Origin of the sequence: Herbidospora yilanensis, assembly GCF_001570565.1 — a bacterium.
Classification (GTDB): domain Bacteria; phylum Actinomycetota; class Actinomycetes; order Streptosporangiales; family Streptosporangiaceae; genus Herbidospora; species Herbidospora yilanensis.
This window is the reverse complement of record NZ_BBXE01000019.1, coordinates 57,672-284,758: the sequence shown is the minus strand read 5'-3', so window position 1 is coordinate 284,758 and position 227,087 is coordinate 57,672. Positions and strand designations below refer to the sequence as shown.

At 71.6% G+C, this 227,087-nt stretch carries 217 protein-coding genes and 2 riboswitches (2 of these 219 cut by a window edge); of the genes, 77 read left to right on the top strand and 140 right to left on the bottom strand.

Going from position 1 to position 227,087, the window contains the following annotated elements:
- Nucleotides 1–154 carry the 5' end (the start) of a beta propeller repeat protein gene (locus AW273_RS14030; RefSeq protein WP_062348721.1) on the bottom strand. The gene continues 956 nt to the left of window position 1, outside the view, so 154 of the gene's 1,110 nt are visible here — the first part of the coding sequence; it begins with the start codon at nt 152–154; its stop codon lies off the left edge, out of view.
- A 100-nt stretch (nt 155–254) separates the two neighbouring features.
- Nucleotides 255–740: a cupin domain-containing protein gene (locus tag AW273_RS14025; RefSeq protein WP_062348720.1), complete on the bottom strand. Its 486-nt coding sequence runs from the start codon at nt 738–740 to the stop codon at nt 255–257.
- 58 nt (nt 741–798) lie between these two features.
- Here AW273_RS14025 and AW273_RS14020 point away from each other — a divergent pair, with 58 nt between their 5' ends.
- From AW273_RS14020 to AW273_RS14010, 3 genes are all read left to right on the top strand, one after another.
- Nucleotides 799–1,815: a tyrosine-type recombinase/integrase gene (locus tag AW273_RS14020; RefSeq protein ID WP_062348752.1), complete on the top strand. Its 1,017-nt coding sequence runs from the start codon at nt 799–801 to the stop codon at nt 1,813–1,815.
- 86 nt (nt 1,816–1,901) lie between these two features.
- Nucleotides 1,902–2,663 carry a MerR family transcriptional regulator gene (locus AW273_RS14015; RefSeq protein ID WP_062348719.1) on the top strand — a complete coding sequence of 254 codons (762 nt, stop codon included), beginning with the start codon at nt 1,902–1,904 and terminating at the stop codon, nt 2,661–2,663.
- Nucleotides 2,664–2,791: 128 nt separating this feature from the next.
- The gene (locus AW273_RS14010) at nt 2,792–3,514 is read left to right on the top strand and encodes an HAD family hydrolase (RefSeq protein WP_063909956.1); all 723 of its coding nucleotides are present in this window, start codon (nt 2,792–2,794) and stop codon (nt 3,512–3,514) included.
- A 39-nt stretch (nt 3,515–3,553) separates the two neighbouring features.
- On the opposite strand, the gene AW273_RS14005 is transcribed toward AW273_RS14010, so the two are convergent.
- The 4 genes from AW273_RS14005 to AW273_RS13990 are packed head-to-tail and all read right to left on the bottom strand — an operon-like array spanning nt 3,554 to nt 10,186.
- The gene (locus AW273_RS14005) at nt 3,554–4,594 is read right to left on the bottom strand and encodes a DUF4037 domain-containing protein (RefSeq protein WP_062348717.1); all 1,041 of its coding nucleotides are present in this window, start codon (nt 4,592–4,594) and stop codon (nt 3,554–3,556) included.
- Between the two features lie 41 nt (nt 4,595–4,635).
- Nucleotides 4,636–5,523 carry a GNAT family N-acetyltransferase gene (locus AW273_RS14000; RefSeq protein ID WP_062348716.1) on the bottom strand — a complete coding sequence of 296 codons (888 nt, stop codon included), beginning with the start codon at nt 5,521–5,523 and terminating at the stop codon, nt 4,636–4,638.
- Nucleotides 5,520–6,944, bottom strand: a complete 1,425-nt coding sequence (gene purB / locus AW273_RS13995; RefSeq protein WP_062348715.1) for an adenylosuccinate lyase — start codon at nt 6,942–6,944, stop codon at nt 5,520–5,522. Before purB ends, AW273_RS14000 begins: the two co-directional genes overlap by 4 nt.
- 38 nt (nt 6,945–6,982) lie before the next feature.
- Nucleotides 6,983–10,186, bottom strand: a complete 3,204-nt coding sequence (locus tag AW273_RS13990) for an efflux RND transporter permease subunit (protein ID WP_062348714.1) — start codon at nt 10,184–10,186, stop codon at nt 6,983–6,985.
- A gap of 138 nt (nt 10,187–10,324) precedes the next feature.
- Here AW273_RS13990 and AW273_RS13985 point away from each other — a divergent pair, with 138 nt between their 5' ends.
- On the top strand, nt 10,325–10,837 hold the full coding sequence (locus AW273_RS13985; protein WP_063909950.1) for a MarR family winged helix-turn-helix transcriptional regulator: 513 nt from the start codon (nt 10,325–10,327) through the stop codon (nt 10,835–10,837).
- Here AW273_RS13985 and AW273_RS13980 read toward each other — a convergent pair.
- The 3 genes from AW273_RS13980 to AW273_RS37180 all read right to left on the bottom strand — a co-directional run bounded on the left by AW273_RS13980 (nt 10,764) and on the right by AW273_RS37180 (nt 12,275).
- Complete coding sequence (locus AW273_RS13980; protein WP_062348713.1) at nt 10,764–11,360, bottom strand: ABC transporter ATP-binding protein; 597 nt, start codon at nt 11,358–11,360, stop codon at nt 10,764–10,766. The two genes, AW273_RS13985 and AW273_RS13980, sit on opposite strands and share 74 nt — an antisense overlap.
- A 61-nt stretch (nt 11,361–11,421) precedes the next feature.
- On the bottom strand, nt 11,422–11,880 hold the full coding sequence (locus AW273_RS13975) for a MauE/DoxX family redox-associated membrane protein (protein WP_157555787.1): 459 nt from the start codon (nt 11,878–11,880) through the stop codon (nt 11,422–11,424).
- Nucleotides 11,877–12,275: a S26 family signal peptidase gene (locus tag AW273_RS37180; RefSeq protein ID WP_232327385.1), complete on the bottom strand. Its 399-nt coding sequence runs from the start codon at nt 12,273–12,275 to the stop codon at nt 11,877–11,879. The genes AW273_RS13975 and AW273_RS37180 overlap by 4 nt, the downstream gene beginning before the upstream one ends.
- A gap of 243 nt (nt 12,276–12,518) precedes the next feature.
- Between AW273_RS37180 and AW273_RS13965 the strand changes: the two genes are divergently transcribed.
- On the top strand, nt 12,519–13,292 hold the full coding sequence (locus AW273_RS13965) for an SDR family NAD(P)-dependent oxidoreductase (protein ID WP_062348710.1): 774 nt from the start codon (nt 12,519–12,521) through the stop codon (nt 13,290–13,292).
- A gap of 194 nt (nt 13,293–13,486) precedes the next feature.
- On the opposite strand, the gene AW273_RS13960 is transcribed toward AW273_RS13965, so the two are convergent.
- Complete coding sequence (locus AW273_RS13960) at nt 13,487–13,960, bottom strand: pyridoxamine 5'-phosphate oxidase family protein (protein WP_062348709.1); 474 nt, start codon at nt 13,958–13,960, stop codon at nt 13,487–13,489.
- Nucleotides 13,961–14,076: 116 nt separating this feature from the next.
- On the opposite strand from AW273_RS13960, the gene AW273_RS13955 reads away from it, so the two are divergent.
- Nucleotides 14,077–15,048, top strand: coding sequence for an aldo/keto reductase (locus AW273_RS13955; protein ID WP_062348708.1), 972 nt, complete (start codon nt 14,077–14,079; stop codon nt 15,046–15,048).
- Here the strand turns inward: AW273_RS13955 and AW273_RS13950 are convergent.
- Both AW273_RS13950 and AW273_RS13945 read right to left on the bottom strand, forming a co-directional pair.
- Nucleotides 15,038–15,793: an alpha/beta fold hydrolase gene (locus AW273_RS13950; RefSeq protein ID WP_062348707.1), complete on the bottom strand. Its 756-nt coding sequence runs from the start codon at nt 15,791–15,793 to the stop codon at nt 15,038–15,040. The two genes, AW273_RS13955 and AW273_RS13950, sit on opposite strands and share 11 nt — an antisense overlap.
- 165 nt (nt 15,794–15,958) lie before the next feature.
- A complete protein-coding gene (locus tag AW273_RS13945) occupies nt 15,959–16,927 on the bottom strand; it encodes a helix-turn-helix transcriptional regulator (protein WP_062348706.1) in 969 nt (322 codons plus the stop codon).
- A gap of 56 nt (nt 16,928–16,983) precedes the next feature.
- On the opposite strand from AW273_RS13945, the gene AW273_RS13940 reads away from it, so the two are divergent.
- Nucleotides 16,984–17,742 carry a DeoR/GlpR family DNA-binding transcription regulator gene (locus AW273_RS13940; RefSeq protein ID WP_062348705.1) on the top strand — a complete coding sequence of 253 codons (759 nt, stop codon included), beginning with the start codon at nt 16,984–16,986 and terminating at the stop codon, nt 17,740–17,742.
- A 17-nt stretch (nt 17,743–17,759) separates the two neighbouring features.
- Nucleotides 17,760–18,968: an MFS transporter gene (locus AW273_RS13935; protein WP_062348704.1), complete on the top strand. Its 1,209-nt coding sequence runs from the start codon at nt 17,760–17,762 to the stop codon at nt 18,966–18,968.
- Here the strand turns inward: AW273_RS13935 and AW273_RS13930 are convergent.
- Genes AW273_RS13930 through AW273_RS13900 form a run of 7 tightly spaced genes read right to left on the bottom strand, consistent with a single transcriptional unit; the run spans nt 18,904 to nt 24,569 of the window.
- Complete coding sequence (locus AW273_RS13930; RefSeq protein WP_062348751.1) at nt 18,904–19,620, bottom strand: sulfite exporter TauE/SafE family protein; 717 nt, start codon at nt 19,618–19,620, stop codon at nt 18,904–18,906. The genes AW273_RS13935 and AW273_RS13930 overlap by 65 nt on opposite strands.
- Before the next feature lie 48 nt (nt 19,621–19,668).
- Nucleotides 19,669–20,532, bottom strand: coding sequence for a DUF2268 domain-containing putative Zn-dependent protease (locus AW273_RS13925; protein ID WP_062348703.1), 864 nt, complete (start codon nt 20,530–20,532; stop codon nt 19,669–19,671).
- 34 nt (nt 20,533–20,566) lie between these two features.
- Entirely contained in the window at nt 20,567–21,649 is a 1,083-nt protein-coding gene (locus AW273_RS13920) for a zinc-binding dehydrogenase (protein ID WP_062348702.1), read from the bottom strand.
- Nucleotides 21,646–22,050, bottom strand: coding sequence for an acyl-CoA thioesterase (locus AW273_RS13915; protein ID WP_062348701.1), 405 nt, complete (start codon nt 22,048–22,050; stop codon nt 21,646–21,648). The genes AW273_RS13920 and AW273_RS13915 overlap by 4 nt, the downstream gene beginning before the upstream one ends.
- Entirely contained in the window at nt 22,051–23,190 is a 1,140-nt protein-coding gene (locus AW273_RS13910) for an acyl-CoA dehydrogenase family protein (RefSeq protein WP_062348700.1), read from the bottom strand.
- Nucleotides 23,191–23,214: 24 nt separating this feature from the next.
- Nucleotides 23,215–23,811, bottom strand: coding sequence for a TetR/AcrR family transcriptional regulator (locus tag AW273_RS13905; RefSeq protein WP_063909949.1), 597 nt, complete (start codon nt 23,809–23,811; stop codon nt 23,215–23,217).
- A 17-nt stretch (nt 23,812–23,828) separates the two neighbouring features.
- Nucleotides 23,829–24,569, bottom strand: coding sequence for a hypothetical protein (locus AW273_RS13900; protein WP_062348699.1), 741 nt, complete (start codon nt 24,567–24,569; stop codon nt 23,829–23,831).
- A 140-nt stretch (nt 24,570–24,709) separates the two neighbouring features.
- Between AW273_RS13900 and AW273_RS13895 the strand changes: the two genes are divergently transcribed.
- From AW273_RS13895 to AW273_RS13885, 3 genes are read left to right on the top strand one after another with little or no spacing between them, the layout of a single operon-like run.
- Nucleotides 24,710–25,714, top strand: a complete 1,005-nt coding sequence (locus AW273_RS13895) for an AAA family ATPase (protein WP_062348698.1) — start codon at nt 24,710–24,712, stop codon at nt 25,712–25,714.
- Nucleotides 25,711–26,613, top strand: coding sequence for a DUF58 domain-containing protein (locus AW273_RS13890; protein ID WP_062348697.1), 903 nt, complete (start codon nt 25,711–25,713; stop codon nt 26,611–26,613). Before AW273_RS13895 ends, AW273_RS13890 begins: the two co-directional genes overlap by 4 nt.
- The gene (locus tag AW273_RS13885; RefSeq protein WP_062348696.1) at nt 26,610–27,557 is read left to right on the top strand and encodes a VWA domain-containing protein; all 948 of its coding nucleotides are present in this window, start codon (nt 26,610–26,612) and stop codon (nt 27,555–27,557) included. The genes AW273_RS13890 and AW273_RS13885 overlap by 4 nt, the downstream gene beginning before the upstream one ends.
- Nucleotides 27,558–27,589: 32 nt before the next feature.
- Here AW273_RS13885 and secD read toward each other — a convergent pair whose 3' ends face one another.
- Nucleotides 27,590–29,845 (bottom strand): protein translocase subunit SecD, encoded by a 2,256-nt coding sequence (secD, locus tag AW273_RS13880; protein ID WP_062348695.1) that lies wholly within the window; start codon nt 29,843–29,845, stop codon nt 27,590–27,592.
- A 41-nt stretch (nt 29,846–29,886) separates the two neighbouring features.
- A complete protein-coding gene (locus tag AW273_RS13875) occupies nt 29,887–30,258 on the bottom strand; it encodes a hypothetical protein (RefSeq protein ID WP_062348694.1) in 372 nt (123 codons plus the stop codon).
- Between the two features lie 91 nt (nt 30,259–30,349).
- Between AW273_RS13875 and AW273_RS13870 the strand changes: the two genes are divergently transcribed.
- The 7 genes from AW273_RS13870 (at nt 30,350) to AW273_RS13840 (ending at nt 35,138) form a co-directional block, all read left to right on the top strand.
- Nucleotides 30,350–30,712: a hypothetical protein gene (locus AW273_RS13870; RefSeq protein ID WP_157555783.1), complete on the top strand. Its 363-nt coding sequence runs from the start codon at nt 30,350–30,352 to the stop codon at nt 30,710–30,712.
- Nucleotides 30,713–30,874: 162 nt separating this feature from the next.
- A complete protein-coding gene (locus AW273_RS13865) occupies nt 30,875–31,213 on the top strand; it encodes a TraR/DksA family transcriptional regulator (RefSeq protein WP_062348749.1) in 339 nt (112 codons plus the stop codon).
- 75 nt (nt 31,214–31,288) lie between these two features.
- Nucleotides 31,289–31,882: a class I SAM-dependent methyltransferase gene (locus AW273_RS13860; RefSeq protein WP_062348692.1), complete on the top strand. Its 594-nt coding sequence runs from the start codon at nt 31,289–31,291 to the stop codon at nt 31,880–31,882.
- Nucleotides 31,879–32,424 (top strand): TrmH family RNA methyltransferase, encoded by a 546-nt coding sequence (locus AW273_RS13855; RefSeq protein ID WP_062348691.1) that lies wholly within the window; start codon nt 31,879–31,881, stop codon nt 32,422–32,424. The genes AW273_RS13860 and AW273_RS13855 overlap by 4 nt, the downstream gene beginning before the upstream one ends.
- A 66-nt stretch (nt 32,425–32,490) precedes the next feature.
- Nucleotides 32,491–33,276, top strand: a complete 786-nt coding sequence (locus tag AW273_RS13850) for a glycerophosphodiester phosphodiesterase family protein (protein WP_062348690.1) — start codon at nt 32,491–32,493, stop codon at nt 33,274–33,276.
- 12 nt (nt 33,277–33,288) lie between these two features.
- Nucleotides 33,289–34,647, top strand: a complete 1,359-nt coding sequence (locus AW273_RS13845) for an MFS transporter (protein ID WP_062348689.1) — start codon at nt 33,289–33,291, stop codon at nt 34,645–34,647.
- A gap of 146 nt (nt 34,648–34,793) precedes the next feature.
- Nucleotides 34,794–35,138, top strand: coding sequence for an RNA polymerase-binding protein RbpA (locus tag AW273_RS13840; protein WP_030453745.1), 345 nt, complete (start codon nt 34,794–34,796; stop codon nt 35,136–35,138).
- A 95-nt stretch (nt 35,139–35,233) separates the two neighbouring features.
- Here AW273_RS13840 and AW273_RS13835 read toward each other — a convergent pair whose 3' ends face one another.
- From AW273_RS13835 to AW273_RS13810, 6 genes are all read right to left on the bottom strand, one after another.
- Nucleotides 35,234–36,196 carry a hypothetical protein gene (locus AW273_RS13835; protein ID WP_062348688.1) on the bottom strand — a complete coding sequence of 321 codons (963 nt, stop codon included), beginning with the start codon at nt 36,194–36,196 and terminating at the stop codon, nt 35,234–35,236.
- On the bottom strand, nt 36,189–36,743 hold the full coding sequence (locus AW273_RS13830; RefSeq protein WP_062348687.1) for an RNA polymerase sigma factor: 555 nt from the start codon (nt 36,741–36,743) through the stop codon (nt 36,189–36,191). The genes AW273_RS13835 and AW273_RS13830 overlap by 8 nt, the downstream gene beginning before the upstream one ends.
- A gap of 64 nt (nt 36,744–36,807) precedes the next feature.
- A complete protein-coding gene (locus tag AW273_RS13825) occupies nt 36,808–37,281 on the bottom strand; it encodes an FxsA family protein (protein ID WP_062348686.1) in 474 nt (157 codons plus the stop codon).
- Between the two features lie 65 nt (nt 37,282–37,346).
- Nucleotides 37,347–38,090, bottom strand: a complete 744-nt coding sequence (locus AW273_RS13820; protein ID WP_062348685.1) for a polyprenol monophosphomannose synthase — start codon at nt 38,088–38,090, stop codon at nt 37,347–37,349.
- A gap of 9 nt (nt 38,091–38,099) precedes the next feature.
- Nucleotides 38,100–39,650 (bottom strand): apolipoprotein N-acyltransferase, encoded by a 1,551-nt coding sequence (gene lnt / locus AW273_RS13815; RefSeq protein WP_083949743.1) that lies wholly within the window; start codon nt 39,648–39,650, stop codon nt 38,100–38,102.
- Nucleotides 39,651–40,203: 553 nt separating this feature from the next.
- The gene (locus AW273_RS13810) at nt 40,204–42,414 is read right to left on the bottom strand and encodes a HelD family protein (RefSeq protein ID WP_062348684.1); all 2,211 of its coding nucleotides are present in this window, start codon (nt 42,412–42,414) and stop codon (nt 40,204–40,206) included.
- Nucleotides 42,415–42,509: 95 nt separating this feature from the next.
- Here AW273_RS13810 and AW273_RS13805 point away from each other — a divergent pair, with 95 nt between their 5' ends.
- Genes AW273_RS13805 through AW273_RS13795 form a run of 3 tightly spaced genes read left to right on the top strand, consistent with a single transcriptional unit; the run spans nt 42,510 to nt 45,889 of the window.
- Nucleotides 42,510–43,691 carry an ROK family transcriptional regulator gene (locus AW273_RS13805; protein WP_062348683.1) on the top strand — a complete coding sequence of 394 codons (1,182 nt, stop codon included), beginning with the start codon at nt 42,510–42,512 and terminating at the stop codon, nt 43,689–43,691.
- Entirely contained in the window at nt 43,692–44,948 is a 1,257-nt protein-coding gene (locus AW273_RS13800) for a 6-phospho-beta-glucosidase (RefSeq protein WP_062348682.1), read from the top strand. It abuts the gene before it with no gap.
- The gene (locus tag AW273_RS13795) at nt 44,948–45,889 is read left to right on the top strand and encodes an N-acetylglucosamine kinase (RefSeq protein ID WP_198168137.1); all 942 of its coding nucleotides are present in this window, start codon (nt 44,948–44,950) and stop codon (nt 45,887–45,889) included. Before AW273_RS13800 ends, AW273_RS13795 begins: the two co-directional genes overlap by 1 nt.
- Here AW273_RS13795 and AW273_RS13790 read toward each other — a convergent pair.
- Together AW273_RS13790 and AW273_RS13785 are read right to left on the bottom strand one after the other, a co-directional pair.
- Entirely contained in the window at nt 45,886–46,326 is a 441-nt protein-coding gene (locus AW273_RS13790) for an Lrp/AsnC family transcriptional regulator (RefSeq protein ID WP_062348681.1), read from the bottom strand. The genes AW273_RS13795 and AW273_RS13790 overlap by 4 nt on opposite strands.
- Nucleotides 46,327–46,345: 19 nt before the next feature.
- Nucleotides 46,346–47,443: a M24 family metallopeptidase gene (locus AW273_RS13785; RefSeq protein WP_232327384.1), complete on the bottom strand. Its 1,098-nt coding sequence runs from the start codon at nt 47,441–47,443 to the stop codon at nt 46,346–46,348.
- 146 nt (nt 47,444–47,589) lie between these two features.
- Here AW273_RS13785 and AW273_RS13780 point away from each other — a divergent pair, with 146 nt between their 5' ends.
- From AW273_RS13780 to AW273_RS13760, 5 genes are all read left to right on the top strand, one after another.
- Nucleotides 47,590–48,522, top strand: a complete 933-nt coding sequence (locus AW273_RS13780; RefSeq protein ID WP_157555781.1) for a PP2C family protein-serine/threonine phosphatase — start codon at nt 47,590–47,592, stop codon at nt 48,520–48,522.
- Nucleotides 48,523–48,532: 10 nt separating this feature from the next.
- Nucleotides 48,533–49,420, top strand: coding sequence for a 5'-3' exonuclease (locus AW273_RS13775; RefSeq protein WP_062348746.1), 888 nt, complete (start codon nt 48,533–48,535; stop codon nt 49,418–49,420).
- 12 nt (nt 49,421–49,432) lie between these two features.
- On the top strand, nt 49,433–50,878 hold the full coding sequence (locus tag AW273_RS13770) for an RNB domain-containing ribonuclease (protein ID WP_062348678.1): 1,446 nt from the start codon (nt 49,433–49,435) through the stop codon (nt 50,876–50,878).
- Nucleotides 50,879–50,940: 62 nt separating this feature from the next.
- A complete protein-coding gene (locus tag AW273_RS13765) occupies nt 50,941–51,945 on the top strand; it encodes a methyltransferase (RefSeq protein ID WP_157555779.1) in 1,005 nt (334 codons plus the stop codon).
- Nucleotides 51,938–53,422: an FAD-dependent oxidoreductase gene (locus AW273_RS13760; protein ID WP_062348676.1), complete on the top strand. Its 1,485-nt coding sequence runs from the start codon at nt 51,938–51,940 to the stop codon at nt 53,420–53,422. Before AW273_RS13765 ends, AW273_RS13760 begins: the two co-directional genes overlap by 8 nt.
- On the opposite strand, the gene pepN is transcribed toward AW273_RS13760, so the two are convergent.
- On the bottom strand, nt 53,417–55,912 hold the full coding sequence (gene pepN, locus AW273_RS13755) for an aminopeptidase N (protein WP_062348675.1): 2,496 nt from the start codon (nt 55,910–55,912) through the stop codon (nt 53,417–53,419). The genes AW273_RS13760 and pepN overlap by 6 nt on opposite strands.
- A gap of 181 nt (nt 55,913–56,093) precedes the next feature.
- Here pepN and AW273_RS13750 point away from each other — a divergent pair, with 181 nt between their 5' ends.
- From AW273_RS13750 to AW273_RS13730, 5 genes are all read left to right on the top strand, one after another.
- Nucleotides 56,094–56,426 carry a hypothetical protein gene (locus AW273_RS13750; RefSeq protein WP_157555777.1) on the top strand — a complete coding sequence of 111 codons (333 nt, stop codon included), beginning with the start codon at nt 56,094–56,096 and terminating at the stop codon, nt 56,424–56,426.
- Between the two features lie 207 nt (nt 56,427–56,633).
- Nucleotides 56,634–56,954: a hypothetical protein gene (locus tag AW273_RS13745; protein WP_157555775.1), complete on the top strand. Its 321-nt coding sequence runs from the start codon at nt 56,634–56,636 to the stop codon at nt 56,952–56,954.
- A 16-nt stretch (nt 56,955–56,970) separates the two neighbouring features.
- Nucleotides 56,971–58,110 (top strand): phosphotransferase family protein, encoded by a 1,140-nt coding sequence (locus tag AW273_RS13740; protein WP_062348672.1) that lies wholly within the window; start codon nt 56,971–56,973, stop codon nt 58,108–58,110.
- Nucleotides 58,097–60,316, top strand: a complete 2,220-nt coding sequence (locus AW273_RS13735) for a lanthionine synthetase LanC family protein (RefSeq protein WP_062348671.1) — start codon at nt 58,097–58,099, stop codon at nt 60,314–60,316. Before AW273_RS13740 ends, AW273_RS13735 begins: the two co-directional genes overlap by 14 nt.
- Nucleotides 60,303–60,629 (top strand): hypothetical protein, encoded by a 327-nt coding sequence (locus AW273_RS13730; protein ID WP_062348670.1) that lies wholly within the window; start codon nt 60,303–60,305, stop codon nt 60,627–60,629. The genes AW273_RS13735 and AW273_RS13730 overlap by 14 nt, the downstream gene beginning before the upstream one ends.
- Here the strand turns inward: AW273_RS13730 and AW273_RS13725 are convergent, their stop codons facing one another.
- The 9 genes from AW273_RS13725 to AW273_RS13690 all read right to left on the bottom strand — a co-directional run bounded on the left by AW273_RS13725 (nt 60,630) and on the right by AW273_RS13690 (nt 70,201).
- Nucleotides 60,630–62,045 carry a DUF6297 family protein gene (locus AW273_RS13725; protein ID WP_062348669.1) on the bottom strand — a complete coding sequence of 472 codons (1,416 nt, stop codon included), beginning with the start codon at nt 62,043–62,045 and terminating at the stop codon, nt 60,630–60,632.
- Complete coding sequence (locus tag AW273_RS13720) at nt 62,042–62,614, bottom strand: ABC transporter ATP-binding protein (RefSeq protein WP_198168136.1); 573 nt, start codon at nt 62,612–62,614, stop codon at nt 62,042–62,044. Before AW273_RS13720 ends, AW273_RS13725 begins: the two co-directional genes overlap by 4 nt.
- A 219-nt stretch (nt 62,615–62,833) precedes the next feature.
- Nucleotides 62,834–63,001: a hypothetical protein gene (locus AW273_RS37875; RefSeq protein WP_198168135.1), complete on the bottom strand. Its 168-nt coding sequence runs from the start codon at nt 62,999–63,001 to the stop codon at nt 62,834–62,836.
- A gap of 129 nt (nt 63,002–63,130) precedes the next feature.
- On the bottom strand, nt 63,131–65,839 hold the full coding sequence (locus tag AW273_RS13715; RefSeq protein WP_062348667.1) for a DEAD/DEAH box helicase: 2,709 nt from the start codon (nt 65,837–65,839) through the stop codon (nt 63,131–63,133).
- Between the two features lie 25 nt (nt 65,840–65,864).
- A complete protein-coding gene (locus tag AW273_RS13710) occupies nt 65,865–66,719 on the bottom strand; it encodes a diacylglycerol/lipid kinase family protein (RefSeq protein ID WP_062348666.1) in 855 nt (284 codons plus the stop codon).
- Nucleotides 66,716–67,570 (bottom strand): twin-arginine translocase subunit TatC, encoded by an 855-nt coding sequence (gene tatC / locus AW273_RS13705; RefSeq protein WP_062348665.1) that lies wholly within the window; start codon nt 67,568–67,570, stop codon nt 66,716–66,718. The genes AW273_RS13710 and tatC overlap by 4 nt, the downstream gene beginning before the upstream one ends.
- A gap of 36 nt (nt 67,571–67,606) precedes the next feature.
- The gene (gene tatA / locus AW273_RS13700; protein ID WP_062340237.1) at nt 67,607–67,951 is read right to left on the bottom strand and encodes a Sec-independent protein translocase subunit TatA; all 345 of its coding nucleotides are present in this window, start codon (nt 67,949–67,951) and stop codon (nt 67,607–67,609) included.
- 302 nt (nt 67,952–68,253) lie between these two features.
- On the bottom strand, nt 68,254–69,204 hold the full coding sequence (locus tag AW273_RS13695) for a helix-turn-helix transcriptional regulator (RefSeq protein ID WP_269750242.1): 951 nt from the start codon (nt 69,202–69,204) through the stop codon (nt 68,254–68,256).
- A 52-nt stretch (nt 69,205–69,256) separates the two neighbouring features.
- Complete coding sequence (locus tag AW273_RS13690; protein ID WP_062348664.1) at nt 69,257–70,201, bottom strand: helix-turn-helix transcriptional regulator; 945 nt, start codon at nt 70,199–70,201, stop codon at nt 69,257–69,259.
- A 37-nt stretch (nt 70,202–70,238) separates the two neighbouring features.
- Here AW273_RS13690 and AW273_RS13685 point away from each other — a divergent pair, with 37 nt between their 5' ends.
- Nucleotides 70,239–71,312 carry a DUF3866 family protein gene (locus AW273_RS13685; RefSeq protein WP_062348663.1) on the top strand — a complete coding sequence of 358 codons (1,074 nt, stop codon included), beginning with the start codon at nt 70,239–70,241 and terminating at the stop codon, nt 71,310–71,312.
- A gap of 190 nt (nt 71,313–71,502) precedes the next feature.
- Here the strand turns inward: AW273_RS13685 and AW273_RS13680 are convergent, their stop codons facing one another.
- The 9 genes from AW273_RS13680 to AW273_RS13640 all read right to left on the bottom strand — a co-directional run bounded on the left by AW273_RS13680 (nt 71,503) and on the right by AW273_RS13640 (nt 78,643).
- Nucleotides 71,503–71,955, bottom strand: coding sequence for a DUF3291 domain-containing protein (locus AW273_RS13680; protein ID WP_062348662.1), 453 nt, complete (start codon nt 71,953–71,955; stop codon nt 71,503–71,505).
- Between the two features lie 32 nt (nt 71,956–71,987).
- On the bottom strand, nt 71,988–72,638 hold the full coding sequence (locus AW273_RS13675; protein ID WP_062348661.1) for a helix-turn-helix transcriptional regulator: 651 nt from the start codon (nt 72,636–72,638) through the stop codon (nt 71,988–71,990).
- 10 nt (nt 72,639–72,648) lie between these two features.
- Nucleotides 72,649–73,683 carry an FKBP-type peptidyl-prolyl cis-trans isomerase gene (locus tag AW273_RS13670; protein WP_062348660.1) on the bottom strand — a complete coding sequence of 345 codons (1,035 nt, stop codon included), beginning with the start codon at nt 73,681–73,683 and terminating at the stop codon, nt 72,649–72,651.
- Nucleotides 73,684–73,758: 75 nt separating this feature from the next.
- Nucleotides 73,759–75,117 (bottom strand): Pup--protein ligase, encoded by a 1,359-nt coding sequence (gene pafA / locus AW273_RS13665; protein ID WP_030452402.1) that lies wholly within the window; start codon nt 75,115–75,117, stop codon nt 73,759–73,761.
- 70 nt (nt 75,118–75,187) lie between these two features.
- Complete coding sequence (locus AW273_RS13660; RefSeq protein WP_062348659.1) at nt 75,188–75,811, bottom strand: hypothetical protein; 624 nt, start codon at nt 75,809–75,811, stop codon at nt 75,188–75,190.
- Nucleotides 75,812–76,100: 289 nt separating this feature from the next.
- Nucleotides 76,101–76,463, bottom strand: coding sequence for a hypothetical protein (locus AW273_RS13655; protein ID WP_062348658.1), 363 nt, complete (start codon nt 76,461–76,463; stop codon nt 76,101–76,103).
- Between the two features lie 127 nt (nt 76,464–76,590).
- On the bottom strand, nt 76,591–77,385 hold the full coding sequence (gene prcA / locus AW273_RS13650; RefSeq protein WP_062348744.1) for a proteasome subunit alpha: 795 nt from the start codon (nt 77,383–77,385) through the stop codon (nt 76,591–76,593).
- Between the two features lie 21 nt (nt 77,386–77,406).
- Nucleotides 77,407–78,222, bottom strand: a complete 816-nt coding sequence (gene prcB / locus AW273_RS13645) for a proteasome subunit beta (RefSeq protein ID WP_062348657.1) — start codon at nt 78,220–78,222, stop codon at nt 77,407–77,409.
- Nucleotides 78,223–78,433: 211 nt separating this feature from the next.
- On the bottom strand, nt 78,434–78,643 hold the full coding sequence (locus AW273_RS13640; RefSeq protein WP_030452398.1) for a ubiquitin-like protein Pup: 210 nt from the start codon (nt 78,641–78,643) through the stop codon (nt 78,434–78,436).
- Between the two features lie 330 nt (nt 78,644–78,973).
- On the opposite strand from AW273_RS13640, the gene AW273_RS38595 reads away from it, so the two are divergent.
- The gene (locus tag AW273_RS38595; protein WP_232327382.1) at nt 78,974–79,213 is read left to right on the top strand and encodes a hypothetical protein; all 240 of its coding nucleotides are present in this window, start codon (nt 78,974–78,976) and stop codon (nt 79,211–79,213) included.
- Between the two features lie 156 nt (nt 79,214–79,369).
- Nucleotides 79,370–80,257, top strand: a complete 888-nt coding sequence (locus AW273_RS13630) for a serine/threonine-protein kinase (RefSeq protein ID WP_063909948.1) — start codon at nt 79,370–79,372, stop codon at nt 80,255–80,257.
- Here the strand turns inward: AW273_RS13630 and AW273_RS13625 are convergent.
- Nucleotides 80,247–83,798, bottom strand: coding sequence for a cobaltochelatase subunit CobN (locus AW273_RS13625; protein WP_062348655.1), 3,552 nt, complete (start codon nt 83,796–83,798; stop codon nt 80,247–80,249). The two genes, AW273_RS13630 and AW273_RS13625, sit on opposite strands and share 11 nt — an antisense overlap.
- A gap of 33 nt (nt 83,799–83,831) precedes the next feature.
- Nucleotides 83,832–83,997: riboswitch (cobalamin riboswitch) on the bottom strand.
- Between the two features lie 49 nt (nt 83,998–84,046).
- Between AW273_RS13625 and AW273_RS13620 the strand changes: the two genes are divergently transcribed.
- Genes AW273_RS13620 through AW273_RS13605 form a run of 4 tightly spaced genes read left to right on the top strand, consistent with a single transcriptional unit; the run spans nt 84,047 to nt 87,865 of the window.
- On the top strand, nt 84,047–85,048 hold the full coding sequence (locus AW273_RS13620) for a ferredoxin-like domain-containing protein (protein WP_232327380.1): 1,002 nt from the start codon (nt 84,047–84,049) through the stop codon (nt 85,046–85,048).
- A complete protein-coding gene (locus AW273_RS13615) occupies nt 85,045–85,662 on the top strand; it encodes a precorrin-8X methylmutase (protein WP_062348654.1) in 618 nt (205 codons plus the stop codon). Before AW273_RS13620 ends, AW273_RS13615 begins: the two co-directional genes overlap by 4 nt.
- A complete protein-coding gene (locus AW273_RS13610) occupies nt 85,662–87,146 on the top strand; it encodes a precorrin-2 C(20)-methyltransferase (RefSeq protein WP_062348653.1) in 1,485 nt (494 codons plus the stop codon). Before AW273_RS13615 ends, AW273_RS13610 begins: the two co-directional genes overlap by 1 nt.
- On the top strand, nt 87,143–87,865 hold the full coding sequence (locus tag AW273_RS13605) for a cobalt-precorrin-6A reductase (protein ID WP_062348652.1): 723 nt from the start codon (nt 87,143–87,145) through the stop codon (nt 87,863–87,865). The genes AW273_RS13610 and AW273_RS13605 overlap by 4 nt, the downstream gene beginning before the upstream one ends.
- Here AW273_RS13605 and cobM read toward each other — a convergent pair.
- From cobM to AW273_RS13540, 13 genes are all read right to left on the bottom strand, one after another.
- Complete coding sequence (gene cobM, locus AW273_RS13600) at nt 87,814–88,578, bottom strand: precorrin-4 C(11)-methyltransferase (RefSeq protein WP_062348651.1); 765 nt, start codon at nt 88,576–88,578, stop codon at nt 87,814–87,816. The two genes, AW273_RS13605 and cobM, sit on opposite strands and share 52 nt — an antisense overlap.
- A complete protein-coding gene (locus AW273_RS13595; RefSeq protein ID WP_062348650.1) occupies nt 88,575–89,735 on the bottom strand; it encodes a bifunctional cobalt-precorrin-7 (C(5))-methyltransferase/cobalt-precorrin-6B (C(15))-methyltransferase in 1,161 nt (386 codons plus the stop codon). The genes cobM and AW273_RS13595 overlap by 4 nt, the downstream gene beginning before the upstream one ends.
- Nucleotides 89,728–90,096 carry a PPOX class F420-dependent oxidoreductase gene (locus tag AW273_RS13590; RefSeq protein ID WP_062348649.1) on the bottom strand — a complete coding sequence of 123 codons (369 nt, stop codon included), beginning with the start codon at nt 90,094–90,096 and terminating at the stop codon, nt 89,728–89,730. The genes AW273_RS13595 and AW273_RS13590 overlap by 8 nt, the downstream gene beginning before the upstream one ends.
- Complete coding sequence (locus tag AW273_RS13585) at nt 90,093–91,445, bottom strand: cobyrinic acid a,c-diamide synthase CobB (RefSeq protein ID WP_062348648.1); 1,353 nt, start codon at nt 91,443–91,445, stop codon at nt 90,093–90,095. The genes AW273_RS13590 and AW273_RS13585 overlap by 4 nt, the downstream gene beginning before the upstream one ends.
- Nucleotides 91,439–92,029 (bottom strand): cob(I)yrinic acid a,c-diamide adenosyltransferase, encoded by a 591-nt coding sequence (cobO, locus tag AW273_RS13580; RefSeq protein WP_062348647.1) that lies wholly within the window; start codon nt 92,027–92,029, stop codon nt 91,439–91,441. The genes AW273_RS13585 and cobO overlap by 7 nt, the downstream gene beginning before the upstream one ends.
- 1 nt (nt 92,030) lies before the next feature.
- Nucleotides 92,031–94,052 carry a VWA domain-containing protein gene (locus AW273_RS13575; protein WP_062348742.1) on the bottom strand — a complete coding sequence of 674 codons (2,022 nt, stop codon included), beginning with the start codon at nt 94,050–94,052 and terminating at the stop codon, nt 92,031–92,033.
- Nucleotides 94,053–94,095: 43 nt separating this feature from the next.
- Complete coding sequence (locus tag AW273_RS13570; protein WP_198168134.1) at nt 94,096–94,581, bottom strand: histidine phosphatase family protein; 486 nt, start codon at nt 94,579–94,581, stop codon at nt 94,096–94,098.
- 151 nt (nt 94,582–94,732) lie between these two features.
- Nucleotides 94,733–95,413 (bottom strand): CbtA family protein, encoded by a 681-nt coding sequence (locus AW273_RS13565; protein WP_062348645.1) that lies wholly within the window; start codon nt 95,411–95,413, stop codon nt 94,733–94,735.
- Complete coding sequence (locus tag AW273_RS13560; RefSeq protein ID WP_062348741.1) at nt 95,413–95,595, bottom strand: CbtB domain-containing protein; 183 nt, start codon at nt 95,593–95,595, stop codon at nt 95,413–95,415. The genes AW273_RS13565 and AW273_RS13560 overlap by 1 nt, the downstream gene beginning before the upstream one ends.
- A gap of 43 nt (nt 95,596–95,638) precedes the next feature.
- Nucleotides 95,639–95,782, bottom strand: a riboswitch (cobalamin riboswitch).
- 148 nt (nt 95,783–95,930) lie between these two features.
- Nucleotides 95,931–97,448: a depupylase/deamidase Dop gene (gene dop / locus AW273_RS13555; RefSeq protein WP_083949741.1), complete on the bottom strand. Its 1,518-nt coding sequence runs from the start codon at nt 97,446–97,448 to the stop codon at nt 95,931–95,933.
- Nucleotides 97,449–97,523: 75 nt separating this feature from the next.
- A complete protein-coding gene (locus AW273_RS13550) occupies nt 97,524–98,711 on the bottom strand; it encodes an acyltransferase family protein (protein WP_198168133.1) in 1,188 nt (395 codons plus the stop codon).
- Between the two features lie 624 nt (nt 98,712–99,335).
- A complete protein-coding gene (arc, locus tag AW273_RS13545) occupies nt 99,336–101,099 on the bottom strand; it encodes a proteasome ATPase (RefSeq protein ID WP_062348642.1) in 1,764 nt (587 codons plus the stop codon).
- Between the two features lie 207 nt (nt 101,100–101,306).
- Entirely contained in the window at nt 101,307–102,170 is an 864-nt protein-coding gene (locus AW273_RS13540) for a tRNA (adenine-N1)-methyltransferase (RefSeq protein ID WP_062348641.1), read from the bottom strand.
- Nucleotides 102,171–102,231: 61 nt separating this feature from the next.
- On the opposite strand from AW273_RS13540, the gene AW273_RS13535 reads away from it, so the two are divergent.
- Nucleotides 102,232–103,329, top strand: a complete 1,098-nt coding sequence (locus AW273_RS13535) for a GNAT family N-acetyltransferase (protein WP_062348640.1) — start codon at nt 102,232–102,234, stop codon at nt 103,327–103,329.
- Here the strand turns inward: AW273_RS13535 and AW273_RS13530 are convergent.
- Together AW273_RS13530 and AW273_RS13525 are read right to left on the bottom strand one after the other, a co-directional pair.
- Entirely contained in the window at nt 103,316–104,539 is a 1,224-nt protein-coding gene (locus tag AW273_RS13530) for an aminotransferase class III-fold pyridoxal phosphate-dependent enzyme (RefSeq protein WP_062348639.1), read from the bottom strand. The genes AW273_RS13535 and AW273_RS13530 overlap by 14 nt on opposite strands.
- A 15-nt stretch (nt 104,540–104,554) precedes the next feature.
- A complete protein-coding gene (locus AW273_RS13525) occupies nt 104,555–105,463 on the bottom strand; it encodes a carbohydrate kinase family protein (protein WP_062348638.1) in 909 nt (302 codons plus the stop codon).
- Between the two features lie 39 nt (nt 105,464–105,502).
- Between AW273_RS13525 and AW273_RS13520 the strand changes: the two genes are divergently transcribed.
- On the top strand, nt 105,503–106,099 hold the full coding sequence (locus AW273_RS13520; protein ID WP_062348637.1) for a TetR/AcrR family transcriptional regulator: 597 nt from the start codon (nt 105,503–105,505) through the stop codon (nt 106,097–106,099).
- Between the two features lie 64 nt (nt 106,100–106,163).
- Here AW273_RS13520 and AW273_RS13515 read toward each other — a convergent pair whose 3' ends face one another.
- The gene (locus AW273_RS13515) at nt 106,164–107,546 is read right to left on the bottom strand and encodes an FHA domain-containing protein (protein WP_062348636.1); all 1,383 of its coding nucleotides are present in this window, start codon (nt 107,544–107,546) and stop codon (nt 106,164–106,166) included.
- A 99-nt stretch (nt 107,547–107,645) separates the two neighbouring features.
- Nucleotides 107,646–108,764 carry a site-2 protease family protein gene (locus AW273_RS13510; RefSeq protein WP_083949740.1) on the bottom strand — a complete coding sequence of 373 codons (1,119 nt, stop codon included), beginning with the start codon at nt 108,762–108,764 and terminating at the stop codon, nt 107,646–107,648.
- Between the two features lie 115 nt (nt 108,765–108,879).
- Between AW273_RS13510 and AW273_RS13505 the strand changes: the two genes are divergently transcribed.
- From AW273_RS13505 to AW273_RS13495, 3 genes are read left to right on the top strand one after another with little or no spacing between them, the layout of a single operon-like run.
- Nucleotides 108,880–109,743, top strand: coding sequence for a RecB family exonuclease (locus tag AW273_RS13505; protein ID WP_157555773.1), 864 nt, complete (start codon nt 108,880–108,882; stop codon nt 109,741–109,743).
- A gap of 59 nt (nt 109,744–109,802) precedes the next feature.
- Nucleotides 109,803–110,984 carry a sensor histidine kinase gene (locus AW273_RS13500; RefSeq protein WP_232327378.1) on the top strand — a complete coding sequence of 394 codons (1,182 nt, stop codon included), beginning with the start codon at nt 109,803–109,805 and terminating at the stop codon, nt 110,982–110,984.
- Nucleotides 110,985–111,668, top strand: a complete 684-nt coding sequence (locus AW273_RS13495; protein WP_062348632.1) for a response regulator — start codon at nt 110,985–110,987, stop codon at nt 111,666–111,668.
- 27 nt (nt 111,669–111,695) lie between these two features.
- On the opposite strand, the gene AW273_RS13490 is transcribed toward AW273_RS13495, so the two are convergent.
- From AW273_RS13490 to AW273_RS13450, 9 genes are all read right to left on the bottom strand, one after another.
- Nucleotides 111,696–112,994 carry an alkaline phosphatase family protein gene (locus AW273_RS13490; protein WP_062348631.1) on the bottom strand — a complete coding sequence of 433 codons (1,299 nt, stop codon included), beginning with the start codon at nt 112,992–112,994 and terminating at the stop codon, nt 111,696–111,698.
- A gap of 10 nt (nt 112,995–113,004) precedes the next feature.
- The gene (locus tag AW273_RS13485; protein WP_083949739.1) at nt 113,005–113,814 is read right to left on the bottom strand and encodes a sugar phosphate isomerase/epimerase family protein; all 810 of its coding nucleotides are present in this window, start codon (nt 113,812–113,814) and stop codon (nt 113,005–113,007) included.
- Nucleotides 113,811–114,665, bottom strand: a complete 855-nt coding sequence (locus AW273_RS13480; protein ID WP_062348630.1) for an SCO3242 family prenyltransferase — start codon at nt 114,663–114,665, stop codon at nt 113,811–113,813. Before AW273_RS13480 ends, AW273_RS13485 begins: the two co-directional genes overlap by 4 nt.
- 162 nt (nt 114,666–114,827) lie before the next feature.
- Nucleotides 114,828–115,841, bottom strand: coding sequence for an ABC transporter ATP-binding protein (locus AW273_RS13475; RefSeq protein ID WP_062348629.1), 1,014 nt, complete (start codon nt 115,839–115,841; stop codon nt 114,828–114,830).
- Nucleotides 115,841–116,863, bottom strand: coding sequence for an ABC transporter ATP-binding protein (locus AW273_RS13470; RefSeq protein ID WP_062348628.1), 1,023 nt, complete (start codon nt 116,861–116,863; stop codon nt 115,841–115,843). Before AW273_RS13470 ends, AW273_RS13475 begins: the two co-directional genes overlap by 1 nt.
- Nucleotides 116,860–117,873 (bottom strand): ABC transporter permease, encoded by a 1,014-nt coding sequence (locus tag AW273_RS13465; protein ID WP_062348627.1) that lies wholly within the window; start codon nt 117,871–117,873, stop codon nt 116,860–116,862. Before AW273_RS13465 ends, AW273_RS13470 begins: the two co-directional genes overlap by 4 nt.
- 72 nt (nt 117,874–117,945) lie before the next feature.
- Nucleotides 117,946–119,712, bottom strand: coding sequence for an ABC transporter substrate-binding protein (locus AW273_RS13460; protein WP_062348626.1), 1,767 nt, complete (start codon nt 119,710–119,712; stop codon nt 117,946–117,948).
- Nucleotides 119,713–119,757: 45 nt separating this feature from the next.
- Nucleotides 119,758–120,759: an ABC transporter permease gene (locus AW273_RS13455; protein ID WP_062348625.1), complete on the bottom strand. Its 1,002-nt coding sequence runs from the start codon at nt 120,757–120,759 to the stop codon at nt 119,758–119,760.
- Nucleotides 120,760–121,056: 297 nt separating this feature from the next.
- Nucleotides 121,057–121,530 (bottom strand): hypothetical protein, encoded by a 474-nt coding sequence (locus AW273_RS13450; RefSeq protein ID WP_062348624.1) that lies wholly within the window; start codon nt 121,528–121,530, stop codon nt 121,057–121,059.
- A 171-nt stretch (nt 121,531–121,701) separates the two neighbouring features.
- On the opposite strand from AW273_RS13450, the gene AW273_RS13445 reads away from it, so the two are divergent.
- Nucleotides 121,702–122,808: a helix-turn-helix transcriptional regulator gene (locus tag AW273_RS13445; protein ID WP_157555771.1), complete on the top strand. Its 1,107-nt coding sequence runs from the start codon at nt 121,702–121,704 to the stop codon at nt 122,806–122,808.
- 16 nt (nt 122,809–122,824) lie between these two features.
- Here the strand turns inward: AW273_RS13445 and AW273_RS13440 are convergent, their stop codons facing one another.
- From AW273_RS13440 to AW273_RS13430, 3 genes are all read right to left on the bottom strand, one after another.
- On the bottom strand, nt 122,825–123,589 hold the full coding sequence (locus tag AW273_RS13440) for a hypothetical protein (protein WP_062348622.1): 765 nt from the start codon (nt 123,587–123,589) through the stop codon (nt 122,825–122,827).
- A gap of 50 nt (nt 123,590–123,639) precedes the next feature.
- Nucleotides 123,640–124,206, bottom strand: a complete 567-nt coding sequence (locus AW273_RS13435) for a hypothetical protein (RefSeq protein ID WP_062348621.1) — start codon at nt 124,204–124,206, stop codon at nt 123,640–123,642.
- 223 nt (nt 124,207–124,429) lie between these two features.
- On the bottom strand, nt 124,430–125,080 hold the full coding sequence (locus AW273_RS13430; protein WP_062348620.1) for an HAD family hydrolase: 651 nt from the start codon (nt 125,078–125,080) through the stop codon (nt 124,430–124,432).
- A gap of 118 nt (nt 125,081–125,198) precedes the next feature.
- Between AW273_RS13430 and AW273_RS13425 the strand changes: the two genes are divergently transcribed.
- The gene (locus AW273_RS13425; protein ID WP_030452355.1) at nt 125,199–126,053 is read left to right on the top strand and encodes a PAC2 family protein; all 855 of its coding nucleotides are present in this window, start codon (nt 125,199–125,201) and stop codon (nt 126,051–126,053) included.
- A gap of 545 nt (nt 126,054–126,598) precedes the next feature.
- A complete protein-coding gene (locus AW273_RS13420; RefSeq protein ID WP_157555769.1) occupies nt 126,599–127,108 on the top strand; it encodes a hypothetical protein in 510 nt (169 codons plus the stop codon).
- Here the strand turns inward: AW273_RS13420 and AW273_RS13415 are convergent.
- The 7 genes from AW273_RS13415 to AW273_RS13385 form a co-directional block, all read right to left on the bottom strand.
- Entirely contained in the window at nt 127,021–127,773 is a 753-nt protein-coding gene (locus tag AW273_RS13415) for a sirohydrochlorin chelatase (RefSeq protein WP_083949738.1), read from the bottom strand. The two genes, AW273_RS13420 and AW273_RS13415, sit on opposite strands and share 88 nt — an antisense overlap.
- Nucleotides 127,770–128,954 (bottom strand): uroporphyrinogen-III synthase, encoded by a 1,185-nt coding sequence (locus AW273_RS13410; protein ID WP_062348618.1) that lies wholly within the window; start codon nt 128,952–128,954, stop codon nt 127,770–127,772. Before AW273_RS13410 ends, AW273_RS13415 begins: the two co-directional genes overlap by 4 nt.
- Entirely contained in the window at nt 128,951–129,274 is a 324-nt protein-coding gene (gene nirD / locus AW273_RS13405; protein ID WP_062348617.1) for a nitrite reductase small subunit NirD, read from the bottom strand. The genes AW273_RS13410 and nirD overlap by 4 nt, the downstream gene beginning before the upstream one ends.
- Nucleotides 129,271–131,688, bottom strand: a complete 2,418-nt coding sequence (nirB, locus tag AW273_RS13400; protein WP_062348616.1) for a nitrite reductase large subunit NirB — start codon at nt 131,686–131,688, stop codon at nt 129,271–129,273. The genes nirD and nirB overlap by 4 nt, the downstream gene beginning before the upstream one ends.
- Nucleotides 131,685–133,088, bottom strand: coding sequence for an FAD-dependent oxidoreductase (locus AW273_RS13395; protein ID WP_062348615.1), 1,404 nt, complete (start codon nt 133,086–133,088; stop codon nt 131,685–131,687). The genes nirB and AW273_RS13395 overlap by 4 nt, the downstream gene beginning before the upstream one ends.
- Nucleotides 133,085–135,172, bottom strand: a complete 2,088-nt coding sequence (locus AW273_RS13390; RefSeq protein ID WP_083949737.1) for a molybdopterin oxidoreductase family protein — start codon at nt 135,170–135,172, stop codon at nt 133,085–133,087. The genes AW273_RS13395 and AW273_RS13390 overlap by 4 nt, the downstream gene beginning before the upstream one ends.
- Nucleotides 135,173–135,250: 78 nt before the next feature.
- On the bottom strand, nt 135,251–136,576 hold the full coding sequence (locus AW273_RS13385; RefSeq protein ID WP_062348613.1) for an MFS transporter: 1,326 nt from the start codon (nt 136,574–136,576) through the stop codon (nt 135,251–135,253).
- 216 nt (nt 136,577–136,792) lie between these two features.
- Here AW273_RS13385 and def point away from each other — a divergent pair, with 216 nt between their 5' ends.
- The 4 genes from def to AW273_RS13365 all read left to right on the top strand — a co-directional run bounded on the left by def (nt 136,793) and on the right by AW273_RS13365 (nt 143,258).
- On the top strand, nt 136,793–137,266 hold the full coding sequence (gene def, locus AW273_RS13380; protein ID WP_062348612.1) for a peptide deformylase: 474 nt from the start codon (nt 136,793–136,795) through the stop codon (nt 137,264–137,266).
- Nucleotides 137,267–137,359: 93 nt separating this feature from the next.
- On the top strand, nt 137,360–138,166 hold the full coding sequence (locus AW273_RS13375; RefSeq protein WP_062348611.1) for a peptidoglycan recognition protein family protein: 807 nt from the start codon (nt 137,360–137,362) through the stop codon (nt 138,164–138,166).
- Between the two features lie 427 nt (nt 138,167–138,593).
- On the top strand, nt 138,594–139,334 hold the full coding sequence (locus tag AW273_RS13370; protein WP_232327376.1) for a glycosyltransferase family 2 protein: 741 nt from the start codon (nt 138,594–138,596) through the stop codon (nt 139,332–139,334).
- A gap of 12 nt (nt 139,335–139,346) precedes the next feature.
- On the top strand, nt 139,347–143,258 hold the full coding sequence (locus AW273_RS13365; RefSeq protein ID WP_062348609.1) for a lipopolysaccharide biosynthesis protein: 3,912 nt from the start codon (nt 139,347–139,349) through the stop codon (nt 143,256–143,258).
- 64 nt (nt 143,259–143,322) lie between these two features.
- On the opposite strand, the gene AW273_RS13360 is transcribed toward AW273_RS13365, so the two are convergent.
- The 3 genes from AW273_RS13360 to AW273_RS13350 are packed head-to-tail and all read right to left on the bottom strand — an operon-like array spanning nt 143,323 to nt 146,903.
- On the bottom strand, nt 143,323–144,225 hold the full coding sequence (locus AW273_RS13360) for a glycosyltransferase family 2 protein (protein ID WP_063909951.1): 903 nt from the start codon (nt 144,223–144,225) through the stop codon (nt 143,323–143,325).
- A complete protein-coding gene (locus tag AW273_RS13355; protein ID WP_157555767.1) occupies nt 144,222–145,610 on the bottom strand; it encodes a GH39 family glycosyl hydrolase in 1,389 nt (462 codons plus the stop codon). Before AW273_RS13355 ends, AW273_RS13360 begins: the two co-directional genes overlap by 4 nt.
- Nucleotides 145,611–145,658: 48 nt before the next feature.
- A complete protein-coding gene (locus AW273_RS13350) occupies nt 145,659–146,903 on the bottom strand; it encodes a cytochrome P450 (protein ID WP_062348607.1) in 1,245 nt (414 codons plus the stop codon).
- A gap of 156 nt (nt 146,904–147,059) precedes the next feature.
- On the opposite strand from AW273_RS13350, the gene AW273_RS13345 reads away from it, so the two are divergent.
- Both AW273_RS13345 and AW273_RS13340 read left to right on the top strand, forming a co-directional pair.
- Complete coding sequence (locus AW273_RS13345) at nt 147,060–148,049, top strand: GNAT family N-acetyltransferase (protein ID WP_232327374.1); 990 nt, start codon at nt 147,060–147,062, stop codon at nt 148,047–148,049.
- Nucleotides 148,046–149,119, top strand: coding sequence for a GNAT family N-acetyltransferase (locus AW273_RS13340; RefSeq protein WP_062348605.1), 1,074 nt, complete (start codon nt 148,046–148,048; stop codon nt 149,117–149,119). Before AW273_RS13345 ends, AW273_RS13340 begins: the two co-directional genes overlap by 4 nt.
- On the opposite strand, the gene AW273_RS13335 is transcribed toward AW273_RS13340, so the two are convergent.
- The 7 genes from AW273_RS13335 to AW273_RS13305 all read right to left on the bottom strand — a co-directional run bounded on the left by AW273_RS13335 (nt 149,097) and on the right by AW273_RS13305 (nt 155,319).
- Nucleotides 149,097–150,419: an LVIVD repeat-containing protein gene (locus AW273_RS13335; protein WP_062348604.1), complete on the bottom strand. Its 1,323-nt coding sequence runs from the start codon at nt 150,417–150,419 to the stop codon at nt 149,097–149,099. The two genes, AW273_RS13340 and AW273_RS13335, sit on opposite strands and share 23 nt — an antisense overlap.
- 21 nt (nt 150,420–150,440) lie before the next feature.
- The gene (gene mshC, locus AW273_RS13330) at nt 150,441–151,646 is read right to left on the bottom strand and encodes a cysteine--1-D-myo-inosityl 2-amino-2-deoxy-alpha-D-glucopyranoside ligase (RefSeq protein WP_062348603.1); all 1,206 of its coding nucleotides are present in this window, start codon (nt 151,644–151,646) and stop codon (nt 150,441–150,443) included.
- 9 nt (nt 151,647–151,655) lie between these two features.
- Complete coding sequence (locus tag AW273_RS13325; protein ID WP_232327373.1) at nt 151,656–152,396, bottom strand: NRDE family protein; 741 nt, start codon at nt 152,394–152,396, stop codon at nt 151,656–151,658.
- Between the two features lie 104 nt (nt 152,397–152,500).
- Nucleotides 152,501–153,247, bottom strand: a complete 747-nt coding sequence (locus AW273_RS13320; protein WP_030452329.1) for an SCO1664 family protein — start codon at nt 153,245–153,247, stop codon at nt 152,501–152,503.
- Nucleotides 153,244–153,813 carry a DUF3090 domain-containing protein gene (locus AW273_RS13315; RefSeq protein WP_062348601.1) on the bottom strand — a complete coding sequence of 190 codons (570 nt, stop codon included), beginning with the start codon at nt 153,811–153,813 and terminating at the stop codon, nt 153,244–153,246. Before AW273_RS13315 ends, AW273_RS13320 begins: the two co-directional genes overlap by 4 nt.
- Before the next feature lie 10 nt (nt 153,814–153,823).
- A complete protein-coding gene (locus AW273_RS13310; protein ID WP_062348600.1) occupies nt 153,824–154,504 on the bottom strand; it encodes an MSMEG_4193 family putative phosphomutase in 681 nt (226 codons plus the stop codon).
- On the bottom strand, nt 154,501–155,319 hold the full coding sequence (locus AW273_RS13305) for an undecaprenyl-diphosphate phosphatase (RefSeq protein WP_157555765.1): 819 nt from the start codon (nt 155,317–155,319) through the stop codon (nt 154,501–154,503). Before AW273_RS13305 ends, AW273_RS13310 begins: the two co-directional genes overlap by 4 nt.
- A gap of 43 nt (nt 155,320–155,362) precedes the next feature.
- On the opposite strand from AW273_RS13305, the gene AW273_RS13300 reads away from it, so the two are divergent.
- Entirely contained in the window at nt 155,363–156,295 is a 933-nt protein-coding gene (locus tag AW273_RS13300; protein ID WP_062348598.1) for an aldo/keto reductase, read from the top strand.
- A 40-nt stretch (nt 156,296–156,335) separates the two neighbouring features.
- On the opposite strand, the gene AW273_RS13295 is transcribed toward AW273_RS13300, so the two are convergent.
- Nucleotides 156,336–157,358 carry a cellulose-binding domain-containing protein gene (locus AW273_RS13295; RefSeq protein ID WP_062348597.1) on the bottom strand — a complete coding sequence of 341 codons (1,023 nt, stop codon included), beginning with the start codon at nt 157,356–157,358 and terminating at the stop codon, nt 156,336–156,338.
- Between the two features lie 242 nt (nt 157,359–157,600).
- On the opposite strand from AW273_RS13295, the gene AW273_RS13290 reads away from it, so the two are divergent.
- Entirely contained in the window at nt 157,601–158,473 is an 873-nt protein-coding gene (locus AW273_RS13290; protein ID WP_062348596.1) for a hypothetical protein, read from the top strand.
- Here AW273_RS13290 and fabI read toward each other — a convergent pair.
- Complete coding sequence (gene fabI / locus AW273_RS13285) at nt 158,470–159,234, bottom strand: enoyl-ACP reductase FabI (protein WP_062340315.1); 765 nt, start codon at nt 159,232–159,234, stop codon at nt 158,470–158,472. The genes AW273_RS13290 and fabI overlap by 4 nt on opposite strands.
- A 2-nt stretch (nt 159,235–159,236) precedes the next feature.
- Nucleotides 159,237–159,941: a beta-ketoacyl-ACP reductase gene (fabG, locus tag AW273_RS13280; protein ID WP_062348595.1), complete on the bottom strand. Its 705-nt coding sequence runs from the start codon at nt 159,939–159,941 to the stop codon at nt 159,237–159,239.
- A 131-nt stretch (nt 159,942–160,072) separates the two neighbouring features.
- On the opposite strand from fabG, the gene AW273_RS13275 reads away from it, so the two are divergent.
- Both AW273_RS13275 and AW273_RS13270 read left to right on the top strand, forming a co-directional pair.
- On the top strand, nt 160,073–161,566 hold the full coding sequence (locus AW273_RS13275) for a TldD/PmbA family protein (RefSeq protein ID WP_062348594.1): 1,494 nt from the start codon (nt 160,073–160,075) through the stop codon (nt 161,564–161,566).
- On the top strand, nt 161,563–162,930 hold the full coding sequence (locus AW273_RS13270; protein WP_062348593.1) for a metallopeptidase TldD-related protein: 1,368 nt from the start codon (nt 161,563–161,565) through the stop codon (nt 162,928–162,930). Before AW273_RS13275 ends, AW273_RS13270 begins: the two co-directional genes overlap by 4 nt.
- Nucleotides 162,931–162,986: 56 nt before the next feature.
- Here AW273_RS13270 and AW273_RS13265 read toward each other — a convergent pair whose 3' ends face one another.
- Entirely contained in the window at nt 162,987–163,202 is a 216-nt protein-coding gene (locus AW273_RS13265; RefSeq protein ID WP_030452318.1) for a dodecin, read from the bottom strand.
- Between the two features lie 54 nt (nt 163,203–163,256).
- On the opposite strand from AW273_RS13265, the gene AW273_RS13260 reads away from it, so the two are divergent.
- Nucleotides 163,257–163,574, top strand: a complete 318-nt coding sequence (locus AW273_RS13260; protein WP_062348592.1) for a DUF3099 domain-containing protein — start codon at nt 163,257–163,259, stop codon at nt 163,572–163,574.
- A gap of 431 nt (nt 163,575–164,005) precedes the next feature.
- Here AW273_RS13260 and AW273_RS13255 read toward each other — a convergent pair whose 3' ends face one another.
- Complete coding sequence (locus tag AW273_RS13255; RefSeq protein WP_062348737.1) at nt 164,006–164,602, bottom strand: XRE family transcriptional regulator; 597 nt, start codon at nt 164,600–164,602, stop codon at nt 164,006–164,008.
- A gap of 107 nt (nt 164,603–164,709) precedes the next feature.
- Between AW273_RS13255 and AW273_RS13250 the strand changes: the two genes are divergently transcribed.
- On the top strand, nt 164,710–166,254 hold the full coding sequence (locus tag AW273_RS13250; RefSeq protein WP_157555763.1) for an MFS transporter: 1,545 nt from the start codon (nt 164,710–164,712) through the stop codon (nt 166,252–166,254).
- Here AW273_RS13250 and AW273_RS13245 read toward each other — a convergent pair.
- Together AW273_RS13245 and moaA are read right to left on the bottom strand one after the other, a co-directional pair.
- Complete coding sequence (locus AW273_RS13245; protein ID WP_062348590.1) at nt 166,251–166,484, bottom strand: DUF6457 domain-containing protein; 234 nt, start codon at nt 166,482–166,484, stop codon at nt 166,251–166,253. The two genes, AW273_RS13250 and AW273_RS13245, sit on opposite strands and share 4 nt — an antisense overlap.
- 42 nt (nt 166,485–166,526) lie before the next feature.
- Nucleotides 166,527–167,510, bottom strand: coding sequence for a GTP 3',8-cyclase MoaA (moaA, locus tag AW273_RS13240; RefSeq protein ID WP_062348589.1), 984 nt, complete (start codon nt 167,508–167,510; stop codon nt 166,527–166,529).
- A 136-nt stretch (nt 167,511–167,646) separates the two neighbouring features.
- Between moaA and AW273_RS13235 the strand changes: the two genes are divergently transcribed.
- Nucleotides 167,647–168,801, top strand: coding sequence for an RtcB family protein (locus AW273_RS13235; protein ID WP_062348588.1), 1,155 nt, complete (start codon nt 167,647–167,649; stop codon nt 168,799–168,801).
- Here the strand turns inward: AW273_RS13235 and AW273_RS13230 are convergent.
- Complete coding sequence (locus AW273_RS13230) at nt 168,789–169,568, bottom strand: UbiA family prenyltransferase (RefSeq protein ID WP_232327371.1); 780 nt, start codon at nt 169,566–169,568, stop codon at nt 168,789–168,791. The two genes, AW273_RS13235 and AW273_RS13230, sit on opposite strands and share 13 nt — an antisense overlap.
- Before the next feature lie 91 nt (nt 169,569–169,659).
- Here AW273_RS13230 and AW273_RS13225 point away from each other — a divergent pair, with 91 nt between their 5' ends.
- The 4 genes from AW273_RS13225 to AW273_RS13210 all read left to right on the top strand — a co-directional run bounded on the left by AW273_RS13225 (nt 169,660) and on the right by AW273_RS13210 (nt 173,135).
- Entirely contained in the window at nt 169,660–170,703 is a 1,044-nt protein-coding gene (locus AW273_RS13225) for a type III polyketide synthase (RefSeq protein ID WP_062348586.1), read from the top strand.
- A complete protein-coding gene (locus tag AW273_RS13220) occupies nt 170,703–171,218 on the top strand; it encodes an isoprenylcysteine carboxyl methyltransferase family protein (protein WP_062348585.1) in 516 nt (171 codons plus the stop codon). Before AW273_RS13225 ends, AW273_RS13220 begins: the two co-directional genes overlap by 1 nt.
- A complete protein-coding gene (locus AW273_RS13215; protein WP_062348584.1) occupies nt 171,215–172,231 on the top strand; it encodes an NAD(P)/FAD-dependent oxidoreductase in 1,017 nt (338 codons plus the stop codon). Before AW273_RS13220 ends, AW273_RS13215 begins: the two co-directional genes overlap by 4 nt.
- A gap of 130 nt (nt 172,232–172,361) precedes the next feature.
- Nucleotides 172,362–173,135: an alpha/beta fold hydrolase gene (locus AW273_RS13210; protein WP_062348583.1), complete on the top strand. Its 774-nt coding sequence runs from the start codon at nt 172,362–172,364 to the stop codon at nt 173,133–173,135.
- A gap of 6 nt (nt 173,136–173,141) precedes the next feature.
- Here the strand turns inward: AW273_RS13210 and AW273_RS13205 are convergent, their stop codons facing one another.
- The 4 genes from AW273_RS13205 to AW273_RS13190 all read right to left on the bottom strand — a co-directional run bounded on the left by AW273_RS13205 (nt 173,142) and on the right by AW273_RS13190 (nt 175,913).
- Nucleotides 173,142–173,540, bottom strand: coding sequence for a ChaB family protein (locus AW273_RS13205; protein ID WP_062348582.1), 399 nt, complete (start codon nt 173,538–173,540; stop codon nt 173,142–173,144).
- A gap of 70 nt (nt 173,541–173,610) precedes the next feature.
- On the bottom strand, nt 173,611–174,027 hold the full coding sequence (locus AW273_RS13200; RefSeq protein WP_062348581.1) for a CBS domain-containing protein: 417 nt from the start codon (nt 174,025–174,027) through the stop codon (nt 173,611–173,613).
- 57 nt (nt 174,028–174,084) lie between these two features.
- Nucleotides 174,085–175,182, bottom strand: coding sequence for a PAS domain-containing protein (locus AW273_RS13195; RefSeq protein ID WP_062348580.1), 1,098 nt, complete (start codon nt 175,180–175,182; stop codon nt 174,085–174,087).
- 68 nt (nt 175,183–175,250) lie between these two features.
- The gene (locus tag AW273_RS13190; RefSeq protein WP_062348579.1) at nt 175,251–175,913 is read right to left on the bottom strand and encodes an STAS domain-containing protein; all 663 of its coding nucleotides are present in this window, start codon (nt 175,911–175,913) and stop codon (nt 175,251–175,253) included.
- Between the two features lie 65 nt (nt 175,914–175,978).
- Here AW273_RS13190 and AW273_RS13185 point away from each other — a divergent pair, with 65 nt between their 5' ends.
- The 3 genes from AW273_RS13185 to AW273_RS13175 are packed head-to-tail and all read left to right on the top strand — an operon-like array spanning nt 175,979 to nt 179,736.
- A complete protein-coding gene (locus tag AW273_RS13185; protein WP_198168132.1) occupies nt 175,979–176,989 on the top strand; it encodes a chemotaxis protein CheB in 1,011 nt (336 codons plus the stop codon).
- A gap of 9 nt (nt 176,990–176,998) precedes the next feature.
- A complete protein-coding gene (locus AW273_RS13180) occupies nt 176,999–178,843 on the top strand; it encodes a CheR family methyltransferase (RefSeq protein ID WP_083949735.1) in 1,845 nt (614 codons plus the stop codon).
- Nucleotides 178,844–178,872: 29 nt separating this feature from the next.
- Nucleotides 178,873–179,736 carry an SDR family oxidoreductase gene (locus tag AW273_RS13175; RefSeq protein ID WP_062348577.1) on the top strand — a complete coding sequence of 288 codons (864 nt, stop codon included), beginning with the start codon at nt 178,873–178,875 and terminating at the stop codon, nt 179,734–179,736.
- A gap of 31 nt (nt 179,737–179,767) precedes the next feature.
- Here the strand turns inward: AW273_RS13175 and AW273_RS13170 are convergent, their stop codons facing one another.
- The 3 genes from AW273_RS13170 to AW273_RS13160 all read right to left on the bottom strand — a co-directional run bounded on the left by AW273_RS13170 (nt 179,768) and on the right by AW273_RS13160 (nt 184,329).
- Nucleotides 179,768–181,222 (bottom strand): PQQ-dependent sugar dehydrogenase, encoded by a 1,455-nt coding sequence (locus AW273_RS13170; RefSeq protein ID WP_062348576.1) that lies wholly within the window; start codon nt 181,220–181,222, stop codon nt 179,768–179,770.
- 167 nt (nt 181,223–181,389) lie between these two features.
- Nucleotides 181,390–182,346 carry a hypothetical protein gene (locus AW273_RS13165; protein WP_062348575.1) on the bottom strand — a complete coding sequence of 319 codons (957 nt, stop codon included), beginning with the start codon at nt 182,344–182,346 and terminating at the stop codon, nt 181,390–181,392.
- 159 nt (nt 182,347–182,505) lie between these two features.
- Nucleotides 182,506–184,329, bottom strand: coding sequence for an AMP-dependent synthetase/ligase (locus AW273_RS13160; RefSeq protein ID WP_062348574.1), 1,824 nt, complete (start codon nt 184,327–184,329; stop codon nt 182,506–182,508).
- 79 nt (nt 184,330–184,408) lie between these two features.
- On the opposite strand from AW273_RS13160, the gene AW273_RS13155 reads away from it, so the two are divergent.
- Entirely contained in the window at nt 184,409–185,023 is a 615-nt protein-coding gene (locus tag AW273_RS13155) for a trimeric intracellular cation channel family protein (protein ID WP_157555761.1), read from the top strand.
- On the opposite strand, the gene yczR is transcribed toward AW273_RS13155, so the two are convergent.
- Nucleotides 185,007–186,395 carry a MocR-like transcription factor YczR gene (gene yczR, locus AW273_RS13150; RefSeq protein ID WP_063909944.1) on the bottom strand — a complete coding sequence of 463 codons (1,389 nt, stop codon included), beginning with the start codon at nt 186,393–186,395 and terminating at the stop codon, nt 185,007–185,009. The genes AW273_RS13155 and yczR overlap by 17 nt on opposite strands.
- Nucleotides 186,396–186,499: 104 nt before the next feature.
- Here yczR and yczE point away from each other — a divergent pair, with 104 nt between their 5' ends.
- Nucleotides 186,500–187,063, top strand: coding sequence for a membrane protein YczE (gene yczE, locus AW273_RS13145; RefSeq protein WP_157555759.1), 564 nt, complete (start codon nt 186,500–186,502; stop codon nt 187,061–187,063).
- Nucleotides 187,064–187,067: 4 nt separating this feature from the next.
- Complete coding sequence (locus AW273_RS13140) at nt 187,068–188,825, top strand: glycoside hydrolase family 15 protein (protein WP_062348571.1); 1,758 nt, start codon at nt 187,068–187,070, stop codon at nt 188,823–188,825.
- Nucleotides 188,826–188,828: 3 nt separating this feature from the next.
- Here AW273_RS13140 and AW273_RS13135 read toward each other — a convergent pair whose 3' ends face one another.
- Nucleotides 188,829–189,686, bottom strand: coding sequence for a hypothetical protein (locus AW273_RS13135; protein ID WP_232327369.1), 858 nt, complete (start codon nt 189,684–189,686; stop codon nt 188,829–188,831).
- 84 nt (nt 189,687–189,770) lie between these two features.
- Nucleotides 189,771–190,646, bottom strand: coding sequence for a S66 peptidase family protein (locus AW273_RS13130; RefSeq protein WP_232327367.1), 876 nt, complete (start codon nt 190,644–190,646; stop codon nt 189,771–189,773).
- A gap of 73 nt (nt 190,647–190,719) precedes the next feature.
- Between AW273_RS13130 and AW273_RS13125 the strand changes: the two genes are divergently transcribed.
- Nucleotides 190,720–191,595 (top strand): sulfotransferase family protein, encoded by an 876-nt coding sequence (locus tag AW273_RS13125; RefSeq protein WP_062348569.1) that lies wholly within the window; start codon nt 190,720–190,722, stop codon nt 191,593–191,595.
- On the opposite strand, the gene AW273_RS13120 is transcribed toward AW273_RS13125, so the two are convergent.
- The 5 genes from AW273_RS13120 to AW273_RS13100 form a co-directional block, all read right to left on the bottom strand.
- Nucleotides 191,573–193,456 carry an ABC transporter ATP-binding protein gene (locus AW273_RS13120; protein WP_062348568.1) on the bottom strand — a complete coding sequence of 628 codons (1,884 nt, stop codon included), beginning with the start codon at nt 193,454–193,456 and terminating at the stop codon, nt 191,573–191,575. The two genes, AW273_RS13125 and AW273_RS13120, sit on opposite strands and share 23 nt — an antisense overlap.
- 39 nt (nt 193,457–193,495) lie before the next feature.
- Nucleotides 193,496–194,314, bottom strand: a complete 819-nt coding sequence (locus AW273_RS13115) for an enoyl-CoA hydratase/isomerase family protein (protein ID WP_439648626.1) — start codon at nt 194,312–194,314, stop codon at nt 193,496–193,498.
- Nucleotides 194,315–194,455: 141 nt separating this feature from the next.
- On the bottom strand, nt 194,456–194,671 hold the full coding sequence (locus AW273_RS13110) for a helix-turn-helix domain-containing protein (RefSeq protein WP_030452286.1): 216 nt from the start codon (nt 194,669–194,671) through the stop codon (nt 194,456–194,458).
- Between the two features lie 114 nt (nt 194,672–194,785).
- Nucleotides 194,786–196,384 (bottom strand): ABC-F family ATP-binding cassette domain-containing protein, encoded by a 1,599-nt coding sequence (locus AW273_RS13105; protein WP_062348566.1) that lies wholly within the window; start codon nt 196,382–196,384, stop codon nt 194,786–194,788.
- A 116-nt stretch (nt 196,385–196,500) separates the two neighbouring features.
- Nucleotides 196,501–197,169: an acVLRF1 family peptidyl-tRNA hydrolase gene (locus tag AW273_RS13100; RefSeq protein WP_062348734.1), complete on the bottom strand. Its 669-nt coding sequence runs from the start codon at nt 197,167–197,169 to the stop codon at nt 196,501–196,503.
- Nucleotides 197,170–197,291: 122 nt separating this feature from the next.
- Here AW273_RS13100 and AW273_RS13095 point away from each other — a divergent pair, with 122 nt between their 5' ends.
- Nucleotides 197,292–198,533 carry an EAL domain-containing protein gene (locus AW273_RS13095; protein ID WP_232327366.1) on the top strand — a complete coding sequence of 414 codons (1,242 nt, stop codon included), beginning with the start codon at nt 197,292–197,294 and terminating at the stop codon, nt 198,531–198,533.
- A gap of 25 nt (nt 198,534–198,558) precedes the next feature.
- Here the strand turns inward: AW273_RS13095 and hisG are convergent, their stop codons facing one another.
- The 12 genes from hisG to AW273_RS13035 all read right to left on the bottom strand — a co-directional run bounded on the left by hisG (nt 198,559) and on the right by AW273_RS13035 (nt 209,925).
- The gene (gene hisG, locus AW273_RS13090; protein WP_062348565.1) at nt 198,559–199,404 is read right to left on the bottom strand and encodes an ATP phosphoribosyltransferase; all 846 of its coding nucleotides are present in this window, start codon (nt 199,402–199,404) and stop codon (nt 198,559–198,561) included.
- Between the two features lie 59 nt (nt 199,405–199,463).
- Nucleotides 199,464–199,727 carry a phosphoribosyl-ATP diphosphatase gene (locus tag AW273_RS13085; protein ID WP_030452281.1) on the bottom strand — a complete coding sequence of 88 codons (264 nt, stop codon included), beginning with the start codon at nt 199,725–199,727 and terminating at the stop codon, nt 199,464–199,466.
- 185 nt (nt 199,728–199,912) lie between these two features.
- Nucleotides 199,913–201,262, bottom strand: a complete 1,350-nt coding sequence (locus AW273_RS13080) for an aminotransferase-like domain-containing protein (protein ID WP_083949733.1) — start codon at nt 201,260–201,262, stop codon at nt 199,913–199,915.
- 144 nt (nt 201,263–201,406) lie between these two features.
- Nucleotides 201,407–203,260, bottom strand: coding sequence for a DEAD/DEAH box helicase (locus AW273_RS13075; RefSeq protein ID WP_232327364.1), 1,854 nt, complete (start codon nt 203,258–203,260; stop codon nt 201,407–201,409).
- Between the two features lie 266 nt (nt 203,261–203,526).
- Nucleotides 203,527–203,895, bottom strand: a complete 369-nt coding sequence (locus AW273_RS13070) for a metal-sulfur cluster assembly factor (RefSeq protein WP_062348563.1) — start codon at nt 203,893–203,895, stop codon at nt 203,527–203,529.
- A gap of 1 nt (nt 203,896) precedes the next feature.
- Nucleotides 203,897–204,328 (bottom strand): Fe-S cluster assembly sulfur transfer protein SufU, encoded by a 432-nt coding sequence (gene sufU / locus AW273_RS13065; protein ID WP_030452277.1) that lies wholly within the window; start codon nt 204,326–204,328, stop codon nt 203,897–203,899.
- Nucleotides 204,325–205,590, bottom strand: a complete 1,266-nt coding sequence (locus tag AW273_RS13060; RefSeq protein WP_062348562.1) for a cysteine desulfurase — start codon at nt 205,588–205,590, stop codon at nt 204,325–204,327. The genes sufU and AW273_RS13060 overlap by 4 nt, the downstream gene beginning before the upstream one ends.
- A complete protein-coding gene (gene sufC, locus AW273_RS13055; RefSeq protein WP_062348561.1) occupies nt 205,590–206,336 on the bottom strand; it encodes a Fe-S cluster assembly ATPase SufC in 747 nt (248 codons plus the stop codon). The genes AW273_RS13060 and sufC overlap by 1 nt, the downstream gene beginning before the upstream one ends.
- Before the next feature lies 1 nt (nt 206,337).
- Complete coding sequence (locus AW273_RS13050) at nt 206,338–206,667, bottom strand: non-heme iron oxygenase ferredoxin subunit (protein WP_062348560.1); 330 nt, start codon at nt 206,665–206,667, stop codon at nt 206,338–206,340.
- Complete coding sequence (gene sufD / locus AW273_RS13045; protein ID WP_062348559.1) at nt 206,664–207,782, bottom strand: Fe-S cluster assembly protein SufD; 1,119 nt, start codon at nt 207,780–207,782, stop codon at nt 206,664–206,666. Before sufD ends, AW273_RS13050 begins: the two co-directional genes overlap by 4 nt.
- A gap of 2 nt (nt 207,783–207,784) precedes the next feature.
- On the bottom strand, nt 207,785–209,197 hold the full coding sequence (gene sufB, locus AW273_RS13040; RefSeq protein WP_062348558.1) for a Fe-S cluster assembly protein SufB: 1,413 nt from the start codon (nt 209,195–209,197) through the stop codon (nt 207,785–207,787).
- Nucleotides 209,194–209,925 (bottom strand): helix-turn-helix transcriptional regulator, encoded by a 732-nt coding sequence (locus tag AW273_RS13035; RefSeq protein WP_062348557.1) that lies wholly within the window; start codon nt 209,923–209,925, stop codon nt 209,194–209,196. The genes sufB and AW273_RS13035 overlap by 4 nt, the downstream gene beginning before the upstream one ends.
- Before the next feature lie 546 nt (nt 209,926–210,471).
- On the opposite strand from AW273_RS13035, the gene AW273_RS13030 reads away from it, so the two are divergent.
- Entirely contained in the window at nt 210,472–213,807 is a 3,336-nt protein-coding gene (locus tag AW273_RS13030; RefSeq protein WP_063909943.1) for a glycosyl hydrolase family 95 catalytic domain-containing protein, read from the top strand.
- Between the two features lie 49 nt (nt 213,808–213,856).
- Here the strand turns inward: AW273_RS13030 and AW273_RS13025 are convergent, their stop codons facing one another.
- On the bottom strand, nt 213,857–214,633 hold the full coding sequence (locus AW273_RS13025; RefSeq protein ID WP_062348556.1) for a VOC family protein: 777 nt from the start codon (nt 214,631–214,633) through the stop codon (nt 213,857–213,859).
- A gap of 149 nt (nt 214,634–214,782) precedes the next feature.
- Between AW273_RS13025 and AW273_RS13020 the strand changes: the two genes are divergently transcribed.
- From AW273_RS13020 to AW273_RS13010, 3 genes are all read left to right on the top strand, one after another.
- Nucleotides 214,783–215,691, top strand: a complete 909-nt coding sequence (locus AW273_RS13020) for an ABC transporter ATP-binding protein (RefSeq protein ID WP_062348555.1) — start codon at nt 214,783–214,785, stop codon at nt 215,689–215,691.
- Nucleotides 215,688–216,452, top strand: a complete 765-nt coding sequence (locus AW273_RS13015; RefSeq protein WP_439648625.1) for an ABC transporter permease — start codon at nt 215,688–215,690, stop codon at nt 216,450–216,452. Before AW273_RS13020 ends, AW273_RS13015 begins: the two co-directional genes overlap by 4 nt.
- Nucleotides 216,453–216,548: 96 nt before the next feature.
- Complete coding sequence (locus AW273_RS13010) at nt 216,549–217,421, top strand: EamA family transporter (RefSeq protein ID WP_232327362.1); 873 nt, start codon at nt 216,549–216,551, stop codon at nt 217,419–217,421.
- Nucleotide 217,422: 1 nt separating this feature from the next.
- Here AW273_RS13010 and AW273_RS13005 read toward each other — a convergent pair whose 3' ends face one another.
- The 6 genes from AW273_RS13005 to AW273_RS12980 form a co-directional block, all read right to left on the bottom strand.
- Nucleotides 217,423–218,100: a GntR family transcriptional regulator gene (locus AW273_RS13005; RefSeq protein ID WP_062348553.1), complete on the bottom strand. Its 678-nt coding sequence runs from the start codon at nt 218,098–218,100 to the stop codon at nt 217,423–217,425.
- 66 nt (nt 218,101–218,166) lie between these two features.
- On the bottom strand, nt 218,167–219,165 hold the full coding sequence (locus AW273_RS13000; protein WP_062348552.1) for a proline racemase family protein: 999 nt from the start codon (nt 219,163–219,165) through the stop codon (nt 218,167–218,169).
- A gap of 1 nt (nt 219,166) precedes the next feature.
- Nucleotides 219,167–220,036, bottom strand: coding sequence for a dihydrodipicolinate synthase family protein (locus AW273_RS12995; protein WP_232327361.1), 870 nt, complete (start codon nt 220,034–220,036; stop codon nt 219,167–219,169).
- Nucleotides 220,033–221,277, bottom strand: coding sequence for an NAD(P)/FAD-dependent oxidoreductase (locus AW273_RS39085; RefSeq protein WP_062348551.1), 1,245 nt, complete (start codon nt 221,275–221,277; stop codon nt 220,033–220,035). Before AW273_RS39085 ends, AW273_RS12995 begins: the two co-directional genes overlap by 4 nt.
- Nucleotides 221,274–221,510 carry a (2Fe-2S)-binding protein gene (locus tag AW273_RS12985; RefSeq protein ID WP_062348550.1) on the bottom strand — a complete coding sequence of 79 codons (237 nt, stop codon included), beginning with the start codon at nt 221,508–221,510 and terminating at the stop codon, nt 221,274–221,276. Before AW273_RS12985 ends, AW273_RS39085 begins: the two co-directional genes overlap by 4 nt.
- A complete protein-coding gene (locus tag AW273_RS12980; protein ID WP_062348549.1) occupies nt 221,507–222,682 on the bottom strand; it encodes an NAD(P)/FAD-dependent oxidoreductase in 1,176 nt (391 codons plus the stop codon). Before AW273_RS12980 ends, AW273_RS12985 begins: the two co-directional genes overlap by 4 nt.
- A gap of 60 nt (nt 222,683–222,742) precedes the next feature.
- On the opposite strand from AW273_RS12980, the gene AW273_RS12975 reads away from it, so the two are divergent.
- Together AW273_RS12975 and AW273_RS12970 are read left to right on the top strand one after the other, a co-directional pair.
- Nucleotides 222,743–223,684 carry a COX15/CtaA family protein gene (locus tag AW273_RS12975; protein WP_232327359.1) on the top strand — a complete coding sequence of 314 codons (942 nt, stop codon included), beginning with the start codon at nt 222,743–222,745 and terminating at the stop codon, nt 223,682–223,684.
- A 6-nt stretch (nt 223,685–223,690) separates the two neighbouring features.
- Entirely contained in the window at nt 223,691–224,356 is a 666-nt protein-coding gene (locus AW273_RS12970; RefSeq protein WP_062348547.1) for a SanA/YdcF family protein, read from the top strand.
- 163 nt (nt 224,357–224,519) lie between these two features.
- Here AW273_RS12970 and AW273_RS12965 read toward each other — a convergent pair whose 3' ends face one another.
- The 3 genes from AW273_RS12965 to AW273_RS12955 form a co-directional block, all read right to left on the bottom strand.
- Nucleotides 224,520–225,719, bottom strand: coding sequence for a lytic polysaccharide monooxygenase (locus AW273_RS12965; protein WP_232327358.1), 1,200 nt, complete (start codon nt 225,717–225,719; stop codon nt 224,520–224,522).
- Nucleotides 225,720–225,893: 174 nt separating this feature from the next.
- The gene (locus tag AW273_RS12960) at nt 225,894–226,325 is read right to left on the bottom strand and encodes a cellulose binding domain-containing protein (protein WP_062348545.1); all 432 of its coding nucleotides are present in this window, start codon (nt 226,323–226,325) and stop codon (nt 225,894–225,896) included.
- Nucleotides 226,326–226,436: 111 nt separating this feature from the next.
- On the bottom strand, nt 226,437–227,087 hold the end of the coding sequence (locus AW273_RS12955) for a M14 family zinc carboxypeptidase (protein ID WP_157555757.1). 1,956 nt of this gene lie beyond the right edge of the window; the window shows 651 of its 2,607 coding nt (coding positions 1,957–2,607); the start codon falls outside the window, past its right edge; it ends in the stop codon at nt 226,437–226,439.

The following is a 227,087-nucleotide window of genomic DNA, read 5'->3' as shown; positions in this document are numbered from 1 at the left end:
CCCAGATGTCCTTCGCGCCGCTCGCCGTCACGTGGGCGAAGGAGTCGTGGCCCGCCTTGGGCGGGAGCGGCGCGGGCCGCCACCTCGACGCCTCGGCGGCCGGGGCCACGCCCGTGCTGCCCACCAGGACCGCCGCCATCACGACCGGCCACACGATTTACCCCCATTGCTCCGGAAACCTCTGATTATTCCGATGGGTGCGCCGCTTTCCCGGGTTTTGCCGTGATCGACAGTCGCACGGTCCGGCGCGGGTGTCACCTCTCGTCGACCCAGAAGGTGTCGTGGCGGACGAAGAACTCCTGGTCGGTGCGGCCGGAGGCGGCCCATTCGGCGATGCCCTCGAAGTAGCCCTCGCGGGGCGCCCCCGGTGAGAAGATCAGCAGGAGGCTGGCCGGTTCGCCCGATTCGTTGCGGAATCCGTGGACGCCGCCTTCGGGGACGTGGACGAAGTCGCCGGGCACCGTGGTGATCCACTGCTCGCCGTTGTAGATGCGGACCGTGCCGGTGAGGATGAAGAACGATTCGGTGAGGCTGCGGTGGAAGTGCGGGGCGGGCCCGCTGGGTTTGGCGCCCATGTCCCAGCGGTAGAGGCCGAACTTGCCGTCGGTGCTGGCGCCGGTGGCGAGGTAGGTGCAGCTTCCGCCGTTCTGGTAGGTGATGTCGGGCGGGGCGCCGTGCGGGAGGTAGGTGGCGTTGATCTCCCCGGTGTCCCCCAGGTAGCGCGGTTCCGGATATGTCATGTTATCGATCATGCCACTGAGCTGGGATTGTCGGTGGCGGGGGTTAGGGTCTGGGGTCATGCGTCCGGCGGAGCTGAATCGGTTGTCGGTGGAAGAGGCGGCGGATCGTTATGTGGAGCTGGTCCGTGCGAAGGTCGTGACGGGCGGGTTGTCCCGGGCGACCGCCGAGGTGTACGCGCGTGATGTGCAGACGTTCGTGCGGCTGACGCGGGTGTGCCGGTTGTCGGAGGTTCTCGACGATCTGGCGGGTGACGACGTCGACGCGGTGCTGCTGGCGTTCGCGCGCAAGCCCGATGAGCGGCGGCGGGTGCCGGCCGGGGGCGGGGAGCTGCAGAGCGCGGCGTCGCAGGCGCGGTTCCGGCGGTCGGTGTCGGCGTTGTTCAAGCACGCGGCGCTGGCGGGGTGGGTGCAGCTGAACCCGATGGCGTCGGCGACGGTGGTGGCGCGGGAGCGGGGCGGGTTGCGGGCCGAGCGGCGGGCGTTGACGCGGGAGCAGGCGCAGGGGCTGGTCGGGGCGGCGGTCTCCCCCGCGGGTGATGAGGTGCGGGGGCGGCGGGATCAGCGCATGGAGGTGCGTGACGCGTTGATCGTGCTGCTGCTGACGATGGTGGGGCCGCGGGTGTCGGAGCTGGTGCGGGCGAATGTGGAGGATTTCTACACCAACGACGGTGAGCGTTACTGGCGGATCTTCGGTAAGGGGGGCCGGACGCGGGATGTGCCGCTCCCCCGGCTGGTGGCGCGGGCGCTGGCGGACTATCTGGAGGTGCGCCGGGGGGATGACAAGGCGTTGTTGTTGTCGTGGCGGGGGCGGCGGCTGGCGCGGGGTGATGTGCAGGGGGTGATCGACCGGGTGCAGGCGCGGGTCGATCCGGAGCGGCGGCGGTCGGTGACGCCGCATGGGTTGCGGCATACGACGGCGACGCATCTGCTGGCGGGCGGGACCGACATGGACGCGGTGCGGCGGGTGCTGGGGCATGGGGATCTGAGCACGCTGGGCCGTTACCGGGATGAGTTGCCGGGTGAGCTGGAGGCGGCGATGCGGGCGCATCCGCTTGTGCACGATACGGGTGTCTAGGGCGGGCGGTAGAGGGCCGTATAGGGGTTGACTCTCACGTTGCGGGAGGCCGCAGGCTGGGTCGCGTCAGGGAAGGAGGGGGAGGCGTGGCGGGTTTTTCGGTGGGTCAGGTGGCGGCGTTCGCGGGTGTGACGGTGCGGACGTTGCACCATTACGACGAGATCGGCCTGTTGTCGCCGAGTGAACGCACGGCCGCGGGTTACCGGCGGTATTCGGAGCCGGATCTGGATCGGCTGCAGCGGGTGCTGTTCTACCGGGAGCTGGGTTTCCCCCTGGAGGAGATCACCGCGATTCTCGATGATCCGGGGGTGGACGCCGCGACGCATCTGCGGCGTCAGCATGAGCTGCTGCGGCGGCGGATCGCCCGGCTGGAGGCGCTGGTGGTGTCCGTGGAGACCGCGTTGGAGGCGGCGAGGATGGGTGTGTCGTTGACGCCGGAGGAGCGTTACGAGGTGTTCGGCGGGTTCCGGCCGGAGGATCACGCCGAGGAGGCGGAGAGCCGGTGGGGTGGCACGTCGGCGTGGGCGGAGAGCCGCCGGCGTACGTCGTCGTACTCGAAGGCCGACTGGGAGGGGATCAAGGCGGAGGCCGGGGCCGTGGTGGAGGCCTGGCGGGTCCTGTTCGAGCGGGGGGTGCCGGCCGGCTCCCCCGAGGCGATGGCGGTGGCCGAGCGGCATCGGGAGCACATCAGCCGGTGGTTCTATCCGTGCACGTATGAGATTCATGTGGGCCTCGGGGAGATGTATGTGGCCGATGAGCGGTTCGGCCGTAATTACGAGGGGGTGGCCGAGGGGCTGGCGGTGTACGTGCGTGACTCGATCGCGGCAAATGCCGGGGCCGCCCGGTGATTCACCGTTTCGCCCACACCAGCCCGTGATCTTTGTCATGATGGGCATGACTGGCTGTGGGTAAGCCCGGTTTCCCCTTTCACTTCGTGGAAACGCCGTTGTAATAGGGGTTCCGGAGGATGGGCGGCATGATCAGGGCCATTCTCTTCGACCTGGACGAGACGCTGTTCGATCATCGGGCGGCGGTGGCGCACGCGGTGACGGCGTGGACGGCCGGGCGGTCTCCGTTCCATCCGCTGCTGGCCGAGGGGCCGGGCCTGTGGTTGCGGCTGGAGGACGTCCACCTGCCGGCCTGGCATCGGGGCGAGTGTTCCTTCGGTGAGCAGCGGCGCCGTCGGCTGCGTGACTACTGCCGGCGGATGGGCCTGACGGCGCCGGTGAACCTCGACGGGGCGTACGCGGAGTTCCTCGACCTGTACGAGCGGGCGTGGACGGCCTTCCCCGACGCCGCTCCGCTCATCGGGCGGCTGGCGGGCACGGGGGTGACGCTGGGGGTTTTGACGAACGGCCAGCCGGTGCAGCAGGAGGCGAAACTGCGGCGGCTGGGCCTGCTCGACCGGCTCGACCCGGTGCTGACGCCTGACGCGCTGGGCGGCAACTTCAAGCCGTCGGCCGAGGTGTACACGGCGGCGGCGGCGAAGCTGGGCCTGGATCCGGGTGAGGTGGTGCTGGTGGGCGACAACCTGAACCTGGACGCGATCGGGCCGACGCGGGCGGGCATGCACGGGGTGTGGCTGGACCGGTACGGGTCGGCTCCTCCCCCGGCGGGCGTGCCGACGATCCGCACTCTTGCGGAGTTGCCGGCGCTGCTGCCGGAGCTGGCCTCGGTGCGGCCCTCGGCCCTGGTCTGAGGCCCTGGTCTGAGGCCCTGGTCTGAGGGCGGGGCCGGTTCAGCGGGCCGCGGCCGCCAGGTTGCGGGCTCGGCGGGGGTGGGTGAGGGCGCCGGTGTTGTCGGCGACCTGGTCGACGGTGCCGACGAGGTCGAGGCGGGCGATGGCGGGGTCGGTGACGGCGTCCATGAGGGCGCGGGCGAAGCGGTGGCCGCCGATGACCTGGAAGGGCCGGTCGTGGTAGGGGCGGGTGCCGGGTTCGACGGGGGCGGTGAGGGCCAGGCGGTTGTGGAGGGCGGCGACCCGCCGGTAGGCGGTGGACAGGTGGCGTTCGCGGCCCTGCCAGGTGGTTTCGCGCAGGGCGCCGGTGAGGGCGTCGCCGAGTTCGGCCGAGCCGGACAGGCGGTTGAAGGCGCTGCCGAGCCACTTGGTGTAGGGCGGGTAGCGGCGGCGCATGAGCAGGGTCAGGCGCATCAGGTCGCGGGCGATGCGGCCGGTGGCCAGGACCGACCCGAGGTCGTCGCCGACCTCTCCGGCACGGCCGGGGAAGCTCTCCTCCTGGGCGATGCGGGTCCATTGGCAGGCCAGGACGTAGCGCCACACGTCGTCGGGGTACCAGCGCAGGCGGCGGCGGGCGGGGCACAGGTCGCCCAGGCCGTCGTGGAAGACGTCGCCGCCGGTGAACTCGGCCAGGCGCTGCCACGGCACGCCGAGCCAGTCGTCGACGCCGATGGGGTCGCGGGGGTCGAAGCCGAGCTGCCGGCGGGCCCAGGGGGCGAACTCGGTGATGGTGACGCCGGGCTTGACCGGGTGGACGTCGGAGCCGAACGCGGTCGGGAAGCCGCCGTATTCGGCGGGCAGCCGCTTCCAGACGCGGTCGCGGATCTCCTCGGCGCGTCCGGCGGGGACGAAGACGATCGCGCGGGGGCCCCAGTCGTGGTCGGCGGAGCGGGCGGTGTCGAAGCCGAGCACCTCCGACCCGGGGCCGATGAGCGCGGCGCTGTGGGGGACGGGGTGGGGGCCGTCGTCGAGGAGGGGCCGCAGCACGTCGTGGTAGTAGGCGCGGCACAACTCCAGGCCGGGGACAAACGCGGACATCATTCCCTCACTGTGCATGGTCGGGCCGCGCCGCTCACCTGGTTTTATGCCTCCGGTACGGCCCGGGTCGCCGCCACCGGCCGGCGCGTGTAGCCCAGCCGCCGGTAGACGGCCAGCGCGGCGGTGTTGACGTCGTCGGCCATGAGGGAGACGCGGCCGTGCCGGTGCAGGAGCGCGGCGGTGAGGAACCGGCAGATCGCGCCGGCCAGGCCGCTCCCCCGCGCCTCGGGGAGGGTGGCGACGCCGCCGACGAACCCGACGGAGGGCGCCGACCAGGCGTCGGCTCCGACGGCGATCAGCCGTCCGGCGTCGTCGCGGATGCCGGCCCAGCGGGTGACGCCGGGCATGCCGGGGCGGGCGTAGGCGTCGGGGTTGGCCACGGCCAGCACCGCGGCGACCTCAGCTTCGGCGCCGGGGTCGAGCCAGGCGACGTCGGGCTTCACCAGCAGGGCGGGGGCCGCCCGGCCTCCGGCCGGCTTCTCCCCTGCCGGGTGTCCCGCCTCAGGTGTGGAGGCCGAGGCAGGTCCCCTCTCCAGCCGTCCGGTGTCCGGCCGGGAAGTGTCCGGCCGGAGGGCGTCGAGGCGGACGGTGCCGGGATCGACGGTCATCCAGGTGAAGTTCCCGGCCGGGCCCAGTTCCGCCGGCATCGCCTCTGCCAGCCGGTGGATCGTCTCCCGGTCGCCGAAGGGCCGGTAGCCGGTGCCCATCTCGCGCCACACCTGCCGCACGAGCGCCGGCAGCGCCGGATCCCCGGCTGCGCCGAAGACGGCCAGCCGGTCGTGCTTGGACACCGCCGGGCAGGCCACCGCCACGGCGTCGCCGTGCGCCCAGGCGCGTGCTCCCCCGGCGGGCAGCCGCTGGGCCGTCCAGACGGGCAGGTCGTCGCCCCCGCAGGCGGCGGCGACCTGCCCGGCGTGACGCAGTTCGATCACAGAATGGCGCCGGGGGTGTACTGGGCGGCCCGCGGGTGGCGGGTGGTGATCTCCCCCACCCGGGCGATGACGGCGGCGACCTGGTCGGCGGCGGCGCCGGTGAACGACACCCGGTCGGCCAGCAGCGCGTCGAGGTCGGCGCGGGACAGCGGGAAACGCGGGTCGGCGGCCAGCCGGTCGAGCAGGGTGTTGCCGCCGCCGTCCTGGCGCATCGCCAGCGCGGCGGCGACGGCGTGTTCCTTGATGAGCTCGTGGCCGGCCTCGCGGCCCAGCCCGGCCTTGACGGCCGCCATGAGCATCTTGGTGGTGCCGAGGAAGGGCAGGTAGCGGTCGAGTTCGGCCTCGATGACGGCGGGGAAGGCGCCGAACTCGTCCAGGACGGTCAGCATCGTCTCGATCAGGCCGTCGAAGGCGAAGAACGCGTCGGGCAGGGCGACGCGGCGGACGACCGAGCAGGACACGTCGCCTTCGTTCCACTGGTCGCCGGCCAGTTCGCCGGCCATGGAGGCGTAGCCGCGCAGGACGACGGTCAGGCCGTTGACGCGCTCGCAGGAGCGGGTGTTCATCTTGTGCGGCATCGCCGAGGAACCGACCTGGCCCTCCTGGAACCCTTCGGTGACCAGTTCGTGGCCGGCCATCAGCCGGATCGTCTTGGCCAGCGAGGACGGCGCGGCGGCGAGCTGGACCAGGGTGGTCAGCACGTCGTAGTCGAGGGAGCGCGGGTAGACCTGGCCGACGCTGGTGAGGGCGCGGGTGAAGCCGAGGTGGGCGGCGACGCGGTTCTCCAGGTCGGCCAGCCGGTCGGCGCCCAGCAGGTCGAGCATGTCCTGGGAGGTGCCGACCGGGCCCTTGACGCCGCGCAGCGGGTAGCGGGCGATCAGCTCGTCGAGCCGCTCGTAGGCGACGAGGAGTTCGTCGGCGGCGGTGGCGAAGCGTTTGCCGAGGGTGGTGGCCTGGGCGGCGACGTTGTGGGAGCGGCCGGCCATGACGGTCGCGGTGTACTCCCCCGCCAGCCGGGCCAGCCGGGCCAGCAGCGCGACGACGCGGTCGCGGACCAGCAGGAGACTGTCGCGGACCTGGAGCTGCTCGACGTTCTCGGTCAGGTCACGGCTGGTCATGCCCTTGTGGACGTGTTCGTGCCCGGCCAGCGCGTTGAACTCCTCGATGCGGGCCTTCACGTCGTGGCGGGTGACGCGTTCGCGCGCGGCGATCGAGGGCAGGTCGACGGTGTCGGCCGCCTTCTCGTAGGCGGTGATCACCTCGGCGGGGACCGGGATCCCCAGGTCGGCCTGGGCCTTGAGCACGGCCACCCACAGGCGCCGCTCCAAGACCACCTTGTGGTCGGGAGACCACAGGCGGGCCAGGGCGGGCGAGGCGTAGCGGGTGGCCAGGACGTTGGGGATGCGCGGCTTGTCGGTCACGTTCCCCGAGCTTATCCAAGCCGCGCATCCCCGCATGTTCACCGGGTGGGGGTCAGTGCCTCCTCGTCGTACACCTCAAGGTCGCGTTCGTGCTTGGGGGTGCGGCTGAAGCGTTCCTTGGTCCTTTCCACCATGACGTACAGCGTCGGCACCAGGACGAGCGTCAGCAGTGTCGAGGAGACCAGGCCGCCGATGACGACGATCGCCAGCGCCTGGGAGATGAACCCGCCCGAGCCGGTCAGGCCGATCGCCATCGGGGTCAGCGCGCCGATGGTGGCCAGCGCCGTCATCAGGATCGGGCGCACCCGGCGGCGGCCGCCCTCCATGACGGCCTCCACGACGCCCATGCCCTGTTCGCGGTACTGGTTGATCAGGTCGATCAGCACGATCGCGTTGGTGACGACGATGCCGATCAGCATCAGCATGCCGATCAGCGCCGGCACGCCCAGCGCCGTGTCGGTGACCAGCAGCAGGCCGATGGCGCCGGTCGCGGCGAACGGGATCGACACCAGCAGGATCAGCGGCTGGACGAAGCTGGAGAACGTCGCCACCATGATCATGAAGACGATCGCGATGGCCAGCACCATCGCCAGCCCGAGGTCGGCGAACGCCTCCTCCTGGTCGGCCGAGGCGCCGCCCACGGTGGCGGTGACCCCGGCCGGCAGGGTGAGCGCGTCGAGCTTGGCGGTCACGTCGGCGGTGACCGCGCCCAGGTCGGAGGCGTCGGCCGCGCCCGACACCGTCGCGGTGCGCTCACCGTCGAGGCGGCTGATCTGCGTCGGGCCGCCGTCCTTGACGACCTCGGCGACGTCGGTCAGCGTCACCATGCCGGTGGCCGAGGCGATCTCCAGGTCCTCGACCTGCTTCACGCTCTCGGGCGTGTCGCCGGTGCGGAGCACGATGTCGGCGGCCCGGCCGTCGATGTCGATCGACCCGACGGGCGCGCCGCGGAACGCCTGCGCGACCTGCTGGCCGATCCCGGCCTCCGTCAGGCCCTTCGCGGCCGCCTTCTCCCGGTCGACGTGGACCTCGATCCGGTCGGCGCTGTCCTCCAGGTTGGAGGCCACATCGCGCAGCCCCGCCACCCCGGCCAGCGACTGCACGACGGTCTGGGAGGCCGCCCGCAACTGGTCGACGTCGGGGCCCTGCAGGATCACCTGCAACTGGTTGGAGGACAGGCCGCCCCCGCCGCCGCCCCCGCCGACGGTGATCTCCCCCACGCCGGAGCCCAGCGCGGCGAACTTCTCCCGCAGGCCCTCCTGCAGCGCGTCCGCGTCGACGTCCTCGGCCAGCGTCACCGAGAACGAGGCCCGGTCGGCGCTGCCGCCGGCCCCGCCCATGAACTGGTTGCCGCCGCCGACGTTCACCTGGTAGGAGGCGACGCCCGGGTCGTCGGCCAGGACCCGCTCCACCTTCCCGGCCGCCTCGTCGGTGGCGGCCAGGTTCGTGCCGACCGGCATCCGCTGGGTGATGTTGACGGTGTCCATGCCGGCCGAGTCGAGGAAGTTGGTCTTCAGGTTCGGCGCCAGCGCCATCGTCCCGATGAAGATCACGACACCGATGGCCAGCGTCGCCCAGCGGCGCCGCGTCGCGAACCGCAGCACCGGCAGATAGGCGCGCTGCAGCGGCGAGCGCAGCTCCTTGGCCTCGGCCTCCTCCCGCACCCGGCGGGCCTCCTCCGGCGACAGCGCCGGCGCCTTCAGGAACCAGTAGGCCAGCACCGGGATGACCGTCAGCGACACCAGCAGCGAGGCCAGCAGCGCCACCGTCACCGTCACCGCGAACGGCGAGAACAACTGGCCCACCATGCCGCCCACGAACGCGATCGGCGCGAACACCGCCACCGTCGTCAGCGTCGAGGCCGTCACCGCGCCCGACACCTCGCGGACCGCGCCCAGGATCGCCTGCCGCTTCGGCTCGCCGTAGCCCAGATGGCGCTTGATGTTCTCCAGCACCACGATCGAGTCGTCGACCACCCGCCCGACCGCGATCGTCATCGCGCCCAGCGTCAGCAGGTTCAGCGAGTAGTCGCCCACCCACAACGCGATCAGCGCGATCACCACCGACAGCGGGATCGACACCGCCGTCACCAGCGTCGACCGGATCGACAGCAGGAAGATCAGAATGATGATGACGGCGAACGCCAGGCCCAGCAGGCCCTCGGTCGTCAGGTCGTGGATCGACCGCTCCACATAGGGCGCCTGGTCGAACACCACCGTGAACGCCGCACCCGTCCCCAGCGCCGTCGCCAGCTCCGGCATCAGGTCGCGGACGTCATGGGAGATCGCCACCGCGTTCCCGTCGGGCTTCATCGTGATCGACACGCCCAGGCTCGGCTTGCCGTTGGTCCGGGTCAGCGTCGTGGCGGTGTCGTCGGCCACCTCGATGTCGGCCACCGACCCCAGCGTCACCGGCTTGGGCGGCGCCGGCGGCCGCACCGCCTGCGGCTGCCCCGGCTGACCCGGGCGGGCCGGGAGCTGCGCCTGCGGCTGGGCGGGCGCGGCCGGCGGGGTCAGGTAGAGGTTCTTCAGGTCCTCCACCGTGGCGACCCGGTCGCCGATCTGGACGGTCAGGTTCCGGCCGTCCTCGGTGATCGACCCGGCCGGGATCGCCACGCCGTTGGCGCGCAGCAGCTCGGGGATCGCCGCCGGCGACAACCCCTTCTTCACCATCTCCTCGGTGTCGGGCGTGATCGTCACCTGCTTGCCGCGGGCGCCGGTGACCTCCACCTCCCGCACCCCGTCGATCCCCCGCAGCGACGGCACCGCCGTCTGCTCCAGCCGGTCGAGCAGCGTCGCCTCGTCGGCGCCGGAGGCGGCCAGCACCACCACCGGGATGTCGTCGGTGCTGCCCGCGATCACCTGCGGATCGACCGTGGCCGGAAGCCGCGCCTCGATCCCCGCGATCGCCTGCTCCATCTGGCCGATGGCCTCGTCGATGTCGGTGCCGAACTCGAACGCCACCTGGATGGAGGCCATGCCCTCACGGGAGGTCGAGGAGATCTCGGTCACCCCGGCGATGCCCTGGAAGCTGCTCTCGATAGGCTTGGTGACCTGGTCTTCGACGATGTCGGGGGCCGCGCCGGCGTACGGCGCCACCACGAACGCCCCGGGAAACTCCAGCGACGGGAACAGCTGCTGTTTCAGCGAGGGGATGGCGTAGGCGCCGAGAGCGCTGGCCACCACCGCAATCATGATCACAAGAGTGCGGTTGGCGAGGCTCAGCCTGGCCAGGAAGGTCATGCGCGAAGGCTCCTTGACAGAAGGTGGGCCGGAAGATTAATGCGGCTCACCCTAACACTTCGCGTCGCACGAATATTTAATGTCACGTGGCGTTCCTGATAACCTTCTCAGGTTTGCGACAGCCCACCGAAGGCCAGCGTGAAAAACCACGACACCACCGAACGCCAGCAGCTCATCGACTGGATCGCCGACACCCAGCGCCTCCTCGGGCGCGTCTTCGCCCGCGACCGCTCCCTCCCCCTGCTCGCCACCACCCTCACCATGCAGCAGCTCAAGGTCATCGTCGCGCTGTCGTTCCACGAATCGGCCTCCGGCCAGGAACTCGCCCGCGAACTCGGCATCGGCCTGGGCACCCTCACCGGCATCGTCGACCGCCTCGTCGCCCACGGCCTGGTCTCCCGCCGCGAAGACCCCGCCGACCGCCGCGTCCGCCGCCTCACCCTCACCACGCAAGGCCGCACCCTCACCGACGAGATGCTCGACGCCGGCACCGCCAACTGGCGCCAGCTCCTCACCCGGCTCGACACCGCCACCCTGCGCGACATGCGCCGCGTCCTGGGCCGGATCAGCGAGGTCATCACCGAAGAACCCGGGTCATCCGACGAGGGTGTGAGCGGTCACGACGAATGTGGCCGCCCGCTGCCTCACTGACCAGCTCATCGAGGAGCAAGCGGCGCACCCGCGACCTCAGCCCGCCACGTCGCGGTAGCCGGAGGCCTGGAGGAGGAACAGTCGGGCGTACAGACCGTTCTCGGCCGGGAGTTCCCACCTCGGTGAACACGCCGTCCTCCAGGACCGCGAGGGTGTCGTCGTGGCGGATGGCGCCAAAACGGTGGGAGATCAGAAGGCTGATACGGCCGGTGCGCAGAGCCGAGATGCGGCTGTGGAGTTCGTGCTCGGCCTCCGCGTCCAGGCCGGAGCTCGGTTCGTCGAGGATCAGCAGGTCGCTGTCACTGGCCGCCGGAAGGTAGACCCCGACATCCTCGCCCGGTTCGAAGAACAGCCGGGTCAGCGGGGTCTCATGACCCCTGGACAGCGACCGGAGCTTCGTGTCGATCCCCGCCTCCCGGACGGCGGCCTCGATGGCGAGGCTGTCCTCCATGAGGTCGAGCCGGCCGATCGCGATGTTCTCGCGGGCGGACAGGTCATAGGCCATGAAGTCCTGGAAGACCACGCCGATCCGGGCCCGGAGCCCCGCCGGGTCGACCGCCAGGCCAGGACGAACGCCCTCCCGATCACAGGAGGTCCGCCAGATCGTCCATGCGGATCACCAGCAGCGACAGCACCAGCCCCAGCACGACGGCGACCCCGGTCCCCGTGATCCAGGAACTCGTCCCGGTGCCCGCGCCGACCAGTCCGCCCACGGCCGCGGCCATGAGCAGAGTGTTGCGCACGACGTGCCGGGCGGAGAACGCCGACCCCGTCCGGCCGAAGCAGTCGCAGGCGACCGACCGGCCCCGGCGGATCACCGCCATCACCACCACGCCGAACAACAAGAAGAGCGCGGCGCAGAACCCGAACCCGTACCCGAGCAGCACGGAAAGCGCGGCGAGCGGCACCGCCCCGCCCGGCAGCAGCCGCATCTCCCGCAGCATGCCGGCGAACGACGCCCGGCCGATGATCTTCCCGACGCCGCAGACGAGAAGGACGACGACCGGCAGAGTGCCGCTGAACACCAGGAACACATCTGTCACGTCAGCCGCCGGATCATGCGCCCCGTCACCCGTTCCTGCGGGACGGCCCCGAAATGGCGCGAGTCCACACTGGCGCGCAGATTGTCGCCGAGCACGAACACATGGCCCGGCGGAATGACTCCCGGCCCGCCGGGACATCGGTCCCCCGCCACGGCCGCGATCCGTTTGATGGCCTGTTCCGGCAGATCGGTACGGGTCAGCACCACGACCTCCCCGCGCGCGTAACGGGACGGCCGGCGCGCGACGATGACCCGGTCGCCGCTGATCAGGTGCGGCTGCATGCTCGCCCCGCTCACGCGGACGAACCCGGAACCGGCGGCGCAGCACGACGACGGCCCCTTTGTTCGCCGTCCCGTAGGAGATGAGATCGGGCAGCGCCTCCCGGCACGACTCACAGGTCGGCGACAGGAAGGCGCACACCGTACCGATCTCGTCGCCGTCCCGGCTCACCGTGCCACCCACGGGGCTGGTAACCGAGCTCGACTCCCCCGGTATATGGCCTGGTGAGAGGCGGTCACACGGCCGGAATCGCCGGCCATGCCAAGCAACCCGCGAGCGGACTCCGGTTGGACCCGTGCAACGGATCGGCGACGTCATCCCCGAAGAACTCGGATCATCCGACGATAGGGTGAGCGCTCATGAACAACCTGGCCACCCCCTACCTCACCGACCTGTTCGGCCTCCACGGCCGCACCGCCCTCATCACCGGCGGAAGCAGCGGCATCGGCTACGCCATCGCCCGCGCCCTCGGCGGCGCCGGCGCCCACATCACCATCGCCGCCCGCCGCCAGACCCACCTCGACCAGGCCCTCACCCGCCTGCACGCCCACGGCATCACCGCCACCGCCGTCCAAGCCGACATGGGCCACCCCGACGACATCACCCGCCTGTGCGAAACCGTCGCCGACACCGACATCCTCGTCACCAGCGCCGCCAACAACATCCGCCACCCCATGGGCGACCTCACCCCCGGCGACTACGAACAGACCATCGCCGTCAACCTCACCGCCCCCTACCGCCTCGGCCAGCACCACGCCCCCCGCATGGCCCGCCGAGGCTGGGGCCGCATCATCAACATCGGCTCCCAGCAGACCCACCGCGCCTTCGGCAACAGCGGCGCCTACGGCGTCGCCAAAGCCGCCATCGGCGGACTGTCCCGCTCCCAGGCCGAAGCCTGGAGCCCCCACGGCGTCACCGCCAACACCATCCTCCCCGGCTTCGTCCTCACCCCCCTCACCGAAGCCGTCCAAGCCATCCCCGGCCGCGTCCAAGCGCTCGCCGCCCGCACCGCCATCGGCCGCAACGGCCACCCCGACGACTACGCCGGCATCGCCGTCTACCTCGCCTCCGACGCCGCCGCCTACGTCACCGGCCAGAGCATCTGCGTCGACGGCGGCTTCTCCATCACCTGAACCAGATCACCCCGCCCCCCGGACGGCCACACCTTCCCCGTGACCCGGCGAACCGGAACACCGCGGCCACCGCCCCCGGCGGCGCGGACCGGACGCGGCCCCGGGCGCCGGCCAGGCGCAGCCGTAACGGAAAGAAAGACCCGTACCCATCGGCCGCCCGCAAGAGGGGAAGAGCACGGGCGGCCGATGGGGCACTAACGGCGCCGGACCACACTCACCCCGCGGCCCGGCGCCCAGCTCTCGATCACCAGCATCGCGTCTTCGACCCGCGTGATCACCGCACCCTCGATCTCCACCCGGAACAGATGCGACTCCCCCGGCTCCCCGCCCACCACGGCCTTCACCACCAGCGGGTCGCTCACCTCCACCGCCCGCCCCGACAACTTCGCCTCACCCGGCCAGGTGCCCGACCCCTCCTCCCCCGGATCGGACGTCGGGCCGTGCAGCGCCACGCGGCCATCACGCAGCAGATCGGCGGCCTTCACCGCCTTGGTCATCGACCCCAGCCACAACTCCCCCCGCGCGAACTGGGTCTCGGTGCCGCTGATACGCGGCGAGCCGTCGCGGCGCAGCGTCGCCATCGTCTTGTGCTTGCCCGCGTCGAACAGCCGCAGAAAGCGCGCTGCGAACTCCGGGGCGTCGTTCTCGATCTCCTGCCACGTGGCCATGCCCGCCATCGTGCACCCCGCCACCGACAAAATCGGCTCACCCGTCGTCGGTAGGTTGTGAAGTGCGAGTGGATGAGTATCGACGACCCACCGGCTTTACAAAGTAAGGAGCAGACATGGAGACGCGCACACTCGGCCACCTCACCACGTCCGCCCTCGGCCTCGGCTGCATGGGCATGAGCGACTTCTACGGCCCCGGCGACGACACCGAATCCATCGCCACCATCCACCGCGCCCTCGACCTCGGCATCACCCTGCTCGACACCGCCGACGCCTACGGCCCCTTCACCAACGAAAGACTCCTCGGCCGGGCCGTCCGCGGCCGGCGCGACCAGGTCGTCATCGCCACCAAGTTCGGCATCCAGCGCGCCGAGGACGGCACCCGCCTGGGCGTCAACGGCCACCCCGACTACGTGCGCGCCAGCGCGGAGGCATCCCTGGCCCGCCTCGGCGTCGACCACATCGACCTCTACTACCAGCACCGCGTCGACCCCCGCGTGCCCATCGAGGACACCTGGGGCGCCATGAAGGAACTCGTCGACGCCGGCAAGGTCCGCGCCCTGGGCATCTCCGAGGCCGCGCCCGAGACGGTGCGGCGCGCCCACGCCGTCCACCCGGTCACCGCCGGGCAGTACGAATACTCACTGTTCACCCGCGACATCGAGGCCGACCTGCTGCCGGCCCTGCGCGAACTGGGCATCGGCCTGGTCCCCTACAGCCCGCTGGGCCGCGGCCTGCTCACCGGCGCCGTCGACCTCGGCGACCTGCGCGAAGACGACTTCCGCCGCACCAACCCCCGCTGGGAGGACGCCAACCTCACCGCGAACATGGCCCTGGTCGGCCAGGTCGCCGCCGTCGCCCGCGCCCACGACGCCACCGCCGCCCAGATCGCCCTGGCCTGGGTCCTGGCCCAGGGCGACGACGTCGTGCCCATCCCCGGCACCCGCCGCGCCGCCCGCGTCGAGGAGAACGTCGCCGCCACCGGCCTGACCCTGTCGGGCGCCGAGCTGGCCACCCTGGGCGACCTGGCCGACCAGGTCGCCGGCGAGCGCTACAACGCGGCCGGCATGTCGACCCTCAATCACTGAGGCCCTCCAGCCGGTCGAGCAGCAGGCGCGTCACCTCGCCGGGCCGCTCGATCGAGGGCAGGTGACCCGCCCAGCCGAGCTCCACCAGCTCCGCCGAGGCCAGCCCGGCCGCGATCACCCGGGCCGTCTCCCGGAAGTACGGAAGATCATGGGCGCCGGCCACCACGACCGCCGGCGCGGCGATCGCCGCCAGGTCGATCGGCAGATGCCCGGCCGTCGGCTCCGGATCGGCGGCGAGCTGCAACTCGAAGGCGTCGCGCTGCATCTCCGCCACCCAGATCCGCTCCGCCTCCCCCGCCTCGGGCCCCAGCCACGTTTCGACGTTCAGCCGCACGGCCCCCTCGACGTCGCCCGCCTCGATGAACGCGTCCTCGGCCTGGGCGAACGCACGCAGGTCCGGTGTGGGCGGCAGGCCCATCCCGGGGGCCAGCAGCACCAGCCGCCCCACCAGGTCGGGGCGCGCGGTGGCCATCTCCAGCGCCACCCGGCCGCCGTGCGAGGCGCCGACCACGGCGGCCGCGCGCACGCCCAGCCCGTCGAGCACGGCGGCGGCGTCACCGGCGTCGGTGTAGGGCTCCTGGGCCGCCCACGGGCTGCGCCCGAAACCGCGGAAGTCCAGCCGCACCACCCGGAAGCGCGCCGTCAGCTCCCCCCAGAGCGGGTCCCACATGCGCGCGTCGGCGGCACTCGAATGCAGCAGCACGACAGGAGCCCCGGAACCGGCCTCCTCGAACCAGACACCCAACAGACGTCGGCCTCTCTGAATAGGGGCGCTCCGGCCCCCGTGGCAGAGCGCCCGGCCCATCGTCGCCACCCGGTCCTGCCCGGAGCAAACCATTTACCGTCGGTGCGAGGCCTTTTGCCGGTAAAGGTTCGGCCGTACCGGCCCGGCACCTTTACAAAGTAAGCCTCAGCGGTACATCTCCGCCATGCCGAGCGCCGCCTCGGCCATCATCGCGCGCAGGTCCGGCGGCCCCAGCACCTCGATCAGCGCGCCCATCCGCAACAGCGTCCAGCGCGCGCCGTTGAGCCCCTCGACGGGGATCTCCAGCACCACCCAGCCCGGCCGGCCGGGGTCGGGCTCGGCCAGGGCCAGCGCGGGGGCGGCCCGCTCCTGCCCGATCGTGTACGCCAGCAGCCCCTCTCCCCCGGGCGCGAGCCGGATCCGGGCCGTGCCGGTGTACAGGCGGGCGGCGAACTCGGCCGAGAACCGCTCCCAGAACGCCGGCAGGTCGAACTCGGCCCGCTCGAACCGCCCCGGCAGCCCGGTCAGCGACAGGATGCGCGCCACCCGGTAGGTCCGCATCGACCCCTCGCACTCGGCCGCCAGATACCAGGACCCGCCCTTGAGCACCAGCCCGTAGGGCAGCACGTCGCGCCGCACCTCGGCCGGCCCCCACCGGCGGTAGGTCAGCCGCAGCGGGCGCTGCTCCCACACCGCCGAGGCGACCTCGGCCAGGAACGGCGCGTCCTCGGCGCCCCGGTGCCAGCCGGGCACGTCGAGCAGGAACCGCTCGCGCATCCGGGCCGCCCGCGAGCGCGGGCCGGGCGGCAGCGCGGCCAGCAGCTTGAGCTCGGCGGCGGCCGCGACCTCGGCCAGCCCCAGCTCGGCGGCCGGTCCGGGCAGCCCGGCCAGGAACAGCGAGGACGCCTCGGCCTCGGTCAGCCCGTTCAGCCGGGTCCGGTAGCCGTCCAGGAGCTGGTAGCCGCCGGCCGGGCCCCGGTCGGCGTAGACGGGCACCCCGGCCGAGGACAGGGCGTCCATGTCGCGGTAGACGGTCCGGATCGACACCTCCAGCTCGGCGGACAGTTCCGCGGCCGTCATCCGCCCCCGGGTCTGCAGGAGCAGCAGCAGGGAGAGCAACCGGCTGGCACGCATGGCGCCCAGTCTGTCCCATATTGCCGATCGAACAGACCTCGTGTTCAAATGAACACATGGAAAGTGCCGAAAGGCTCAACGCGATCATGAGCACGCTGCGGTCGGCCGACAGCGTCACGGTGACCGCCCTGGCCGGCCACTACGGCGTGTCGGAGATGACCATCCGCCGCGACCTCGACGAACTCGCCCAGCAGGGCGTCGTGCGGCGGGTCCGGGGCGGCGCGCTCAGCCTGCTGCTGCGCGGCGAGGAACCGCCCTACGGCGCCCGCGAGCGGGAGGCGGTCGACGCCAAGAAGCGCATCGCCCAGGCGGTGGCCGGGTTACTGGCCGACGGGGAGGCCGTCGTCCTGGACGGCGGCTCGACCCTGCTGGAGGTGGCGCGGGCGGTGCACGACCGCCGGCTGACCGTGCTGCCCCTGGCCCTGCGGTGCGCCAACGAGCTGGCCACCGCGCCCCGCGTGAAACTCGTCATGCCGGGCGGGGAGGTGCGGCCGGTCGAGCTCAACTTCGTCGGCCCGCTCACCGAGGCCTCGCTGCGGGCGCTGCGGTTCGACACCGCCGTCATCGGGTGCTGCGGCCTGTCCTCCACGCACGGCGTCACCGCCCACGACCTGGAGGACGTCGCGGTCAAGCAGGCCGCCATCGCCTCGGCCCGGCGCGTCATCGCGGCCTGCGACTCCGGCAAGTTCACCCGTACCGCCTTCGGCGCCGTCTGCTCCTTCACCGAGCTCGACGTCGTCGTCACCGACACCGGCGTCCCGCCGGGCGAACACGACGCCCTCACCGGAGCGGGCGTCACCGTCATCACCGCCTGAGAGAGCGGATCCCCCACATGTTGTTGCGCGCCCGCGTGGCCGTCTACGGGCTGTTCCTGGTCTCCGGTGTCGCCCTCGGCACCTGGACCTCCCGCATCCCCGCCATCAAATCCGACCTCAACCTCAGCGAAGGCGAGCTGAGCCTGGCCCTGCTGGGCATCGCGACCGGCGCCATCGCCGGCATGCAGGCCGTCGGCCGCCTGGTCGACCGCTACGGCTCCCGCCGCGTCATGATCCCCGTCGCCCTGCTGCAGGGCCCCGTGCTGGTGCTGCCCGCCTTCGCGCCCGGCCTGATCGGGCTGGCCGCCGCGCTGCTGGCCTTCGGCGTCGTGCACGGCGTGCTGGACGTGTCGATGAACGCCAACGCGGTCATCGTCGAACGCCACTACCGCCGCCCGATCATGTCCTCCTTCCACGCCGTCTTCTCCGTCGGAGGGTTCCTCGGGGCCTCCACCGGCGGGTTGTTCGCGCACGCGGGCGCCGGTGTGGCGGCCACGTTCGCCACGGTCGGCGCCCTCATCCTGGTCATCTCCCTGCTCTGCGCCCGCATGGCGCTGCCCGACGAGCTCGACCTGTCGCGCGCCCCCGCGCAGCAGGCGCCCGGCAAGACCGGCAACGCGATGGCCGGATGGGTGCTGTTCCTGGGCGTGCTGGCCTTCTGCTGCCTGGTCGGCGAGGGGTCGATGGCCGACTGGAGCTCGGTCTACCTGGTCGAGGACCTGCTGTCGGACGAGAGCGTCGGCGCGGCCGGATACGCCGCCTTCTCGATCATGATGACGATCGGCCGGTTCGCCGGCGACAGGCTGGCGGCCTGGCTCGGCCCGGTCGTGCTGGTGCGCTGCTGCGGCGCCCTGGCCGGGACCGGCCTGCTGGCCGCGCTGCTGATCGGCCACCCGGTGGCCGGCATCGTCGGGTTCGGCCTGTTCGGGGCGGGGTTGTCGTGCATCATCCCGCAGGTGTTCTCCGCCGCCGGGCACCGCGACCCGGCCACCAGCGGCCGGGCGCTGGCCCGGGTCGCCAGCCTCGGATACACCGGCCTGCTCGCCGGTCCGGTGCTGATCGGCGGCCTGGCCGAGTTCACCGGCCTGCCGTTCGCCCTCGGGGTCCCGGCCGTGATGGCGCTGTTCGTCGCGCTCGCGGCAGGAGCGCTCAAGCCCGTCGCTACAGCAGGTCCCAGCCCAGCCGCAGCACCAGCGCCGACACCACAGTCAGCAGAACGGCCCTGACGAAGCCGGCGCCCCGCTTGAGCGCCATCCGCGCGCCGAGCTGGGCGCCGGCGATGTTGGCCACGCCCATCGCCAGCCCCAGCGCCCACACCACGTGCCCCTGGACGGCGAACACCGCGATGGCGCCGATATTGGTCCCCATGTTGACGATCTTCGCGGTGCCGGAGGCGCGGACGAAGTCCATCCCGACGAGCGAGGTGAACACGATGATCAGGAAGGTGCCGGTGCCGGGCCCGATCAGCCCGTCGTAGAAGGCGATCACCCCGCCCGCCGCCAGCAGCGCCGCCGCCAGCCGCCCCCGCGTGCGCAGCGCGGGATCGGCGACCGCGCCGAAGGAGGGCCGCAGCGCCACGAACGCCGCCACCCCCACCAGCACCACGATGATCAGCGGCTTGAGCACCGCCGGGTCGAGCAGCCCCGCCAGCAGCGCCCCGCCGGCCGAGCTCAGCACCGCCGCCGCCCCGGCCGGGACGGCGATCCGGTCGACGCCGGTCCGGCGGGCGTAGGTGCTGGCGGCGCTGGCCGTGCCGAGGACCGAGGCGCTCTTGTTGGTGGCCAGGGCCTCGACCGGGGTGAGCCCGGCCAGCAGCAGCGCGGGCAGTTGCAGCAGCCCGCCGCCGCCCACCACGGCGTCGACCCACCCGGCCGCCATCGCGGCCACCAGCAATAGAACGATCTGTCCCCCGGTCACGGGCGAGAACTATAGCCCCGCGTTCGCGATGATCTCCGCGCTGGGCAGGGCGGTCGACTGCGCCGCGGTCAGCCCGGTCGCCGCCAGGTGCGCCTCGACGATGCGGCGGCCGACCGGATATCCGGCCATCGCCGGCAGCCCGACGGGGGTGCCGCCGAACCGCGCCGCGGCCGCGTCGCCGTGGATGTAGGCGGAGAAGTTGTGCATCCCGGTCAGCGACAGATTGTCGACGATCTTCCGGTACGCCCCCTCGAACTCCCCCTCGGGCAGCGAGTCCGCCCAGTAGCCGGGCGTCCCGCCCAGTTCGGCCACGAACGCGTCGGCCAGCCCTTCGGAGACGATCTGCTCGCCGAGCCGCACGGTCGGCGGATCCCACGTCACGTTGGCGTAGCGGACGTTGTGGTGGAACTCGTGCACCGCGCACGAGGCGATGGCCGCCAAAGACTCCTCGGTCGGCCACACCGTCAGGTGGATCCAGCCGGGGATGCCGCCCATGCCGAAGTAGCCGTGGCTGGTCTCGGTCAGGTAGGCGTCGTCGGGGTCGCCGAGCACGAGCAGCACGTTCACGGTGTCGGCGACGCCGATGCCGGGCACCGCCGCGGCCTGGTGGTCCCAGGCGCGGTGCAGTTCGGCCTCGATCCGGCCGAGCACGCCGTCGAGCCGGTCGAGCGCGGGCAGGTAGCGGTCGTCGTCGCGGTCGGCGCGGAACCCCGACCCCCGGTGGTGGAAGTCGGCCAGCGCCCCGGTGTCCAGCCACGGCATCGCGTCGGCCATCGGCTGGAGCAGTTCGCCGAGTGCGCCGGGCCGTCCGGGCAGCGGGGTGGCGAAGATCTCGCGCATCCGCGTGACGGTGTCGATCACGTTGAGTTTCATGCGGCCGACCCTAGGGACTCCCGTTACGTGAGGCTCAACGCGTTAAAACGACCTGGCGGACGGCCTGGCCGCTCCTCAGCCGGTCGAAGCCCTCGTTGACCTCGTCGAGCGTCAGGCGGCCCGACAGCAGGCGGTCGACCGGGAGCGCGCCGGACTCGTACAGGGCCACGAAGCGGGGCACGTCGCGGCGCGGCACGCACGACCCCAGGTAGCTGCCGCGCAGCGTCTTCTCCTCGGCGACCAGCGGCAGGGCGGGGATGGTGAGCCCGGCGCCGGGGGCGGGCAGGCCGACCGTGACGGTGACGCCGCCGGGGGCGGTGGCCGCGTAGGCCTGCGCCAGGACCGGCGCGACGCCGGTGGTGTCGACGACCTTCACCGCTCCCCCGCCGGTCAGGTCCCGGACGTGCTCGACGGCGTCCTCTCCTCCCGGCACGGCGTGCGAGGCCCCCAGCGACAGGGCCAGGTCGCGTTTGCCGGCGACCACGTCGACGCCGATCAGGGTGGTCACCCCGGCCGCCTTCGCCGCCAGCAGCGCCGACAGGCCGACCCCGCCGAGCCCGAACACCGCCACGCTGTCGCGCGGCCCCACCCCGGCGGCGTGCAGGGCGGCCCCCGCGCCGGTCAGCACGGCGCAGCCGAACAGCGCCGCCACCTCGAACGGCAGGCGCGCGGGCACCGTCACCGCCGAGCGGGCCGACACCACGGCGTACTCGGAGAAGGCCGACACGCCCAGGTGGTGGAACACCTCCCCGAGCCGCCGCCCGCCGCCCAGCAGGGTGCCCGCCCGGTTGGCCGCCGCGCCCGGCACGCACAACGCGGGCCGCCCGGCCACGCACGGCGGGCAGGCGCCGCAGGCCGGGACGAAGGTGAGCACCACGTGGTCGCCGGGCGCGAACTCCGGCGAGCGCGAGACCGCGACGACGCCGGCCGCCTCGTGCCCGAGCGCCATCGGCAACGGGCGCGGCCGCGACCCGTCGATCACCGACAGGTCGGAGTGGCACAACCCCGCCGCCTCGATCCGGACCAGCAGCTCCCCCTCGCCGGGCGGGGCGAGCGTCAGCTCCCGGACCTCCAGGGGCCGGCCGGTCTGCGCCAGCACGGCCGAACGGATCCTCACGCGACCACCAGCCTCTCCATCGCCGCCCGCATCCGGCCCTCGATCGGCGCGGGCCGGCGGGTGCGGCGGTCGACGAACACGTGGGTGAACTCCCCCTCGGCCAGCAGCCGCCCGCCCTCGAACAGGCCCAGCTCGTAGCGGACCGAGGAGGTGCCGAGCCTGGCGACGCGCAGCCCGACGCGGATGACCGCCGGGTAGGCGGCCTCGGCCTTGTAGGTGCAGCGCGACTGGACGCACAGGCCGATGGAGGCGCCGGCCACCGGGTCGAGGCCCGCCTCGGAGATCAGCCAGCGGTTGATCACCGAGTCCATCAGCTCGTAGTGGACGACGTTGTTCAGGTGCCCGTAGACGTCGTTGTCCCGCCAGCGGGTCGGCGTCTCCGCCCAGTGCGCGTACCCCATCTACAACCCCAGGTCCCGGCCGATGATCTCGCGCATGATCTCGCTCGACCCGGCCCAGATGCGGGTCACCCGCGCGTCGGCCCATGCCCGCGCGACCCGGTGTTCCCGCATGTAGCCGTACCCGCCGAACAGTTGCACGCACGCGTCCAGGACCCGCCACTGCACCTCCGACGACCACAACTTCGCCTTGGCCGCCTCGACGGCCGTCAGCTCGCGGGCGGCGTGGGCGGCGACGCACTGGTCGACGTAGGCGCGGGTCACCTCCAGTTCGGTGACCAGGCCGGCGAGGGTGAACTTGTTGTACTGGAAGGACCCCACCGGCTGCCCGAACGCCCGCCGCTCCCGCACGTAGGCGAGCGTCTCGGCCAGCGCCGACCAGGCGTGCGCGAGGTTGGCGACGGCCGCGCCGAGCCGCTCCTGCGGCAGGCGTTCCATCATCGCGACGAACCCGCCGTCGACCGGCCCGATCACGTTCGCGGCCGGGACGCGGACGTCGCGGAAGAACAACTCGGCGGTGTCGGCCTCGGGCTGGCCCATCTTGTCGAGCTTGCGGCCCCGCTCGAACCCCGGCATGCCGGCCTCGACGCCGAAGAGCGTGATGCCCTTCTTGCCGGGACCGGTCCGGGCCGCGACGACCACCAGCCCGGCCTGCACGCCGTTGGTGATGAACGTCTTGGACCCGTTGAGCACCCAGTCCTCGCCGTCCCGTACGGCACTGGTCGTCAGCGCCGCCAGGTCGGAGCCGCCACCCGGTTCGGTCATGCCGATGGCGGTGACCAGCTCGCCGGAGCAGAAGCCCGGCAACCAGCGCCTCTTCTGCTCCTCGGTGGTCAGGTCGGCCAGGTAGGGGGCGACGATGTCGAAGTGGATGCCGAACCCCGAGGCCAGCGCCATCCCGTGGGCGGCCAGCTCCTCGTGCAGCACCGCGTTGAACCGGTAGTCGCCGGCCGCCACGCCGCCGTACTCCTCGGGGATCTCCAGCCCGAGCAGCCCCAGGCGGCCGGCCGCGCGCCACACCGGCGGGCCGATGAGCCGTTCCTCGGCGAACCGCGCGGCGTGGGGGTCGGCCTCGCGGGCGACGAACTCCCTGACCGACTCCCGGAACGCCTCGTGGTCCGCTGAATAGACCGTCCGCCGCATGACACCCTCCCGCTAAGCGATCGCTTAGCAGGGTAGCGCCCGGACCATCCGCAGGGCCAGATGGGCGTACAACGCGCCGACGTCCTCGGGGCTGTCGGCGCCGCCGGGGCGGTACCAGCGGGAGACGTCCACGCACATCGACACGATCGCCCGCGTGGTGCCGGCGACGTCGGCCGCCTCGAACACGCCCGCGGCCACCCCCGCCGCCACCTCGTCGCGGAACAATCCCTCGACGCGGCGGCGCTCGCCGCGCACCCGCGCCCAGTCATCGGGGGCCAACGCGCCCAGCTCGTTCTGGACGACCCGGCATCCCCGCTGGTGAGCGGCGTGGAAACGGGCCAGCGCGTAGACCAGGGCGCGGACCCGGGCGGCCGGCGTGTCGGCCTTCGCCGTGGCCGCCGACACCGCCCGGTAGGCCGCCTCGTGCACGATCAGCACGATCCGGGCCAGCAGTTCGGCCTTGGAGGGGAAGTGGACGTACATCGCCCCCGGGCTCAGCCCGGCGGCCGCGGCGATGTCGCGCGTGGAGGCGCCGCCGAAGCCGCGCTCGGCGAACAACTCGACCGCGCCGGCCACCAGGCGGCGCGCGGCCGGGGGCTCGACCGTGTCCCACAACTCCATAAGGGGTAAGCGTACGCTTAGATCGCGTCGCCGGGGTCGTCGGAGCCACCGGGAAGCGGCGTCGGGCTGCCCCCCTCGCTCGGGCCCGGCGAGGGCGTGGGCCGCGTCGGCTCCGACTGCTCGGGCACCGGCGGCGGGGTCGGCACGAACACCGTCGGCGGCAGCGGCTGCGCCGGGACCGCCTCGTCGTCGCCCCGGAACAGGAACAACCACACCATCACCAGGAGCAGCAGCACCAGCACCGCCAGCACCGCCGAGGCCGTCGCCACCTGACGCGGCGTCGCCGTCGGCGGCGGGGCCGGAGGAGGCGGCGCCGGCAGCGCCGGATTGCGGTCGCCCAGCCAGTAGGGCACGAAGTCGGGACCGTGCCGGTCGCCGATCAGCATCCCGGACACCATGACCGGTTCGAGGAACTTCTCGGCCCCCGGGCCGCCCGGCACGAACGGCGTGGCCGCCCACGGCGCCTCACCGCCGTCCCACGCCACCACGAAGGGCGTGGCCGGACTCGCCCGGCGCACCCGCGACAGCAGGCCCCGCACCCCCGACCGGGCCGACTCGGCCTCCTTGATGCCGGTCACGAACCGGTCCCGGGCCGCCGCGTCGAGCGCCGCGCCGCGCGTCAGCACCACCACCGACACCGCCCGCCCGTCGGGCGCCTGCCCCAGGTAGACCAGACCCGCCGGAGCCGACTGCAGACGCGCCTGCAGGACGAACGGACCCAGTCGGGGCGGGTCGCCATACTGGAGAGGAGTGGCCACACCCCATCAAAACACACAGGGTGTTTCCGGCGATCGCAACGGGCAGGGTGAGACCATGGTCTTTCCCGCCAAGTCACGATTGAATAACACGCATGATGGTTGCTGATGAAGGGCCGGGCACGTCCGTCGTGCCGGCGAACATGTCCGCAGGTGGTGGCGCCTCGACCGACGCCGACATGGGCGCGCTGCGCGACGCCCTGGCCGAGGTGCGGCGGGTCATCGTCGGGCAGGACCACATGGTCGAACGGCTCCTGGTCGCCCTGCTCGCGCGCGGCCACTGCCTGCTGGAGGGCGTCCCCGGCGTGGCCAAGACGCTGGCCGCCTCGACCCTGGCCACCGTGGTCGGCGGCACGTTCGCGCGCATCCAGTTCACCCCCGACCTGGTCCCCAGCGACATCGTCGGCACCCGCGTCTACCACCCCGGCACCGAACGCTTCGACGTCGAGCTCGGGCCCGTGTTCGTCAACTTCCTGCTCGCCGACGAGATCAACCGCGCCCCGGCGAAGGTGCAGTCGGCGCTGCTGGAGGTCATGGCCGAACGCCAGGTCTCCCTGGCCGGCGTCACCCACCCGCTGCCGCGCCCGTTCGTCGTGCTGGCCACCCAGAACCCGATCGAGTCCGAGGGCGTCTACCCGCTCCCGGAGGTGCAGCGCGACCGGTTCCTGTTCAAGGTCCGCGTCGGCCACCCCAGCGCCAACGAGGAGCTGGAGATCCTCCACCGCATGAGCGTCACCCCGCCGGCGCCCGACCCCGTGCTCGACGCGCCGCGCCTGCTCGCGCTGCAGAAGTCGGCCGAGGCCGTGTCGGTCCACCAGCTCGTCGCCGACTACGTCGTGCGCCTGGTGATGGCCACCCGCGCCCCCGCCGACTACGGGCTGCGCGAACTGGAGGAGACCATCGAGATCGGGGTCAGCCCCCGCGCCACCCTCGGCCTGGTCGCCGCCGGCCGCGCCCTGGCGCTGCTGCGCGGCCGCGACTACCTGCTGCCCGACGACATCCGCGACGTCGCCGTCGACGTCATGTCCCACCGGCTCATGCTCACCTTCGACGCGCTGGCCGACGGGATCGAACCCGAAGACGTCGTCCGCCAGATCCTCCACTCCGTGCCGCCGCCGCTGGTCGTCTGGAACCAGGGCCAGCGATGAAGGGCGCCGACTCCGCGCTGCGCAAACTGGAACTGACCGTCGTCCGCCGGCTCGACGGTCTCCTCCAGGGCGGCCACCTGGGCCTGCTGCCCGGCCCCGGCAGCGAGTTCGGCGACACCCGCGTCTACGTCCCCGGAGAAGACGACACGCGGCGCATGGACTGGAACGTCACCGCCCGCACCACCGTCCCGCACGTCCGCGACCTCATCTCCGACCGCGAACTGGAGACCTGGGCGCTGGTCGACCTCACCGCCAGCATGGACTTCGGCACCGCCGACATGGACAAGCGCACCCTGGTCATCCACGCCGTCGGCGCGCTCGGCTTCCTGTCCAGCCGCGTCGGCGACCGCTTCGGCGCCTACGTGCTGCACGGCGAGGAGGTCCACCGCTACCCCGCCCGGCCCGGCCGCGCCAACCTGTTCGGCCTGCTCCAGTCGCTCACCGACGCCCCGCGCGCCCAGGGCGCCAGCAGCCTCGGCGGCGCGATCGAGATGCTCGCCGCCGCCCACCGCCGCCGCGGCATGCGCGTCGTCGTCTCCGACTTCCTCGACGACCCCGGCGACTGGGAACGCCCCATCCGCCGCCTGGCCACCCGCCAGCAGGTGCTCGCCATCGAGGTCATCGACCCGCGCGAACTCCAACTGCCCGACGTCGGCCAGATCACCCTGCTCGACCCGGAGACCGGCCGCCACCGCGACATCCACCTCACCCGCCGCGTCCGCGAACGCTACGCCGAGGCCGCCGCCCGGCAGCGGGAGGACAACCGGGCCGCGCTGCGCCGGGCCGGCGCCGCCCACCTCGTCCTGCGCACCGACCGCGACTGGATGACCGACATCGCCCAGTTCGTGCTCCGGCAGCGCCGAACCGCCCATCTGATGGCCCGGAGGGCCCGCGCATGATCTTCCTGTCCCCCGCGTGGCTCTGGCTGTTCGCCGCGCTGGTCGCCCTCGCCGTGGTCTACGTGATCATGCAGTACGTCCGGCGCCGCTACGCGGTCCGCTTCACCAACCTGGCCCTGCTGGCCCTGGTCGCGCCCGAGAAGCCCGGCTGGCGCCGCCACCTGACCGCGGGGCTGTTCCTGGCCATGATGAGCCTGCTCGTGCTCGGCGCCGCCCGCCCCGCCGACGAGGTGCGGGTGCCGCGCGACCGCGCCACCATCATGATCGCCGTCGACATCTCGTTGTCGATGGAGGCCGCCGACGTCGCCCCGACCCGCATGGTCGCCGCCCGCCAGGCCGCCGAACGGTTCGTCCAGGACCTGCCCGAACGCTTCAACGTCGGCGTCGTCTCCTTCGCCCGCTCGGCCGCCGTGGCCATCCCGCCCACCACCGACCACGCCGCCGTCGTCAACACCATCCGCAACCTGACCACACGGCCCGGCACCGCGATCGGCGAGGCCGTCTTCAACTCCCTCGACGCCATCCGCTCCTTCGACCAGCAGGCCGTCACCGACCCGCCGCCCGCCGCCATCGTGCTGCTGTCCGACGGCGACAACACCAGCGGCCGCTCGGTCAACGAGGCCGTCGAGGCCGCCGCCGGCGGCAAGGTCCCGGTCTCCACCATCGCCTACGGCACCCCCGAGGGCACCGTCGCCATCGACGGCCGCAGCGTCCAGGTGCCGGTCAACAAGCAGACCCTCCAGTCGCTGGCCGACGGCACCAACGGCCGCGCCTACACCGCCGAGTCCGGCGACGAACTGCGCGAGGTCTACGCCCAGATCGGCACCAGCCTCGGCTACCGGGTCGTCCACCAGGAGATCACCCAGCGGTTCATCATCGGCGCCGTCGTCGCCGGACTGCTGGTGGCGGGGTCGGCGCTGGTGCTCGGCACCCGCATCCCCTGACGCGGGCGCCGAGCCCGGCTCAGACCCCGGCTTCAGACCACGGCTCCGGTTCCCGTCCGGCCCCGGCGGGGCGCGGGCGGCTCGGGCGGCGGCCGCCCGCTGAAACGTTCGAACTCGACCGCGAGAGGACCGGCCACCAGCGACGAGGACGCGGTCCCGACCACGATCCCGGCGACGAGCGCGACGGCGAAGTCCCGCAGGGAGTCGCCGCCGAACACGGCCAGGGCCACCAGGATGAACAGCGCCCCCAGCCCGGTGTTGACCGTTCGCGGCACCGTCTGCAGGATCGCCGCGTTCACGACGTCGGGCAGCCGGGCCGCGGGGCTCGCCTGCCACAACTCGCGGACCCGGTCGAAGACGACCACCTTGTCGTTGATGGAGTAGCCGATGACGGTCAGCATGGCCGCCAGGAACACCCCGTCGACCGGCCGGCCCAGCCAGGCGAACAGGCCGGCCACCGCCAGGGCGTCCACGACCAGCGCCAGCACCGACGCCGCGGCGAAGGTCCAGCGGAAACGGACCGACAGGTAGGCCAGCTGCGCCGCCAGCGCGACGCCGAGCGCGATCAACGCGTTGCGGCGCAACTCCTCGCCCAGGCTGGGGCCGACCATCTCATCGCGCCGCTTGGTCACCTCACCCACCCGCGCCTCCAGGGCCCGTTCGATCGCCGCGACGTCGTCCGGGCCGAGCTGCCCCGCCCGTACCGACACCTCCGCGCCCGAGGCCCGCACGGAGGTCTGGACGGTGGCCGACGCGTGCCCCGCCTCGGCCACCGCCTGCCGCGCCACCTCCCCGCTCACCGGCCGCGCGGCGGCGAACTCGACCATCCGGCCCCCGGTGAACTCCACCCCGAAGTCCAGCCCGTTCACGACCAGCCCCGCCACGGCCACCCCGGCCAGCAGGACCGATCCGGCCAGCCACCGCCGTCCGGCGGCCATGAGCCGGGGGTCCCGCCCCACGATCCACGTCCTGACCCGGCCGGGCGAGGCCAGACCCGACCACCGCCCGCCGATCACGCCGGCGAGGGAGTGCGTCAGCACCCGGGTGACGAGCATGGCCGAGACGAGCGCGGCGAAGACGCCGATCGCCAGGGTCACGCCGAAGCCGCGCACCGGCCCGGAGGCCAGCCAGAACAGCAGACCGGCCGCCAGCAGCGTGGTGACGTTGGAGTCGGCGATGGCGCTCCACGCCCGGGCGAAACCGCGATCCAGCGCCGCCCGCAGGCCCCGGCCCGGCGCCCGTCCGTACTCCTCACGGGCCCGCTCGAAGACCAGCACGTTGGCGTCCACCGCCATGCCGACCGCCAGGACGAACCCGGCCAGGCCCGGCAGCGTGAGCGTCGCCCCGAACGCCAGCAGCGCGGCGTAGGAGATCAACCCGTACGTCATCAGCGCGACCGCCGCCGTCAACCCCGACAGCCGGTAGACGACGACGATGAACAGCGCCGTGAGCAGCACCCCGGCGACGCCCGCCTTGCCACTGGCCTCGATCGCCTCCGCGCCGAGCGTGGGCCCGACGGTCCGCTGCTCGATCAGCGTCAGCGGGACGGGCAGGGCGCCGCCCTTGATCAGCATGGCCAGGTCACGCGCCTCCTCGTGGGCGAAGGAACCGGTGATCTGGGTCGAACCACCCGGGATGCCGGCCCGGCACGCCACTCTCGAATCGACCTGGGGCGAGGAGATGACCTCGTCGTCCAGCACGATGGCCACCCGCCGCCGGGGATCGCCGGCGCCGTGACACGCCGCCTCGGCCGTCAGCCGCCGCCAGGCGTCGGCATCGTGGAAGTCGAGGCTGACGAACCAGCCGGGGCCCTGCGCCGGATCGGTGCGCGCGGCGGCGTCCGCCACGTCGCCGCCGGTGATCGCGGCCGGGCCGACACGCAGCGGCTGACCGGACTCGTCGGCCAGGACCCGCCCGGAATCCCCGGCGCCCCCGGCCGGTCCGAGCACGGGATGGAAGGTGAGCTGCGCCGTCCGGCCGATGACCTCGGCGGCCTGGCGCGGGTCGAGCACACCGGGCAGCTCGACGATGATGCGCCGCTCCCCGGAGCGGAGCAGGGTGGGGTCGACCACGCCGAGCGCGTCGGCGCGGCGGCGCAGCACGTCCAGCGCGCGGTCGGCGGCCCCGGCGTCGGCCTTGGCCGCCGGGCCGTCCCGGGTCTCGAACACGAGCTGGGTGCCGCCACGCAGGTCCAGACCGAGGCGTGGCGAAAGGGTGAGCGTGAGCAGCAGAGCGGTGACGACGACGACGCACGCCGCCACCGCGCGCCAAAAGGGCGCACGGAACATGAGAAAGCCTCCACGGCCATCGCAGAAGGGGAAAGGGGACCTCAGCGCGTCGTGGCAGGAGGGGCCCGTGCCGGAGCCCGGCCGGCCGCCGGTCGCGGCACGGCGGAGAAGGACGCGGCGACGGTCGCGACCGCCCGCAGGACCGGAACCGGCGACCCGGTGGACGGCAGCACGGCAGGCAGGAGCAGGGGCGCGGCCACACCCCAGCCGGGCCGCAGCCGGGGCGGGGCGGTGTCACGATCGGCGTCCGGAGCCGGATCGCCCCACTGGGCGAGCGGCGCGGAGCCGCCGGGCGCCACGTTCGCGACCGCCACCGGGAGACCGGACGCCCCGGGGGCCGCGGTCGCCGGGGCGGGCCCCAGCAGGAAGGCCGACAGCAGCAGGAGCAGCGCGACGGGCAGTCTTCCGCTCACGTCTCCTCCTGCCGACTTGGGGGGTTCGCGCCACCGTACCCCGCGACCGGGACCGGCGCGCCCCCCGATGCGCTCGGCTATGGTCGGCATCATGACAGGACCGTGGAGAACACCACGAAGGTCCGTCGCGGGCGCCGCCACGACGGTCCTGGTCCTGCTGTGCCTGATCGTGTCCTCCCTGCTGACGACCGGCGCCCGGGGCGCGGTGGACGGCGGCTCCGGCCGGGTGTGGAGCCAGAGCGACGCGGCCGCCGACGTGTCGAGCCTGCCGCCGCAGACCGGCGCCGCCCGCGAGCACCACGCGCCGTCGTCGTGGCCGCCGCGCGGCGGGTTCCACGACGCGCCCGCCCATCAGCCCCTCGTGACGCCTTCGGCCCCGGACACCGACGCGTTCCGTGATCCGCAGCGCCCGGCACACCGCACCGCGGGACCGCGCAGCCCGCCCGGCGCCTGACCGGCCCTTCCCACCGAGCCCCGTGGCCGTAGAGCCGGGGCTCTTCTCCGGCGCGGCACACGAGATGCCCCGCGCCGGCCGCCGGCCATGGCCGAGGCCACCCGTGGCGGCCGCGCGGGCCGGTGCCGACGCCTTCCCACGCGCGCGAAGGAACACAAGATCATGACCACTCGTCATCCCACCCCGATCAGCAGCGTCCAGATCCAGTCGCTGCGCGAGGAACTACGGGAACAACTGGAGCAGCGCGGCCGCCACCTCGACGGGCTGCGGAGGCAGCAGCGGGACAGCAGCGGCGCCGACGACACCTGGCAGGAGCTGACCGTCTCGATCGTCGTCGCCGAACGCGCCATCGCCGAACTGTCCCACGCCCTGAAGCGGCTGGCGGCGGGCACCTACGGCCGCTGCGCGGACTGCGCGGGCGCCATCCCCTTCGAGCGGCTCAAGATCCGGCCGCTGGCGCGCACCTGCATCGACTGCCAGCGGCGGCACGAGGCCGCCTGACCCGGCCGGCCCGGGGGCGGACCCGCCCCCGGGCCGGCACCCGCGTCCCCGGAAGCTGGGGTAACGTTCCGGCCCGTGCACTACTTCGACGAGCGGCCGCAGGCCGAGAGCCGGCCCGCCACGGTCACGCTGGTGCTGCCCGACCTGCACCTGCGGCTGGAGACCGACCGGGGCGTGTTCTCCCCCGACCGCGTCGACACCGGCACCAAGATCCTGCTGGAGTCGGTGCCGCCCCCGCCGCCTTCCGGCGATCTGCTGGATCTGGGCTGCGGCTACGGGCCGATCGCACTGACGATGGCGACCCGGTCGCCGCAGGCGACCGTCTGGGCCGTCGACGTCAACCGGCGGTCACTCGACCTCACGGCGCGCAACGCCGCGGCCGCCGGCCTTGACAAAGTAAGGTGCGTGCACGCCGACGAGATGCCCGACGAGGTGCGGTTCGCCGCGATCTGGTCCAACCCGGCCATCCGCATCGGCAAACCCGCCCTCCACGCCATGCTCACCCGCTGGCTCGACCGGCTCCTCCCCGGCGGGGCCGCCTACCTGGTCGTCCAGAAACACCTCGGCTCCGACTCCCTGCAGAAGTGGCTCACCGAGCAGGGCTGGACCGCCACCCGCCACGCCTCCCGCGCCGCCTACCGCATCCTGAAAGTGACGCCCACCAGATGAGCACCCCGAACCCGCGCCGCCAGCTCCGCCCGACCGACGTCAAGCGGCTCAACCGCACCTGGCGGCGCAACACGGCCGGCCGCCTCGGGATGATCGTCGAATCGGTCACCGGGCCGTTCAACATCGGCTCCATCTTCCGGACGGCCGCCGCGTTCGGCGTCGACGTCATCTGGCTGGCCGGCAACGCCACCCCGCCCACCAACCCCAAGGCGCAGAAGACCGCCCTGGGCACCGACCGGCTGGTCGAGTGGCACGAGCCGGTCCCGGCCGCCCAGGCCGTGCGCGCGGCCAAGGACGACGGGTTCACCGTCGTGGCGATCGAGCTCACCGGCGACGCCGTCCCGCTCCACGAGGCCAAGCTGACCGGCGACGTGTGCCTGGTCGTCGGCAGCGAGGACCACGGCTGCTCCCCGGCCGTCCTGGAGTCCGCCGACGCGGTCGCCTACATCCCGCAGGTGGGCCGCGTCGGCTCCTTCAACGTCTCCGTCGCGGCCGCCATCGCCCTGGCCGAGGCCCGGCGGCAGGAGTGGTCGGCCCCCTGAACCGGACAACCCGCCGGGCGGGGAGGGGAGTGGAACAGGGCTCGCACACCGGGCATACTCACGCTCGTGCAGCGACGGTTCGCCTTCCTCGACCATCCCGCGCCGCTGGCCTTCGCCCACCGCGGCGGGGCCGCCGAAGGACGCGAGAACACGATGGCCGCCTTCGAGAAGGCCGTCGCGATGGGCTACGACTATCTTGAGACCGACGTGCACGCCACCGCCGACGGGGTGCTCGTCGTCTTCCACGACCACACCCTCGACCGGGTCACCGACCGGCGCGGGCGCATCTCCCGGCTGCCCTACCGCGAGGTCGCCAAGGCGCGCATCGGCGGCGTCGACGAGATCCCGCTGCTGGAGGACCTGCTCGGCGCCTTTCCCGGGGTGCGGGTCAACATCGACGTGAAGGAGTCCCCGGCGATCGTGCCGCTGGCGCGGACGCTGCGGCGTACCGGCGCCTCCGCGCGGGTGTGCCTGACCTCCTTCTCCGACATGCGGCTGGCGCAGGCCCGGCGGGCCTGCGGGCCGGAGGTGTGCTCGGCCATGGGTCCCCGCGCCGTCGCCGCGCTGCGCACCGCCTCCGCGCGCGGCAACTACGGGCGGCTGCTGGCGGGGCTGGCCCACTCGGGCGTCCCGTGCGCGCAGGTGCCGCTGGGGTGGCGGGGGCTGCGCGTGGTCACCCCGGGGTTCGTCCAGACCGCCCACTCGATCGGCGTGCAGGTCCACGTGTGGACCATCGACGACCGGCCGACCATGGAACGCCTGCTCGACCTCGGGGTCGACGGGATCATGACCGACAACATCACCGGACTGCGCGAGGTGCTCACCGAACGCGGCCAGTGGCCCACTGCCTGAGAGCGAGTAGGAATGGCTTCCCCCCAGGTCATCGACGAGAGCCCGCAGGCCAGAACCCGCGAGCAAAAAGGCTGGTACTGGTACGACTGGGCCAACTCGGCCTTCCCCACCACGGTCATGACCGTGTTCCTCGGGCCCTACCTGACCGAGATCGCCCAGGAGGCCGCGAACGGGGCGCCGTTCGTCGGCGTGCTCGGGTTCGACGTGCGGCCCTCGGCCTACTACTCCTTCGTGGTCGGCGTCGCGGCGGTCTGCCAGATCATCGTGATGCTGGTCGCCGGGGCGCTGGCCGACCACACCGGGCGCAAGAAAGAGATCATGGGGTTCTTCGCCTACCTGGGGTCGGCGGCCACCCTGCTCATGTGGTTCGTCGCCGACGGCGCCTACATCCTGGGCGGGGTGTTGTTCATCGTCGGCCAGACCAGCTTCGCGGCGGCCTTCGTGGTCTACAACTCCTTCCTGCCGCAGATCTCCACACCCGAGGAACGCGACCGGGTCTCGGCCCGCGGCTGGGGCTTCGGCTACCTGGGCGGCGGCCTGCTGCTGGTGGTCAACCTGGGGCTGTTCCTGAACGCCGAGGCGATCGGCATCTCGACCGGCACGGCGGTGCGCCTGGCCCTGGCCTCGGCCGGCCTGTGGTGGGGCGGGTTCACGATCATCCCGCTGCTGCGGCTGCGCAACCGGCGCGGGGCGGCCGCCGCCGACGAGGGGGCCGGCCGGGCCGTGGTGCTCAGCGCGCGCCAGCTCGTGTTCACCGTGCGCGACCTGGTCACCCGCTATCCGCTGACGCTGGTCTTCCTGCTGGCGTACATCGCCTACAACGACGGCGTGCAGACGGTCATCAGCTTCTCGGCGACCTACGCCGACCAGGAACTGCGGCTGGGCGAGACCGATCGCATCGGCGCGATCCTGATGGTGCAGTTCGTGGCGTTCTTCGGCGCGATCCTGCTGGGCCGGATCGCGGTCCGCATCGGCACCCGCAAGACCGTGTTGTGGTCGCTGGCCGGCTGGTGCGGCGTCGTGGCCGCCGCCTACTTCGTGCCGCCGGAGCGGCCGCTGCTGTTCTTCGCCCTCGGGTTCGCCATCGCGATCGTGATGGGGGGAACACAAGCCCTGTCGCGGTCGTTGTTCTCCCACGTGATCCCGAAGGGGCGGGAAGCGGAGTATTACAGCCTCTACGAGATCAGTGACAAGGGTGCGACGCTCATCGGATCCTTCACCCTGGGCCTGGCCCTCCAGCTCACCGACAGCTACCGGTACGGCATCGTCTCACTGGTGATCTTCTTCGTCATCGGCGGGGTGCTGCTCGCGTCGGTCAACCTGCCGAAGGCGATCAGGGCCGCGGGCAACGACGTGCCAGAACGGATTTGACGGCGAATCGGTTCACGAGCGCCGGAAAAAGCGCGATTGGATCACGTCTTGGGTGGGAATCCACACACGGTATCAGGCGTTGTACCCGGTGGAGACCAACCCCTCTATAGCTGTGTCGTATAGGGGGATCTCAGGAGGCTTAGAACATGGGCGAGCGTGCACTTCGCGGTACCCGGCTCGGCGCGACCAGCTACGAGAACGACCGCAACACCGATCTGGCACCCCGCCAGGAGGTGTCCTACACCTGCCCCAGGGGTCACCACACCACCGTTCCACTGGCCGCCGAGGCCGAGATCCCCGCGAGCTGGGAGTGCCGTCACTGCGGCTCCCCCGCGCTCCGGGTCGACGCCGAGCAGCCCCAGCAGAAGAAGGCCAAGCCCCCGCGCACCCATTGGGACATGCTGCTGGAGCGGCGTTCGATCGAAGACCTCGAAGAGGTCCTGAACGAGCGGCTGGCCATCCTGCGGGCGCAGCGGCGCAAGAGCGCATAGGGCCCCATCCCACCACCGACGCGAGGGCGCCCTCCGGATCATCCGGGGGGCGCCCTGTCGCGTCCGCCCTGTCGCGTTCGCCCTGTCGCGTTGGCTCAGTCGCAGCGCGCCTCGCGCTCCACCCGCTTCACCTGATCCGCGGTCAGCCGCTCGTTCCCGATCGACAACGATCCGGCGGGCCGGCGCGGCAACGCCGGCGTGACGCCGTAAAGGGCGACCGCGTGCCCGATGACGGTGCCCGCGGGCGTGGTGCCCTCCGGCGCGACGATCTCCCTGGTCACCACGGTCCGCCGCCCCACCGGCACGCCTTCCGGCTCGTTGAAGACCAGCTCGTCGCGGAACCCGTCCCGGTCGAGGCCGACGGTGAACGCCGGCCGGTCCATGGCGTCGACCTGCCCCCGGGTCACGGTGAGGCCGGGCACCTCGGCGGCCATCCGCAGCAGGGCCGCCGTCCGCTCGGGATGGAAGGTCGTCCAATCCAGCATGGCGGCGATTCTCCGGAACCGGTCGGAGGCCCCGGAGCGGCCCCCGGCGGTGATCTCGGCGCGCAGGTCGGAGGACCAGGCGAGCGGGTCGTCGGAGGGGCAGACCCGCGAGAACAGCGTCTCCCGTCTCCCCGTGCTGTGCAGCCATGGGCCCGTGCCATCGCCGGGGGTCCAGAACTCACCCCCGGAGGTCGTGATCTTTCCCTTGCGGGCGTCCCAGCCCCGGTAGACCTTGCCGACGTAGAGGTACTCCCCGGGCTTCCGCGTCCGGACGTCGTCATAACGGGGCGCGAGGTCGGCGGCCTTCAGCAGGATCTGCTGGGCGGCGGACGGCTCGGGTCGCTCGGGCGGCGGGTCGCCGGCCGGGAGCGGCCGCAGGCCGATGGCGGCGGTCACGGCCAGCAACGCGGTCATCAGGGCCGCGAGCAACGGCTTCAGCAGGTTCCGGTCCCGGGGGCGGGCCTTCGCGGCGGCGGCCACGAAGCGGGCGCGCGCGTCGGCCAGGTCGGCTTCCGTGGCGGGAGGGCGGTCGAACAGGGTCGCCAGGGGCGAAGGGGCGTCGAAGTCACGCATCGGCCGCCTCCAGCGCGGTCTTGACCTTCGTGCGGGCGCGGTTCAACCGTGAACGGACCGTGCCCACCGGGATCGACAGGGCCAGCGCCACCTCCCCGTAGGTGAACTGGGCCCAGGCGACCAGCAGCAGGACGTCGCGGTCGCCCGGTTTCAGCGCGGCCAGCGCGCGCAGCAGCGGACGGTTCACGGCCAGGGTCGTGACGCCCTCCTCCACGAGGGCGGCGACCGTCTCGTCGGGGCCGCTGCGGGCGTAGGCGCGGTAGCGGGCCGTCTCGCGGCGGCGGTGTTTGCCGACGAGGTTGGAGGCGATGCCGTAGAGCCACGGGCGGGCGTCGGTGTGGTCCGGGTCGTAGACGTGGCGGCGGCGGAAGGCGTCGAGGAAGGTGTCGGAGACGACGTCGTCGGCCACGTCGGGGCCCAATCGGCGGGCGACGTAGGCGTGCAGGTGGGGTGCGTGCCGGTCGAACAGGGCGGCGAAGCACTCGGGCTCGGCCAGGGAACGCCGGATGAGGTCGTGGTCCCCGGCCGTCGCGGTGGCTTCCCTCATGGGATCCTCTCGGGCGGTGCGGCGTGACGTCCTGCTTTCACCGCGAGCCGCCCGGAGGGTTCATTCAGTCGTCGACGACCTCGCCGCGCACCACGTTCTCGCGCGGGCGGGGCTGGTCGTGGCGGGGCATGGCGGAGACGAAGGGGGCGTAGGGGGACCGGGCGGCCATCGACTTGACCCGCCGGCCCAGGAACCACGTCGCCAGCTCACGGGCGAGCGGCCGGGTGAAGGGGAGGATCATGAAGAAGCCGAAGACGTCGGTGATGAAACCGGGGGCCAGCAGCAGCGCGCCGCCCGTCACGATCAGGGCGCCGTCGGCGAGTTCCCGGTCGGGCATGCGGCCCGACTCGATCGCCTTACGCAGCGCGGCCCAGGCCCGGCGGCCCTCCCTCCGTACCAGCCAGCCGCCCAGCAGGCTGTCGGCGATCAGCAGCGCGACCGTGGTCCAGCCGCCGATGACCTCACCGATCTGGATCAGCAGCCAGATCTCCAGCACCGGCACCACGAGAAACGCCAGGAACAGCCCGATTCGCAGCATTCGCCACACCTCCACACGCGAGCCTACGAGGGTTGGAACGCCCGCGCGTGCGAGGCGGGTTCCCGTTAACGCCGACGGCGAAACCGAGCGGGGATTCCGGTCACGCCCCACACGGTGATGCGCCACAGCGCCTCGGTCATGACGTCGCGGCTCATCTTGCTCTGCCCCACGGCCCGGTCGACGAAGGTGATCGGCACCTCGGTGATGCGCAGCCCCTCGCGGACCGTGCGCAGGGTCAGGTCGACCTGGAAGCAGTAGCCCTGCGACTGCACGCCCTCGATGCCGATCTTGCGCAGGGTGGTGGCCCGGTAGGCGCGGAACCCGGCGGTCGCGTCGCGGACCGGCATGCCGAGCATGATGCGCGTGTAGGTGTTGGCGCCCCGCGACAGGAACTCCCGCGAGGCCGGCCAGTTGATGACCTTCCCGCCCGGCACCCACCGCGACCCGATCGCCAGGTCGGCGCCGCCCTCGACCGCCGCGAGCAGCTTGTGCAGCTCCTCGGGCTGGTGCGACCCGTCGGCGTCGATCTCCACGAGCACGTCGTAGCCGCGTTCGAGGCCCCACTGGAAGCCGGCGATGTAGGCGGCGCCCAGGCCCTGCTTGCCGGGCCGGTGGAGCACGTGCACGTGGTCGTCGCGGTCGGCCAGCTCGTCGGCGATCTTGCCGGTGCCGTCGGGGCTGTTGTCGTCGGCGACCAGCAGGTCGACGTCGGGCAGCGCCGAGCGGAGCCGCTCGACGATGCGCGGCAGGTTGTCGCGTTCGTTGTAGGTGGGAACGATCACGAGCACGCGCCCAAGCATCCGGTCCATCGGCTCCTCCTAGTGACCTTCCAGGTTCCACCGGCGCCGCCGCGCGGCGACCACCGCGCCCGATCCCGCCACCATCAAAATGATCTCGGGCAGAACACCTACCCGGGTCGCCACGGTGTCACGCGTGCGCACCTGGGCCGTCACCACCGTGCTGGCGGCCACCAGTTCGGGCGTCTCCCACAGGATGCGCCCGTCGGGGGCCACGTGGGCGGAGACGCCGGTCGTCGCGACCGGGATCACCGCGCGGTTGTGCTCCACCGCCCTGATGCGCGACATCGCGAGCTGCTGGGGCGGCAGGTTCGACTGTTCGTAGGTCGCGTTGTTGGTCTGCACCACCAGCGGCGAGCCGCCCGCGCGGACGGTCCCGTTGACGATGGTGTCGAAGGCCACCTCGTAGCAGCTCACCGCGCCCAGGGTGACCGGGCCGGCCTTCAGGTCGCCCGGCTCGTCGCCGGGGACGGACTGCCGCCCGACCAGGCCGGCCCGTTCGAACAGGGCCAGGACCAGGTCCTTGTACGGGGTGAACTCCCCGAACGGCACCAGTTTCTGCTTGTCGTAGTAGGCGCCCGGCCCGGTGACCGGATCCCACACGATGCTGCGGGTGGCCCGGGAGTCCTCCCCGAGGATCACCACGGCCCCCACGAGCACCGGCACGCCGACGTCCTTCGCCGCGGCGTCGATGATCGCGTAGGCGGCGGGGTCGCGGAACGGGTCGATGTCGGTGGAGTTCTCGGGCCATACCACCACGTCGGGCCTGGGGTGCTTGCCGGCCCGGACCGCCTCGGCCAGCCGGTGGGTCTCGTCGGCGTGGTTCTTCAGCACGACGGCCGGCTCGCCCCCGTGGAACCCCAGCTTGTCGCTGCGGGGCACACTGCCCTGGATCACCCCGATGTTCACCGTCTTGCCCTCGTCGCCGTGGAGGGGGACGAGCATCCCCACCACCGGTAGGGCTACCACCCCGGCCGCCGTCAGCGCGACCACGCGCTCGCGGTAGTCGCGGGTGAACAGGTGAACGGCCAGGTAGGCGAGCAGGCAACCGGTCAGGGCGACGGTGAAACTTACAAACGGGGCGCCGAGGAGGGAGGCGTACTTCAGGTAGGGCGCGGTGCCCTGGCTGAAGACCAGGCGGGCCCACGGGAAGCCGCCCATCGGGAAGGTGCTGCGGGCCCACTCCTGCAGCACCCACAGGCACGCCGCCCAGAGCGGCCACAACCGCATCCGGATCACCAGGGACACCAGCAGACCCTGGACGGCCCAGAAAGCGCTCTCAATGGCGACCAGGGCCACCCAGGCGTCCTCGCCGATGGGCCGCACCCACGCCATGGCGGGGAACAGGAACGCCAGCCCGGCCAGGAACCCGATCCACAGGGCGCGGCGGGGACGCACGCCGTACACGGAGAGGACCACGGGGGCCACGCCGACGGGGGCGCAGAACCACCACCCGAGCGGCGGGAAGGCCAGGAAGATCAGCAGGCCGCCGGCGACGGCAAGCCCGGCGCGGGCCCACACGGGCGGGGCGAACGCCGGGGCGGTCGACCGCGGGGTCGCCGTTGCGAGCACGCGTCTCCTTTGACCAGACCGAATGAAGGGCTGGTCGGAACGGTACCGCGCCGGACGGCAGGCCCCAAAACAGGCACTTGAACATCCCAGGGAACTCACAGCGATGGTCCTTGAGTTCTCCTGTGGCCACAGGAGAACTCAAGGACCATCCGGCTACGCACAGGGCACGGGTGCCACGTGCCCAGGCCCATCTCACGAGACGGTTCGGAGCCCTGAGCGCCCTTCGGACCGGTTCCGTCCCGTCGGCGGCGGGCGCGGAGTTCCGTTGTCTACTGGGCGCCGGGACCCCTCCCGGGTCCAACCCCCCACCCGGTTGTGGTGCCCCGGCCCGACAAAAGCGCCGGCGCCGCGCCTGGCTGAGCTACGGAGCGTCCCGAATGTGGGGCGACGCTCCGTCACGGACGCGGAATCCGACGATGTCTGAGGACGGCCAACCGGTCAGTCCCGTGCTGGACTCCGCAGCAAACTACCGACCTGAGCGCAGATGTCAACCAGCTCCCCAGCAGCGGGAACGCCAAGTTTTCGCAGGTGGGACAGGCTGGTACAAGGGCCGCTATCGGAGGCCCGCCAGCACCTCGGGCAACGGGCCGGTGTGGACCACACAAAGGCGCCGGGTCGCCCTGGTCAGGGCCACGTAAAGGTCGCTCGCGCCGCGCGGCGACTCGGCCAGGATCCGGGCCGGTTCGACCACCACGACGGCGTCGAACTCCAGGCCCTTGGCCTCGGTCACCGACAGCACCGCCACGTCGGCGTCGAGCGCCTCGGGACCGGTCATCCGGGGCAGGCCGACGTCGAGGCCGTCGGGGGCGATCACGACCAGCCGGCCGTCGGCCACCTTCTGCCGTTCGATGATCCCCGGCAGATCTGCGACCAGGTCGTTCGTCCGCACAGAGGTGGGTTTCTCGCCGCTCTCGCGGACCGAGTCGGGGGCCTTGAGAGCGGGGTCGACGAGGGTGAGCACGTCGGCCGCGACGGCCATCAGCTCGGCCGGGGTGCGGTAGTTGACGGTCAGCCGCGCCTCGCGCCAGCGGCCCTGGACGTAGGGGTCGAGCACGCTCTTCCAGCTCGGCGCGCCGGCCGCCGAACCGGTCTGGGCGATGTCGCCGACGATCGTCATCGACCGCGACGGGCAGCGGCGCATCAGGGTGCGCCAGGCCATCGCCGACAGTTCCTGCGCCTCGTCGACGATCACGTGGCCGAAGGCCCACGTGCGGTCGCGGGCGGCACGCTCGGCCGTTGTGAGATATCCCTCTTCCTCCTGCTGCCGCTCGGCGAAGCGCTCGGCGTCCATGATGTCGGCCAGGCCGGTCATCTCCAGGACCTCGCGGGCGTAGGCGAGTTGCTGCTCGCGCTCCTCCTCGGCGCGGCGGGCGGCCCGCAGCACCCCCTCGTCGATGTCGCCGAGCAGTTCGGCCGCCTCGTCGAGCAGCGGCACGTCGGCCTCGCTCCACCAGCGCTCGCCCTTGCGCGGCGGCTCGCGCAGCAGCAGCGCGGCCTCGGCCGGGGTGAGCCCGGCGGCGGTCATGCGCTCGGCCGAGGTGAACAGGCCGATGAGGAGCTGCTGGGGCGTCAGGTAGGGCCACAGCCGGTTGAGCGCGGCCTTCACCGGCTCCTCGGTGCGCAGGTCCTCGCGCAGGTCGGCGAAGTCCTCGTCGGAGAGCACGCCGCGGCCCAGGTGGCGGGCGGCCTGCTTGGTCAGCGTGTTGAGCAGGTGGCGCACGAACACCGCGCGGGCCTGGTTGTGCGGGCGGCGCGACTTGGCCGCCCGGTTGCGGGCCGCCTCGAAGGTCTGCCGGTCGAGCCGCAGCGTGTAGCGGTCGAGCCTGATGTCGACGGGCCTGGCCGGCATGCGCTGCCGGTCGGCGATGGCGCGGGCGAGCACGTCGGCCATCCGCAGCCCGCCCTTGAGCGCGGCGGCCGAGGCCGGTTCGGGCCGCGTGGCGGTCACGCCCGGGAACAGCTCCCCCACGGTCGACAGCAGCACGTCGGTCTCGCCCAGCGACGGCAGCACCTGCTCGATGTAGCGCAGGAACGTGAGGTTCGGCCCGACGATGAGCACCCCGCGGCGTTCGAGCCGCTCCCTGTACGTGTAGAGCAGGTAGGCCGCCCGGTGCAGCGCGACCACGGTCTTGCCGGTGCCGGGCCCGCCCTGCACGACCAGCACGCCCGACAGGTCGCCCCGGATGATGCGGTCCTGTTCGGCCTGGATGGTGGCCACGATGTCGCGCATCCGGCCGGTCCGGGTCTCCGACAGCGCGGCCAGCAGGGCGGCCTCGCCGTTGAGGGTGGCGCGGTCGTCGGCGGTCAGGCCGTCGAGGTCGAGCAGGTCGTCGTCGACGGAGACGACCTCGCGGCCCTTGATGTGCAGGTGGCGGCGGCGGGTCACGCCCATCGGCGCGGCCGGGGTGGCGCGGTAGAACGGCTGGGCCACCGGGGCCCGCCAGTCGATCAGCAGCCGGTGCTGCTCGTCGTCGGTCAGCCCGATGCGGCCGATGTAGAAGCGGGTCTCCTCGGCCCCGGGGGCCAAGTCGAGCCGGCCGAAGCAGAGCCCGCGCTCCACGGCCCACAACCGGGCCAGGCGCTGGGAGTACATGACGGCGAAGTTGTCGCGTTCCGACCGGTTCTGGTGGGTGCCGAACGCGCCCTGGGCGAGCACGCCGTCGAGCTGCGCGCGGGTGCGCACCCGCAACTGGTCGAGCCGGTCGTAGAGGCCGGCGACGTAGTCGCGTTCACGGGTCAGCTCGGGCGCGGATGACTGTGGCATAGGCCGATAGATTCTACGCGTCCCCCCGAGCCCGCCGGTCACGATGCGGTGTCGGCCCCTTGACTCGTTTGGAAGGTTTCTTTACTTTCTCCAAAGTGAGCCAGCCGACTCCAGGAACCCCCAGCCTGCTGCGGGCCATCAACGACCGCGCGGCCCTGCGGGTCCTCCTCGACCGGGGTCCGCTGACCCGGCCCGAACTGGGCGCCCTGACGGGCCTGTCCAAGCCGACCGCCTCCCAGCTCCTGCTGCGCCTCCAGGAAGCCGGTCTGGTCGTGCTCGACGGCATCCGCGAGGGCCTGCCGGGCCGGACCGCCGAGCTCTACCGCATCAACGCCGGGGCGGCCCACGTCGCGGCCCTCGACGTGACCCGCGACCGGATCGAGGTCGCCGTGGCCGACCTGACCGGCGCGGTCGTCGGCACGTCCGCGCTCCCGACGCCCGGCCGGGCCGGCGGCGACGTGGTGGAGAAGGTGCGCACCGCCCTGGCCGGGGCCTGGCCCCACCCGGTGAACCGCGTGGTGATCGGCATCCAGGGCGCCGTCGACCCGTCCACGGGCCGCCTCGGGTACGCCGCCCACATCCCGGGCTGGCACATCCCCGACCTCGTCCCGACCCTGTCGGGCGGCGTCGGCACGCCCGTCGACGTGGAGAACGACGTCAACCTCGTGGCGCTGGCCGAACGCGCCCACGGCGGGCACCGCGACTTCGTGCTGCTGTGGGTCGACTCGGGCATCGGCTCGGCGATCGTGCTGGGCGACCGGCTGCACCGGGGGGCCACCGGCGGCGCGGGCGAGGTGGGCTACATGCCGGCCGTCGGCGCGCCGACCGCGCGCGACGTGGGCAAGCGGGTCGACCACGGCTTCCAGGCCCTGGCCGGCGGCCAGGCGGTGCTGCGGCTGCTGCGGGCGCGCGGCATCCGCGGGACGTCGGCGGCCGAGGCCGTGGAGCGTGCCGTACGGGTCGCCGAGGAGGGCGGCAGGCGGGCCGGGGAGGCCGCCGAGGGGCTGCGGGAGATCGCCCGGCGGCTCGCCACGGGGCTGGCCGCGATCACCTCCGTGCTCGACCCCGAGGTCATCGTGCTGGCCGGCGGGATGCCGCTGGCCGGCGGCGAGACGCTGCGGGCGCTGACCGAACGCGAACTGCACGCCCTCACGCTGCCCCGGCCGCCGCTGCGGCTGTCGGCCGTCGAGGGCAACCCGGTGCTCGCCGGGGCGCTGCACCTGGGGCTCGACGTGGTCCGGGACGAGGTCTTCGGATCGAAACTCCAAGGAGGATGAGTGAAACTCGCCGTTGTCGGGGGCGGCTCGACGTACACACCAGAGCTGATCGACGGCTTCGCGCGGCTGCGCGAGGAGCTGCCGCTGAGTGAGATCGCCCTGATCGACCCGGACGCCCGCCGGTTGTCCCTGGTCGCCGGGATGGCCCGCCGCATGCTGGCCCGCGCCGGGCACCCCGCCGCGGTGACCGAGCACGCGTCGGTCGGGCCGGGCGTCGAGGGGGCCGGCGCGGTGCTCCTCCAACTGCGCGTGGGCGGGCAGGCGGCCCGCGACGTCGACGAGACGCTGCCGCTGGAGTGCGGCTGCGTCGGCCAGGAGACCACCGGCGCCGGCGGCCTGGCCAAGGCGCTGCGGACCGTTCCAGTGGTGCTGGAGATCGCCGAGGAGGTCCGCCGCCGCGCGCCCGGCGCGTGGATCGTCGACTTCACCAACCCGGTCGGCATCGTGACCCGCGCCCTGCTCGACGAGGGCCACCGGGCCATCGGCCTGTGCAACGTGGCCATCGGGATGCAGCGGCGCTTCGCCGCCCTCCTGGACGTGCCGTGGCAGTCGATCGGGCTCGGCCACGTCGGGCTGAACCACCTGACGTGGGAGCGGTCGGTGACCGTCGGCGGGACCGAGAGGCTGCCCGCCCTGATCGAGGAGCACGCCGCCTCGATCGCCGCCGAGGTCGGGCTGCCCGAGTGGATCCTGCGCGACCTGGGCGTCGTGCCGTCGTACTACCTGCGGTACTTCTACGAGCACGACAACGTGGTCGAGGAGCAGCGGACCAAACCCTCGCGGGCGGCCGAGGTCGCCGCGATGGAGCAGACGCTGCTCGACGTCTACGCCGACCCCGCCAGCGACACCAAGCCCGAACTGCTGGGCAGGCGCGGCGGCGCCTACTACTCCGAGGCCGCGGTCGCGCTGATCGCCTCGCTGGCCGGCGACCGGGGCGACGTGCAGGTGGTCAACGCCCGCAACGGCGCCACCCTGCCGTTCCTGCCCCCCGAGGCGGTCATCGAGGTGCCCGCCGTCATCGGCGCGTCCGGCGCCGCGCCGCTGCCGGTGCCCGCCGTCGAACCGCTCTACCGGGGGCTGATCGCGAACGTGTCGGCGTACGAGGACCTGGCCTTGGACGCCGCCAGGAACGGCGGGGAACGCCGCGTGCGGGACGCGCTGCTCGCCCACCCGCTCATCGGCCAGGCCGACCTGGCGACGGGCCTGGCGGCCCGGCTGGTCGCGGCCAACCGCGCGCACCTGCCCTGGGCCGTTTGATGCGGACCATCCTGGCGATCGACGGCGGCAACAGCAAGACCGACATCGTGCTCGTCGGCGAGGACGGCGCCGTGCTGGGCACCTGGCGCGGCGGCCCGTTCACCCCCCAGAGCAGCGGCGTCGTCCCGGCGGTCGACGTGATCGTGCACGCCCTCGGCGGGCCGGGCCCGCACGCCGACCACGTCTTCGCCTACGTCGCCGGAGCCGACCTGCCCATCGAGGAGGTCCGGCTGCGCGACGAGATGGCCCGCCGTGGCCTGGGCGCCGAGATCGTCGTCGGCAACGACACCTTCGCCCTGCTCAGGGCGGGCGCGAGCGGCCCGTGGGGCGCGGCGGTGGTGTGCGGCGCCGGGATCAACGCGGTGGCGGTCGCCCCCGACGGCCGGGTGGCCCGCTTCCCCGCGCTCGGCCGCCTCTCCGGCGACTGGGGCGGTGGCGGGGGCCTCGCCGAGGAGGCCCTGTGGCACGCGGTCAGGGCCGAGGACGGCCGGGGACCCGCGAGCGACCTGGCCGCGGCGGTCCGCCGCGTGTTCGGCGCCGCGACGGTCGAGGAGGTCGTGATCGCCCTGCACTTCGGCGACCTGCCCTACGAGCGCCTGCACGACCTGGTGGCCCCGCTGCTGGAGACCGCCAGAAGCGGCGACCCGGTCGCCCGTTCGGTGGTCACCCGGCTGGCCGACGAGGTCGCCGTGCTCGGCGTGGTCGCCATGCGCCGCATCGGCCTGCTCGACGTGCCCTGTGAGGTGGTCTTGGGCGGCGGCGTGCTGACCGCCCGCGACCCGCTCCTGACCACGCTGGTCGAGGAGCGGTACGCCGCCCAGGCCCCGCACGCGAAACTCGTCGTCGCCGACGTGCCCCCGATCGTCGGCGCCGCCTTCAAGGGCCTGGACGCCCTCGGCGCCGCCCCCGAGGCCTACGACCGGGTCAGGGCGGCGTTCTAAACGGCGGGAGACCGGTAGTCGAACGGCGTGGAGAGCACGACCGTGGTCCGGGTCGACACGTTGGCGGCGGCCCGGATCTGGTTGAGCAGCTCTTCGAGGTCGAGCGGCGAGCCGACCCGGACCTTGAGGATGTAGCTCTCGTCACCGGCCACGCTGTGGCACGACTCGATGGCGGCCAGATGGCGCAGCCGGTCGGGCGCGTCGTCGGCGGCGGCCGGGTCGATCGGCTTGATCGACACGAAGGCGGTCAGCGGCAGCCCGACCTCGTCGAAGTCGACCAGCGCGGCGTAACCCTTGATCACGCCGCGTTTCTCCAGCCGCCGCACCCGTTGATGGACCGCCGACACCGAGAGCCCGGTCTCCTTGGCCAGATCGGTGAAACTCATCCGCCCGTCGGCCGCCAGCAACGCGACAATCCGCCTGTCGATCTCCTCCATTTCGCAAACGGTACGGCAATCAGACGATCACGAGATCCCGCGTGGTGTTGTTGAGCCGGGAAACCCCGTCCTCGGTGCAGATGACGATGTCCTCGATGCGGGCGCCGTGCTCGCCCGGCAGGTAGATGCCGGGCTCCACCGAGAAGGCCATGCCGGGCGCCAGCACCTCGTCGTTGCCCGCCACGATGTAGGGGTCTTCGTGGGACTCAAGCCCGATGCCGTGGCCGGTCCGGTGGACGAACAGGTCGCCGTACCCGGCCGCCGCGATCACCTCGCGGGCCGCCGCGTCGATCGACTCGCAGGTCACGCCCGGACGGACGGCCGCGCAGGCGGCGTCCTGGGCCGCGCGCAGCACCTCGAAGTAGCGCGCGTAGCCGGCCGGGGGCTCGCCCACGCAGTAGTTGCGGGTGGAGTCGGAGCAGTAGCCGGTGGCCATCGTGCCGCCGATGTCGACCACCACCGGCTCGCCGGCCCTGATCACCCGGTCGGACACGTCGTGGTGGGGCGAGGCGCCGTTGGGGCCCGAGGCGACGATGACGAAGTCGATCGTGACGTGGCCCGCGCTCAGGATCGCGTCGGCGATGTCGCGGCCGACCTCGCGTTCGGTGCGGCCGGCCTTCAGCAGCGAGGGCACCAGCGCGTGGACCGCGTCGATGGCCGCGCCCGCCTCGGCCAGCGCGGCGGCCTCGGCGGCCGACTTGCGCATGCGCAGGTCGCGCAGCACCGAGGAGGCCAGCCGCTGCTCGGCCCCGGGCAGCGCGTCGCGGAAGCGCAGCGACTGCATCGCCCACATGCGGTCGGCCAGCGCGACGTTCCCGACCTCGCCCAGCCGGTGGGCGACGACCGCGTAGGGGTCGTCGGTCTCGTCCCACGGGACGAACTCCACGCCCAGGCGGCCGGCCGGCGAGGCCTGCGCGGCGGGCAGTTCCAGGCGCGGCACCATCATGAAGGGGTCGCCGCCGTCGCCCGGCACGACCAGGCAGGTCAGCCGTTCGAGCGCGTGGGCGTCGTAACCGGACACGTAGCGCAGATCGGGACCGGGGGTCAGCAGCAGGGCGCCGACCCCGGCGGCGGCCGTCGCCGACCGCACCAGGTCGAGGCGGTCGGCTGAGAACACGTCAAGGGACTCCGTTGTCACAGCGTCATACTAGAAGTGGCGTGGATCGGCGAAAAACCCGGCGACTGGTCCAGACCAATGCTACGCTCCGCACAGGGCCGTTCACGGCTCGTTCCCCATCCGTCACTTCTCACCCTGTTTGGACCATGCGTTTCCCGAGAGCGAGCCTCACCATGACCGGCACCGCCGGTGGCGAGCAGCCGCCCGTTCCCTCCGTCGAGGAACCGTCCCTGGCCGGGGCGCACACCGCGGCCGACATGGTCGCCTCGATGCGAGAGCGGCTCGACCGCACCGAGGCGCGGCTCGCGGAACAACAGCAGCTCACCTATCTGCTGCGCGACGCGATCATGCCCGATCCCGGCGCCGACCTGGTCCTGCCCAGCGCCCGGGTCGCCGTGCGCTGCGTGCCGATGGAGGAGCGCCCGATCGGCAGCCACCACCGGCAGGTCACGGGTGAGCCCGAGCAACTGCTCAACGTGCTCGGCGGCGACTGGTGGGAGGCCAGCAGGCTGCCCGACGGGCGCATCCTGCTCGCCGTCGGCGACGTGTCCGGCCACGGCGTGCCCGCGATCGCCCACATGGCCCAGCTCCGCCACGGCCTGGCCGCCCTGGCGATGACCGGCCAGGGTCCGGGCGCGATGCTCGGCTGGCTCAACACGCTCACGATGACCCGCCTCGCCGACACCACCGCCACCGCCGTGGTCGGCCTGTTCGACCCCGCGACGCTGCGGTTCACCTGGGCCGGCGCGGGCCACCCGGTGCCGGTGCTGGTGCGCGGCGGCATCGCCCGGCCGATGGTCGCCCCGCCGGGCGTGCTGCTCGGCGCGACCCGCAAGCCCGCCTACGGCGTGGCCAAGGTGCAGTTGCGGCCCGGCGACGTGCTGGTGATGTTCACCGACGGCCTGATCGAGCGGCGTGACCGCGACATCGACGAGGGCCAGGCGCAGGTGCTCGCGGCGGCCGGTTCGCTGACGGTGGCCGACCTGCCCGACGGGGTCGACGCGATGCTCAAGACGGTCGGCGGGCCCAACCCGCGCGACGACACGTGCCTGCTCGCGGTGGGGGTGCTGGGAGCATAGACGGGTGCTGATGCTTCTCGACACCCCGTCGCTCTACTTCCGCGCCTTCTACGGCATACCGGAGTCGATGACCGCCCCTGACGGCATGCCCGTCAACGCCGTCCGGGGCCTGATCGACATGATCGCCACGCTGGTGAAGTCCCACTCCCCCACCCATCTGGTCGCGGCGATGGACGCCGACTGGCGGCCCGCGTTCCGGGTGGCGGCCATCCCCTCCTACAAGGCCCACCGGGTGGCCTCCGGCGACGAGGAGGAGATCCCCGACACGCTGGCCCCACAGGTGCCGGTCATCGAGAAGGTGCTCGCCGCCGTGGGCGTCGCGTCCTTCGGCGTCGAGGGGTACGAGGCCGACGACGTCATCGGCACCCTGGCGGTGACCGCCACGCAGCCGGTCGAGATCGTCACCGGTGACCGCGATCTGTTCCAGCTCGTCGACGACGAGAAACGACGCCGGGTCCTTTACACTGTAAGGGGGATTCGGAACCTGCAGACGGTCGACGAGGCGTGGGTCACCGCCAAATACGGCATCCCCGGCCGCGCCTACGCCGACTTCGCGACGCTGCGGGGCGACCCCTCCGACGGGCTGCCCGGCGTGGCCGGGATCGGCGAGAAGACCGCCGCCTCGCTGATCACCCGGTTCGGCTCCCTCGACGCGCTGCTGGCCGCCGTCGGCGACGAGGGCTTCCCGGCCGGGGCGCGCAACAAGCTGGAGGCCGCCCGCGACTACCTGGCGGTCGCGCCCGCCGTGGTGAAGGTCGCCCATGACGTGCCGATCCCCGAGGGGTCGTTCGAGGTGCCGGCCAAGCCCCACGACCCCGAGGCGCTGATCGCGCTGGCCGACCGCTACGGGCTCGACAGCCCGCTGAACCGGCTGCTGGCGGTGCTCGGGAAGAGCTGAGCCGCTACGTTGATGGGCGTGCCACACCGAAAAATCCGGATACCCGAGGCCGGAACGCCGCGGCTGAACGAGGGATTCGACCGGGTGCGCCGGGAGTTCGACCTGCCCGACGAGTTCCCCCCGGCCGTCCTCGACGAGGCCACGGCCACCGCCTCGCGGCGTTTCGTCGGCGACGACCGCACCGACCTGCCGTTCCTGACCATCGACCCGCCCGGCTCGATGGACCTCGACCAGGCCCTCTGCCTGGAGGAACGTCAGGGCGGCGGCTACCGCGTCTGGTACGCCATCGCCGACGTGGGCTCCTTCGTCCGTCCCGGCGGCGCGATCGACCGGGAGGCGAGACGGCGCGGCGAGACCGTCTACCTGCCCGACGGCCGGGTGCCCCTCCACCCTCCGGTGGTGTCGGAGGGCGCGGCCAGCCTGCTGCCCGGCGAGATCCGGCCGGTCGCCCTGTGGTGCATCGACCTCGACGCCGACGGCGAGGTCGTCGGGTTCGACGTCCAGCCGGCGCTGGTGCGCAGCCGGGAGCGGCTCGACTACGACTACGTGCAGACCCTCGTCGACACCGGCCGCGCCGACGGGACCCTGCGGCTGCTCGCCGAGATCGGGCCGCTGCGCATGGAGATCGAACGCGCCCGGGGCGGGGTGACGCTGCCGACGCCCGACCAGGAGGTCGTCAGGTCGGGCGACGGCTACCGGGTGGAGTTCCGCTCGCCGCAGCCGTGCGAGGAGTGGAACGCGCAGATCTCCCTGCTGACCGGGATGTGCGCGGCCCAGATGATGCTCGACGCCGAGGTGGGCGTGTTGCGCGTGCTGCCCGCCGCCGGGCCGGCCGACGTCGGCAAGGTCCGGCGCATGGCGCTGGCGCTCGGTGTACCCTGGCCCGAGGGGGCCGGCTACGGCGAGGTCGTCCACGGCCTCGACCCGAAGATCCCCGGCCACGCCGCCTTCCTCCACGAGTCGACGGTCCTGCTGCGCGGCGCCGCCTACGTCGCCTTCGACGGCGAGCCGCCCCCCGACGCCCTGCACGCCGCGGTCGCCGCCCCCTACGCCCATGTGACCGCTCCCCTGCGGCGGCTGGTCGACCGTTACGCCACCGAGGTCTGCCTGGCCGTGGCGAGCGGCGAACCGGTCCCCGAGGAGATCAGCGAGGTGCTGGCGGCGCTGCCGCGCGAGATGTCCGCGGCCACCCGGCGCTCCTCGGGGGTCGACCGGGCCTGCGTCGACCTGGTCGAGGCGTTCCTGCTCCGCGACCGGATCGGCGAGACCTTCGAGGCGGTCGTCGTCGACGTCGCCGAGAACGGCAAGAGCGGCCAGATCCAGCTCGCCGACCCGGCCGTGATCGCCCGCTGCGACGGAGCCGACCTGCCGCTGGGCCACCGGATCTCCGCCCGCCTGCTGCGGGCCGACACGGCCACGCGGGAGATCCGCTTCGCCTGGGTCCCGGCCGCCGACTGAGGCGCTGATATCGTCTCGGGTCAGGAAAGCATCGCGTACCACTGACAGTACGGGAGGCTCCATTGACACCTGATTTCGCAGGTCACGCCCAGATCATGGCACTCGCCGACCTGGTCACCCCGATGAGCGTCCGGAGCGCGGTCACCCTCCGCCTCGCCGACCACCTGGACACCGGCGACCTCACCGCCGACGAACTGGCCGCCCGCACCGGCACCGTCGCCCGGCCGCTCCGCAAGCTGCTCGACCATCTCGTCCACCTCGGTCTCCTGCGCGCCGCCGAGGGGCGATACGGCCTCACCGACCTGGGCCGGCTGTTACGCCGGGGAGAGGCCCCGATGGGGCCGTTCGACCAGCTCGACCTCGACATGGTGCTGGGCCGGACCGAGCTGGCCGCCGTCCACCTGCTCCACAAGGTGCGCACCGGCCAGTCGGTCTACCACGGCATGTACGGCACCGACCTGTGGACCCACGTCGACCGGGCGCAGGGCACCCCCGACGCGCTGAAGGCGCAGCTCGCGGTGCCGCCGGGGTTCGACGTCGACGTCCTGCTCGACCATCCCGCGCTCGCGCGGGCCCAGACGGTCGTCGACGTCGGCGGGAACACCGGCGCCCTGGTGGAGGCCCTGCTCGCGAAGCATCCCGACCTGTCGGCCACTCTCGTCGACCTGCCGAGTTTCGCCGGGGCCGCCGCCCAGCGGTTCGCCGCGGCCGGGCTCGACGGCCGGGCCGCCGCCCTCGGCCGGGACTTCTTCGACCCGCTCCCGCCGGGCGCCGACGTGTACGTCCTGTCGGCGGTGCTGGCCGACTGGGACGACGCGACGGCGGTCCGGCTGCTGCGCAACTGCGCGCTCGCCGCCGGCTACACCGGCCGGATCCTCGTCTCGGAGGTCAGCCTGACCGAGCGGCTGCGCCACGTCGACACCGGGATGACGTTGTGGTTCGAGGCCGTCATGGACAACCCCGACCGCTCCCCCGACGACATCGCGGCGCTGGCGGCCGAGGCGGGGCTGAAGGTGGCGGCGGTCGAGCGGGCGGGCACCCGGATCGTGCTGGAACTCCATGGCTGAGCCGGTGGACCACGACGTCGTGGTGGTCGGCGGCGGGCCCGTGGGGTTGATGACCGCGTGCGAACTGGCGCTGGCCGGGGTGCGGGTGGCGGTGGTCGAGCGGCGCACCGACGTCGACCCCACGATCAAGGCGATCGGGCTGCACATCCCCTCGGTCGAGGCCTTCCAGCGGCGCGGGCTGCTGCCCGCGCTGCTCGACGCCCAGCGGCGGCACGCGCGCGAGCTGCTGGCCACCCTGCCCCGGCGGGCCGACCTGGGCCGGGTGCCCATGGCGTCCGGCATCGCGGGGCACTTCGCCGGGATCACCGTCCCGCGTGCTCTGGTCGACTACGCCGACCCCGACTTCGGCGCGGCGTGGTCGCGGGACATGATGCCGGTGAGCCAGCAGGCGCTGGAGGCGATCCTCGCCGACCGGGCGGTCGCGCTGGGGGCCCAGTTGCGGCAGGGCGCCGAGATGGTGAAGTTCACCGACGACGGCGACGGGGTCGACGTCGAGCTCGATTCGGGCGAACGGTGGCGGTGCGGGTGGCTGGTGGGCGCCGACGGAGGGCGCAGCGCGGTCCGGCGGGGCGCGGGGTTCGCGTTCCCCGGCACCGACCCGGAGATCACCGGGCACCAGGCCGTGGTGGAGTTCGCCGACCCCGAGGTGCTGACCCCGGGCTGGAACCGCACCGAGAACGGCATCTACGTCTACACGCCGCTGCCCGGCCGCATCCTCACCGTCGAGATGGACGGCCCGCCGGCCGACCGGAACACGCCGGTCACCCACGCGGAGCTGCAGGACAGCGTCCGGCGGGTGTCGAAGACCGGCGTCACGATCACGTCGGTGCGGTCGGCGACCCGGTTCACCGACCACGCGCGGCAGGCGAGCACCTACGTCCGGGGCCGGGTGGTGCTGGCGGGCGACGCCGCCCACGTCCACTCCCCCTTCGGCGGCCAGGGGCTCAACCTGGGGCTCGGCGACGCGCTGAACCTGGGCTGGAAACTCGCCGCCACGGTGCGGGGATGGGCGCCGGACGGGCTGCTCGACACCTACACCCGGGAGCGGCACCCGGTCGGGGCGTGGGTGCTCGACTGGACGCGGGCGCAGATCGCGCTGATGCGGCTCGACCCGCTCACCGAGTCGCTGCGCCGCATCGTCGGCGATCTCGTCGCCACCCCGGACGGCGCGACCCACATGGCGAAGAAGTTGTCGGGGGTGCTCCAGAAGTACGACCTGCCCGGCGACCATCCGCTGGTGGGACGCAGCGCGCCCGACCCCGGCGGACGCCTCGCCGAGGCGCTGCGGACCGGACGGGCGGTCCTCACCGGGCCCCGGGCCGACGCCGGAGCCGCGCGCGCCGACCGGCTGGTCCACGTGGAGTCCGACGCGCCGATGCTGGTCCGGCCCGACGGCTACGTCGCCTGGGCCGGGACGGCTCCGGGCGACACGGCAGGGCTGGAGGAGGCCCTGCGCCGCTGGCTCGGCGACTCATGACGAACGGTCGAAGGCGCGGGCGGCCAGCGCCCGCGCCAGCCGGGCCCGCCCCTCTCCCACCAGCCGGGCCAGGGCCGGGGGCGGGGCGGTCCGGGTGAGCCACTCCCCGACGGCGTCGATCGTGGGCTGGTCGACGGCCCACGAGGGGAACAGCACCATCGCCGGGCCGTGGGCGCGTTCGCCCCGCCGCCGCCACACCTCGGCGATCTCCTCCAGGTAGCGGGCGGCGTAGGGGCGCAGCAGGTGTTTCTGGGCCGGGTGGGCGAAGCCGCCGATCACCGCTTCGACGGTCGCGCCCGGCACGGTCTCGTCGTGCATCGCCCGCCGCCACGCCTCCTCCTTGTGGCCGGGGCGCAGCGCGCGGGCCCGTTCGGCCTGCGACGGGCCGAGGAAGGCCGGGCCCCGGGCGAGCTCCGCCTCGATCTCGGCGTCTCCGGCGACGCCGTGCGCCACCAGCGCCTGGACGATCCGCCAGCGCGACAGCGGGTCGACGGGTTCCTCCAGCCAGCGGCGGACGTGCCCGAGGTGGGGCTGGTCCAGGACGCCGACCAGGAGGGCGTTGATCAGGACGTGGTGGCGGTCGGTTCCCGGCGCGACGGCGGCGGCCTGGCCGAGCAGCCAGGTGGCGTGCGCGTGCCAGCCGACGGGTGACCATTCGGGGTCGGCGTAGGTGTCGAGCGCGGCGTGCGCCTGCTGGAGCAGCCGCCGCATCACGCCGGTGTCGGTCTCGGCGGCCAGACCGCGGTGGATGAGGGCCACGTAGTCGCGGGCGCGGAACCCGGCGTCGCGTGTCATCTCCCAGACCGCCGACCAGGCCAGTGCCCGCGCGAGCGGATCGGCCAGATCACCGATGCGGCGCAGGAGGGTGGCCCGCGACCCGGGGTCGAGGCGGATCTTGCAGTAGCCGAGATCGTCGTCGTTGACCAGCACGAGGCTCCCCCGATGACGGCCGGTCAGCTCGGGCACCTCGGTGCGGGCCCCGCTGACGTCGATCTCCTGCCGGTGGATCCGCACCAGCCGCCCGTGTCCGTCGTCGTCGTAGACGCCGACTGCGACGCGGTGGTCACGGAGCAGGTCGGCCGCCTGCTCGACGGCGAAGGCGGTGAAGCGTCCGTCGGCGCCGGCCGACCAGACGGGGCGCAGCGTGGCCAGGCCGGTGGTCTCCAGCCACTGGCCGCTCCAGCGGGACAGGTCGCGTCCGGACGCCTTCTCCAGCGCCGCCAGCAGGTCGCGCAGGGTCGCGTTGCCCCACGCGTGGGCGGCGAAGTAGCCGCGCAGGCCGGCGAAGAAGTCGTCTCTGCCCACGTGGGCGACGAGTTGCCGCAGCAGGCTCGCCCCCTTGGCGTAGGTGATGCCGTCGAAGTGCACGGCCGCCATCTCGACGTCGGGGACGTCGGCCACGACGGGATGGGTGGTGGGGAGCTGGTCCTGCTGGTAGGCCCACGCCTTCTGGATGTTGGCGAAGGTCGTCCAGGCCTGCGTGTGCTCGGTCGCCTCCGCCTGGGCCAGCACGCTCATGTACGTCGCGAACGCCTCGTTCAGCCACAGGTCGTCCCACCACTTCATGGTGACGAGGTCGCCGAACCACATGTGGGCCATCTCGTGGAGCACGGTCTCGTCGCGGGCCCGCAACTCGTGGGCGGTGACGTGGCCGCGGAAGATCATGTCCTCCTGGTAGGTGACGCAGGCGGCGTTCTCCATGGCGCCGGCGTTGAACTCCGGGACGAAGCACTGGTCGTACTTGGCGAACGGGTAGGGCACGCCGAAGGTGTCGCGGTAGTAGGCCAGCCCCCGCCTCGTCCGGTCGAACAGCCGCTCCGCGTCCATGTGGGAGGCCAGGGACGCCCGGCAGTAGAGGGCCAGCGGGATCTCGCCGTCGTCGTCGGCGCGCCATTCGGCCCACGGGCCCGCCACGACCGCCACCAGGTAGGTGGGCAGCGGCGGGGTGGTGGCGAAGTGATGGCGGCGCGTCCCGTCGCCGGCCGGTTCGGCCCGCCGCACCGGGGAGTTGGCCCGGACCGTCCACGGCGCGGGCGCGGTCACGGTGAGCGTGAACGGCGCCTTGAGGTCGGGCTGGTCGAAGCAGGCGAAGACGCGTTTGGCGTCGGCCGGCTGGAAGTGGGTGTACAGGTAGACCGCGTCGTCGGCCGGGTCGGTGAAGCGGTGCAGGCCCTGGCCGGTGGCGCCGTAGGCGCATCGGGCCCGGACGGTCAGCTCGTTGCGGGCGGCCGGATCGGGCAGCACGACGCCCTCGGCCGGGTCGTAGCGGCGCAGGTCGAGCGGGCGCCCGTTGAAGACCGCCTCGTCGGCCGAGCGGGCCACCAGGTCGATCCACGTCGCCTCGCCCGGCCGCCGGCAGGCGAAGCGGACCGTGGTGACCGAGGTGAAGCCGTCGTCGCCGGTCAGGTCGAGCGCGACGTGGTAGGACTCGACGTGGAGCTGCTCCGCCCGGAGGCGGGCCTGGTCTCTGGTCAGGTTGGGCGTTTCCACGGGCGACCTCGGCGAGTCGAGAAACGATCGTTTCGGGGCAGCCGTGATCGACAAAAAGACCCCCGATCCATTATTAATAACACGGAACCTGCTAGAAACGGACTTACTTATCCGTTGACATGTTCTGGACAGATGTGGTCTTCTGCCTCTAGCCCACCCCTAATAGGAAGGTGAGTCAGGTATGACATCTGTTACCGTCGCACTACCCGCAGTAGAGGAGAAGACAGCCGATCCGCAGGTCATGAAGGACGTCAACGACGCCCTCATGGGAATTTCGGGATTCGCGGAGTTCAGCGCCGCGACCAACGGATTCCTCAAGGGCGACATCGACGTCGAGCAGGCGCTCGAGGCGATGGCCCCGTTCCTCCGCGGCGAGATCTGCCGGGACGAGGCCGACCGCGAACGCATGATCCAGCTCGGCCAGACCATCGAGGCGAAGTGCGGCTGGGCGTCCGTCCTCGCCACCCTCACCGCCTGCACGGCCGCCTTCAGCTGCTCGGGTTTCTGCTGCTGAGAGGCGCCACCCGCGTCACCTGTGCGAGATCCGCCTTTCCACCGTGTTCACGGGCCCTTCTCCTCGGCCCGGCGCCGCGAGTCGCACAGAAGAAAGACCGCCCTTTCGTGTCGGCGGCGCAATTCTGCGAGTGAACGTAGATGACAGGCTCAAACAGCAATCGGTACGCCGGAATCCGCCTGGGATTTCCTGGGCGGATTCCCGAGCATGCCCGAAAACGTCGAAGGAAATTCGGTGCCCGAGGGCTACGACATTCTTGAGCAGATCAATCTCGAACTGAAGAGCATCGACGGAGCCGCCGATTACCGGGCCGCCGCGCTCGGATTCATCAAAGGCGACCTCGAACTCGACGACGCGATCGAGGCGATGACCCGGGTCCTGCACGGCGACGGCTACGGCAACGCCGACCACCGCAGACGCATCATCGAACTCGCGCAGACCGCCGAGGAGCGGTGCGGATTCATCACGATCACGGTGAGCATCGCGGGCTGCACGGCCGCGTTCAGTTGCTCGATGGGATGTTGCTGACCCGATCGGAGATCCTGTGCACACCGACCCTGCCGACGTCGTCGTCCGGGCCGATCGGCTCACCGCCGAGAAGTCGGTCTTCACCGCCGGCCGGCCCGTGCTCGACGAGGTGACCGCCCTCCGCGCCCTCGCCGCGCACGGCGTGCTCGGCCCCGAGCAGATGCTGGACCCCCGGCTGACGGTCGTGGACGAGTCACGCCGCTGCCGCTGCCTGATCGTGCGGCTCGCCGACGCCGGCTGGGTGGTCAAACAGGGCACCTCGGCCGAGACCCAGGAGACGCTCGACCGCGAGGCGGAGGTCTACCGCGTGCTGCGGGGCTCCTCCTTCGCGCCCTACCTGCCGCGCTTCTCCGCCTTCGACGACCACACCGGCCTGCTGGTGACCGAGTTCGTCGACGGGCAGGCCCCCCGCGACGCCCACATCGCCGACCCGGCCCGGCGGCCGGTGACGGCGGTCGGGATCGGGGCCGCCCTGGCCCGTCTCCACACCGTCGCCGACGACGGCGGCCTGCCGGCGCAGCAGCCGCCGCCCATCCTCCGATGCGGCCACCCCACGCTCGACTCCATCGAGTTCCACAGCCCCGCCTCGCTGGAGGTGGTCCGCACCATCCAGTCGAGCCCGGCGTTGTCGGAGCTGCTGGACGGCGTCCACGAGCAGTGGAGCCCCGGCGCGATGGGCCACGGCGACCTGCGCGGCGACAACATCCTCATCCGGCCCTCGGGCGAGCCCGTCTTCATCGACTGGGAGATGGGCGGCCCCGGCGACCGCCGCTGGGACATCGCCGGGCTGCTCACCGAACGCATCGTGTGGTGGCTCACCGACCCCGACGCGTGGGTGCCCATGGAGGCGCAGGCCACCGCGAACGCGGCGGCGGCCGCAGGCCTGCGCGAGATCCGCGAGTTCGCGCACGCCTTCCTCGGCAGCTACGTCGTCACCTACGCCGGCGAGCTCGACCTCGCCAAGGCCGGCCTGGACGATCTGATGCGCTGGTGCGGCGCCCGGCTGGTGCAGTTCGCCGTCGAGCAGACCCACCAGCGCAGCGTGCCGCTGGCGACCTCCCGGCAACTCCTGCAGATGGCGGCGAACTTCCACACCACCCCCGGCGTCGCCGCCCGGACCTTCTTCGGATTGGCGATCGACGATGGCGACCGATGACAACCGGGAGACCGTCGCCGCCGCGCTGGCCGCGGTGACCGTCTCGGCGACCTACGACCTGGCCTGGTTCGGCGAGGTCGTCGACACGATCCGGCCCCTGCCCGACGACGCCATGATGCGGGAGGCGGCGGGCTCCTTCGTCAGCCGTCTGCTCTACCGGGGCTGCTACCTGTTCGGCCGGCCGCGCCGCGAGGTGGCCGCCTTCCGCGAGTCCATCATGGAAGGGCTCCCCTCGACCCGGTCGGCCCGATTCGTCAACGCCGCCGTTTACGCCGGCGCCCATGTCGCCCCCACGCGGAGACGGCTGCCCCTGGTCACCGGCGGCGCCGAACCGCTGGTCGACCTGGAGGGGGTCCGGGTCAGGCTCAGCCTCCCCGGCCCGGCCGAGCACGTCGAGGTGCACATCCCCGGCGTCTCGGTGACCAAGTCTCCGGGGTTCGTGCTCTTCCGCGGCCCCCGCGGGCAACCCGCCGCCGACGGCCAGCGGCTGGTGCGCCTCTACTGGAACCTGGCCGCCGCCGGCGCGGTCGAGCTCATCGAACCCCTCACCCGGATCGTCGGCGACCTGCCCTTCCACTTCAAGGTCGTGCACGCCGACGCCGACTGGCCCGAACGGGCCGACAGCGCCGTGCTCTACATCGGCCACGACGACCTCGCCCGCCTCTGGCCGGCGCTGCGCGACCTCCATCGGCGGCTGCTGCCGATGATGCGCCCGTACGTCCCCGCGCTCACGCACCGGGCCGGGATCGGCCTGGGCGTCGCCGAGGATCCCGGCGGCGGCGAGAGCTACGGCATGTTCGTCTGCGAGCGCGTCGCCGAAGGACTCATGCGCGCCCACGCCGAGGGCGGCGCCGACCGGGATCTCCAGCTCGCCTACGTCGCCGAGGCGTTCGAGAAGGCGGGACGCACCCTGGCCACCCCCCACGCCACCCCCGAGGTGGCCCGGCTCCTCGACGGGCTCACCGCCGCCGCCCCCGCGCCCGGACCGGTCGCCCCCGGTGTCGCCCCCGGTGTCGCCCCCGGTGTCGCCCCCGGTGTCGCCCCCGGTGGCCTGACCGGCGAGGCGGAACGGCTCGCCCGGCGGATGGCCGCCGACGCCCTGGTCCACGGCGACCGCTGCACCTGGCTCAAACCCCACCCCGACGTCGGCGGCCGGGCCGGGTGGGTCCCGATGAGCGCCGACGTCTACGACGGCACCGCCGGAATGGCCCTGTTCCTCTCCCAGCTCGGCGACCCCGCCTTCACCGGCCTCGCCGCGAAGGCGGCCCGGCAGGCGCTGGCGACCGCCTCCGCCCTGCCCGGCCCCGGTCTCTACAGCGGCACCTCCGGCACCGGCCTCGCCGTCGCCCTGGCCGGAGACGCCATCGGCGACGCCGAACTGGTCGAACGCGGCTTCGCCCTCGTGGACGCCGCCGCCCGCGCCGCGCTGACCGGCGAGGGCCCCGCCGACGTGATCGACGGGACGGCCGGCGCGCTGCTGGCCGTCCTGACCGCCCACGCCCTCGGGAACCCGACCGGCCTCGGCCTCGCGACCGACCTGGGCACCACGCTGATCGGCAGCGGCGACGACGCCGACGGCACCCTGTCGTGGACGCCCGGCTTCGTCGGCTACGCCCACGGCGCGGCCGGATGCGCCCTCGCCCTGGCCGAACTCGCCGGCGCGACCGGCGAGCCCGTCTTCCTGGCGGCGGCCGGACGGGCCGTCGCCTACGAACGCACGTGGTTCCACGACGGGAACTGGCGCGACGCCCGCACCGCCCACGAGCGCGGCCCCGACGGCGACCTGACCCTCGAACCCGACATCACCCGGTACGACTGGTGCTACGGCGCGCCCGGCATCGCCCTCACCCGAGGCCGGCTCGCCCCGCAGGAGGCCCGGATCGGGTTCGCGGCCGCCCGCCGGGCCGCCGCCACCCACCCCGCCCTCGTCTACGACATGTGCCTGTGCCACGGCTCGGCCGGCATCGCCGAGATCCTCTCCCTCGCGCCGCCCGAACACGCCGAGGACGGCGACGGCGACCTGGCCCGCGAGATGACCCGCCGCGCCCTGGCCGCCCACCACGACGACCTGGCCTGGCCCCGGGGTCACGGCCTCATGCTCGGCGCCGCCGGGGTCGCGCTGGCCGCGCTGCGCCGCGACGACCCCGCGATCGTGTCACCCCTGCACCTGCCGCACATCCGAGGAGGCCCCCGTGGACGACGCTGAGCAGGCGAAGCCGCCCTACGATGTGACCGCCCTGCTCGTGGAGCTCCAGCGGTCGTGGGCGACGGTGCCCGGCATCGACGACTTCGTCGGCTCCGGCGCGGCCTTCGTCAAGGGTGAGGAACCCGACCTGGAGAAGACCGTCGACCGCATGATGTCGTTCTTCAACGGCGAGATCGGCGGCTACTCCACCGAACGCCAGCGGCTCGTGCTGCTCGCCCAGAACATGCGCAAACGCGCGGGCGGCGTGCCGATCGTGCTGCTGACCTTCACCACGTGCACCGAGGTGCTCTCGTGCTCGTACGCCTGCTGCTAGTCACCCGGCGATCACGGTCTGCAGGAGGGCCAGCCCCGCCAGCAGCGCCGGGCCGCGCACCAGTTGCAGGATCAGCCCCAGGGGCGTCGGGCCGAACAGCCCGACGTCCACCAGCGGGCTGGAGTAGTCGAGCGGCGGCCGGGTCGCCACCCGGTAGGTCACCGCCAGCGCGCCCACGGCCGACACCGCCGCCGTCAGGAGCGGCAAGCCGGGAACCAGCGCCCAGGTGACGGCCGACCAGACCACCGCCCCGGCGGCCGGGACCGTCAGGAACGTGAGCGTCAGCGTCAGATCGGAGCCGCCCAGCGCCCGGCGAATAGCCGGAGAACGCGAAACGACCCGCAAACCGGCCGCCAATCTGTCGACGGCCGCGAATGCCGTCACGGTGTGCAGCGCGGGCAGAAAAGCCGCCAGCCCGACGACATAGGCGCCATAAGGAACGAAAATCAGCGCCGCCCACATGAAGAATCCGGTCGGCATGCGCCGGATTCGCGCCAGATCGCTTTTCACCAATGCGATGAACCGATTTCCGCGGATCGCCGCCGGACGCACCCGCGCCACCGCCCGCGCCCGCCGTTCGAGCACGATCGACCAGAACATCGTCACGTCGAGGGACAACACCGACACGTGGGTCGCGGTGGCCAGCTCGGCCCCGGACGACACCTTCCCCCGCGTCATCGCCCCGAGGCCGCGCCGCGCCCACTCGGCCGTGGCCACCGCCGCCGCCAGCGCGACCGCCGCCGCCACGGTGAACGGGACGGGCCCCGCCGACTCCAGCCCGGTCAGCGTCAGGCCGGGCCGCAGCGCCAGCACCGCCACCGCGACCCCGACCAGCCCGTAGGCCGCCACGCTCAGCCACCGCTGGACGGTCGCGACCGGCCGCTCCCCCGCCTGCGCCAGCACGCACAGGCCGGCCAGCACCACTCCGGCCGCCGCCCAGCACACCACCCACGAGGCGACCGGCACCGACAACCGGGTCACCGCGAGGAAGACGAACCCGATGAGCGCGCCCACCACCGCCCCCACCGCCGTCGCCGCCGCCAGATGCCCGCGCAGCAGGGCGCCGCGGTCGACGGGGGTGCTGAGCAGCCACGTCCGCACCGGCGACCCGGCGTAGAGCGGGCCGAACGCGAGCAGCGCCTTGGCCAGCAGCACCACGCACACCAGGGCCAGGACCGCCGCCGTGAGCTGGGTGACCGACGTGCGCACCAGATCGGGCACGCCGCCCCCGGCCTCGATGCGGGCCACCCCGGCCTGGGTGACCTCCACCACGAGCCCGCCGAGGATGCCCAGGTAGATGAGGCGCTCGATGAGCATCGAGAGCAGGAAGCCCAGAGGACGGCGCGGGCGGCGGGCACGCCGGCGGTGGCGGAGCTCGGCGGCACCCGGCAGGGCCCGCACCCCGATGACCGTCATCCGGCCACCTCGATCGTGCGGTCGGCGACGGCGTCGATCAGCTCGCGGTCGTGGGAGGTGAACAGCACGGCCACCCCGGCCGCCTTCTCCTTCTGGAGCCGGTCGGCCAGCCAGGCTCGCCCCGTCACGTCGAGACGCTGCTCGGGTTCGTCGAGCAGCAGCAGCCGTCGCGGCCTGACCAGGCAGGACGCCAGCCCGAGCCGGTGGCGCTGGCCGCTCGACAGGGTGATCGGGAGCTGGTCGGCGGCCCCTTCGAGGTCGAGGTCGCGCAACGTGGCGGCCACCAGGCCGTCGGGGTCGTCGGCGCCGTGGGCCCAGGCGTAGAGGGCCAGGTGGTCGACGACCGACATGTCGGGGAAGTAGTCGACGTCGTCGAGCAGGCAGGCCATCGCCGCCCGCACCGCGGGGTCGGACTCGCGCAGGGGGACGCCGTCGAACTCGACCAGCCCCTCGTCGGCCTCCTCGGCCCCGGCGACGCACCGCAGCAGGGTCGTCTTCCCCGACCCGTTGGCCCCGACCACCGCCACCGCCTCACCGGCCCGGAGCGAGAAGCCGACATCGTTCAGCACCGGCAAGCGGGAATAGGATTTATGCAGACCGGACACGCGCAGCAATGCGGATGGGGCCGTTGCGCTCATCGGGGATTACACTCCTCAATCGTCCGGAGATGTCGTACCGCTAATGTGCTCAATTGGCGTCGGCCAAAGCGATTGTAACCGAATAATGCGCCGGGAAATGCGGGAAGGGCCGCCCCGCGTGATCGCGGAGCGGCCCTTTACAAAGTCAGGTCACTTCTTGAGACTCCACGTGGTGCCGTATCCGCCCAGGTGCAGGGCCAGGAACACGGCGCCGGCGATGGTCAGCGTGGTCACGGTCAGGACCGCGCCGACGGCGTAGCCGCCGATCGCGAAGACGAGGGCGGCGAGGAACAGGACAGCGGCGAGGAGAGCGAACATCCGGACCTCCAGGGGCGTGGGGTGTTACATAGCGGATTTCCGCCGTGTAACACCCGGAATCTCCCCATGGGGATACGGTGGGCGAACAGACCACTACCCGTGCCTGACCGGCCGGTCAGTTCGCCTCTCTCACGTCAGCGACGAGTAGGCCACCACCCCGCGCCGCATGGCGTCGATCGCCTTCCCGGAGGTCTCGCGCACCTTGCTGCCCTTGGGCGCCGCGTCGCGCAACTGGCCCAGCAGATCGAGCAACTGCTTGATCCACCGGACGAAGTCACCCGCCGCCAGGTCGTTGTCGGTCAGCACCGCGTCGAGGGTGTGCCCCTTGGCCCAGCGCCAGGCCGCCCACGCGAAGCTCATGTCGGGCTCGCGGGTGAACGACAGGTCGTGGTCCTGTTCGACGGCCTCCAGGTCGCCCCACAACTTCACCATCGACGCCAGCGCCTCTTTCGCGGCGCCGGCCGGGACGCGGGGGCTGCGGTTGTCGTCGGTCTGGCGCGATTCGTAGACCAGCGACGAGACGCAGGCGGCCAGTTCGGCGGGGTCGAGCTTCTCCCAGACGCCGCCGCGCAGGCACTCGGCGGTCAGCAGGTCGAGCTCGGTGTAGAGCTTGGCGAGGCGGCGGCCCTCGTCGGTCACGGTCTCGCCGTCGAGGTAGCCGAGCTCGTCGAGGATGCCGCAGACCCGGTCGAAGGTGCGGGCGATCACGTGGGAGCGGCCCTCGACGCGGCGGCGCAGGCCCTCGGTCTCGCGCAGCAGCTTGTAGTAGCGCTCGGCCCAGCGGGCGTGGTCTTCGCGCTCGTCGCAGCCGTGGCAGGGGTGCTGGCGCAACTCGCGGCGCAGCCGCAGGATCTCGTCGTCTTCGGCCGCGTGGTCGCGGGCGCGCACCGGCTTGCCCAGGTCGACGTCGCCGAGCTTGGCGTGCATGGTGGCGACCAGGTTGGCCCGCTCCTTCGGGCTGCGGGCGTTGAAGTTGCGCGGCACCCGGATGTGCTCGACCGGCTCGACCGGCACCGGGAAGTCGGCCGGGGTCAGCTTCTTGACCTGCTTGCCGACCGTCAGCACCAGCAGCGACGGCCCCTCGCCGCGCACGCTCACCCCCGGGTCGAGGACGACGGCCAGCCCGGCCCGGCGCCCGCCGGGGACCCGGATCACGTCGCCGACCTTCAGCACCTCCAGGCTCTGCACCGCCTGCGCCCGCCGGGCCGCGCCGCGCTGCTTGGACAACTCGGCCTCGCGGTCGGACAACGCCCGGCGCAGCGCGGCGTATTCGGGGAAGTCGCCCAGGTGGCAGGTCATCGCCTCCTTGTAGCCCCGCAGCGCGTCTTCGTGCTTGCGCAACTGGCGGGCCAGCCCGACGACCGCGCGGTCGGCCTGGAACTGGGCGAAGGAGTCTTCCAGCAGGGCCCGCGCCCGCTCGCGGCCGACCTGGCCGACCAGGTTCACGGCCATGTTGTAGGACGGCCGGAAGCTCGACCGCAGCGGGTAGGTGCGGGTGCTGGCCAGGCCCGCGACGCCGATCGGGTCCATGCCGGGCTGGTAGACGACCACCGCGTGGCCCTCGACGTCGATGCCGCGGCGGCCGGCCCGGCCGGTGAGCTGGGTGTATTCGCCCGGGGTCAGGTCGGCGTGGGTCTCGCCGTTCCACTTGTCGAGCTTCTCGATGACGACCGAGCGGGCCGGCATGTTGATGCCCAGGGCCAGCGTCTCGGTCGCGAAGACGGCCTTCACCAGCCCCTTGGTGAACAGCTCCTCGACGACCTCCTTGAAGGCCGGCAGCATGCCCGCGTGGTGGGCGGCCAGGCCGCGCTCCAGGCAGTCGCGGAAGTCGAGGTAGCCCAGCACCGCGAGGTCTTCGTCGGGCAGGTGGGCGGTGCGCTCGTCGACGAGTTGCCGGATCTCGTGGCGCTCCTCGTCGGTGGTGAGCCGCAGGCCGGCGTAGAGGCACTGCTTGACGGCGGCGTCGCAGCCCGCGCGGGAGAAGATGAACGTGATCGCCGGCAGCAGGCCCTCGGCGTCGAGGCGCTCGATCACCTGGGCGCGGTCGTGGGGGGAGCGCCTGGGGCGGTTGTAGCCGCGTTTGCCGCGCGCCTGGTTGAGGCGCTGCTCGTCGCGGGAGATGCGCATCAGGTTGGCGTTGATGCGGGTCGCGCCGTCTTCGCTGGCGAACAGGTCGTAGAGGCGGTTGCCGACCAGCATGTGCTGCCACAGCGGCACCGGGCGGTGCTCGTCGACGATCACCGTCGTGTCGCCCCGGACCGCGCCCAGCCACTCGCCGAACTCCTCGGCGTTGGAGACCGTGGCCGACAGGGCGACCACGCGCACCGACTCGGGCAGGTGGATGATCACCTCTTCCCAGACGGCGCCCCGGAAACGGTCGGCGAGGTAGTGGACCTCGTCCATGACCACGTAGCCGAGCCCGCTCAGGGTCTGGGAGCCCGCGTAGAGCATGTTGCGCAGGACCTCGGTCGTCATGATGACGATCGGGGCGTCGCCGTTGACGCTGTTGTCACCGGTCAGCAGACCCACGTTGGCGGCGCCGTAGCGCCGCACCAGGTCGTTGAACTTCTGGTTCGACAGCGCCTTGATGGGCGTCGTGTAGAAGCACTTGCGGCCCTGCTCCAGGGCCAGGTGGACGGCGAACTCGCCGACCACGGTCTTTCCCGACCCGGTCGGGGCCGCCACCAGCACGCCGTCTCCGGCCTCCAGCGCCTGGCAGGCGTCGAGCTGGAACTCGTCGAGCTCGAAGTCGTACAACCCGCGGAACGAGGTGAGCGCAGGGCCCGACTCGGTCTGCTGGTCACGGAAGGCGGCGTAGCGTTCCGCAGGCGTGCTCATGCCGTCAACCCTACCGATATTCCGGTTACGGCCGTGTCATCACCGTCAGCGCACCGGCACGGGCCGTGCAGGTCAGCGGGGTCGATCCGGCGCGTTCCCCGTCGGCGTAGGCGATCACGCCGGGTGCCTCCAGGGTCACGGAGACGGCACGATGGATCTCCACGGCCGGATGTCTCCCATGGGTGCCCAGGAAGACCCGGGGAAAGGCCCGCAGGAAGGCGGCCTTCGGCAGCGCCTTGAGGATCATCACGTCGAGCAGCCCGTCGTCGGGCCGGGCGGTCGGGCAGATCCTCATCCCGTTCCCGTACGACCGGGTGTTCCCCACGGCCACCAGCATCGCGTCGAGCTCCACGGCGGGGTGGTGGTCGAGGGTGACCCGGAAGGGGATCGGCCGGAACTCCCTGAGCTCCCGGAGCACGGCGGTGACGTAACGGGCCGGGCCCGTCATCGTGTTGGCGCGCTCGTTGACGCGGGAGTCGAACCCGCAGGCCAGCACCCCGGCGAACCACCGGTCGCCCACGGTGGCGGCGTCGATGACACGGGGCACTCCCCCGGCGACCAGGTCGGCCGCCGCCAACGGGTCGCGCGGGATGCCGAGGTCGGCGGCGATGTCGTTGCCGGTGCCCATGGGGATGATCGCCAGCGGCACGCCCGTGCCGGCCACCGCCTGCACGGCCAGGTGCACCAGTCCGTCACCCCCGCACGCGACCACCACCGGCGGCCGTCTCCGCACGGCGGCGCGGGCCTGTTCGAGCGTGTCGCCCGCCGACGCGCCCGTGATCACCTCGGGATCGGGCAGCCGCGCCAGCACCGGGCCGAGGCGGCGGGCCGCCCGGCCGCCTCGGGCGGCCGGGTTCACCAGGACGACGGGCCGGCTCACTCGGCCGGGGTTCCGTCGAGCTCCTCTTCGATCTGCCGGGCCTTGAGGGCAGCGGCGGCGTCGGCGCGCTTGTCGTGGAAGTACATGAACGCCTCGGCCACGAAGAACAGGCCGATCATCGGCAGCGCGAGCGCGAGCATCGTGAACGGGTCCTGGCTCGGGGTCGCGACGGCCGCGAAGACGAAGAACCCGAAGATCACCATGCGCTGGTGCTTGGCCACGGTCTCGTAGCGGACCACGCCGATCAGGTTCAGGAAGACCAGCAGCAGCGGCAGCAGGAACGACACGCCGAAGATCAGCAGCATCATCATCAGGAACGTCAGATAGTCGTTGACGTCGATGAGCGGCACCGCGTTCTCGGGCACGAACCCCAGCAGCAGCGACAGGCCCTTGTCCATCGTCAGGTAGGCGAGCGTCGCGCCGGCCAGGAACAGCGGGAACGCCAGGCCGAGGAAGGTGTAGCTGTAGCGCTTCTCGTTGCGGTAGAGGCCCGGCGTCACGAACGCCCAGAGCTGGTAGATCCACAGCGGCGAGGCGACCACGATGCCGAAGATGAAGGCGACCTTCAGGTTGATGAACAGACCGCCGGTGACGCTGCCGACCACCAGGCTGCACTCTTTGCCGCCGCCGAGCCGGTAGGCGTCGGGCAGCCGGCAGAAGGGGCCGGTCATGAAATCCCAGATCGGGTCGAAGAAGACCAGACCCAGGATCGTCGCGAGCACGACGCCGATGATCATCTTGAACAGGCGGTTCCGCAGCTCGCGGAGGTGGTCCATGAGCGACATGCGCCCATCGGGATCGTCCGCCGCGGCCGAGGGCTTCGGCGTCGACGACCTCTTCAACAGGGCCATCCCATGATCCTGTCTCGAAAGAAGGTGCGGCGGGGGTCAGTTCTTCTTGTCGGACGGCTGCGCGGCCGGCTGCGAGGTGGCGCGGAGCTTCGCGTTCTCCTCTTCGAGCTGGCGCAGCCGGTCTTCGACCGAAGGCGTCGGCGTGGCGGGCGGGATCTGCGCCGGCGGCGCCGGGGCGGGCTGCGGCGTCACGGTCTCGGCCTGCGCCTGCACCACGGTGGACTTGTCGTCGTCCTCCTCGCGGAGCTTCTGCGTCTCCTTCTTGAACAGGCGCAGCGACTGGCCCAGGGCACGAGCCGTGTCGGGGAGCTTCTTGGCGCCGAACAGCAGGATGATGATGAGCCCGATGATGATCAGCTCAGTGGGTCCCAGGCTTCCCATGACACGTCCTTAAGGGGCGGGTGATGCACGTCCTTGCCCGATCGTACGCTGCGATCGCAGTGCTCATCACCCTTCAGGGGGACGAATCGGGTCCATTCGGTTCTTGGCCCGCTCGATTTCGGCCCCCAGTCCCTGGGCCGCGATGAAGACCCGAACGGCCAGAAACCCCAACAGGAGCAGCCCTGCGGCCCCCAGTCCGACGAATAACCAGATCACGAACATCCCTCTTGATCAGCCGAAAACAGGTCACCCGGCCGACATGATTTCTGCACCGCCGGGCGGGACGAAGTCCCGGCTTCCCCCTACAGGCGGCCCTCGTAGTTGGCCAGGGTCAGCTTGGCGGTCTCGGCCACCCGTTCGGCCAGGCTCTCGGGACGGACGACCTTGCCCGAGTCGCCCAGCCGCAGGGCCAGCCGCACCAGCCAGCCCTGGTCGCGGGCGCGCAGCGCGACCCGCTGGCGGCCCTCGCCGAGCTCCTCGACCTCTTCGACCGGGTAGTACTCGGAGATCCAGCGCCCCGACGGGGTGACCTCCAGCTCGACCAGTTCGTCGGTCTCGGACGGGCGGAAGACGCCCTGGGTGACGTCCATCGGCTCGGCCTCGGCGGGCGGGTCGGCGGGGACGTCGAGGACGGCGACCTCCTGGATGCGGTCGACGCGGAACATCCGCATCGCCTCGGCCCGGTAGCACCAGCCCTCAAGGTAGTGGCGCCCGTCGACCAGGACCACCCGCAGCGGGTCGACCTCGCGGGGGGTGACCTCGTCGCGGCCGGGGGTGTAGTAGACGAGCGAGAGGCGGCGCTTGCGCCGGGCGGCGTCGGTCACGGTCGCCAGCGCGCCCGGGGCGGCCTCGACCTCGACGGTGACCTGGGTGCTGACGGCGGCGGCGCCGTCGCCGGCGGCCTGTTCCAGCTTGGCCACGACCCGCCCCAGGACCTCGCCGCCGGCGAACTCGGGCAGTTCGCCGAGCATCCGGAGCGCCACCAGGAGGGCGCTGGCCTCGTCGACGCCGAGCTTGAGCGGCCGGGCGATGGTGTCGGCGTTGTCGATGAGGATCTCGCCGCCGTCCCAGGAGACGTCGATCAGGTCGCCGGGGGTGTGGCCGGGCAGGCCGCACATCCAGACGAGCTGGAGGTCGTCGATGAGCTGCTTCTCGTTGAGCCCGAAAACCTTGGCGACCTCGGGCACCGAGGCGCCGGGGTGGGACATCAGGTAGGGCACGAGGGCGAGCAGCCTGGGGAGCCGATCGTTCACCGGAAGGCATCCTTCACGAAACGGATTCGGGTGGCCCGGGGCGTCGGGCCGTTCAATGGAGAGCGCCCTTCAGACGGCGGAGCACGGCCTCGCGGGCGTCGGGCGGGCCGTCGATCACCGCGTCGGGGCCGAGGCTGGCCAGCCAGCCCGCGAGCCTCTCGGGGTCGGTGAACACGATGTCGGCCTCGTCCCAGTCGGCGCCGGGCCGCACCTCGCGGGCGAGATGGCGCAGGCCCTGGCAGGTGCCGGGGCGCACGCGCACCGTGGCGGTCCGTTCGGGGCCCGGGTCGTCTCCCGCGTACGCCACCAGCGCCCGCAGGTCGGTGCCCTCGGGCACCTCGACGGTGCCGGGCCGCCCGGTGGGCGTGACGTCGCCGGTGATCCGGCTGAGCCGGAAGACGCGGGTGCCGTCGCGGGTGCGGTCGTGGCCGACGACGTACCACCGGCCGCGGCGCGAGAGCACGCCCCACGGCTCGACCACGCGCTTCAGCACCGTCTCGCTGCCCGCGGAGCGGTAGTGGAAGGTGACGGCGCGGCGGTCGCGGACGGCCTCCCACAACGGGGTGAAAGCCGCGTCGCGGGTGTCGACCCGCAGCTCAAGGGGCCCTTCGGCCAGGTCGGTCTCGACCCCGCCGGCCTTCAGCTTGAGCATCGCGCCCCCGGCCGCCTCGGCGAGACTGGCCCGCTGCCAGACCTGCGCGGCCAGGCCGAGCACGGCGGCCTCGTCGGGCTCCAGGGTGATCTCGGGCAGTTCGTAGGACTGCTTGACGATGCGATAGCCCGGGTCGTCTTCCCACGGGTCCTTCTGGACCTCGATCGGGATGCCGATCTCGCGGAGCTCGTTCTTGTCCCGCTCGAACATCCGCTGGAAGGCCTCGTCGTTGACCGGGTCGTACCCCGGCACCGCGAAGCGGATCTGCTCCGCACTCAGCGGACGCCGGGTCGACAGCAGGCAGATCACCAGATTCAGCAACCGTTCCGTCTTCCGCCGCGACATCGGCCCTCCTTCCTGACTCGAACGCTACCCTTTTCCGGTGATCAGATGGCGCAGGGGCGAGGTCCGTGAGATCAGGCGCGAATGGCCCGGCGCGCTCGAGATCGAGGTCGCCGTCGACGACGGCTCCCGATGCCGGGCGCTGGCCTATCCGCCACTGGTGGGCCGCCCCGAGCCCGGCGACACGGTGCTGCTGAACACGACCGCCCTCGCCATGGGCCTCGGTACGGGAGGTTACGCCATGGTGGTGGCCGTTCCCGACCGTTTGCCACAAGATCCTTCAGGGCCGGGCCATCTGGTCAAGGCCCGCTACACCCCGTTGCAGGCCACGGTTCTGGGCGCCGACGAGCAGGACTCCCCTCACCACGAGGTCCTCCGGGAGGCCGACTCCCTCGACGGGATGCCGGTCGTGGTCGCCGACCTGCACTCCGCGCTGCCCGCGATCCTGTGCGGCCTCTATCGGGACCGCCCGGCGGCCCGGGTCGCCTACGTGATGCTCGACGGCGGCGCGCTCCCGGCGTGGTTCTCGATGGCGTGCGCGAAGCTGCGCGAGATCGGCTGGTTGACAGGCGTTGTCACGGTCGGCCAGGCGTTCGGCGGCGACCTGGAGGCGGTGACGACCCACACGGGGTTGCTGGCCGCCCGCCACATCCTGAACGCCGACCTGACCGTCGTGGCCCAGGGTCCCGGCAACCTGGGCACCGGAACGAAGTGGGGCTTCTCGGGCGTCTCGGCGGGCGAGGCGATCAACGCCGCCGGCGTTCTGAACGGCCGCCCGGTGGCCGCCCTGCGTGTCAGCGAGGGCGACCTCCGCGAGCGCCACATCGGCGTCTCCCATCACAGTCTCACCGCCTACGGCCGCGTCGCCCTGACCCGCGCCGACGTCGTCGTCCCGGAGCTGGGCGGCGCGTTCGGCGCCAGGGTCGAGCACCAGGCAAAGCCCCTGGGCGAACGCCACAACCTGGTGAAGGTCCAGGTCGACGGCCTGTACGACGCCCTCAAGGCCTCCCCGGTGGGTCTGTCGACCATGGGCCGCAAACTCGACCAGGACCTGGCCTGCTTCCTCACCTCGGCGGCGGCCGGCCGCCACGCCGCCACCCTCCTGCCCGGCTGACCGGCGACGCGCCGGGTCCCGGCCACTGCCGGTCTGGCTTGTGGCGAACACCTGCTCGTGGCCGCGCGATGCGGGCGCGGCCGGTTGGCGCCGGATGCGGCGCGGGCCGGGGGCGGCGGGCGGAGCCGGGCGGGCGGAGCCGTAACGGGGCGGAAGGAGAGGACCCCGGACGGCGCGGCGGAGTGACCCCCTATCCCCGATCGCCGTTGGGTTCGTAGAACTCTTTGAAGGTGAAGGCGTCCGGCGACGGGCCCTGTTCCCTCAGCAGGGTCAGCCGGTGCCACGCCTCCTTGAACGACGGGATCTCGCCCTCCCGCACCCACCACATCACCGTGTAGGGCTCGGCCACGCGGTGGAACCACTCGCGCCGCCGCTGGAGGATCGCCAGGTGGGCCGAGCGGTAGACGAAGTTCCACAACGTCTCGCGGGACTCCCAGATCGAGTAGTTGATCAGCAGGTGGTCGCCGAACTCGTGGGTGATGGTCTCTTCGGGGTCGTCCGGGTTGGCGATGGCGCGCCACACGAAGCCCGGCGCGGCGTCGGCCAGCGTGTTCACGGGTTCGAGGGCGGCGACGAACTCGGTCAGCAGGGGGTCGTCGACGGGCGCGCGCATGTGGGCGACGTTGAACTGGGCCAGGTGCATGACCTCACCGTCGCAAAGCCGGGCCTTCTATGTCAACTTTGATTTGTTTTAGAGATCTCTTGGGGGAAGACGACGCAGCACTCCCCCGGCAGCGGGTCGAGCCGGGGCGCGCCGGGCTCGCCCCGGCCTTCGAGCAGGCCCCGGCAGAGGGAGAGGTTCATCGAGCACACCAGCAGCGGCTGCTCCTCGGCGAGCACGTGGAAGGGGCAGTTGCGCAGGCGCAGCACGCCGTCGTCGTCGTAGGGCTCGTAGCCGCGTTCGGCGAGGAGGCCGGGGAGTGAGGTGGCGGCGCTCTCCGCGCCGAGGCGGGCGCCGATGCGGTGGGCGGCCTTCTCGGCCACCTCGTCGCCGCCCAGCAAGTCGACCACCTCGGCCAGGACGAGGGCGAGGGTGCGATAGTCGCGCGGCGGCACGCTCACGACGTGCTCCCCCGGGGCGCGGCGGTAGACCTTCGCCGGGCGCCCGCTGCCGGGGCCCTTTTTGTCGGTCAGGCGGGCGAAATCGGCCTCCAGGAGGCCCGCCTCGACAAGCTTGTCAAGATGAAAGGCCGCCAGGGGGCGCGCGACGCCGACCGCCTCGGCGGCCTCGTTGCGCCCGACCGGGCGGCCTTTCGAGGTGACGAATCGGTAGAGCTCACGGCGGACGGGATCGTTGAGGGCCGCGACCGCCGCGAGGTCGTCCATCTTTACCGGCTTACAGCGCGCCGAGCACGTCGACGACGAACACCAGGGTGTCGGTGCCCTTGATGCCGGCGTCGGGCTGGCCGGCCTCGCCGTAGCCGAGGGCCGGCGGGATCGTGATGAGGACGCGGCTGCCGACGTTGACGCCGGTCAGGCCCTGCTTCCAGCCGGGCACGACCTGGTTGAGCGCGAACGAGGTCGGCTGCTTGCGCTCCCACGAGCTGTCGAACTGCTTGTCGGTGCCCCAGATCTTGCCGGTGTAGTGGACCATCACCGTCTGGTTCTCGGAGACCTTCGGGCCGTCACCCTGGATGACGGTCTTGACCGTCAGGTCCTTCGGCGGCTGCGCGGTGGTCGTGGTGGTCAGCGTCGGAGCGCTGTCGTCACCCGGGTTGACAAGCTTGACACCCTCGATGGCTGGGTCGGCGGCCTTGCCCTTGGCGGCCTTGGCGGTCGCCGACACGACGTCGATGACCAGCACCTGCGAGCTGGTCGTGAAGTCGGTGCCCTGGCTCTTGGCCTGCTCGACCACGGCCGGGTCGATCGAGTCCTTGCCGACCACGACGAGCACGCGACCGCCGGGCTTGCTGCCCAGCAGGCCGTCGTAGAGCGCCTTGGGCATCTGCTGCTGGCTGATCGGCACGAACTCCGACTGGCCGGTGTCGTAGGCGGAGCCGGTGGCCTTGTTCTCCTTGCCGTCCCACGTCCAGACGCTCACCTTGGCGACCAGCGTGTCACCCTCGGCGGCGCCGGCGCCGTCGCCCTCGGAGATGACACGGGCGGACGAGGTCAGCGCGGGGCCGCCCTTCGGGAAGGTGACACTGGGCTTCTTGCCCAGCGCGCCGGTGACCTTGATGTCCTTCGGGTCGGCGGCGGGGCCGACCGGGGCGGCCGCGGCGGCGTCCGACGAGGCGGCGGCGCTGGGCGCGGCGCTCGTGGCGGCGGCGGAAGGGCTGGCTCCGGTGGCCGTCTTCTGTGCGGTGCCGCACGCGACGGCGGACAGCAGCAAAGGAAGTGCGGCGGCGGTTATGGCCGTGCGGCGGCGCATGTGAAAGTCCTCAGGAATATGACAGCGGGTTCGGGTCACACTACCCGAACCCGCCGTCTGCCCGTCGTAAGGAGATCACATTCCCGCGATCAGCTTGTCGACCCGTTCGTCAACACTTCGGAACGGGTCCTTGCAGAGGACGGTCCGCTGGGCCTGGTCGTTGAGCTTCAGGTGGACCCAGTCGACGGTGAAGTCGCGCCGCTTCTCCTGGGCCTTGCGGATGAACTCGCCGCGCAGCCGGGCCCGCGTGGTCTGCGGCGGAACCGACTTCGCCTCGAAGATCTTGATGTCGGACGCGACCCGTTCGACCGACCCCCGCTTCTGCAGCAGGTAGAACAGCCCCCGCTTGCGGTGCACGTCGTGGTAGGCCAGATCGAGCTGGGCGACCCGCGGCGAGGAGAGCGGGAGGTCGTACTTCTTTCTGTAACGTTCAATGAGCTGATATTTGGTGACCCAGTCGATCTCCCGCGAGACCAGGTCGAGGTCGCCGGTCTCCACGGCGCGCAGGGTGCGCTCCCAGAGTTCGAGGACCCGCTTGCTGGTCTCGTCGCCGCCGCGGCGGTCGACGAAGTCCTTCGCCTTGCCGAGGTATTCCTGCTGGATCTCCAGCGAGGAGGCCTCGCGGCCGTTGGCCAGCCGCACCCGGCGGCGGCCGGTCATGTCGTGGGAGACCTCGCGGATCGCCCTGATCGGGTTCTCCAGCGACAGGTCGCGCATCACCACGCCCGCCTCGATCATGCGCAGCACCAGGTCGGTGGCGCCGACCTTGAGCAGCATGGTCGTCTCGCTCATGTTGGAGTCGCCCACGATGACGTGGAGCCGGCGGAAGCGCTCGGCGTCGGCGTGGGGTTCGTCGCGGGTGTTGATGATGGGACGGCTCCGCGTCGTCGCCGACGACACGCCCTCCCAGATGTGCTCGGCCCGCTGGGAGACGCAGTAGACGGCGCCGCGCGGGGTCTGCAGCACCTTGCCGGCCCCGCAGATGATCTGCCGGGTGACCAGGTAGGGGATCAGGACGTCGGCCAGGCGGCCGAACTCGCCGTGCCGGCCGACGAGGTAGTTCTCGTGGCAGCCGTAGGAGTTGCCGGCCGAGTCGGTGTTGTTCTTGAACAGGTAGATGTCACCGGCGATGCCCTCCTCGCGGAGGCGCTTCTCGGCGTCGACGAGCAGCCCTTCGAGAATGCGCTCGCCCGCCTTGTCATGGGTGACCAGCTCCACGACGTTGTCGCATTCAGGGGTGGCGTACTCAGGATGGCTGCCGACGTCGAGGTAGAGACGGGCGCCGTTGCGGAGGAAGACGTTGCTCGATCGGCCCCAGGACACCACTCGCCGGAACAGGTAGCGGGCCACCTCGTCGGGGGACAGCCTGCGCTGGCCCCGGAACGTGCAGGTGACGCCGTACTCGTTCTCCAGCCCGAAGATGCGACGATCCATCACCTCACCCTATTCCCAGATCCGTCGTGTGCGGTAGGAAACTCATGGTCGTCTACATTCCCCGCGAACCTCAGTAATAGATCTCGACGACCTTCACGATCTGGCCACTCTTCACGGTGATCAGCGAGGTGGGCTCGCCCTGCGCGGCGAGCTCCAGCAGACGCTCGCGCGGGCACTTCTCGGTGCCGAGCGCGGCCGAGTTGATCGTCTGGTCGTTGCCCTTGCAGCCGACCGCGCTGAGGAACACCACGTCCGGGGCGATCGGCGCGGCGTAGGTCATGCCGCCCTCGGGCCCGACGAAGTCACCACCCGCGTAACGGACCGGCACATAACGGGCCTCGTCGCCCTCGACGGAGACGATCCGGCCGCGCAGCACGCCGTCGGCGCTCGGGGACATCTGGGTGAAGTCGTGCCCCTCGTCGTACTGGAACTTGGCCGACTTGATCTTCGGGGTGCGGGCCGAGATCGGGTCCTCCTTGTCGACGTCGGCGCTCACCTGGGGCGTCTGGGTCGGCGCGGCGCTCTCCGTGGGCTCCGCGACGGTCTCCGTCGGCTGCGGCGCGGGGGCCGTGACGGTCTCGGTGACCGTGGCGGTGACCGTTGGAGCGGGGGCCGCCGTCTCGGCAGGAGAGGAACAGGCGGCAATCGGGAGGACGGCCAGGGCCAGCAGGGCCCGCCGGAATGTGATCGTCATAGCGGGACGAGCCTAGCGAAACCCGTGTTAAGTCCGTGCAAGTTGAGCTGTATGGGGGAATCCGAAAGCACCGCTCAAAACCTCGCGCCGTTCGTGGAAAGAGCGGATTCTCCGTTACGGCTCCGCCTGGCCGGCCACCCGACCACTCCGGGGCCACCCTCCGGGTCCGGCGTCGGACGGTGACGGCGTCATGAGAAGGCCTGATCGCGGCGGTCCCCTCCGCACCGTTCGAATGCCGATCGGGGAGACCGCGGCGGCCCCCTCGGGCGGGCTTCGGGCGGCGCCGCCGTCAGATCTCGGCGTGGTCGTGCCGCGCTTCGGCGAGCAGCCGCTGGAGCCGCCGGACCTCGGCGACCAGCCGGGGCACGTGCCGCCGGGCCTCGGCGATGAACCGGGCGTTCTCGTCCCAGCGTCCGTCGGCGACGTCGACGTAACGGGGCTGCTGAATGAGGGTGCCGGCCACGATCTCCCCGTGGTCGAACTCCGGACGGCGTTCACCGCGCCCGGTGTCGGGGGTGGTGCCGACAGCGACCAGGCACATGGCGTACTCGTCGTCGAGGTTGCGCACGTACCAGGGCCCGGGAGTGGTGGCGTCGACCAGTTCCTCGATCTCGGCGAGCTCCTCATCGGTCATCGGTCCGGTCGCCTCCATCGGGCGAGCTCCTCGTCTCTCGCTTGAGCGAGCATTGCGCTGGGGATTCTCAGCCCTTCCGAGCGAGCGGAGCACGTATGGGGCCGCCCGCCGACATCGGCGGGCGGCCCATACGGCGTCTGTTCGGTTAGAGCGGTGGTTCGGAGCCCGTGTCGATGTCGCCCTCGGGGGCCGTGGGCGGGGGCTTCGGGCCGCCTTCGGGGGTCGTGGGGGCGGCGGGGGTCTCGGGGGCAGCCGGTTGGGCGGGAGTGAGGAGGCGCTCCAGGCGGGGGCCGCTGAGGCGCAGGAACTTGCGGTGTTCGCGGTTGCGGTCGAGGACGGCGACCTCGAGCTGGGCGGCCGAGGGGCGTTCGCCGCCCGGTTCGGTCAGGGCGCTCAGGGCGGCGTCGAGGGCGTCGGCCAGGGGCGCGCCCGGACGGTAGCGCTCCTTCAGGCGGGTGGCCACCGTGTCGGACTGGCCGCCGATGACGGCCATGCCCTGCTCGTCGAAGACCGAGCCGTCGAAGGTGAGGCGGTAGATCTGGTCTTGGTCGGACGTCTCGCCGACCTCGGCGACGACGATCTCGACCTCCAGGGCCTTGATCGAGTCGGTGAAGATCATGCCGAGCTGGCTGGCGTAGACGTTGGCCAGCGCGCGGGCGGTGACGTCGTTGCGGTTGTAGTTGTAGCCGTTGACGTCGGCGTAGCGGATGCCGGCCTGGCGGAGGGTCTCGAACTCGTTGTAGCGGCCGACGGCGGCGAAGCCGATGCGGTCGTAGATCTCGCTGATCTTGTGCAGCGCCTTGGACGGGTTCGGGGCCACCAGCAGGATGCCGTCGGCGTACTGGACCACGACCACGCTGCGGCCTCGGGCGATGCCCTTCCGCGCGTATTCCGCGCGGTCGCGCATGATCTGTTCAGGCGACGCGTAAGGGAACGGCATGGACACCTGTGGGCTTCCTTTCTAGCGCAGCGGGGCGGTCGGACCGTCGGGATCGATCATCCGGCCGGCCAGCAGCGTCTCGACGGCGGCGGTGACCTCTTCGTCGGGAAGACGGCGGAAGCCCTCGTCGGTGATGACCGCCACGACCGGCCAGATCTTGCGCGTCACGTCGGGGCCGCCCGTCGCCGAGTCGTCGTCGGCGGCGTCGTAGAGCGCCTGGAGCACGGTCAGCACGGCCTCGTCGGGCGCGGCGTTCTCGCGGTAGAGCTTCTTCAGCGAGCCGCGGGCGAAGATCGAACCGGAGCCGATCGAGTGGTAGAGCTGGTGTTCGTAGGGGCCGCCGCCGACGTCGTAGCCGAAGATGCGGCCGCCGCCGATCTTCTCGTCGTAGGCCGCGAAGATCGGGACGACGACGAGGCCCTGCATGGCGGCGCCCAGGTTGCCGCGCACCATGGCGGCGAGGCGGTTGGCCTTGCCGTCGGTCGACAGGGAGCGGCCTTCGAGCTTCTCGTAGTGCTCCAGCTCGACCTGGTAGAGGCGGGCCATCTCGATGCCGGTCGAGGCGGTGCCGGCGATGCCCATGCAGGAGTATTCGTCGGTCCGGAAGACCTTCTCCATGTCCCGGTTGGAGATCATGTTGCCCGAGGTGGCACGCCGGTCGCCGGCCATCACCACGCCGCCGGCGCAGGTGACCGCCACGATCGTGGTCGCGTGGGGGATCTGCTCGCCGACGGGGGCGGGCAGCGCGTCGCGGTTGCCCGGGAGCATCTCCGGGGCGTAGCCACGCAGGAACTCGGTGAAGGACGAGGAACCCGTATTGGTGAAGAGGTTGTTCATCCAGGCCTGCTGAGATGCCACGCGACTCCCTCCTAGGTCGTGTTGTTTACGCCGACCCTACTCATGTCACAGCGCTGGTTGCACTCTTCCCGATCAGCTCACCGCGAACCGGGTTCATGATCGGAAATTTTCGCCGGAAACGACTCGTCGCGGCCGGCGGAGGGTTCCGCGACCGCGACGAGGGACGTGGGCGAGGTGGGCGTTGGCCCCTTTACTCGCCACCCTTCTGCACATAGGACCGGACGAACTCCTCGGCGTTCTCCTCGAGGACCTCGTCGATCTCGTCGAGGATGGAGTCGACGTCGTCGCTGAGCTTCTCGTGGCGCTCCTGGACGTCGCTTCCCGACTGCTCCTCGACCTGCTCGGTCTCGGTCTCCTGCCGGCCCGTCTGCTTCTGACCGCCGGTGTCCCTGCTCGCCATCGGTGATACCTCCACTCGGGGGACGTGTCTGCTTCATATCTTCCCCGAACCGACCGACAACTCGCCTGAATCGCCATGCGATCTTCAAACGGGTTGACCAGATAGTCTCGCTATCCAATAATCATCAGACAGTGCGACTATCCAATCAGATCGGGGTGCGCTCTAATGTCTCCCTCCACCCTTACCACCGCCGGGATCCTGCTGATCACCGTGCCCGGCGTCGCCTTCGGTGGGGCCAGTCTGCTCGCTCACATACTCGGACGTATACCCGGATATCTGGACAATCCAGTCAGACGGGGACTGTGGCGTGCCGGACACGCCCACGCCGGCGTGCTCGTGCTCTTCTCGCTCGTGGCGCTGATCTATCTCGACCAGGCCGGCCTCTCCCCCGGATTACGGTCCCTCGCGCAGTGGCTCATCGTGGCCGCGCCGGTGCTGATGCCGCTGGGGTTCTTCCTGTCGGTCGTACGGCCGAAGGACACCCGCCCCAACCGCCTGATCTGGCTCACCGGGCTGGGCGGGGCGTCGCTGGCGGCGGGTACGATCATCCTGGGAATCGGGTTGCTCTAGATCTCCCGGATACGGAGCGAAACCGCCTTCGGACCACGAGAATATTGAGCGCATGGGGAGCTCGGATTCGGGTCAGACAGGTGGTTGGTTCAGATCGGTAAGCACACGGCGCAGGCTCACCATGGGAGCTCCACGTCGGGCACGCCCGGTCCTCCGGTGAGACCCGAACGCGCGAAGCAGAAACTGCTGGGGGCCCGTTACCAGCTCACCATCCCGATCCGCCGTGACGGCTCGGGCATCATGTGGCAGGCCCACGACCTGCTGCTGAAGCGCGACGTCGCGATCAAGGAAGTCCAGCCGCCCTACCGCACCGACCGGCCCGACATGGAGCTGGCCCGGCGCAAGGCGCTCAACGAGGCCCGCTCCGCGGCCCGGCTCAGCCACCCGGCCATCATCACGGTCCACGACCTGCTGGAGGAGAACGGCCGCCTCTACATCGTGACCGAATTCCTCGAAGGGCTGACCCTCCAGCAGACCATCGAGCACCTGGGCTCGCTGCCGGTCCACTGGTCGGCGTGGATCGGCTACCAGCTCCTGGCGGGCGTGCGGCACGCCCACGACGCCGGGGTCGTCCACGGCGACATCAAACCGGCCAACGTGCTGCTGACCGGCGACCGGGTGGTGCTGACCGACTTCGGCATCGCGGCCCTCGAACACGAGGCGACGGCCCCGACGACCGTCCCGGTCACCCGCACGGTCGACTTCATCGCGCCCGAGCGGATGAGCGGCGGCCCGGCCACCCCGGCGGCCGACCTGTGGTCGCTGGGCGCGACGATCTACACCGCCGTCGAGGGGCGGCCGCCCTTCCTCGGCACGGCCATGTCGGTGCTCGGCCTGGCCACCACCCGCGACCCCGATCCGCCCTCGAAGGCGGGGGCGCTCGTGCCCGTGCTCAACGGGCTGCTGCGCCGGCGGGCCCGCGACCGGCTGCCCGGCAGGGAGGTGTCGTTGCTGCTGGCGGGCCTGTTACACCGTGAGGGCATCGCGGCGGCGACGCCGGGGCGGCGGGCCGACTACCTGCCGCCCGACGCCTTTACGATGTAGATTCCAGGTCGCCCTCGGTGTCCAGGAACACCTGCCGCAGGGCCGCCATGATCTCGGGGTCGGGCTCGGCCCACATGCCGCGTCCGGCCGCCTCCAGCAGCCGCTCGGCGATGCCGTGCAGGGCCCAGGGGTTCGACTCGCCGAGGAACTTGCGGTTCTCCTCGTCCAGGACGTAGGTGGCGGCGATCTTGTCGTACATCCAGTCGGCGACCACGCCCGTGGTGGCGTCGTAGCCGAACAGGTAGTCGACGGTGGCGGCCAGTTCGAAGGCGCCCTTGTAGCCGTGGCGGCGCATGGCGGCCAGCCAGCGCGGATTGACCACCCGGGCGCGGAAGACGCGGCTGGTCTCCTCGGTGAGGCTGCGGGTGCGGACCGCGTCGGGCCGGGTCGAGTCGCCGATGTAGGCCTTCGGGTCGCGTCCGGTGAGGGCGCGGACGGTGGCGATCATGCCGCCGTGGTACTGGAAGTAGTCGTCGGAGTCGGCGATGTCGTGCTCGCGGGTGTCGACGTTCTTCGCCGCGACGTTGATCCTCCGGTACGCCGCCTCCATCGCCTCCCGCGCCGGCACGCCGTCCACGCCCCGGCCGTAGGCGAAGCCGCCCCACACGGCGTAGACCTCGGCGAGGTCGCGGTCGTCGCGCCAGGTGCGGCTGTCGATCAGCGGGAGCAGACCGGCGCCGTAGGCACCGGGGGCCGAGCCGAAGACGCGCAGCGTCGACCCGTCGGCCCTGACGTGGTCGCGGACGTAGTTGTCCGCCTCGTCGAGGTCGGCCACGAGCCGGACCGCGTCGTCCATGAGCGCCACCACGTGGGGGAAGGCGTCGCGGAAGAAGCCGCTGATGCGGACGGTGACGTCGACCCTCGGGCGGCCCAGTTCGGCGGCGGGCACGATCTCCAGGCCGGTGACGCGGCGGGAGGCGTCGTCCCAGACCGGGCGCACGCCCAGCAGGGCGAGCACCTCGGCGACGTCGTCACCCGAGGTGCGCATGGCGCTGGTGCCCCAGATCGACAGGCCGACCGAGCGGGGCCACTCCCCCGTGTCGGCCCGGTAGCGCTCGACGAGCGATTCGGCCATCGCCTGGCCGGTCTCCCAGGCCAGGCGGCTGGGCACCGCCTTGGGGTCGACGGAGTAGAAGTTGCGGCCGGTCGGCAGCACGTTGACCAGGCCGCGCAGCGGCGAACCGCTGGGACCGGCGGGGACGTAGCCGCCCTCCAGGGCGTGCAGGACGTTGGTGATCTCGTCGGCGGTGCCGTTCAGGCGGGGCACGATCTCGGTCGCGGCGAACCGCAGGATGTCGCCGACCGCGCCGTCGGCGGTCACGGCGGCGGGGTCCCAGCCGGCCGCCTCCATCGCGGCGACCAGCTCGCGGGCCCTCGCCTCGGCCTCGTCGACGTCGGGCCGGGCGGCGGCGTTCTCGGTCAGGCCCAGGGCCTCGCGCAGGCCGGGGAGCGCCTGGTCGCCGGCCCACATCTGGCGGGCGCGCAGGATCGCCAGCACCAGGTCGACCCGCGCCTCGCCCTCGGGGACCTGGCCGAGGACGTGCAGGCCGTCGCGGATCTGGACGTCCTTGACCTCGCACAACCAGCCGTCGACGTGCAGCAGGAAGTCGTCGAACTCGGCGTCGTGGGGGCGGTCGTCGAGGCCGAGGTCGTGGTCGAGGCGGGCGGCCTGGATGAGCGTCCAGATCTGGGCCCGGATCGCCGGGAGCTTGGCCGGGTCCATGGCGGCGATGGAGGCGTGCTCGTCGAGGAGCTGCTCCAGGCGGGCCATGTCGCCGTAGGTGTCGGCGCGGGCCATCGGCGGCACCAGGTGGTCGACCAGGGTGGCGTGGGCGCGGCGTTTGGCCTGGGTGCCCTCGCCCGGGTCGTTCACGAGGAATGGGTAGACCAGCGGCAGGTCGCCCAGGGCGGCGTCGGGGCCGCACGCGGCCGACAGGCCGGCCGACTTGCCGGGGAGCCATTCGAGGTTGCCGTGTTTGCCGACGTGCACGACGGCGTCGTACCGGGAGGAGAGCCAGTGGTAGGCGGCCAGGAAGTGGTGGCTCGGCGGCAGGTCGGGGTCGTGGTAGATGGCGATGGGGTTCTCGCCGAAACCGCGCGGCGGCTGGACCATGACGACGAGGTTGCCGTCCTGGAGGGCGGCCAGGACGATGTCGTCGCCGTCGACGAACAGCTCTCCCGGGGGCGGCCCCCAATGGCGTTCCATCGCCTCGCGGAGGCCGGCCGGGAGGCCGTCGAAGTGGGCCCGGTAGTCGTCCTTGTGGATGCGGACCGGGTTGCCGGCGAGTTGCTCGTCGGTGAGCCAGTCGGGGTCCTGGCCCCCGGCGGCGATCAGGGCGTGGATGAGGGCGTCGCCGTTTTGGGCGGCCACGCCGGGGAGGTCGCCGACGGCGTATCCGGCCTCGCCCATGGCCTTCAGCAGCCGGACGACGCTGCGGGGGGTGTCGAGGCCGACGGCGTTGCCGATGCGGGAGTGCTTGGTCGGGTAGGCCGACAACATGATCGCCACGCGGCGCTCGCCGGCGGGGATGTGGCGCAGGCGGGCGTGCCGGACCGCCACCCCGGCCACCCGCGCGGCGCGCTCGGGGTCGGCGGCATAGACGGTGAGCCCGTCGGGGTCGATCTCCTTGAACGAGAACGGGACGGTGATGATCCGGCCGTCGAACTCGGGGATGGCGATCTGCGAGGCGGCGTCGAGCGGGGAGAGCCCGTCGTCGGCGGCTTCCCAGGTGGCCCGGTCGGTGGTGAGGCAGAGGCCCTGGAGGATCGGGATGTCGAGGTCGGCGAGGGCGCCGACGTCCCAGGCCTCGTCCTCGCCGCCCGCCTGCGCGGCGGCGGGCCGGGTGCCCCCGGCGGCCAGGACCGTGACGATCAGGGCGTCGCACTGCCGCAGCGTGTCGACCAGGCCGGGCTCGGCGGTGCGCAGCGAGGCGCAGTAGACGGGGAGCGGGCGGCCGCCTTTGTCCACGATGGCTTCGGACAAGGTCTGGATGAAAGCGGTATTGCCGGCGACGTGGTGGGCGCGGTAGTAGAGGATCCCGACGACCGGCGTCGCATGTCCCGAAATTTCCGGACTGCGCGGAGCGCTGTCCGGATGCCCGGCCGGTCCCGCCTGAGGGAGGACCACCTCGCCGAGGCCCCAGGAGGGCAGCGCCGCCGGAGGGGCGAAGCCGTTGCCGGTCAGCAGCAGGGTGTCACTCAGGAAGTTGTGCAGTTCCGCCAGGTTCGACGGGCCGCCGTGGGCCAGGTAGGCGTGGGCCTCGGCGCACACCCCGCCGGGCACGGTGGACAGTTCCATCAGCTCCGCGTCGGGGGCCTGCTCACCGCCCAGCACCACGACCGGCTTCCCGCCGGCCAGCACGGCGTCGAGGCCCTCCTCGTAGGCCCGCCGGCCGCCCAGCAGGCGCACCACGACCACGTCGGCGCCGTCGAGCAACGCGGCCGGGTCGGGGGTCCGGGAAGGGTTCGCCAGGCGGTAGGGGGCGCCGCTCGCCCGGGCGCTCAGGAGGTCGGTGTCCGAGGTCGACAGCAAAACGATCATGGCGAAGCCCTCCCTCGGGGTCCGCGCCCCGGGTCGTCTGTCCAGGTGACGGCCGAGTCTCCTGGCTCCCGGATCAGGGCTCACCCCGGCCTTCCCTGTGACAGTGGCCGTAAGTGGGGTTCGCTCCCCGGTGACAGTGGCGGGACCGCGCCGGATTCACACCGGCTTCCTCGTTTGTGCCGTCGCCCGATGAGACTACGGGACTCCCCCGGCTTGCAAGACCCACGGCGGGCTTTACCATCCTCGACGTGGCCATTACCGGACATTCCTCGCGCGATGCCTGCCCCGGCGCGCTGCAGGTCCACCCCGCCGCCGACGGGCCGCTGGCCCGGGTCCGGCTGCCCGGGGGCGACCTGACGGGGGCCCAGCTCGGCGTGCTCGCCGCCTCGGGAGGAGGCGTGCTGGAACTGACCTCGCGGGCGAACATCCAGGTCAGAGGCGTGCACGACCCGGCGGCGTTCGCCGCGGCGGTCGCGGCGGCGGGGCTGCTGCCCGCGCCGTCGCACGAGCGGGTGCGCAACATCGTGGCCTCGCCGCTGAACGGTTCGGCCGCGTTCCGCGGGCTGGTCCGGGCACTCGACGAGGCGATCTGCGCGACGCCCGAACTGGCCGGGTTGTCCGGGCGGTTCCTGTTCGCGGTCGACGACGGCTCGGGCGACGTGGCGGGGCTGGGCGCCGACGTGGTGCTGATGTCCCGCGGCGACCGCTTCGCCGTCGTCGCGGGAAAGACCGATCTTCGGTTACGGCTCCCGCCCGCCCGGGCCGTCCACCAAGCGGTCGAAGTGGCACAGACCTTCCTGCGGGTCTCCGACGGCGCCTGGCGCATCCCCGAAGGCACGTTCCCCGGCGTCCCGGCGGCGCTGCCCAAGCCCCGGACCAGCGGGTATGTCGGCGACTTCGGCGACACGACCGGCGCGCTGGTCCCCCTCGGGCGGCTGACCGCGCGGCAGGCGGCGGTCCTGGCCGAGGCCGAACGGCTGCGGATCACCCCGTGGCGCACCGTCCTGGTCCCGAAGGGCACGCGGCTGCCCGAGGGGCTGGTCACCGACCCCCGCGACCCGTGGCTCCACGTCACCGCCTGCACCGGGAGGCCGGGCTGCGCCAAGTCGCTGACCGACGTCCAGCACGACGCGAAGCCCATCGGCGTCCCCGTCCACTGGTCCGGCTGCGCGCGACGGTGCGGCCGGCCCCGGGGCGAGGTCGTGGACCTGATCGCCACCCCTTCCGGCTACCAGCGGAGTGAACCGTGACCTACATCAAGGACGGGGCGGAGATCTACCGCCGGTCCTTCGCCACCATCCGCGCCGAGGCCGACCTGTCGGCCCTCCCGCCCGACGTGGCGCGGGTCGCGGTCCGCATGATCCACTCCTGCGGCATGGTCGACCTGCCGGGCGACCTGGCCTGGTCGAGCGGGGTCGTCGCGGCGGCGCGCAGGGCGCTGGAGACGGGCGCGCCCATCCTCTGCGACGCCAACATGGTCGCGGCGGGGGTGACCCGCAGGCGGTTGCCGGCCGCGAACGAGGTGATCTGCACCCTCGCCGACCCGCGGGTGCCCGCCCTGGCGGCGGACCTGGGCACCACCCGCAGCGCGGCGGCGCTGGAGTTGTGGCGCGACCGTCTCGGCGGCGCGGTGGTCGCGGTCGGCAACGCCCCGACCGCCCTGTTCCGCCTGCTGGAGATGGTGGCGGACGGGGCGCCCGCCCCGGCGGCGGTGGTCGGCATCCCCGTGGGCTTCATCGGCGCGGCCGAGTCGAAGGACGCCCTGGCGGCGTCCGGCCTGGAGTTTCTGGTGGTACGCGGCCGCCGAGGCGGCAGCGCGATGACGGCGGCGGCCCTGAACGCCATCGCCAGTGACGAGGAATGATGACCGGAACGCTCTATGGCGTGGGCCTCGGCCCCGGCGACCCCGAACTGGTGACCGTGAAGGCGGCCCGGCTGCTCGGCGAGGCGGGGGTGATCGCCTACCACAGCGCCCGGCACGGCCGCAGCATCGCCCGCTCGGTCGCCGCCCCCTACCTGCGCGAGGGCCAGATCGAGGAGGCCCTGGTCTACCCCGTGACGACGGAGACGACCGACCACCCGGGCGGCTACCAGGGCGCCCTCGACGAGTTCTACGCCGCCTGCGCCGCCCGCCTGGCCGCCCACCTCGACGCGGGCCGCGACGTGGTGGTGCTGTGCGAGGGCGACCCGCTCTTCTACGGCTCCTACATGCACCTGCACAAGCGCCTGGCGGGCCGCTACCCGACCGAGGTCGTCCCGGGCGTGACCTCGATCAGCGGCGCGGCGGCGGCGCTGGGCCGCCCCCTGGTCGAGCGCGACGAGACGCTGACGGTGCTGCCCGGCACCCTCCCGGCCGAGGAACTGGCGGCCCGCATCGGCGCGGGCCCGGTCGCGATCATGAAGCTGGGCCGCACGTTCACCAAGGTCCGCGCCGCCCTGGAGGAGGCGGGCCGCCTCGACGAGGCCTGGTACGTCGAACGCGCCACCACCGGCGCCCAGCGTCTCGCGCCGCTGCGCGACGTCGACCCGGACTCGGTGCCCTACTTCTCCCTCGCCCTGCTGCCCTCCCCGGTCGGCGCGCCGCTCCCGCTGCCGGAGCAGCCGCGCCACGAGGGCCCCGGCGAGGTGGCCGTCGTCGGCCTCGGCCCCGCCGGACGCCCCTGGCTGACCCCCGAGGCCCAGGACGCCCTGGCCACCGCCGACGAGCTCGTCGGCTACGGCCCCTACCTCGACCGCGTCCCGCCGAACCCGCGCCAGAAGCGGCACGCCACCGACAACCGGGTCGAGGCCGAACGGGCCGAGCACGCCCTCTCCCTGGCCCTGGCCGGAGCGCGGGTCGCGGTGGTGTCGTCGGGCGACCCGGGCGTGTTCGCGATGGCGTCGGCCGTGCTGGAGGCGGCCACCCAGGAACGGTTCGCGGGCGTGCCGGTCAGAGTCGTCCCGGGGTTGACGGCCGCGCACGCGGTGGCCGCCCGGGTCGGCGCGCCGCTCGGCCACGACTATTGTGTGATCTCTCTGTCCGACCAGCTCAAGCCGTGGGAGGTGGTCGCCCGGCGGATCTCCGCCGCGGCCGCCGCCGACCTGGTCCTCGCGATCTACAATCCGGCGTCCAAGACCCGCACCTGGCAGGTCGGGGTGGCGCGCGACCTGCTGCTCGAACACCGTCCGGGGCACACGCCCGTCGTCGTCGGGCGGGCGGTGGGCACCCCTCAGGAGAGAATCGTGGTGACGACCCTCGGCGACCTCGACCCTGCGGAGGTGGACATGCGCTGCCTGCTGATCATCGGTTCCTCGACCACCCGCGTGGCCGGCGACGTGGTGTTCACCCCGCGCCGCTACCCGGCATGAAACGCGTCTTCATCCTCGGGGGCACGGCCGAGGCCCGCGAACTGGCGGCCCGGCTGCACCCCGAACACGTCGTGGTGACCTCGCTGGCGGGCCGGGTCAAGGCGCCCCGGCTGCCCGTGGGGGCGGTCGTCATCGGGGGGTTCGGCGGGTCGCTCGGGCTGGCCCGCTGGTTGTGGGAGCACCCGGTCGACGTGGTCGTCGACGCGACCCATCCGTTCGCGGCGAAGATGTCCGAGGCGGCGGCCGAGGCGGCGGGGATGACCGGGATCCCGCTGCTCGGGCTGCGGCGGCCGGGCTGGACGCAGGAGCCCGGCGACGACTGGCGGTGGGTCTCCTCGCTGGAGGAGGCGGCCCGGTCGCTGCCCGGGAAACGGGTGTTCCTGACCACCGGGCGCCGGAGCCTGCCGGTCTTCGACGGCGTCCCCGGCGTGTGGTTCCTGGCGCGGTCGGTCGATCCGCCGGACGACCCGGTGTCGATGGAGGTCGTGTTGTCGCGGGGGCCGTACACCCTCGAAGGTGAGCTGGCCCTCATGCGGGAGCACCGGATCGACAGCCTGGTGACCAAGGACAGCGGCGGCGAGCTGACCCGCGCCAAACTGCGGGCCGCCCGTGAGCTGGGCGTCGCGGTCGTGATGGTGCGCCGCCCGCCGATCCCCCCGGAGGTGCCCTACGTGGAGACGGTGGCGGAGGCGGCCGATTGGGTGCGCGCCACCGAATAGAGGTGGCTGTCGGGGAACTGCTCCGCGGTGAGGGCCCGGCCGACGATGATGACCGCCGTCCGCCTCACCCCGGCGGCCCGCACCGATTCCGAGATGTCGCCCAGCGTCCCCCTGATGACGACCTCGTCGGCGCGTGAGGCGTAGGCGACCACGGCCACCGGGCAGTCCGGCCCGTAGCTCCCGGCGAGTTCCGCCGTCACCGGCTCGATGCGCTGGACCGCCAGGTGGAGCACCATCGTCGCCCGCGACCGGCCGAGCGTGGTGAGATCCTCCCCCGGCGGCATGGGGGTGGCGCGCTCGGAGGTCCGGGTCAGGATGATCGTCTGGGCCACTCCGGGGACCGTGAGCTCGCGTCTGAGCGACGCCGCGGCGGCGGCGAAGGCCGGCACCCCCGGCACCACCTCGTAGGGCACTCCGGCCGCGTCGAGCCGCCGCATCTGCTCGGCCATGGCGCTGAAGAGCGACGGGTCGCCCGAGTGCAGGCGGGCCACGTCGAGGCCGCGCTCGTGGGCGCGGGTCATCTCGGCGAGGATCTGGCCGAGGTTCAGGTCGGCGGTGTCCACGATCCTGGCCCCCGGGGGGCAGTGATCCAGCAGTTCGGCGGGGACGAGCGAACCGGCGTACAGGCAGACCGGAGAGGTCTCGATCACCCGCTGTCCGCGCACGGTGATGAGGTCGGCCGCGCCGGGGCCGGCGCCGACGAAGCGGATCACGTGGGGTCCTTTCTCGCTGACCAGATCGTCACGGGCATGGCGGGACGCCAGCCGGTGAACCCGCCGACCGGCGCGGCCCGGCTGACCGACAGGCGGGTGAGGTCGCCGCCGTGCGCGCGGTGCCAGGCCGCCAGGACGGCCTCCGACTCGACGGTGACGGCCGTCGCCACCAGGCGGCCGCCCGGCCCGAGCGCCCGCCAGCACGTCTCCGGGACACCCTCGGTGGTGAGGCCGCCGCCGACGAAGACGGCGTCGGGCGGGTCGAGCCCGGCGAGGGCCCGCGGGGCCGTTCCGGTGACGACCCTCAGGCCCGGTACGCCCAGCCTCGCGGCGTTCCCCGCGATGCGGGCCGCCCTGGCCGGGTCGCGTTCCACGCTCACCGCGCGGCAGGCGCGGTCGGCGCGCATCCACTCGATCGCGATGCTGCCCGCGCCGCCGCCGACGTCCCACAACAGGCCGTTCGGCCGCAGGAAGGCCAGGACCACGGCTCTGACCTCGCGTTTGGTGAGCTGGCCGTCGTGGTCGTAGGCGTCGTCGGGCAGGCCGGGGACGATCGGCAGCGGGTCGGCCGACCGGCACTCCACCGCCACCACGTTCAGCGGGTCGACGTCGTCGCGGAGGGGGCCGACCCGCTCCCCCGGCCCGCCCAGTCGTTCCAGGACGGTGATCGAGCTCTGGGCGTACCCGCCGGATTCGAGGGCGCGGGCCACGGCGGCGGGAGAGCCGCTCCCCTCGCTGAGCACGATGAAGCGGCGGCCGGGCGCGAAGACGGCGGCCAGCGGGCGGCCGACCATGCTGACGACCGTGACCGACTCGACGGGCCAGCCGAGCCGCGCGCACGCCAGCGACACCGACGACGGATGCGGGATCACCCGCACCCCGGGCACGCCCAGGCGGGCGATGGTCGCGCCGATGCCGTGGTGCATGGGGTCGCCGCTGGCCAGCACGCAGACGCGCCGGCCGCTGCCGAGCAGCTCCCGCAGGGCGGGCAGCAGCGGCGAGGGCCACGGCCGGGGTTCCCCCGGCACCTCGGGCAGCAGGGCGAGCTGGCGGGGGGACCCGGCGACGACCTCGGCCTTCATGACGGCCTCGCGAGCCGGTTCGCCCAGGCCCGCCCAGCCGTCGGCGCCGATGCCGACGACCACCACGTCAGTCACGCCGCACGTTCCCCAGCTCACGAGTGATCTTGATCTCGATGACGACCCGGAGCGGGTTGGGCTTCGGCTCGCGGTACCGGGCCGTGTAGAGCCGCACGGCCAGCGCGACCGCCTCGGGGTCGTCGTTGACGGTCGCCACGCCCTCCAGGGTCGACCAGCGTGCTCCGTCGACCTGGCAGACCGCCACGCGGTTCCCGCCGTCGCGGACGTTGCGCACCTTCTGCGAGGTCGAATAGGTGATGACCCGGGCGATGTCGCCGTCGAGCGTCACCCCGACGGGCACCACGTGGGGTGTGCCGTCGGCCCGCAGGGTCGTGAGCGTGCACAGGTGCCGCTCGGTCCAGAACTCCTCGAAGCTCATCCGCACTCCTTGACGAAACGGGTCGCTGCCTCCGGCGTGCCCGCCCAGTGAAGGTGCAGGTAGGACGCCAGAATCCGCCCGGCAGCGTACCCGTCGGCGCCGCCGCGCCAGCGGTAGACCCGCTCACCGGGGAGATCGGTGACGGTCCGGTGGAACTCGTGCCCCCGCACGCGCTCCCCGGTCCGGCCGATGACGGTGTCGCGGGTGACGACGGCGTCGCGGTAGCCGAGGGTGAGCCGGGGCGACATCCGCGACGTGGCGTCGACGCGGCCGACCATGGGATGACCGTCGAGTTCCCTGGTCAGGTAGAGCAGGCCGCCGCACTCGGCCAGGATCGGCCCCTCGAACGCGGCGATCTCCCGCTTGAGCGGCTCGTTGGCGGCGAGGTCGTGGACGTGCATCTCGGGGAAGCCGCCCGGGAGGATCAGGCCTCTCGTGCCGTCGGGGAGGCGTTCGTCGCGGAGCGGGTCGAAGGGGACGACCTCGGCGCCCGCGGCTTCGAGGAGCTCCGTCTGCTCGGCGTAGCCGAAGGTGAACGCGGGCCCACCCGCGACGGCGACCTTCGTCGTGCGGTGCCCCAGACGGTGCCCCAGACGGTGCTCGCCGGTCTTCGTGGCGTTCTGGGCGGCAGCCGCTTCGGGGCTCCACGGTTCTCCGGTCAGGGCGGGGGCGGTGTGGGCCAGCCGGACCAGCGCCTTCAGGTCGCAGCCCGCCGCGATCAGGTCGCCCAGGCGGGCCACCGCCTCCAGCGCCTCGCGGCGGCGTTCGGCCACCGGGATCAGGCCGAGGTGGCGCGACGGGGTCTCGATGCCCGGCGTGCGCCGCACGACGCCGAGGACCGGCACCCCGCTGTGGTCGAGCGCGGCCCGGCACACCTCCTCGTGACGGTCGGAGCCCACCCGGTTGAGGATCACGCCGCCGATCCGCACCCGCGTGTCGAACCCGGCGAAGCCGTGCACCAGCGCGGCGACCGACTGCCCCTGCCCGGTGGCGTCGACGACCAGGACCACCGGGGCGTCGATCAGCCGCGCCACGTGGGCGGTGGAGGCGTAGCCGTCCGGCAGGCCGTCGAACAGGCCCATGACGCCTTCGACGATCGCGATGTCGGCGTCGCGCGCGCCGTGGCGGAAGAGCGGCGCGACCAGCTCCTCGCCGGTCAGGAACGGGTCGAGGTTGCGGCCGGGCCGCCCGGTCGCCAGGGCGTGGTAGCCGGGGTCGATGTAGTCGGGACCCGCCTTGTGCGGCGAGACGGTCAGCCCGGCGTCGACCAGGGCGGCCATGAGGCCGGTCGCGATCGTCGTCTTGCCCGCGCCCGACGACGGCGCCGCGACGACCAGCCGGGCTACCATTCGATGCCCCTCTGCCCCTTCTGCCCGGCGTCCATCGGGTGGCGCACCTTGGTCATCTCGGTGACGAGGTCGGCGAAGGCGACCAGGTCGGGGTGGGCGTCCCGGCCGGTGATGACGACGTGCTGCGACCCCGGCCGGTCGCGCAGGGTCTCGATGACGTCGCCGACGGGGATCCACCCCCATTTGATCGGGTACGTGAACTCGTCGAGGACCAGCAGCCGGTACGTCTCGGCGGCGAGATCCCGCTTGATCTGCGCCCAGCCCTCACGGGCGTTGGCGGCGTGGTCGTCGCCCGGCTTGCGGATCCACGACCAGCCGTCACCCATCTTGTGCCAGGCGACCGGCGGCCCGATCTCGCCGAGCGCCTTCAACGCGGCCTCCTCGCCCACCCGCCACTTGGCGGACTTGACGAACTGGAAGACCCCGATCGGCCACCCCTGGTTCCAGGCGCGCAGCGCCAGGCCGAAGGCGGCCGTCGACTTCCCCTTGCCGGGCCCGGTGTGCACGACGACCAGCGGCCGGGTCCGGCGCTGGCGGGTGGTGAGCCCGTCGTCCGGGACGTTCTCCGGCTGACCCTGCGGCATCTCACGCGGCTTTCATGACGTGGGCGACATCGCACAGGTCCACGACCGGCGCCGTCAACCGGACCGCCAGCCGGGCGGCCAGCCCCAGGCGGACCGGCCCCGACTCGCAGTCGACGACGACGCAGGCGGTGTCCTTGAGGAGGGCGGCGGCACGGTCGGCGTCGCCCGAGGTGGCCCGGCCGTCGGTGACGACGACCACGAGCGGCCGCCGCGCCGGGTCCCTGAGCCGTTCCACCGCCAGCACCTCGGCGGCCTTGACGAGACCGGCGGCGACGGGGGTGCGTCCGCCCGTCCTGAGCAGGCGCATCCGGGCCGCGCCCGCCTCCACCGAGGACGTGGGCGGGAGCACCAGTTCGGCGGAGTCGCCCCGGAAGGTGATCAGGCCGATCTTGTCGCGGCGCTGGTAGGCGTCCAGCAGCAGGCTCAGCACGGCGGTCTTGACCTCGCCCATGCGCTTGCGGGCGCCCATGGAGCCGCTGGCGTCGACGACGAACAGGACGAGGTTGCCCTCCCTGCCCTCCCTGACGGCCTCCCGCAGGTCGGCGGCCCGGACCGGGCCCCGCCGCCGGCCTCGGAGGGCGGCGGCGCGGAGGGTGGCCATGAGGTGGACCTGGGTGACCTTGGCCTTCGGGGTGCGGGAACCGACGGTGCGGCCCTTGGCGGAACGGCCCCGGGAACGACGGCCGGGGGCGCCGGCGCCGACCCCGGGGACGGAGAAGACCCGGGCCTTGTAGGGGGCGCCCGCCACTTGGAACGACTCGGCCGGACCTGGATCTGGTCGGCCTGGTTCGTCATCGCCCTGTTCAGCCCGACCTTGATCGGCTTGGCGGTGATGTGCCTGGTCTCGGTTTCGTTCCGCCTGGCTTTGATCGGCTCGGCTTTGATCGGCTTGGCCGTGATGCGCCTGGCCTCGGTCGGCTCGGTCTCGTTCCGACTGGCGTTGATCGGCCCGGTCGGGTCGGCTCGGGTCGCTCGGGTCGCTCTGGCGGTCGCCGTCGATCGTGTTGTCGTCCCGTTCACCCTGATCCGGTGGATCCGTGTCGTCGGGGTCGTCCGGGAACTGGCCGAGGAGTTCGTCCAGTTTGTTCTCGTCCAGGCCCGGCGCGTCGAAGGGGTCCCGCCGCCGGCGGTGGGGCAGGGCGAGGCGGGCCGCCTCGCGGACGTCGCGCGTGGTGACCCGGTCCCGGCCGGCCCACGCCGCGTGCGCGACCGCCGCGTGGGCGGTGACCAGGTCGGCGCGCATCCCGTCGACCTCGAACCCCGCGCACACGGTCGCGATCTGCTTGAGGGCGGCGTCGGGCAGGCGTACCGACTCCACCCGCGTGCGCGCCTCGGCGATACGCGCCGCGAGCTCCCCCTCCCGGGCGGCCCAGTCGGCGGCGAACCCGTCGGGGTCGCGTTCGCAGGCCATCCGGCGGCGGATCACCTCGGCCCGCTCCCCGGGGTCACGCGACGCGCGGACCTCGACCGTCAGCCCGAACCGGTCGAGGAGCTGCGGCCGCAACTCCCCTTCCTCGGGGTTCATCGTCCCGGCCAGCAGGAACCGCGCGGCATGCCGCACCGACACACCCTCGCGCTCGACGTAGCAGGTCCCGAGCGCGGCGGCGTCGAGCAGCAGGTCGACGAGGTGGTCGTGCAGCAGGTTGACCTCGTCGACGTAGAGCACCCCCCGATGCGCCGCGGCCAGCAGCCCCGGCTCGAAGGCCGCGACCCCGTGCGCCAGGGCCTTCTCCAGGTCGAGCGACCCGGCGAGCCGATCCTCCGACGCGCCGACGGGCAACTCGACGAGCCGCGCCCGGCGCGTCTCCCGCCCGCCGCCGTGGGGTCCGTCGGGACACTGGCCGTACGGCGCCGCCGGGTCACAGGCGAACCGGCACCCCGGCACGACGTCGACGGCCGGGAGCAGCTCGGCCAGCGCCCGCACGATCGTCGACTTCGCCGTGCCCTTCTCCCCGCGGACGAGCACCCCGCCCACCCGTGGCGACACGGCGTTCAGGATGAGCGCGAGTTTGAGGTCGTCCATCCCGACGACCGCGCTGAACGGATAGGTCACTCCCGACTTCCTTTCACTGCAACCGCAGATTCCACCGGCCGCCCACCCCGGTGAGCGACGCCCGCCCGAGCGGCGGCACGTCGAGCCGCCGGTAGTCCGCCCCCGTGGCCACGGACACGGCGGCCCGCACGACGGCCGGATGCGTGACCGCGAACACCGTCCCGCCGTCGAACCGCTCAAGCCACCCCCGCACCCTGACGACCAGATCGTTCACCGACTCGCCCCCGTGCGGCGCGGCCCCGAGATCCCCGACCCATCGGGCCAGCTCCGCGGGGTCGATATCGGCCAGCCGCCCGCCCGCCCAGCTCCCCATGTCGAGATCCCGCAACGCGGGCACGACCTCGGCCCCGGGAACCAGATCACACCGGGCCTCAGGCCCGCGCACGACGCGGGCGGCCCCGGTCGGCGCGCCGAACGAGGCGAGCCCGGCAGGCTCATCGGCCGGCGGGAACACCCCGTCCCGCTGGCTCGCGGTCAGGGCATGCGCCACAAACGTCACACGCACCGCCTTCACGAAGCGCCTCCCGGGCTGCTCGCTCGACGAACACCGCAGCCGCTAAGCCGACCGGCCCTGATGCGACCGCTTTCGCACCAGGTGGAACCGGTACGGGGCCGGCGGCCGGTCGCGTGGCCGCCGTCCCCGCGCGAGGTCAGAGCCGAACCCGCTGCCGCGCCGACACCAGGGCGAACACCGATCCGAGCACGCCCCAGAGCACGGCCTGCACGCCCAGCGACGACACCCGGAAGTTCCACAACAGCACCGCGGGGAACTCCGCCGGCACCTCCTGGATCGCCGGCAGCACCGCGTACGCGACCCCGACGATCACCAGGAACGCCGGGACGGCCGCGACCCACCCGAACCGCCGGTGGATCACCGCCCCCGCGCCGAGGGCCAGGAGCCCGATGGCGAGCATCACCAGGTAGAGGACGGTCCGCCGCCCGATGGTGTCCGGGTCGCCGACGGCAGGCGGGTTGCCCGGATACTTGAGGAACGGCACGAGCACGACGGCCAGGAACCCCCCGGCCGCCAGCGTGACGGCCAGCGCCTGCTCGTTCGCGGGCCCGAACCGGCCCTTGACGAAGGCGTAGGCGAGCGCGAACAACCCGCCGACGACGAGCCCGTAGAGGGTGGTGGCGAGGAACAGCCCGAAGGCCTGCCCACCTCGGCTGACCAGTTCGTTGGCGTGCGAGTGCCCCACGCCGGCGGCGGCCTCCTCGATCGCGATCGCCTGGTCGATGGAGGGCTCCCCGACGAGGAACCCGAAGAGTCCCGCGAGCAGCCCGGCGACGGCTCCGGCGCCGAGGCCCCGGAGGAAGAAGTCTCTGATCATCAGTGGCAGGGCACGCCGAGCAGATGACGACCGTCGTGCATGAGCTCATGCAGCAGGTCACCGGTCTGGGCGAGCACGCCGGCCGAGTCCATCGTCACCAGATAGGCGACGATCAGCAGTACGGGCACCGCCGCCGACCACGGCAGCAGCGTGCGAACGGGAATTACTGGGGAGCTGGACATCTGGCTCACGCCACGATCCTCCTCCGGGATTACGCGTCCCTGTCGTAGATCAACGTGGCGGGTGGTGACCTGACTCTCCATCGACTCTCCATCGGCGATGGATCACAGTGGCGCGACCGTACCGGACTCTCACCGGTTTCCCTCACGCCGCCACAATTCCCGGCGAACGTACCCCGATATGCCAAAACCCGTCAAGGCGGCACGATCCGACCCCTTTACTAAGTAGATCAGCATCTCGGGTGGAGCACCCGCGAAGCATCCCGCACACGGAAAAGCCCGGGGCCGAATGGCCCCGGGCTCGCGGGAATTCCAGCGTCGCCGGACGTGACCTCAGGTCACGAATCGCCCGTCAGGGCCGCGACCAGTTCCGCCGCCGTGCGGCAGCGGTCGAGCAGGTCGCCCACATGGGCCTTGGTGCCCCGCAGCGGCTCCAGGGTCGGCACACGCTGCAGCGACTCGCGGCCCGGGATGTCGAATATCACCGAATCCCACGACGCCGCGGCCACCGACTCGCTGTACTGCCGCAGGCAGCGGCCCCGGAAGTAGGCCCGGGTGTCGGAGGGCGGCGTCTCGATAGCACGCTCCACGTCGTCTTCCGTGACCAGGCGCTGCATCCGGCCGCGCTCGACGAGCCGGTTGTAGAGCCCGCGCTCGGGGCGGATGTCGGCGTACTGGAGGTCGACGAGCTGCAGCCGGGGGTGGGACCACGGGAGCTTGTCGCGGGTGCGGTAGCCCTCCAGGAGTTCCAGCTTCGCCACCCAGTCGAGCTCGCGCGAGAGCTGCATCGGGTCTTCGGCGAGCCGGGTCAGCACCGACTCCCACCGGTTGAGCACGTCTTTGGTCATCTCGTCGGCGTTGGAGCCGTAGCGGTCTTCGACGTATTTGCGGGCCTGCTCCAGGTATTCCATCTGGAGCTGGACGGCCGTCATCTTCCGGCCCGACCGCAGCGTCACGATGTGCTTGCAGGACGGGTCGTGGGAGATGGCCCGCAGCGCGGCGACCGGCGACTCGACCGACAGGTCGACCGTCAGGAAACCGTCTTCGATCATGGCCAGGACGAGCGAGGTCGTGCCGAGCTTCAGGTAGGTCGAGATCTCGGACATGTTCGCGTCGCCGATGATCACGTGGAGCCGGCGGTATTTCTCCGGGTCGGCGTGGGGCTCGTCGCGGGTGTTGATGATCGGCCGCTTGAGGGTCGTCTCCAGCCCGACCTCGACCTCGAAGAAGTCGGCCCGCTGCGAGATCTGGTAGCCGTCGCCGCGCGAGTCCTGCCCGATGCCGACCTTGCCCGCCCCTGCGAAGACCTGGCGGGAGACGAAGAACGGGGTCAGGTGGCGCACGATGTCGGCGAACGGGGTCGCCCGGCGCATCAGGTAGTTCTCGTGGCAGCCGTAGCTGGCGCCCTTGGAGTCGGTGTTGTTCTTGTAGAGCTGGATGGGCGCGTTGCCCGGCATGCCCGAGGCCCGGACGGCCGCGTCGTGCATGACCCGCTCGCCCGCCTTGTCCCAGATGACCGCGGCCCGGGGGTTGGTGCACTCGGGCGTGGAGTATTCGGGGTGGGCGTGGTCGACGTAGAGCCGGGCGCCGTTGGTGAGGATGACGTTGGCGAGGCCCAGGTCTTCGTCGGTGAGCTGACTGGAGTCGGCCGCCTCACGGGCGAGGTCGAAACCCCGGGCGTCGCGGAGGGGGTTCTCCTCCTCGAAGTCCCACCGGGCGCGGCGGGCGCGCGCGGCCGAGGCCGCCAGGTATGCGTTGACGACCTGCGAGGAGGTCACCATCGCATTCGCACCTGGTTGACCGGGCACGGAAATTCCGTACTCGGTCTCGATGCCCATCACCCGCCGGACTGTCATGCGCACCCCATGGCCTGTCGTTCCGCCGTTTATATCCCGAGCCTAGCCCCTTCACTATGCCCGGCCACCAGACAGTTACGGCACCGATGCCTGGCGTTGTTCCACTGGGCTCCTGCCCATCAGACGGCGCAGCAACCGCTGACCTGGGCGATCAACAAGCCGGTATACAGCATACGACAGAAGAATCGATGCCAGCATCGTGCCCCCGGCGAGCACCCACGGATTTATAGATTCCCGGAATTCCGGGATAAGTACCGCCGAGACGTTCTGATGTACCAGGTAAAGGGGGTACGTGAGCGCCCCCACCGTCGTCAGCGCCCGCCACCGCACCCAGCGCAGCCATCCGAGGGCGACGGCGGCCATGAGCACGTAGATGACCGTGATCCACGCGATGACGGCCGGCGGCGGCGCCGGGAAGTTCTTGATCCCCACGAGGTCGATGCGGCTCTGCATGCGCTCCAGGGCCGCGTACAGGGAGCAGGCGTAGCCGACCAGGACGAACCCCCACCGGGTGACGGTGGAGCCCTCGCGGTAGATCAGGTAGAAGGCCATGCCGGCGATGAAGTAGGGCGCCTGCCGGGGCATGACGATCTCGGTGACCAGGTCGTTCTGCAACCACTCGGCGAAGATCGCCGCGGCCAGCCACACCCACATGAACCCCATGGCCCGCCGCAGGTCGACGCCCATGATCACCACGATGGAGATGAGGAAGTAGAACTTCAGCTCCACCCACAGCGACCAGAACACTCCCCCGGCCGGGATGACGCCGAACGCCTCCTGCCACATCGTGAGATTGATCACGTAGCCGACGGTGTCCAGGTTGGGTCTGAAGTACTCGACGCTCGTGTACGTGTAGAGCACGTACAAGGCGATCACGGTGAACCAGTAGGCCGGATAGAGCCGCGCGAACCGTGACACGGCGAACCTGCGCAGGCTGTGCCCCCAGGCGCTCATCAGGATGACGAACCCGCTGATGAGGAAGAAAAGCTCTACGCCGAGGATGCCGAGCGTGGTGAAGTACTTGACCGGCTCGAACAGCACGACCGGCGACTCGTCCCAGAGCGACCGCGACGCCGCCATGTAGTGGAACGCCATGACCGCGAACGCGGCCACGAACCGCAACAGGTCGAGCTCCACCAGCCGGGGCTGCCGCACCGGCGGCGCGAGCCTCGCCGCCGGTACACCCCGGCCCCGCCGGCCGCCCCGCCCGGAGGGCGCCGCCTCGGAAGGATCGGCGCCCAATCCCAGCCACTGCCCGGTCACCGGCGCCTCCGCGCCCCCGCCCCAGGTCCCGGGTCGCCCTTCGACCGGCGAAGGCGCACCCATCCCGGACCCGTCCGGCCACACCCGTGCGTCTCCAGAGCGCCCCTCAGGCCCACTCGGCCACTCCGGCCCTTGGCCCGGCTGAGACGCGCCCCACCCCCCGGGCAAAGGCATCTGTGACGTGTGGGGGTGCACCGGCGCGGGACCGCCCGATCCATCCGGGAAACGCGTCTGCGACGCCTGGGGCCGGGTTCCCGGCGCTGCCACTCCGTGGGACGCACCGGTCTGCGCCTCCGCGGGCCACCCGCGCGCGTCCGTCACCGGCTCGGCACCGCCCCATCCGGCCGGTAAAGGCGTCTGCGGCCCGGGGGCACTCGGCGGTTCGGGCGTGTTCGGCCACACCCGGGCGTCGCCCGGCTGCCGCGGGGTTCCCGGCCACGCGCCGCCGGGGCCGGATCGCCGGTCCCCGTTCCACGCCCCGCCCGTCACTTCATTCCGCCAGGTTTATTTCCACACCAATACCGCACAACGGGCAACGCTACAACGTCCCACCGACGATCACGGCGTCACAAACGAAAAACGGCACGTCTCCCGCGACGGGAGAACGTGCCGTTTTCGCAATTCCTACAGGTACTGCCCCGTGTTGGCCACCGTGTCTATTGACCTGCCGGCCTCCGTGCCCTGCTTGCCCTGCACGAGGGTGCGGATGTAGACGATCCGCTCGCCCTTCTTGCCGGAGATGCGGGCCCAGTCGTCGGGGTTGGTGGTGTTCGGGAGGTCTTCGTTCTCCCGGAACTCGTCGACGCAGGCGGCCATCAGGTGCTGGATGCGCAGGCCCTTCTGGCCCGTCTCCAGGAACTGCTTGATCGCCATCTTCTTGCCCCGGTCGACGATGTTCTGGATCATCGCGCCGGAGTTGAAGTCCTTGAAGTAGAGGACTTCCTTGTCACCGTTGGCGTAGGTCACCTCGAGGAAGCGGTTCTCCTCGATCTCGTTGTACATGCGCTCGACGACCCGCTGGATCATCTCGGCGATCGTGGACTCACGGCTGCTGCCGTGCTCCGCGAGGTCGTCGGGGTGGAGCGGGAGGTCGGAGATCAGGTACTTCGAGAAGATGTCCTTCGCCGCCTCGGCGTCGGGCCGCTCGATCTTGATCTTCACGTCGAGGCGGCCGGGCCGCAGGATCGCCGGGTCGATCATGTCTTCGCGGTTGGAGGCGCCGATGACGATGACGTTCTCCAGGCCCTCGACGCCGTCGATCTCCGACAGCAACTGAGGGACGATGGTGTTCTCGACGTCGGACGACACACCCGAGCCACGCGTGCGGAAGATCGAGTCCATCTCGTCGAAGAACACGATCACCGGGGTGCCCTCGGACGCCTTCTCACGCGCCCGCTGGAAGACCAGGCGGATGTGCCGCTCGGTCTCACCGACGTACTTGTTCAGGAGCTCGGGGCCCTTGATGTTGAGGAAGAAGCTCTTGCCCGACTGGCCGGTCTTCTCCGCGACCTGCTTGGCCAGGGAGTTGGCCACCGCCTTGGCGATGAGCGTCTTGCCGCAACCGGGAGGGCCGTAGAGCAGCACGCCCTTCGGCGGGCGGAGCTTGTGCTCCCGGAACAGGTCGGCGTGCAGGTAGGGAAGCTCGATGGCGTCCCTGATCTGCTCGATCTGGCCGCGCAGGCCGCCGATCTCGTCGTAAGAGATGTCGGGCACCTCTTCGAGGACGAGCTCCTCGACCTCCGACTTGGGAATGCGCTCGTAGACGTAACCCGAACGCGGTTCGAGCAGGAGTGAGTCGCCCGACCTTATCGGCTGGCTGAGCAGCGACTCGGCGAGCTTCACGACGCGCTCTTCGTCGGCGTGCGATATCACGAGCGCGCGCTGCCCGTCTTCGAGCAGCTCCTTCAACATCACGATCTCGCCCACGTCTTCGAAGCCGAGGGCTTCGACGACGTTCAGCGCCTCGTTGAGCATGACCTCCTGGCCGCGCTTCAACGACTCGGCGTCGACGGCGGGGCTGACGTTCACCCGGAGCTTGCGCCCGCCGGTGAACACCTCGATCGTGCCGTCTTCTCTGGCCTCAAGGAACACGCCGAAGCCGGATGGCGGTTGCGCCAGCCGGTCGACCTCCTCCTTGAGGGCGACGATCTGGTCCCTGGCCTCCTTGAGGGTGGCCACGAGCCGTTCGTTCTGGCCTGTGAGGGCGACCACCTGAGCTTGAACGTCGTGGAGACGCTCCTCCAGCACCCGTGCCTGGCGGGGGGATTCCGCAAGCTTGCGGCGCAACGCGGTGATCTCCTCCTGAAGGAAGGAGACCTGTGTTGTGAGGTCGGCGACCTCCCGTTCGCGCTGCGCGGCCCGAGCCTCTGCGTCATCGCGAGCTGCCACGCCCCGTCACCTCCTTCCCAGTAGAGGAAAGACTACTCAAGTCCCTACCAATCTGACGGCCTTGAAAAACGTAGCCCACTGGTGTTCGTCTAGTTACGTGGAGTGTTTGATGGTTGATGCCTTTTCGGAGGGTTTATCTCGGTGAGCACATGGAACAGGGTGTTTGTTCCCGCTGTCACTCAAGTTTCCCGTTTCGCCGCTAAATCGTCACTGGTCTTCCGTACCCTCCCCATACGCCCCCTTTGCCGGGCGGCGGCGCCTGGGCGGCGGCGTGACGCCGTCCGCCATGCGGCGGGCGGTGACGAGGAAGCCGGTGTGCCCGACCATGCGGTGGTCGGGACGGACGGCGAGACCTTCGACATGCCAGTCGCGAATCAGGGTCTCCCACGCGTGGGGCTCCGTGAAACTCCCGTGATCGCGAAGTGTCTCGACGGTCCTTGACATCTGGGTCGTGGTGGCCACGTAACAGCAGATCACGCCACCGGGGGTGAGCGCCTTGCCCGCGGCGTCGACGCACTCCCAGGGAGCGAGCATGTCGAGGATGATCCGGTCGACGTCGGTCTCGTCGAGGGCCTCGTTGAAGTCGCCGACCACCAGACGCCACTGCTTGAGCTCGCCGCCGAAGAACTTGGTCACGTTCCTGGTCGCGACCTCGGCGAAGTCGGCACGCCGTTCGTACGAGGTCAGCGAGCCCTCCGTGCCGACGGCGCGCAGCAGGAAGCAGGACAGCGCGCCGGACCCGACGCCGGCCTCCACGACCTTGGCGCCGGGGAAGATGTCGGCCATCGCGACGATCTGCGCCGAGTCCTTCGGGTAGATCACCGCCGCGCCGCGTGGCATCGACAGCGTGTAGTCGGACAGCAGGTGGCGGAACGCCAGATACTGGATGCCGCCCGACGAGCGCACCACGGAGCCCTCAGGCTGCCCGATCAGGTCGGCGTGAGCGATCCACCCCTTGTGGGTGTGAAAGACACCGTCCTCTTTCAGCGTCACGGTGTGGCGCTTGTTCTTCGGATCGGTGAGCTGAACCTGATCTCCGGCCTGGAACGGGCCGTGCCTGCGAAAACCCATGGCGGCAAGGCTAATGGCAAAACGTTTGTCCCCCGACTCGGACGACTGGTAGCAAGGGGCCATGTACCCCCGCGAAACCATCTCAGCCGGACCGATCCTCCTCCGGCCGGCCACCGAGGCCGACGTCCCGGCCGTCGCGCGCGCCTGCTCCGATCCCGTGACCCAGCGCTTCATCCCGACCATGCCCAGCCCCTACACCGAGGCGGACGCCCGCCACTGGCTGCTGGACATCGCCGAGGCGCGGTGGAGGACGGGCGGCGCCGAGTTCGTCGTCGTCGACGCCGCCACCGGCGAGCTGGACGGGGCGATCGGGCTGCACCTGCCCGACCGCTTCGGCAACGTCGAGGTGGGCTATTGGGTGGCCCCGTGGGCCCGCCGCAAGGGCGTGGCGTCCGCGGCCCTGCGGGCCGTCGCCACCTGGGCGTTCGAGCAGGGGGTGCCCCGGCTGCACCTGGTCGCCGAGATGGAGAACCTGGGCTCGCAGAAGGTCGCGCTGGCGGGCGGGTTCCGCCACGAGGGGCTGCAGCGCGGCGGCGGGCCGATCCCCGGCGGGGGCCGGGCCGACATGGCCCTGTTCGGCCGGCTGCCCGGCGACTCCGGGGAGCCGATCAGGCCGTTCCTGCCGTTCCTGCCCGAGGGCGGCCTGACCGACGGCGTCGTCACGATCACCATGCTGACGACCGGCGACGCGCCGGCCTACCAGGCGCTGGCGTCGCTGCCCGACGTGGTGCGCTATCGCGTGCCGCCGGAGGCGCCGCCGTTCGCCGAGACGCTCTACCGGTGCACCGGCGCCGGATACCGCTGGCTGACCGGCGTCCAGGCCGAGATGGCCATCCGGGACGCCGAGACGGGGGCCTTCGCCGGGGACATCCAGCTCTCGCACCTGACCCCGCCCATGCGGGAGGCCATGGTCGGCTACAGCCTCCACCCCGACTTCCGGGGCCGCGGCATGGTCACCAGGGCGGTCGGGCTGCTGGCCGAGTGGGCCTTCACGCAGGCGGGCCTGCGGCGGCTGACCTCCGGCACCGACCCGGGGAACCTGGCCTCCCAGGCGGTGCTGGAGCGGGCCGGGTTCACCCGGGGTCAGACGCAGAAGGAGTACCTGCCCGGCCCCGACGGGACCTGGACCGACAACGTGGAGTGGCTCAGACTCCGCTGAAGCGCCGGGCGGTCGCGGCGAACGCGGCGTCGGTGCCCTCCAGGGCGCGATCGATCTCGGCGTCGGTGTGGGCGGTCGACAGGAACCAGTTGTGCCAGGGGTGCACGTAGACCCCTTCGGCCAGGCAGGCGGCCGCCCAGAAGACCCCCCGCTCCAAAGTGGCGTCGCCGTCGAACGAGAGCCACGGGATCTGCACCGGGCCCGTCTGGTTGATCGTGAAGCCGTGGCTCTTGGCCTGCTCATACAGTCCGGTACGCAGCCTCGCCCCCGCGCGTTCGATCAGCGCCGGCCCGCCCGACTCCCGGAGGATCTCGATCGTGGCCTTGGCCGCGCCCATGGCGGCCGAGGAGAACCAGAACGAACCGGTCGAATAGAGGGTCTGGGCCGCGTTCTTGAGCGCCTCGGCGCCGGTGACGGCCGCGATCGCATGGCCGTTGCCCATGGCCTTGGACCAGGCCGACAGGTCGGGACGTACACCGAAGGGCTCCCAGGTGCCCCTCAGGTCGAGCCGGAAGCCGGCCCGGACCTCGTCGATCACCAGGGCCGCGCCCAGCCGGTCGGCCAGCGCCCGGACGCCGCGGGCGAAGCCGGCCTCGGCGAGCGCCTGGTCTTCGAAGGAGTCGTGCTTGAAGGGGGTGACCAGGATGGCCGCGACGTCGTCGCCGGCCTCGGCGGCGGCCCGCTCGGCGTCGTGGAGATCGTTGTAGGCGAACTCGACCGTGTCGGCGCGCTGGTTGGGCGTGACGCCCGAGAGGCCGGGGGTGCACCAGGGGTCGGCGCCGTGGTAGGCGCCGTGGGCGATCAGGACCTTCGTGCGGCCGGTGGCGGCGCGGGCGACCATGAGGGCCTGGGTGGTGGCGTCGGTGCCGTTCTTGGAGAACATGGCCCAGTCGGCGGCCGGGATGAGGTCGACGAGCAGCTCGGCGAGCTCGACCATGACGGGGCCGGGCCCGTTGAGGCAGTCGCCCTGGGCCTGGAGCCGGGCGGCGGCCTCTTCCACGCGGGGGTTGCGGTGGCCGACGATCATGGGGCCCCAGGAGCACATCAGGTCGACGTACTCCCTCCCGTCGGCGTCCCACTGGCGGGCGCCGTCGCCCCTGACGAAGAACTGGGGGTAGGTGTCGCCGTGGAGGGCGGCGTTGAGGTGACCGTACATGCCGCCGGGGATGACCTTGGCGGCGCGGGCGCGCAGATCGGCGTCCAGGGACATGGGGGGATCTTCCTCTCAGGACAGCAGGGCGGCGGCGCCGTCCAGGTTGGCGTCGGAGCCGAGGCCGCCGGCCACGCGGGCGGCGACGGCGGTGCCGAGACGGGCCGATTCGAGCACCGGACGCCCGGTGAGCAGCCCGGCGGCGAACCCGGCGCAGTAGGCGTCGCCGCATCCGGTGGTGTCGATCACCGATACGTCTTCCGCGGGCACCCGGGTGAGCCCGTCGGCGGTGGCGACGAGGCTGCCCTCGGCGCCCAGCGTGACGACCACCGTCGCCGGGCCCTCGGCCAGCAGCGCCGCGGCGGCCTCCTCGACGGTCGGGGCGCCGGTCATCATGAGGGCCTGCTCCTCGTTGGGCAGGAAGTGGTCGACGTGGGGCAGGAAGGTCTTCGCGGCGGGCATCAGGTCGGGCATGTTCGACAGCAGGTCGAGGGTGACCTGGGTGCCCCGGCCCCGCACCTCGTCGAGCAGGGCGTGGAAGGCGGGGTCGTGGAGGCCCCAGGTGGCGTCCATGCCGCCCAGGTGGAGGACCTTCGCGCTCCTGATCGTGTCGACGTCGACGTCGGCCAGGGAGAGCCCCAGGTTGGCTCCCGGGACGTGGAACGAGGGCCGCCCGCCGTCGGGCCTGATCGGCAGGATCGAGGCGGCGGTCTGCTCCCCCGGCTTGCGCGTCACCTTGGCGACGTCGACGCCGTGCCGGTCCATGACCATGAGGAGGAAGTCGCCGAGCTCGTCGTCGCCGACGGCCCCCAGCGACGTGACGGGAAGGCCCAGCCTGGCCAGCACGACCGCCGTCCCGGCGGCGGCCCCGGCGGCGGTGATGCGCACCTGCTCGACCAGATGGGTGTCCTGGCCGGCCGGGATCGACTCGACGGGCCGGGCGAGCACGTCCACGATGTGGACGCCGAGCGTGACAACCGACATGGCCTGGATAATAGACGGGCGCCCGACTAAAATGTCAACATGCCGAAGATCGTGAACCATGACGAACGCAGGGAAGAGGTCGTCGCCGCGGCCCGCCGCATCATCCTGCGCGCGGGAATCGAGGCCGCGACCACGCGAGCGATCGCCAAGGAGGCGGGCTACTCCAACGGCGTCCTGACCCACTACTTCGCCGACAAGGACGAGATCCTCCTGTCGGCCCTGCGCACGAGCCACCGCCGGATCACCGAGCGCCTGGCCGAGAAGCTGACCGGCCTGACGGGCCTGGCGGCGCTGCGGGAGCTCCTCCTGGACAACCTGCCCATGGACGAGGAGCGCGAACGGGAGACGGGCCTGGAGATCGGCTTCTGGGCGCGCAGCCTCACCTCGCCGGCGCTGCTGCGGACGCAGCGGGAGGAGGCGGCCGACCTCCACCTGCTGGTGCGGAGCCTGCTCCAGAGCGCGGCCGAGGCCGGGGAGATCGCCGGGGAGATCGCGGGCGAGGGCCTCGACGACACGGCGGAGCGCCTGCTCGCTCTCGTGGACGGGCTGAGCCTGCACCGCCTGCTCTACCCCGACCGGGCGTCGCGGATCGAGGAGATCATGCTCGCCGAACTCGACCGGCTCCGCCTGCCTTAGAAAGGGCCGGACATCCCGCCCTCGGCGCGGGGCGGGATGCCTCGCGCCGAGGGTCGTCGTGTGCTCAGGCGCTGCGGTGGGGCTCGAAGCGCATCGTGCGGGAGACCCCCACCCGGACCGTCGTGCCGGGCATGATCGTGACCGACTCGTTCGGGGGGATGTCGTAGAAGTTCGGGTCGCCCGGGGGCTGGATCTGGGTGCCGTTGACCGAGCCGAGGTCGATCAGGTTCACGTCCCAGTTCTCCAGGGTGACCCTCAGGTGGCGGCGGGAGACCGAGCCGTCGGGGCTGGTGACCCTGGCCGGGCGGGCGTCGCCCGACTGGACCTCGGGGGCCCGCTCGGGGTCGCGGCCGAGGATGTAGTCGCTGTCGAGGGTCAGCGCCATGCCGTCGTCGAGGAGCAGGACGCCGAGCGCGGGGCGCGGGCCCTTGTAGGGGACGAGGTCACGGGTCGACAGGGGGACGCCGCAGACCGCGCAGTAGGGCGCGCGCGGGTCGTTGAAGTGGTCGTTCTTGCAGTCGACGCCGTGGACCATGGGGCCGAGGCGCTCCGGGGCGGCGTCCATCTGGGTGGAGTCGCTCGGGTCGTCGGCCGGGGGTTCGGGCTGCGGCTGGGGCTCGAAGTGGCCGCTGTCGTGGCGGCGTTCGTCGTGCTGGGGCGGCAGCGGCTCGGCGACCGGGGGCAGCGGGGCGCCCATCGGCGGCGGGCCCATCGGCAGGCCGGGGGGCGGGCCGAACGGGCCAGGGCCGGGAGGCGGCGGCGGGGGCTGCATCGGGCCGCCCATCGGCTGCGGGTCGTAGGGCGGCGGGTCGTAGGCCGGCTGCCCGTACGGCGGCACGCCCGGCGGGGGCGGCGGCTGGTGGGGGATCATCGGCTGCTGCGGGCCCGAGGGCTGCGAGGCGTAGGGGTGACCCGGCTGGGGCGGCGGGGAGGGCTGCGGGATCGGGTGGGGCCGGTGCATCGTGTGGCCGGTCGCCGTGTAGTCGATCTCGGCGCCGCCGCCGGCGACCACGCCGCCGTCGAGGCGCGAATAGGGGCTGGACGGGCCCGATCCGGGCAGGCGCAGCTCGACCCGGCCCACCGGGCCGGCCACCAGGCGGTCGGCCCAGGTGAGGGCGTCCTGCCCCGAGACCACGAAGTCGCCGTCGGGGGCGCCGAAAAGGTGGGCCGAGGCCGCCCCCGACACCAGCACCGCCACGCCGCCGCCCGTGGGACCGGCGACCGCGATCGTCGGCGGGTCGTCGTTCATGGAGCGCGCCAGAACCTGAGCGACCTTGCGGACCAGGGTCCGTCCGTCGCCGCCGTTCTCGGCGGTCTCCCGCACCGCGTCGAGCAACTCCTCCACCTGCGCCGAGCCCGGCCCGCATACCAGCGCCAGCCCGTTCAGGTGAGCGACCACACCGTCACCCGGAAGCGGACGGACCACCCCCGCGCCCTGCTCCGTCACAGAACTCTCCTCCGGCCATACCTAACTTCTGATCGTTTGACCAGAACATTAGTGGTGCGCGAGCCAGATGACGAGTGGGGGTGATCGCTCCCGATCTGGTCAGACGCCCGTGAAGACCCGGTTGACGTCGGCGGTGGCGAGCACGCCGTAGATTTCGCCGCCCCGTTCGACGAGCAGATATTCGCCCGCGGGGTTGTCGCGCATCGCGTCGATCAGCGACTCCCCCTCCAGGTCGGCGCCCAGGACGAGGGCCGGTTCGAGGGAGCGCGCCAGCGACCCGACGGTGATCCACGGGCGGCGCGGCTCGGGGGTCGCGTTGACGGCCGCCTCGTTCACGATCCCGGTCGGACGGCCCTCGTGGTCGACGATCACCAGCGCGCCCGCGCCGCCCTCACGGGCCCGCCTGAGGGCCTCGGCGAGCGGCACGTCGGAGGCGACCGGAAGGGCCCGCCTGGCCAGCGCGCGGGCCCGGACCTGGGGCAGCCGGGACCGGACCTTGGCGACGCGCAGCGACTGCGTGGCCCCCATCCAGATGAACGAGGCCAGGATCATCGACCACACGATGGCGGTGAAGTCGGGCTCCTGCCCGGCCATCAGCGGCAGCACGAGCTGGTAGAGCACCACGATGACGGCGACGCTCCGGCCGACCCACGCGGCGGCGACGGTGCCCGAGTTGGGGTTGCGGGTGACCCTCCACACCCCGGCCCTGAGCATCCGGCCGCCGTCGAGCGGCAGGCCGGGCAGCAGGTTGAAGACGCCCACGATCACGTTGGAGAACCACAGGATGTAGAGCAGGACCTGGGGGATCGTGCCCTCGTGGAGGAGCTGCTCGACGCCGTAGAAGACACCCGCGAGGCCGAGCGAGGCGACGGGACCGGCGAAGGAGATCAGGAACTCCTTGCCGGGGGTGTCGGGCTCCTGCTCGATCTCCGAGACCCCGCCCAGCAGGTAGAGGGTGATGCGCTTGACCGGGAGACCGTAGGCTTTGGCGACCACGCAGTGGGCCAGCTCGTGGACGAGCACCGACAGGTAGAGCAGCACCGCGAAGAGCAGGGCGACTGAGTAGTGGACGAACGACGAGAAATCGGGTAGTTGCCCGGCGGCCACCGGCTCATACGTGATCGTGATGAACGCGGCGACGATCAGCCACGTCGGTGACACGTAGACCGGGATCCCGAACGGGCGGCCCATCCGCAGCCCCGGGGACGGTGTGCTCATAACGGTCTGGTTCCCCTTCCTTGGCATGGATCCTACGCGCCGTCCACCTGCCCGGCGGTTCGCGGCGAGCCCGTGCGGGCCGGGAAGTGTCGGGGCCATGGCCTATCGTCTGGGCATGACCCTGACCGAGGAGCGCGCCGTCATCGGCGCGTTGTCCCCCTCCCGTGCCGGTGACTTCATGACCTGCCCGTTGCTCTACCGGTTCAGGGTGATCGACCAGCTTCCCGAGAGACCCTCGGCGGCGGCCGTGCGGGGCACCCTCGTCCACGCCGTGCTCGAACGCCTCTACGACCTGCCGCCCGGGGCCCGCACCGTCGCGGCCGCCCGAGAGCTGCTCGAACCGCAGTGGCGGCGGCTGCTCGACGAGGAGCCCGCCTACGAGGGGCTGTTCGCGACCGACGCCGAGCGCGACGAGTGGCTGGAGCAGGCGCGCGGCATGGTCGACCGCTACTTCACGCTCGAAGACCCGACGGTGCTCGAACCGGCCGAGCGGGAGCTCTACGTCGAGGCGGTGCTCGACAGCGGCCTGATGCTGCGGGGTTACGTCGACCGGCTCGACGTCGCGCCCACCGGGGAGATCCGGGTGGTCGACTACAAGACGGGCGCCGCCCCCGGCCCCCATTTCGAGGCCAAGGCGCTGTTCCAGATGAAGTTCTACGCCCTGGTGTTGTGGCGGCAGCGCGGCGAGATCCCCCGGCTGCTCCAGCTCATGTACCTGAGCGGCCAAGGCGAGGTGCTGCGATACCAGCCCGACGAGGCCGACCTGCGGGCGACCGAGCGCAAGGTCGAGGCGTTGTGGCAGGCGATCGAGCGGTCGCTGACGACCCGCGAGTGGCACCACCGGCCGTCCCGGTTGTGCGGCTGGTGCGACCACCAGGCGCTCTGCCCGGAGTTCGGGGGCACTCCCCCGCCCGTACCGGAGGAGAGGCCGCGGCCGACGCGGCGGCTGGCGGCCCGTGCGGCGACCGACGAGCTCTGAGCCCCGGGCTCGTTCTTGGGGATGAGGTCTGCGGGCCGGGAGACGCCTAAATTGATTGCGTGCGCGCCTCCCCCCGTCGGCAACTGATCAGCGACTCAGTCCTCGCGGTCGTGGTGACCGCGTCCTCGCTGCTCTTCGTGTTGTCCACGGGGCCGGCGAGCCTCGGCGGGGAGATGTCCCCGGCCTTCGGCACGCGACCGGCCGACTGGTTCAGCCTGCTGCTGGTCGTCTCGTGCACGCTGCCGCTGGCGTTCCGGCGGCGGTGGCCGTTCCTGATCCTGCTGGCGACGAGCGTGCCCGCGCTGACGCTCAGCGGGCTGGGCTACAACCCCGGGCTGGCCGACTTCGGGGCCGTCATCCTGCTCTACACCGTCGCCACGCTGCGCGGGCTGGCGCTGAGCGTGCTGGCGGCGGTGCTGGTCATGGCCGGTTACCTCGCCGGGGCGCTGCCCGACAACAACGATCTCGGGTGGGCCGACCACGCGGTCGTCGTGGTGGTGACCGCGCTGGTGTGGGTGATCGGGCGCACGACCCGGCTGCGGCGGGCCTATCTCGGGGAGCTGGTCGACCGGGCCGACCGGCTCGAACGCGCCCGCGAGGCCGACACCCGGGCGGCCCGCGCCGAGGAGCGGTCGCGGATCGCCAGGGAGCTCCACGACGTGGTCGCCCACCACGTGTCGGTGATGACGGTGCAGGCCGCGGCCGCCCGCACGATGCTGGAGAAGAATCCGGCGGTGGCCCGCGACGCGCTGGTCTCCATCGAGGAGATGGGGCGCACGGCGATGGCCGAGATGCGCAACATCGTCGGCGTGCTGCGGACCGACGGGCCGGCCGAGCGCGGCCCGCAGCCGGGCATGGACGACCTGCCCGGCCTGGTCGACCAGATGCGGGAGGCGGGGCTGACCACGCAGCTCTGGCTTGAGGGCGAGACGCGGCAACTGCCGCCGGGCGTCGACCTGGCCGCCTACCGGCTGGTCCAGGAGGCGCTGACCAACAGCCTGCGGCACGCCGGGCCGGCCGCCCGCGCGTGGGTGACGGTCCGCCACGAGCCCAGCGAGCTGATGGTGCACGTCGAGGACGACGGCCGCGGGCTCGTGCTGACACGCGAGAACGGCGGCAAGGGGCACGGTCTGGTGGGCATCAAGGAGCGAGTTGCCCTCTATGGTGGAGTTCTGCGGATCGGCCCGCGACCGGGGGGCGGATTCGAGGTCCGGGCCCGCTTTCCCCTCAAGGACAGGTAAATGCCGATCAGGGTGTTGTTGGTCGACGACCAGCCGCTGCTGCGCACGGGGTTCAGGTTCATCCTGGAGGCCGAGACCGACGTCACCGTGGTCGGCGAGGCGGGCGACGGCTCGACCGCGATGGACCAGTCACGGGCGCTGCTGCCCGACGTGGTCCTCATGGACATCCGGATGCCCGGCATGGACGGCATCGAGGCGACCCGCCGGATCGTCCGCGACGCCGCGCCGTCGGCCCACGTGCCCCGGGTGCTGGTGCTGACCACCTTCGACCTCGACGAGTACATCGTGGAGGCGCTGCGGGCCGGGGCCAGCGGGTTCCTGCTGAAGGACGTGCCGCCCGCGGAGCTGGTGCAGGCGATCCGGGTGGTGGCGGGCGGCGACGCGATCGTGGCGCCCAGCGTGACGCGGCGGCTGCTCGACAAGTTCGCGAGCCGGCTGCCGTCGGCGCAGCAGCAGGCGTCGCCGTCGCGGCTGGCCCGGCTGACCGAGCGGGAGCTGGAGGTCCTCAAGCTGATCGCCAAGGGCCTGTCCAACGCCGAGATCGCCCGTGAGCTGGTGGTCAGCGAGACGACCGTGAAGACCCACGTGGGCAACGTGCTGACGAAACTGGGGTTGCGCGACCGGGTGCAGGCGGTCGTGCTGGCCTACGAGACCGGGCTCATCACACCCGGCGCGCAGCCCTGACGCACGACCGCCCGCCCCCGGGCCGGTTCACGACCTGCGCAGTTCCTTGAGCAGGAGGTCCTTCACCTCGGTCGCGTGGTAGCTCTCGCCGTCCCACGGGCCGATCAGGACCGGGCCGTCCTCGGGCGAGTCGGGCAGGCGGCCGTGGCTGCCGCTGACCTGCTTCGGGTCGAGGGGGACGACCGACATCTCGTAGCGGAAGCCCATCTTCTTGCGCAGCAGCGCCTTGGCGGCGATGGCCTTGCTGGTCATGAACAGCTCGGCGGGGTCGTAGCCGGGCTTGCGGTGGATCTCGACCAGCTTGGCGAAGTCGGGCGCGCGGTCGTCGTCGAGCCAGTAGTAGTAGGTGAACCAGGCGTCGGGCTCGGCCACGGCGACCAGTTCCCCGGCGCGTTCGTGGTCGAGGCCGTACTTCTCCTTGCCGGCCTGGTCGAGGACCTCGTCGACGCCCTCCAGGCCCGCGATCAGGTCGCGGACGCGCGGGATGTCGGCGGAGTCCTTCACGTAGACGTGGGAGATCTGGTGGTCGGAGACCGCGAAGGCGCGGCTGGTCCACGGGTCGAGGTACTCCATGCCGACCTGGGTGTAGACCTCCAGGAGGCCCTCGCGGCGCAGCGCCCGGTTGATGTCGACCGCGCGGGTGGCGTTGGTGATGCCGTACTCCGACAGGATGACCGGGTTCTGGTCGAGCAGCGGCACCAGCGCCTGGTCGACGGCCTTGGCGGCGTCGATCGCCTGCTGGGAGTCGGGGCCGAAGCGCTGCAGGTCGTAGTCGAGGTGCGGGATGTAGACCATCGTCAGGTCGGGCTTCTCGGCGTCGATGATCTTCCGGGTGGCGCCCACGATCCAGTTCGACGAGGTGATGCCGGCGTTCGGCCCCCAGTAGGTGAACAGGGGGAACTCGCCCAGGTCGTTCACCAGCCGGTCGTGCCACTCCGGGGGGCGCACGTAGGCGTCGGGCGACTTGGCGCCGTCGGCGTGGTAGATCGGGCGGGGCGTCACCACGAAGTCGGAGTTGGTGCCCATGGCGTACCACCAGCAGACGTTGGCGGTCTTGAGGTCGCGGGTGACGTCCCAGATCTGCTCGCCCTGGATGAGGGCGTTGTGCTGGCGCCACAGGAAGACCTCGCCGAGGTCGCGGAAGTACCACCCGTTGCCGACGATGCCGTGGTCGCGGGGCATCGCGCCGGTCACGATGGAGGCCTGCACCGAACAGGTCACCGCGGGCAGCACCGGCGTGAGAGCGGCGGCGTTGCCCAGTTTCGACACGTTGGGCATGTGGGCGAGCAGACGCGGGGTGAGCCCGACCACGTTGATAACGAGCATGGTTATGTCCTCAGGAATGACGTCGCAGGAATTCGATGGATCTCTGGGCGACCGCGGGGGCGGCGTGGCTGTGCCGGGCCAGTTCGACCGCGATCATCCCGTCGAATCCGCGCAACTCCGCCATGACGGGCGCGAACTCGATCTCTCCGTCGCCGAACTCCAGATGTTCGTGGACATCTCGCCGCATGTCCTCGATCTGGACGTGCACCAGGTAGGGCGACGCCCGCCGGACGCACTCGGCGACCGGCCAGGGTTCCAGGCACCGGCAGTGCCCGATGTCGAGGGTCAGCCCGAAGCGGTCGGGCTCCCCCAGCCGCTTGCGCAGCCGCTCGTAGGAGGCCAGGTCGTCGACGAGCATGCCGGGCTCGGGTTCGAACCCGAGCACCACGTCGTGCTCCTCGGCGTCGGCCAGCAGGGTCTCGCAGTGCGCGGTCAGCCGGTCCCACGCGAGGTCCTCGGGCACCTCGACGGGGCGGATGCCGCTCCAGAGGTGGACGACCGGCGCGCCGAGGTCGGCGGCGACCTCGATGGCCCTCTTCGTGTACGCCACCCGCGCCGCCGCGTCCTCGTGCAGCAGCGTCGGGTAGTGCTTGCGGAACCGGTCGAGGGTGTAACGGCCCCCGGTCTCCACGACCACTGACAGGCCCAGCCGGCTCAGCAGCGTCGCGACCCGGCTGACCTCGTGGAACGTCGGGTCGGGGCCGAGGTGCCCGTGGTCGAGGGTGAGCGCCACGCCCGTGTAGCCCAGGTCGGCGAGCACGCTGAGCGCGTCGTCGAGGGAGTGGTCGCGGAACCCGTTGGAGCAGTAGCCGAAGTTCATGCCGTCGACATCTTCGAGGAGAGCCAGCGGCCCACCGGGAGCGCGGCCAGCAGGCCCAGCCCGGAGAGCGTCTTGCCGCCTCCGGCCACGGCGGCCGACTGGAGCGGCACGAAGCCCATGATCGAGGCGCGGACCGCCTGGCGGACCTGCTCGGGGTCGGGCTTGCCGCGCAGCGCCAGCGTCGCCTTCCCGCCGCTGGCGGCGTACCCGGCGATGAGGGCGGCCGCGGTGGCCTTGTCGGCCGCCGAGCCCGCGCCCCGGGCCACCGAGACGGCCGCGAGACCGGTGGCGGCGGCCGTACAGGCGAGGGCTCCGCGGACGGTGGCCGGGCTCGCCCCGGACACCTCCGCGCGGCCGAGGATGCTGATGCCGTAGGTGTGGGCGCCCACGGCGAAGGCCATCGGCGTGGCCCGGCCGGCGCCGAGCATCACGTCGAGCGTGCGGCAGGCCGCCATCGAGGCGGGACCGGCCGGGGTGTGCTTCAGGCCCATGTCGTACGCCCACACCGCCCCCGCCAGCAGCGCGGAGATGGCGAAGCCCTTCCGGCCGCCCGCGAGCGTGGCCGCGGCGATCCCGGCGCCGGTGAGCCCGGCGGCGATGCCGAGGGCCTGGTTGGCCGAGATGCGTCCGGAGGGGATGGGCCGCTCGGGCCGCTCGACCGCGTCGATGTCGCGGTCGGCCCAGTCGTTCAGGGCCATCCCGGCCCAGTAGAGCAGCACCGAGGCGGCGGCCAGGCCGGGGGTTCCGCTGCGCCCGGCGAGCGCGGCGCCCGCCATGGTGTCGCCGGGGACGGAGAGGGTGGCCGGGGCGCGCACCAGTTCGAGTGCCGCCCTAAACCCGATTCGACTCATTTACGACTTCCGATCACTTACCAAGCTAGATGATCGGATGTTTCCAGACTTTTCGTCCGATAGCGAGCCCTTGACCTGCTTCAAGGTAAATCCGCGCATATCGCCCGAGTGCATGCCTCGGGCCGCCCACTCGGTGAGCGGGCGGCCCGGGAGGGACGAAAGCTAGGCCACCGTGGCCGGGGTCTCCGTCGTCGACGGGGCGTTCTCCGGGAAGTGACAGGCGACCGCGTGGCCCGGGACGAGCTCCGCCAGGGGCGGTTCCTGGGTCTTGCAGATCTCCTGGGCCTTCCAGCAGCGCGTGTGGAAACGGCAGGCCGGCGGCGGGTTGAGCGGCGAGGGCACGTCGCCGGTGAGGCGGATGCGCTCGCGGCCCGCACGCTGCTTGGGGTCGGGGATCGGCACCGCCGACATCAGGGCGTTGGTGTAGGGGTGCATCGGCGAGCCGTAGAGGCCCGCGCGCTCGCCCACCTCGACGATCTTGCCGAGGTACATGACCGCGACCCGGTCGGAGATGTGCCGGACGACCGACAGGTCGTGGGCGATCACCACGTAGGTCAGGTCGAGCTCGTTCTGCAGGTCTTCCAGCAGGTTGACGACCTGGGCCTGGATCGACACGTCGAGCGCGGAGACCGGCTCGTCGGCGATGATCAGCTTGGGCTTCAGGGCGAGGGTGCGGGCGATGCCGATGCGCTGCCGCTGACCGCCGGAGAACTCGTGCGGGTAGCGGTTGTAGTGTTCGGGGTTCAGGCCGACCAGTTCCAGGATCTCCTGGACGGCCTTCTTCGTCCCCTGCTCGGTCTCGATGCCCTGGATCCGGAACGGCGCGCCCACGATGGCCCCGACGGTGTGGCGGGGGTTCAGGCTGCTGTACGGGTCCTGGAAGATCATCTGCATGTCGCGCCGGAGCGGCCGGAGCCTGCCCTGCTTCATGTGCGTGATGTCGTGACCCTCGAAGGTGATCTTCCCGCCGGTGGGCTCGATCAGCCGGGTGATCAGGCGGCCGGTGGTGGTCTTGCCGCAGCCCGACTCGCCCACCAGGCCCAGCGTCTCGCCCTTGCGCACGTCGAAGCTGATGCCGTCGACCGCCTTGACCGCGCCGACCTGGCTCTTGAACAGGCCCTTGGTGACCGGGAAGTGCTTCTCCAGCCCCTGGACGGACAGGATGGGTTCGGTCATCAGGACTCCAGCTTCGGCTTGATCTCGGTGGCCCAGATGTCCCGCCGCTCCTCACGGGAGAGGTGGCAGCGCACCAGGTGGCCTCCCTCGGTCTCGACCAGGTCGGGCACGACCGTGCCGCCCTTGCCGCCGGTACGCGGCTCGAAGGCGCAGCGGGGGTGGAAGGCGCACCCGGACGGCACGTTGATGAGCGAGGGCGGGCTGCCCTTGATCGGCAGCAGCCGCTCGGTCACCTCGCGGTCGAGGCGGGGCATGGACCCCAGCAGACCCCAGGTGTAGGGGTGCTCGGGCCGTTCGAAGATGTCGTCGGCGGAGCCGTACTCGATGCACTTGCCGCCGTACATGACGAGGATGTCGTCGGACAGCTCGGCGACCACGCCCAGGTCGTGGGTGATGATGATCAGCGCGGCGTTGAAGTCGCGCTGCAGGTCGCGCATCAGGTCGAGGATCTGCGCCTGGACGGTCACGTCGAGCGCGGTGGTCGGCTCGTCGGCGATCAGCAGCTCGGGGTCGCACGACAGGGCCATGGCGATCATCGCGCGCTGGCGCATGCCGCCGGAGAACTCGTGCGGGTAGCTGTCGACGCGGCGGTCGGGCTGCGGGATGCCGACCCGGCCGAGCATGTCGATCGCGTGTTTCCTGGCGACCTTCTTCGGCACGTCGTTGTGGATGCGGTAGGCCTCGATGATCTGGTCGCCCACCGTGTAATAGGGGTGCATCGCCGACAGCGGGTCCTGGAAGATCATCGCCATCTTCTTGCCGCGCAGCGAGCGCACGTGCTCCTGCGAGGCCGAGACGAGCTCCTCGCCGTCGAGCCAGATCTCGCCGGAGATCCTGGCCCGGCCGCCCTTGTGCAGGCCGAGGATGCTGAGCGAGGTGACGCTCTTGCCCGAGCCCGACTCGCCCACGATGCCCAGGGTCTTGCCGCGTTCGAGCTGGAACGACAGGCCGTCGACCGACCTGACCAGGCCGTCGTCGGTCGGGAAGTGCACCTTCAGGTCGTTGAGCTGGAGGAAGGTCATGACAGCCGCACCCTCGGGTCCACGACCGCGTAGAGCAGGTCGACGATCAGGTTGGCCACGACGATGAAGAACGCGGCCAGCATGGTGAAGCCCATGATCTTGGGCAGGTCGTTGGCGGCGATGGCCGTCGTGGCGTACTTGCCGAGGCCCTGGAGGGAGAAGGCGTTCTCGGTCAGGATCGCGCCGCCGACCAGGATGCCCACGTCGAGGCCGAAGATCGTGACGATCGGCGTCAGCGCGGCGCGCAGGCCGTGCTTGCCGATGACCTTGCTCTCCTTGAGGCCCTTGGCTCTCGCGGTGCGGATGTAGTCCTCACCCATCGTGTCGAGCATGCCGGCCCGGGTGAGCCGGGCGTAGGCCGCGGCGTTCAGGAAGGCCAGGGTGAGCCAGGGCAGGATCAGGCTGTAGGCCCATTGGGCGGGGTTCTCCGTCAACGGGACGTAGGCGCCGCCGGGGGCGGTGATGCCCAGCCCGTACGAGAGCAGCGAGAGCGCCACCAGACCCGTGAAGAAGGGAGGCAGCGACACGCCCGCCAAGGCGATGATCATCGCTCCCCGGTCGAAGATCGAGCGTCTCTTCAACGCGGACAACACACCGACCGAGACGCCGATCACCAGCCAGATGACCGAGGCGCCCGCGGCGAGCGAGAGCGTCACGGGGAGCCGGTCGACCAGGTCGGGCCAGACCGGTTGCTTGGTGACGAAGGAGTACCCGAGGCAGGGGGCGGGGCACTGCTCGACACCGGTTCCGTAGTCGTACTCGGAACCGACGAAGACGCCTTTCACCCATCGGCCGTACTGGACGACGACGGGGTCGTGCAGCCCGAGCTTCTCCGCCACGGACTGGACCGTCTCGGCGGTGGCGGCCCGGCCGACATAGCGGTTGGCGATGTCGTCGGGCGTGACCCCCGCGAGGCGGGGCACCACGAAGAAGATCGAGAAAGTGACCGCGCTGACAACGAACAGCATGGCCAGGGCGCCGATCAGGCGCCTGATGATGTAGGTGACCACTGTCCCCCCTCGGCGATAGGGGGCCGGTCCGGTGGGACCGGCCCCCTGCCTGCCGAACCTAAGGCCGGTTTGCTACTGCTGGACGCCGAGCGCCAGGTAGTCGTACATGTCGAAGGCGCCGGTGACGAACTGGTTCGTCACGCCCTTGCCCCGGAGCAGCAGACCCTTGGCGTAGACGGCCGGGAGGACGTAGGCGCCCTCCATGACCTTCTGGTCGATCTCGCCCCACACCGCGTCACGGGCGGCGGTGTCGGCGGTGGCGAAGGCCTTGTCGACGAGGGCGTCGACGGCCGGGTCCTTCACCGACAGGTTGTAGTTGCCGGCCTCGCGGATGGTGCGGCTGTCGACGATCTGCGACAGGAAGCCGAAGCCGTCGTTCCAGTCGGCGCCCCAGCCGTTGGTGGCCAGGCCGATGCCGTTGGCCTTGGTGTACTCCGGCTTGCCGGCGTAGGCGGTGAAGTACTCCGAGGTCGGGAAGCCCTTCAGGGTCAGCTTGATGCCGACCTTGGCGAGCGCCTGCTGCATCGACTCGGCCGCCGCGACCTCCTTGGGACGGTCGGAGCGGAAGGTCATCGTGGTCTCGAAGCCGTTGGGCTGGCCGCAGGCCGTCAGGGCCTCCTTGGCCTTGGCCTCGTCGCCGCTGCCGGTCGGGTAGAGGTCGAGCTTCTTCCAGCCGCCGATGCCCGAGGGCAGCAGCGAGGTGGCGATGTCACCCGCGAGCTGGCCGCCGTAGGCGTTCTGCAGGCCGACGCGGTCGGCGGCGTAGATGACCGCCTTGCGGCACTCGATGTTGTCGAGCGGCGGGTTGTCGTTGAGGATCGAGATGTACCAGGTCCGGGCCGAGACCGGGTTGTCGGCGCGCTCGCGCAGGGCCGGGTCGGTCTGGATGGAGCCGAGCGCGGCCGGCTGCACGCCGGTGCCGGCGATGTCGATGTGCAGGTCGCCGGAGATGATCCGGTTGTCGAGGTCGTTGGCCTCGACGCCCAGGCTGATCTCGTACTTGTCCGGCAGGGCCTTGCGCACCGGGTCGGTGGCCTGGTCCCAGTTGGGGTTGCGGACCAGGACGTACTGCTTGCCCTGCTCGACCGTCTCGAACATGTACGGACCGGAGGCCACGACGTGGTCGCGGTACTTGATGCCGGTGTCCTTGGCCTGCGGGACCGGCACGGTGGCCGGGAGCGCGGCGAAGTTGTCGAAGCCGGAGTAGGGCTTGTTCAGGTGGAAGACGACCGTCTGGTCGTCGGGGGTCTCGATCGCCGAGTCGGTGTTGACGTCGGGGGTCTCGTAGACCGACTTGAAGTCCTTCGGCAGGTCCAGCCAGTCGTTGAAGTACGTCGGGCCGTTGACGAAGGTCTTCTTGTCGAGCTGGCGGAGCACCGCGTACTTCACGTCCTTGGACGTGATCGGGGTGCCGTCCTCGAACTTCACACCGGCGCGCAGCTTGTAGGTCCAGGTCTTGCCCTCGTCGCTGCTCACGCCCAGGCTCTCGGCCAGGTCGGGCACGAGCTCGCGGCCCTTGGCGCCCGGCGCGGGGTTGTAGGTCACCAGCGGGCGGCCGTAGATGCGCAGCAGGTTCCACGACATGCCGTAGTAGGTGTCACCGGGGTCGACGGAGTCCCAGTCCTCGGTGACGGCCATCTTGAGGGTGCCGCCCTTCGCGTCGGAAGGGTTGGTCACGTTCTCAAGACCGGCGTTGAAACCCGCCGCGCCACCCGCCGACGCCGCAGGCGCCGAGGTGCCACCGCCCTCGTTCGCCGGCGTGCCGCCGCCGCCGCAGGCCGACAGGGCCAGCGCCAGGACGGCACCGGCGGCCGAGACGACCAGTGCTTTCTTCTTCATTCGTAAACCCCTTGTTGGTAGGAGCCGGGGAAACAGGGTGGAAGCTCAGCGACCCGACTTGGGGTCGAGCGCGTCGCGCAGGCCGTCGCCGAAGAGGTTGAAGGCCAGCACGGTGATGAAGATCGCCATACCGGGGAAGAACATGAAGTGCGGCACGGTGTAGTACTTCGTCGCCGCCGCGAGCATGCCGCCCCAGGTCGCGGTGGGCGGCTGGATGCCGACTCCCAGGAACGACAGCGCCGCCTCGAACAACACGTTGGTCGGGATGAGCAGCGTGGCGTAGATCAGGATCGGCGCGATCAGGTTCGGGAGGATCTCCTTGAACAGGATGTACGGCCCCCGCGCGCCCAGGCTCCGCGCCGCGTCGACGAACTCGCGCTCGCGCAGCGACAACGTCTGGCCCCGGATGATGCGGGCGATGTAACCCCAGTTGAAGAAGCCGATGACGAAGATCAGCAGCAGGATGCGGAGGGAGTCGCCCTTCACCTGCAACTGGGTCTCGAACTGGCCGAGCACGCCCACCAGGGCCATGGCGAAGACCAGGACGGGGAAGGCGAGGAAGATGTCCATGAGCCGGCTGATGATCATGTCGACCCAGCCGCCGAAGTAGCCGGCGATGACGCCCATGACGGTCCCGATGAAGACCGAGAGCAGGGTGGCCAGGAAGGCGATCAGCAGGGAGATCCGGGCGCCGTACACGACCCGGCTGAACAGGTCGCGGCCGTTCACGGGTTCGACCCCGAAGAGGTAGTCCCAGCTGATGCCGGACCCGCCCTTGGGGATCATCGTGAGGGTGTCGATCTGGTCTTGGTTGAACTGGTTGGGCGGGTGCCCGAACCAGCTCACGATCAATGGCGCGAAGACGGCGACCAGGATCAGGAAGACGATGACACCGGCACCGGTGAGGGCGACCTTGTCCCGCTTCAGGCGCATCCAGGCGATCTGTCCGAGCGACCGCCCCTGGATCGCCTTCGCGCCCGCTCCCTCGGCAACGGACTCCGGCGTGGCTTTCAGCTCATCGCCGGAGACGTCAAGTGGTGCGGTCATGCGTTGGGCCCCCTGGGTTCCAGACGACGTTGTGCCGACGGGAGCACGACGCGTCCGGAGCGCTCCCATGTGGATCCAGACCCACAGCGTGAGCGGGTCTCGGAGGCAGAATCTATGTGCTGATCTGCGTAAACAAGACCCAGTAGGCGCTATGTGGCCCAACTGTGATTCACGCGAAACTCATTCGTGTTGATCTTGAAGAGAATGTCGGAGTCCGGTTTCGGTTGTGTCGCGGATCTGTGACATTGCACTGGCCGGTAACTTAGGTCTCGCCATACGAGATTTCCCGAGTCGGGCTCAGCTGATGCCGCGCTTCTTCAAGATGTCCTCGATGTCGGAGAAATCATCATTCTTCGACTCGACCGGACGGGCCATCGGCTTGGTGACCTCCGCCGGCCGGCCCGCCTGAGCCGCCGGAGCGGGTGCGGCGGCCTTCCGCTCGGGCCGGGACCTGCGCCCCATGCGGAGGGTGCGGCCCCGCATGACCCCCGACACCAGGAACAAGACCACCGAAAGCCCGGCCAGCGCAACCCCCGCCCACACTGTGGGCGAGAGCACCAGCCCGGTCACGAAACCGACGATCGAGCTGACGATGTTCCACAGGGTCTTCAGCGCGTTGGTCAGATAGGCCGCCAGCGGCAGCAGCGCCCAGGCGGTGGCGCGCAACCCGGCCGCCGCCCCACGGCGCCGGAAGGCGAGAAAGGCGAGCACCACGCCGACGGCGGTCAGCCCCGCGCACAGCGGCAGCCACGCGATCTGCTCAAAGGTCATGACGGCCCCCTCGTGTTGTCTGCGGCAGATTTCCATCCTGTCACGTGGGTCTCCGACGTGGGCTCCTCCCTGAGGAGGGCGCGACCCCTAGGCACTCCCCCGGGTTACCCCTGGGGGACCGTGGGGTTCACTCTGATCCGCCCGGCCCGGCGGATTCCTACCGTCGGAGGCATGTGGCCTTTCATGGGGCGTACGGCCGAACGTGATCAGATCAGGGCGGCGGCCCGCGACGGGGGCGGGGTGCTGGTGGCGGGCCCGGCCGGATCGGGGCGGACCCGGCTGCTCGCCGAGGCGCTGGCGCCCTTCTCCTTCTTCCTCGTCCGGGCCCGCGCGGCCGACGTGCCGTTCGGGGCCTTCGCCCACCTGCTGCCCGACCCGGGGCACCGCCCGGTCAACCCGGTGGTCTGGGCCGCCGGCGCCCTGGGGGCGATCCCGCCGGTGCTGGCCGTCGACGACGCCCACCTGCTCGACCCCAGCTCGGCCGCCCTGGTCGCCCACCTGGCCGAACACCACGGCGCCACCCCGATCGTCACGGCCAGGGCGGGGGCCCCGCTGCCCGAGCCGATCGCGGCCCTGTGGCGCGACGGCGTGCTGGCCCGGATCGACCTCGGCCCGCTGACGGTCCGCGAGACCGGCCGCCTGCTGGCCGCCGCCCTGGGCGGCCCCGCCGACATCGCGACGGTACGCCGCCTCCACCACACCACCGGCGGCAACCTGCGCCTGATCACCGAACTGCTGCCCGGCACCCACATGACCCTGACCGGCGGCGTCTGGCGGTGGGACGGCGAGCTGACCCCGCCGCCCCGGCTGCGCCAGCTCCTGGAGGCCGAACTGGCCGGGCTGACCCCGGCCGAGACCACCGCGATCGACCTGACCGCCTTGACCGAGCCGGTCGACCTGGACGTGTTACTCGGCCTGGCCGACCACGCCGCCGTCACCCGGCTGGAACGCCGCGGCCTGGTCACCGTGTCGCGGGACACCTCTCCCCCGCGGGTCCGGCTGGCCTGCCCGCTGCACGCCCACGTCGTGCGCGAACGGGCCACGACGCTGGGCGTGCGCGACGGGCTCGCGCTGCTCGGCGGGGCCACGCCCCGCGTCGAGGGGCTGAGCGCCCGGGAGGCCGAGGTCGCCCGGCTGGCCTCGTGGAACCTCACCAACCGCGAGATCGCCGACTGGCTGGTGTTGTCGCCGCGTACGGTCGCCAACCACCTGTGCCGGGTCTACACCAAGCTGGGCGTGAACAACCGGGCCGACCTGGCGCCCCTGCTGGCCGCCTGACCGAGGGCCCGGCCGGTCAGCGGCCGATCTGGAATTTCCGCACGCCCAGGGGCTCGAAATCGTAGAGCGTGTCGTTGATCAGGAGACCGTCGACGGCCCCGAAGAAGGGGCCGTCCTGGCTGCCCTTGTTGAAGGCCACGCTGAAGGAGATCGCCGCGTCGGGCAACTGGGCCTTCAGCACGGCGAAACTGCAGGGCGACGCCTGGGTGCAGCCGATCACGCCGGGGACCGGCCTGGTCAGGTACCACTTGCCGTTGGCGGCGCTCGGCTCGTACCGCTGCCAGCGCCCGGCGGCCCGCACGGCCGGGGCCGAGGGGCTCGCCGACTCGCTGGGGAGGTAGACGAGACTCGTGTAGTCGACCATGCCCTGGTTCGGGTCGACCTCCAGGTTGAGGGTGGGCGGCTTGATGGCCGGGAACACGTCCTCATCGGCCGCGGTGAAGATCCAGTAGCGGAGGACGTCGATGTCGGCGAGCCGCATGCCGGCGAAGTCGGTCTCGTTGCCGAACTGGATGTGGTCGGAGTCGCCTCCGACGATGAACCCGAGACTGCCCATCCCGTAGGGCGGGGCCTGGGTGGCCGCCGGTTCCGCGGGGGTCTCGCGCCCCCACGGCCCGAGCCGCAGGAAGGCGCTGGCGTTCCCCGCGGAGTTGCGGCCGATGACACCCCATTTCTCCGGCGAATACGGGTCGGCGGGCTTGGCCCCGGCGGGTGCGACCGCGCCCACGGCGGCCAGACCGGTGAATACGATCGCGCACACGGCGAATCGTTGGAAACGCATGATCAGGACTCCTGGAAGAACGGGAAACGTCGTTTCCTCGGCGGCTTTCGTCAGACGGCGGGAAGCGCGGCCCATGGCGTGCAGGGCAGGGCGCCGGCCGCCGGCAGCGGCGTGTTGGGGTTCGCCAGGTTCCCCAGACGGCAGACGGTGAAGAAGATCCCGTCCCGCGTCTGCACCGTGACGCGCAGCGCGGTCGTCGTGGTGGGATCGGGGAGGTAGTTCAGGCGGGAGTCCTGGGCCACGGTGATGTGGGTGACCCGGCCGCCGCGGCTGCCCGACACCCGGCGGAGGTTCAGCCAGCCCGGGACGCTGCGCGGATCGTGCAGGTAGGGAACGCCCCTGCGCGTCGTCACGGTGAAGACGAGCGGATTGGCCAGAGACGTGATGTCGACGGCGGCGGAGTCGAGCGACGTCTCGAACTTCGGGCGCACCGGCTTGGGGTGCGCGGCCCGGGTCTTCCTGGTCGGGGCGTCGCCCTTCTTGGCCAGGGCCTCGCTCTTCAAGGACAGGGCGTCGCCGTCGGCGATGTCCGTCCACGTGGGCTTCGGCCGCGGCGTGTCGGCGTTCGCGGGCGCGGCGGCGGCCAGAAAGCCGAACAGGGAAACGCCGACGGCCACGCAGCCGTTTCTCGTGAATGCCCGCGCGACGCCGTGAAGTGTTCGCAATGTGTGCACCTCTGCGGAAATCCCACCGGAGCGGGAATGGACAATTCCGCCCACCCCAATTTCCGGCCGACCGGACGACAAACGCCGCACGATCTTTCTTTGCGGGCTCATTGCGCCGATTGGCCGTCGGCATTCCCGCATAAAGCGATATTTCCGGCGGGTGCTTCCGGGGTGCCTAGACGAGCGATCGGATCAGCGGCAGGTCGACGTCGAGGAGGGACTCGACGATCGTGCGGCGGGGGGCCGCGGCGATGGGCACCAGGTTGGGGACCGCGATCACGTGGCAGCCCGCGGCGGTGGCGGCGGCGACGCCGTTCGGCGAGTCTTCGCACACCACCGTCTGGCGCGGGTCGGCGTCGAGGAGCCGCAGGGCCAGCCGGTAGGGCTCCGGGTCGGGTTTGGTGCGGGTCACGTCGTCGGCGGTGACCACCACGTCGAAGTGGTGGCGGCCGATCGAGGCGAGCACGGCGTCGGCCATCGGCCGGAGCGAGGCGGTGACCAGGGCGGTGCGCACGCCCCCGCCCTTGACCTCGGCGAGGAGTTCGAGGGCGCCGGGCAGCGGCTCGACGCCGGACTCCAGCCGGGCCAGCATGCCGTCGAGCAGCCAGCGGCCCACCACGTCAGGGGCGACGTCGGACCCGGTCAGGGCGAGCATGTAGGCGACCGTGGTGTCCCACGATCCGCCGACCATGCGCTCCTGGTGCTCGGGGCCCCACTCACCGCCGAGCCGTTCGACGACCTCGGCCTCGACGAGGCCCCACACCTTCTCGGTGTCGACCAGCAGGCCGTCCATGTCGAAGAGAACGGCGTGCAGATGTTCGGACATTGAAGTATCGGCCTCGGGGGAGCAGTCGGGTGTCGGCCCTCAGCTTATCGGTGGCCACGGATAACGCTCCGGGGCGCACTACAACTAGGCTGGGTCCACGACTATGTGAGGAGGCGGCTTGATCGAGCTCGAAGGGCTCCCTGAGCTCGTCGACCCGGTGCTGATCGCCGCGTTCGAAGGCTGGAACGATGCGGGTGAGGCGTCGAGCGCGGTGCTCGCGCACCTGGAGGCCGAGTGGAAGGCCACCCCGCTGGTGGAGCTCGACCCGGAAGACTATTACGACTTCCAGGTGACCCGGCCCATCGTGGAAATGGGCGAGGGCATGACCCGGTCGATCACCTGGCCCACCACCCGCCTGCTGGTGGCCCGCCCCCCGGGGGCCAAGCGTGACGTCGTGCTGCTGCGCGGCATCGAGCCCAACATGCGCTGGCGCACGTTCTGCCAGGAGATCGTCGGGCTCTGCCACGAACTCGGCATCGAACTGGCCCTCCTCCTGGGCGCCCTGCTGAACGACTCCCCCCACACCCGGCCGGTGCCCATCGTGGGCTCGGTCAGCGACCCCGGCCTCGCCCGGGTTCTCAACCTCGAACTGACCAAGTACGAAGGCCCGACCGGCATCATCGGCGTGCTCCAGCACACCCTCGGCCACGCGGGGCTGCAGACGATCTCCCTGTGGGCCTCGGTGCCCCACTACGTCGCCCAGCCGCCCAACCCCAAGGCGACCCTGGCCCTGCTGCGCCGGGTCGAAGACCTCCTCGACATCCCGATGCCCTACGGCGAGCTGCCCGAAGAGGCCCGCGCCTGGGAGACCGGCGTCGACGAACTCGCCGCCCAGGACTCCGAGGTCGCCGAATACGTCAAGGAGCTGGAGGAGCGCAAAGACGCCGCCGACCTGCCCGAGGCGAGCGGCGACGCGATCGCGGCCGAGTTCGAGCGCTACCTGCGGCGGCGCGACCGGGGCACCGACGGCTGACGCCGGGCCGCGAACCGGAGGCGATCAGGCGCGGGTGACTCGACGGCGGTCTTCGCCGTCACGGTGCCGCTGTCGCGCTGCCGGCGGCGAGCCGGAGGCACGGCCGGGCCTGTCGAGTGTGCTGTCGGCTGTCATCCCCTGTCCACCGGCCCGTGGCCGAACCTCTGCCACCTGACGCTCGGCGCGACCTGGAGACCTTCGTCGTCGTGCACGCCGCCGACACCACCCCGGTCTACCTGGGTCTACCTGTTCGTGCTGGTCACGCACGCTTATCCCTGCGCCTCGCCGGTCGTGGTGACGGCCGTCGTCGGGCGGGCACGCGGTGGACCGGTCCGGGCTTGACACCGTGCGGGTTCATCCGGTGGAAACCGGATGCTGGTTTTCCTCCCACTTCACCGTCGTCGTGCGGTAATAATTAGCGCTTCCTTCCTCACAAGCGTCTTCTGTGGACTGCGCGCACAAGGGCGAAAATGGTAACTCCCTCCCAGCAACCGCACCATTCTTCTCAAGAAACCCGTCGGCGTGTCCTCGACATGGCGATGCGGATGAAAACGGGCACCACCGAGCCGCTCGGAGCCGCCACTCCCCAGATCCGGGGCACCACCCCGGCTCAGGCGGTCGAGACCTTCCTGGCTCTGCTGCAGGACCGGCTGCCGGCCTGGCTCCGGCTGCTGCACGACCTGCGCCCCGGGCACGGCGACGTGACCGGGAACCTGCGGCCGGTCGCGCTGGCCGGCATCCACTACTACACGGAGATCCAGGCCGCCGCCCTCCCGGCCTTCGTCTCCCCGATCCTCACGGTCCGCTTCCGGCAGGCCATGCGCGAATCGGAGCTCGGGCCCGAGGGCGAGGTGCTCCCGCTGGCCGCCTACCTCGCCGGCGAGCAGGAGCTCGGGCGGGTCAGGGCCGACGTCCACCCCGAGTCCAGCGCCCGCCTGCTGCTGGCCGGCTGTTTCCGGCACGCCTACTACGAGATCTTCACCGGCGCCGACTCGGAGCCGTCGCGGCCCGACGCGGCCGAGGCGATCGTGCGGGAGCTGCGGCTGGATCCCTGACGCGCCTCGTCGTATCGGTGCCACACCAGCCTGGCCAGGTCGTCGTCGACGCCCAGCGGGGCGCTGACCACGTCGGCGCCGCTCTCGGCCAGCCGGGTGTGGAACAGGCCGGGGGCCAGCAGGTAGGAGGCCACCACCGTCCGGGGGGCCGGGCCTCTCCTGACCTCGGCCAGCGCGTCGGCGATGCCCGGCCGGCCCGACGACGCGAACGCGGCGGTGACCGGGCGCGCGAGGCGTACCGACAGAAGGCGGGCGGCGGCGCGCACGGCGGCGAGGGCCGCCGGGTCGGAGGAGCCGGCCGCGCCCAGGATCACCGCGTCGCGGGGCCGCAGCCCGGCGGCGGCCAGCCGCCGGGCCAGCACCGCGGTGAGCAGCGGGTGCGGGCCCAGCGGGCCCGCGACGACCGCGTCGGGACGCACCCGCGCGATCACCTCGGGCAGGTCGATGTGGACGTGGTAGCCGCCCGCGAGCAGCAGCGGCACCACCACGACGGGGCCCGCGACCTCGGCGAGCACCCGCTCCAGCGGCGGCTCGCTCAGCTCCAGGAAGGCGAGCCGGGCCGCGGTGCCCGGACGGGTCCGCCGCACCCGACCGGCCAGGTCGGCGAGGACGGCGTCCCATTCGGGGTTGCGGGCGCCGTGGGCCGCCATGACGAGGGTCGTCACACGTCTTCCCGGTCACAGGCCAGGCGGTAGCCGCGCTTGACGACCGTCTCGACGATGCCGCTGGGGCCGAGGGCCCGGCGCAGCCGGGTGATGGCCATCTCGACGGCGTGCTCGGCCGAGTCGCGGGAGGGCCCGCCGGGCAGCACCATCCGCAGGTCGGCCCGGGCCACGACGTGGCCGGGCCGGTCGGCGAGCCGCTTCAGCACCGCCATCGGCGCGGGGGGCAGCGGCTTGAGCTCGCCGTCGACGACCACCGCGTGGCCCCGGATCTCCAGTTCGTGACCGCCGGCGGTGAGCCGGGTGACGCTGTTCTCCGGCAGGTGCCGGGCCAGCGTGCGGGCCAGCGAGCCGAGCCGCGACCGCTCCGGCTGGATCACCGGCACGCCCTTGGCGACCAGCGGCTGCGCGGTGACCGGCCCGACGCAGGCGGCCGTCACCGGCCCGCGGAAGGCGGCCAGCAGGGCGTCCTCCAGCCCGTCGGCGCGGGCCGCGTTGAGCATGGCGTGCACGGCGGGGGCGCTGGTGAACGCCACCGCGTCGATCGCGCCGGAGGCGACCTGGCTGACCAGGCGGCGCAGCGGCGAGGTGTCGCGGTAGGGCAGCCACTGGTAGACCGGCACCTCGATGACCTCGGCCCCGGCGGCGCGCAGGTCGGCGACGAACCCGGTCAGCGGCTCACCGTGCAACTGGATCGCGATGCGGCGTCCGCGCAGGTCCTGGTTCAGGAGGTAGCGCAGGACCTCCTCGCACGACTCGGTCGCGGGGGTCCAGTGGTCGGTGAGGCCGGCCGCCCTGACGGCGCCGCGGGCCTTGGGGCCGCGGGTGAGCAGCCGGGCGTCGGCCAGCCGGGCGGTCAGGTGGCCGGCCAGGCCCCAGCCCTCGGCGGCGGCGACCCAGCCGCGGAAGCCGACGCCGGTGGTGACGACCACGTCGTCGACCGGCGTGGCCAGGCACTCGCGGGTGGCCGCCATCAGGTCGGCGTCCTCGGAGAGCGGCACCAGCCGGATCGCGGGCGCCCTCACCACGCGCGCGCCCCGGCGTTCGAGCAGCGCCGAGAACTCCTCGCGACGTCGTGTGGCGGTGACGCCGATCGTGAAGCCGGACAACGCGTTCGGCGCGGTCTCCGGAGACAGCCCCTCGGCCAGTGCGGCCAGTTGTGTCTCTTCGAGCAGTGCGGTCATTTGACGCTCACCTCAACCATCCCCATGGTGACGCGAATCGGAAATGTCGGTATCACAGTCCCGGGTTCGTCCAGGCAGACCCCGCTGGTGAGCGAGAACACCTGTTTGTGCATCGGGGAGGCCACGGTCGGCTCCCCGTTCCTGGTGCCGACGATCCCCCGGGACAGGATGTAGGCACCGCTGAAGGGGTCCTGGTTGCCGATGGCGTACAGGGACCCGTCGTGGGCTCGGAACACGGCCACCTGCTCGTCGCCGATCAGGGCGCAGGCGCCGCGCTCGGGCAGCAGGTCGGGAAGGGGGCAGACGGGAATCCAGTTCATCGGCTCGTCACCTGCAGGATCTCGGGCTTGATCTGGTCGCGTTCGGTGGTGAAGGTGATCGACGGGTCGGGCGTGCCGGGCGCGTTCACGAAGCTGACGAAGCGGCGCAGCTTCACCGGGTCGTCGAGGGTGGCCCGCCACTCGTCGGCGTAGGTCGCGATGTGGGCGGCCATCTGGGCGTCGAGGTCGGCGCAGATCCCGAGGGCGTCGTCCATGACGATCTCGCGGAGCCGGTCGAGGCCGCCTTCGAGGTTCTCCAGCCACGCGGCCGTGCGCTGGAGGCGGTCGGCGGTGCGGATGTAGAACATCAGGAACCGGTCGATCGTGCGGATGAGGGTCGCGGTGTCGACGTCCTGGACCAGCAGGTCGGCGTGGCGGGGGGTGAAGCCGCCGTTGCCGCCGACGTAGAGGTTCCAGCCCTTCTCTGTGGCGATGACGCCGAAGTCCTTCGACCGGGCCTCGGCGCACTCGCGGGCGCAGCCGCTGACCCCCGACTTGAGCTTGTGCGGCGAGCGCAGGCCCCGGTAGCGCAACTCCAGGTCGATGGCGAGGGTCACCGAGTCCTGTACGCCGTAACGGCACCAGGTGGAGCCGACGCACGACTTCACCGTGCGCAGGGCCTTGCCGTAGGCGTGGCCCGACTCGAACCCGGCGTCGACCAGGCGCCGCCAGATGCGGGGCAGCTCTTCGACGCGGGCGCCGAACAGGTCGATGCGCTGACCTCCAGTGATCTTGGTGTACAGGCCGAAGTCGCGGGCGACCTCGCCGATCACGATCAGTTTCTCCGGGGTGATCTCGCCCCCCGGGATCCGGGGCACGATCGAGTATGTCCCATTTTTCTGTAGGTTAGCTAGGAAATGGTCGTTCGTGTCCTGGAGCGCGGCCTGTTCGCCCTCCAGGACGTGACCGTTGTGCAGCGACGCCAGGATCGAGGCCACCACGGGCTTGCAGATGTCGCAGCCCCGGCCGGTCCCGTGCTCGTCGATGAGCTGGGTGAACGTGGTGATGCCGCGAACCTGGACGATCGTGAACAACTCGGCCCGGCTGTGCGCGAAGTGCTCGCACAGGCCCGACCCGGTGTCGACGCCCGACTCGGTGAGGATCTTCTTCAGCAGCGGCAGGCAGCTCCCGCAGGTGGTGCCGGCCCGGGTGCAGGCCTTGACCCCGGCGACGTCGGTGAGGTCGTGCTCCTTGATGGCCGCGGTGACGTCGTTCTTGGTCACGTTGTTGCACGAGCAGACCGGCGCGTCCCCGGGCAGCTCCACGGCGGTCGGGCTGAACAGCAGGTCGCTCGGGGCGGCCGGCAGCTCGGAGCCGACGAAGGAGCGCAGCGTGGCGTAGGGGGCGGCGTCGCCGACGCAGATGCCGCCGAGCAGGGTCGAGGCGTCGTCGCTGACGAACAGCTTCTTGTAGACCCCGGCGACCGGGTCGAGGTAGGTGACGTCGAGGGCGCCCGCCATCGCGCCGAACTGGGCCACCTCGACGCCGAGCAGCTTGAGCTTGGTCGACAGGTCGGCGCCGGTGAACGCGGCCGCGCCGCCCATGATGCGGTCGGCGGCCACCTCGGCCATCGTCATGCACGGCGCGACCAGGCCGTAGATCTGGCCGTCGTGCAGGGCGCACTCTCCGATGGCGAAGATCGACGGGTCGCTGGTGCGCATGCCGTCGTCGACCACGATGCCGCCGCGCTCGCCGACCTGGAGCCCCGCGCCCCGGGCCAGCTCGTCGCGCGGCCGGATGCCGGCGGAGAACACCACGATCTGCGCGTCGATGACGCCCCTGTCCGGGGTCAGCAGGCCGGTGACGCGGTCGTCGCCCTCGATGCGGGTGACGCCCGAGCTGGTGTGCACGGTCAGCCCGAGCGACTCCACGTGCTTCTTCAGCACGGCCCCGCCGCCCTCGTCGACCTGGCGGGGCATCAGCCACGGGCTCATCTCGACGATGTGCGTCTTCAGGCCCAGCCCGCGCAGGGCGTCGGCGGCCTCCAGCCCGAGGAGGCCGCCGCCCACGACGACGCCGGCCGTCGCCGTCTTCGCGGAGGCCCTGATGGCGTCGAGGTCGTCGATGGTCCGGTAGACGTGGCAACCGTCGAGCTCGCGGCCCGGCACCGGCGGCACGAACGGCGCGGAGCCGGTGGCCAGCACCAGGACGTCGTAGGGGATCGTGCCGTTGACCGTCTTGGCGGCGGGCTCGATCGAGACGACCCTGGTGTCGACGAGGACCGCCACACCCGGGATCTCGGGATAGGCGAGGTCGCGGTCCTCCGTCAGGTAGGACGTGAGGGCGACCCGGTCGTACGCGCCCCGGGGCTCCTCCCCCAGGATCGTCACCGAACCGGCGAAGCCCCGGGTCGTGAGCGTCTCGGCCAGCCGGTGCGCGGACGGGCCATTACCGACGATGAGAACGCGGGTCATGCGCTCGCCCCTTCCTGTTCGCACAGCCATTCCACGATTCCGCCGACCGTCTCGGCGCAACTTCCGCATCCGGTGGTCGCCCGGGTCGCCGCCGCCACGGCGGCCACGTCGCGGGCCCCGGCCTCCCAGCAGGTCCTGATCTGTCCCTTCGTCACGTTGTTGCAGCGGCAGACCTGGGCCGCGTCGGGCATGCGTACCGGGCTGGGGCTGACCGGCGCCGCGCCGGACAGGGCGGGGAACAGCAGCCCGGCCCGGTCGGCGGGCAGCGGGCCGCCCCGGTCGTAGAGCTGGGTGAGCGTGCCGACCGTGGCCGGGTCGCCCACGAGGATCGCGCCGACCAGGCGGCCGTCGCGGATGACGAGCTTGCGGTAGGTGCCGCCGCTCCGGTGGGTGAAGCGCACGATCTCGGCGTCGGCGTCGGTCAGGTGGGTCTCGCCCATCGCGGCCAGTTCGACGCTCTTGGCCTTGAGCCGGGTGACCAGGCGCGAGCCCCGGTAGCGGGCCCGCGCGTCGGCGCCGGTGACGAGGTCGGCGACGATGGCGGCCTGCTCCCAGCAGGGCGCGACCAGGCCGTAGACCTGGCCGTCGTGCTGGGCGCACTCCCCGATGGCGAAGATCGCCGGGTCGTCGGTGCGCATCTCGTCGTCGACGACGATCCCGCGTTCGACGTGCAGTCCGGCGTCGCGGGCCAGCGTGGTGACCGGCCGGACCCCGCAGGCCGCCACGACCAGGTCGGCCTCGACGTGGCCGGTGGTCAGCTCGACCTTGCCGTCGGTGATCCCGGTGACGGAGACGCCGGTCATGATCTCGACGCCGAGCCCTTCGAGGGTGTCGCCGAGCACCTGCCCGGCCTCGTGGTCGAGCTGGCGGTCCATCAGGTGGCCCTTGAGGTGGAGCAGGGTGACCGGCAGGCCGCGCCCGGCCAGGCCGCGGGCGGCCTCGACGCCGAGCAGCCCGCCGCCGATGACGACGGCCCGGCGGGCCTCCTTCGCCGCCGCCAGGATGCGCTCGCAGTCGTCCATCGTGCGGAACGCGATGGCCCGCTCGGCCCCGGGCACCGCGGGCACGACCGGCTCGCTGCCGGTGGCCAGCACCAGCACGCTGAACGGCGTGCGTCGCCCGTCGGCCGTGATGACGCACCGGGTCTCCCGGTCGATCGCGACGACCTCGGTGCCCAGGTGGACCGTCACGTTGTGGTCGCTGTACCAGGAGGGCCCGTGCAGGCGCACCTGGTCGGCCCGGGTGGTGCCGGCCAGCACGTTGGACAGCAGCACCCGGTTGTACGGCGCCCGCTCCTCCGCCCCGAACACGGTCACCCGCGCCTTCTTGTCGCGCGCGCGCACCTCGCTGACCAGGCGGGACCCGGCCATGCCGTTGCCCACCACGACGATGCCCCTCATCGGCCACCTCCCACGACCGCGAGGTTGACCGCGCACACCTTGAACTCGGGCATGCGCGAGACCGGGTCGAGAGCCGGGTTGGTCAGCCGGTTGGGGCCCTCCCAGTGGAAGGGCAGGAAAACGGTGTCGGCCCGGATCGCCGCGCTGATCCGGGCCGACGCCTCGGTGGCCCCCCGCCGGCCGGTCACCCTGACCAGGTCGCCGGGGCGGATGCCGAGGTGGTCGGCGAGGTCGGGATGCAGTTCGAGGAACGGTTCGGGGGCGGCCTCGACCAGGTCGGCCACCCTGCGGGTCTGGGCGCCGCTCTGGTAGTGGGCCAGCAGTCGGCCGGTGGTCAGGTAGTAGGGGTAGTCGGCGTCGACGTCCTCGACCGGCGGCCGGTGGTCGACGGCGACCATGCGGGCCCTCCCGTCGGGGGTGGGGAAGCGGTCGAGGAAGACGCGCGGGGTGCCGGGGTGGTCGTCGGCGGGGCAGGGCCAGAAGACCCCGCCCTGGTCGGCGATCTTCTCGTACGTGATGCCCGAGTAGTCGGCGAGGCCGCCGGCGCTGGCCCGGCGCAGCTCGTCGAAGACGGTGCGGGGGTCGGCCGGGAACGAGCCGCCCCGGCCGAGGCGTTCGGCCAGTCCGGCGAGGATCTCCAGGTCGCTCCGCACCCCCGAGGGCGGAGCGACGGCCCGGCGGCGCAGCAGCACGCGCCCTTCGAGGTTGGTCATCGTGCCCGCCTCCTCGGCCCACTGGGCCGTGGGCAGGACGACGGTGGCCAGCTCGGCGGTGTCGGAGAGCACGAAGTCGGCCACGACCAGCAGGTCGAGCGCCGCGAGCCGCCCGGCGACGTGACCGGAGCGGGGCGAGGAGACGACCGGGTTGGAGCCGAACAGCAGCAGGCCCTTCGGACCTTCGGGGGTGCCCAGGGCGTCGAGCAGCTCGTAGGCCGAGCGGCCGGGGCCGGGCAGGTCGGCGGGGTCGACGCCCCAGACGGCGGCGACGTGGGCGCGGGCCGCCGGGTCGTCGATCTTGCGGTAGCCGGGAAGCTGGTCGGCCTTCTGGCCGTGCTCCCGGCCGCCCTGGCCGTTGCCCTGGCCGGTGACGCAGCCGTAGCCGGAGCCGGGGCGGCCGGGCAGGCCGAGCGTGAGCGCCAGGTTGATGTAGGCGGTGACGGTGTCGGTGCCCTTGGCGTGCTGCTCGGCGCCGCGACCGGTGAGGATGACGGCGTTGCCCGCCTCGGCGAGCATCGCGACGGCCCGGCGCAGGTGCGCGACCGCAACGCCGGTGACCCGTTCGGCGCGTTCGGGCCACCAGGCCGAGACGCTGTCGCGGACCGCGTCGAAGCCGGTCGTGCGGGCGCTCACGTACTCCTCGGAGACGTGGCCGTCGGCGATGGCGATGTGCAGCAGCGCGAGCGCGAGGGCCAGGTCGGTGCCGGGGGTGTTCTGCAGGTGCAGGGCGGCCAGCCGGGCGGTGGCGGTCTCGCGGGGGTCGACGACGATCAGCCCGGCCGGGTTGAGGTGGCGCACGAAGGGCGGCATGGTCTCGGCGACGTTGCCGCCCGCCAGCAGCACCGCGTCGGCCTCGCCCAGATCGGTGATCGGAAAGGGCAGGCCCCGGTCGAGGCCGAAGGCGCGGTTGGTCGCGGCGGCGGCCGACGACATGCAGAACCGGCCGTTGTAGTCGATCTGGCTGGTGCGCAGCGCGACCCGGGCGAACTTGCCGAGCTGGTAGGCCTTCTCGTTGGTCAGCCCGCCGCCGCCGAAGACGGCGACCGCGTCGGGGCCGTGCACGTCCTGGATCCGGGCGACGCGGGAGGCCGCGTACCCGAGGGCCTCGTCCCAGCCCGCCGGCTTGCCGTGGATGAGGGGGGTGGTCAGCCGGTGCGGCGAGCGCAGCAGCGTGCCGGCGGTCCAGCCCTTCTGGCACAGGCCGCCCTGGTTGGCCGGCACGTCGTCGCGCGGCGTGATCTCGACCTGGGTGGTCTCGGCCGCACTGACGTGCATGCCGCACTGCAGGGCGCAGTACGGGCAGTGCGTGGCCGTCCCCTCGGGCAGCGGCGACATCACAGACGCCGGAGCGGAAAGTGAGAACGGCATGGGTCCGATGGTGCTTTCAGGCGGTTTCACCGCTGGGTCCCTTCTGTTACCGCTGTGCTACAAGGTGCCGTTCCTTCGTTAAACACGGGCGGCGGCGAGGCTGGGGGTGGTCCCGGTGGCGTGACGTCGCAGGTAGCAGAACCAGGTCAGAACGAAACAAATGCCATAGAAAATGGCGAAAGCGGTTATCGCCGCCCCCGCTCCCCCGGTCGCGGCGATGGACGAGCCGAACCCGCGATTGATGAAGAAGCCGCCGAAGGCCCCGACGGCGGAGATGAAGCCGATGGCCGCCGCGGCGTCCCGGCGGCCGGCCGCCAGGGCGTCGTCGTAGGCCTGCGTGCCCGGCTCCAGTCCCTCGATCGCCTTGGCCCGGAAGATCGCCGGGATCATCCGGTACGTCGACCCGTTGCCGACCCCCGCGGTGCCGATGAGCAACAGGTAGGCGGCGAAGAACAGCAGCACGTTGTGGGCCGCGAGGCCGGCGTACACGAGGAGGACCGCGCCCGCCATCGCGGCGAAGTTCCACAGCGTGACCACCGCGCCGCCGAGCCGGTCGGACAACCAGCCGCCCACGGGACGGATCAGCGAGCCGAGCAGGGCGCCCAGGAACGCCAGCGAGGTCAGCCCCGACTGCTCGGGGAACTGCGAGGTGAGCAGCAGCGGGAAGGCGGTCGAGTAGCCGATGAACGAGCCGAAGGTGCCGATGTAGAGGACCGACATGATCCACGTCTGCGGCCTGGCCGCCGCCTTCGCCATCTCGCGCGGCTCGGCCCTGGCGACCGTCAGGTTGTCCATGAAGAAGTAGGCTGCCAGCGCCGCCGCCAGGATGAACGGCACCCAGAACAGCCCGGCCGCGGCCAGCCCGAAGGCGCCGATCACCAGCGGCATCACGAGCTGCACCGAGGAGACCCCGATGTTGCCCCCGGCCGCGTTCAGCCCGAGTGCGGCCCCCTGCTTGGACTGCGGGTAGAAGTAGGTGATGTTGGCCATGCTGGAGGCGAAGTTGCCGCCGCCCAGCCCGGCCGTCGCGGCGATGACGAGGAAGATCCAGTAGGGTGTCGCCGGGTCGCTGACCGCCACCGCGAGCAGCCCCGCGGGCACGAGCAGCAGCAGCGCGCTGACCACCGTGAAGTTGCGCCCGCCGAACTTCGCGGGCCCGAAGGTGTAGGGCAGCCGCAGCGCCGACCCCACCAGGTTCGGCAGGGCGACGATCCAGAACAACTGGTCGGTCGTGAACTCGTACGCGCTCAGGCGCACCGCGACGATGCTCCACACCGTCCAGAGCGTGAACCCGAGATGTTCGGCGAAGATCGAGAAGATCAGGTTGCGGCGGGCGACCCGCCGCCCTCCGGCGGCCCAGAAGTCGGGGTCGTCCGGGCGCCAGTCGGCGATCCAGCGTGCCATGAGGGGGTCCTTCCTCGGTTTCCAGGGTTGCCTGGAACGTAGGAGGCCGCCGTTACGCACACTGACGATCGGTGACGGTGCGCCCGTTAAGTGGGTCGCACGTACGAAACAAGAAACTCATACGACGCACCGACGCAACGCCGATTTAACCGCGATTAGGGCAAGTGCGGGCCGGGCATTTCGACTTGGTGTCGTCGTCGCCGCGGGGAGCGTGCTGTGACTGCTCATCAGATCGTCCCGTTCACCGATCCAGCGCTACGCAACGTAGCCCAACACGTCACCACCTTCGACAAGGAACTGCGTGAGCTGGTCAAGTCGCTCACGCTGACCCTCCGCGCGGGCGCCGGCCGGGCCGGTCTGGCCGCGCCGCAGCTCGGCGTCCCCCTCCGGGTGTTCGCCTTCTCCCTCGACGGCCGGGCGGGCCACATCGTGAACCCGCGCGTGGAGGCCTCCGAACGGAAGGTCGTCGCCGACGAGGCCTGCCTGTCGGCCCCGGGGATCTGGTGGCCACTGGAACGATCCTTCTCGGTCACCGCGCGGGGCCGTGACATGTTCGGCAAGCCGGTGACCGTCCGGGCCGTCGGCCTGCTGGCCCGGGTGCTGCAACACGAGGCCGACCACCTCGACGGAATGTTGTTCAGCGACCGGCTGGCGCCCGAAGAGCGGGAGAAGTTCCTGGCACAGGTGTGATGCCCGGTTTGGGCGCGGCGTTCCCGAGGTATTCATCCTACCTGTCACGCTGTGTAACCGAATCGTCTCCTCCCGCCTCTCGGAGGAGCGCGCATGCCCCTGGACCGCCGCCATGTCCTCTCGCTCGGTTTCTCCCTGGGCATCGCGGGCGCCGCGGTCCCCCTGCTGGGCGTCCAGCGGGCGGAGGCCGCGCGGGGGCCGATCCGGCCCCGCATCCACGAACGGCTCGAATGGGAGGCCCGGGAACCCCGGGAGACCGCGACGATCCTGCGCCGGGCCCCCGAATACATCGTGATCCACCACACCGCGACGTCCAACACGATGGACGACACCGTGGAGCACGCCTACCGGCTCTCCCGCGCGATCCAGAAGCACCACATGCGCCGCAACCGGTGGGACGACATCGGCGAGCAGTTCACCATCAGCCGGGGCGGCCACATCATGGAGGGCCGCAACCGCACCCTGCTGGCGGTCTCCCGGGGCATGCACGCCGTGGGCGCCCACACCGCCGACCACAACCGGTCGACGCTGGGCATCGAGAACGAGGGCACCTACGCCCGCACCAGCCCGCCGCTGGCCCTGCTCGGCTCGCTGGTCAAGCTGACGGCGTGGTTGTGCGCGACCTACGACCTCAATCCCTACGAGGCGATCGTCGGCCACCGCGACCTGAACAACACCCGCTGCCCCGGCGACTACCTCTACGACCTGCTGCCCGAGTTGCGCGAGCGGGTGTGGCACCGGATGGTGGGCCGCCGGTTCGACCCGCTGATCTGGGAGCTGGAGCAGGCGGCGCTGCCGCGCCGGGGCGTGATGTTCGCCGAACGGCCGGAGCGCGTATTCGATCACGGCCCCGCGATCGGACTCTCGGAGAACCTGACTGAAATCGGTCGTCCCGGTTGACCGAAGTTATCAAACTTGCTCAGATGTATACATCGTTCTAATACACCTGGAATGTGGACGTATATCCACCTAACGTCCAACGAGGGAACTTCCCGGTGATGCGAGGTGGGGGCCGAATGAAGATCTTCTTTACGTCCCGGCGTGTTTCGGCGGGATCTCCACCCGGCACGAGATCAGGACATGTAGCGTCTTAGCGCTCCTTGTTTCGGCCGCGTTCCGGTCCGGACACATCCGGACGGGCGCGGTTCCCAAGGCGAGCCCATCCCTGGTACGTTTCACGTCCTCGCAGCTCGCGAAGGCAATCGTGCCCCATTTGCAACGACGCAGCACGCACCTTGCCCCGGAGGATCCCCGCACCATGAATCCCGAGAGCAGCATTTCTCGTCCTATATCCCATTTAGGGTCATTCACCACAATTACTCCTCTAATGGCGATCGCACCTCGGGTGAGCGTCGTGGTGCCGGCGCTGAACGAGGCCGAGAACCTGCCCCACGTCTTCGCGACGCTGCCCCGGTGGGTCCACGAGGTCGTGCTGGTCGACGGCGACTCGACCGACGACACGGTCGCGGTGGCGCGGCGGCTGCGTCCCGGGCTGCGGGTGGTCACCCAGCCGGGGCGGGGCAAGGGCGACGCGCTGGCCGCCGGGTTCGCGGCCTGCACCGGCGAGATCATCGTGATGATCGACGCCGACGGCTCGACCGACGGCCGGGAGATCGTCCGCTTCGTCGCCGCGCTGGTCGCCGGGGCCGACTACGCCAAGGGCTCCCGCTTCACCCACGGCGGCGCCAGCGACGACATCACCTTCGGCCGCCGCCTGGGCAACTTCCTGCTGTCGGGCCTGGTCAACCTGCTCTACGGCACCCGCTACACCGACCTCTGCTACGGCTACAACGCGTTCTGGGCCAGCGGCCTCGACGTCCTGGCGCCCGACTGCGCCGGCTTCGAGGTCGAGACCCTGCTGAACATCCGCGCCGCCAAGGCCGGGCTGAAGGTGCACGAGGTGCCGAGCCACGAACGCGGCCGCATCCACGGCACCAGCAACCTGCGCACGGTCCGCGACGGCTGGCGGGTGCTGAAGACGATCCTGCGCGAACGCGACACCCGGCTCCCCGCGCCCGCGCGGGTGAGCGCGGAGGCCGGAGTGCCCGCCGACCAGGGCGCGGCCTGACGACTGAGAACCGTGACCGAGACGCTTCGCCGGCGGTTGCCCGCCGACCTCCAGGATCCCCTGCTGCGCAACGCCTACGCGCTGGTCGTCAACGCCGGCATCGGGGCGGCGCTCGGCGTCGGCTACTGGGTGATCGCAGCCCGGTTCTTCCCCGCCGCCGAGGTGGGCGAGGGCCAGGCGCTGATCAACGCGATGCGGATGCTGGCGGCGCTCACCTCGTTCGGGTTCGTGGGGGCGCTGACCCGGTTCGTGCCGGAGACCGGGCGGGCGACCGGGCGGTTCGTCGGCGCGGTCTACCTGCTGGGCGGCGGTCTCGGCCTGGTCGCCACGGCGGTCTTCGTCGTGGCGACCAAGGACCAGCCGGGGTTCCGCATCCTGTGGGGCTGGCTGCCCGCCGGGGTGTTCGCGCTGGTCGTGATCGTGTGGTCGGTCTACACGCTGCAAGAGGTGGTGCTGTCGGCGCTGCGGCGCTCGACGTGGGTGCCCGTGGTGAACGTGGCCGTCGGGTTCGTGAAGGTCACCGCCGTGGCGGCCTGCGCGTTCCTGGTGGCGGCGCGGGGCGACGTGGTCTCGTGGCAGGTGTTCCTGGCCTGGATCATGCCGTGTGCGCTGGCCGTGCTCCCCGTCAACTACCTGCTCTTCACACGGGTGATCCCGCGCCACGTCGCCGAGACCGCCCACCGCACTCCCCCGCCGCTGAGGAGGATCGCCCGGTTCGCCGGGGGCGACTACTTCGGCTCGGTGTTCACCCTGGCGGCCGTCTACCTGGTCCCGGTCGTGGTGGCCACCCAGGTCGACCACCGGACCTACGCCTACTACGGCATCGCGGTGACCGTCGGCGGCCTGCTGGAGATCTTCGCGTTCACGATGGCGACCAGCCTGACCGTCGAGGGCTCCTTCGACCCGGCCGCGCTGGGCCGCAACACCCGCCGGGCGCTGCACCGCAGCCTGACCGTGCTGATCCCGATGATCGTCCTGGTGGTCCTGGCCGCGCCGCTGGTCCTGTCGGTCTTCGGCGCCGAGTTCGCCGACAACGGCACCACCCTGCTGCGGCTGATCGCCCTGGCCACGCTGGCGCGGGCGTTCGTCGAGCTCTACCTGGGCGCGCTGCGGGCCATGGGCCGCGCACGCCCGCTGCTCCGCATCCAGGCGGCGCGGTGCGCGCTGGCCCTGGGGCTGACGTGGTTGCTGCTGCCCCGCCACGGCATCGAGGGCGTCGGCATCGCGCTGGTCGTCACGCAGAGTGTCATGGCGGCGGCGGTGGCCCCCGCGCTGTTCCGGCTCTGCCGGCCGGCAGGTGCCAAAACGAACTCCGCGCCCTCGAACGAATCCCCACCGCCGCGGCACACCTCCGACGACTCGGAAACGGTGGACACCATCAAACCCGTAGCCCTCCCTTTCGGCGGCATTCGCCGGCTGACCGCGGCCAGAATCTCCGACCCGATGGTCGACGGACCCGACGGCGAAGAAAACCCCGAGGGCGACGCTCCGTTACGTACCGGAGAAGAAAACGCCGCCGGGAATTCCGCGTGCGACGATGACAATGACGACGGGGAAATTCCGGTCGAACAATCGGATGCTCATCGGGAAACCGAGAACATCGGAGAATCCGGCCGATCCGAAACGCTCGGACCCCAGGCCGATGACCATGAACCGACATCCGGCGACCAGGCCGGGCTCTGCGCCGAGAAGAATGCCGGCCGGGACCACGCCGATTCCGGGCCCGATACCGATGAGTTCGCGAATGCGGGCCTGATCCGGGTCGTCGCGCCCGGATGGGACGTCGCGCCCGCCGGCGAGCTCGTCGTGGTGCCCGAGCGGGTGAGCCCGCCCCCTGTCACGCCGTCCAGGAGAAGCGGCTGGGTGACGAGCGCGGCGCTGGTGCTGCGGCGGCCGCGTGAGTGGCTGGGCGCCGTCATCACGGTCCAGGCCCTGGTCATGTACGTGCTGGCGATGAAGGCCCGCCCCACCGGGCTGGTCGGCGTGGACCTCTACGCGATGACCGGCCTCGGCCTGGTGTCGGTCATGCCGCCGGTCGCCCTGCTGGCCGTCGCGCTGCTGATCATCAGCTTCTTCGACACGCTCACCCAGCGGCGAAACCGGCCGATCCTGCTGCTGTGCCAGATCCTGGCCGTGATGTTCGCCCTGCACGGCGCGGCGGTCCTGGTCGAGCCGCTCCCCCGGTTCCCGGTCGCCTGGACGATCGGCGGCTTCGTCGACTACATCGCCCGGACCGGCGAGACCCTGACGGCCCTGGACGCCCGCTTCAACTGGCCCGGTTTCTCGGTCTTCTCGGCCTTCCTGATCAGGGCGGCGGGGGTGGAGGACGCGGCGGCGCTGCTCAACTGGTGGCCGCTGATCTCGAACGTCGCCTACCTGATCCCCCTGGTCGTCATCGTCAGACGGCTCCAGGCCGACCGCCGGGCCAAGTGGCTGGCGCTGATGATCTTCGTGGTGTCGCAGTGGGTGGGGCAGGACTACTTCTCGCCGCAGGGCATGACGTACCTGCTCTACCTGCTCTTCGTCGCGATCCTGGTGACCTGGTTCCTCCGTGTCGACCCGGCCTCGTCGTTCTGGAAACGCCGCTGGACGCTCATCCCGGGCGAACGCGCCCCCGGGAGGACCACGGCCGCCGACCGGATCGTCATCCTGGTCCTGATCGTGATGATCTTCGTGGCGACGGCGACGTCCCACCAGATCACGCCGTTCATGATGTGCGGCGTGCTGCTCGGCTTCGTGGTGTTTCGGCGGACCCGGCTCAGCTTCATGATGGTCGTCCTGTTCGGCGCGATCGTGGCGGCGTACGTCAACTACATGGCCGTCGCCTACTGGTCGGGCCACCTCGACGCGATGGTCGGCTCGGTCGGCCAGGTCGGCGGCAACCTCACCTCGCAGACCACCGGCCGGATCAGCTCGACCAACCCCGAACGCCTGGTCGTGCTCTACACGCGGCTGGCCATCACGGGGGTGATCCTGGGCCTGGCCGGGCTGGGCCTGCTGCGGCGGCTGAAGAAGGGCATCGGCGACCGGGTCGTCTTCGTGATGATGGTCGTGCCGGTCCTGTCGCTGGCCATGCTCAGCTACGGCGGCGAGCTGGGCCTGCGCGTCTACCTGTTCACGCTCCCGGCCACCGGCATCCTGGTGGCCTACCTCTTCTACCCCGACCTGCCGAGCAAGGTCGCCCCGAAGCGCCGCTTCCCGGTCCTCGCCAAGCTGCGGCCGGTCATCGCCTGCGGTCTCGTGCTGGGGCTGGCGGGCGCGTTCCTGCTGGCCCGGTTCGGCAACGAGAAGTACGAATGGACCTCCCCCCAGGAACGCGCCGCGATCGACTACATCTACGAGCGCGACCTGGAGACGACCCGCATCCTCTACCTGGTCCCCGAAGGCGACGGCGGCTCGTCGATCTCGTGGAGCCTGACCGGGGTCGAACGGGTGCGCCAGATCAGGGCGACGGCCGGGCGTGACCCCTACAAGGTCGACAACGTGGTCGAGCAGCTGCGCGACGCGGGGCCCGGCTCGTTCATCCTGGCCACCCGCAGCCAGGAGGCGTCGCTGGAGATCGACGCCAACTATCCGGCCGACTGGGGGCCCAAGATCCGGGTCTCGCTGGCCCAGCACCCCGACCTGGAGACTCTGGTCTGGAACGACGACGCGGCCGTCTACGCGCTGAAGGAACAGCCGACGGGACGGATCGCGCCGCAGCTGCGCGGGACGCCGTTCCGGATCGGCGAGACGCCGTGGACGCCCTACGGGCTGATCGCGCTGGCGGTGTTCGTGCTGCTGGTGATCACCCGGGAGATCATCCGGATCAGGGACCGGCCGGGGACCTGGTACTGGAGCCGCCGCCTGGCCTGGCTGTCGCTCCCGTTCCTGCTGCTGGCGGGCTGGGTCGTATTGGAGAGGTTCATGCTGCTGAGCGTCTAGCCGGTCGAACTGAGCGACACGACCGCCACGGCCCCGATCCAGACGCCGATCTTGCTCACTTCGCTCACGTGCCGCTCCCCCGGGCCTGAACCCTCGCGATGACCCACTCACCCGAAACCAGCCGTGACGTGATCGCCAGGGCCGCGTACGTGCGGGGTTCCATCGGAGACGCGAGGAATGCCCGGCGTGCCCATTTCAGTGATCTTCCCCAGTCGTGCGCCATGGAGCTCTCGAAGGCCACCTGGCCCGCCAGCCGGGCGTAGCCGCGCCGGTCGCGCTTGAACTCGGGGTAGTGGTCGAGCAGCCACTCGTGGGAGTCGGCGATCATCGACCAGCGGCCGTAGAAGTGGGAGCCCTCGTGCGGTGGCACCTCGACCAGGATCTCCGGCACATAGGGGATCGGCGCGTGCCGGGCACACCGCAGCAGCAGTTCGTAGTCCTCGGCGAAGCCGCGCGGGATCTCCTCCGAGAAGGTCCCGACCGGGCCGACGAGCAGGGGACGCCGCATCAGGAACGAGGACGTCGTCGCCGCCGGGACGCGGGAGCGCAGCAGGTCGTCGAAGGTGATGTGGGAGGAGGGCCAGAGGCGTTCCTGCGTGGACACCATGCCGCAGGAGACCAGCGCCGCGTCGGGGTTCGCCCTGAGCGCCTCGACTTGCAAGCGCAGTTTCGCCGGCCGCCAGGTGTTGTCGTCGTCGCAGAAGGCGACCAGGTCGTCCGGCGCGGCGAGGATGCCGCTGTTGCGGCTGCCCGCGACGTTGGGGACGCGTTCGTTGGTCGTCCAGGTCACCCGGCGGTGCGGGTCGTCCGACAGGACCTCCTTGTCGGGCTCGCAGCGGTCGAAGACGATGACGGCGCTGACGTCGCCCGGATAGTCCTGGGCGCGGATGGAGGCGAGGGCCTCGCGCAACATCTCGGGCCGGTTGCCGGTCGTGCAGACGACCACGCTGACCGCGGGCCAGGTCATCGGCTCACCCACCGGACCTCGTAGGACTTGAGCGTGAGCTGTTTCCCGTCGACCGACGCCCTGGTCTCCTCGCCCCGCGTGTTGACCACGACCAGCTTCTTCGACGACGCGAGCACCCGGATCGCCGGATGGGCCGTCGGCACGCCGGCCAGCCGGGTTCCGGCCGGGAACCACCGCGCGAAGTCCTGGAGCATGGTCAGGGCGGGCAGCGGCCGGCCCGCCTTCGGCTGGTCGAGGTTGGTCCACAGGCAGCCGTCGCACTCGGGGCCCTCGCCCTGCGGCGACCAGTAGAGGGCGGCGGCGGTGCCGCTCTTGGCGAACTCGATCATGGCGGCGGCCTGGACGGCCAGGCGGCGGCCGGTCGTCCAGTCGGACTCGGCGGGCTCGAAGTACCACTCGGCCCACCAGACCGGCAGGTTGCTCTGCTCGCGCAGCCACGCGTTGACGGCCGAGAACTTCGCCAGGGCGGAGAACTCGTCGGGATACATGCCCTTGGACGACTCGGAGGTGCCGTCGACGACCAGGAAGTCGGCGCCGTGTTTGTTCTTCAGCCAGAACCTGATGGCGTCGAGGCCGCGCTGGTCCTGGCTGCCCCACGGCCCGGAGACCTCGGACTTCCAGCCCGGCCGGTCGGTGACGTTGACGTAGGGGCCGCCGACCTGGATCTCGGGGTCGACCTTCTTCAGGGCGTCGTACACGAGGTTGTACATCTCGGTGTAGCCCTCGTAGTCCCATCGTTTCAGGCCCTCGTTGAAGAAGCCCTTGAACTCGTTCCAGACGATGAAGTGGCGCACGTGGGGGTAGCGCTTCGCCGCGGCGGCGGCCAGGTTCGCGAAGTCCCGGTAGTGCTCGCGCAGCGGCGACCGGGTGAAGTTGTTCTCCCAGTCGGTCTCGCCGGGCTCGCCGCCGACCATCCAGTCGGGGGCGCAGCACAGGGTGATGACCGGCAGGCCGTCCGACCTCTCGATGGCGGCCATGCGGCTGTCCATGGACTTCCAGTCGTACGTGCCGGGCGAGGGCTCGGGGTTGAGGGTGCCGAAGCCCATGATGTGCTGGTTCTGGATGATCCGGCCGCGCGCGAGGCTCTTCTCGGCGACGGCCGTCACGTCGGGCGGGCCGGAGTCGACGCTGAACCGGGTGTGCGAGAAGCCCCACACGGGGAACCCGGCGGGCGCGCCGCCGCCGACCACGATCGGATTGGCCGCCTCGGGCGGCCGGTCGCCCTGGCCGCCCGACGGCTGCCACGGGACGGCCGGGTGGCCGGACATCGCGAGGACCAGGGCGCCGGCCGCGCCGGCGACCGTGACGCCCGCGAAGAGCATGACGAGCCTGGTGCGGAGGGAACGGCGCGCGTGACGCCAGTGCCGCCGATTCTCTCGTGCCACCCGGCCACGATATCGGGGGAAAGATTGAATCGCCGGATAGCCCGGAATCTAGAAGCCGAATCGCAACTCGGTCAGGCCGTTCTCGAAGTTGGAGCGTAGTTGGCGGCCTTCGCCGATCGTGTGGATGTCGGGAAGGCGCCGGAACAGTTCCCGGAACGCCACGGTGAGTTCTTTCCGGACGAGATTCGCACCGAGGCAGAAGTGGATACCGGGCGCCCCGAACCCGACATGTGGATTCGGGTCACGGGTGATGTCGAACGCGTCGGGATTGGCGAAGACGGATTCGTCGCGATTGGCGGAGAGAAAGTAGAGGACGACCTTGTCGCCCGGTTTGAGCACCTGCCCGCCGACCTCGTGCTCGACCTTGATCGTGCGGCCGGTGCGCATGCCCGGTGTGACGTGGCGGACGATCTCCTCGATGCAGGTGCCGATGTGCGCGTCGAAGTCGTTCACGAGCAGTTCCCGCTGGTCGGGGTGGGCGGTGAGGAGCCGCAGGCCGTGGGCCATCGCGTTGCTCGCGGTGTTGATCCCGGCCGTCACGAGGAGGGTGAAGAACGCGCCGAGCTCCATGCCGGTGAGCTTCTCGCCGTCGACGTTGGCGGTGACGAGCTGCGAGATGACGTCTTCGCGGGGGTTCGCGCGGCGCTCCTTGCCGAGCTCGACGACCATCCGCCGCAGGCCGACCAGGCCCATGGTGTTCTTGGCGGCCAGGTGCAGGGAGGAGACGAACCCGGGCCGTACGCCGGTGTAGTCGGCCCAGGTGTGCACCCGCTCGATGACCAGGCCGCGGTGTTCTTCCGGCACCCCCACGATGTCGCAGATGACGCCCGCCGCGATCGGGTTGGCGACCTGGGTGATGAAGTCGCCGCCCGGACCTGCGGCGATGACACGGTCGATGATGCGGTTGACGTTGGCGGTGACGTCCTGCTCGCTCTTGTCGAGCATGCGCGGGGTGAACGCGCGGGCGATGATGCGGCGCAGGCGGCCGTGCTGGGGGTCGTCGAGGTTCACCATCGAGTTGCCGAAGATGTACTTGGCCCAGAACGGCGGCGGCGGGATCGACACCGACGGGTAGCTGCCGAACACGGCGGGGTTGCGCAGCGCCTCGGTGATCTCCTTGTGGCGGACCAGCGCGTAGAACCCCTTGCCCGACCGCAGCCCGGGGACCCGCGGCTCCCCGAAGTACATCGGCCGCTCGATCCGCCGCAGCCGTTCGAAGGCGGCCAGTCTCTCCGGATGGGGCCGGCCCCAGAAGGAGAGGCTGCCCAGGTCGATGTCCTGCACGACGGTCATAAGGGGCAGCACCTCGGGTCGGGGGACGGGACGTTATTCGCGTGATTAGTATGGCGCGGTCATCGCTTCCTAGGTCACCGGAATTCATCGCATATGAAGATCGATGTCATACGTCCCCGCGATCTCGGCGAGCCGGAATTGTCGGCGTGGAGACAGATGCGCCGGGCCTCTCCCCATCTGGCGAGCCCCTGGCTGGCGCCCGAGTTCGCGCAGGCCGTCAGCCACGTCCGCGACGCCGCCAGAGTGGCCGTGATCTGGGACGACACGGTCCTGGCCGGGTTCCTGCCGTTCGAGCCGTGCGGCCCCGGGGCGGCCCGGCCGCTGGCCGCGTGGGTCACGCTCGCGCAGGGGCTCGTGCACCGGCCGGGATTCGAGGTGAACGGTTCCGACCTGCTGAAAGGCTGCGGGCTGGAGGTGTTCGAGTTCGAATATCTGGTGGGCGGGCAACCGTGGTTCACTACGGACGAGAATCGGACGGCGATGCTGCTCGATCTCGAATCCGGATATGACGGATATATCAAGTTCTTTCGCGAGAATTCGCCGAAGTCGTACAAGACAATCGCCTACAAGGAGCGCAAGATCCAGCGGGACATCGGCCCGCTGACCTACGAATACGCCTCGAACGATCATTTCGGCGCGTTGCTGCGCTGGAAGTCCGACCAGTATCGCCGCATCGGCCGCGCCGACCGCACGGCGAGACCGTGGGTGGCCGCGCTCATCGAACGGCTGCGCGACGTTCAGACCGCCGAATTCAGCGCCCCGCTTTCGGTGCTGAAGATCGGCGACCGTCCGGTCGCCGCGCATTTCGGCCTGGTCAGCGAAGGGGTGATGGCGGGCTGGTTCCCCGCCTACGACCCGGAACTCGGATCGTATTCACCCGGCCTGATCCACCATTTACGCCTGGTCGAGGCCGCCGCCGCCCGCCGATTGCGGCACATCGACACCGGCACCGCCGGAGACTACAAACAGACCATCTGCAACGGCAGCCTCCCCCTGTCCGAGGGGGTGGCGCGACGGCCCGGCGCGGCCTCGGCGCTCCACTGGGCGCGCACCGCGCCCGCGCGGCGGATCAAGAAGACGATCGTCGGGAACGCCCGGCTCCACGCGCTCGCCGACCGGGCGCTGAAGATGCGGGGCCGCGGGTGAGGATCGACGTCGTGCGGCCGGCGGAGCTCTCCGAGACGCAGCTCGCCGACTGGCGGGCGCTGGAGCGCCTGGACCGCCGCCCGAACCCGTTCCTGGCCCCGGAATACACCTGGGCGGTCGGCGCGGTCCGCGACGACGCCCACGTGGCCGTGGTCGACGGCGGCCGGGCCTTCTTCCCCTTCGAGCGGCGCGGCGCGGTCGGCCGCCCGATCGGCTCGGTGTTGTCCGACCTCCAGGGCATGGCGGCCGAACCGGGGCTGGAGGTCGCGCCGAGGGAGCTCCTGCGCGCCTGCGACCTCAAGGTCTGGGCCTTCGACCACCTCGACCCGGCCCAGTTCGTACCGGACCAGAAGGCCCTGCACCCCTCCCCGGTCATCGACCTGACCGGCGGCTACGAGCTCTACGCCAAGGGGCTGGCCGAGCGGTCGAGCAAGATCTACAAGTCGACCCTGAAGAAGGAGCGGCGGCTGGCCCGTGAGGTCGGCGACGTGCGGTTCGTGCTCGATTCGCCCGACCGCGCGGCCCTGCGCACCCTCCAGCGGTGGAAGTCGGCGCAGTACCGCCGCACCGGCCGCCCCGACCGCTTCGCCGAGCCGTGGGTGGTCGCCGTCACCGAACGCCTCCACGACGTCCGCACCCCCGTGTTCACCGGCACCCTCGGCCTGCTCTACGCCGGCGACACCCTGGTCGCGGGCAACTTCGGGGTCCGCACCGAGACCACGATCATCGCCTGGTTCCCCGTCTACGACCCGGCCTTCGCCTTCTACTCCCCCGGCCTGATCCACCGCCTGCGCCTGTGCCGGGCGGTCGCCGAGGCGGGGGTGACCCTGATGGACCTGGGCCGGGGCGAGAAGGGCTACAAGGACAGCCTCAAGACCGGCGACCTGATGGTCGCCGAGGGCCGCCTGGCCCGCCCGTCGCTCGCGGCGGCCCGCCACTGGCTGGTCCACGAGCCGAGGCGCCGCGCCGTGAACCTGGTGCTCTCCACCCCGGTCCTGTACGGTGCCGCCGACCGCGCGGCCCGATGGGTGGCGGCCAGGCGCGGCGCTACTCCTGCGTCTGCGGATTGAGCCCCGGCAACCGCCTCGCCCCGGCGACCGACGGCTCGGTGAGCTCCAGCACGTCGAGCCCCTGGGTGATGTCGCTGGAGTAGATGTAGCCGTTGTAGAAGTAGGCCGACCACGACCCGCCGAGCCTGCCGGGGGCCAGCGGCGCCCGCTCGAAGGCGGCCACCTCGCGGGCGTTCGCCGGGTCGGTGAAGTCCCAGACCGAGACGCCGCCCTGGTACCAGGCCTGCACCATCAGGTTCCGGCCCTCGACCGGGATGACGTTGCCGTTGTGGGCGACGCAGTTCTCGGCGGCGGTCTGCGTCCTGGGGATCTTGAACAGGCCGAGCGGCCGCATCCGGCGATCGGCGGTGATCTCGTAGACGGCCGTGCCGCCCTTGTTCTCGGGCACCCGCGCGGTGCACATCGGGGCCGCCCCGCCGCCCAGTTCGTCGCTCAGCACGACCCGGGCGCCGTCGGGGGTGAAGGCCGCCGAGTGCCAGATGGAGAAGTTCTTCCGGTCGGTCACCCGCTGGAGGACCTTCGGCGCGGCGCGATCGGTGATGTCGAGCAGCAGGCCGTCGCCGTAGCAGGCGGCCACCGCCAGGTTCTTCGCCGGGAGCACGCTCACGTCGTGGCAACCGCCGAACCGGCCGGGGTCGCGGTCGGTGAACAACACGGGGGTGGCCACGACCTTCGCGGCGGCCGGGTCGGCGGCCGGCACCTCGATGACCGAGATGAGCTCGTGGGGGGCCGGGCAGTTGGCCGCGCCGGGGATCGGCCCGGCGGCCGAGGCGTAGACGTGGTGGACGTCCTCGCCCGGGATGAAGGTGTTGGTGTGGGACCCGCACGGGGTGCGGACCGCCGTCACGTAGCGGGGGTTGGCGACGTCGGTGATGTCGAAGATGCGCACGCCCTCGAACTGCGTCGGCGACGACGGGTCGCCGGGGCCGCTCGAACACTCGGGACCGGCGCGCGGCACGTCGACCGAGAGGAACAGCAGGTTGCCGTAGACCGAGATGTCGTTCTGGTCGGCGGGGCAGAGCACCCGGGTCACCACGGTGGGCCTGGCGGGGTCGCCGATGTCGTAGACGGTGAAGCCGCCGTAGTTGCCGGCGAAGGCGTACCTGCCCTGGAAGGCCAGGTCGGTGCCGAACGACTCGGGGGTGTCGAACGGCGCGCCCGGCGGCACGTTGGCGACGTGCCGCAGGCCGGCCGTGACGGTGAACTCAGGGGTGGGGGCGGCGCTCTGTGGCGTCTCGGGAGGCGGTGGCGCGGTCGTGCATCCCGCTATCAGGACGAGACCTGCCAATAACCGCTTCAACCGCGATCCTCACTTTTCAGATCAGAGGGTGATCCCGAGCAGCGCGTCGGCGAGGTCGCGAACCAGTCGTGGCGCCTGCGGATCGTCGCCCTCGGCGGCGGCCCAGGCGTCGATCGCGGCCAGCGCGCCGGGCGCGTCGAGGTCGTCGGCGATCCTGTCGCGGACCCTCTCCAGCAGCTCGGCGCCCGAGGGGCCCTGTTCCCGCGCGACGGCCTCGCGCCAGCGGGCCAGGCGGGCGGTCGCCCCGGTCAGCTCGGCGTCGGTCCACTCCCAGTCGGCGCGGTAGTGGTGGCCGAGCAGGGCCAGCCGGATCGCCATCGGGTCGGTGTGCCGCCGCAGCTTGGAGACGAACACCAGGTTGCCGCGCGACTTCGACATCTTCTCGCCGTCGAGGCCGACCATGCCGGAGTGGACGTAGGCCTTGGCGAACGGCCACTCGCCGGTCGCCACGTGGCCCTCGCAGGCGCCCATCTCGTGGTGGGGGAAGATCAGGTCGGTGCCGCCGCCCGCGACGTCGAAGCCGGGGCCGAGGTTGGCCAGGGCGATCGCCGTGCACTCGATGTGCCAGCCGGGGCGTCCCGGGCCGAAGGCCGAGGGCCAGGAGGGCTCACCGGGGCGCTCGGCCCGCCAGAGCAGCCAGTCGAGGGGGTCGCGCTTGCCCGGCCGCCCGGGGTCGCCGCCGCGCTCGCCGAACAGCGTCAGCATGGTCTCCTCGTCGTAGCCGGAGACCGCGCCGAACTTGGGGGCGGCGGTGCGGGCGAAGTAGACGTCGCCGTCGATCGTGTACGTCGCCTCGCCCAGCCGCTCGATGAGGGCGGCGACCTGGTCGACGACCTCGGTGACGCCGACGTACTCGGCCGGGGGCAGGATGCGCAGGGCGGCCATGTCGGTGCGGAACAGCTCGATCTGGTCTTCGGCCAGCTCCCGCCAGTCTTGGCCGTCGCGCTCGGCCCGCTCCAGCAGCGGGTCGTCGACGTCGGTCGCGTTCTGGGTGTAGTGGACCTCGTGGCCGGCGTCGCGCCAGGCGCGGTTCACCAGGTCGAAGGCCAGGTAGGTGTTCGCGTGGCCGAGGTGGGTCGCGTCGTAGGGGGTGATGCCGCAGACGTACATGCGGGCCACCGGGCCGGGCTCCGTGGTCCGGATCTCGCGGGCGGCGGTGTCGTAGAGGCGCAGCGGGTGACCTTGGCCCGGCAGGCGGGGGACGTTCGACGAAGACCACGATTGCATGGTGTGAGCCTATCCGCGTGCCTCGCGCGGGATGTCCACCGGATGCCAGGTGAGGGGGTCGTCCGGCGCGGGCAGGAAGTCGTAGCGCACGCCCGATTCGGCCAGCGCGACGAGGCTGACCGAGAGCGACATGAACAGGCGGCCGTCGCTCAGCTCGTGGCGGACCAGCAGGGCGGCCGGATCTTCGTAGGGCAGCCCGTCGCCGGAGGCGAGGGTGAGCCACTCGCCCCAGTAGCGTTCGGGGCTGCCCCCGGCCGGCCGGCCGGGCCGGGGCGCCTTGGCGAAGGCGGGCTGGAAGCGGGCCACCCGGGGGTTCTCCTCGGCGTCGGGCAGGCCCGCGTTGACCACGACGTAGGTGCCGGGGCGCAGCTTCTCCTCCGAGAGGCGGTCACCCGTCCAGGTCCACAGGCGGACGCCGTCGAGCCCGCCGAGCAACAGGTGGAAGGGGTCGTAGCGGGTCAGTTCGACCAGGGGCATGTCGCCGCCGGAGGCGGCCAGCAGCGGCAGGTCGCCGCGGGAGGCCCGGTTGCCGGCTCCGGCCAGCAGGCCGTGGCCGTTCAGCAGGGCCGCGACGCGTCGCGCGGCGGGGTGGAGGGCCAGCCAGGTGCCGCCCGCCAGGAGGTCACGGCCGCCGACGACGCCCTGATGGTCGGGCCAGTAGGCGGAGGGGGACATCCAGGGGCGGTTGACGAACTCGTCGCGGACCCCGGCCAGCAGGATCGGCGACTCCGCATCGGGGTCGAAGCTCACGATGACCGTACACAATGCCCGTTCCCTCCACTATCGGTAGAGACTCATGCAGAGTGCCGGAAATAAAGTGCTACGTCCAGCTCAGTGAGGCTCCGGGAAAGTAGTTATATCGGGGGCCAGGGGATCGCGGGCCAGTCGCCCGATGGGTAGGGGTGGATTCCGGTGTCCAGCAGTCTGCGTACCCGGTTCCAGGTCGCCTCCACCTCGGCGGCGGTCAGCAGTTCGCGCAATCTCCGCCCGAGTCGTCCTCTTTCCAGTTCCTGATCGAGATGGACCAGGACGGCGACCGCCTCACGGGAGAGCGGCCGGCCCTTCCACTGCCACAACACGGTGCGGAGCTTGGTGTCGACGGAGAAGCAGACGCCGTGGTCGACGCCGTAGACGTGGCCGTCGGGCAGCGGCAGCAGGTGGCCGCCCTTGCGGTCGGCGTTGTTGATCACCGCGTCGAGGACGGCCATGCGGCGCAGCGCGGGCTGGCGGCTGCGCATGACGGCCATCAGGTCGGCGTCGGGGTCGGCGTCGATCCAGAGCTGGACCATGCCGGGGCCGAACGGGCCGTCGCGGTAGACGGTCGGCGGCACCAGCCGCCACCCGGTGGCCACGGCCACCTCGTAGGCGGCGACCTCGCGGGCGGCGAGGGTGCCGTCGGGGAAGTCCCAGAGCGGGCGTTCGCCCTTCACGGGCTTGTAGACGCAGGCCGCGACCTGGTCGCCCGCGCTGATCGTGCAGTAGAGGGTCATGTTGGTGGCCTCGACCAGACGGCCGGCGACCTCCAGCCGCCCGCCGCGCAGCAGCCGCATGGCAGCCGCGTCGTCGAGTCTCGTCCCCTCTTCCGCGTTCTCAGCGGTCATGCGGTGAGTCCCCCGGGGTGGTGTCCGTTGAGCCTGACGCAGATGTGCCCCTCGGGATCGAGGGGCTGCCCGCACAGCGGGCACGGCGGCCGTCCGGCGGCCACGATGTCGAGGGCCCGGCGGCTGAAGGCGCGCGCCGCGGCGGCGCTGATGCGCACCCGCAGGACGGCGGGCTCGGGCCGGTCGGGATCGCCGAAGATGGGGTCCTCCTCCTCTTCGGCGGTGGCCTCCTGCGCCTCGATGATCACCTGGGCGGTGTCGGGGTCCCAGGCCAGGGCCATGGTGCCGACCCGGAAGTCTTCTTCGATCGGGGTGTCGAGGGGGCCCTCGTCGGAGACCTCGCCGGGAGCCACGGCCGGGACGGGGGCGCGGCCGCCACTGCGGCGCAGCACCTCGTCGAGCAACTCGTCGAGGCGGTCGGCCAGCACGGCGACCTGGAACTTCTCGAGCGAGACCGTGGTGAGGCGCCCCTGCGCCCTCGCCTGTAGAAAGAAGGTTCGCGCGCCCGGTTGCCCAACGGCACCGGCCACGAACCTCTCAGGCGGATCGTAATCGAAGACCGGCATAGCCCCGACCTTACGTGGTCCCGGCTCCGCCGCCGACGGCGGCGTCGCTCCCGGCGATGTTTTCTCCTCCATCTTTGTGCTCCGGAGGCGGCTCCGGAAGCCCGAAATTTCGGGTGTCGTTAAGTCTGCGCAGGAAGGGGCGTATGGGGGTGTATTCGATTACGGTGACCGATCCCGGGTCGACGTTGACGCGCTGGAACTGGTCGAGGTGCAGACCGAGCGCGTCGGCCACGATCGCCTTGATCACGTCGCCGTGGGAGCAGACCAGATAGGTCGCCCGCTCCCCCAGCCGGGCGTTCCAGTCACGGACGGCGGCCACCGCGCGGGCCGACACGGCGGCCAGCGACTCGCCGCCGGGGAAGACGGCGGCGCTCGGGTGGGCCTGCACGACCCGCCACTCGGGCTCCTTGGACAGGTCGCCGAGCTTCTTCCCGGTCCAGTCGCCGTAGTCGCACTCGGCGAATCGGTCGTCGATCTGGAGGTTTTCGGCCCTGAAAGGTTCGACGGTCTCGCGACAGCGCTCCAGCGGGCTGGAGACGACCGCGTCGAGCCGGACGTCCTTGAGTCGCTCGGCGGCGTCGGCGGCCTGCCGCCGGCCCCGCTCGTCGAGATGGACACCGGGAGTGCGCCCGGCCAGGACCGGCCCGGTCAGCGGCGTCAGGCCGTGGCGCAGCAGCAGGAGGGTCGTCATGCCGTGATCACGCCCAGTCCGAGAAGGGTCAGCAGCAGGGTGCCGGCGAACACGCGGTAGATCACGAAGATGTTGACCGAGTTCTTGGCCACCCACTTCAGCAACCAGGCGATCGAGGCGTAGCCGACGACGAAGGACACGATCGTGGCCACGGCGGTCCCGACCAGGGGCGGACCGCCGCCGTCGCCGACGTGGCGCATCTCGTAGACGCCCGACAACACCACCGCCGGGATCGACAGCAGGAACGAGTAGCGGGCCGCAGCCTCGCGGGTGTAGCCGAGGAACATCGCGCCGGTCATCGTGGAGCCCGAGCGGGAGGCGCCGGGGATCAGCGGGAGCATCTGCCACGCGCCGATGATGAGGCCGTCTTTCAGCCCCAGGTCGGACAGGTGCTTGGCCTTCCTGCCGAACTGCTCGGCGCCCAGCAGGATCAGGCCGAACACGATCAGCATGGCCGAGTTGAGCCACAGGTTGCGCGCCGGCCCCTCGATCGCGTCGGAGAACAGCAGGCCGGCGAGCGAGATCGGGATCGTGCCGAGGATGATGTACCACCCCATGCGCGCGTCGAGGTGGGCGCGCAGCTCCCTGTCGGTCAGGCTGCGCAGCCAGACCCCGCTGATCCGCAGGATGTCGCGCCAGAAGAAGATCAGCACCGCCAGCATGGTGCCGAGCTGGATGACGGCGGTGAACGCGGCTCCGGGGTCTTCCCAGCCCGCCAGCTTGGGCACGATGAGCAGGTGCGCCGAGCTGGAGATCGGCAGGAACTCGGTCAGCCCCTGCACGATGCCGAGGACGACCGCCTCAAAGACGTTCACGGTCGGCCAGCTTAGAGCCTTGGGCACGATACTCTGACTCGCAATGGATCAGCGATATGTCGGGCGCAGCGGCCTGTCGGTCTCGCGCATCGGCCTCGGCACCATGACCTGGGCGCGCGACACGTCGGCCGACGAGGCCTCCGCCCAGCTCATGACGTTCGCCGACGAGGGCGGCACGCTGGTCGACACCGCCGACGTCTACGCGGGCGGCGACGCCGAGCGGCTCATCGGCCGGCTGCTCAAAGAGGTGGTCCCCAGAGAAGAACTGGTGATCGCCACCAAGGCCGTGCTCACGCCCGGGGGCAAGGACGGCTCCCGCCGCCACCTGATCCGCGCCCTCGACGCCTCGCTCGACCGCCTGGGCGTCGACGAGGTCGACTTATGGCAGCTCCACGCCTTCGATCCCGACGTACCGCTCGACGAGACCCTCCTGGCCGTCGACATCGCGGTCTCGACCGGCCGCGCCGCCTACGCCGGGGTGTGCAACTACGCGGGCTGGCAGGTCGCGGCGGCCGGGGTGCACCAGCGTTCGGCCCCGGGGCGGGCCCCGATCGTGGCCGCGCAGGTCGAATACTCGCTGGTCGCCCGTGAGGCCGAAGACGAACTGATCCCGGCCGCCGCCCACGTGGGCGCGGGCGTGCTGGCCTGGTCGCCGCTCGGGCGGGGCGTGCTGACGGGCAAGTACCGCACGGGCATCCCGGCCGACTCGCGCGCCGCGACGCCGCATTTCGCCGACTTCGTCCAGCCCTATCTCGACGAGCGGTCGCGCCGGATCGTCGAGTCGTGCGTGACCGCCGCCGAGGGCCTGGGCGCCTCGCCGCTGGCGGTGGCGCTGGCCTGGGTCCGCGACCGGCCCGGGGTCGCCTCGGCGATCGTGGGCGCGCGCACCCACGCCCAGCTCCTGGGCGTGCTGCAGTCCGAGACGCTCGTGCTCCCCTGGGAGATCCGCGAGGCCCTGGACGACGTGTCGTCATGACACCTCGCCCAGGGCCTCCCGGGTGAACGCCGCCTGCGGGTCAGGCGCAGGCGGAGCCGTTGACGGCGAAGTCGGCCGGGGCGGGGTTCGCGCCGGTGTGCTCGCCGTTGAATCCGATCCACAGGGTCCGGCCGGGCGCGATGTCCTTGTTCCAGGTCACGCCGGTCGCGGTGACCCGCTGGCCGTTCTGCGCCCAGACCGCCGACCAGCCCCGGTCCACCCGCTGCCCGGTCGCCGGGAAGGTGAACGTGAGCTCCCAGTCCTCGATCGGCTCGTCGCCGGTGTTCTTGATCGCCACGTTCGCGGTCATGCCGGTGCCCCAGGTGCTGCTGGAGTAGGAGACCTGGCACGACACCGAGGGCGTGCTGGGGGTGAAGACCACCGGCGGTGACTCGTACCCCAAGCTGCCGTCCCCGTATATGGGGCGGACCGTGACGGAGTACTCGGTGCCCGGCGTCAGCCCGGTGAGGGTCGCGGTGGTGCCCGGGACCGTCATGAGCAGTTGCCCGCCCGAGATGACCTGGAAGGCCGCGGCGGGTGCGCTGTAGGAGGGCAGCGTCCACGACAGGCGCACGCTGGTGGGGCTCAGCGGGGCGGCGACCGGTCGGCTCGGCTGCGGCTGCACGATGTCGTTGCTGATGCGCACCTGGGTGACCGGCGACCGGGCGCTGCGCACGCCGTACCGGTCGACGGCGACCACGTAGACGGGATAGATCCTGGTGCCGATGGGGGTCGGGAGGTAGACCTCCCCCTCCGCGGCGGCCGGGTTCCCCTGGAAGACGGCCCGGATGATCCCGTTCCCCCCGTCGTCCTGGTAGACCTCGTAGCAGGCCACGGCGTGGTCGTCGGTCGAGGGCTCCCAGCGCAGGTACGCGCTGTTGAAGAACGACCAGACGACCGACGGCGCGCCCGGCGTGGTCGGCGGGGCGTTGACGGGCGGGTTCGTGGGGATCGGACCGGTCCGGCAGGTCAGCGGACCGGTGCTGCCGGTCGGCGAAGGTGTCGGCGTCGGCACCGGTGCCGCGAGCAGAGCGGCGGTGAGGACCACTGCGGTGATCTGCATGGACCCGATCGTCCGGACCGGCCGGGTGTGCCGTCAACGCGCGGGGCGCCGGGGCCCGGCCCGTAGCAGGTGGCGGTTGAAAGATTCAGAAACCGAACGAGAGACGGTCTCGCGTATCACACCTGGATACCGAAGGGCGACACAGCGCGAAATTCACCGGGTGTTGGAGAGAGACTGGACCGCGCCAACGGGAGCGGTGCGCCCACAGGGGAGGGGGCCCGCCGGTGACTGGGGAGGGGCACATGAGAATCGGGCGGCCCGCGTCCACCCTCGCCGCCGGCGTTCTCGCCGTGGCCATCGGCGCCGCCTTCCCCTTGGTCGTGGCCGAGGCGGCCCGCGCCGCCGACTGCGACCGGGGCGGCCTGCTGCCAGGGGTGACCGACACGCTGTGCAAGGTCGTCGACGGCGCGACCGACATCGTCGACGGCGTGACCAAGGGCGGCCTCCAAGACGTCACCGACACGGTCGACAAGGTCGTCGGCGGGGTGACCGGCAGCGACTCCTCGACCTCGTCGCCCGCTCCCGGCCAGACCCAGGACTCCGGCAAGCCGGAGAAGGACAATAAGACGGGGTCGTCGACCGGCGTCGAGGCCGGGGTGACCGACGGCGGTTCGGTGGACGTCTGCGGGCTCACCTGCGGCCACAGCCCGGTGCCCACACTCGACGCCGAGCCGGTGCGGGTGAAGCCGACCGAGTCGGCCGGGCCGGCCCCGACCGGCCGGCGCGGGAACCGCAGGGAGCGGCGGCCGGAGCCCCGCCCCCAGTTCGTCACCACGGGCGAGTCGATCACCGCCTCGCCCGAGCCCACGCCCCCGCCGGTCGCCGAACCCGAGCCGGTCAGCGTCGACGAGGTCGCCCCGCCGCTGCTGTGGCCCGGCCAGCTCATCCCCGAGCTCATGAGCGACACCCGGAAGGTCCCGCCGGTGCGACCGAGGCAGGCCTACGACCCCGTCGCGACCGGGCTGACGACGCTGCTGCTGGTGTCGGCGGTGCTGGCCGCGCGGGTCGCCTGGCTCAAGCGGGCCAGGAAGGAAGAGCTGGAGGCGATGTGCCCGGAGTCGCTGCCGCTCTCCGGGCTCCCGCCGGCGTCGCGACGGCGTCAGCGCATCGCTTAGGCGCCGATGGCGTGCACACCGCCGTCGACGTGGACGATCTCGCCCGTCGTGGCCGGGAACCAGTCGCTCAGCAGGGCGACGCACGCCTTGGCGGCCGGCACCGTGTCGGCCAGATCCCAGCCCAGCGGGGCCTTGGCGGGCCAGGAGTCCTCGAACTCCTTGAAGCCGGGGATGCTCTTGGCGGCCATCGTGCGCAGCGGACCGGCCGCCACCAGGTTGGCCCTGATGCCGTGCTTGCCCAGGTCGCGCGCGAGGTAGCGGTTGGTCGCCTCAAGGCCGGCCTTGGCCACGCCCATCCAGTCGTAGACCGGCCACGCCTTGGACGCGTCGAAGTCGAGGCCGACGACCGAGCTGCCCTGCTTCATCAGCGGCAGGCAGGCCATCGACAGCGACTTGTAGGAGAAGGTGGAGATCTGGAAGGCGGTGGCGACGTCTTCCCACGAGGTGTTGAGGAAGTTGCCGCCCAGGGCGGTCTGCGGCGCGAACCCGATGGAGTGCACGACCCCGTCGAGCCCGCCGAGGTGTTCGCCGACCCGCTCGGCCAGGCTGTCGAGGTGTTCGGTGTTGCTGACGTCGAGCTCCAGCACCGGCGGCGGCTCGGGCAGCCGCTTGGCGATGCGCTCGACCAGGCTCAGGCGGCCGAACCCGGTGAGGACGATCTGGGCGCCCTCCTCCTGGGCCAGCTTGGCCACGCTGAAGGCGATCGAGGCGTCGGTCAGGACGCCGGTGACGAGGATGCGCTTGCCTTCGAGGATTCCCATGGTCAGTGCCCCATTCCCAGGCCGCCGTCGACGGGGATCACGGCCCCGGTGACGTAGGAGGCGTCTTCACTCGCGAGGAAGCGGACGACGCGCGCGACCTCGCCCGCCTTGGCCTGACGGCCGAGGGGGATCTGCTTCTGGATCGCGGCCTGCTGCTCCTCGGTGAGCACGGCCGTCATGTCGGTCTCGACGAAACCGGGGGCCACGATGTTGACGGTGATGTTCCGCGAGCCGAGCTCGCGGGCCAGCGACCGGCCGAAGCCGACCAGGCCGGCCTTGGAGGCGGCGTAGTTGGCCTGCCCGGCGGAGCCGAGGAGGCCGACCACGGACGAGACGAGGATGATGCGGCCGCGCTTGAGGCGCAACATCGGCCGGACGGCGCGCTTGGCGACCCGGTAGGCCCCGGTCAGGTTGGTGTCGATGACGTCGGTGAAGGTCTCTTCCTTCATCATCGCCAGCAGGGTGTCTTTGGTGATGCCGGCGTTGGCCACGACGACCTCGACCGGGCCGTGCTCGGCCTCGGCCTTCTCGAAGGCGGCGTCGACCGACTCCTGGCTGGTGACGTCGCAGGTGACGCCGAAGAGCCCGTCGGGGGCCTGGCCGGATCGGTGCGTGACGGCGACGAGGTCTCCGGCCGCCGAGAGTTCCCGGGCGATCGCGAGGCCGATGCCGCGGTTGCCGCCGGTGACGAGTACAGAACGAGGCATGTACCCGACGTTACTAGTTACTCCTGGGTAGCCTCTTGTCCGCCGGAGACAAGATCGCGGCTGCGCCGTGGTGGGGTTACTCCAGATCATCTCGCCGAAGATTCGCGGGGCCGCGGACTAGGATCCCCTCCATGCGTCAGATCGATCCCGACTTCCTCGCCCTGCCGCTGCGGCGGCTGGCCGACGCCGCCCTCCAGCGGGCCCGCGAGCTGGGCGCCGAGTTCGCCGCGTTCCGCCTGGAACGGGTGCGCGCCGAGACGCTCCGCCTGTTCGACGCGCGCCTCGAAGGCTCCAGCGACGCCGACGACCTCGGTTTCGCCGTACGGGTGGTCAAGAACGGCACCTGGGGTTTCGCCGGCGGCATCACCCTCACGCCGGAGGCCGCAGCCGACGTGGCGGCGCAGGCCGTCCAGGTGGCCGAGGTGAGCGCCCCCCTCAACCGGGAGCCCGTCGAACTGGCCGCCGAGCCGGTGCACGAGGGCGTCTGGGTGTCCCTCTACGACGTCGACCCCTTCGACGTGCCGTTGCGCGACAAGGTCGCACTGCTGGGCGACTGGTCCTCCGGGCTGCTGGCCAAGGGGGTCGACCACGTGTCGGCCTCGTTGATGCAGGTCAAGGAGCAGAAGTTCTACGCCGACTCGGCCGGCACCGTCACCACCCAGCAGCGGGTCCGCGTCCATCCCTCGCTGACGGCCATGAAGTCCGAGGGCGCCGCCTTCGACGACATGCGCACCCTCGCGCCCCCGGTGGGCCGGGGCTACGAATACCTGACCGGCACCGGCTGGGACTTCCCCGCCGAGCTGGCCGAGCTCCCCGACCTGCTGGCCGAGAAGCTGGCCGCCCCCTCGGTCAAGGCGGGCGCCTACGACCTGGTGATCGACCCCTCGAACCTGTGGCTGACCATCCACGAGTCGATCGGCCACGCCACCGAGCTCGACCGGGCGCTGGGCTACGAGGCGGCGTACGCGGGCACCTCGTTCGCCACCTTCGACCAGCTCGGCGAGCTCACCTACGGCTCCCCGATCATGAACGTGACCGGCGACCGGACCGCCGACCACGGCCTGGCCACCGTCGGCTGGGACGACGAGGGCGTGCGGGGCCAGCGGTTCGACATCGTGCGCGACGGCACGCTGGTCGGCTACCAGCTCGACCGGCGGATGGCCCTGCTGAAGGGCCTGGGCCGCTCCAACGGCTGCGCCTTCGCCGACTCCCCCGGCCACCCCCCGATCCAGCGCATGGCCAACGTCTCGCTCCAGCCCGCCGAGGGCGGCCCGTCGGCCGAAGAACTGATCGCGGGCGTCGACGACGGCATCTACGTCCTGGGCGACAAGAGCTGGTCGATCGACATGCAGCGCTACAACTTCCAGTTCACCGGCCAGCGCTTCTACAAGATCGAGAACGGCCGGCTCGCGGGCCAGCTCCGCGACGTCGCCTACCAGGCCACCACCACCGACTTCTGGCGTTCGATGGACGCCGTCGGCGGCCCGCAGACCTACGTGCTCGGCGGCGCGTTCAACTGCGGCAAGGGCCAGCCCGGTCAGGTGGCCCCGGTCAGCCACGGCTGCCCGGCCGCCCGGTTCCGCGGTGTGAAGATCCTCAACACGGTGCAGGAGGGCGGCAAGTGACCCCGCAGGAAGTAGTCGAGCGCGCGCTGGCGCTGCCCGGCGCCGACGACCGCGTCGTCATCGTCGACGAGGACACCACCGCGAACCTGCGGTTCGCCGGCAACACCCTGACCACCAACGGCGTCGCCCGGGGCTCGCGGCTGACCGTCGTCTCCGTCAACGGCAGCGGCACCGGCGTCGTCTCCCGGGCGGCCGTCACGCCCGGCCAGATCGCCGACGTCGTGGCCGCGGCCGACCGGGCGGCGCGCGACGCGCAGCCGTCCGAAGACGCCCGCCCGCTGGTGGCCGGAGAGGCCGCCGCCGACTGGGACCGCCCGGCCGAGGAGACCTCGATCGCGGTCTTCCGCGACCTGGCCCCGGCGCTCGGCGAGGCGTTCGCGGCGGCCGAGGCCGGGGGCCGCCGGCTCTACGGCTTCGCCGAGCACCTGGTCAACTCGGTCTTCGTGGGCACCACCACGGGCCTGCGCCGCCGCCACGACCAGCCGACCGGCCGCCTGGAGCTGAACGCCAAGTCGCCCGACATGAGCCGCTCGGCGTGGGTCGGCGCGGCCACCCGCGACTTCACCGACGTCGACGTCCACGCCCTCGACGCGACGCTGGCCCAGCGCCTCGAATGGGCCAAGCGCAAGGTCGACCTGGCCCCCGGCCGCTACGAGACGCTGCTGCCCCCGGGCGCGGTGGCCGACCTGATGATCTATCTGTACTGGTCGGCGGGCGCCCGCGACGCCTTCGACGGCCGCACCGTCTTCGCCAAGCCGGGCGGCGGCACCCGCGTCGGCGAAGAACTGGCCAAGCTGCCGATCGACCTCTACAGCGACCCGGGCCGGGCCGGGGTGGAGTGCGGCGGCTTCACGGTGGCCCACGCGTCGAGCCGGGAGTCGTCGGTCTTCGACAACGGCTTCACCCTGGGCCCGACGAAGTGGATCGCCGACGGCAAGCTGGCCAACCTCATCCAGACCCGCCACTCGGCCGAGATCACCGGCCTCGCCGAGACCCCCGCGATCGACAACCTGATCATGGAGGGCCCGGCCGGCGGGAAGTCGCTGGAGGAGATGATCGCGGCCACCGAGCGCGGCCTGCTGCTCACATGCCTGTGGTACATCCGCGAGGTCGACCCGCAGACGCTGCTGCTCACCGGCCTGACCCGCGACGGCGTCTACCTGGTCGAGAACGGCGAGGTCACGGGCGAGGTGAACAACTTCCGCTTCAACGAGTCGCCGGTCGACCTGCTCGGCCGGATCACCGAGGTCGGCGCGGCGTCGCAGACCCTGCCGCGCGAGTGGAACGACTACTTCACCCGCACGATCATGCCGCCGCTGCGGGTGCCCGACTTCAACATGTCGACCGTGAGCCAGGCCAACTGATGATCTGACAAGGGTGTCAAGGGGCGGCCCCGTGTTGCACGGGGCCGCCTCTTCTGCTATTCGGAGTCTTCCAGGCGGAAACCGACCTTCATGCCCACCTGGAAGTGGGCGACCTCGCCGTCCTGGATGTGGCCGCGGACCTCCGTCACCTCGAACCAGTCGAGATGGCGCAGCGTCTGCGACGCCCGCCTGATCCCGTTGCGAATCGCCTGGTCGACGGACTCTCCCGACGTTCCCACGATCTCGGTCACCCGGTAGGTGCGGTCAGACATGGTGCCTCCCTGTCGTCGCGAAACGATCATATGCCCCGGGCGTAGGGTTGCATCGTGAAGCTGTTTCAACGGCGGAAGACGACCGTTCACCAGGTGACCGACGCGCAGCCGTCCCTGTCGGCCGACATCCGCAAACGCGAGATCAGCTATGTGATCAAGATGTCGATCCGCGTCGTGTGCCTCATCCTGGCCGTGGCGTGGCCCGGTGCGCCGCTGTGGCTGCGGGGGCTCTTCATCGCCGGCGCGGTGCTTTTGCCGTACCTTGCCGTGATCGGTGCCAACGAGCGGGGAAAGGACCTTCCCCCACTTCAGGACATGGATGAAGCTAACCAAAACGAGATACCACGGCATCGACGCGAGATCGGGTCGTGACTAAGTCTTGACGCATCCTAAGGGTGGTAGGTGTACAGTTTAGCCAAGCGCTCTGGTCCCCCGTCGGAGCGCTGGTGCCGGCGTTCCGGGCCCCCGTCGGAACGCCGATGAAGCGACGCCGGGTGGTTTGCCCCCGTAACCACCCGGCGTCGCCCTATCTCCAGACCTTTTCTGTCGCCTTTACTCGCGGCCTCGTCTGACCCTCTCGCGGAAAAAGATCTGCGCATCTCCCCCACCTCGGCCGGCGGTCGGCTCGCGAGGACCGGGTGCCGGCCGCGGATGCGCCGCAGGCTGCCGTGGGCGCAGCGGCCGATGGCCTCGCCGCGGGTGATGGTCCGCTCCTCCTCGACGGTGAACCCGGCGGCGCCGCGATGGGGTACGTGTTCGGCGTGGCAGCCGTCGGTCGCGGCATTCGACGCCGGCGGGAGCGGCTACTCGCAGGACCCCGGCGCGCCGTCGCACTCGTCATCGTCGCGCCGGTGGCCGCGGCGGGCGTCGCGGTCGAAGATGCCCATGATCTCGCACGGCCCGCCCTCGGCGCCGATCGCGTGCGGCATCATCGTGGGGAACTCCGCGGCCTGGTTGGTCTCGATCCTGAACCGCCGGTGGCCGAGCAGGAGAATCGCGATGCCCGAGAGCACGACGAGCCATTCGCGGCCGGGGTGGGCGCGCATCCGGGCCGGGTTGTCCGGCGGCGGTTCGGTCATCCGCTGACGCACGACGCTCATGCCGGGATCACCCTTGATCGGCCAGCGCATCAGGCCGTGCGCGCCGTCGATCATCGGGCTGATGACGACGTCGTCGGCGGCGTTCTCCACGAGCTGGTCGAGTGTGGTGTCGAGGGCGCGGGCGAGGACGACGAGCTGGTCGAGGGCGAGGCGGCGCTGACCGTTCTCGATGCGGCTCAGTGACGACTGGCTGAGGTTGGCGCGGGTGGCCAGTTCCTCCAGTGACCAGCCCTGCGCGACGCGCAGGGCGCGGATGCGTTTGCGTACGAGGCCGTCCAGCTGCCCATCTTCTTGCGTCATGAGCAACATTGTATGCCTTTGCTGCAATGCGGCCCTAACGTCGAACACGGATGGTCCACGTCGCCATCTCACCGGCCGAGCCGGCACACACTTCTCGGAAGGAAACCATGAGTACCCGTCAGCCTCAGCTTCGGGCGATCCTGATCGCCGTCTCGATGGCGTTGATGGCCGTCATCGCGTCCGTGTCCGGCCTGAGCGTCGCCCAGACCCACATGGCCGTCGAGTGGGGCGCCTCGCAGACCACCGTTCTGTGGATCATCAATGTCTACACCCTGGTCCTGGCCGCGCTGCTGCTGCCGTTCGGTGCGATCGGCGACCGGCTGGGCCGCAAGCCCATGCTGATCACCGGACTGGTCGTCTTCGGCGTGGCCGCCGTCGTCGCGGGGTTCGCTCCGTCGGCCGCCGTGATGATCGGCGCGCGGGTGGCGGCGGGGGTCGGCGCTGCGATGATCATGCCGATCACGCTGGCCGTCATCACCGCCACCTTCCCCGAGGAGGAACGGGGCAAGGCGATCGGCGTGTGGACCGGCGTCGCCGGCGGTGGCGGCATCCTGGGCATGTTCCTCTCCGCGCTCCTCGTGGACGTCGCGGACTGGCGGTGGTTGTTCCTGCTGCCCGTGGCCCTGGTCGTCATCGCGCTGGCGATGACGCTGAAGTCGGTGCCCGACTCCCGCGAGCGCTCCGCCCACGCCTTCGACACCGTCGGTGCGCTGGTCTCCGCCATCGCCGTGATCGGGCTCATCTTCGTCCTGCAGGAGGGCCCCGAACGTGGGTGGACCGACCCGATCACCCTGATCGCCCTGGCCGTCGGCGTCGTCGCCGCCATCGCCTTCGTCGCCTGGGAGCTGCGCCGCCGCGACGCGTCCCTGCTGGACGTGCGGCTCTTCCGTGAGCGCGGCCTGGCCGGCGGCTCGATCACCCTGCTCGTCGTCTTCGGCGTTCAGGCCGGTGTCGCCGTCGTCCTCTTCCCGTTCTTCCAGGCCGTCCTGGGCTGGTCCGGCCTGCTGTCGACCGTGGCGATGATGCCCATGGCCGTCATGATGATGACGGCCTCCGGCCTGGCCCCGAAGATGGCGGCGAAGATCGGCGCCCGCTCCACCATGGCCGTCGGCGTCGCCCTGGCCACCCTCGGCCTCGCGCTGATGGCGCTGTTCGTGTCGGTCGACGGCGGCTACCCGTCCATCCTGGCCGGCATGGTCGCCATGGGCGCCGGCATGGGCCTGTCGATGACACCCTCCACCGAGGCCATCACCAGCGGCCTGCCCCGCGCCAAGCAGGGCGTCGCCTCCGCGCTCAACGACGTCACCCGCGAGTTCGGCACCGCCCTGGGCGTCGCCATGCTCGGCGCGCTGCTCGCGAACGGCTACCGCGGCGCCATCGGCGACAGGCTCGACGGCATCCCCGCGGCGGCCGCCGACACGGCCCGCGAAGGCATCGCCAACGCCATCGAGGCCGCCCCCGGGACCGGCGGCCATGCCCAGGACCTGGTCCACGCCGCGCAGCAGTCCTTCGTCGACGGCTGGCAGCGGTCCATGTGGGTCGGCGCCGCCGTCATGGGCGTCCTGCTCCTCTACGTCGCCCTGCGCGGCCCGAGGAACACCGAACCGCTCAGGCCCGGCGAGGACGCCGAAGCCCGCCTTCGAGTCTCCTAGTCTCGGCTCCATTCGGCCGCCTTGGCCGAGAGGACCGCCACCGCGTCGGGCGGCGCGGTTCCGGCGCCCTGGGCCAGCCCGAGGAGGTAGGCCGTCAGCGGCGCGGCCGGGCGGGCGACCCCGTGGGCCACGTCGCGGGTCAGGTCGAGCACCAGATCGCGGTCGACGACGGCCGGGTCGATGCCGAGTTCGCGGCAGACCAGGGCGGTCCATTCCTCCAGCACGTTCACGGGCGGCCTCCAGACCGTGGAAAACAGGACGGGCCCAGCCGGTCAGCCGCCGATCGCGCTCATCGGGCGGGCCGGCTGGAGGAACTGGGGGTCGTCGATGCCGTGGCCGGGCTTCTTGCGGGCGACCGAGGCGGTCCAGCGGGCGGCGAGGTCGGCGTCGGAGGCGCCTTCGCGCATCGCCGTGCGGAGGTCGGACTCCTCGGTGGCGAACAGGCAGTTGCGGATCTGGCCGTCGGCGGTCAGGCGGACGCGGTCGCAGGCGCCGCAGAACGGGCGGGTGACCGAGCCGATCACGCCGACCGTCGCGGGGCCGCCGTCGACGCGGAACAGTTCGGCGGGGGCGCTGCCGCGCTCCTTCGGGTCGGCGTCTTCGAGCGTGAACTCGGCTCCGAGCACGTCCAGGATCTCGTCGGCGGTGATCATGTTCTCGCGGCTCCAGCCGTGCTGGGCGTCGAGGGGCATCTGCTCGATGAACCTGAGCTGGTAGCCGCGGTCGAGGCAGTAGCGCAGCAGGCCGGCCGCCTCGTGGTCGTTGACGTCGCGCATCAGGACGGCGTTGACCTTCACCGGGCGCAGGCCCGCGGCGTCGGCGGCGGCCAGGCCGTCGAGGACGTCGGGCAGGCGGTCGCGGTGGGCGAGTTTCCTGAAGGTCTCGCGGTCGATCGTGTCGAGCGACACGTTCACCCGGTGGAGGCCCGCCTCGGCGAGCGGGGCGGCCAGCTTCGCCAGGCCGATGCCGTTGGTCGTCAGGGAGATCTCGGCGCCGAGGCCGGAGGTGCGGCTCACGATGTCGACCAGTTCACGGCGCAGCAGCGGCTCGCCGCCGGTGTAGCGGACCTCGGTGACGCCCAGGTCGCGCACCCCGACGGTGACCAGGCGGACGATCTCGTCGGCGGTCAGCAGGTCGGGTTTGGGCAGCCAGTCGAGACCTTCCGGCGGCATGCAGTAGCTGCACCGGAGGTTGCACCGATCGGTCAGCGACACCCGCAGGTCCGTCGCGACACGCCCGAACGAGTCGACCAGCACGTAACCATCTCCATTCTGTATGCCAGTTTAGAGCAGGTACAACCGCGCCCGATCAGCGGGGATTCCTCCAGAGGAAAACCATTGGGAACGCTCAACCCCGGTTCGGCACACTGGTCGCACTGAACAGGAGATCATCATGCCGAAGGAAGTCGCCCACAACCTGCTGTCCTGGGCCAGCGAGATCGACCCCGGAACGATCGAGCAGGCGGCCCGGACCGCGCGCCTGCGTTTCGTGTCCGGGCACGTCGCGCTCATGCCCGACGCGCACATCGGGATCGGCGCGACCGTCGGCTCGGTCATCCCCACCGAGGGCGCGATCATCCCCGCCGCCGTCGGGGTCGACATCGGGTGCGGGATGATCGCGACCGAGACCGACCTGACCGCCGCCGACCTGCCGGAGCACCTCGACGCGCTGATGCCGCTGGTCGAGCGGCGCATCCCGGCCGGAGTGGGCCGGGGCCACGACGACCGGGCGATCGACCGGGCGCTGGAGGCGATCGGGCGGCCGTACACGGAACTGACCCCGAAGCAGGACAGGACGGTGGCGACGCAGTTCGGCACCCTCGGGTCGGGCAACCACTTCGTGGAGGTCTGCCTCGACGAGCGCGACCGCGTGTGGACGGTGCTCCACTCCGGTTCGCGCGGGATCGGGAACCAGCTCGCCACCCGCCACATCGCCGACGCGAAGAAGGCGATGAAGCAGGCGGCGATCGGGCTGGAAGATCCCGACCTGGCCTACTTCGTCCAGGGGACGCCCGAGTTCGCCGCCTACATCGACGACATGACGTGGTCGCAGGCCTACGCGATGGCCTCGCGGGCGCGGATGGACGCGGTGTTGTCGAACGCGCTGTTCTCGGTGGTCGGGAAGGGCCGCCGGGTCCGGACGATCAACTGCCACCACAACTTCACCCAGAAGGAGACGCACCACGGCAAGTCGCTGTGGATCACCCGTAAGGGCGCGATCAAGGCCGACACCGGCGACGAGGGCGTCATCCCGGGTTCGATGGGGACGCGGTCCTACATCGTGCGCGGGAAGGGCAACGCCGACTCCTACAACTCGTGCTCGCACGGCGCGGGGCGGCGGATGTCGCGCGGCCAGGCCAAGCGGACGCTCACCGCGTCGTCGCTGAAGAAGGCGATGGAGGGGCGGACGTGGAACGCCGACCGGGCCTCGGCCCTGGTCGACGAGCACCCGGAGGCCTACAAGCCGATCGACCGGGTCATGGCCGACCAGACCGACCTGGTGACCGTGCAGCACACGCTGCGCCAGGTGTTCAACTACAAGGGCTGACCGGTTCCGCGGGCCAGCAGGAGCACGACGGCCAGTGCGGCGACCGCGACGGCGCTCTGGAACGGCGCGGCGGGATGGCGCACCAGCCGGGGCGCCAGTGCCAGCGTGGCGGCGAGCAGCGCCGCGGGCCACCAGAGCACGGCGACGGCGGCGACCAGGAAGACCGGGGTGAGCAGCAGGGTCCGGCGGCGGCCGAGCCGCTGGGGCAGGCCGTGCACCCCCGTCTCCAGGTCGCCGTCGATGTCGGGGAGCACGTTGGCCAGGTGGGCGCCGATCCCGAGCAGCGCCCCGGCGGTCACCGACCACCAGGCGGGCCACGGCTGACCGGGCAGCCCGAGCGACACGAACGCCGGGAACTGCCCGAACCCGATCGCGTAGGGCGCCCACGAGAAGACCGTGGCCTTCAGCCCGAGGTTGTACGCCCACGCCGCGGCCACCCCCAGCAGATGGAACCCGCCCGCGAGCAGCCCGTTGGCCAGCGACAGCGGCACGCACGCCAGCAGGGCGACCGCGGCGGCCGACCACAGGGGCCGCACCGACACGAGCCCGGAGACCGCCGGTTTCCCGGTCCGGCCCAGCGCCCGGTCGCGGCCCGCGTCCACGGCGTCGTTCGACCAGCCCACCGACAACTGCCCGGCCAGCACGGCGGCCAGCACGAGCAGGCACCCGGCGAGGTCCCGCCCCGATCCGGCGGCCAGCGCGGTCACGAGGGCGGTGACCGCCAGCGTCGGCCCGGGGTGGCAGGCGAGCGCTAATCCCAGGAGCACAGAGGTTGGGGTTCCCAGCGGGACGCACATGAACCCGTGAGGGGTGGGCAGAGATCGGAAGGGGATGGATTTCTGCCGATCTGGGAGTGCGATGTCACGTATCGCCGCAGTTCATGGCGTCCTGCCGCCGAACCGCTACGCGCAGGCCGAGATCACCGATGCGATCGCCCGGCTGGGCTTCCTCGACGCCACCGAACGCCGCGTTCTCGAACGACTGCACCGGCACGCCCGAGTCGAGTTCCGGCATCTCGTACTGCCCCTCGACGACTACGTGAAACTCGACGGCTTCGGCGCGGCCAACGACGTGTTCGTCGCGGCGGCGGTCGACCTGGGCTCCCAGGCCGTCGCGGCGGCCCTCGACGCGGCCGGCCTGACCCCCCGCGACGTCGACATGATCCTCTTCACCACGGTGACCGGCATCGCGGCGCCGTCGATCGAGGCCCGCATCGCCTCCCGGCTGGGCATGCGGCCCGACGTGAAGCGCCTGCCGCTGTTCGGCCTGGGCTGCGTGGGCGGCGCGGCCGGGATCGCCCGCGTGCACGACTACCTGTCGGCGAAGTCCGGCCAGGTCGCGGTGCTGCTGTCGGTGGAGTTCTGCTCCCTCACCATCCAGCGCGACGACCGCTCGATCGCCAACCTGGTCGCGGGCGGCCTGTTCGGCGACGGCGTGACCGCCGTGGTGGCCACCACGTCCGAGGGCCCCGGGCCCCGCGTGGTCGACTCGCGCTCCCACCTCTATCCCGACTCCGACCAGGTCATGGGCTGGGACATCACCAACGGCGGCTTCCGGGTGGTCCTGGACGCCAGCGTCCCGGCCGTGGTCCGCACCTACCTGCCCGGCGACGTCGACGACTTCCTGGCCGACCACGGGCTGACCAGGAAGGACGTCACGGCCTGGGTCTGCCACCCCGGCGGGCCGAGGGTCCTGGAGGCGGTCGTCGAGGCGCTGGACCTGCCGCCCGGCGCGCTCGAAGTGACGTGGCGGTCGCTGGCCGAGGTCGGCAACCTGTCGTCGTCGTCGGTGCTGCGCGTGCTGGCCGACACGATGGCGCTCGATCCCCCCAGGGGCACCCCCGGCCTCATGATCGCGATGGGCCCGGGGTTCTGCTCGGAACTCGTCCTGCTGGAGTGGTGATGGGCTGGTACGCCGTGCTGGTCGCCCTCGTCGGGGCCGAGCGCCTGGCCGAACTCGTCGTCGCCAAGCGCAACCTCCGCTGGAGCCTGGCCCGGGGCGGGATCGTGGCCGGTCAGGGCCACTATCCCTTCATGGTGGTGCTGCACACCGGGCTGCTGGCGGGCTGCCTGATCGAGGTGTACGCCGCCGACCGACCCTTCGTGCCCGCCCTCGGCTGGACGATGCTGGCGCTGGTGGCGGCCTCCCAGGCGCTGCGCTGGTGGTGCATCAGGACGCTGGGGCACCAGTGGAACACCCAGGTCGTGGTGGTGCCGGGGCTGAAGGCGGTCACGGGCGGCCCCTACCGCGTCCTGCGCCACCCCAACTACGTCGCGGTGGCCGTCGAGGGCCTGGCACTGCCCCTCGTGCACTCCGCCTGGGTCACGGCGCTGGTCTTCACGGTGCTGAACGCGGGGCTGATGGTGGTCCGCATCCGGTGTGAGGAGGCCGCGCTGGCCCGGCTGGAAACCGCGTGATCGACTTATTGATCGCGGGCGGCGGGCCCGCCGGGCTGGCGACGGCCTGCCACGCCGCGCTGGCCGGGATGGAGGCCGTCGTCGTCGAACCCCGGGCGGCCCCGGTCGACAAGGCGTGCGGAGAGGGCCTGATGCCCACGGGGGCCGAGGCGCTGCGGTCGCTGGGGGTGCGGCCGGAGGGGTGGCCGCTGCGCGGCATCGCCTACCTCGACGCCGGCGGCTCGGTGACCGCGCCGTTCCCGCGCGGGTCGTCCGGGCTCGGCGTCCGGCGCACGATCCTGCACGAGGCCCTGGCCAAGCGGGCCGCCGAACTCGGGGTGCGCGTGGTCGCCGGGCGGGTCGAGCGGTTCCGGCAGCGGCCCGGCGACGTCGAGGCCGACGGGTTCGGCCGGGCCCGCTGGCTGGTCGCGGCCGACGGGCTGCACTCCCCCTTACGCGCCGCCCTGGGGCTGACCCTCCCGCCCCGGCGGGCACGCCGCCACGGTCTGCGCCGCCATTTCGCGGTCGCCCCGTGGAACTCCCACGTCGAGGTGCACTGGTCGCCGGGCGCGGAGGCCTATGTGACGCCCGTGGGGGCCGATCTGGTGGGGGTGGCGGTGCTGAGCTCGCGGCGTGTCCCCTACGAGGAGCACCTGGCGGCCTTCCCCGCGCTGCGCGACCGGCTCGGCCCCGCGTGTTCGCCGGTCAGGGGGGCCGGGCCGCTGCGGCAGGGAGCCAGGGCGCGGGTGGCCGGGCGGGTGCTGCTGGTCGGCGACGCCGCCGGATACGTCGACGCGCTCACCGGGGAGGGGATCTCGCTGGCGGCGCGCTCGGCCGAGGCGCTGGTCGCGGCCCTGCGGACCGGCGATCCCGGTGCGTACGAGCGCGCCTGGAGGCGGTTGTCGCGGCGGCACCGGGCGCTCACGGAGGCGCTGGTGGCCGTGCGGGGCAACCGGGTGGCCGGCGACCTCATCGCGCCGGCCGCGCGGCGGCTCCCATGGGCCTTCCGCGCGGCCGTCGCACTCCTGGCCTAGCGGCGGTCAGACCCGGCCTCGTAGGGGCGCCGTCGGGGGGGCTATCGCCGGGAAGTGTCTCCGCGGCGGTGCAGACGTGCCGGACCGAGGTGCGCCGATGGTCATCGGCTCGGCTGATAGAACGGTTGTCATGATGATTACGACCTCGCGTGACGGCACCACGCTGGCCTACGACCGGGTCGGCGAGGGGCCGCCGGTGATCGTCGTGCTGGGGGTCTTCAACGAGCGCGCCACCGGCCTGCCGCTGGCCGAGGCGCTGGCCGGCCACTTCACGGTCTTCGTCTACGACCGGCGGGGGCGCGGCGGCAGCGGCGAGGTGGCGCTGCCCTACCGGATCGCCGACGAGGTCGACGACCTGAAGGCCATGATCGAGGTCGCGGGCGGCGAGGCGGCCGTGTTCGGCTACTCCTCGGGCGGGCTGCTGGCGCTGAACGCGCTGCTCGACGGGGCCCGCATCACCCGGCTGGCCCTCTACGAGCCGCCCTACCAGAACGAGAACCCCTCGCCCGCCGACCACGCCGGCCACCTGACCGAGCTGGTCTCCCATGGGCGGCGCGAGGAGGCGGTCGAATACTTCCAGCTCAAGATCATCGGCATGCCGCCCCACATGGTGGAGCAGGCCAGGAACGCCCCCTTCTGGCGGCGCCTGGAGGCGCTGGCGCCCTCGTCCGTCTACGACGCCCTGCTCGTGACCGACCGGGAGCTGCCCGGACGGCTCGCCGGCCTGCGCCCGCCGCCCACGCTGGTCCTCGACGGCGCGGCCAGCCCCGACCGGCTGCGCGGCATGGTGGCGGCCCTGGGCACGGCGATCGACGGGGCCCACGTGGTGGCCCTCGACGGCCAGACCCACACGATCGACCCGGAGGTCACCGGGCCGATCGTGCGCGCGTTCCTCGCGGGCTGACGGCGGTCACTTCGAGCGGGCCTTGGCCGACGCCCTCCGGTTCGCCTTCTTGATCGCCTCGACCAGCTCGGGCTTGCTCATGGAGGACCTGCCCGGCACCTCCAGGCGCTTGGCCACGTCGTAGAGGTGCTGCTTGGAGGCGTTGGCGTCGACGCCCTCGGCGGTCTTGCCGGGCTTGGGGGTGCTCTTCTCGGCCTGCCGGTCGGAGGGGCCCTTCTGGGCCTTGGGCTCCCAGTGGTCGCCGACCTTCTCGAAACCGTGCTTCAGGGCCGCGTTGGCGGTCCGGTGGGCCCGTTCGCCCTCGCCGTACTGTTCGACGGCCGAGTCGTGGGCCTTGAGCCAGGTCCGCTGGGCCTTCTTCGGGGAGCGCTTCAACGTGTCGGGGAGTTCCTGGCGTGCGGGCATGGTGTCTGCCTCTCCTCCGTGTTTCCTTCAGGGCCCGGCCGTGGCGGCACGACCGGGCCGGCGAAGAGCGTCAGTCGGTGGTCAGCGCCGCCATGAGGTCGCCGACCGACGTTTCCGGAAGGGCCTTGGCGACATCGGCCAGGGCGACCATCCCCACCAGGGTGTGACCGTCGATCACGGGCAGGCGGCGGACCTTGCCTTCGCCCATCGTGCGCAGGATCTCCTGGGCGTCGTCGTCGGCGCCGATCGTCACCACCTCCTTGCCCCCCAGCTCACCGGCCAGGCATGACTTGGGGTCGCGGCCCTGGGCGATCACCTTCACCACGATGTCGCGGTCGGTGATCATGCCCTTGAGGCGGTTGTCCTCGCCGCAGATCGGCAGGGAGCCGACGTCGAGGCGCTGCATCTTCTCGGCGGCGTCGGCGATGGTCTGGTCGGAGTTCACGCACTCCGCGTTCGGAGTCATGATCTCGCGGGCGGTTGTCATCGTTTCTCCTTCCGACAAGGGTCCGCCTGCCCCGCATCGGCCGCGCCACGCCCCCGGTCAGGCCAAAAGTTCGTCGAGGTCGAGCCGGAGGGCGAGCTGGTCGCCCAGTTCGCGCAGCAGGCCGGCCTCGGCCAGGGAGAGCGGAGGCCGTGCGCCGCCGCGGCGCGCGAGCGTCACCGTGCCCATCGGGCGGCGGGCGGCGAGCCGCACGCAGACCAGGGAGCCGACCCCCAGCCGCGCGGCCACCCTGACCCCGTCGGCGTCCTCTCCCAGGACGCCGAGATCGTCGAGCGGGCTCTCCAGCGCCAGGCGCCCGCTCTCCAGGACCCGGCGCGGCAGGGCGAGCGGCCGGTGGTCGTCGGCCGAGACGCCCTCACCGGCCACGACCGCCGACGGGCGCCACGCGCCGGTCTCGTCCACCAGGTCGACGTACACCCAGTCGGCCAGGGCCTCCCGCAGCGCGCCGGCCGCCTGGCCGAGGGAGAACCCGGGCGAGAGCAGCAGCCGGGCGAAGGAGCACAACACGTCCTCGCGCGCGGGCTGGATCTCGGGCCCGGACGGCGTCACCGGTTCCGGCGGCGGCACGATCGCGGTGCCGATCAGCAGGTGGGGCCGCTCGCCCGGCAGGTCGAGCGGGGCGATGGCGAGCGTGACGTCGACCGGGGGCAGCCGCCGCCGCGCCAGCCGCATCCGGACCGTCCGGGCCTCGCCGGTCCGGCCCGCCGCCGCCAGCGCCGACCGCAGGGCGGCCCGGAAGCGCAGGTCGGCGAAGACCGGGAAGGGCCGTCCGGCCGCGTACGACCGGGTCACGTCGAGCAGGGCGAGCGCGGCGGCGTTGGCCCGCCGGATCACCCCGTCGTCGCCGGTCACGATCAGGGTGGGGAACGGCGAGCCGGTGAAGGCGGCGCGCAGCAGGAGGCGTTCGGGCTCGGCCGGGCTCTTCTCGACGGCCACCTGGTCGGCCCAGGAGAGCAGTTCCTCCTGGCGGACCTTGAGCTCCTCGGCGGCCACGTCGAGCTCCAGCAGGGCGGCCTCGACCCACTCGTCGTGGCCGAGGCGGTCGGTCACGTACGCCCGCGACTCCCGCAGGTACGCCAGGCGATTCTGGAACTCGATGAACTCGCTCTCGAACGCGTCGGCCGCCGAATCGCTCATCTCACCTCATCTCCATCGCCTGATCGACACTGGTGACACCATGCCCCCACGGGTGCCCGCGCAGAAGGTCAGGCGGGGGCGAGGCGGTTGCTCCTGGCCCGGAACTCCGCGGCCTTGCGCCGGTGGGAGCCGCGGTCACAGTCGAGCCCGGGCCCGGCGAACGTGTGCATGCGCGCCAGCCGCTCGTGCAGTTCGGCCACGTCGGCGCAGTTGGCGGCGGCGCGCTCCCGCATGGTCCGCACCTCCTCCCGCATGATGGCGCTCAGCTCCGCCGCCCGCCGCATGGCCGGATGGACCGCGGAATCGGCGGCCGGCACGCCCGCGTCGAGCGGCCGGCGCAGCCGGGACTCCGTGCCGGGCCGGGCGCCGCGGACCACCGGCAGATGCCGGGTGGCCGCTTCGGCCACGGCCTCGCCGCCCGTGGCGGGCGTGCTCTCCGCCGGAGCCCGGGACAGCAGCCCGAGCAGGCGGGCGGCCGGACCGCCGCCGGTCGTGCGCAGGGTCGCCCCGTCGAGCTCCACCAGCGCCGTGAAGCGGAGCAGGACCCGGGCCCCCTCCAGGTCGCAGAAGCCCACCGCGCCCAGGTCGAGGGTCACCCGCTCGAACCGCCGGAACAGCAGGCACGCCAGAGAGCTCTCCAGCCACTCTGTCCAGGTCCAGTCGAGGTCGCCGGACAGGGCGAGGCCGAGTTCGGCCTGGTCGTCGTGGACGACGGCGAGCGAGAGGATCATTCGGGGTCCCTACCCTATTTTGCGGACTTATGTGCATATGCCGAGATAGCGGGCAGGGGAACCCCGTGGACAGCCGTCAGGGAAGAGACCTCGTGGTCGTCGCCGCGTCGGCCGGCGGCGTCGACCCGCTGCGGGCCCTGGTGGCCCGTCTCCCCCCGGGCCTGCCGGCGGCGGTCCTGGTCGTCCTGCACGTGGCCGCGTCGGGGTCGAGCGTGCTGGCGGGCATCCTCGACCGCGCCGGGCCGCTGAAGGCGGCGCCCGCCGAGGACGGGCTGCCGCTCGTGCCCGGGGAGATCCGGGTGGCGGTGGCCGACCACCATCTGCTCGTGCACGACGACCGCCAGCGGGTGAGCCGGGGACCTCGGTACAACGGCTACCGCCCGGCCGCCGACCTGCTCTTCATGAGCGCCGCCGTCGCCGCCGGCCCGAGGGTCGCCGGGGTGGTGCTCAGCGGCACCCTCGACGACGGGGCGCGCGGTTGTGAGCTGGTGGAACGGCACGGCGGTGTGGTGGCCGTACAGGACCCGGAGGAGTGCGCCTTCCCCGGCATGCCGTCGGCGGCGCTGCGGGCGAGCGGCCGGGGCCAGGTCCTGCCGGCCCGGCGGCTGCCCGAATGGATCGTGGAGCAGACCCGGTCGCCGGTGATCGCGGAGGAGGTCGCGCCCGACGGCGAACTGCTGCGCGACCTGGCCCGCTATCTGACCCCCCGGCTGCCCACCACCCCTCCCGAGGGCGAGTTGTCCGGCTTCACCTGCCCCGACTGCAGCGGCCCGCTGTACACCCGGCCCGGCGACCCGGACCCCCGCTACGACTGCCGGGTGGGCCACTCGTGGTCGATGGACACCATGATCGCCGGGCAGGCCGAGGCCGTCGAACGTGCCCTGTGGGTGGCCGTGCTGCGCCTGGAGGAGCGCGGACGGCTGCTCCAGCGCATGCTCCACTCCGCGGAGCAGCGGGGGCACCGGCTGTCCTTCTCTCGGCTCGCCGACGAGGCCGAGCAGACGCGCGAGGCGCTGGAGACCATCAGGGTGATGCAGTCGCGGCTCAGTACCGAGGACGACGCCACCCGGGCATAGGGTCGAGGTGTGATCCCGGCTGACGAACGTGACTTCGACGACCTCCTGGCGATGCTGAAGGAGACCAGGGGCTTCGACTTCACCGGCTACAAGCGCACCACCCTGATGCGCCGCATCGCCCGGCGGCTGGAATCCCTCAAACTCCGCGACCACAGCGAATACCGCGACTATCTGGAGCTGGAGCCCGCGGAGTTCGACCGGCTGTTCGACAGCCTGCTGATCAACGTGACCAGCTTCTTCCGCGACCCGGCCGCCTGGCAGGTGCTCCGCGAGCGGGTCGTGCCCGCCATCGTCGCCGGCAAGCGGGCGGGCCAGGGCATCCGCGTCTGGAGCGCCGGCTGCGCCACCGGCGAGGAGGCCTACAGCCTCGCGATGGTCCTCGCCGAGGAGCTCGGCGTCGAGGAGTTCAGGAAACGCGTCAAGATCTACGCCACCGACCTCGACGAACAGGCGCTCCAGGTGGCCCGCGGCGCGACCTACACCGACCGCCAGATGGCCGAGGTCCCCCCGGAACTCCGCGACGCCTACTTCGAGTCGTCGGAGGGTCTCCACGCCTTCCGCCGCGACCTGCGCCGCCAGGTGATCTTCGGCCGCAACGACCTGACGCGCGACGCCCCGATCTCCCGGGTCGACCTGCTGCTGGCCCGCAACACCCTGATGTACTTCAACACCGAGACGCAGCTCAACATCGTCCGGCGGTTCCACTTCGCGCTGACCAACCCCGGCTACCTGTTCCTCGGCAAGGCCGAGATGTTGCTCAACCACAACGACAGGTTCGAACCCCTCGACCTGCGCATGCGGCTGTTCAAGAAGACCGGGACCGGGTCCTCCGGGGCCCGGCCCGCCTGGTCGTCCGCGCTGCCCTCCCCCACGACGATCGGCGAGCTGGAGAGCGCCGCGCTGGCGTCGGGCCCGGTCGCCCAGCTCGGCCTCGACACCCACGGAAGGCTCGCCCTGGTCAACAGCCGAGCCGAGACGCTGTTCGGTCTCAACGCGCGTGACATCGGCCGTCCCTTCCAGGACCTGGAGGTCTCCTACCGGCCGGTCGAACTGCGCTCGGTGATCGAGCAGGCCCAGACCGACCTGCGCACCGTCGAGCTCCAGCAGGTGAGCTGGCAACGATCGGGTCATTCCGAGACCGGCGTGTACGACATCTCGGTGGTCCCCCTGCAGAACGGCGACGGCGGCCTCGTCGGCGTCGCCGTCAACTTCTCCGACGTCACCCGCTACCGCCGCCTGCGCGACGAGCTCGAACAGGCCGGCCGGGAGCTCGAGCACGCCTATGAGGAGCTCCAGTCGCTCAACGAGGAGCTGGAGACCACCAATGAGGAACTCCAGTCCACGAACGAGGAACTGGAGACCACCAACGAGGAGCTCCAGTCGACCAACGAGGAACTGGAGACCATGAACGAGGAGCTCCAGTCGACCAACGACGAGCTCCAGCAGATCAACGACGCCCTCAACGCCCGCGGCGACGAGCTCGACAAGGCCAACGCGTTCGTCTCGGCGATGGTCCGCAGCCTCGGCGACGCCGTCGCCGTCGTCGACACCGAGTTGCGTGTCCTGATCTGGAGCCCCGGCGCCGAGGAGCTGTGGGGCGTGCGCGCCGACGAGGCCACCGGGCGTCCGCTGACCGGCCTGGACATCGGCCTCCCCCTCGACGCCCTCGCCGCCCACCTGCGGGCCATGATCGGCGACGCGGAAACCCGCGACTGGCCCGACGGCATGGCCGTCGACGCCGTCAACCGGCGGGGCCGCACCACCCGGCTGAGCATCGAGTTCTCCCGCATGCTCGCCGAAGACGGCCAGACCGCCGGGGTCATCGTGCTGATGGACGTGCTCGACCTCCGTTAGGCGATCAGCGGCCTGGGCAGGGTCGCAGCATGCCTGAGGAACCGAACCAGACACCACCCGGTCAGACGCAGCGCTATCCCGGGAGCAGCGGCGACATGGCGCCCGAGCCCCGCGACGAGATGCGCGACTACGCCGGGCGCGACCTGCTCAAGGACCGCAAGGCCCTGATCACCGGAGGCGACTCGGGAATCGGCAGGGCCGTGGCGGTCGCCTTCGCCAAGGAGGGGGCCGACGTCGCCGTCGCCTACCTGAGCGAGCACGAGGACGCCGAGCACACCCGCGGCCTGGTCGAACGGGAGGGCCGCCGCTGCGTGCTGCTGCCGGGCGACCTCGGCAGGGCCGACCACTGCGAGGAGGTGGTCGAGCAGGCCGTCAAGGAACTGGGCGGGCTCGACCTGCTGGTCAACAACGTCGCCTACCAGCAGCCGGTCGACTCGCTCGACGAACTCGACGACGACCAGTGGAACCACACCTTCGCGGTGAACATCCACAGCTACTTCCGGGTCACCAAGGCGGCCCTGCGGCACATGGGCGACGGCGCGTCGATCATCAACACCTCGTCGATCAACGGCCTGCGCGGCAACAAGACCCTGATCGACTACGCCGCGACCAAGGGCGCGATCAACGCCTTCACCATGTCGATGGCGCAGAACCTGGTCGACAAGGGCATCCGCGTCAACGCGGTCGCCCCCGGGCCGGTCTGGACCCCGCTGATCCCGGCCACCTTCCCCGAGGAGAAGGTGGCGAAGTTCGGCGAGCAGGCCCCGATGAAGCGGGCCGCCGACCCCGACGAGATCGCGCCGTCCTACGTGTTCTTCGCCTCGGGACGCCTGTCGTCCTACTACACCGGCGAGGTGCTGGCCCCGATCGGCGGCGAGACCCTTCCGGGCTGACGCCCGGGAGGGACGAGTGGTCCTGGACGGGTCACGGGGAGGCGCAAGTGTAACCGCTCACCGTGGCGGTGTCACCGGTGGGCCGGGTGACCTGGAAGCCGAACGTGGTGCTGCCGTTCGGGCCGAGGCCGCCGTTGTAGTTCAGGTTGCGGGCCGTGACGGTCTGGCCCGAGACGGTGAGCGTGGCGTTCCACGAACCCGAGAGCGTGTGCCCGGCCGGGAGCGTGAACGTCACCCGCCAGCCGCTCAGGGCCGAGGTGCCCGTGTTGGCGACCGTCACGGGCTGCACGACGTAGCCGTTGCCCCACTGGCTCTGCACGGTCCCGGCCGCCGAGCACGGCCCGCCGGGCTGCGGGCTCGGCGACGGCGAGGGAGACGGCGAGGGGCTGGGCGAGGGAGACGGAGACGGGCTGGGCGACGGGTTCACGCCCGCCGGGGGGACCCGGATGATGCGGTCGTCGGCGGCGACCGGGGTGCCCCGGCCGTCGCGGTTGCTGGTGCCGATCCACAACCAGCCGTCCGGGCCGACGGCGACGGCGCGGAGGCGGCCGTACTGGCCCTGGAACTGGGCGGTGGCGCCGGCCGAGCCGCCCGAGCCGGTCAGCGACACCGCCCACAGGCGGGTGCCGCGCAGGGCCGCCGCGAACAGGGTGTTGTTGGCGTAGGCGAGGCCGCTCGGGGAGGCCTCGGCGGTCGTCCAGGTGACGATCGGGTCGCGGAACGAGGGGTTGTTACAGGTGCCCTCACACGTCGGCCAGCCGTAGTTGGCGCCCGCCACGATCTGGTTGATCTCGTCGGTGGTGTTCTGGCCGAACTCGGTGGCGTACATGCGGCCCTGGCCGTCCCAGGCCAGGCCCTGGACGTTGCGGTGGCCCAGGCTGTAGACCCGCGAACCGGCGATGGGGTTGCTCGACGGGATGCTCCCGTCGGGGTTCATGCGGAGGATCTTCCCGGCGGGCGAGCTCACGTTCTGGGCGTTCGACGTGGTCCCGGCGTCGCCGGTGGCCAGGTAGAGCATGCCGTCGGGGCCGAAGGCGATGCGCCCGCCGTCGTGGACGGTCGCGCGCGGGATGCCCGACAGCAGCACGTTCTGGGTCGAGGGCGCGCTCAGGCGGAAGCGGGCCAGGCGGTTGTCGGAGGCGGTGGTGAAGTAGACGTAGACCCACTGGTCCTGGGCGTAGGTCGGGGAGACGGCGATGCCGAGCAGGCCGCTCTCGCCCGAGGCGGACACGCCGCTGACGGTCGCCACGGCGACCGGGGTCTGGCCGGGCCGCACCTGCATGACGCGGCCGGTGTTGCGTTCGGTGACCAGGGCGCTCCCGTCGGGGAGGAAGGCGAACCCCCACGGGACCTGGAGCCCGGTGACCGACACCTGGGCCCGGTCGAAGTCGAAGCCGCCGACCACGGCGGCCCGGGCCGGGAGGGCGACCATGACTCCGAGGAGCAGGACCGCCGCGGCGATGACGTGCCTAACGTGTCTGGACATTGCGGAACCATACGAGGCCTCCGTGACCCTGCCAACGATCACCGGCGGGGCCGCCCGCTGACCTGCGCGCCCCGAAGAAAGTTTCACTGGTCAACCGCAATGTTTCGCCCCCGGAGACGGGGAAGCCCGGGCCTCCGTGGAGGGGAGGCCCGGGCTCGTTGAGGAAACTACCTGACGACCTTCACGTAGTCGCTCGCCTCGGAAGAACCGAAACCGTGGCTACCGTCGTAACGGACGCCCCACGTGCCGCTGCCCCAGGCCTTGACCTTGGTGTAGAACGACCCGTTGGGGTTGGTCTCGATGGTCTTCACGTACTTCCACTTGTGCGAACCCGCGGGGAGGAAGTAGACGTCGATGTCCTGCCAGCCCAGCTTGTACCAGCCGTGCCAGTAGTCGCGAGAGTCGTAGCAGCCGCTCCAGCCGTCGTCGACGGGCTTGACGCTCCCGTCGAGTTCGACATAGGCGCGGTCGTGCTTCTTGTAGTCGTAGTACCAGTCGCCGTAGCACTGGGCGACCTGAAGCTTCCCGGTCAGGGTGACGTAGCGGCCCTTCTTCACCGGCTCGGGGCCGGCGTCGAAGTCGACGATCCGCGTGGCCTTGGGGCCCTTCGGCGGCTTCGGCGGGTCATAGCTGACGTGCTTGACCGTGAAGCCGGAAGAGCTGGTGTAGAGCTTGCCGTCGAACCCACGCGCGTAGACCTTCACGGAGTAGAACCCCTTGGGGTCCTTCGTGTCGATCTTCACGCTCTCGGAGGTGGAGAACCACACGGGCTTCCACGGCGCCTTCTTCTCCTCCGACGCGTCGGCGGTGGTGCTGTCCGCCGACTTGTCGTCCCAGCCGGGGCCGTCCCAGTCGTCTCGGCCCCAGCTACCCTTGTGGTCGACCACGATCTTGGCGTGCTTGATGTCCACGCCCTTGACGTTGATCGACACGACCTCGGAGTCCCACTTGCCCTTCAGGACAACCTGGCCGGGGTTGACCCAGACATTCGTGATTCTCGGGTTGGGACCGTCGTGGTGACCGTGCCCGTGACCCGGGTCCGCTAAGGCGGGGGCCGCGGAGACGAGCGCCGAGGCGCTCATCGCAGCGGCCGCCACCAGAGCGGTGGCGATGCGCTTGATCATAAGAGGGTGCTTCCTCTCCCCGTTACAACGCGCGCTTCCGGCATGAAGCGCGCCTACGTCATAGACGGAAAATCTCCGCCAAAAGTTGCGGGTGAGTGGCGGAAAAAGTGATCACAACTTGGCAACGGGAGCGAATGTTCGCGCGTCGGGGTCGGATGATCACTCCCCGTACATCTCCTCGATGATCTCCGCGTACTTCGCGTGGATGACCCGGCGCTTGAGTTTCAGGCTCGGCGTGAGCTCCTCGGTCTCGGCCGTCCACTCGACCGGCAGCAGCCGCCAGCGCTTGACCTGCTGCACCCGGGCCAGCTTCTCGTTGGCGGCCTCGACCGCCGCCTCGACGGACTTCAGCACGTCGGGGTGGCCGGCCAGGTCGGCCAGGTCGGTGAAGGTGATGCCGTTGGCCTGGGCCCAGCCGGGGGCGATCTCGCCGTCGAGGGTGAGGATCGCGACCGGGTAGGGGCGGCCGTCGCCGAAGGCGAGGGCCTGGCCGATGAGGGCGTGCTCCTTCAGGTGGTTCTCGATGTTGGCCGGGGAGATGTTCTCGCCCCCGGCGGTGATGATGAGCTCCTTCTTGCGGTCGACGATGCGCACGAAGCCGTGCTCGTCGAGGGAGCCGACGTCGCCGGTGTGCAGCCAGCCCTCGTCGTCGAACAGGTCGGCGGTGGCCTCGGGCCGGTTGAGGTAGCCCGCGGTGTTGAGCGGGCTGCGGGTGAGGATCTCCCCGTCGTCGGCGATCCGCACCTCGACGCCCGGTTCGGGGCGGCCGACGGTGCCGAGCCGGTAGGCGTCGGGGCTGTTGGCGGTGAAGGCGCCGGTGGTCTCGGTCATGCCGTAGACGTCGAGCACCTTGAGCCCCAGGCCCGCGAAGAAGCGCTGCACCTCCAGCGGCATGGGCGCCGCCGCGGTGGCCAGCCAGCCCGCGTTGTCGAAGCCGATCATGCCGCGGATGATCGAGAGCAGCGCGGCGTCGGCGGCGTCGTACGCGGCCTGGATCTCCGGCGTCATCGTGTGGCCGGCCTGACCGGCCTCGACCCAGGCCAGCCCGGCGGCCATGGCCTTGCGGGCGTTCTCCTGCTGGTCTTCCGGCGACATGGCCAGCAGCGCGGTGAGCTTGGCCATCATCTTCTCCCACACGCGCGGCACGCCGAAGAACAACACCGGCCTCACCGCGGCGAGGGTCGGCCCGAGGTTGGCCAGGTCGGTGCAGAAGTGGACGTGGGAGACCTTGAACAGGGGCAGGTAGAGGCTCAGCACCCGTTCGGCGATGTGGGCGTAGGTCAGGTAGGAGATCTGGGTGCCCTGGGTGGGCAGCGAGGTCATCCGGTCGGTCGCGCCGACCTCGAAGAGCACGTTGCGGTGGGTGAGCGGGACGCCCTTCGGCATGCCGGTGGTGCCCGAGGTGTAGAGCACGGTGAGGGTGTCGTCGGGGGTGACCGAGCGCCAGCGCTCCTCGACCGACTGGGAGTCGGCGGCCAGCGCCTCGGCGCCCAGGGCCAGGAAGTCGGCCCACGAGAGCTGGTCGCCGGTGGCGCCCTCCAACAGGATGATCTTCTCCAGGCCGGGCACCTGGTCGAGGATCGGCGTCCACCGGGCCAGTTCGGCCGGGCCGCCCAGCACCGCGACCTTGGCGCCGACGTCGTTGGCCACATAGGCGACCTGGTCGGGCGCGAAGGTGGCGTACACCGAGCACGGGATCGCCCCCGCGTGCACGGCGCCGAGGTCGGCGAGCACGTGCTCGCTGCGGTTGACCATCATCAGGGCCACCGAGTCGCCCGGATCGACGCCCAGGGCGGCGAACCCGGCGGCGATCTCCAGCACCCGCCGCCGGGCCTCCCGGTAGGTCAGGGTGGACCAGCCGCCCTCCACGGGGTCGGAATAGGCGGGTAGGTCGGGATGGGCTTCGGCGGTCTCGTCGAGCTGAGAACAGATGGTCCGACCGGCGATGCTCTCCTCGATCGCCGCCCGCTCCTCAAGAACCATTCCGCGTCTCCTCAGGGGGATGCTGGACAGAGTGACCCGCATCACATCATCGGTAAGTCAACCCTGACAAGATGTCCTGGTGACATGGGTGCTCGACCTGACCGGGATCTTCGTTTTCGCCATCTCCGGCGCGCTCGCCGGGGTCGCCACCCGCCTCGACGTCGTGGGCATGGTGGTGCTGGCGTTCTTCACCGCGGTGGGCGGCGGGATCCTGCGCGACGTCTTCCTGGGCGTGCAGCCGGCCGCGCTGCACGACGCGGGTTACGTCCTGGTCCCGCTGGTGGCGGCGGCGATCGTGTTCTTCTGGCACCCGCAGGTGGCGCGGCTGCTGCCGAGCATCCTGATCTTCGACGCGGCCGGGCTGGGCCTGTTCTGCGCCACCGGCACCGAGAAGGCGCTGCTGTTCGGCCTGTCGCCGCTGCACGCGGTGCTGCTCGGGGTGGTCACGGCGGTGGGCGGCGGCGTGCTGCGCGACGTCCTGTCGGGCCAGCGGCCGACGCTGCTCTACGACCGCCAGCTCTACGCGGTGCCCGCCTTCCTGGGCGCGTTCACGCTGGCCGCGCTCTTCGAGTTCGGCGTACGCGGCCCGCTGGCCGTCCTGGCCGCCGCCGTGCTGGCCTTCACGCTGCGGTTCCTGGCGATGCGGCGGGGCTGGCGGGCGCCGCTGGCCCGGGGGATCAAAGACTCGGCGTGAGCCGGTTGTCGGCCACCGGCCCCCGGCCCGGCCGCCCGGCGGCGATCCTGGCGACCGCGTCGGCCAGCACGTGGGGCGGATGGCAGTAGGACAACCGCAGGTAGCCCTCGCAGGCGCCGTCGACCCCGAACCACCGTCCGGGCGCGAGCCTGACCCCGTTCGCGGCGGCCGCCTGGACGACCGGGGCCGCCGACGGCACGTCGAGCTTCGCCCAGATCGACCCGCCGCCGACCGGCCGGGGGTAGGTCCAGCCGGGCAGGTGCTCCGCCAGCGCCGCCGTCAGGGCGTCGCGGGAGGCGGCCAGCCAGGCGCGGCGCTCGGCCCGGGACTCCTCCACCCGAGGGACCAGCTCGGCCACCACGAGCTGGTCGAACACCGCCGTGGCCAGGTCGACGCCCGACCGCAGCACCGACAACCGCTCGACCAGCTCGGCCGTGCCTCGCAACCACCCGACCCGGAGCCCGCCCCACCAGAGCTTCGAGGCCGACCCGATCGTGATCACCCGGTTGTCGGTGTCCCAGCGGGCCAGCGGCGGCGGCATGACGACGTCGTCGACGGCCACCTCGCCCCAGGTCTCGTCGCAGATCAGCGTGACGTCGTGGCGGCGGGCGGCGGCCACGAGCGCGGCGCGGCGGGCGGCGTCCATCAGCGTGCCGGTCGGGTTGTGGAAGTCGGGCAGCACGTAGGCGACCTTCGCCTGCCGCAGGGAGCTCTCCATCAGCTCCCCCGCCGCCACCGCCCTGGCCCCGTGGAGCCGGACCGACTGGATCGCGTGGGCGTAGGTCGGCGACTCCAGCAGCACCGGGTCGCCCGGCCTGACCAGCAGCGCGAACAGCAGGTGCATGGCCTGCTGGGCGCCGGGCGTGACGAGGATCTGCTCCGGCCGGGTGGCCACGCCGCGTTCGGTGTAGCGCCGGGCCACCGCCTCGCGCAGGGCGGGCAGGCCGACCGGGTCGTAGCCGATGCCGAGCAGGTGGCGGTGGTAGCCCGCGGCGGCGGCGGCCACGGCGGGGGCGACCTGGGAGGCGGCCGGCATCGAGGCGACGTGCAGCGGGATCATGCCGTCGCCGGGGACCGGGATCGTCCAGGGGGTGTCGCCGCCGACGGGGAGCGCGGTCGTGCTGCCCGAGCCCTGGCGCGCGGTGACGTAGCCGTGGTCCTTGAGCAGGTCGTAGGCGGCGGTCACGGTGGTCCGGCTGACGCCGAGCGCGGCGGCGAGGTGGCGTTCGGCCGGCAGGCGCACCCCGACCGGGATCGCGCCGTCGTGCACCCGGCCGCGCAGCGCCTCGGCCAGCGCCCGGTAGTAGGGCCGGGCGCCGGGCGGGACGGCGAGCAGGCGGGCGAGCTGCTCGGGGGCCATGGTGCGCGTCATGGCGGCCAGCTTAAGGCCAATTTCCGCGATTGGCTCTGTTACCCGAGCCGGGCCGCCGTCACACTGGGGCGATTATGGTGCAAACGTCCACTCATCCCACCTCTATGCGGCTCGTCCGGCTCTACGCCGGTCTCTTCCTCTACGGCGCCGGCTCCGGCCTCCAGATCGAGTCGAACCTCGGCAGCGCCCCCTGGGACGTCTTCCACCAGGGCCTGTCCCGCCACTTCGGGCTCAGCATCGGCGCGTGGGTCGTCATCGTCGGGGCGGCCGTGATGCTGCTCTGGATCCCCCTGCGCCAGAGGCCGGGCCTGGGCACGATCAGCAACGTGCTGCTGCTCGGCTGGTTCTTCGACCTGACCGTCTGGCTGGCCCCCGCGCCCGGTCACTGGATCGTCCAGTGGGCCTATCTGCTGACCGGCGTGGTCACCGTCGGCGGCGCGACCGCCCTCTACATCGGCGCGGGATACGGTCCCGGGCCGCGCGACGGGCTCATGACGGGACTCCACCGGCTGGGCCCGTCGATCCGGCTGGCCCGGGTGATCATCGAACTGACCGTGCTGGCGGCCGGATGGCTGCTCGGCGGCGTCGCCGGGGTGGGCACGCTGGTGTTCGCCCTGATGATCGGGCCGGTCACCCAGTTCTTCATGAAGGCCCGGCGGGTAGCTTGATCACATGCGGATCGAGGACTACGCGCTGATCGGCGACATGCAGTCGGCGGCCCTGGTGGGCCGCGACGGTTCGGTCGACTGGCTCTGCCTGCCCCGTTTCGACTCCCCCGCGTGCTTCGCCGCGCTGCTGGGCAATCAGCGCCACGGCGCCTGGCGCATCTGGGCCTCCGGAATGGAGACGGCCTCCAGCCGCCGCTACTGGGGCGACACGCTCGTTCTCGAATCCACCTGGGACAGCCCCACCGGCACCGCCCGGGTGATCGACTTCATGCCGGTACGCCACGAGCACCCCCGCCTGGTCAGGGTCGTCGAGGGCGTGGCCGGCTCGGTCGAGATGAACTGCGAGATCCGCATCCGGTTCGACTACGGCCGCATCGTCCCGTGGGTGCGCCGCCGCGACGGCAGCCTCCAGGCGGTCGGGGGTCCCGACTCCGCCTGGATCCACTCGCCGGTCCACCTGCACGGCAGCGACTACCGCCACAAGGGCACCTTCCGGGTCGAGGCGGGCGACAAGTTGTCGTTCGTGTTCAGCTGGCACCCCTCCCACGCGCCCGCGCCGCCCATGATCGAGCCGCTGGACGAACTCGACTACGCCCGCGAGCTCTGGGAGGACTGGGTCTCCAAGGGCACCCACACCGGTCAGTGGCGCGACGCCGTGGTCCGCTCGATGATCACCCTGAAGGGGCTGACCTACGCCCCCACCGGCGGCATCGTCGCCGCGCCCACCACCAGCCTGCCCGAGGACCTCGGCGGCGTCCGCAACTGGGACTACCGGTTCTGCTGGCTGCGCGACGCCTCGATGACCCTCGACGCCCTGCTGACCAGCGGCTACATCGAAGAGGCCAAGGCCTGGCGCGAGTGGCTGCTGCGCGCGATCGCCGGCCGTCCCCAGGACCTCCAGATCATGTACGGCGTCGCCGGCGAACGCCGCCTCCCCGAGATGACCCTCGACTGGCTGCCCGGATACGAGAACTCGCTGCCGGTCCGCATCGGCAACAGCGCCGCCGGCCAGCTCCAGCTCGACGTCTACGGCGAGGTCGTCAACTCGCTCTACCAGGCCGGCGTGGGCGGCCTCCACCCCGACGACCATGCCTGGAAGCTGACCCGCAAGATGATGGACTTCCTGGAGACCGGCTGGCAGCAGCCCGACGAGGGCCTGTGGGAGGTGCGCGGCCCGCGCCGTCAGTTCACCCACTCCAAGGTGATGGCCTGGGTCGCCTGCGACCGGGTCATCCGCACGATGGAGAGACAGCGCCGCTCGGGCCCGGCCGAGCGGTGGAGGGCGCTGCGCGACGAGATCCACAACGAGGTCTGCGAGAAGGCGTACGACCCCGGCCGCAACACCTTCACCCAGTCCTACGGCTCCACGGAGCTCGACGCCGCGACGCTGCTCATCCCCACGATGGGCTTCCTGCCCCCCGACGACCACCGCGTGATCGGCACCATCAACGCGATCGAGCGCGAGCTCACGACGCCGGAGGGGTTCGTGCTGCGTTACTCCACCAGCGAGCGCAACCCGGTCGACGGCCTGCCCGGCCGCGAGGGCGCGTTCCTGGCCTGCAGCTTCTGGCTCGCCGAGGCCAAGGCCCGCATGGGCCTGCGCAAGGAGGCGTGCGACCTGTTCCGGCACCTGCTCGACCTGCGCAACGACGTCGGCCTCCTCTCCGAGGAGTACGACCCCGTGCAGGGCCGCCTGGTGGGCAACTTCCCGCAGGCGTTCAGCCACGTTCCGCTGATCCACGCGGCCCAGGCGATCGGCTAGCCGCTAGTTGGCGTCTCCGGCGAGGCGGGCCAGCAGGCGGGCGAAGTCGGCGGGCGGCGTCACCACGAGCCTGACCTGGCCGTCCTGGGGAACCAGGTCGGCCTGGATGCGGGTCAGCCGGTCGCGGTGCCACCAGTAGACGTGGGGGCTGAGGCCGCCGTCGCGGTCGTCGAACTCGCGCTGGGCGTACACCCGCATGCGCTCCAGGGCGCGCACGACGCCGATGCCCTCGATCGGGTGGACGGCCATCGCGCCCGGGTGGGGCAGCACGACGAGCAGCCCGTCGGGCGGGCCGGGCAGCCGGCGCAGGTGTGCCACGGCCGTGGGCGCGCTGATCATCCGCACGCTCACCCCGCCGAGCTGCAGGTACTCGGCGGTGATCCGCTCGTCGGCCAGCGCGTTGTCGAGCGCGACGTCGAGGGCCTCGGCCGGTGGAATCGGCCAGCAGAAGGCCTCCTCCGGCCGGACCGGACGGCCGCCGATCGTCAGCACCTCGATCAGGTCGGCGCTCAGGTGGCGGCCGATGATGCGCGAGGGGTCGGGGATCGCCGGGTCGTCGGCCGCGTGCAGGCGGGTGCGCAGCAGCGGTTTGATCCGGCCCAGGTTGCACGCGTCGAACGGTTCGCCCGACACGGCGTGGGACAGGTGCTCGGAGACCAGCATCGGCCAGTCTTCGCGCGACCTGCGGGCCGCCTCACGGCGGAGCCCGACCAGGTTGACGGTACGGGACGTCTCGTCGCCCCCCATGATCAGGGTGGCGCCGTCGTCCTCGAACGCGCAGCTGTAGCCCATCGTCTCGACGACCAGGGCGAGGAGGGAGTCAAGATCGACGTCCTCGACGGGCCGGGAGGCAGGCTGCACTGGCTGGTCAGGCCGAATCCGGCTGCGGAGTCGCCGCAACAGACCCAAGGCTCATCCCCTTACAAGCGTGGCGTGTTGCCAGCTTCAGGGTGCCTTGTCCTGGTTGCCGATGAGGCCGGTGAGAGAGCACGATTCGGTATCAATAACCCCATCGGCCCCCAGCCACACACTGAACTGTGGTGTCCCGTGACCGATCGGCAGCCCCGCGATGATCGGAACTCCCAGGGGTCCGAGGCGTTCCACCAGCACCGGGAGCGCCTCCCCGCACTCCACCCACGACCCGAGGGCGAAGCCGGCCGCGCCGTCGAGACAGCCCGCTTGGAGTAGCTGGGTCAGCATACGGTCGATTCGGTAGGGCTCCTCACGGACGTCCTCCAGCAGGACGATCCGGCCCCGCGCCTCCATCTGGTGGGGCGTGCCGCAGAGCGCCGCGAGCAGCGTCAGGTTGCCGCCGGTCAGCGGCCCGATGGCCGAACCCGGCACGAGCACCTGGTCGCCCTTGACCGGCCGGGGCTCCAGGCTGGAGATGAGCGAGGCCTTGAGATGGGACAACGACCGGGGCTCCGGGCCGTCCTCGTCGCTGATCGTCGAGCAGGCCGGCATCGGGCCGAACAACGAGGCCACCCCCAGACGGCGCTGGAAGGCCAGGTGGAGGGCGGTGATGTCGCTCGACCCCACGAGGGGTTTCGGCCGGACGGCCTCCATCTTGTCCCAGTCGAGGTGGTCGAGCACCCGCGTGGCGCCGTAGCCGCCCCGGGCGCAGATCACGGCCGCGATCTCCGGATCGCACCAGGCTTCCTGGAGGTCGGCGGCGCGGGCCTGGTCGGGCCCGGCGAGGTAGCCGCGGCGGATCAGCATGCGGGGCCCGAACCGGACGTTCAGGCCGAGGCCGGTGAGCACGTGGCGGCCGCGGTTGAGCCGGTCGAGGTCGACCGGACCCGAAGGCGCGACGACGGCCACGGTGTCACCGTGCCGGAGACGGGGTGGAGTACGTTCGGACACCCCCCAAAGAGTGTCAGACTAGGCGCTACCTATGCGACCACCGACCCACATTCTCGTGGTAAACGGCGTCAAGGTCCGACAGCCGGTCTTCGTGCTCGCCGCCCCCCACAGCGGCGCGGACCTGCTCGCCCGTGCCATCAAGCGCTCGCCCGGCGTGCATCTCACGATGGGCCGGGGCGCGGTTTCCCGTGTCGTCTACGCGTTCGCGCGGCGGCCGTCGATCGCGCGCAGCCCGGGGGCGCCCCGGGTGATCCGCGACGTGCTGGCCGAGGCCTGGCAGGTGGTGCCGGGCGCGTGCGGCGAGTGCTCCGGCACGTGCAAGGAGGCCGGCGGCATCATCGGGGCGGGCCCGTGCGTGACCGCCTCCGAGCTGACCCGCTTCGGCGACGCCAGCCCCGACCTGCTCTACAGCGCCCCCGTCCTGCTCCAGGCCTTCCCCGACGCCCGGTTCGTCCAGGTCATCCGCGACGGCCGCGACGTCGTCGCCGACATGCTGGCCGACCCGGCGACCATGGCCTGGTTCAAGCCCCACATGATGTCCGACGACAGCGAGTTCCCCAGCCCGTTCCTCGGCGTCAACAACGCCGAGCACAAGCTGCGCTGGAAGGAGATGCCGGTCGCGGGCAAGAGCGCGCTGCGCTGGCGCGCCGCGATCCGCCTGTCGGCGGTGCTCCGCAAGGAGCTCCCCGCCGACCAGCTTCTGACGATCCGGTACGAGGACCTGCACAAGTCCCCGGCCGAGACGTTCGGCCAGGTGGGCGAGTTCCTCGGCGCCAAGATCTCGACCATCGCCCTCTACGGCACCGGCGCGCCCCGGGTCGGCGCCCGCCGCCGCCTCGCCCACACCGACGCCGAACTGGTCGGCAAGGTCGCCCGCGAGGAGCTCAAACGGCTGGGCTACTCATGAACTGGGTCCGGTAGAGCTCGGCGTAGCCGCCGTCCATGACCATCAGCTCGTCGTGCCGGCCGAGCTCCACGACGCGGCCCTCGTTCATGACGAGGATCACGTCGGCCTCGCGGATGGTCGACAACCGGTGGGCGATGACCAGGCTGGTCCGGCCCGCCAGGGCCGTCTTCAGGGCCTGCTGGACGGCCGCCTCCGACTCCGAGTCGAGGTGGGCGGTGGCCTCGTCGAGCACCACCACCGGCGGGGCCTTGAGCAGCAGCCGGGCCAGCGCCACCCGCTGCTTCTCGCCGCCGGAGAACCGGTAGCCGCGCTCCCCCACGACCGTGTCGAGCCCTTCGGGCAGCGCGGCGACCAGGTCGGCGATCTGGGCCGCCCGCAGGGCCTCCCAGATCTCCTCGTCGGTGGCCTCGGGGCGGGCGTAGCGCAGGTTGGCGGCGATGGTGTCGTGGAACAGGTGCGGGTCCTGCATGACGACGCCCACGGTGTCGCGCAGCGACTCCATCGTGGCGTCGCGCACGTCGAGGCCGTTGAGCCGCACCGCGCCGGCGTCGACGTCGTACAGGCGGGAGACCAGCGAGGTCGTGGTGGTCTTGCCGGCGCCCGAGTGGCCGACCAGGGCGATCATCTGGCCGGGCCGGGCGGTGAAGGTGACGCCCTTGAGCACCTCGGCCGACTCGCCCGTGTCGGGGCGGGCCACCGACTCCAGCGAGGCCAGCGACACCTCGGAGGCGGCCGGGTAGCGGAAGCGGACGTCGTCGAACTCGATGGTGACCGGTCCGGCCGGGACCGGCCGGGCGTCGGGCTTCTCGTCGACCATCGGCTTGAGGTCGAGCACCTCGAAGACGCGGTCGAAGCTGACCAGGGCGGTCATCACGTCGATGTGGACGTTGGACAGGCCGGTGAGGGGGCCGTACAGCCTCATCAGCAGGGCCGACATGGCCACCAGCGTGCCCAGTTCGAACGAGCCGTCGACCGCGAGCACGCCGCCGAACCCGTAGACCAGGGCGGTCGCCAGCGCGGCGATCAGGCCCAGCGCGACGCGGAACACCGTGCCGAGCATGGCGACGGTGACGCCGACGTCGCGGACCCGGGCGGCCCGCTCGGCGAAGTGGCGCGTCTCGTCGGCCGGACGGCCGTAGAGCTTGGCGACCATCGCCCCGGCGACGTTGAACCGCTCGGTCATCACCGAGCTCATCTCGGCGCCGAGCTCCATCTGCTCGCGCGTGTACCTGGACATGCGCCGCCCCACCCACTTGGCCGGGATGATGAAGATCGGCAGCATGACCAGCGCGACCAGGGTGATCTGCCACGACAGCGCCAGCATGGTGATCAGGACGACGACCAGGCTGATCACGTTGGAGACGACCGACGACAGCGTGCTGGTGACGGCCCGCTGCGCGCCGATGACGTCGCCGTTGAGCCGGGAGACCAGCGCGCCGGTCTGCGCCCGCATGAAGAACGCCACGGGCATCCGCTGCACGTGGTCGAAGACCTGCGTGCGCAGGTTGTAGATCAGCCCCTCGCCGATGCGGGCCGAGAACCAGCGCTCCCCCAGCGACAGCACGGCGTCGAACAGCGCCAGCCCGGCGATGGCGACCGCGAACCAGATGACGAGCCCGGTGTCCTTCGCCGGGATCGCCACGTCGATGACCTGCTTGATCAGCAGCGGGTTGGCCACCACGATCAGCGCCCCGACCATGATCAGGACGAGGAACCCGGCGATCGACCACCGGAACGGCGCGGCGTAGCCGGCGATGCGCCGGACCGTGCCGGGCGCGAGGCGCTCCTTCATGACGTCGCCGTCGCGGCGCATCGACTGCATCATCGCCCAGCCCGAGTTCGGGCCGCCCATCATCGCCATGTCCTGGCCAACCCTTTACGAACCAGGGCTATTTCAGGATCAGCCCGAGGCGAACAACGACCGTATGCGGACCACCTGCTCGGCTCTCTCCGCGGCGGCCTGCTCCTCCAGTGTGCGGCCTCCCGCACCCTGCAGCAGCCGTTTGGTCGCGGTCGCGGCGGAGCGCTCCGTCGCGAGCAGCGCCGCCGCCAGGTCGGCCACGGCCGTATCCAGCTCCTCAACCGGAACGGCCAGCTCGGCCAGCCGGAGGCGCAGCGCCTCCTCCGCCCCGACCTTCCGGGCGGTGACACACAACTCCAGTGCCCTCGGCAGCCCCACGAGATCGACCAGCGGCTTGGTCCCCGTCAGGTCGGGCACCAGGCCGAGCGCCGGTTCCTTCATGCAGAACTGCACGTCGTCGGCCACGATCCGCAGGTCGCACGCGAGCGCGAGCTGGAATCCGGCCCCGATCGCGTGGCCCTGGACGGCCGCGATCGAGATGATCTCCGGACGACGCAGCCACAGGAAGGCCTTCTGCGCCTGGGCGATCCGCTCCTCGAAGCCCTCACCGAGCACCGAGGAGAACGAGCCCTCACCGGGGACTCCCCCGGGCGTGAACAGTCGCAGGTCGATGCCTGCGGAGAAGGACGGCCCCTCGCCTTTCACGACGACGATCCGCACGGCCTCGGGGAGGTCATCCCCGATCCGGGCCAGTGCCGACCAGGTGGCGAACGTCTGGGCGTTCCGCTTGTCCGGCCGGTTCAGCGTGATCGTCGCGATCTCGCCGTCCACCTCGTAGCGCAGTCCGACCTCAGCGAGCGCGCTCGCCGAGATCTGCTCCGCTCTCCCCCCTTGTGCCGCTTCCACAGCGTCGTTCACAGCCCGCAACCCCTTCCTGGCGGTCACGCCCGAGCCTACCGAACCCTGTTCGGTTGTCCGACCCCGGCCGGTCGGCTCGGGAGCGGACCGCTCTGGATCTGAGGTACACGAGCGGCTGCGGTCGCGCGGCGCGAGGCGGAACTAGCGCTTGGTCTTGCCTCGGGTCGCCCCGCCGCGTCCTCGCAGAGTCACGCCCGACTCGCTGAGGATGCGGTGGATGAATCCGTACGACCGGCCGGTGGAAGCGGCCAGGGCGCGGATGCTCTCACCCGCGGCATAGCGCTTCTTGAGATCGCTGGCCAGTTTTTCACGGTCGGCCCCGGTCACCCGGGTGCCCTTCTTCAGAGTCTCGGCCACGAGTACCTCCTGTAGTGCCAGACTTCCGCAGCGTTACTCACGCCATGATCAGTCATTTCGGCTCGATCGGCTACCTACTCCCAGGGAAAAGATCCGTACCCGGTAAATTTATGATCAGGCGAGGGCGACGAGATCGGAAAATTCCTCGCTCCACGCGTCTTCGACGCCGTCGGGCAGCAGGATCACCCGGTCGGGTTGCAGCGCCTCCACGGCTCCTTCGTCGTGGGTGACCAAGACGATCGCCCCTGTGTAAGAGCGCAGAGCCGTCAGCACCTGTTCCCGCGAGGCGGGATCGAGGTTGTTGGTGGGCTCGTCGAGGAGCAGCACGTTGGCGCTGGAGAGCACCAGCGTGGCCAGGGCCAGCCGGGTCTTCTCGCCGCCCGACAACACCCCGGCGGGCTTGTCGACGTCGTCGCCGGTGAACAGGAACGAGCCGAGCACCTTGCGCAGGTCGACGTCGGCCAGGTCGGGGCCGGCCGAGCGCATGTTCTCGAGCACCGTGCGGGTCGGGTCGAGGGTCTCGTGTTCCTGGGCGTAGTAGCCGATCTTCAGGCCGTGGCCGGGGCGCACCTCGCCGGTGTCGGGCTTCTCGATGCCGCCCAGGATGCGCAGCAGCGTGGTCTTCCCGGCGCCGTTGAGGCCGAGGATGACGACCCGGTGACCCCGGTCGACGGCCGCGTCGACGTCGGTGAAGACCTCGAGCGAGCCGTAGGACTTGGACAGGTCGACGGCCGACAGCGGGGTGCGGCCGCAGGGCGCGGGCGACGGGAAACGCAGCTTGGCGACCTTGTCGGAGCGGCGCTCGGGCTCGATCCCGCGCAGCAGGCGCTCGGCGCGGCGCTGCATGTCCTGCGCCGCCTTGGCCTTGGTGGCCTTGGCGCGCATCTTGTCGGCCTGCGCCATCAGCACCCCGGCCTGCTTCTCGGCGTTGGCCCGCTCGCGCTTGCGGCGCTTCTCGTCGGTCTCGCGCTGCGTCAGGTAGGCCTTCCAGCCGACGTTGTACGTGTCGATCACGCACCGGTTCGCGTCGAGATGGAGCACCCGGTTTACCGTCGCTTCAAGTAGACCAACATCGTGGCTGATGATGATCAAGCCGCCCTGGTGGGAACGCAAAAAATCACGAAGCCAGCCGATCGAGTCGGCATCGAGGTGGTTTGTCGGCTCGTCGAGAAGGAGAGTCTCCGATCCCGAGAAAAGAATGCGCGCCAGTTCGACCCGCCTTCGCTGACCACCCGAGAGGGTCTCCAGCGGCTGCCCGAGCACCCGGTCGGGCAGGCCCAGGCTGGAGGCGATCGAGGCGGCCTCCGACTCGGCGGCGTAGCCGCCCAGCACGTGGAGCCGGTCTTCGAGGCGGCCGTAGGCCTTCACGGCCTTGTCGCGGGTGCGCGGGTCGGCCGAGGTCATGCCGAGCTCGGCCCGGCGCAGGTCGCGGATGACCTCGTCGAGGCCGCGCGCCGACAGGATGCGGTCGCGGGCGATCACCTGGAGGTCGCCGGTGCGCGGATCCTGCGGCAGGTAGCCGACCGCGCCGGTGATGGTGACGGTGCCGCCGGCGGGCTGGCCCTCGCCGGCGAGGGTCTTGGTGAGCGTGGTCTTGCCCGCTCCGTTGCGGCCGACCAGGCCGATCTTGTCGCCGGGGTTGACCCGGAACGACGCTCCCTCGATGAGGAGGCGCGAGCCCACGCGCAGTTCGATGTCTGTTGCGATGATCATGGTTGGGGGACACTCCCGTGAGTAGCGAATGCTTCAGGACCGTGGGGACACGGAAGTGATCAATCGGGAGTGCGCATGCGTCGATTGTATGGTGGCCCGGCGAAATCCCCGACTTCTTAACCCGGGGGCGGATCGACCACCCTGATCCGCACCGCCCGGAACTCCTCGGGCGTCTTCTCCAGCACCGCCAGCCGGGGATCGGGAACGGTCAGGAACGGCCCGGTCTCCAGCACGAACAGGGGCGCGAGCCGCCGGTCGCCCCGGAGCTCGTCGATCGCCTTGCGGTCTCCCCCGGCGACGAACCCGGCCAGCCCTTCGGCCACCGACGGCAGCAGTACGCGGGCGGCCACGTCGGCGGCGGCCCCGAGGGCCTCGTCGGCCTGCTTCTCCCGGCGGCGGGCGAACCGCTGCTGCGACCACCCTCCGGCGGCGCTCCTGCCGTGGACCAGCCGGGAGCCGACCTTGGAGACGAGGAGCCGGTCGCCCTCGAAGACGCCGGCGGCGTATCCGCCGAGACGTACGAGGAGAACCGCGACCCGGCGGTCACGGGAGACGTGGGAGATCAGCGCCTCGGCGAGGGCGCCGGGGCGTGGCTCCAGAGGGCCGAACGGGACGTGACACTCCGCCACGGCCCCGTCCGGGGCGGTGAACACCACCTGTTCCGGGGTGCCCGTCTCCGACGGCGGCCCGCCGTGGCGGGTGGCGAAGTTGGCGAGCCAGCGGGGCAGCCGGGACGGGGGGATCGACACCCACCGTCCGCCCCCGGCGGCCGGGCGTGCGCTCATGGACGCCCAGAGTAGCGGCTGGGGCCGGAGCAGGACGTCCACGGTTGTCGGTATGGGGAAATGTGGGTGAATTTAAAATCACCGGCCTCAATGACGGCGGACAGGCGCACCAGAATCGTCGTGTGTCGGTTCCCATGCCCTATCCGGCGCCGGTCGCCGTCTCACCAGGTGAGCAGTCCTCCACGACCGGCCCGTTCACCGTGTCGGGGTACGTGCCGGCGTGGGCGGCCGCGCCCCAGAACCCCACCGGCGGCCCGCCGAACGCCTTCGGCCCGGTCGCCGGCTTCACGCCCGTCGTCGACCTCGACACCGGCGGTGTGATCGCCATACAGGTCAACGCGAGCACCCCCGCCGCCGAGCGGGCCGACGTCGGCGGCACCGTCGCGGGCATCCGCGCCGCCGCCGAGCACGACGCGCGGCTCCCCCTCGTGCTGCCCATCCCGGTCGCCGCCGTCTCGGCCGGTTCGGCGGGGCTGGCGCCGCTGCACGAGGCGATGCGGGTGGCCGGGCGGCGGCCGCGCGAGATCATCCTGACCATCGAGGGCGACCTCGACCCGGCCGACCGGTCCCGGCTGCTGGCCGGGGTCGACGGGCTGCGCGCGGCCGGTTACCTGATCGCCTTCGGCGGGGCCGGGGTCCGCCACGTCCCGCTCGACGTGCTGGCCGACGCCTCCCCCTACGTCATCCTGATCTCCCCCGAACTGGTGGAGCGCGCCCCCAAGGACGCCCGCCGGGCGGCCGTCGCCGAGGCGCTGGTCACGGTGGCCAAGGGCGTGGCGGCGCACATCCTGGCGCCGGGCGTGCAGGACGAGGTCCAGCTCGCGGCGGTGCGGGCGTGGGGGGTCAGGCTGGCCACCGGGCCGCTGCTCGCGCCGGGCGACTGGCGGCCGGCCGACGGGCGGGTGCACGTGCCGGTCCCGGCGACCGAGACCTCGCCGAACCTGGCCCATCTCCTCGGGCCGAGGGTGCAGGAGTTCCTGATGCCGGCCGTGACGCTGCCGATCACGGCGACCTCGGAGGACGTCGTGCAGGCCTTCGGCAACGAGGCCTCGATCACCAGCGTGATCCTGGTCGACGAATACCAGCGGCCGCAGTCGATGGTCGACCGCAGCCGCTTCCTGCTCTACATGGCGGGGGCCTACGGCCATGCCCTGCACGCCAAGAAGCCCGCCCACCGGATCGCCGACAGCGCCCGGCTGGTGCCCAAGACGACGCCGGCGATAGCGGCCATGCAGGTCGCCGGGCAGGACGCCAAGCGGGTCTACGACGACCTCGTGGTGGTGGACGAAGTGGGCCGCTGCCTGGGCACGGTCCACGTCAGCGACCTGATCAGGCACGTCGCCAACCGGCCGGTCCCGAAGTAGCGGGACCGGCCGGCGGGCCGTTCGCCTAGAGCCGGCAGGCGTAGATGTCGGTGATCAGGATCGCCTTGGCGCCGAGGTCCCACAACCTGTCCATGACCTGCTGGTGGCCCTTGCGGCGGATCATCGCGCGGACCGCCACCCAGCCCTCGCGGTGCAGCGGCGAGACCGTCGGCCCTTCCATGCCCGGAGTGACCTCGATGGCCTCGTCGATGCGCTCGACCCGGATGTCGTAGTCGATCATCACGTAGTCGCGCGCGGCCAGCACGCCCTGGAGGCGCCGGATGAGCTGCTGGAAGCCGTTGTTCTCGGGCGCCCCGACCTGCTTGATCAGGATCGCCTCGGACGTGGTGATCGGGTCGCCGAACACCTCCAGGCCGACGTTGCGCAGGGTGGTGCCGGTCTCCACGACGTCGGCGACGGCGTCGGCCACGCCGAGCCGGATCGCCGTCTCGACCGCGCCGTCGAGCTTGATGACGCGGGCGTCGACGCTCTGCTCCTCCAGGTAACCGGCCAGCAGACCGGCGTAGGCGGTCGCGACCCGCTTGCCGTTGAGGTCTTTGACGTTGGAGAACGCGCCGGGAGGCGCGGCGAAGCGGAAGGTCGACCGGCCGAAGCCGAGCGGCACCACCTCGTCGGCCGGGGCGCCGGAGTCGATCAGCATGTCGCGGCCGGTGATGCCGGCGTCGAGGGTGCCCTCGCCGACGTAGACCGCGATGTCACGGGGACGGAGGAAGAACAACTCGCAGGAGTTCTCCGGGTCGACGACCACGAGCTCCTTGCTGTCCTTTCGGGGGCGGTAACCCGCCTCTTTCAGGATGACCTGGGCGGCCTCGGACAACACGCCCTTGTTCGGTACGGCAAGGCGAAGCATTGTTGGAACCTTTCGGGATGGCCTCTGAGATGAGCGAGGTCCGGGCACCCGGGGGTGCCCTAAAGATGCTTGTAGACCTCGTCGAGCCCGATCCCGCGGGCCAGCATGAGCACCTGGAGGTGGTAGAGAAGCTGCGAGATCTCCTCAGCGGTCCGGTCTGCCGATTCGTACTCCGCCGCCATCCAGACCTCGGCGGCCTCCTCGACGATCTTCTTGCCGATCGAGTGGACCCCGGCGTCGAGCGCCTTAACGGTCCCCGACCCTTCGGGACGGGTGCGGGCCTTCTCGGACAGCACGTCGTAGAGCTCATCGAACGTCGTCACTCGCCCAAGCCTAATGCGGGTCGCCGCATGGATCACGGCAGCGTCCACTGAGCGAGACCGTGTCGCCTCCAGGTCGCCTCCAGGTCGCCTCCAGGTCGCCCCCGGGCCACTCCACCGGCGCGAACACCGGTCAGTGGCGCTCGGCTTCCCGGCCCGGGACCGCTTCCATCGGAGGCGTGGGAAAGTCACGGCGAGAGGGTGCGGACCATGATCCGCAGAGCCCGGCGCAACTCCGGCTCCTCAAGGTGGCCGAAGCCGAACACGATCCCGTTCCCGGCCCGGCCGCCCGGGTGGTGGAAGGCCGCGAGGGTGGCCACCCTGACCCCGCGCGCCCGGAGCTGCTCGGCCAGCGCGAGAGCCGGGAGCGCCCGGGGCAGCAGCAGGGTCGCGGCGGCGCCGGTCTCGGTGCCGACGACCCGGGTGTCGCGCCGGACCCCCGCCAGCGCCTGGCGGACCGTCGCCCGGCGCCGGGCGAAGATCGCCGACAGCCGGTCGACCCGCCGGGTGACCGCGCCCGTGGCCAGCAGGTCGGCGGCGGCCCGCTGGCAGGTCTCCGGCACCGCGCAGGCCCGCTTCCGCACCCCGTCGGCCAGGTGGCGCGGCACGACGAGATAGGCCAGCCGCATCCCCGGCGTCAGCAGCTCGCGGAACGAGCCGAGCATGATCGTCCTCGCCGGTTCCCCCAGGGCCAGCAGCGACGGGCACGGGTTCAGGCCGGCGTTGAACAGCCCGTCGAAGGCCGGCTCGATCAGGTAGGTCCCCCGGTCGGCCGCCCAGGCCGCCAGCGCCCGCCGGTGCTCGGTCGGCAGCCGGTGGCCCAGCGGTTCGTTGCGGTCGGGCGTGAGCACCAGAGCGTCCACACCGGCCGGAACCTGCGGTCCGGCGGAACCGACCGGGACGGGCACCACGTGCCCCGTATGACCCGTCAGGGCCCTCCTGAGGCGGGGCAGCGCCGGGTCCTCGATCCCGACGACCGGGCGGCCCTCGGGAACCGCGAGCTGGAGCGCCGTCTCGCAGCCGGTGGTGACCACGATCTCGTGCCGGTCGAGCACCAGCCCCCGGGTGTCGCGCAGGTGGGCGGCGATGGCCGACCGCAGCTCCGGCAGCCCGCCGGGCGGCGGCTCGGCGGCGCTCGGCGCGCGGTGGCCGGCCCGGCGCCAGGCCGCCCGCCACTCGGCCAGCGGGAAGGCGTCGGCGGTCGGCTGGTCGGGCCGCATGTCGACGACGTTCGGGCGGGCCGGCGGGCGCAGCGGCGCCCGTTCGGCCTGCCGCGCCCGCGCGGCGACGTAGGTGCCCGACCCGTGGCGGCTGGTGACGTACCCCTCGGAGTGCAGGATCTGGTACGCCGTCAGCGCCACCCCCCGGGAGATCTTGAGCGCCACGGCCATGGTCCGTGTGGACGGCATGCGGATCCCCGCCGCGAGTCGTCCCGAGTCGATGGCCTGGCGGAGTTGTCCGGCGAGCTGGTCGGGCAGCGGCTCGGCGGCGCCGCGGCCCAGGTGGATCGGCACGCGGAGCCCTTGTGGGTTGCGCATGGTTCATGTCCCCGTCGTTTCGGCGAATCTCTGTCACCTAGGGCGTGACACGGATGTTCCATCGCGGGGAACGGCCGTCCGACGTGCCGTGAGACGACGGAACGCCGGTCCCCCGCATGGGGAACCGGCGTTCTCTACTGCTGACTAGCGGCCGTTGAAGCGGCCACCCGGACGGCCCTGGCGGAAGCCGCCGCCGCCCGACCGGCCGCGGAAGCCGCCGCGGGCGCGGTCCTCGCCGAAGGTGCGGGGCTCGCCCCGGTCGTCGCGGACCGGGCGCTCGCGGTCGTTGTTGTACGCCCTGGGCGCGCGGTCGTCACGGAAGTGACCCCGGGCCGGAGCCGGGGCGGCGGCGTCCCGGCGCGGCCGGTCGTCGCCCTGGAAACGGGGCCGCTCGTCGCGGTGACGGGGCCGGTCGTCGTTGTGGCGCGGCCGGTCGTCGCCCTGGAAGCGGGGCCGGTCGCCCTCGCGGCGGGGACGGTCGTCGCCCTCGCGGCGCGGCCGGTCGTCGTGGGCGAAGCGCGGACGGTGCCCGAACTCGCGGCGCTGCCGGTCGTCGCCCTCACGGCGCGGCCGGTCGTCGCCGAAGTCGCGGCGGGGACGGTCGTCGTGACCACCCTGGGGACGGTCGCCGTCGTACCGGCGACGACCCTCGAAGCGCTTGCGGCCACCCGACGGACGCTCCTCGCGGCCGCCGGAGCGGGGGCGGAGCGGCTTGCGGATGTCGGGCTCCCAGACCGGGATCGACTCGCCGCTGGGCTCGCGGGCCCCGGCGATGTCGGCCAGCACCGGGGCGCCCGGAATGGCGCGGTGCCGCGACGGCGAGATGCCGGCGCGCCGGGCCATGGCGTCGGTCGAGCGGCGCTCGTTGGGCATGACCAGCGTCAGGACGCTGCCCTTCTCGCCCGCCCGCGCGGTGCGCCCGCCGCGGTGCAGGTAGCTCTTGTGGTCGGCCGGCGGGTCGACGTGCAGCACGAGCGAGACGTCGTCGACGTGGATGCCGCGCGCGGCGACGTCGGTGCAGACGAGCACCTTGATGCCGCCCTCGCGGAACTCGCCGAGGATGCGGGTGCGCTGGTTCTGCCGCTTGCCGCCGTGCAGGCCGCCGGCCTGGACGCCGACGCGGGCGAGCTGCTTCACGACGCGGTCGACGCCGTGCTGGGTGCGCACGAACAGGATGGTGCGGCCCTCGCGGTTGGCGATCTCGGCGGTGACGGCCGGCTTGTCCTGCCAGCTCACCTGCACGAGGTGGTGCTCCATCGTCTCGACCGGCGAGGTGGCCGGGGCGAGCGAGTGGGTGATCGGCTCGACGAGGAACCGCTTGACGAGCTGGTCGACGTCGCCGTCGAGGGTGGCCGAGAACAGCAGCCGCTGGCCGTGGACCGGGGTCTGGTCGAGCAGCGCGCTGACGACCGGGAAGAAGCCGAGGTCGCACATGTGGTCGGCCTCGTCGAGGATGCTGATCTCGACGTCTTCGAGCGAGCACTCGCCCTGCTCGATCAGGTCGGTGAGACGGCCCGGCGTGGCGACGATCACCTCGACGCCGCGGCGCAGCGCCTCGATCTGCCGGCCCATCGACATGCCGCCGACGACGGTCTTCATCCGCAGCGACAGGCCCCGGCCGAGCGGCTCCAGGGCGTCGTTCACCTGGAGCGCGAGCTCACGGGTGGGGACCAGGATGATGGCGCGCGGGCGCTTGGGCAGCGCGCGGTCACCGGCGATGCGGGCCATCATCGGCAGCCCGAACGCGAGCGTCTTGCCCGAGCCGGTCTGGCCCCGGCCGAGCACGTCGTGCCCGGTCAGGATGTCGGGGATGCAGGCTTCCTGGATGGGGAACGGCGATTCGATGCCCTGACGGGCGAGCCCGGTGACCAGTGGGCGCGGCAGCCCCAGCGCGGCGAAGCCGTTGACGGCCTCGTCGGTGGAGTCGGTCGCGGACATGGTCGGTTCGAGCATGGTCACGTTGGTCGTGCCTTTCGGTGAGAGGACGTGCCGCAGCACGCAGGCGCGTCTCTTCTGCGAAAGGACGAGCCAAATTAAACCGGGGCGGCAGTCCGCCGCATCGGGGGAGGGCACCCCTTCCAAAGGTGCCGAGTGCCATCTCTGCGCACCGCCCGATAAACGCGCCGATCTCATCGTGGCGCGAGAAACTGCATAGCAGTGTGCAGTCGCCGCGGTTCACAGTCGCGGCAAACGGCCGCCCGCTCCCAAAGCGGACGGCCTTTGAAGTCAACCCTCGTATCTTACACCGGGAATCCCATTGGGAATCACACGTTGAAGCCGAGCATCCTCAGTTGGTCACGACCGTCGTCGGTGATCTTGTCGGGGCCCCACGGCGGCAGCCACACCCAGTTGATGACCACGCCGCTGACCAGGTCGGCGAGCGCCGAGTTGGCCTGGTCTTCGATGACGTCGGTCAGCGGGCAGGCCGCGCTGGTCAGCGTCATGTCGATCGTCACGACCGGCTTCTCGCCCTCGCCGGCGGGGTCGAGGTTGAGGCCGTAGATCAGGCCGAGGTCGACGACGTTCACGCCGAGCTCGGGGTCGACGACGTCGCGGAGGGCCTCCATGACCTCGTCGTTGGACAGGTCGCCGTCGTAGGGGGCGGCCGTCGGGGTCTCGGTCGGCTTGCTCATCTCAGGCACTCCTCACCACGGCGTCCTTGTACGCCATCCACGACAACAGGGCGCACTTCACCCGGGCCGGATATTTGGCGACCCCGGCGAACGCGACCGCGTCGCCGAGGACGTCCTCGTCGGCCTCCACCTGGCCGCGGCCCTGCATCAGCCGGGTGAACTCGTCGACGACGCCGAGGCTCTCCTCGACGGTCGACCCGGTGGCCAGCTCGTGCAGCACCGAGGCGGCGGCCTGGCTGATCGAGCAGCCCTGACCCTCGTAGGAGACGTCGAGGACCTTGCCCTCGTCGACCTTCACCCGCAGCGTGATCTCGTCGCCGCAGGTGGGGTTGACGTGGTGGACCTCGGCGTCGAACGGGTCGCGCAGGCCACGGCCCTGGGGGTGCTTGTAGTGCTCCAGGATCAGTTCCTGGTACATCGACTCAGCGATCATCCGAACACCTTCTGCACATGGTGGAGCCCCCGCGCCAGGGCGTCGATCTCATCCGTGGTGTTGTAAAGGTACAACGACGCACGAGTGGTGGCGGGGATGCCGAACCGCAGGTGAAGCGGCCTGGCGCAGTGGTGACCGACCCTGACGGCGATGCCGAACGCGTCGTCGAGGATCTGCCCGACGTCGTGAGGGTGGATGTCGTCACCCGACAGGTTCTTCAGGGTGAACGAGATCGTGCCGCCCCGCGCGATGTTCGTGCGCGGGCCGATCACCTTCAGGCCGGGGATCTCGCCGAGCGCGTCGAGGGCGTAGCCGGTCAGCGCCTTCTCGTGGGCCTTGACGTCGGCCATGCCGATGCCGGTCAGATAGTTGACCGCCGCGCCCAGGCCGATGGCCTCGACGATCGGCGGGGTGCCGGCCTCGAACTTGTGCGGCACCGGCGCGTAGGTCGAGCGGTCCATCCAGACCGCCTCGATCATCTCGCCGCCGCCGAGGAACGGCGGCATGGCGTCGAGCAGCTCACGGCGGCCCCACAACACGCCGATGCCCGACGGGCCGACCATCTTGTGGCCGGTGAAGGCCACGAAGTCGACCCCGAGCTCGGTGACGTCGACCGGCATGTGGGGCACCGACTGGGACGCGTCGAGCATCATCAGCGCGCCGACCTCGCGGGCGCGGGCCAGGATCGGCGAGACCGAGTTGACCGTGCCCAGCACGTTGGACTGGTGCACGATCGACACGATCTTGGTGCGCTCGTTGACCAGGTCGTCGAGGTCGCCGAGGTCGAGGCGGCCCTCGTCGGTCACCTTGAACCAGCGCAACGTGGCGCCGGTCCGCTGGGCGAGGAACTGCCACGGCACGATGTTGGAGTGGTGCTCCATCTCGCTGATCACGATCTCGTCGCCCGGCCCGACCCGGAAGCGCTCGTCGGTGGCGATCGGGTTGCCGAAGGCGTACGCGACGAGGTTGAGCGCCTCGGAGGCGTTCTTGGTGAAGACGATCTCGTCGCGCGACGGGGCGCCGACGAACGCCGCGATCACGTCGCGGGCGTCCTCGTAGGCGGCCGTCGACTCCGCGCCCAGCGTGTGGTGGGCGCGGCCGACGTTGCTGTAGTGGTGGGCCAGGTGGTCGCGCATCGTGTCGATGACCTGGTTCGGCTTCTGCGAGGAGTTGCCGGAGTCCAGGTAGACGAGCGAGCGCCCTCCTGGCAGCTCACGAGAGAGGACCGGGAAGTCCTTTCTGATGAGATCGACGTCGAACATCAGGAACTGACCTTCGTGTAGGCCTCGTAGCCCTCGTTCTCCAGCTTCTCGGCGAGCTCGGGACCGCCTTCTTCGACGATGCGGCCGGCCGCGAAGACGTGCACGAAGTCGGGCTTCACGTAGCGCAGGATGCGGGTGTAGTGGGTGATCAGCAGCACGCCGGTGTCACCCGAGGCGCGGAAGCGGTTGACGCCCTCGGAGACGACGCGCAGGGCGTCGACGTCGAGGCCGGAGTCGGTCTCGTCGAGGACGGCCACCTTCGGCTTCAGCAGTTCGAGCTGGAGGATCTCGTGGCGCTTCTTCTCACCGCCGGAGAAGCCCTCGTTGACGTTGCGGGTGGCGAAGGCGGAGTCGATCGCCAGGGCGTCCATGCCGGTCTTGAGGTCTTTGGCGAACTGGCGCAGCTTGGGCGCCTCGCCCTGCACGGCCGTCACGGCGCTGCGCAGGAAGTTGGACACCGACACGCCGGGGACCTCGACGGGGTACTGCATCGCGAGGAACAGGCCGGCGCGGGCGCGCTCGTCGACCGACATGTCGAGCAGGTCGTCGCCGTCGAGGGTGACGCTGCCGCTGGTGATCGTGTACTTGGGGTGGCCGGCGATGGCGTAGGCGAGCGTGCTCTTGCCCGAGCCGTTGGGGCCCATGATGGCGTGGGTCTCACCGGCGCTGACGGTCAGGTCGACCCCCTTGAGGATCTCCTTGTCGCCGACGGAGACGTGCAGGTCGCGGATCTGGAGCGTGGACACGTTATGACTCCTTCGAGAGCGAGACATACACGTCGTCGCCTTCGATCTTGACTCGGTATGTGGGAACGGGCCTGGTCGCCGGAGGGCCCGTCGGCTTGCCGGTACGGATGTCGAAACACGATCCGTGCAGCCAGCATTCCAGCGTGCCGTCGTAGACCTCTCCCTCGCTGAGGCGCACCTCGGCGTGGGAGCAGACGTCGTGGACGGCGTACACCTCCGTGCCCTCGCGGACGAGGGCCACGGGGGTGCCGTCGACCTCGACGCCGATGACGCCCTCGTCGGGGACGTCCTCGACCTTGCAGACCTTCTCGAACACGGGCTCGAAGCTCATCGGGCCAGCTCCGCCTCGACGGCGGCCAGCACCTTCTCCTGGATCTCCGGCACCTCGATGCGCTGGATCAGCTCGTTGAAGAAGCCGTGGACGATGAGCTTGCGGGCCTCGTCGGCGGGGATGCCGCGGGCCTGCAGGTAGAACATGTGCTCGTCGTCGAGCCGGCCGGAGGCCGACGCGTGGCCCGCCCCGGCGATCTCACCGGTGAGGATCTCCAGGTTCGGCACCGAGTCGGCGCGGGCGCCGTCGGTCAGCAGCAGGTTGCGGTTGAGCTCGTAGGTGTCGGTGCCCTCGGCCTCGGCGCGGATGATCACGTCGCCGATCCAGACCGTGTGGGCGTCGTCGCCCTGGAGGCCGCCCTTGTAGGTGACGTCGGAGGCGCAGTTGGGCACGCTGTGGTCGACCAGGAGACGGTGCTCTAGGTGCTGACCGGCGTCGGCGAAGTAGAGCCCGACCAGCTCGGCCCGCCCGCCGGGCGCCGTGTAGGCCACCCGCGGCGAGATCCGCACCACGTCGCCCCCGAGGGTGACCACGACCGACTTGAACGTGGCGTCCCTGCCGACCAGCGTCGTGTACTGCGCCACCTGGACGGCGTCGCGGTCCCAGTCCTGGTTCGACACCACGGTCAGCTTGGCGCCGTCGCCGACGACGAACTCGACGTTCGCGCCCTGCACGCCGGTGCCCGTGTAGTTCAGCACGACGACCGCCTCGGCCATCGGCTTGACGTCGACGAGCAGGTGGCGGAACACCGTGCCGCCCTGCCCGTGGACGTTGACCACGATCGGCTCGGACGCCACGAGCTCCTTGGGCACGGTGATGACACCGGCCTTCTCGAACGCGTTGTACGCCTGCGCCGCCACCCGGTCGGCCGGCTTGCCCGCCGTGCCGATCCGGGGGTCTTCCCGGCTGACCAGCTCGTAGCTCACCCCGGACGGGGTCAGGACCTCGGTGCGGTCGTTGCCGTCGTTGACGGCCGTACCGTCGTGGAGGCCCTTCAGCCGCGACAGCGGCGTGAACCGCCACTGCTCCTCACGTCCGGTCGGGACGGGGAAGTCGGCCAGGTCGAAGGAGGCCGTCTCGTGCAGGGTCACGAGCGGCTTGGTCTCAAGACCCATGGTTAGCCCACCGCTCCTTCCATCTGAAGTTCGATCAGACGGTTGAGCTCCAAGGCGTACTCCATGGGAAGTTCACGGGCGATCGGCTCGACGAAGCCGCGCACGATCATGGCCATGGCCTCGTCCTCGTTCAGACCGCGGCTCATCAGGTAGAAGAGCTGGTCTTCGGAGACCTTCGAGACGGTCGCCTCGTGGCCCATGGACACGTCGTCCTCGCGGACGTCGACATAGGGATAGGTGTCGGAGCGGCTGATCTGGTCGACCAGCAGGGCGTCGCACTTGACCGTGGAGGCCGATCCGGCGGCGCCCTCCTCGATCTGGACCAGGCCCCGGTAGGAGGTGCGGCCACCGCCGCGCGCGACCGACTTGCTGATGATCGTGCTGGAGGTGTTGGGCGCCAGGTGCACCATCTTGGCGCCGGCGTCCTGGTGCTGGCCCTCGCCGGCGAAGGCGATGGAGAGGGTCTCGCCCTTGGCGTGCTCGCCCATCAGGTAGACGGCCGGGTACTTCATCGTGACCTTGGACCCGATGTTGCCGTCGATCCACTCCATGGTCGCGCCCTCGTACGCCACGGCGCGCTTGGTGACCAGGTTGTAGACGTTGTTCGACCAGTTCTGGATGGTCGTGTAGCGGCAGCGGGCGCCCTTCTTCACGATGATCTCCACGACCGCGCTGTGCAGCGAGTCGCTGGAGTAGATCGGGGCGGTGCAGCCTTCGACGTAGTGGACGTAGCTGTTCTCGTCGACGACGATCAGGGTCCGCTCGAACTGGCCCATGTTCTCGGTGTTGATCCGGAAGTAGGCCTGGAGCGGGATCTCGACGTTGACGTTCGGCGGCACGTAGATGAAGGAGCCGCCCGACCACACGGCGGTGTTCAGCGCGGCGAACTTGTTGTCGCCGACGGGGATCACCGAGCCGAAGTACTCCTTGAAGAGCTCCTCGTGCTCGCGCAGGCCGGTGTCGGTGTCGACGAAGATGACACCCTTCTCCTCAAGGTCCTCACGGATCTTGTGGTAGACCACCTCGGACTCGTACTGGGCCGCGACGCCCGCGATGAGCCGCTGCTTCTCGGCCTCGGGGATGCCCAGCTTGTCGTAGGTGTTCTTGATGTCGGCGGGCAGCTCGTCCCAGGACGCCGCCTGCTTCTCGGTCGACCGCACGAAGTACTTGATGTTGTCGAAGTCGATGCCCGTGAGGTCGGAGCCCCAGGTCGGCATGGGCTTGCGGCCGAACAGGCGCAGCCCCTTGAGACGCAGGTCGAGCATCCACTCGGGTTCGTTCTTCAGCGCGGAGATGTTCCGCACGACGTCCTCGTTCAGGCCGCGGCGCGCCACGGCGCCGGCGGCGTCGGGGTCGGACCAGCCGAACTTGTAGTTCCCGAGGCCTTCCAGCTCCGGGCGGTCGGTGACAGTCACCTTCCGGGCTCCTTGCTCTCTATACGAGTGGCTCGCGCCAGCGCGTGGGGGCTGACGTGGGTGGTGCAGATTCCGTCTCCGTGGGCGATGGTGGCCAGGCGCTGGACGGGCGTGCCCAGGAGACGCCCGAACGCTTCGGTCTCGGCCTCGCACAACTGCGGGAACGCGGCCGCGACGTGGGCGACCGGGCAGTGGTGCTGGCAGAGCTGCTCCCCGCCGGTCGCCGTCTTGGTGGACGAGGCGGCGTATCCGTCGGCCGACAGGGCCTCGGCGAGCATGCGGACCCGCTGCTCGGCGGGGATCTGCCGCATCGCGGGCGCCAGCCGGGCGACCAGCCCGGCGACCTGCTGCCGGGCGAAGTCGGTGACCGCTTCGGCCCCCAGCCGTTCCTCCAGGAACCGCAGGGCGCTGCCGGCGAGGTCGTCGTAGGCGTGTTCGAAGGCGCTGCGCCCGGCATCGGTGATGCCGAACAGCTTGGCCGGACGGCCGCGCCCCCGCTGCCCCTTCTGGTGTGCCTGGCGGGGCTCGATCATCCCCTCGGAGAGAAGGTTGTCGAGGTGCCGCCGCACGGCGGCCGGGGTGAGCCCCAGCCGTTCGCCGAGGTCGGCGGCGGTGACCGGGCCGTGTTCGAGGATCAGGCGCGCGACCCGCGCCCGTGTTCCCCGTTCCGAGGGCACGCCGGAGGACCGCGTGGTCTCCCCTGCGCTGGTCCCGGTCACGTTTTTCACAACATCAGTGTGGCGTAATTCCTTCCCGCACGACAAACGGAACCCCGCATTCGTGGGGAATGCAATTTGTCACCCAGGTAAGGCTTACCTAAGTCAAACGGCCCGGCAGAGCAGGTCGAGCATATAGCCCGAGAGGCATCCTCCGATCCCTGACCTGGGACGACGTCCCCTTCACCGGCCGATCCCCCGCTTTCGGCGGCCATTTCCCGTTTTTCGCGAGCCCTGCGGAGGGGAGCCGCACGGCCGTATGCCTTCCATTCCGCACGGCCGATCCGGGCCGGTCTGTACCAGGCCCCCACCCGGAGGCCCATAGATCCGATGTCTATCGGGCCGGTGGCCGGAAATTGATCCGATCTCTGGCTGCACATCCACCCCATTGATCGTCATCCGAAGATCAAAAGCCCCTATCCATCGGACTAGACCACTCGGTGAGGCGTGGGTCACAAGTTGGTTGCGACGAAATTCATCGGATCTCAGAGCTTGTTTCGGTTAAGTTTCGGTGCTATTTCATTGTGAGATCACCAACCCGACCCATAAGGAACACCCGTGAGTCACCCCCCACGGCGGCTGCTCGGCGCCGCCACGGCGCTGGGGCTGGCCATGGCTCTGGGCGTGCCGGTGCTGCAGGGCAGCACCGCCACGGCTCAGGTCCAGGAGGCCGCAGCCGCGCAGGACGATCTGACCCTCTGGTACGACAAGCCGGCGACCAACTGGGAGTCGCAGGCCCTCCCGATCGGCAACGGCGCCCTCGGCGCGATGATCTACGGTGGCGTCGCCACCGAGCAGATCCAGTTCAACGAGAAGACCCTCTGGACCGGCGGCCCCGGCTCCAACGGCTACAACTTCGGCAACTGGACGACGCCGCGGCCCACCGCGATCGCCGACGTCCAGGCGCTCATCGACCAGAACAAGCAGATGACCCCGGCCCAGGTGGCGCAGCGCCTCGGCCAGGGCAAGACGAACTTCGGGTCCTACCAGACGTTCGGCGACATGTTCCTGGACTTCCCGGGCGCGCCGGCGAACCCGACCGACTACAAGCGGTCGCTGAACCTGAACGACGCGGTCGCCGCCGTCACCTACAAGGACGCCGGCGTCACCTACAAGCGCGAGTACTTCGCGTCCTACCCCAACAACGTCATCGTGGGCCGCGTCTCGGCCGACGCGGCCGGCAAGGTGAACTTCACCGTCCGCCACACCTCGCCGCGCAACGACAAGACGGTCAGCGTCTCCAAGGGCCGCATGACCATCCGCGGCAAGCTGGCCAACAACGGGCTCAACTTCGAGTCGCAGGTCAACGTCGTGACCGAGGGCGGCTCCCGGACCGACGGGACCGACCGCATCACGGTCGCCAACGCCGACGCCGCGTGGTTCGTGATCTCGGCCGGCACCGACTACTCGATGGAGTACCCGACCTACCGGACCGAGGACCCGCACGACAACGTGCGCCACTGGGCCAACTGGGCGTCGTCGATGTCGTACGCGGCCCTCAAGCAGGCCCACCTGAACGACTACCACGGGCTGTTCGACCGGGTGAAGCTGAACCTGGGCCAGCAGGCGCCGAGCGTGCCCACCAACGTGCTGCGCTCGTCCTACTCGGGCGGCTCGTCGGCGCAGGACCGCTACCTGGAGGCCCTGTTCTACCAGTACGGCCGCTACCTGCTGATCTCCTCCTCGCGTGAGGGGTCGCTGCCGGCCAACCTGCAGGGCGTGTGGAACAACGTCACGAACCCGCCGTGGGACGCCGACTACCACGTCAACATCAACCTGCAGATGAACTACTGGCTCGCCGAGCAGACCAACCTCGCCGAGACCACGATCCCCTACGACGAGTACATCGCCTCGATGGTCGCCCCAGGCAGGAAGACCGCGACCGACATGTACAACGCCCGAGGCTGGGTCGTGAACAACGAGACCAACCCCTGGGGCTTCACGGGCCTGCACAACTACGCCGAGTCGTTCTGGTTCCCCGAGGCCGCGGCCTGGACCACCCAGCAGATGTACGACCACTACCGGTTCAGCAACGACGTGAAGTACCTCAAGCGCACCGCCTACCCGGTGATGAAGGGCGCGGCCGAGTTCTGGCTGGACTTCCTGCACACCGACCCGCGTGACGGCAAGCTCGTGGTCTCGCCGTCGTACTCGCCGGAGAACGGCCAGTTCACCGCCGGGGCCTCGATGTCGCAGCAGATCGTCACCGAGCTGCTCACCAACACCCTGAACGCCGCCAAGACCCTCAAGGTCGACACGGCGCTGCAGGCCGAGCTGACCAACACCCTGGCCAAGCTCGACCCGGGCATCCGCATCGGCTCCTGGGGCCAGCTCCAGGAGTGGAAGGAAGACCTGGACAACCCCGGCAACACCCACCGCCACGTCTCGCACCTGTTCGCGGTGCACCCGGGCAACGCGATCAAGGCCGGCACCCCCGCGGGCGAGGCCGCCAAGATCTCGCTGACCGCCCGCGGCGACGGCGGCACCGGCTGGTCGAAGGCCTGGAAGATCAACTTCTGGGCGCGTCTCCTCGACGGCGACCACTCGCACAAGATGCTGAGCGAGCAGCTCAAGTCGAGCACCCTCGACAACCTGTTCGACACCCACCCGCCGTTCCAGATCGACGGCAACTTCGGCGCCACCTCGGGTGTCACCGAGATGCTGCTGCAGTCGCACCAGGACACCGTCCACGTCCTCCCGGCCCTCCCGGCCGTGTGGAAGAACGGGTCGATCTCCGGGCTGCGCGCCCGGGGCAACGCGACCGTCGACGTCGAGTGGGCCAACAGCAGCCTCACCAAGGCCGTCATCAAGGCCGGTGACACCGGTGAGCTGAAGGTCCGCGCCGGCGCGATCAACGCCCGTTACTCGTTCGTCGACGACCAGGGCAAGCCGGTCGACGCGATCCGCACCGGCGACACCCTCAGGTTCGGCGCCGAGGCGGGCCGTTCGTACACCCTCTACAACGAGATCCAGCTCTCGGTCTCGGCTCCCGCCGAGATCAGCGCCGGTCAGACCGTCCCGGTCAAGGCCACCGTCACCGCGATCCAGAACGCGTCCCCGGCGGGCACCCTGACCCTCCAGCTCCCCTCCGGCTGGACCGCCGACCCGGCCTCGACCCCGGTCGCCCCGGTTCCGGCGGGCGAGAGCCGCGAGATCACGGTCAACGTCACGGCCGGTCCGTCCACCGGAGCGACCTCGGCGCGTGTCCAGGCGACCCTGGCCGGCTCCGGCTGGTCGATCAGCGCCGCCACCGGCGCCGCCCTGAACCCGTGTGCGGTTCCCCCGGCCGACCGTGCCATCGTCGCCTGGGACCCGGAATCGGGCACGACCATCGCCGACCAGTCCGGCTCCGGCCGCGACGGCGTCGTGGTCAACGGCGCGGCGGCCTACGACACCGACGGCGGCCTGATCCTGGACGGCCAGAACTACGTCCGCACCGAGCAGCCGACCACCCTCGGCTACCTGCGTGAGGCCACGTTCGCGGCCGAGGTGAAGATCGGCGGCTCCGGCTACCGCCGCCTGTTCGACTCGCAGCCCTCGGGCAACCCCGGCACCGACGGCGTCCTGATGGACGTCACGCCGGACAACCGCCTGCGCCTCATCGGCGCCGGGCAGGGTGTCACGACCAACGCGACGCTGCCCACCGGCCGCTACATCGACCTGGTGATCACCCTCAACCGCAACGGCGCCATCGACGTCTACGTCGACGGCGTCCGCGCGGGCGGCGGCACCACCGGCTCGACCGGCATCTACGGCTGCAACACCCGGCCGCTGATCTTCGCCGCCAACCAGGGCGGCGGCGAGCGGATGACCGGCGCCGTCGACCGGATGGCCGTGCTGCCCTACGCGCTGCCCGCCAACCAGGTCTCGACCTGGCAGGACATCGCCTTCTAACCGAATCACGGGAGAACCGGCCGGGTGCTCACCGGCCGGTTCTCGCGTTTCAGGGGGTGCTCTCCCAGAGCCCCACGGCCGCTCCGAGAGGATCGGTGATGATCGCGAAGTTGCCCATCCCGGGCACCTCGGTCGGCCCCACCATCTGGCTCGCGCCCAGCCGCGCCGACTCCCGGAGGGAGGCGTCGAGGTTGTCGACCCCCAGGTAGGCCAGCCAGTACGACGACACCTCGGCCGGCATGTGGTCGGGCATGGCCATCATCCCGCCCAGCACGTGCCCGTTCTGGGCGAAGGTGGTGTACTCCATGTCCCCCATGGGCCGGGTCTCGGCCGTCCAGCCGAAGACCTCGCCGTAGAACTCCTTGGACGAGAAGGTGTCGCGGGTGATCAGCTCGCTCCAGTTGAGCGTGCCGGGCTCGTTGGCGAGCTGGGCGCCCATCTTGTCGATCGGCTGCCAGGCGCAGATGTAGGCCCCGGCGGGGTCCAGGAAGCCGGCCGTGCGGCCCTCGTTCATGATCTGCACGGGCTCGGTGACGATGGTGCCGCCGCTCTCGCGGACCATCTCCGTGGTCTTGGCGACGTCGTCGGTGCAGATGTAGGTGTTCCAGGCGGCGGGCATGCCCTCCTGGTAGACCGGGCCGACCCCGGCGACGTTCTTGCCGTGCAGGCGGAACACGCCGTAGCCGCCGTAGTCCTCGCTCTCTTCGTCGAAGACCGCCGTCCAGCCGAAGAGCTCGGTGTAGAAGTCCGTGGACGCGTCGATGTCGGGAGTGGACACGTCCACCCAACACGGCACGCCGGGTGCATAGCTCGTGAACTCGGACATGCGCCGCCCTCCTTGCGTTGAGCCGTGGGGACAATTCCACCCTTACACGCACAAACACCCCTGTCGGGGACCGTGGGCGTTCCCGGAGCAAGCCTTTACCGGCCCGGTCGCGGACGGAGGCGGGGTGCTCACTCCCTACACTCGGAGGCATGGAAGACGCCGCGGTCGAGGTCCGCGATCTGGTCAAGCGCTACGGCCGGGTGACCGCGGTCGACCACCTCGACCTGCGCTGCCGCCGGGGCGAGGTGACCTCGGTGCTCGGCCCCAACGGCGCCGGGAAGACCTCGACGATCGAGATCTGCGAGGGCTTCCGCACGGCCGACTCGGGCTCGGTGCGGGTCCTCGGGCTCGCGCCCGACGATCCGGAGCTGAAGCCGCGGATCGGGATCATGCTCCAGTCCGGCGGGGTGCCCCAGGCGGCCCGCGCCGGAGAGTGGCTGCGGCTGGTCTCGCGTTTCCACGCCCACCCGCTCGACCCGTCGGCCCTGCTCGACCGGCTGGGGCTCGCCGACCACGCCCGCACCCCCTACCGGCGGCTGTCCGGCGGCCAGCAGCAGCGGCTCGGGCTCGCGGCGGCCGTCATCGGCCGTCCCGAACTGGTCTTCCTCGACGAACCGACGGCCGGGCTCGACCCGCAGGCCCGGCACGCCTGCTGGGACATGGTGCGCGAGCTGCGCGCGGCCGGGGTGTCGGTGGTGCTCACCACCCACCACATGGACGAGGCCGAGAAGTTGTCCGACCACGTCGTGATCATCGACCGGGGCCGTGTGGTCGCCGAGGGCTCTCCCGCCGAGCTGACCGGCGCCGAGCGCCAGCTCCGGTTCCGGGCCCGCCCGGGGCTCAACCTCGACGAGGTGCTCAGCGCCCTGCCGCCCGGGAGCGCGGCCAAGGAGTCCCCGGCCGGCCACTACATCATCGAGGGCCAGGTCGACCCGTCGATGCTGGCCACGGTGACCGCGTGGTGCGCCACCGAGGGCGTGACGACCGAAGACCTCAGCATCGAGCGGCGCACCCTGGAAGACGTCTTCCTGGAGCTGACCGGACGGGAGCTACGTTGACCACCCTCGACCTGTCTCCGGCGCCCGGGGCCGCCCCGCTCGCGCGGATGGTGCTCGCCCAGGCGGGCGCGGAGGTCCGCGCCACGCTGCGCAACGGCGAGCAGCTCCTGCTGACGCTGATCATCCCGATCCTGCTGCTCGTGGGCTTCTCCAAGGCGCCGTTCCTCGACGTCGAGGGCCCCCGGGTCGACTTCGTCGCGCCCGGCGTGCTGGCCCTGGCGGTGCTCTCGACGGCGTTCACCGGCCAGGCCATCGCGACCGGCTTCGAGCGGCGCTACGGCGTCCTGAAACGCCTGGGGGCCACTCCCCTGTCGCGGACCGGCCTCATGCTGGCCAAGACCGCCGCGGTGATCGTGGTGGAGGTGCTGCAGATCGTGGTGCTGGTGCTGGTGGCGCTCGCGCTCGGCTGGTCGCCCCACGGCAACCCGCTGACGGTGGCGCTGCTGGTCGTCCTGGGCACGGCGGCCTTCAGCGGCCTCGGGCTGCTGATGGCCGGCACCCTGCGCGCCGAGGCGACGCTGGCCGGGGCCAACCTGGTCTACCTGCTGCTGCTCGCGCTGGGCGGGGTGGTGCTGCCCGTCTCGGCCTTCCCCGAGAGCATCCGGCCGCTGCTGGAGATCCTGCCGATCACCGCCCTGACCGACGGAGTGCGGTCGGTGCTGACCGGGGTGGGCGGATTCCCCATGGGCGCGGCGCTGGTGCTGCTGTCGTGGGCGGTGCTGGCCCTGGCCGCGGCGGCCCGCTGGTTCCGCTGGGAGTAGCTCCCCGGACCGTCTCACAGAGCGGAATCAGGAGCGATCTTGGGTTTTGCCCCTTACAGTGAGACCCGCTGATTCCGGGTGAGGGGTGGGACGAAAGTGACCGCTGACGCGGGGGCGTACAAGGGGTCGTTCCGGCTCGCCGACGCCGTTCCGCCGCCGCTGCTGGTGATGCTGGGCATCGTCTCGGTGCAGATCGGCGCGGGGCTGGCCAAGAACCTGTTCGCGCAGCTCTCCCCCACCGCCGTGGTCTTCCTGAGGATCGCCGCGGGCACGCTCGTGCTGGTCGCGTTCGTCCGGCCCCGGGTCAGGGGGCTCTCGTGGGAGAGCATCGGGATCGGGGTGGCGTTCGGGGCGATCCTGGCGCTGATGAACCTCTCGTTCTACGAGGCGCTGGCGCGGCTGCCCATCGGCATCGCGGTCGCCATCGAGTTCATGGGGCCGCTGGCCGTGGCCGTGGCGGCGTCCCGGCGGCGGCTCGACCTCCTCTGGGTGGGGCTGGCCGCGACCGGGATCGTGCTGCTCGCCCCCTGGGGCGACGCCGCGAACGCCGACTGGGTCGGGATCGCGTTCGCCGCCGGGGCCGGGGTCTGCTGGGGGGCGTACATCCTGTTGTCGGCGTCGGTGGGGCAGCGGTTCCCCGGCACGTCGGGGCTGGCCTTCGCCATGGTCGTCGCGACCCTCGTGATCGCGCCGCCGGGGATCGTCTCGGGCGGCCTGGGGCTGCTCGACCCGGCGATCCTGCTGATCGGGCTCGGCGTCGGGCTGCTGTCGTCGGTGATCCCCTACTCGCTGGAGCTGGAGGCGCTGCGCAGGATGCCGAAGCGGGTGTTCGGCATCCTGATGTCGCTCGAACCGGCCGTCGCCGCCCTCGTGGGGCTCGTCGTGCTCGGCGAGATCCTGCACCTGCGCGAGTGGGCCGCCATCGGGTGTGTGGTGGTCGCCTCGGTGGGGGCCGCCCGCTCCGGGTGAGTTACTCCGGCTTGTTGGCCCAGATGCCGCGGACGTGCTGGATGTGGTGGCCCATGATGTGCTCGGCCGCGGCCCGGTCGCCGTCGATCAGGGCGTCGAGGAGTTCGACGTGCTCGCGCGCCGAGTCGACCAGCTTCCCGGCGTCGGCCAGGCCCTTCAGCCCGTAGAGGCGGGCCCGGCCGCGCAGTTCGCGCACCACCTCGACCAGGTGGGCGTTGCCCGCCAGGCTCAGCAGCTCGACGTGGAAGCGCAGGTCGGCGTTCACGTAGGTGAGCAGGTCGCCGCGCTCGGCCGAGCTGACGATCTCGCGGGCCAGCGGGCGCAGCCGCTCGAAGTCGCCCTCGCGCCCCGACTCGGCCAGCCTGGCGACCGTGGGCACCTCGATGAGGCGGCGGATCTCGGTGATGTCGTCGAGGTCGGAGTCGGACATCTCGGTGACCCGGAACCCCTTGTTGCGCACCGCCTCGACCAGGCCCTCTTTGGCCAGGTCGAGCATCGCCTCGCGGACCGGGGTCGCGGAGACGCCGAACTGGGCCGCGAGCACCGGCGCGGAGTAGACGACCCCCGGCCTCATCTCGCCCGCGACCAAGGCGTCTCTGAGGGCTTGCGCGACCTGTTCGCGCAGGCTCTGCCGTTCACCCACGACCGGCAGGCCGAGTCCCTCTGCTCCCGCACTCATCCCACTCCCATCCGTGACATCGGATCTGGTGATCGTACCGGTTCGGACCGGTACGCGACCGCCTGGTCACAGCAGGAATCCCCGCGGGAACGGGTCCCGTGGATCAAGGAAGTACTGCGCGGTGCCGGTGAGCCAGGCGCGGCCGGTGATGTGCGGCACCACGGCCTGCCGGTCTCCGACGGTGGCCGTTCCCACGAGGCGTCCGGTGAACTGCGTCCCGATGAACGACTCATTGGTGAAATCGGCATCGATCGGCAAGTCGCCCCGGGCGTGGAGCTGGGCCATGCGGGCGCTGGTGCCGGTGCCGCACGGCGAGCGGTCGAACCAGCCGGGGTGGATGGCCATCGCGTGCCGCGAGTGCCGGGCGGTCGACCCGGGCGCGAGGAACTGCACGTGGTGGCAGCCGCGGATGCCGGGGTCCACGGGGTGGACGGGCTCGTCCTCGTTGATCGCGTCCATGATCGCGAGACCGGCGTCCAGGATCTGCTGCTTGTACGCCCGGTCGAACGGCAGCCCCACCGACTCGATCGGCAGGATGGCGTAGAAGTTGCCGCCGTAGGCCAGGTCGTAGGTGAGCTCGCCGAACCCGCCGACCTTCACGGTGCGGCCGAGGCCCTCGACGTAGGAGGGCACGTTCTCGATCGTGACCGACTCGGCCACGCCGTCGCGGACCGCCACCGACGCGGTGACCAGGCCGGCCGGGGTGTCGAGCCGGATCGTGGTCACGGGCTCGACGACCTCGACCATGCCGGTCTCGACCAGCACGGTCGCCACGCCGATGGTGCCGTGGCCGCACATCGGCAGGCAGCCGGAGACCTCGATGTAGAGCACGCCCCAGTCGGCGTCGGGCCGGGTGGGCGGCTGGAGGACGGCGCCGCTCATGGCGGCGTGGCCGCGGGGCTCGTACATGAGGAGGGTGCGGACGTGATCGAGGTGGGCCATGAAGTGCTCGCGGCGCTCGGCCATGGTGGCGCCGGGGATCACCCCGACGCCGCCGGTGATCACGCGGGTGGGCATGCCCTCGGTGTGGGAGTCCACCGCGTGGAAGATCCTTCGGGTGCGCACGTCACATGACCTTCTCTGTGGCGGCGCTGATCTCGGCCGCGACGTCGGCGGGGAGCGGCAGGCGGGGCGGCCGGCAGGCGCCGCCGTTGAGCCCGGCCACGTCCATCGACAACTTGATCGCCTGCACGAACTCTACCCGCGCGTCCCATCTGAGCAGGGGGTGCAGATCCCGGTACAGCGGCAGCGCGGTGGTCAGGTCCCCGGCCGCGGCGGCCCGGTAGAGGTCGACGCACCTGCGGGTCACCGAGTTGGGGAACCCGGCGATCCAGCCCTTCGCCCCCGCGGTGAGCAGTTCCAGGACGACGTCGTCGGAGCCCACGAGCAGGTCGAGCTCGGGAGCCAGCTCCCTGATCATGTACGCCCGCCGCACGTCGCCGGTGAACTCCTTCACCGCCACGATCAGGCCCTCGCCGAACAGCCGGGCCAGCAACGCCGGGGTCAGGTCGACCTTGGTGTCGATCGGGTTGTTGTAGGCGACGATCGGCAGCCCGGCCTTGGCGACGGTCCGGTAGTGCTCCAGGACCGCGCCCTCGTCGGCCCGGTAGGCGTTGGGCGGCAGCAGCATCACGCTCGCGCACCCCGCGTCGCGGGCCTGTTCGGCCCAGCTCAGCGCCTCGCGTGAGCCGTAGGCGGCCACGCCGGGCAGCACCCGCTCGCCGCCGACGGCCTCGACGGCGGTCCGGACCACCCGGGCGCGCTCGTCGGGCGTGAGGGTCTGGTATTCGCCCAGCGAGCCGTTGGGCACCACGCCGTCGCACCCCTCGTCGACGAGCCGCCGGCAGTGGGCGCCGAAGGCGTCGTAGTCGACGGTCAGGTCTCTCGTGAAGGGGAGTGCGGTGGCCACCATGATTCCGTGCCAGGGTCGGATCACGCGTTGTCCTCTCGATCGTGCAGGGTCAGGTCTGCGAGGGTGATCGGCTGGGCGAACGGCCGTTTCTGGGGGGCCGGCTCATGCCCGGTGAGCCTGGCGACGGCGTGGCCGCACATGCGGCCCTGGCACCAGCCCATTCCGGGCCGGGCCAGCAGCTTGACGGTGCGGGGGTCGTGCGCGCCGAGGTCGCGGGCCTCGTCGATCGCGCGCAGGGTGACCTCCTCACAGCGGCAGACGACGGTGTCGGGCGTGAGCCAGTCACGCCAGCCGTCGCGTACCGGATAGGACAGGTCGAGGGCCCGCGCGAACCGGCGCAGCCGCGCCTTCTCGGCGAGCAGCCGGGGCGGCGGTTCGCCGACCAGGGAGTGCACGGCCAGCGCGCCCTCGACGACGGCGCCGGGCGCCCCCGCGACCCCGGTGACCTCGCCGGCGGCCAGCACCCCATCGACGGAGGTCCGCTGCCGGTCGTCGGTGACGACGTGGTCGCCCTCGACCGCGCAGCCGAGCTGGAGCAGCAGGTCGACCTGCGGGGTGAAGCCGTAGCCGACGGCGACGGTGTCGCAGTCGACGGTGCGCCAGGCGTAGGGCCGCCAGCCGGGGGTGAGCCGGGCGACGGTGACGCCCTCGACGGAGTCCTCGCCGTGGGCGGCGACCACGGCGTGCCCGGTCCGGTACGGCACCCGCGCGGCGGCCAGCCGCCGGGCGTAGCCCAGCGCCTCTCCGGCCTTCGACGGGACCCGGGCCAGCGCGGCGGCCATCCGGGGCGAGGGCCGGTTGGCCTCCAGGACCTCCTTGACCCGCACCCCCGCGTCGAGCAGTGTGACCGCGACGGGCAGCAGGAAGGGCCCGGTGCCGGCCACCACCGCCTCCTCGCCGGGCCTGATCCGCTCCCCCTTCACCAGGGCCTGCGCGCCTCCGGCGGTCAGCACGCCCGGCAGATCCCAGCCCGGGAACGGCACGACCCGGTCGTGGGCGCCGGTGGCGACCAGCAGGGTGGCGGCGGTCGTGGTCGCGGACGCGTGGACCCGGAAGCCGCCGGAGGACTTCTCGACCGCCCAGACGCGCTGCCCGAGCATGACGTCGACGCCGGTCAGGCGGGGCGGCGCGGTCCCCCGGAGGAACTGGCCGCCGGGTTTGGCGTAGGCGTCGAGGAGGGCCACGCGAAGGCCCCGCGCGGCGGCCACCCTGGCGGCGGTCAGCCCGGCGGGCCCGGCCCCGACGACGGCCAGGTCGTAGGTCATCCGGTCACCTCGTCGCCCGCGCGGGCCACGGTCTGGCAGGCGCGCTGGTCGGGGGTGCCGTTGACGGTGAGCAGGCAGTCGAAGCAGGCGCCGACGGCGCAGAAGAGCCCGCGCGGCCGGCCGCCGAACCGGGTGGTCCGCCACGACCGGATCCCGGCGGCGTGCAGGGCGGCCCCGATCGACTGGCCTTCCTCGGCGGCGACCGGGCGTCCCTCGAACCGGAACTCGATCACGCGAACCTCCCCGGGGCGAAGGGCGCCGGATCGACCGCCGGCCGCGCGCCGGCGATCTGGGCGGTGATCATCTCGGCGGTGGCCGGCGCCAGGCCGATGCCGGCGCCTTCGTGCCCGCAGGCGTGGAAGAGGTTCCGGAGACGGTGGTCGGGCCCGATGACCGGCAGATGATCCGGCGAGTACGGCCGCAGCCCCGCGTAGGCCCGCATGACCTGCCGGTCCTTGAGCACCGGGAACAACCCGATCGCCTGCCTGGCGAGTCTCGCCAGGACGGGGTAGTCGATCGCCGTGTCGTGGCCGACCCGCTGCCGGGAGGCCCCGATGAGCACGGTTCCCGCCCGGGTCGACTCGATGACGGCGGAGGTCTCCAGCCCCTCGGCGTCGCTGGCGACGTTGGTGACGTAGGCGGCCGTGTAGACCTTGTGCCGGACCGGCGGGACCGCGAACGGCTGCGTGACCAGGATGAACCCCTTGCGCGGCCGGATGGGCAGCGGCGCCTGCGGGAAGTTCCCGGCCCACGTGCCCGCCGCGTTGACGACGGCGTCGGCGTGCAGGTCGCCCTGCCCCGTGCGCAGCCCGGTCACCCGGTCTCCGGAGACGAGAAAACGCTCCACGGCGGTACGGACCAGCCGCGCCCCGGAGGCCTTCAGCAGGCGCGCGGCGGCCAGCATGGGCTGCACCTGCGCGTCCTGCGGGTAGTGCAGGCCCCCGGCGAGGCCGTCGGCGATGTGCGGCTCGAAGTCACGCAGGTTCCCGGCCGCGACGGGGACGGCGGCGACCGCGCCCGAGGCGGGCGGCGTGGTCTCCGGATCGCCGGGGCCGGCTCCGGCGGCCCGGGTGTGCCGGCGCTGGGTCTCGGCGAAGGCAGTGAGGGCGTCGAGGACCTCCGGTGTCTCGGCCACGACGAGGCCGCCCTTCGGCTCCCACTCGAAGCCGCCGCACTCCTCGGCCAGCTCTCGCCAGAGGTCGTTGGACCTGAGGGCCAGCTCCAGTTCCGGTCCCGGCTCCTTGTCGGACACCAGGATGTTGCCCTCGCCCGCGCCGGTGGTGCCCGACGCCACTCCCCCGCGATCGACTACCGTTACTCGCACACCGGCCCGCATAAGGGCATAGGCGCATGAAGCGCCCACGATCCCGGCGCCGACCACGAGAACGTCCACGGTTTGTACCATGTCACATGACATATCGGGCCGCAAGAGGGACCACCCCCCACCGCACCTAGCATTGACGCCGTGAAGCGTCTCTTCTCCTCCGTCTGGACCCCTGCCGCCCGTGACATGCGGGCCTGGGCGCTGGCGGCGGTCGTGGTCAACGCGGGCATCACCGTCACGGGCGCGGCGGTGCGGCTCACGGGGTCGGGGCTCGGCTGCCCGACCTGGCCTCGGTGCACCGCCGACAGTTTCGTCCCGGTCCCCCATCCGGACCACTCGCCCGTCAACACCGCGATCGAGTTCGGCAACCGCATGTTCAGCCTCCTGGTGCTGGCGGTCGCCATCGCGGTGTTCCTGGCCGCGTGGAGGCTGAAGCGGCGTTCGCTGATCCCGCTGGCGCTGGTCCAGCCGCTCGGCGTCGTCTTCCAGGCCCTGTGGGGCGGGCTCGTGGTGCGGACCGCGCTCAACCCGGTCACCGTGAGCGTGCACTTCCTGGTGTCGATCGGGATGATCGCGGCGGCCTACATGCTGTTCGCCCGGTCGGCCGAGGGCGACGGGCCCACCGTGCCCGTCGTCCATCCGTGGATCGTCACGCTGGGCCGCGTGCTGACCGGGGCCATGCTGGTCCTGCTGGTCGCGGGCGTCGTCACGACGGGCACCGGCCCCCACTCCGGCGACGAGCGGGCCAGCCGGTTCGACTTCGACATCGAGGTCGTGGCGCGCGTCCACGCAGACGTCGTGTGGGTCGTCGTCGGGCTGACCTTCGCGCTGCTGTTCGCCCTCTATCTGACCAGGGCGCCCGAGCGGGCCAGGAGGGCCGCGCTGATCCTGTTCGGCGTGGAGATCGCGCAGGGGATCATCGGGTACGTCCAGTACTTCCTCGCCGTCCCCGCCGTGCTGGTCGGGTTCCACGTGCTGGGGGCGGCCCTCGTGTGGATCGCGACCCTGCACGTGGTGCACACGCTGCGGGAACGCAGCGAGATCACCGAATTCGCGAACCACGAGACGGTCGCCCGCATCTGACCCTTCGTGAAACGAGCCGTCTTCCGGGGCGCCGTCGCGGCCAGCCTGGCCGCACTGGCGCCCATGACCTGGGCGTGGTTGTCGAGTGAGGGCCACCGCGCCGACACCAACGATCCCGGCTGGACCGCCGGGGTCCCGGCCGCGCCGGTCGCGCTGGTGCTGGGCGCCGGCGTGGTCGGCGACTGGCCGACCGCGATGTTGCGCGACCGCCTCGACGTCGGCGCGGCGCTCTACCGGGCCGGGAAGGTCAGAGCGCTGCTGCTGTCGGGCACCAACCACGTCAAGGAGTACGACGAGCCCACGGTCATGCGCGACTACCTGCTGGGCAAGGGCCTGCCGGCCGGCGCGCTCGTGCTCGACTACGCGGGCCTGGACACCTGGGACTCGTGCGTCCGCGCCAAGAAGATCTTCGGCGCCTCCCGCGTGACGGTGGTCACCCAGACCTTCCACCTCCCCCGCGCGGTCACCCTCTGCCGGGAGGCCGGGCTGGACACCTTCGGGGTCGGCGACGACTCCCAGCGGAAGTACGCGCTGACCACTTACGTCTACGCCGCCCGCGAGTTCTTCGCGACCGGCAAGGCCTTCCTCGACGCGGTCGTGCTCAGGTCCGACCCGAGGTTCCTGGGGCCCTACGAGAGCTCGCTCGACACCGCCCTCGCGAAACGTTCATAGATCCACCTGCGCGGACGTCACCGCGGCTGGCCGGAGGACCGCGCCGCCGGTTATCGTTTCCGTGACCTCGTGACCGCGGAAGCCCGCCACGCCCTGCCGTGGCGGGCTTCACGCGTTCATCGGCCCGGCTTGGGCCCGGCTGTCGGCCCGGCAATCGGCCCGGCTATCGGCAGGTGCCGGCCGTGACCGTCGGGGTGCCGCCGCCGCTGAAGTTCGACAGGAAGCCGATCGTGATCGTGCCGCCCGGCGGGATCGTGGTGTTCCACGACATGGGCCGGAACGTCAGCGTCGTGCCGCTCTGGGTGTGGACGGCGTTCCACGCCGAGGTGACCGTGGCGCCGGCGGCGACGGTCGCGGTGGCCGTCCACGAGGAGACCGGGGTCGAGCCGGTGTTGCGGATGGTCACGCTGCCCTGGAATCCGCCGTTCCAGGCGCTCGCGATGCCGGCCGTCACGGTGCACTGGCCGGTGGGGTTGGGCGTCGGGCTCGGGCTGACCGGCGGGCACGACGGCGCCGGGGTCGGCGCGCCGGGCTCACATCCGGCGGGGTACGACGGGCTCGGGCTGACCGGCGGGCACGACGGCGCCGGAGTGGGCGCGCCGGGCTCACATCCGGCGGGGTACGACGGGCTCGGGCTGACCGGCGGGCACGACGGCGCCGGAGTGGGCGCGCCGGGCTCGCAGCCGCCGGGGTACGACGGGCTGGGCGTGGGGGACGCGGTGCCGCCGAAGACCACGTCGGAGCAGCTGTAGAAGGTCTCGGCGCTGTCGCTGCGGGTCCAGACGGCGTAGATGACGTGCCGGCCGGTCCGCACCGGCAGGGTGGCGGTCCAGCGGTAGGCGCCGTTGTCGAGCGCGGGCTGCGGGTCGGCGGTGAAGAAGGGCTGCTCCTCCATCATCGACCAGGTCAGCGGCTGGCTCGGGTTGTAGCCCTGCTTGGTGACGTAGAGGCGGAACGCGCCGGGGTGGGGCACCCAGGCGCCGTAGACGAAGTCGTAGGCGGCGCCCGAGGTCAGGTTGGTCGAGGGCCAGTCGGTGCGGGGCTGGTCGTAGGCGGCGTACTTGGGGTTGCCGCCGGAGCAGATCTGCCCGTCGGGGATGTAGCCCCGGGTGCGGCCGGCGCCGTCGGAGCGCAGCACGCCGTACCAGTCGTACAGGGGCTGGGTGCCGCCCTGGGCGACGGCGGCGGCGCAGGCGGCGTTCTTCGGGATGATCTGGCCGCCGGTCAGGCCGTCGACGTAGCACGCGTAGGTGCGGCTGGCCGGATTGGTGGTGGCCCCGTGGGCCTGGGCCGTCGGCGATGCGACGACCATCGCCACGAGTGCCGCCAATGCGGCCACCACGGCGATCAGGGGTCGGGTCACGATGCGGTCCTCTCGGTCGGGGGCATGCGTCATACGCCCTCCGGAAAGACGGCCCACCCGGAAACAGGGGGCCCGATGACCTGCGTGACGATCCGGACGATGACACCGGCCCCGGCGGGCCGTCGAGGAGACGGCCCGCTTCCGGGCGCTGACCTGCGGAAACCCCTGAACGTTTCAGCCGCAGTAGATGTCGGCGATGGTGGGGGCCTCCTTCGCGTCGCCCTTGAAGCCCGCCACCTCGGTCGCGCCCGGCTTGAGCACCTTGTTCCACTTCTCGGCGTGGATCATCACCGACGGGCCGCTCTGCATCCACGTGCCGTTCCACGACTGGGTGATCTTCGCTTCGAGCGGGACGTTCCACTGGACGTACCAGTCGTTGATCGGCGCCGTCCCGGTGTTGGTGATCTTGGCCTCACCCTGGAAACCCCCAGGCCAGGTGGTGATCAGCTTGACGTCGGCGGTGCACTTGGCGGCGGCGATGACCGGTGCGGGCGAGGGGTGGAAATGGACCGTCTCGGCCGGTCTCCCCACGATCCGCCAGGCGATCAGGGCCGCGCCGGCGACCAGGACGAGGACGGCAAGGGCGGTGAGGGAGTTTCTCTTCAACGGGGGCCCTCCAGGCGTGACGGATCGACGATCGTCACGTGGGTTCGGGCCCGCCGGAATTGAAACACGGCCCCCGGCCGGAGCGCCAGGGGCCGTGTCCCGGACGGGTCCCTACTTGACGTCGGCCGCGGAGGACGACCAGTAGAGCGCCTTGGCCACCTGGGCGAACAGGCCCTTGGGGTGGTTGCGGAACATCGGCTCGGTGCCGAACATGACCACGGCCGCGCCGCGCTCGTCCCGGCCGCTGACCACGGCCGCCTGGCCGCGGGCCGCGTCCTGGCCGCCGGTGCCGTTGGCGTTGGCCCGCCAGTGGCCGCTGACCAGCGGGCCGTCGGTCGCGTACGCCTGCTCGACGCGGACCTCCGGGCCGAGGCCGGTGAACCAGCGCGGCGAGTAGACGAACGAGTTGGCCGGGGCGTCGCCGCCGACGGGGCCGCCCGGCGAGGTCACCTTCACCACGCCGTTGGCGTCGCCGCGACCGGCGACCGGGGTCACGGTGAGCAGCCCCGCCGCGCCGTTGAAGGTCGAGCCGGTGCTGCCGCGGGTGACCACGCCGCCCGTCGTCAGGTAGGCGTCGAGGGCCGCCTTGGCGTCGGCGTTGAGCTGGGCGTAGCTGAGGCCGCTGGAGACGAAGAGCACGTCGGTCGTGCTCCAGTCGAACCCGGCGTTCAGCACGGCCGTCGACACCGGCGTGACCTGGAAGCCCAGCTCACGCAGGGTGAACAGCTCGTCGGCCGAGACCGCGGCGGCGACCCGGACCTG

Excerpts from the sequence above, each read along its gene's own strand:
- AW273_RS14025 (WP_062348720.1), bottom strand. The coding sequence starts at position 740 with ATGACATATCCGGAACCGCGCTACCTGGGGGACACCGGGGAGATCAAC.
- AW273_RS14020 (WP_062348752.1), top strand. The coding sequence starts at position 799 with ATGCGTCCGGCGGAGCTGAATCGGTTGTCGGTGGAAGAGGCGGCGGAT.
- AW273_RS14010 (WP_063909956.1), top strand. The coding sequence starts at position 2,792 with ATGATCAGGGCCATTCTCTTCGACCTGGACGAGACGCTGTTCGATCAT.
- AW273_RS14005 (WP_062348717.1), bottom strand. The coding sequence starts at position 4,594 with ATGATGTCCGCGTTTGTCCCCGGCCTGGAGTTGTGCCGCGCCTACTAC.
- AW273_RS13990 (WP_062348714.1), bottom strand. The coding sequence starts at position 10,186 with ATGACCTTCCTGGCCAGGCTGAGCCTCGCCAACCGCACTCTTGTGATC.
- AW273_RS13965 (WP_062348710.1), top strand. The coding sequence starts at position 12,519 with ATGAACAACCTGGCCACCCCCTACCTCACCGACCTGTTCGGCCTCCAC.
- AW273_RS13960 (WP_062348709.1), bottom strand. The coding sequence starts at position 13,960 with ATGGCCACGTGGCAGGAGATCGAGAACGACGCCCCGGAGTTCGCAGCG.
- AW273_RS13955 (WP_062348708.1), top strand. The coding sequence starts at position 14,077 with ATGGAGACGCGCACACTCGGCCACCTCACCACGTCCGCCCTCGGCCTC.
- AW273_RS13945 (WP_062348706.1), bottom strand. The coding sequence starts at position 16,927 with ATGCGTGCCAGCCGGTTGCTCTCCCTGCTGCTGCTCCTGCAGACCCGG.
- AW273_RS13940 (WP_062348705.1), top strand. The coding sequence starts at position 16,984 with ATGGAAAGTGCCGAAAGGCTCAACGCGATCATGAGCACGCTGCGGTCG.
- AW273_RS13935 (WP_062348704.1), top strand. The coding sequence starts at position 17,760 with ATGTTGTTGCGCGCCCGCGTGGCCGTCTACGGGCTGTTCCTGGTCTCC.
- AW273_RS13930 (WP_062348751.1), bottom strand. The coding sequence starts at position 19,620 with ATGGCGGCCGGGTGGGTCGACGCCGTGGTGGGCGGCGGCGGGCTGCTG.
- AW273_RS13925 (WP_062348703.1), bottom strand. The coding sequence starts at position 20,532 with ATGAAACTCAACGTGATCGACACCGTCACGCGGATGCGCGAGATCTTC.
- AW273_RS13915 (WP_062348701.1), bottom strand. The coding sequence starts at position 22,050 with ATGGGGTACGCGCACTGGGCGGAGACGCCGACCCGCTGGCGGGACAAC.
- AW273_RS13910 (WP_062348700.1), bottom strand. The coding sequence starts at position 23,190 with ATGCGGCGGACGGTCTATTCAGCGGACCACGAGGCGTTCCGGGAGTCG.
- AW273_RS13905 (WP_063909949.1), bottom strand. The coding sequence starts at position 23,811 with ATGGAGTTGTGGGACACGGTCGAGCCCCCGGCCGCGCGCCGCCTGGTG.
- AW273_RS13895 (WP_062348698.1), top strand. The coding sequence starts at position 24,710 with ATGTCCGCAGGTGGTGGCGCCTCGACCGACGCCGACATGGGCGCGCTG.
- AW273_RS13890 (WP_062348697.1), top strand. The coding sequence starts at position 25,711 with ATGAAGGGCGCCGACTCCGCGCTGCGCAAACTGGAACTGACCGTCGTC.
- AW273_RS13885 (WP_062348696.1), top strand. The coding sequence starts at position 26,610 with ATGATCTTCCTGTCCCCCGCGTGGCTCTGGCTGTTCGCCGCGCTGGTC.
- secD (WP_062348695.1), bottom strand. The coding sequence starts at position 29,845 with ATGTTCCGTGCGCCCTTTTGGCGCGCGGTGGCGGCGTGCGTCGTCGTC.
- AW273_RS13870 (WP_157555783.1), top strand. The coding sequence starts at position 30,350 with ATGACAGGACCGTGGAGAACACCACGAAGGTCCGTCGCGGGCGCCGCC.
- AW273_RS13865 (WP_062348749.1), top strand. The coding sequence starts at position 30,875 with ATGACCACTCGTCATCCCACCCCGATCAGCAGCGTCCAGATCCAGTCG.
- AW273_RS13855 (WP_062348691.1), top strand. The coding sequence starts at position 31,879 with ATGAGCACCCCGAACCCGCGCCGCCAGCTCCGCCCGACCGACGTCAAG.
- AW273_RS13845 (WP_062348689.1), top strand. The coding sequence starts at position 33,289 with ATGGCTTCCCCCCAGGTCATCGACGAGAGCCCGCAGGCCAGAACCCGC.
- AW273_RS13840 (WP_030453745.1), top strand. The coding sequence starts at position 34,794 with ATGGGCGAGCGTGCACTTCGCGGTACCCGGCTCGGCGCGACCAGCTAC.
- AW273_RS13835 (WP_062348688.1), bottom strand. The coding sequence starts at position 36,196 with ATGCGTGACTTCGACGCCCCTTCGCCCCTGGCGACCCTGTTCGACCGC.
- AW273_RS13830 (WP_062348687.1), bottom strand. The coding sequence starts at position 36,743 with ATGAGGGAAGCCACCGCGACGGCCGGGGACCACGACCTCATCCGGCGT.
- AW273_RS13825 (WP_062348686.1), bottom strand. The coding sequence starts at position 37,281 with ATGCTGCGAATCGGGCTGTTCCTGGCGTTTCTCGTGGTGCCGGTGCTG.
- AW273_RS13820 (WP_062348685.1), bottom strand. The coding sequence starts at position 38,090 with ATGGACCGGATGCTTGGGCGCGTGCTCGTGATCGTTCCCACCTACAAC.
- AW273_RS13810 (WP_062348684.1), bottom strand. The coding sequence starts at position 42,414 with ATGCCACAGTCATCCGCGCCCGAGCTGACCCGTGAACGCGACTACGTC.
- AW273_RS13795 (WP_198168137.1), top strand. The coding sequence starts at position 44,948 with ATGCGGACCATCCTGGCGATCGACGGCGGCAACAGCAAGACCGACATC.
- AW273_RS13790 (WP_062348681.1), bottom strand. The coding sequence starts at position 46,326 with ATGGAGGAGATCGACAGGCGGATTGTCGCGTTGCTGGCGGCCGACGGG.
- AW273_RS13780 (WP_157555781.1), top strand. The coding sequence starts at position 47,590 with ATGCGTTTCCCGAGAGCGAGCCTCACCATGACCGGCACCGCCGGTGGC.
- AW273_RS13775 (WP_062348746.1), top strand. The coding sequence starts at position 48,533 with ATGCTTCTCGACACCCCGTCGCTCTACTTCCGCGCCTTCTACGGCATA.
- AW273_RS13770 (WP_062348678.1), top strand. The coding sequence starts at position 49,433 with ATGGGCGTGCCACACCGAAAAATCCGGATACCCGAGGCCGGAACGCCG.
- AW273_RS13760 (WP_062348676.1), top strand. The coding sequence starts at position 51,938 with ATGGCTGAGCCGGTGGACCACGACGTCGTGGTGGTCGGCGGCGGGCCC.
- AW273_RS13750 (WP_157555777.1), top strand. The coding sequence starts at position 56,094 with ATGACATCTGTTACCGTCGCACTACCCGCAGTAGAGGAGAAGACAGCC.
- AW273_RS13745 (WP_157555775.1), top strand. The coding sequence starts at position 56,634 with ATGCCCGAAAACGTCGAAGGAAATTCGGTGCCCGAGGGCTACGACATT.
- AW273_RS13735 (WP_062348671.1), top strand. The coding sequence starts at position 58,097 with ATGGCGACCGATGACAACCGGGAGACCGTCGCCGCCGCGCTGGCCGCG.
- AW273_RS13725 (WP_062348669.1), bottom strand. The coding sequence starts at position 62,045 with ATGACGGTCATCGGGGTGCGGGCCCTGCCGGGTGCCGCCGAGCTCCGC.
- AW273_RS37875 (WP_198168135.1), bottom strand. The coding sequence starts at position 63,001 with ATGTTCGCTCTCCTCGCCGCTGTCCTGTTCCTCGCCGCCCTCGTCTTC.
- AW273_RS13715 (WP_062348667.1), bottom strand. The coding sequence starts at position 65,839 with ATGAGCACGCCTGCGGAACGCTACGCCGCCTTCCGTGACCAGCAGACC.
- tatC (WP_062348665.1), bottom strand. The coding sequence starts at position 67,570 with ATGGCCCTGTTGAAGAGGTCGTCGACGCCGAAGCCCTCGGCCGCGGCG.
- tatA (WP_062340237.1), bottom strand. The coding sequence starts at position 67,951 with ATGGGAAGCCTGGGACCCACTGAGCTGATCATCATCGGGCTCATCATC.
- AW273_RS13690 (WP_062348664.1), bottom strand. The coding sequence starts at position 70,201 with ATGTCGCGGCGGAAGACGGAACGGTTGCTGAATCTGGTGATCTGCCTG.
- AW273_RS13680 (WP_062348662.1), bottom strand. The coding sequence starts at position 71,955 with ATGCACCTGGCCCAGTTCAACGTCGCCCACATGCGCGCGCCCGTCGAC.
- AW273_RS13675 (WP_062348661.1), bottom strand. The coding sequence starts at position 72,638 with ATGGACGACCTCGCGGCGGTCGCGGCCCTCAACGATCCCGTCCGCCGT.
- AW273_RS13670 (WP_062348660.1), bottom strand. The coding sequence starts at position 73,683 with ATGCGCCGCCGCACGGCCATAACCGCCGCCGCACTTCCTTTGCTGCTG.
- pafA (WP_030452402.1), bottom strand. The coding sequence starts at position 75,117 with ATGGATCGTCGCATCTTCGGGCTGGAGAACGAGTACGGCGTCACCTGC.
- AW273_RS13660 (WP_062348659.1), bottom strand. The coding sequence starts at position 75,811 with ATGACGATCACATTCCGGCGGGCCCTGCTGGCCCTGGCCGTCCTCCCG.
- AW273_RS13655 (WP_062348658.1), bottom strand. The coding sequence starts at position 76,463 with ATGGAGGCGACCGGACCGATGACCGATGAGGAGCTCGCCGAGATCGAG.
- prcA (WP_062348744.1), bottom strand. The coding sequence starts at position 77,385 with ATGCCGTTCCCTTACGCGTCGCCTGAACAGATCATGCGCGACCGCGCG.
- prcB (WP_062348657.1), bottom strand. The coding sequence starts at position 78,222 with ATGAACAACCTCTTCACCAATACGGGTTCCTCGTCCTTCACCGAGTTC.
- AW273_RS13640 (WP_030452398.1), bottom strand. The coding sequence starts at position 78,643 with ATGGCGAGCAGGGACACCGGCGGTCAGAAGCAGACGGGCCGGCAGGAG.
- AW273_RS13625 (WP_062348655.1), bottom strand. The coding sequence starts at position 83,798 with ATGATCGTTTTGCTGTCGACCTCGGACACCGACCTCCTGAGCGCCCGG.
- AW273_RS13610 (WP_062348653.1), top strand. The coding sequence starts at position 85,662 with ATGACCGGAACGCTCTATGGCGTGGGCCTCGGCCCCGGCGACCCCGAA.
- AW273_RS13605 (WP_062348652.1), top strand. The coding sequence starts at position 87,143 with ATGAAACGCGTCTTCATCCTCGGGGGCACGGCCGAGGCCCGCGAACTG.
- AW273_RS13590 (WP_062348649.1), bottom strand. The coding sequence starts at position 90,096 with ATGAGCTTCGAGGAGTTCTGGACCGAGCGGCACCTGTGCACGCTCACG.
- AW273_RS13585 (WP_062348648.1), bottom strand. The coding sequence starts at position 91,445 with ATGGTAGCCCGGCTGGTCGTCGCGGCGCCGTCGTCGGGCGCGGGCAAG.
- cobO (WP_062348647.1), bottom strand. The coding sequence starts at position 92,029 with ATGCCGCAGGGTCAGCCGGAGAACGTCCCGGACGACGGGCTCACCACC.
- AW273_RS13575 (WP_062348742.1), bottom strand. The coding sequence starts at position 94,052 with ATGGACGACCTCAAACTCGCGCTCATCCTGAACGCCGTGTCGCCACGG.
- AW273_RS13565 (WP_062348645.1), bottom strand. The coding sequence starts at position 95,413 with ATGATCAGAGACTTCTTCCTCCGGGGCCTCGGCGCCGGAGCCGTCGCC.
- AW273_RS13560 (WP_062348741.1), bottom strand. The coding sequence starts at position 95,595 with ATGTCCAGCTCCCCAGTAATTCCCGTTCGCACGCTGCTGCCGTGGTCG.
- dop (WP_083949741.1), bottom strand. The coding sequence starts at position 97,448 with ATGACAGTCCGGCGGGTGATGGGCATCGAGACCGAGTACGGAATTTCC.
- AW273_RS13540 (WP_062348641.1), bottom strand. The coding sequence starts at position 102,170 with ATGGGTTTTCGCAGGCACGGCCCGTTCCAGGCCGGAGATCAGGTTCAG.
- AW273_RS13535 (WP_062348640.1), top strand. The coding sequence starts at position 102,232 with ATGTACCCCCGCGAAACCATCTCAGCCGGACCGATCCTCCTCCGGCCG.
- AW273_RS13530 (WP_062348639.1), bottom strand. The coding sequence starts at position 104,539 with ATGTCCCTGGACGCCGATCTGCGCGCCCGCGCCGCCAAGGTCATCCCC.
- AW273_RS13525 (WP_062348638.1), bottom strand. The coding sequence starts at position 105,463 with ATGTCGGTTGTCACGCTCGGCGTCCACATCGTGGACGTGCTCGCCCGG.
- AW273_RS13520 (WP_062348637.1), top strand. The coding sequence starts at position 105,503 with ATGCCGAAGATCGTGAACCATGACGAACGCAGGGAAGAGGTCGTCGCC.
- AW273_RS13510 (WP_083949740.1), bottom strand. The coding sequence starts at position 108,764 with ATGAGCACACCGTCCCCGGGGCTGCGGATGGGCCGCCCGTTCGGGATC.
- AW273_RS13505 (WP_157555773.1), top strand. The coding sequence starts at position 108,880 with ATGACCCTGACCGAGGAGCGCGCCGTCATCGGCGCGTTGTCCCCCTCC.
- AW273_RS13495 (WP_062348632.1), top strand. The coding sequence starts at position 110,985 with ATGCCGATCAGGGTGTTGTTGGTCGACGACCAGCCGCTGCTGCGCACG.
- AW273_RS13490 (WP_062348631.1), bottom strand. The coding sequence starts at position 112,994 with ATGCTCGTTATCAACGTGGTCGGGCTCACCCCGCGTCTGCTCGCCCAC.
- AW273_RS13485 (WP_083949739.1), bottom strand. The coding sequence starts at position 113,814 with ATGAACTTCGGCTACTGCTCCAACGGGTTCCGCGACCACTCCCTCGAC.
- AW273_RS13480 (WP_062348630.1), bottom strand. The coding sequence starts at position 114,665 with ATGAGTCGAATCGGGTTTAGGGCGGCACTCGAACTGGTGCGCGCCCCG.
- AW273_RS13475 (WP_062348629.1), bottom strand. The coding sequence starts at position 115,841 with ATGACCGAACCCATCCTGTCCGTCCAGGGGCTGGAGAAGCACTTCCCG.
- AW273_RS13470 (WP_062348628.1), bottom strand. The coding sequence starts at position 116,863 with ATGACCTTCCTCCAGCTCAACGACCTGAAGGTGCACTTCCCGACCGAC.
- AW273_RS13460 (WP_062348626.1), bottom strand. The coding sequence starts at position 119,712 with ATGAAGAAGAAAGCACTGGTCGTCTCGGCCGCCGGTGCCGTCCTGGCG.
- AW273_RS13455 (WP_062348625.1), bottom strand. The coding sequence starts at position 120,759 with ATGACCGCACCACTTGACGTCTCCGGCGATGAGCTGAAAGCCACGCCG.
- AW273_RS13450 (WP_062348624.1), bottom strand. The coding sequence starts at position 121,530 with ATGACCTTTGAGCAGATCGCGTGGCTGCCGCTGTGCGCGGGGCTGACC.
- AW273_RS13445 (WP_157555771.1), top strand. The coding sequence starts at position 121,702 with ATGTGGCCTTTCATGGGGCGTACGGCCGAACGTGATCAGATCAGGGCG.
- AW273_RS13440 (WP_062348622.1), bottom strand. The coding sequence starts at position 123,589 with ATGCGTTTCCAACGATTCGCCGTGTGCGCGATCGTATTCACCGGTCTG.
- AW273_RS13430 (WP_062348620.1), bottom strand. The coding sequence starts at position 125,080 with ATGTCCGAACATCTGCACGCCGTTCTCTTCGACATGGACGGCCTGCTG.
- AW273_RS13420 (WP_157555769.1), top strand. The coding sequence starts at position 126,599 with ATGAAAACGGGCACCACCGAGCCGCTCGGAGCCGCCACTCCCCAGATC.
- AW273_RS13410 (WP_062348618.1), bottom strand. The coding sequence starts at position 128,954 with ATGACCGCACTGCTCGAAGAGACACAACTGGCCGCACTGGCCGAGGGG.
- nirD (WP_062348617.1), bottom strand. The coding sequence starts at position 129,274 with ATGAACTGGATTCCCGTCTGCCCCCTTCCCGACCTGCTGCCCGAGCGC.
- nirB (WP_062348616.1), bottom strand. The coding sequence starts at position 131,688 with ATGACCCGCGTTCTCATCGTCGGTAATGGCCCGTCCGCGCACCGGCTG.
- AW273_RS13395 (WP_062348615.1), bottom strand. The coding sequence starts at position 133,088 with ATGAGGGGCATCGTCGTGGTGGGCAACGGCATGGCCGGGTCCCGCCTG.
- AW273_RS13390 (WP_083949737.1), bottom strand. The coding sequence starts at position 135,172 with ATGCCGTTCTCACTTTCCGCTCCGGCGTCTGTGATGTCGCCGCTGCCC.
- AW273_RS13385 (WP_062348613.1), bottom strand. The coding sequence starts at position 136,576 with ATGGCACGCTGGATCGCCGACTGGCGCCCGGACGACCCCGACTTCTGG.
- AW273_RS13375 (WP_062348611.1), top strand. The coding sequence starts at position 137,360 with ATGCCCCTGGACCGCCGCCATGTCCTCTCGCTCGGTTTCTCCCTGGGC.
- AW273_RS13370 (WP_232327376.1), top strand. The coding sequence starts at position 138,594 with ATGGCGATCGCACCTCGGGTGAGCGTCGTGGTGCCGGCGCTGAACGAG.
- AW273_RS13360 (WP_063909951.1), bottom strand. The coding sequence starts at position 144,225 with ATGACCTGGCCCGCGGTCAGCGTGGTCGTCTGCACGACCGGCAACCGG.
- AW273_RS13350 (WP_062348607.1), bottom strand. The coding sequence starts at position 146,903 with ATGACCGTCGTGCAGGACATCGACCTGGGCAGCCTCTCCTTCTGGGGC.
- AW273_RS13345 (WP_232327374.1), top strand. The coding sequence starts at position 147,060 with ATGCGCCGGGCCTCTCCCCATCTGGCGAGCCCCTGGCTGGCGCCCGAG.
- mshC (WP_062348603.1), bottom strand. The coding sequence starts at position 151,646 with ATGCAATCGTGGTCTTCGTCGAACGTCCCCCGCCTGCCGGGCCAAGGT.
- AW273_RS13320 (WP_030452329.1), bottom strand. The coding sequence starts at position 153,247 with ATGACCGCTGAGAACGCGGAAGAGGGGACGAGACTCGACGACGCGGCT.
- AW273_RS13315 (WP_062348601.1), bottom strand. The coding sequence starts at position 153,813 with ATGCCGGTCTTCGATTACGATCCGCCTGAGAGGTTCGTGGCCGGTGCC.
- AW273_RS13310 (WP_062348600.1), bottom strand. The coding sequence starts at position 154,504 with ATGACGACCCTCCTGCTGCTGCGCCACGGCCTGACGCCGCTGACCGGG.
- AW273_RS13300 (WP_062348598.1), top strand. The coding sequence starts at position 155,363 with ATGGATCAGCGATATGTCGGGCGCAGCGGCCTGTCGGTCTCGCGCATC.
- AW273_RS13295 (WP_062348597.1), bottom strand. The coding sequence starts at position 157,358 with ATGCAGATCACCGCAGTGGTCCTCACCGCCGCTCTGCTCGCGGCACCG.
- AW273_RS13290 (WP_062348596.1), top strand. The coding sequence starts at position 157,601 with ATGAGAATCGGGCGGCCCGCGTCCACCCTCGCCGCCGGCGTTCTCGCC.
- fabI (WP_062340315.1), bottom strand. The coding sequence starts at position 159,234 with ATGGGAATCCTCGAAGGCAAGCGCATCCTCGTCACCGGCGTCCTGACC.
- fabG (WP_062348595.1), bottom strand. The coding sequence starts at position 159,941 with ATGCCTCGTTCTGTACTCGTCACCGGCGGCAACCGCGGCATCGGCCTC.
- AW273_RS13275 (WP_062348594.1), top strand. The coding sequence starts at position 160,073 with ATGCGTCAGATCGATCCCGACTTCCTCGCCCTGCCGCTGCGGCGGCTG.
- AW273_RS13265 (WP_030452318.1), bottom strand. The coding sequence starts at position 163,202 with ATGTCTGACCGCACCTACCGGGTGACCGAGATCGTGGGAACGTCGGGA.
- AW273_RS13255 (WP_062348737.1), bottom strand. The coding sequence starts at position 164,602 with ATGACGCAAGAAGATGGGCAGCTGGACGGCCTCGTACGCAAACGCATC.
- AW273_RS13250 (WP_157555763.1), top strand. The coding sequence starts at position 164,710 with ATGAGTACCCGTCAGCCTCAGCTTCGGGCGATCCTGATCGCCGTCTCG.
- AW273_RS13235 (WP_062348588.1), top strand. The coding sequence starts at position 167,647 with ATGCCGAAGGAAGTCGCCCACAACCTGCTGTCCTGGGCCAGCGAGATC.
- AW273_RS13225 (WP_062348586.1), top strand. The coding sequence starts at position 169,660 with ATGTCACGTATCGCCGCAGTTCATGGCGTCCTGCCGCCGAACCGCTAC.
- AW273_RS13220 (WP_062348585.1), top strand. The coding sequence starts at position 170,703 with ATGGGCTGGTACGCCGTGCTGGTCGCCCTCGTCGGGGCCGAGCGCCTG.
- AW273_RS13210 (WP_062348583.1), top strand. The coding sequence starts at position 172,362 with ATGATGATTACGACCTCGCGTGACGGCACCACGCTGGCCTACGACCGG.
- AW273_RS13205 (WP_062348582.1), bottom strand. The coding sequence starts at position 173,540 with ATGCCCGCACGCCAGGAACTCCCCGACACGTTGAAGCGCTCCCCGAAG.
- AW273_RS13200 (WP_062348581.1), bottom strand. The coding sequence starts at position 174,027 with ATGACAACCGCCCGCGAGATCATGACTCCGAACGCGGAGTGCGTGAAC.
- AW273_RS13195 (WP_062348580.1), bottom strand. The coding sequence starts at position 175,182 with ATGAGCGATTCGGCGGCCGACGCGTTCGAGAGCGAGTTCATCGAGTTC.
- AW273_RS13190 (WP_062348579.1), bottom strand. The coding sequence starts at position 175,913 with ATGATCCTCTCGCTCGCCGTCGTCCACGACGACCAGGCCGAACTCGGC.
- AW273_RS13175 (WP_062348577.1), top strand. The coding sequence starts at position 178,873 with ATGCCTGAGGAACCGAACCAGACACCACCCGGTCAGACGCAGCGCTAT.
- AW273_RS13170 (WP_062348576.1), bottom strand. The coding sequence starts at position 181,222 with ATGTCCAGACACGTTAGGCACGTCATCGCCGCGGCGGTCCTGCTCCTC.
- AW273_RS13165 (WP_062348575.1), bottom strand. The coding sequence starts at position 182,346 with ATGATCAAGCGCATCGCCACCGCTCTGGTGGCGGCCGCTGCGATGAGC.
- AW273_RS13160 (WP_062348574.1), bottom strand. The coding sequence starts at position 184,329 with ATGGTTCTTGAGGAGCGGGCGGCGATCGAGGAGAGCATCGCCGGTCGG.
- yczR (WP_063909944.1), bottom strand. The coding sequence starts at position 186,395 with ATGACGCGCACCATGGCCCCCGAGCAGCTCGCCCGCCTGCTCGCCGTC.
- yczE (WP_157555759.1), top strand. The coding sequence starts at position 186,500 with ATGCGGCTCGTCCGGCTCTACGCCGGTCTCTTCCTCTACGGCGCCGGC.
- AW273_RS13140 (WP_062348571.1), top strand. The coding sequence starts at position 187,068 with ATGCGGATCGAGGACTACGCGCTGATCGGCGACATGCAGTCGGCGGCC.
- AW273_RS13125 (WP_062348569.1), top strand. The coding sequence starts at position 190,720 with ATGCGACCACCGACCCACATTCTCGTGGTAAACGGCGTCAAGGTCCGA.
- AW273_RS13120 (WP_062348568.1), bottom strand. The coding sequence starts at position 193,456 with ATGGCGATGATGGGCGGCCCGAACTCGGGCTGGGCGATGATGCAGTCG.
- AW273_RS13105 (WP_062348566.1), bottom strand. The coding sequence starts at position 196,384 with ATGATCATCGCAACAGACATCGAACTGCGCGTGGGCTCGCGCCTCCTC.
- AW273_RS13100 (WP_062348734.1), bottom strand. The coding sequence starts at position 197,169 with ATGAGCGCACGCCCGGCCGCCGGGGGCGGACGGTGGGTGTCGATCCCC.
- hisG (WP_062348565.1), bottom strand. The coding sequence starts at position 199,404 with ATGCTTCGCCTTGCCGTACCGAACAAGGGCGTGTTGTCCGAGGCCGCC.
- AW273_RS13080 (WP_083949733.1), bottom strand. The coding sequence starts at position 201,262 with ATGCGCAACCCACAAGGGCTCCGCGTGCCGATCCACCTGGGCCGCGGC.
- AW273_RS13070 (WP_062348563.1), bottom strand. The coding sequence starts at position 203,895 with ATGAGCAAGCCGACCGAGACCCCGACGGCCGCCCCCTACGACGGCGAC.
- sufU (WP_030452277.1), bottom strand. The coding sequence starts at position 204,328 with ATGATCGCTGAGTCGATGTACCAGGAACTGATCCTGGAGCACTACAAG.
- AW273_RS13060 (WP_062348562.1), bottom strand. The coding sequence starts at position 205,590 with ATGTTCGACGTCGATCTCATCAGAAAGGACTTCCCGGTCCTCTCTCGT.
- AW273_RS13050 (WP_062348560.1), bottom strand. The coding sequence starts at position 206,667 with ATGAGCTTCGAGCCCGTGTTCGAGAAGGTCTGCAAGGTCGAGGACGTC.
- sufD (WP_062348559.1), bottom strand. The coding sequence starts at position 207,782 with ATGGGTCTTGAGACCAAGCCGCTCGTGACCCTGCACGAGACGGCCTCC.
- AW273_RS13025 (WP_062348556.1), bottom strand. The coding sequence starts at position 214,633 with ATGTCCGAGTTCACGAGCTATGCACCCGGCGTGCCGTGTTGGGTGGAC.
- AW273_RS13020 (WP_062348555.1), top strand. The coding sequence starts at position 214,783 with ATGGAAGACGCCGCGGTCGAGGTCCGCGATCTGGTCAAGCGCTACGGC.
- AW273_RS13005 (WP_062348553.1), bottom strand. The coding sequence starts at position 218,100 with ATGAGTGCGGGAGCAGAGGGACTCGGCCTGCCGGTCGTGGGTGAACGG.
- AW273_RS39085 (WP_062348551.1), bottom strand. The coding sequence starts at position 221,277 with ATGACCTACGACCTGGCCGTCGTCGGGGCCGGGCCCGCCGGGCTGACC.
- AW273_RS12980 (WP_062348549.1), bottom strand. The coding sequence starts at position 222,682 with ATGGTACAAACCGTGGACGTTCTCGTGGTCGGCGCCGGGATCGTGGGC.